At 72.6% G+C, this 179453-nt stretch carries 155 protein-coding genes and 1 tRNA gene (1 of these 156 only partly in view); 72 read left to right on the forward strand and 84 right to left on the reverse strand.

The window, feature by feature from the left end:
- The 4 genes from ACXJKB_RS00260 to ACXJKB_RS00275 all read right to left on the reverse strand — a co-directional run.
- Positions 1-41: the 5' portion of a helix-turn-helix transcriptional regulator gene (locus tag ACXJKB_RS00260; RefSeq protein WP_457184497.1), read on the reverse strand. The gene continues 2908 nt to the left of window position 1, outside the view; only the first 41 of its 2949 coding nucleotides appear in the window; its start codon is at positions 39-41; its stop codon lies beyond the left edge, outside the window.
- A gap of 399 nt (positions 42-440) precedes the next feature.
- Entirely contained in the window at positions 441-1634 is a 1194-nt protein-coding gene (gene hutI / locus ACXJKB_RS00265; protein WP_457184498.1) for an imidazolonepropionase, read from the reverse strand.
- 61 nt (positions 1635-1695) lie between these two features.
- The gene (locus tag ACXJKB_RS00270) at positions 1696-3024 is read right to left on the reverse strand and encodes a formimidoylglutamate deiminase (protein WP_457184499.1); all 1329 of its coding nucleotides are present in this window, start codon (positions 3022-3024) and stop codon (positions 1696-1698) included.
- A gap of 61 nt (positions 3025-3085) precedes the next feature.
- Positions 3086-4303 (reverse strand): allantoate amidohydrolase, encoded by a 1218-nt coding sequence (locus tag ACXJKB_RS00275; protein WP_457184500.1) that lies wholly within the window; start codon positions 4301-4303, stop codon positions 3086-3088.
- A 93-nt stretch (positions 4304-4396) separates the two neighbouring features.
- On the opposite strand from ACXJKB_RS00275, the gene ACXJKB_RS00280 reads away from it, so the two are divergent.
- The 4 genes from ACXJKB_RS00280 to ACXJKB_RS00295 are packed head-to-tail and all read left to right on the forward strand — an operon-like array spanning position 4397 to position 8990.
- Positions 4397-5542: a hypothetical protein gene (locus tag ACXJKB_RS00280; RefSeq protein ID WP_457184501.1), complete on the forward strand. Its 1146-nt coding sequence runs from the start codon at positions 4397-4399 to the stop codon at positions 5540-5542.
- Between the two features lie 30 nt (positions 5543-5572).
- Positions 5573-6187, forward strand: a complete 615-nt coding sequence (locus ACXJKB_RS00285) for a nitroreductase family protein (protein WP_457184502.1) — start codon at positions 5573-5575, stop codon at positions 6185-6187.
- On the forward strand, positions 6184-7518 hold the full coding sequence (locus ACXJKB_RS00290; protein ID WP_457184503.1) for a M20/M25/M40 family metallo-hydrolase: 1335 nt from the start codon (positions 6184-6186) through the stop codon (positions 7516-7518). Before ACXJKB_RS00285 ends, ACXJKB_RS00290 begins: the two co-directional genes overlap by 4 nt.
- Entirely contained in the window at positions 7515-8990 is a 1476-nt protein-coding gene (locus tag ACXJKB_RS00295; RefSeq protein ID WP_457184504.1) for an MFS transporter, read from the forward strand. The genes ACXJKB_RS00290 and ACXJKB_RS00295 overlap by 4 nt, the downstream gene beginning before the upstream one ends.
- Before the next feature lie 95 nt (positions 8991-9085).
- Here ACXJKB_RS00295 and ACXJKB_RS00300 read toward each other — a convergent pair whose 3' ends face one another.
- The 4 genes from ACXJKB_RS00300 to ACXJKB_RS00315 form a co-directional block, all read right to left on the reverse strand.
- A complete protein-coding gene (locus tag ACXJKB_RS00300; RefSeq protein ID WP_457184505.1) occupies positions 9086-9862 on the reverse strand; it encodes a DUF427 domain-containing protein in 777 nt (258 codons plus the stop codon).
- 55 nt (positions 9863-9917) lie between these two features.
- On the reverse strand, positions 9918-10547 hold the full coding sequence (locus ACXJKB_RS00305) for a maleylpyruvate isomerase family mycothiol-dependent enzyme (RefSeq protein ID WP_457184506.1): 630 nt from the start codon (positions 10545-10547) through the stop codon (positions 9918-9920).
- Positions 10548-10605: 58 nt separating this feature from the next.
- Positions 10606-10854 carry a PspC domain-containing protein gene (locus ACXJKB_RS00310; protein WP_300047804.1) on the reverse strand — a complete coding sequence of 83 codons (249 nt, stop codon included), beginning with the start codon at positions 10852-10854 and terminating at the stop codon, positions 10606-10608.
- Between the two features lie 81 nt (positions 10855-10935).
- Positions 10936-12165 carry a 4-alpha-glucanotransferase gene (locus tag ACXJKB_RS00315; RefSeq protein ID WP_457184507.1) on the reverse strand — a complete coding sequence of 410 codons (1230 nt, stop codon included), beginning with the start codon at positions 12163-12165 and terminating at the stop codon, positions 10936-10938.
- 81 nt (positions 12166-12246) lie between these two features.
- Here ACXJKB_RS00315 and ACXJKB_RS00320 point away from each other — a divergent pair, with 81 nt between their 5' ends.
- Positions 12247-12819, forward strand: coding sequence for a DnaJ family domain-containing protein (locus ACXJKB_RS00320; protein WP_457184508.1), 573 nt, complete (start codon positions 12247-12249; stop codon positions 12817-12819).
- Between the two features lie 12 nt (positions 12820-12831).
- Here ACXJKB_RS00320 and ACXJKB_RS00325 read toward each other — a convergent pair whose 3' ends face one another.
- A complete protein-coding gene (locus ACXJKB_RS00325) occupies positions 12832-13194 on the reverse strand; it encodes an NADH-quinone oxidoreductase subunit A (RefSeq protein ID WP_457184509.1) in 363 nt (120 codons plus the stop codon).
- Between the two features lie 134 nt (positions 13195-13328).
- Between ACXJKB_RS00325 and ACXJKB_RS00330 the strand changes: the two genes are divergently transcribed.
- The 4 genes from ACXJKB_RS00330 (at position 13329) to ACXJKB_RS00345 (ending at position 17040) form a co-directional block, all read left to right on the forward strand.
- Positions 13329-14438 carry an HpcH/HpaI aldolase/citrate lyase family protein gene (locus ACXJKB_RS00330; RefSeq protein WP_457184510.1) on the forward strand — a complete coding sequence of 370 codons (1110 nt, stop codon included), beginning with the start codon at positions 13329-13331 and terminating at the stop codon, positions 14436-14438.
- Entirely contained in the window at positions 14435-15304 is an 870-nt protein-coding gene (locus ACXJKB_RS00335) for an HpcH/HpaI aldolase/citrate lyase family protein (protein ID WP_457184511.1), read from the forward strand. Before ACXJKB_RS00330 ends, ACXJKB_RS00335 begins: the two co-directional genes overlap by 4 nt.
- Positions 15305-15456: 152 nt before the next feature.
- Positions 15457-15600, forward strand: a complete 144-nt coding sequence (locus ACXJKB_RS00340) for a hypothetical protein (protein ID WP_186339411.1) — start codon at positions 15457-15459, stop codon at positions 15598-15600.
- Positions 15601-15726: 126 nt separating this feature from the next.
- Positions 15727-17040: an aminoglycoside phosphotransferase family protein gene (locus ACXJKB_RS00345; protein WP_457184512.1), complete on the forward strand. Its 1314-nt coding sequence runs from the start codon at positions 15727-15729 to the stop codon at positions 17038-17040.
- Between the two features lie 29 nt (positions 17041-17069).
- Here the strand turns inward: ACXJKB_RS00345 and ACXJKB_RS00350 are convergent, their stop codons facing one another.
- The 5 genes from ACXJKB_RS00350 to hutH form a co-directional block, all read right to left on the reverse strand.
- Positions 17070-18098 (reverse strand): M48 family metallopeptidase, encoded by a 1029-nt coding sequence (locus ACXJKB_RS00350; protein WP_457184513.1) that lies wholly within the window; start codon positions 18096-18098, stop codon positions 17070-17072.
- Positions 18099-18156: 58 nt separating this feature from the next.
- Positions 18157-18738, reverse strand: a complete 582-nt coding sequence (locus ACXJKB_RS00355; RefSeq protein ID WP_457184514.1) for a DinB family protein — start codon at positions 18736-18738, stop codon at positions 18157-18159.
- Positions 18739-18835: 97 nt separating this feature from the next.
- A complete protein-coding gene (gene hutU / locus ACXJKB_RS00360; RefSeq protein WP_457184515.1) occupies positions 18836-20551 on the reverse strand; it encodes a urocanate hydratase in 1716 nt (571 codons plus the stop codon).
- Between the two features lie 93 nt (positions 20552-20644).
- Positions 20645-20947, reverse strand: a complete 303-nt coding sequence (locus ACXJKB_RS00365) for a hypothetical protein (RefSeq protein WP_457184516.1) — start codon at positions 20945-20947, stop codon at positions 20645-20647.
- Positions 20948-21032: 85 nt separating this feature from the next.
- On the reverse strand, positions 21033-22571 hold the full coding sequence (gene hutH, locus ACXJKB_RS00370) for a histidine ammonia-lyase (protein ID WP_457184517.1): 1539 nt from the start codon (positions 22569-22571) through the stop codon (positions 21033-21035).
- Positions 22572-22753: 182 nt separating this feature from the next.
- Between hutH and ACXJKB_RS00375 the strand changes: the two genes are divergently transcribed.
- From ACXJKB_RS00375 to ACXJKB_RS00385, 3 genes are all read left to right on the forward strand, one after another.
- Positions 22754-23206: a hypothetical protein gene (locus ACXJKB_RS00375; protein ID WP_457184518.1), complete on the forward strand. Its 453-nt coding sequence runs from the start codon at positions 22754-22756 to the stop codon at positions 23204-23206.
- Positions 23207-23290: 84 nt separating this feature from the next.
- The gene (locus ACXJKB_RS00380) at positions 23291-23971 is read left to right on the forward strand and encodes a hypothetical protein (protein ID WP_457184519.1); all 681 of its coding nucleotides are present in this window, start codon (positions 23291-23293) and stop codon (positions 23969-23971) included.
- A gap of 12 nt (positions 23972-23983) precedes the next feature.
- Positions 23984-24748: an IclR family transcriptional regulator gene (locus tag ACXJKB_RS00385; protein WP_457184520.1), complete on the forward strand. Its 765-nt coding sequence runs from the start codon at positions 23984-23986 to the stop codon at positions 24746-24748.
- Here ACXJKB_RS00385 and ACXJKB_RS00390 read toward each other — a convergent pair.
- Positions 24720-25262 (reverse strand): class F sortase, encoded by a 543-nt coding sequence (locus ACXJKB_RS00390; protein WP_457184521.1) that lies wholly within the window; start codon positions 25260-25262, stop codon positions 24720-24722. The genes ACXJKB_RS00385 and ACXJKB_RS00390 overlap by 29 nt on opposite strands.
- A 190-nt stretch (positions 25263-25452) precedes the next feature.
- Between ACXJKB_RS00390 and ACXJKB_RS00395 the strand changes: the two genes are divergently transcribed.
- Positions 25453-28044, forward strand: a complete 2592-nt coding sequence (locus ACXJKB_RS00395) for a hypothetical protein (protein ID WP_457184522.1) — start codon at positions 25453-25455, stop codon at positions 28042-28044.
- 16 nt (positions 28045-28060) lie between these two features.
- Here ACXJKB_RS00395 and ACXJKB_RS00400 read toward each other — a convergent pair whose 3' ends face one another.
- Genes ACXJKB_RS00400 through ACXJKB_RS00420 form a run of 5 tightly spaced genes read right to left on the reverse strand, consistent with a single transcriptional unit; the run spans position 28061 to position 31946 of the window.
- Positions 28061-29068: an ADP-ribosylglycohydrolase family protein gene (locus ACXJKB_RS00400; protein ID WP_457184523.1), complete on the reverse strand. Its 1008-nt coding sequence runs from the start codon at positions 29066-29068 to the stop codon at positions 28061-28063.
- Positions 29065-29544, reverse strand: coding sequence for a hypothetical protein (locus ACXJKB_RS00405; protein WP_457184524.1), 480 nt, complete (start codon positions 29542-29544; stop codon positions 29065-29067). Before ACXJKB_RS00405 ends, ACXJKB_RS00400 begins: the two co-directional genes overlap by 4 nt.
- The gene (locus ACXJKB_RS00410) at positions 29541-29993 is read right to left on the reverse strand and encodes a hypothetical protein (protein ID WP_457184525.1); all 453 of its coding nucleotides are present in this window, start codon (positions 29991-29993) and stop codon (positions 29541-29543) included. The genes ACXJKB_RS00405 and ACXJKB_RS00410 overlap by 4 nt, the downstream gene beginning before the upstream one ends.
- Entirely contained in the window at positions 29990-31621 is a 1632-nt protein-coding gene (locus ACXJKB_RS00415; protein ID WP_457184526.1) for a putative T7SS-secreted protein, read from the reverse strand. The genes ACXJKB_RS00410 and ACXJKB_RS00415 overlap by 4 nt, the downstream gene beginning before the upstream one ends.
- Position 31622: 1 nt before the next feature.
- Positions 31623-31946: a hypothetical protein gene (locus ACXJKB_RS00420; RefSeq protein WP_457184527.1), complete on the reverse strand. Its 324-nt coding sequence runs from the start codon at positions 31944-31946 to the stop codon at positions 31623-31625.
- 122 nt (positions 31947-32068) lie between these two features.
- Here ACXJKB_RS00420 and ACXJKB_RS00425 point away from each other — a divergent pair, with 122 nt between their 5' ends.
- From ACXJKB_RS00425 to ACXJKB_RS00445, 5 genes are all read left to right on the forward strand, one after another.
- A complete protein-coding gene (locus tag ACXJKB_RS00425) occupies positions 32069-32389 on the forward strand; it encodes a WXG100 family type VII secretion target (RefSeq protein ID WP_457184528.1) in 321 nt (106 codons plus the stop codon).
- Positions 32386-32685 (forward strand): hypothetical protein, encoded by a 300-nt coding sequence (locus tag ACXJKB_RS00430; RefSeq protein WP_457184529.1) that lies wholly within the window; start codon positions 32386-32388, stop codon positions 32683-32685. Before ACXJKB_RS00425 ends, ACXJKB_RS00430 begins: the two co-directional genes overlap by 4 nt.
- 127 nt (positions 32686-32812) lie before the next feature.
- Positions 32813-36568 (forward strand): heterodisulfide reductase-related iron-sulfur binding cluster, encoded by a 3756-nt coding sequence (locus tag ACXJKB_RS00435; protein WP_457184530.1) that lies wholly within the window; start codon positions 32813-32815, stop codon positions 36566-36568.
- 194 nt (positions 36569-36762) lie between these two features.
- Positions 36763-37311, forward strand: a complete 549-nt coding sequence (locus ACXJKB_RS00440) for a toxin-antitoxin system HicB family antitoxin (protein WP_457184531.1) — start codon at positions 36763-36765, stop codon at positions 37309-37311.
- Between the two features lie 101 nt (positions 37312-37412).
- Positions 37413-38246, forward strand: coding sequence for a DUF4097 family beta strand repeat-containing protein (locus ACXJKB_RS00445; protein ID WP_457184532.1), 834 nt, complete (start codon positions 37413-37415; stop codon positions 38244-38246).
- A 162-nt stretch (positions 38247-38408) separates the two neighbouring features.
- Here ACXJKB_RS00445 and ACXJKB_RS00450 read toward each other — a convergent pair whose 3' ends face one another.
- From ACXJKB_RS00450 to dcd, 7 genes are all read right to left on the reverse strand, one after another.
- Complete coding sequence (locus ACXJKB_RS00450) at positions 38409-39770, reverse strand: calcium-binding protein (protein ID WP_457184533.1); 1362 nt, start codon at positions 39768-39770, stop codon at positions 38409-38411.
- Positions 39771-39859: 89 nt separating this feature from the next.
- A complete protein-coding gene (locus ACXJKB_RS00455; protein WP_457184534.1) occupies positions 39860-40810 on the reverse strand; it encodes a siderophore-interacting protein in 951 nt (316 codons plus the stop codon).
- Positions 40807-41670, reverse strand: coding sequence for an ABC transporter ATP-binding protein (locus tag ACXJKB_RS00460; RefSeq protein WP_457184535.1), 864 nt, complete (start codon positions 41668-41670; stop codon positions 40807-40809). The genes ACXJKB_RS00455 and ACXJKB_RS00460 overlap by 4 nt, the downstream gene beginning before the upstream one ends.
- A complete protein-coding gene (locus ACXJKB_RS00465; RefSeq protein WP_457184536.1) occupies positions 41667-42752 on the reverse strand; it encodes a FecCD family ABC transporter permease in 1086 nt (361 codons plus the stop codon). Before ACXJKB_RS00465 ends, ACXJKB_RS00460 begins: the two co-directional genes overlap by 4 nt.
- A complete protein-coding gene (locus tag ACXJKB_RS00470) occupies positions 42749-43783 on the reverse strand; it encodes a FecCD family ABC transporter permease (RefSeq protein ID WP_457184537.1) in 1035 nt (344 codons plus the stop codon). The genes ACXJKB_RS00465 and ACXJKB_RS00470 overlap by 4 nt, the downstream gene beginning before the upstream one ends.
- Positions 43783-44832, reverse strand: coding sequence for an iron-siderophore ABC transporter substrate-binding protein (locus ACXJKB_RS00475; RefSeq protein ID WP_457184538.1), 1050 nt, complete (start codon positions 44830-44832; stop codon positions 43783-43785). The genes ACXJKB_RS00470 and ACXJKB_RS00475 overlap by 1 nt, the downstream gene beginning before the upstream one ends.
- Before the next feature lie 205 nt (positions 44833-45037).
- Complete coding sequence (gene dcd / locus ACXJKB_RS00480) at positions 45038-45613, reverse strand: dCTP deaminase (protein WP_191193528.1); 576 nt, start codon at positions 45611-45613, stop codon at positions 45038-45040.
- Positions 45614-45669: 56 nt separating this feature from the next.
- Between dcd and ACXJKB_RS00485 the strand changes: the two genes are divergently transcribed.
- From ACXJKB_RS00485 to ACXJKB_RS00505, 5 genes are all read left to right on the forward strand, one after another.
- The gene (locus ACXJKB_RS00485; RefSeq protein ID WP_457184539.1) at positions 45670-46443 is read left to right on the forward strand and encodes an SGNH/GDSL hydrolase family protein; all 774 of its coding nucleotides are present in this window, start codon (positions 45670-45672) and stop codon (positions 46441-46443) included.
- Positions 46444-46485: 42 nt separating this feature from the next.
- Positions 46486-46561: transfer RNA gene (locus ACXJKB_RS00490), tRNA-Gly, on the forward strand.
- A 282-nt stretch (positions 46562-46843) separates the two neighbouring features.
- Complete coding sequence (locus ACXJKB_RS00495) at positions 46844-48076, forward strand: hypothetical protein (RefSeq protein ID WP_457184540.1); 1233 nt, start codon at positions 46844-46846, stop codon at positions 48074-48076.
- A gap of 1 nt (position 48077) precedes the next feature.
- Positions 48078-49217: a hypothetical protein gene (locus ACXJKB_RS00500; RefSeq protein WP_457184541.1), complete on the forward strand. Its 1140-nt coding sequence runs from the start codon at positions 48078-48080 to the stop codon at positions 49215-49217.
- Position 49218: 1 nt separating this feature from the next.
- Positions 49219-49851, forward strand: coding sequence for a DUF2461 domain-containing protein (locus ACXJKB_RS00505; protein WP_191193532.1), 633 nt, complete (start codon positions 49219-49221; stop codon positions 49849-49851).
- A 3-nt stretch (positions 49852-49854) separates the two neighbouring features.
- On the opposite strand, the gene ACXJKB_RS00510 is transcribed toward ACXJKB_RS00505, so the two are convergent.
- Both ACXJKB_RS00510 and ACXJKB_RS00515 read right to left on the reverse strand, forming a co-directional pair.
- The gene (locus tag ACXJKB_RS00510) at positions 49855-50598 is read right to left on the reverse strand and encodes a hypothetical protein (RefSeq protein ID WP_457184542.1); all 744 of its coding nucleotides are present in this window, start codon (positions 50596-50598) and stop codon (positions 49855-49857) included.
- Between the two features lie 8 nt (positions 50599-50606).
- Entirely contained in the window at positions 50607-51113 is a 507-nt protein-coding gene (locus tag ACXJKB_RS00515; RefSeq protein WP_457184543.1) for a SigE family RNA polymerase sigma factor, read from the reverse strand.
- Positions 51114-51268: 155 nt separating this feature from the next.
- On the opposite strand from ACXJKB_RS00515, the gene ACXJKB_RS00520 reads away from it, so the two are divergent.
- A complete protein-coding gene (locus ACXJKB_RS00520; protein WP_457184544.1) occupies positions 51269-51802 on the forward strand; it encodes a hypothetical protein in 534 nt (177 codons plus the stop codon).
- A gap of 9 nt (positions 51803-51811) precedes the next feature.
- On the opposite strand, the gene ACXJKB_RS00525 is transcribed toward ACXJKB_RS00520, so the two are convergent.
- On the reverse strand, positions 51812-52270 hold the full coding sequence (locus ACXJKB_RS00525) for an RrF2 family transcriptional regulator (protein ID WP_300047892.1): 459 nt from the start codon (positions 52268-52270) through the stop codon (positions 51812-51814).
- Between the two features lie 122 nt (positions 52271-52392).
- A complete protein-coding gene (locus ACXJKB_RS00530; protein WP_457184545.1) occupies positions 52393-53298 on the reverse strand; it encodes a sulfite exporter TauE/SafE family protein in 906 nt (301 codons plus the stop codon).
- Positions 53299-53587: 289 nt separating this feature from the next.
- Here ACXJKB_RS00530 and ACXJKB_RS00535 point away from each other — a divergent pair, with 289 nt between their 5' ends.
- The 5 genes from ACXJKB_RS00535 to ACXJKB_RS00555 all read left to right on the forward strand — a co-directional run bounded on the left by ACXJKB_RS00535 (position 53588) and on the right by ACXJKB_RS00555 (position 58935).
- Complete coding sequence (locus ACXJKB_RS00535) at positions 53588-55462, forward strand: acyl-CoA dehydrogenase (RefSeq protein ID WP_457184546.1); 1875 nt, start codon at positions 53588-53590, stop codon at positions 55460-55462.
- 152 nt (positions 55463-55614) lie between these two features.
- The gene (locus ACXJKB_RS00540) at positions 55615-56493 is read left to right on the forward strand and encodes an ABC transporter ATP-binding protein (RefSeq protein WP_457184547.1); all 879 of its coding nucleotides are present in this window, start codon (positions 55615-55617) and stop codon (positions 56491-56493) included.
- Positions 56490-57290 carry an ABC transporter permease gene (locus ACXJKB_RS00545; RefSeq protein WP_457184548.1) on the forward strand — a complete coding sequence of 267 codons (801 nt, stop codon included), beginning with the start codon at positions 56490-56492 and terminating at the stop codon, positions 57288-57290. Before ACXJKB_RS00540 ends, ACXJKB_RS00545 begins: the two co-directional genes overlap by 4 nt.
- Positions 57227-58333: a sensor histidine kinase gene (locus ACXJKB_RS00550; protein ID WP_457184549.1), complete on the forward strand. Its 1107-nt coding sequence runs from the start codon at positions 57227-57229 to the stop codon at positions 58331-58333. The genes ACXJKB_RS00545 and ACXJKB_RS00550 overlap by 64 nt, the downstream gene beginning before the upstream one ends.
- Entirely contained in the window at positions 58330-58935 is a 606-nt protein-coding gene (locus ACXJKB_RS00555) for a response regulator (protein WP_457184550.1), read from the forward strand. The genes ACXJKB_RS00550 and ACXJKB_RS00555 overlap by 4 nt, the downstream gene beginning before the upstream one ends.
- Before the next feature lie 27 nt (positions 58936-58962).
- Here the strand turns inward: ACXJKB_RS00555 and ACXJKB_RS00560 are convergent, their stop codons facing one another.
- Together ACXJKB_RS00560 and ACXJKB_RS00565 are read right to left on the reverse strand one after the other, a co-directional pair.
- On the reverse strand, positions 58963-59460 hold the full coding sequence (locus ACXJKB_RS00560; protein WP_457184551.1) for a hypothetical protein: 498 nt from the start codon (positions 59458-59460) through the stop codon (positions 58963-58965).
- A 98-nt stretch (positions 59461-59558) separates the two neighbouring features.
- Positions 59559-59771 (reverse strand): DUF6458 family protein, encoded by a 213-nt coding sequence (locus ACXJKB_RS00565; protein ID WP_457184552.1) that lies wholly within the window; start codon positions 59769-59771, stop codon positions 59559-59561.
- 138 nt (positions 59772-59909) lie between these two features.
- On the opposite strand from ACXJKB_RS00565, the gene ACXJKB_RS00570 reads away from it, so the two are divergent.
- Positions 59910-60773, forward strand: coding sequence for a maleylpyruvate isomerase family mycothiol-dependent enzyme (locus tag ACXJKB_RS00570; protein WP_457184553.1), 864 nt, complete (start codon positions 59910-59912; stop codon positions 60771-60773).
- A complete protein-coding gene (locus ACXJKB_RS00575; RefSeq protein ID WP_457184554.1) occupies positions 60770-61708 on the forward strand; it encodes an oxidoreductase in 939 nt (312 codons plus the stop codon). Before ACXJKB_RS00570 ends, ACXJKB_RS00575 begins: the two co-directional genes overlap by 4 nt.
- On the opposite strand, the gene ACXJKB_RS00580 is transcribed toward ACXJKB_RS00575, so the two are convergent.
- The 4 genes from ACXJKB_RS00580 to ACXJKB_RS00595 form a co-directional block, all read right to left on the reverse strand.
- Positions 61705-63207 carry a hypothetical protein gene (locus ACXJKB_RS00580; protein ID WP_457184555.1) on the reverse strand — a complete coding sequence of 501 codons (1503 nt, stop codon included), beginning with the start codon at positions 63205-63207 and terminating at the stop codon, positions 61705-61707. The two genes, ACXJKB_RS00575 and ACXJKB_RS00580, sit on opposite strands and share 4 nt — an antisense overlap.
- A gap of 75 nt (positions 63208-63282) precedes the next feature.
- Positions 63283-63546: a hypothetical protein gene (locus ACXJKB_RS00585; protein WP_457184556.1), complete on the reverse strand. Its 264-nt coding sequence runs from the start codon at positions 63544-63546 to the stop codon at positions 63283-63285.
- Positions 63547-64199: 653 nt separating this feature from the next.
- Positions 64200-65432: a fatty acid desaturase family protein gene (locus tag ACXJKB_RS00590; RefSeq protein WP_457184557.1), complete on the reverse strand. Its 1233-nt coding sequence runs from the start codon at positions 65430-65432 to the stop codon at positions 64200-64202.
- A 33-nt stretch (positions 65433-65465) separates the two neighbouring features.
- Entirely contained in the window at positions 65466-66596 is a 1131-nt protein-coding gene (locus ACXJKB_RS00595; RefSeq protein ID WP_457184558.1) for a ferredoxin reductase, read from the reverse strand.
- Positions 66597-66699: 103 nt separating this feature from the next.
- Here ACXJKB_RS00595 and ACXJKB_RS00600 point away from each other — a divergent pair, with 103 nt between their 5' ends.
- Positions 66700-67881, forward strand: coding sequence for a PucR family transcriptional regulator (locus ACXJKB_RS00600; RefSeq protein ID WP_457184559.1), 1182 nt, complete (start codon positions 66700-66702; stop codon positions 67879-67881).
- A gap of 143 nt (positions 67882-68024) precedes the next feature.
- Here ACXJKB_RS00600 and ACXJKB_RS00605 read toward each other — a convergent pair whose 3' ends face one another.
- Entirely contained in the window at positions 68025-69536 is a 1512-nt protein-coding gene (locus ACXJKB_RS00605) for an amidohydrolase (RefSeq protein ID WP_457184560.1), read from the reverse strand.
- Positions 69533-70762, reverse strand: coding sequence for an amidohydrolase family protein (locus ACXJKB_RS00610; RefSeq protein ID WP_457184561.1), 1230 nt, complete (start codon positions 70760-70762; stop codon positions 69533-69535). Before ACXJKB_RS00610 ends, ACXJKB_RS00605 begins: the two co-directional genes overlap by 4 nt.
- Before the next feature lie 85 nt (positions 70763-70847).
- Here ACXJKB_RS00610 and ACXJKB_RS00615 point away from each other — a divergent pair, with 85 nt between their 5' ends.
- Together ACXJKB_RS00615 and ACXJKB_RS00620 are read left to right on the forward strand one after the other, a co-directional pair.
- Positions 70848-71501, forward strand: coding sequence for a hypothetical protein (locus ACXJKB_RS00615; protein WP_457184562.1), 654 nt, complete (start codon positions 70848-70850; stop codon positions 71499-71501).
- Positions 71502-71530: 29 nt separating this feature from the next.
- Positions 71531-72160, forward strand: coding sequence for a hypothetical protein (locus tag ACXJKB_RS00620; protein ID WP_457184563.1), 630 nt, complete (start codon positions 71531-71533; stop codon positions 72158-72160).
- Between the two features lie 8 nt (positions 72161-72168).
- Here ACXJKB_RS00620 and ACXJKB_RS00625 read toward each other — a convergent pair whose 3' ends face one another.
- Positions 72169-73623 (reverse strand): serine/threonine-protein kinase, encoded by a 1455-nt coding sequence (locus tag ACXJKB_RS00625; RefSeq protein ID WP_457184564.1) that lies wholly within the window; start codon positions 73621-73623, stop codon positions 72169-72171.
- Between the two features lie 20 nt (positions 73624-73643).
- On the opposite strand from ACXJKB_RS00625, the gene ACXJKB_RS00630 reads away from it, so the two are divergent.
- Both ACXJKB_RS00630 and ACXJKB_RS00635 read left to right on the forward strand, forming a co-directional pair.
- Positions 73644-74222, forward strand: coding sequence for an RNA polymerase sigma factor (locus ACXJKB_RS00630; protein ID WP_457184565.1), 579 nt, complete (start codon positions 73644-73646; stop codon positions 74220-74222).
- Positions 74219-75763, forward strand: a complete 1545-nt coding sequence (locus ACXJKB_RS00635; protein ID WP_457184566.1) for a M1 family metallopeptidase — start codon at positions 74219-74221, stop codon at positions 75761-75763. The genes ACXJKB_RS00630 and ACXJKB_RS00635 overlap by 4 nt, the downstream gene beginning before the upstream one ends.
- Positions 75764-75802: 39 nt before the next feature.
- Here the strand turns inward: ACXJKB_RS00635 and ACXJKB_RS00640 are convergent, their stop codons facing one another.
- Entirely contained in the window at positions 75803-81862 is a 6060-nt protein-coding gene (locus ACXJKB_RS00640) for a carboxypeptidase regulatory-like domain-containing protein (protein ID WP_457184567.1), read from the reverse strand.
- Between the two features lie 179 nt (positions 81863-82041).
- Between ACXJKB_RS00640 and ACXJKB_RS00645 the strand changes: the two genes are divergently transcribed.
- Positions 82042-83517 carry a carboxyl transferase domain-containing protein gene (locus ACXJKB_RS00645; RefSeq protein ID WP_457184568.1) on the forward strand — a complete coding sequence of 492 codons (1476 nt, stop codon included), beginning with the start codon at positions 82042-82044 and terminating at the stop codon, positions 83515-83517.
- Positions 83518-83656: 139 nt separating this feature from the next.
- Here the strand turns inward: ACXJKB_RS00645 and ACXJKB_RS00650 are convergent, their stop codons facing one another.
- Positions 83657-84700 (reverse strand): DivIVA domain-containing protein, encoded by a 1044-nt coding sequence (locus ACXJKB_RS00650; RefSeq protein WP_457184569.1) that lies wholly within the window; start codon positions 84698-84700, stop codon positions 83657-83659.
- Positions 84693-86177 carry a hypothetical protein gene (locus tag ACXJKB_RS00655; protein WP_457184570.1) on the reverse strand — a complete coding sequence of 495 codons (1485 nt, stop codon included), beginning with the start codon at positions 86175-86177 and terminating at the stop codon, positions 84693-84695. Before ACXJKB_RS00655 ends, ACXJKB_RS00650 begins: the two co-directional genes overlap by 8 nt.
- A 136-nt stretch (positions 86178-86313) precedes the next feature.
- Between ACXJKB_RS00655 and ACXJKB_RS00660 the strand changes: the two genes are divergently transcribed.
- Complete coding sequence (locus ACXJKB_RS00660; protein ID WP_457184571.1) at positions 86314-87264, forward strand: NAD-dependent epimerase/dehydratase family protein; 951 nt, start codon at positions 86314-86316, stop codon at positions 87262-87264.
- Between the two features lie 106 nt (positions 87265-87370).
- Here the strand turns inward: ACXJKB_RS00660 and ACXJKB_RS00665 are convergent, their stop codons facing one another.
- The 5 genes from ACXJKB_RS00665 to ACXJKB_RS00685 form a co-directional block, all read right to left on the reverse strand.
- Positions 87371-88927: a dihydrolipoamide acetyltransferase family protein gene (locus tag ACXJKB_RS00665; protein ID WP_457184572.1), complete on the reverse strand. Its 1557-nt coding sequence runs from the start codon at positions 88925-88927 to the stop codon at positions 87371-87373.
- A gap of 10 nt (positions 88928-88937) precedes the next feature.
- Positions 88938-89924 carry an alpha-ketoacid dehydrogenase subunit beta gene (locus ACXJKB_RS00670; RefSeq protein WP_457184573.1) on the reverse strand — a complete coding sequence of 329 codons (987 nt, stop codon included), beginning with the start codon at positions 89922-89924 and terminating at the stop codon, positions 88938-88940.
- Between the two features lies 1 nt (position 89925).
- A complete protein-coding gene (gene pdhA / locus ACXJKB_RS00675) occupies positions 89926-91080 on the reverse strand; it encodes a pyruvate dehydrogenase (acetyl-transferring) E1 component subunit alpha (RefSeq protein WP_191193566.1) in 1155 nt (384 codons plus the stop codon).
- 289 nt (positions 91081-91369) lie between these two features.
- Positions 91370-95656 (reverse strand): SpaA isopeptide-forming pilin-related protein, encoded by a 4287-nt coding sequence (locus ACXJKB_RS00680; RefSeq protein WP_457184574.1) that lies wholly within the window; start codon positions 95654-95656, stop codon positions 91370-91372.
- A 393-nt stretch (positions 95657-96049) separates the two neighbouring features.
- A complete protein-coding gene (locus tag ACXJKB_RS00685; RefSeq protein ID WP_457184575.1) occupies positions 96050-97039 on the reverse strand; it encodes a glutathione S-transferase family protein in 990 nt (329 codons plus the stop codon).
- 45 nt (positions 97040-97084) lie between these two features.
- Between ACXJKB_RS00685 and ACXJKB_RS00690 the strand changes: the two genes are divergently transcribed.
- A complete protein-coding gene (locus ACXJKB_RS00690) occupies positions 97085-97870 on the forward strand; it encodes a metallophosphoesterase (RefSeq protein ID WP_457184576.1) in 786 nt (261 codons plus the stop codon).
- Between the two features lie 150 nt (positions 97871-98020).
- Here the strand turns inward: ACXJKB_RS00690 and hisC are convergent, their stop codons facing one another.
- The gene (gene hisC, locus ACXJKB_RS00695; protein WP_457184577.1) at positions 98021-99103 is read right to left on the reverse strand and encodes a histidinol-phosphate transaminase; all 1083 of its coding nucleotides are present in this window, start codon (positions 99101-99103) and stop codon (positions 98021-98023) included.
- Between the two features lie 10 nt (positions 99104-99113).
- Positions 99114-99689 (reverse strand): VanZ family protein, encoded by a 576-nt coding sequence (locus tag ACXJKB_RS00700; protein ID WP_457184578.1) that lies wholly within the window; start codon positions 99687-99689, stop codon positions 99114-99116.
- A gap of 44 nt (positions 99690-99733) precedes the next feature.
- Here ACXJKB_RS00700 and ACXJKB_RS00705 point away from each other — a divergent pair, with 44 nt between their 5' ends.
- The 5 genes from ACXJKB_RS00705 (at position 99734) to ACXJKB_RS00725 (ending at position 103831) form a co-directional block, all read left to right on the forward strand.
- Entirely contained in the window at positions 99734-100123 is a 390-nt protein-coding gene (locus tag ACXJKB_RS00705; RefSeq protein WP_457184579.1) for a phage holin family protein, read from the forward strand.
- On the forward strand, positions 100123-100650 hold the full coding sequence (locus ACXJKB_RS00710; RefSeq protein ID WP_457184580.1) for a low molecular weight protein-tyrosine-phosphatase: 528 nt from the start codon (positions 100123-100125) through the stop codon (positions 100648-100650). Before ACXJKB_RS00705 ends, ACXJKB_RS00710 begins: the two co-directional genes overlap by 1 nt.
- Complete coding sequence (locus tag ACXJKB_RS00715; protein WP_457184581.1) at positions 100650-101513, forward strand: fructosamine kinase family protein; 864 nt, start codon at positions 100650-100652, stop codon at positions 101511-101513. The genes ACXJKB_RS00710 and ACXJKB_RS00715 overlap by 1 nt, the downstream gene beginning before the upstream one ends.
- Before the next feature lie 101 nt (positions 101514-101614).
- On the forward strand, positions 101615-102310 hold the full coding sequence (locus ACXJKB_RS00720) for a response regulator transcription factor (RefSeq protein ID WP_457184582.1): 696 nt from the start codon (positions 101615-101617) through the stop codon (positions 102308-102310).
- 126 nt (positions 102311-102436) lie between these two features.
- Positions 102437-103831: a sensor histidine kinase gene (locus tag ACXJKB_RS00725; RefSeq protein ID WP_457184583.1), complete on the forward strand. Its 1395-nt coding sequence runs from the start codon at positions 102437-102439 to the stop codon at positions 103829-103831.
- Here the strand turns inward: ACXJKB_RS00725 and ACXJKB_RS00730 are convergent.
- Genes ACXJKB_RS00730 through ACXJKB_RS00750 form a run of 5 tightly spaced genes read right to left on the reverse strand, consistent with a single transcriptional unit; the run spans position 103828 to position 110548 of the window.
- A complete protein-coding gene (locus ACXJKB_RS00730) occupies positions 103828-105090 on the reverse strand; it encodes an anthranilate synthase component I family protein (protein ID WP_457184584.1) in 1263 nt (420 codons plus the stop codon). The two genes, ACXJKB_RS00725 and ACXJKB_RS00730, sit on opposite strands and share 4 nt — an antisense overlap.
- The gene (locus tag ACXJKB_RS00735; protein ID WP_457184585.1) at positions 105087-105647 is read right to left on the reverse strand and encodes an anthranilate synthase component II; all 561 of its coding nucleotides are present in this window, start codon (positions 105645-105647) and stop codon (positions 105087-105089) included. Before ACXJKB_RS00735 ends, ACXJKB_RS00730 begins: the two co-directional genes overlap by 4 nt.
- 25 nt (positions 105648-105672) lie before the next feature.
- Positions 105673-107439, reverse strand: a complete 1767-nt coding sequence (locus tag ACXJKB_RS00740; protein WP_457184586.1) for a sulfatase-like hydrolase/transferase — start codon at positions 107437-107439, stop codon at positions 105673-105675.
- Between the two features lie 44 nt (positions 107440-107483).
- On the reverse strand, positions 107484-109424 hold the full coding sequence (locus ACXJKB_RS00745; RefSeq protein ID WP_457184587.1) for an anthranilate synthase family protein: 1941 nt from the start codon (positions 109422-109424) through the stop codon (positions 107484-107486).
- 44 nt (positions 109425-109468) lie between these two features.
- Positions 109469-110548, reverse strand: a complete 1080-nt coding sequence (locus ACXJKB_RS00750; protein WP_457184588.1) for an NAD-dependent epimerase/dehydratase family protein — start codon at positions 110546-110548, stop codon at positions 109469-109471.
- A gap of 396 nt (positions 110549-110944) precedes the next feature.
- On the opposite strand from ACXJKB_RS00750, the gene ACXJKB_RS00755 reads away from it, so the two are divergent.
- The 7 genes from ACXJKB_RS00755 (at position 110945) to ACXJKB_RS00785 (ending at position 119822) form a co-directional block, all read left to right on the forward strand.
- A complete protein-coding gene (locus ACXJKB_RS00755) occupies positions 110945-112024 on the forward strand; it encodes a DegT/DnrJ/EryC1/StrS family aminotransferase (RefSeq protein ID WP_457184589.1) in 1080 nt (359 codons plus the stop codon).
- The gene (locus ACXJKB_RS00760) at positions 112018-113001 is read left to right on the forward strand and encodes a glycosyltransferase family 2 protein (protein WP_457184590.1); all 984 of its coding nucleotides are present in this window, start codon (positions 112018-112020) and stop codon (positions 112999-113001) included. The genes ACXJKB_RS00755 and ACXJKB_RS00760 overlap by 7 nt, the downstream gene beginning before the upstream one ends.
- Positions 112998-113933, forward strand: a complete 936-nt coding sequence (locus ACXJKB_RS00765; protein ID WP_457184591.1) for a WxcM-like domain-containing protein — start codon at positions 112998-113000, stop codon at positions 113931-113933. The genes ACXJKB_RS00760 and ACXJKB_RS00765 overlap by 4 nt, the downstream gene beginning before the upstream one ends.
- The gene (locus tag ACXJKB_RS00770; RefSeq protein WP_457184592.1) at positions 113930-116263 is read left to right on the forward strand and encodes a YfhO family protein; all 2334 of its coding nucleotides are present in this window, start codon (positions 113930-113932) and stop codon (positions 116261-116263) included. The genes ACXJKB_RS00765 and ACXJKB_RS00770 overlap by 4 nt, the downstream gene beginning before the upstream one ends.
- Before the next feature lie 92 nt (positions 116264-116355).
- A complete protein-coding gene (locus tag ACXJKB_RS00775; protein ID WP_457184593.1) occupies positions 116356-117630 on the forward strand; it encodes a hypothetical protein in 1275 nt (424 codons plus the stop codon).
- Between the two features lie 60 nt (positions 117631-117690).
- A complete protein-coding gene (locus ACXJKB_RS00780) occupies positions 117691-118641 on the forward strand; it encodes a hypothetical protein (protein ID WP_457184594.1) in 951 nt (316 codons plus the stop codon).
- Positions 118638-119822, forward strand: a complete 1185-nt coding sequence (locus ACXJKB_RS00785; RefSeq protein WP_457184595.1) for a glycosyltransferase — start codon at positions 118638-118640, stop codon at positions 119820-119822. The genes ACXJKB_RS00780 and ACXJKB_RS00785 overlap by 4 nt, the downstream gene beginning before the upstream one ends.
- On the opposite strand, the gene ACXJKB_RS00790 is transcribed toward ACXJKB_RS00785, so the two are convergent.
- The 5 genes from ACXJKB_RS00790 to ACXJKB_RS00810 all read right to left on the reverse strand — a co-directional run bounded on the left by ACXJKB_RS00790 (position 119823) and on the right by ACXJKB_RS00810 (position 126664).
- Positions 119823-121985: a glycosyltransferase gene (locus tag ACXJKB_RS00790; RefSeq protein WP_457184596.1), complete on the reverse strand. Its 2163-nt coding sequence runs from the start codon at positions 121983-121985 to the stop codon at positions 119823-119825. It abuts the gene before it with no gap.
- Positions 121986-122121: 136 nt separating this feature from the next.
- Positions 122122-122970 (reverse strand): hypothetical protein, encoded by an 849-nt coding sequence (locus ACXJKB_RS00795; protein WP_457184597.1) that lies wholly within the window; start codon positions 122968-122970, stop codon positions 122122-122124.
- Positions 122971-123090: 120 nt separating this feature from the next.
- Positions 123091-125268, reverse strand: a complete 2178-nt coding sequence (locus tag ACXJKB_RS00800) for a HelD family protein (protein WP_457184598.1) — start codon at positions 125266-125268, stop codon at positions 123091-123093.
- A gap of 115 nt (positions 125269-125383) precedes the next feature.
- A complete protein-coding gene (locus tag ACXJKB_RS00805) occupies positions 125384-125824 on the reverse strand; it encodes a hypothetical protein (RefSeq protein ID WP_457184599.1) in 441 nt (146 codons plus the stop codon).
- A gap of 69 nt (positions 125825-125893) precedes the next feature.
- Positions 125894-126664, reverse strand: coding sequence for an enoyl-CoA hydratase-related protein (locus tag ACXJKB_RS00810; protein WP_457184600.1), 771 nt, complete (start codon positions 126662-126664; stop codon positions 125894-125896).
- A 75-nt stretch (positions 126665-126739) separates the two neighbouring features.
- Here ACXJKB_RS00810 and ACXJKB_RS00815 point away from each other — a divergent pair, with 75 nt between their 5' ends.
- The 14 genes from ACXJKB_RS00815 to ACXJKB_RS00880 all read left to right on the forward strand — a co-directional run bounded on the left by ACXJKB_RS00815 (position 126740) and on the right by ACXJKB_RS00880 (position 139949).
- Entirely contained in the window at positions 126740-128281 is a 1542-nt protein-coding gene (locus ACXJKB_RS00815; RefSeq protein WP_457184601.1) for a molybdopterin-dependent oxidoreductase, read from the forward strand.
- A gap of 166 nt (positions 128282-128447) precedes the next feature.
- The gene (locus tag ACXJKB_RS00820) at positions 128448-129107 is read left to right on the forward strand and encodes a fasciclin domain-containing protein (RefSeq protein ID WP_457184602.1); all 660 of its coding nucleotides are present in this window, start codon (positions 128448-128450) and stop codon (positions 129105-129107) included.
- Between the two features lie 28 nt (positions 129108-129135).
- Positions 129136-129750, forward strand: a complete 615-nt coding sequence (sigK, locus tag ACXJKB_RS00825) for an ECF RNA polymerase sigma factor SigK (protein ID WP_457184603.1) — start codon at positions 129136-129138, stop codon at positions 129748-129750.
- Positions 129747-130484: an anti-sigma factor gene (locus tag ACXJKB_RS00830; protein WP_457184604.1), complete on the forward strand. Its 738-nt coding sequence runs from the start codon at positions 129747-129749 to the stop codon at positions 130482-130484. Before sigK ends, ACXJKB_RS00830 begins: the two co-directional genes overlap by 4 nt.
- Complete coding sequence (locus tag ACXJKB_RS00835; RefSeq protein WP_457184605.1) at positions 130481-132535, forward strand: DUF1365 family protein; 2055 nt, start codon at positions 130481-130483, stop codon at positions 132533-132535. The genes ACXJKB_RS00830 and ACXJKB_RS00835 overlap by 4 nt, the downstream gene beginning before the upstream one ends.
- Positions 132532-133881, forward strand: a complete 1350-nt coding sequence (locus ACXJKB_RS00840; RefSeq protein ID WP_457184606.1) for a class I SAM-dependent methyltransferase — start codon at positions 132532-132534, stop codon at positions 133879-133881. Before ACXJKB_RS00835 ends, ACXJKB_RS00840 begins: the two co-directional genes overlap by 4 nt.
- A 5-nt stretch (positions 133882-133886) precedes the next feature.
- On the forward strand, positions 133887-135203 hold the full coding sequence (locus ACXJKB_RS00845; RefSeq protein WP_457184607.1) for a class I SAM-dependent methyltransferase: 1317 nt from the start codon (positions 133887-133889) through the stop codon (positions 135201-135203).
- On the forward strand, positions 135197-135973 hold the full coding sequence (locus ACXJKB_RS00850; RefSeq protein ID WP_457184608.1) for a DUF1295 domain-containing protein: 777 nt from the start codon (positions 135197-135199) through the stop codon (positions 135971-135973). The genes ACXJKB_RS00845 and ACXJKB_RS00850 overlap by 7 nt, the downstream gene beginning before the upstream one ends.
- Before the next feature lie 77 nt (positions 135974-136050).
- Complete coding sequence (locus tag ACXJKB_RS00855) at positions 136051-136602, forward strand: RNA polymerase sigma factor (protein ID WP_457184609.1); 552 nt, start codon at positions 136051-136053, stop codon at positions 136600-136602.
- Positions 136603-136636: 34 nt separating this feature from the next.
- Positions 136637-137773 carry a hypothetical protein gene (locus ACXJKB_RS00860; protein ID WP_457184610.1) on the forward strand — a complete coding sequence of 379 codons (1137 nt, stop codon included), beginning with the start codon at positions 136637-136639 and terminating at the stop codon, positions 137771-137773.
- 202 nt (positions 137774-137975) lie between these two features.
- Positions 137976-138467: a helix-turn-helix domain-containing protein gene (locus ACXJKB_RS00865; RefSeq protein ID WP_457184611.1), complete on the forward strand. Its 492-nt coding sequence runs from the start codon at positions 137976-137978 to the stop codon at positions 138465-138467.
- Between the two features lie 10 nt (positions 138468-138477).
- Positions 138478-138897, forward strand: a complete 420-nt coding sequence (locus ACXJKB_RS00870; protein WP_457184612.1) for a VOC family protein — start codon at positions 138478-138480, stop codon at positions 138895-138897.
- A 10-nt stretch (positions 138898-138907) separates the two neighbouring features.
- Positions 138908-139387, forward strand: coding sequence for a cupin domain-containing protein (locus tag ACXJKB_RS00875; RefSeq protein WP_457184613.1), 480 nt, complete (start codon positions 138908-138910; stop codon positions 139385-139387).
- A 10-nt stretch (positions 139388-139397) separates the two neighbouring features.
- Positions 139398-139949: a protein-L-isoaspartate O-methyltransferase family protein gene (locus ACXJKB_RS00880; RefSeq protein ID WP_457184614.1), complete on the forward strand. Its 552-nt coding sequence runs from the start codon at positions 139398-139400 to the stop codon at positions 139947-139949.
- Here ACXJKB_RS00880 and ACXJKB_RS00885 read toward each other — a convergent pair.
- The 15 genes from ACXJKB_RS00885 to ACXJKB_RS00955 all read right to left on the reverse strand — a co-directional run bounded on the left by ACXJKB_RS00885 (position 139925) and on the right by ACXJKB_RS00955 (position 160345).
- On the reverse strand, positions 139925-141055 hold the full coding sequence (locus ACXJKB_RS00885; protein ID WP_457184615.1) for a heparan-alpha-glucosaminide N-acetyltransferase domain-containing protein: 1131 nt from the start codon (positions 141053-141055) through the stop codon (positions 139925-139927). The two genes, ACXJKB_RS00880 and ACXJKB_RS00885, sit on opposite strands and share 25 nt — an antisense overlap.
- A gap of 42 nt (positions 141056-141097) precedes the next feature.
- The gene (locus ACXJKB_RS00890) at positions 141098-141475 is read right to left on the reverse strand and encodes an MmcQ/YjbR family DNA-binding protein (protein WP_457184616.1); all 378 of its coding nucleotides are present in this window, start codon (positions 141473-141475) and stop codon (positions 141098-141100) included.
- A gap of 115 nt (positions 141476-141590) precedes the next feature.
- The gene (locus ACXJKB_RS00895) at positions 141591-144050 is read right to left on the reverse strand and encodes an Ig-like domain-containing protein (protein ID WP_457184617.1); all 2460 of its coding nucleotides are present in this window, start codon (positions 144048-144050) and stop codon (positions 141591-141593) included.
- A 107-nt stretch (positions 144051-144157) separates the two neighbouring features.
- Positions 144158-145585, reverse strand: a complete 1428-nt coding sequence (locus ACXJKB_RS00900) for a hypothetical protein (RefSeq protein WP_457184618.1) — start codon at positions 145583-145585, stop codon at positions 144158-144160.
- A 31-nt stretch (positions 145586-145616) separates the two neighbouring features.
- Positions 145617-147074, reverse strand: coding sequence for a dicarboxylate/amino acid:cation symporter (locus ACXJKB_RS00905; protein WP_457184619.1), 1458 nt, complete (start codon positions 147072-147074; stop codon positions 145617-145619).
- 213 nt (positions 147075-147287) lie between these two features.
- Positions 147288-148448, reverse strand: a complete 1161-nt coding sequence (locus tag ACXJKB_RS00910; protein WP_457184620.1) for an acyl-CoA dehydrogenase family protein — start codon at positions 148446-148448, stop codon at positions 147288-147290.
- Complete coding sequence (locus tag ACXJKB_RS00915) at positions 148445-150400, reverse strand: acetyl/propionyl/methylcrotonyl-CoA carboxylase subunit alpha (protein WP_457184621.1); 1956 nt, start codon at positions 150398-150400, stop codon at positions 148445-148447. Before ACXJKB_RS00915 ends, ACXJKB_RS00910 begins: the two co-directional genes overlap by 4 nt.
- A 67-nt stretch (positions 150401-150467) precedes the next feature.
- A complete protein-coding gene (locus ACXJKB_RS00920) occupies positions 150468-152111 on the reverse strand; it encodes an acyl-CoA carboxylase subunit beta (protein ID WP_457184622.1) in 1644 nt (547 codons plus the stop codon).
- A 64-nt stretch (positions 152112-152175) separates the two neighbouring features.
- The gene (locus ACXJKB_RS00925) at positions 152176-152646 is read right to left on the reverse strand and encodes an SRPBCC family protein (protein WP_457184623.1); all 471 of its coding nucleotides are present in this window, start codon (positions 152644-152646) and stop codon (positions 152176-152178) included.
- A gap of 10 nt (positions 152647-152656) precedes the next feature.
- Positions 152657-153901: an acyl-CoA dehydrogenase family protein gene (locus ACXJKB_RS00930; RefSeq protein ID WP_457184624.1), complete on the reverse strand. Its 1245-nt coding sequence runs from the start codon at positions 153899-153901 to the stop codon at positions 152657-152659.
- Entirely contained in the window at positions 153898-155619 is a 1722-nt protein-coding gene (locus tag ACXJKB_RS00935; protein WP_457184625.1) for an acyclic terpene utilization AtuA family protein, read from the reverse strand. The genes ACXJKB_RS00930 and ACXJKB_RS00935 overlap by 4 nt, the downstream gene beginning before the upstream one ends.
- A complete protein-coding gene (locus tag ACXJKB_RS00940) occupies positions 155616-156395 on the reverse strand; it encodes a TIGR03084 family metal-binding protein (RefSeq protein WP_457184626.1) in 780 nt (259 codons plus the stop codon). The genes ACXJKB_RS00935 and ACXJKB_RS00940 overlap by 4 nt, the downstream gene beginning before the upstream one ends.
- The gene (locus ACXJKB_RS00945; protein ID WP_457184627.1) at positions 156392-157036 is read right to left on the reverse strand and encodes a TetR/AcrR family transcriptional regulator; all 645 of its coding nucleotides are present in this window, start codon (positions 157034-157036) and stop codon (positions 156392-156394) included. The genes ACXJKB_RS00940 and ACXJKB_RS00945 overlap by 4 nt, the downstream gene beginning before the upstream one ends.
- 136 nt (positions 157037-157172) lie before the next feature.
- Complete coding sequence (locus tag ACXJKB_RS00950) at positions 157173-158726, reverse strand: hypothetical protein (protein ID WP_457184628.1); 1554 nt, start codon at positions 158724-158726, stop codon at positions 157173-157175.
- A gap of 11 nt (positions 158727-158737) precedes the next feature.
- A complete protein-coding gene (locus ACXJKB_RS00955) occupies positions 158738-160345 on the reverse strand; it encodes a BTAD domain-containing putative transcriptional regulator (protein WP_457184629.1) in 1608 nt (535 codons plus the stop codon).
- A 263-nt stretch (positions 160346-160608) separates the two neighbouring features.
- Here ACXJKB_RS00955 and ACXJKB_RS00960 point away from each other — a divergent pair, with 263 nt between their 5' ends.
- The 4 genes from ACXJKB_RS00960 (at position 160609) to ACXJKB_RS00975 (ending at position 164168) form a co-directional block, all read left to right on the forward strand.
- A complete protein-coding gene (locus ACXJKB_RS00960) occupies positions 160609-160803 on the forward strand; it encodes a hypothetical protein (RefSeq protein WP_268113337.1) in 195 nt (64 codons plus the stop codon).
- Positions 160804-160889: 86 nt separating this feature from the next.
- Positions 160890-161105, forward strand: a complete 216-nt coding sequence (locus ACXJKB_RS00965) for a hypothetical protein (protein WP_457184630.1) — start codon at positions 160890-160892, stop codon at positions 161103-161105.
- Positions 161106-161196: 91 nt separating this feature from the next.
- Positions 161197-163476, forward strand: a complete 2280-nt coding sequence (locus ACXJKB_RS00970) for a MinD/ParA family ATP-binding protein (RefSeq protein WP_457184631.1) — start codon at positions 161197-161199, stop codon at positions 163474-163476.
- A complete protein-coding gene (locus tag ACXJKB_RS00975; RefSeq protein WP_457184632.1) occupies positions 163473-164168 on the forward strand; it encodes a hypothetical protein in 696 nt (231 codons plus the stop codon). Before ACXJKB_RS00970 ends, ACXJKB_RS00975 begins: the two co-directional genes overlap by 4 nt.
- Here ACXJKB_RS00975 and ACXJKB_RS00980 read toward each other — a convergent pair whose 3' ends face one another.
- From ACXJKB_RS00980 to ACXJKB_RS01010, 7 genes are all read right to left on the reverse strand, one after another.
- On the reverse strand, positions 164169-166835 hold the full coding sequence (locus ACXJKB_RS00980; protein WP_457184633.1) for an FtsX-like permease family protein: 2667 nt from the start codon (positions 166833-166835) through the stop codon (positions 164169-164171). It lies immediately after the preceding gene.
- Positions 166832-167554 (reverse strand): ABC transporter ATP-binding protein, encoded by a 723-nt coding sequence (locus ACXJKB_RS00985; RefSeq protein ID WP_457184634.1) that lies wholly within the window; start codon positions 167552-167554, stop codon positions 166832-166834. The genes ACXJKB_RS00980 and ACXJKB_RS00985 overlap by 4 nt, the downstream gene beginning before the upstream one ends.
- The gene (locus tag ACXJKB_RS00990) at positions 167551-168192 is read right to left on the reverse strand and encodes a PadR family transcriptional regulator (protein WP_457184635.1); all 642 of its coding nucleotides are present in this window, start codon (positions 168190-168192) and stop codon (positions 167551-167553) included. The genes ACXJKB_RS00985 and ACXJKB_RS00990 overlap by 4 nt, the downstream gene beginning before the upstream one ends.
- Positions 168193-168374: 182 nt before the next feature.
- A complete protein-coding gene (locus ACXJKB_RS00995; RefSeq protein ID WP_457184636.1) occupies positions 168375-169925 on the reverse strand; it encodes a hypothetical protein in 1551 nt (516 codons plus the stop codon).
- The gene (locus ACXJKB_RS01000; RefSeq protein WP_457184637.1) at positions 169909-170607 is read right to left on the reverse strand and encodes an ABC transporter ATP-binding protein; all 699 of its coding nucleotides are present in this window, start codon (positions 170605-170607) and stop codon (positions 169909-169911) included. The genes ACXJKB_RS00995 and ACXJKB_RS01000 overlap by 17 nt, the downstream gene beginning before the upstream one ends.
- 124 nt (positions 170608-170731) lie before the next feature.
- Positions 170732-172960 carry a 3-hydroxyacyl-CoA dehydrogenase NAD-binding domain-containing protein gene (locus ACXJKB_RS01005; protein ID WP_457184638.1) on the reverse strand — a complete coding sequence of 743 codons (2229 nt, stop codon included), beginning with the start codon at positions 172958-172960 and terminating at the stop codon, positions 170732-170734.
- A gap of 180 nt (positions 172961-173140) precedes the next feature.
- Entirely contained in the window at positions 173141-174352 is a 1212-nt protein-coding gene (locus ACXJKB_RS01010) for an acetyl-CoA C-acetyltransferase (RefSeq protein ID WP_457184639.1), read from the reverse strand.
- Between the two features lie 122 nt (positions 174353-174474).
- Between ACXJKB_RS01010 and ACXJKB_RS01015 the strand changes: the two genes are divergently transcribed.
- The 3 genes from ACXJKB_RS01015 to ACXJKB_RS01025 are packed head-to-tail and all read left to right on the forward strand — an operon-like array spanning position 174475 to position 177361.
- On the forward strand, positions 174475-175083 hold the full coding sequence (locus tag ACXJKB_RS01015; RefSeq protein WP_457184640.1) for a helix-turn-helix domain-containing protein: 609 nt from the start codon (positions 174475-174477) through the stop codon (positions 175081-175083).
- Entirely contained in the window at positions 175080-176411 is a 1332-nt protein-coding gene (locus tag ACXJKB_RS01020) for a cation:proton antiporter domain-containing protein (RefSeq protein ID WP_457184641.1), read from the forward strand. Before ACXJKB_RS01015 ends, ACXJKB_RS01020 begins: the two co-directional genes overlap by 4 nt.
- A gap of 35 nt (positions 176412-176446) precedes the next feature.
- A complete protein-coding gene (locus ACXJKB_RS01025; protein WP_457184642.1) occupies positions 176447-177361 on the forward strand; it encodes an NAD(P)H-binding protein in 915 nt (304 codons plus the stop codon).
- On the opposite strand, the gene ACXJKB_RS01030 is transcribed toward ACXJKB_RS01025, so the two are convergent.
- Positions 177344-178030: a CPBP family intramembrane glutamic endopeptidase gene (locus ACXJKB_RS01030; protein WP_457184643.1), complete on the reverse strand. Its 687-nt coding sequence runs from the start codon at positions 178028-178030 to the stop codon at positions 177344-177346. The two genes, ACXJKB_RS01025 and ACXJKB_RS01030, sit on opposite strands and share 18 nt — an antisense overlap.
- Before the next feature lie 24 nt (positions 178031-178054).
- A complete protein-coding gene (locus ACXJKB_RS01035; RefSeq protein WP_457184644.1) occupies positions 178055-179125 on the reverse strand; it encodes an LLM class flavin-dependent oxidoreductase in 1071 nt (356 codons plus the stop codon).
- Positions 179126-179453 lie beyond the last annotated feature (328 nt).

Consider the following 179453-nt stretch of genomic DNA (forward strand, 5'->3'; position numbering starts at 1 on the left):
GCATCGCGTCCGATGAGATCGGTGGTCCGCAGGGCCGGCACGGACGACATTGTGTCGTGTCGGTCCGACATCTGCGGGTCGATCGCGGTGTGGGTCACTTCCGGGTGTCGTTGGCGCGGACACGGGTCCGGCGAAGGGGCCCGTAGTACTTCCGGATCTTGTCCTGTCGGTAGGTCATCTCGGCGCCCAGGAAGCTGTCGGTGGTGAACATGTCCTTCTCCTCTTCTCCTCGGCCCGGTTCCGGACCGTGAGTAGAGGTTGCGTCCATGAGGTAGGCCGGGACATCGGGCGCGTGCCCTATCTACGGGTCGCCGGCTACCTCAGACGCGGTCCCGACGGCGTACGACACGGGTCTGAGGTAGCCGCGTCACCGCCGGGCTGCGGTAGTCCAGTGGGAAGTGGCTGGGTCTACCGCCGATCGACAGCCACTTCTCACTGGACTACCTCGAGGGGCCGACGACGGGCCGGCCGGCCTGCCAGACGCCCGCGACGAGCGGGACGCCGGGACGGTAGGCGAGGTGGACGTACGACGGCGCGTCGAGGAGGACCAGGTCGGCCACCTTGCCGGGGGCGAGGACCCCGACGTCGTCGCGGGCGAGGGCGGCCGCCCCCATGGCGGTCGCGCCGTGCAGGGCCTCGGCCGGGGTCATCCGCATCTCGCGGACGGCCAGCGCGATGCAGAGCGCCATGGAGGACGTGAAGCAGGAACCGGGGTTGCAGTCGCTGGCCAGCGCGACCCGCACGCCGGCGTCGAGCAGGCGGCGCGCGTCGGGGTAGGGCTGGCGGGTGGAGAACTCCACGCCCGGCAGGAGCGTCGCGATGGTCCGTGAGTCCCTCAGCGACTCGACGTCCAGGTCGCTCAGGAAGGTGCAGTGGTCGACCGCGACGAGGCCGAGCTCGCAGGCCAGCTGCACGCCACCGCCGTACGTCAGCTGGTTGGCGTGGAGGCGTCCGCGCAGGCCGCTGTCGGACCCCGCGGCGAGGATGGCTCGCGCCTGGTCGACGTCGAAGGCGCCGTCCTCGCAGAACACGTCGATCCACCGGGCGTACGGTGCGGCGGCCGTGAGCATGGGACCGGTGACGAGGTCGACGTAGTCCTCGGGGGTGGTGCCTCCCTGGAACTCCACGGGGACGACGTGGGCGCCGAGGAAGGTCGTGTCCTCGGTGAACTGGCGGGCCACCGCGAGGCTGCGCGCCTCGTCGTGGACCGACAACCCGTATCCGCTCTTGATCTCGACGGAGGTGGTGCCCTGGGCCCGCATCTCGGCGACGAGCCGGGCGACGTGGGAGGTGAGCTGCTCGTCGGTGGCGGCACGGGTCCTGGCGACCGTGGTGCGGATCCCGCCGGCCGCGTAGGGCTGGCCGGTCATCCGCGCCTCGAACTCGGCGGAGCGGTCGCCGGCGAAGACGAGGTGGCTGTGCGAGTCGACGAAGCCGGGGATCACCGCGCGCCCACCGGCGTCGACCTGCACGTCGGCGGCGGGTGCGTCGGCGGCCGGACCGACCCACGCGACCCGGCTGCCCTCCACGACGACCGCTGCGTCGTGCACGAGCCCGAGGAGTCCGCCCTCGCCGGTCCGCGCCGGGTCGTTGGTGGCGAGCTCGCCGATGCCCGTGATCACGGTCGTGCTCATGCGGGGTCCCCACGGCGTTGTTCGGGGGAGCGCAGCGGAGGAGAAGAACGGCGTGGGGTGTTCATCGGTGGTCCTCTCCCCAGGTGAGGGCGATGGCTGCATCGAGCTCGAGCCCGATGTCGTAGCGCTCACCCTCCTGCACGACCCACCGGCCGTCGACCATGACGCGCTGCACGTCCTCCGCGGACGCGGCGAAGACCACCGCGCCCTCGTCGCGGCCGGCTCCTGCAGTCCGCGGGCTGGCCGGGTCGACGACGACGAGGTCGGCGCGCCGGCCGACGGCGATCGCGCCGGCGTCGTCCCAGCCGAGCGACCCGTGCCCGGTGGTGGTAGCGGCGGTCAGCAGCTCGGCGGCGGTCCAGTGACCGCGCTGCTGGGTGGCCAGCCGCTCGTCGAGCTCGACGGCGCGCATCTCCTCGAAGAGGTCGATCACCGCGTGGCTGTCGGATCCGAGGGTCAGGCGCGCGCCCGCGTCGTGCAGCCGACGGCTCGGCCCGATGCCGTCGCCCAGGTCGCGCTCGGTCGTCGGGCAGAAGCTCGCGTGGGCGCCGGCTCCCCCGATCAGCTCGATGTCGTCGTCGGTCAGGTGGGTGGCGTGCACCAGGCTCGACGTCGGGCCCAGCAGGCCGTGGTCGGCGAGCAGCCGTGCGGGCGTGACGCCGTACGCCTCGAGGCAGGCGGTGTTCTCGGCGACCTGCTCGGAGAGGTGGACGTGGAAGGGCCGGCCGTCGAGGCGTGCGGCCACCGCCGACAGCTCGTCGGCCGGCACCGCGCGGACGGAGTGGACCGCCATGCCGGTGACGGCGTGCGGGGCGGCGGCCAGGGCGGCGGCCAGGGCGTCCACCCGGTCGGCCCACGTCCCGACGCTGCCGTCGCTGTAGCGGAGCTGGGCCCCCTCGGGCGGCACGCCGAAGCCGGAGGAGAGGTAGAGCGTGTCGAGCAGCGTGATCCGGATGCCGGCCTGCCGGGCCGCCTCGACCAGCACGTCACCCATCTCGTTGGGGTCGGCGTAGGTCGAGCCGTCCGGGCGGTGGTGGACGTAGTGGAACTCCCCCACGCACGTGATCCCGGCCGCCGCCATCTCGCGGTAGGTCGCTCGCGCCAGGGCGAGGTAGGTGTCCGGGTCGAGCCGCGCGGCGACGGCGTACATCTGGTCGCGCCAGGTCCAGAAGGTGCCGCGCTCGCGCTGGGTGCGGCCGCGCAGCGCGCGGTGGAACGCGTGGCTGTGGGTGTTGGCGAGGCCGGGGACGACGAGGCCGCGCACCGGGATGGCGCGGGGCGGGTCGGAGTCCGGGGTGACGGAGGTGAAGCGGCCGTCCTCGACTTCGACCAGCACGTCGTCGAGGAAGCGGTCGCCGACCCAGGCACGCTCGAGGAGGTACGCCGTCACGCGGGGTCCCTGCGGCGCTGTTGGGAGGAGCGAAGCGGGGGACAAGAACGCCGTGGGGTGCTCATGCGGGCGCCCCGGAACCCGCCAGCTCGGCCAGCACGTCGGCGAGCGCGTCGACGCCGGCCAGGCAGTCGGCGGTCTCGGCGTGCTCGTCGGGCGAGTGCGAGACCCCGGTCGGGTTGCGCACGAAGACCATCGCGGTCGGGATGCCAGCGTCGGAGAGGATGCCCGCGTCGTGGCCGGCCTGGGTGGGGATGACCGGCCAGCCGGCGAGGCCGGCGAGGCGGGCAGCCAGGTCCGGGTCGAAGGCGACGGAGCCCGACACGGACTCCGCGGTGACGTCGAGCGAGGTGCCGTCGCGGTCGGCGCGGTCGTGGGCCTGTCGCTCGACGGCCTCCACGAGGGTCGCGAGGGCCTCGTCGGACGAGGCCCGCGCGTCGAGCCACGCGGTGACCAGCGACGGGACGGCGTTGGTGCCGTTGGGCTCGACGGTGATGCGGCCGAAGGTGGCGCGCTGGCCGGAGATGCGGGCCTGCTTGTTCGCGGCGAGCGCCGTCATGGCGTAGGTCAGCATCGGGTCGTGCCGGTCCTCCATGCGGGTGCTGCCGGCGTGGTTGGCCTGGCCGGTGAAGTCGAAGCGCCACCGCCCGTGCGGCCAGATCTCGCTGGCCAGCCCGACGGCCACGTCGCGGTCGACGAGGTCGCGGCCCTGCTCGACGTGGAGCTCGACGAAGGTGCCGACGCGGTCGAGGTCCAGCAGTCCTTGTGCAGGGTCCAGCCCGGCGGCGCTGATCGCGTCGGCGAGGAAGACGCCGTCGCGGTCGCGCAGCTCCTTCGCCTGCACCCACGTCGTGGCGCCGGTGACCAGCCGCGAGCCGAGGCAGGCGCGTCCGAACCGCGACCCCTCCTCCTCGACGAAGACGCCGATGCCGATCGGGCGGCCCGGCTCGAAGCCCCGGGCCCGCAACGTGTCGACCGCGGCGAGCGCGGACGCCACGCCCAGTGGACCGTCGTACGCCCCGCCGTCGAGGACCGAGTCGAGGTGCGACCCGGTGAGGACACCCTTGTCGCCCAGGCGCGCGCCGGGGGAGGGCTCCCACCAGGCGACCTGGTTGCCGATGCCGTCGGTCTCGACGGCCAGCCCGCGCGCCGCGCACCCCTCGGCGAACCACGACCTCAGCTCCGACTCGGCCGCCGTCCAGGGCTGGCGGAAGTAGCCGCCCGACGAGCTCGACCGGCCGACCGGTGCCAGGTCGCGCCACATCTCCTCGAAGGCCATGCGCCCAGTCCATCGGGATCGTCGATCGGGGTCAACGAGGGGGGCCGGCCCGTCGTCTCGGATCCCAGACCCACGCGGAGCTACGGTGGGCCGATGGTGGTCCAGATCCGGTCGTCTGCCATCGACAAGGCGTGGCGCGGGGGTGGCGGCGAGTCAGTCTGGCTCGTCCTCACCGGGTCGGCCCTCGACGGGGACAAGTCGGCGTACCAGCGGTTCCAGGCGTCGCTGACGACGGCCAACGACACGGCAACCGCGCGGGGCGACGACAACGACGTGTACGCCGAGGCACCCGCCCCCACGGCAGGTGGCCTCGCCGTCCTGATGAGCCGGGCGTCCGACCGTGGCGCGCTGCGCCGGTTCGTCGACGACCTGGCCGCCGCCCTGGAGGCCAACGGGATCGCCGGCTCGCTGACCGCCGCGACCGACGCGATCGCTCCGCGGTGGTCCACCGGTGGTCCAGTCCTCGCAGCGTTCCTCGCATGGGTCCCGGACCTCGACTCGATGGCACGCGACCCCCAGCGCACCAGCGGCTGGCACGTGCCGGACGACCGGACGGCCCGCATCGCCGAGCTCGCCACCACCTGGGCCGGGCCTCTCACGTCACGGTCGATCGTCCGCGCGGGCCAGCACGGCGTCGAGCTCGCGGAACCCACGCCCACCGAGGTCGCCGGCCTGCTGGCGCGAGGTGTCGCCACCACCGGCATGGCCGGCCTCGAGATCGTCGACGAGGCTGCCCGCAGCGTCCGGCAGGCGGCCCTCGCGCCCGGTGGTGAGACGGTGCTCGAGACCGCGACGGACGCAGGCTGCGAGCCATCGTGGCGGGAGGTCGTGGACGTGCTCCGACACGCGCTGACGGCACTCGCCGCGGACCTCAACCAGGGCTTCGTCCGGCCCACGGTGCGCCGGGCGCTGTCGGCCGACACGCTCGACTCGACCCTCGGGCTGCCTGGCATCCGGGAGCACCACGTGCGCTACAACAAGCACCTTCTCGACCGCTTCGTCCCTGACGTCCACGGCATCCAGGTGCTCCGCGACGAGCACGTGACAGCACTTGGCGACAGCCGCGGCTGGCGGATCACGGACCTCGCCGGCGGACGCCACCTGGTCGAGGCCGAGGACCTCGAGCCCTGGTACGCCGGCGGCCTTCCCGACCCGGCCGTCCTCGACGCCGCCCGCGCCCAGTTCGCGAGCATCCTGCTGACGCCGGAGGCCATCAGCGCGCACCCGGCGCGCTGGTAGCCGCCACCACCGGAGTGGGAGGGTCGCCCGATGGAGTTCCATGAGGTCGTACGCCGTCGACGGATGGTGCGCCGCTACGCCGACCGGCCGGTCGACCCGGCGGCCGTCGACCGGATGCTCGAGAACGCGCAGCGCGCGCCGAACGCCGGTTTCACCCAGGGGTGGGCGTTCCTGGTGCTGGACACCCCCGAGGACGTGGCGCTCTTCTGGGCGACGACGGGGGCCGACCCCGACGCCCACAACGCGTGGCTCGACGGCATGCGCACGGCTCCGGTCGTGATCGTCCCGCTGACCAGCAAGGCCGCGTACCTCGACCGCTACGCCCTGCCCGACAAGGGCTGGACCGACCGCGACGAGGCACGCTGGCCGGTCCCCTACTGGTGGGTCGACGCGGGGATGGCGGCGCTGCTCGTCCTGCAGACCGCCGTCGACGAGGGGTTGGGCGCCTGTTTCTTCGGCATCGAGGAACGCCACCTCGACGGCTTCCGGGAGGCGTTCGGCATCCCCGAGGACCACGCGCCGGTCGGCGCGATCACGGTCGGCCACCGCGAGACCGACACCGGCGCCCCGGGCTCACCGGCCCGCCGCGAGCGACGTACGAATCTCGTCCACCGCGGGCGGTGGGGCACTACGGTCGGCGCATGACCGACCGCGTGGTCGCCGCTCTGCAGGCGCTCGTCCGCATCCCGACCGTCTCCGACCGCGACCCCGCGCGCGTCGACACCGACGCCTTCGACCGGCTGCTGGCCGAGCTCGCGACGCAGTTCCCGTTGCTGCACGAGCGGCTGGAGCTCACGCGAGTCGGCGCCCATGGCCTGCTTCTCCACTGGGCCGGGGCGAGCGCCGAGCGCCCGGTCGTGCTGATGGCGCACCTCGACGTCGTGCCCGTCGACACCGGGGCCCCCTGGCAGCACGACCCGTTCGGCGGCGAGATCCACGACTCCCCCACCGGCCCGGCGATCTGGGGCCGCGGGACGCTCGACGACAAGGGCTGCGCCGCGGCGATCTGCGAGGCCGTCGAGTCCCTGCTCGAGGCCGGGCACACCCCCGCCCAGGACGTCTGGCTGTCCTTCGGCTGCGACGAGGAGGTCAGCGGCACCGCGGCGCCCGAGGCCGTCGAGGTGCTCCGCGACCGGGGGGTCACCCCGTGGCTCGTGCTCGACGAGGGCGGCGCGATCGCGGGAGGAGCGTTCCCGGGCGTGAAGGCCCCGCTGGGCGTCATCGGCGTCACCGAGAAGGGCACCACCTCGCTCGAGCTCGTCGCCGAGGGACGCGGCGGGCACGCCTCGACGCCCGCGAGGAACGGCCCGACGGCCCGCATCGCCCGTGCCATCCTGCGGCTCGAGAAGGCGCCTTTCCCGGCATCCGCCCCGGCGCCGACGCTCGAGCTGATGCGCCGCCTCGCGCCGCACGTGCCGCTGCCGCTGCGCCCGCTGCTCGGCCGGGCCGACCGGCTGGCCCCGGTGGTGACCCGGGCGCTGCTCGCCGCGGGCCCGGAGGCCGCGGCCATGACGCGTACGACGGTCGCGGCCACCACCCTCAGCGGGTCGCCGGCCCTCAACGTGATCGCGTCGACCGCGAAGGCCGGGCTCAACATCCGGGTGATGGTGGGCGACACGGTCGCCGGCGTGGTCGAGCACGTCAGGAAGGCGGTCGACGACGACTCGATCCGCATCGACGTGGTCGAGTCGGGTGAGCCGTCGCCGGTCTCCCCGATGGACGAGCCGTTCGAGCTGCTGGAGGACTGCATCGGCGACGTCTTCCCCGACGCGGTCGCGACGCCCTACGTGATGATGGCCGCCACCGACTCGCGCCACTTCACCGCGATCAGCGAGCACGTCTACCGCTTCGCCCCCTTCCGGATGACCAAGGCCCAGCGCGAGGCCATCCACTCCTACGACGAGCACATCGGCGTCGCCGACCTCGTCGACGGCGCCCGCTGGTACAAGTTGCTGATCGAGAGGCTCCCCGCATGAGCACCCCACGCTTGACGACCAGCAAGCCGGCCGCGCAGACCGCCGTGAAGGGCCTCGCCACGATCGTCGGCTTCCTGGTGCTGGTGGAGTTCGCCAGCGGCATCCTGCAGGGCTACTACACCCCGATCTACCCGCAGATCGCCGATCACCTCTCGATCAGCGAGGGCGACATCAACTGGTTCGAGGCCGCGCAGCTCATCGTGAGCGCCCTCTGCATCCCGTTGCTCGCACGGCTCGGGGACCTCTCCGGCCACAAGCGCGTCCTGCTCGTCTCGACCGCCGTGACCGCGCTCGGCTCGTGGTGGCTGGCGTTCGCGCCGTCCTTCACGACCTTCCTCGTCGGCTGGGCGATCCAGGGCGCGTACGTCGTGTGGCTGCCGCTGGAGATCGCGATCGTCCACCGCCGCACGCGCGAGTCCGGTCGCCAGGAGCTGCTCACCCGGCGCGGGGCCGCGATCCTCGTCGGCTCCCTCGAGCTCGCCGTCATCGTCGGTGCGGTCAGCAGCGGCCTGCTGGTCGACACGCTCGACATGAACGTCCTGCTCGCCCTCCCCGCCGTCGTGGTGACGGCGGTCTTCTTCGTGATCCTCTTCGGCATCGAGCAGGCGCCCGGCGACGACACCGGCAGCATCGACTGGGCCGGCCTGGCCCTGATCACCGTCGCCCTCGGCGTTCTGATGGGCGGCCTCGTGTGGCTGCGCCTCGACGGTGCCGGGTCGCTGCTCGGCTGGTCGACGATCGTCGTGTCCGTCGCGGTGTTCGCCGTGTTCTGGCGCTTCGAGCTGCGGCATCCGGACCCGATCGTCGACGTACGCCTGCTCAGCAGCCCGGCGCAGTGGCCGGTGCAGGTGACAGCGTTCCTCTTCGGCATCCCGGTGCTGGGCGGCCAGATCCCGCTGTCGACCTACGCCCAGGCCGACCCGGCCGAGCGCGGCTACGGGCTCGGTGCGGACCCTGCGTTCATCTCCACGCTGATCGGGCTCTACGTCGTGACCCTGGCGATCGGGGCGTTCACCCTGCCCCTGACGACCCGGCTTTTCGGGGGCGTACGACGCGCGCTGGTCGTCGCGTGCTGCCTCGTCGGGCTGGGCTACCTGCTGTGGCTGCCGTTCAACTCCGAGACCTGGCAGGCGCTGATCAACATGGGCATCGCCGGCCTCGGGTCGGGCGCACTGGTGGCCGCGCTGCCCGCCGCCGCGGCGGCCGCCGCGCCACCCGAGCGCACCGGCATCGCCACCGGCATGACCAACGGCACCAAGACCGTCGGCGGTGCGATCGCCTCCGCGATCTTCGCGATCGCGCTCACCGCGACCGGCTCGCTCGACGCGACGTCCGAGCACGTGGCACCGTTCAGCGGCTACCTCACCGTGTGGGCCGTCTGCGCCGGCGCGTCCTTCCTCGCCGCGCTCGCGCTCCTCGCCGCACCCCGGCACGCCTTCAGCGACGTACGCAACGAGACCGTCCCGCACTGACCTCCGGCGCGATCCCCGGATATCCGGGGAACTTCCCGCTTGTCGGCTGAAACTCCGGCCGACGAGCGGGAAGTTCGGCCGACAAGTCCGCCGGATCAGGCGTCGCCGCCGGGCCGCTGCTCGCGGGAGCTGAACGGTGACTCGGGCCGCTGCTGGCGCACCCCGTCGACGGTGATGTCCACCAGCTCGTTGTAGAACGCCACCCGGCCGGCGACGGTGCCGACCGCCGGTGCCGGCGAGGAGTAGGTCCAGGCGACGTTGGGCAGGACAGGCGGCCCCGGCCAGGTCCAGTAGCCGTCGGTCCGACCCTTGTAGGGGCAGTACGAGACGTTGTCGGTCGGCTCCAGCAGGTCGAGGCGCACGTCCTCGACCGGGAGGTAGAAGCGCGTGGGCAGGTGGGTCTCGAAGAGCAGCACCGGCCGGGCGCTGCTGGCGAGCGTCACGCCGTCGACGGCCACCTCCACGCGCCGCGAGCTCGCGATGGCCTCGACCCGCTTGTGCGGGTCGCGGGGGTGCGCCGTGACCGGCTCGTCCTCCTCGGTCCACTCGAGCAGCCCCGGCTCCCAGGTGACCACCACCCGGTCGGCGAGCGCCTCGTCGGCGAGCGTCCACGCGGCCGCCGGGAGCACCCGGCCCGCGGCAGCGACGTCGTACCACTGCGACACCGGGACCTGCGGGCCGAAGAAGAAGAAGCCTTCGCGCACCGGCGGATCGATGGGCGTGAGCACCCCGTCGGCGATCTCGTCGCGACGGAACGCGTAGACCGGCGGGAACATGCCCTGCCACACGAGCAGGGGCTCGCGGGACTCGACGACCACCTCGCCGTCGAGGCGGCCCCGCACCCACTTGTCGATCGGCTCGGTCCGCACCACCTCGCCAGTGTGCTCCCGCGGTGGACGGCAGCGCCACCGTGCCGGGAGCGGCCCCTCAGCTGGTGAGCGCTCCCGCGAGCCGGTCCACCCCGGGTCCGGTCAGGTCCTCGAGCGCCTCGGCCCGACCGGAGACGACCATCAGCAGCGACACCAGCGGACCGCGGACCTCGGCGCCCTCGCCGTGGAACCAGTCGGCGTCGGTCGCGACGAGCCGGAGACCGGCCGCGCGCTGCTTGCCACCGCCCAGCCCGACCGACGTCCTGAGCTGGTGGGCCAGGGCACGCTCGACGGTCTCCGTCGGGTAGTCGCGGCGCACGTCGAGCGGGAGTCGTACGTCCTCGCCGTGGACGACCTCCTCGACGAGCCGGCTGTCGAGCGGCGCCGGAGGAGTCGTACGCCGTCCCACCACCGCGCGGAGGCGGTCGAGCGTCTCGGCCGGCGTCGCGCCCTTCTCGCGGGCGACGCCGGCGTCGTTCTGCCGGTCGAAGTCGAAGCGTGCGCGCACCATCGCGGCCACGATGCCGAGCCGGGTGGTGCGGGCGTTGTCGACGAGGTGTGCGGCGACGTCGTGGACCGTCCAGCCGCCGCACAGCGACGGCAGCTCCCACTGCTTGTCGGTCAGCCCGGCCAGGTCCTCGACCAGCGCCTCGCGCTCGCGGCGCACCAGCTCCCACGCGTCCGTCATGCCGTCAGCCTGTCAGGGCCCGGTGACAGCGCAGGGCCGACGGGCGAGGAGCCCGCCGTCAGCGCAGGTGCGGGGCGGCCGCGGCGGCCTCGATGCTGTCCTCGGACGGCATCAGGAACCACAGCAGCGGGTAGACGAGGATCTGGCTGCCCGGCAGCACGAAGAGCGTCACGACGAACAGCAGCCGGGTCACCCACGGCGTGAGCCCGAAGCGACGGCCGACGCCGGCGCAGACGCCGGCGATGATCGCCTTGTCGGTCGAGCGGACGAGGCCCTGCCGGGCGAGGGAGGTGCGGATCTTTTCCATGCCTCCAGCATGCGCCGCCGGGGCACGCAGCACCATCGGGGTCAGCCCCTGCCCGACCCGGAGCCGACCCGGACGGCCCGGTCAGACCAGGCGTCCGTGCTCCTCGGTGACCTCGCGCAGCCGCGCCGCCAGGTCGGCGCCCAACATGCCGGGTGCCAGCTGCCACGACCAGGTGGCCGCGGTGCCCGGGGTGTTCATCCGGGCCTCCGAGCCCAGCGACAGCACGTCCTGGGCCTGCACGACCGCCAGCCGGCAAGGCGCCGCGTGCGCGAGCCGGATCAGGGCCCAGGCGGGGTCGGGGTCGGTGATGCCGGCCGTACGACAGGCGCGGCCCACCTCGCGGCGACGTCGCTCCGGCAGGGTGTCCCACCAGCCGACGACGGTGTCGTTGTCGTGGGTGCCGGTGTAGACGACCTGGTCGCGGCGCAGGTTCTCCGGCTCGTGGCGCCGGTCCTCGCCGTCGGGGTCGAAGGCGAACTGCAGGACGCCCATGCCGGGGAAGCCCAGCGCGTCGCGCAGGTCCTCGACCGGCGCGTCGATGACGCCGAGGTCCTCGGCGACGACCGGCAGCGGGCCGAGCCGCGCGGACGCCGCGTCGAAGACCGCGCGGCCGGGCCCCGGCTCCCACCGACCGTGCTCGGCCGTGGCGTCGCCGGCCGGGACCGCCCAGAACGACTCGAAGCCCCGGAAGTGGTCGATGCGGACGAGGTCGTGGAGGGCGAGGTGGCGGCGCAGGCGCTCGATCCACCACCGGTGCTCGTCGGCCGCCATCGCCGCCCAGTCGTAGAGCGGGTTCCCCCACAGCTGGCCGGTGTCGCTGTAGGCATCGGGTGGCACCCCGGCCACGGCGTCGTCGCGGAAGAGGTCGGGCCAGGCCGCGGCGTCGGCGCTCCCGGCGGCGACGTAGATCGGGATGTCGCCCATCACCCGCACGCCGTGGTCGGCGGCGAAGGCCCGCAGTGCGGCCCACTCCCGCTCGAAGCGCACCTGGTCGGCCAGGTCGCCGCCGTGCGCCGCCCACGACCCGGCCCAGTAGACGTGCTCGTCGGCGAAGGCCGCGACCTCGTCGTCGGTGACCGACGCACCCGGGTCCTCGAGCAGGCCCGGCCACGCGGCGAAGGCGGACGGGGAGGCGTACGGCGACCCGTGCGCGTCGGGCACGGTCAGCGGCAGGACCTGCCAGACCGTCTGCCCCGCGGCCGACAGCCACCGCACGAAGTCGCGGGCCGGCTCCCCGAGCCGCCCGCCGGGCAGCGAGGTGACGTGCAGCTGGACGCCGGCGGCCCGGTCGGGGATGCCTCGGATGGCCATGCGTCCACCCTGTCACGGGCTGGCCGCCACCAGCCCGGCCAGGACCGTGCCTTGCCCGGGCCGCGAACGTAGGGTGGCGACATGCCGGAGAGCGACCGGGAGGACGGGTTCGAGGTGGCGGACACCGAGTCCGTACGCCGCGCCGCCGCGCGCGACGACCGCACCGGTCGCTCCGCTGCAGCGGCCCGGATCGCTCAGCAGGCGACCTGGGTGGACCTGCAGGTGCGCCAGGCGATGGAGCGTGGCGAGTTCGACGACCTGCCCGGACAGGGCAAGCCGATCGAGGACCTCGGCGTCGAGCACGACCCGGACTGGTGGGTCAAGAAGCTCGTCGAGCGCGAGAACATCGCCCTCCTGCCGCCGGCCCTGGCCCTGCGCAAGGAGGACGCCGAGCTCGATGCCCGGTTGGACGAGGTCACGGCCGAGAGCGAGGTGCGCCGCGAGGTCGAGGACTTCAACAAGCGGGTGATCGAGACCCGCCGACAGCTCCAGGGCGGCCCGCCCGTGATCACCGCACCCCGGGACGTCGACGACGAGGTGGCCGCGTGGCGCGAGCGTCGTACGGCCCGGGTCGAGGCCCAGCGCGCAGCCGTCGCGGCCAGCCGCGCGGCACCGCGGAAGTCGTCGTGGTGGTCCCGCTGGCGCAGCCGCTGACCGCCGGGCGGGTCAGTCCCAGTCGAGCCCGCCGCGCCGCCACTCGTAGGCATAGGCGAGCGACAGGTTGAGGATGAACAGCACCACGGCGAAGTAGCCGAAGCTGCCGAGCTGGTCGAAGTGCACCGCCCATGGCACGAGGAACATGATCTCGACGTCGAAGATGATGAAGGTCATCGCGATCGTGTAGTAGCGCACCGGGATCGTGCGGGCGTTGCGGCCCGGGTCGGCGACCGGATCGATGCCGCACTCGTAGGAGTCGAGCCGGGCGCGGTTGTAGCGCTTCGGTCCGACGACCGAGCTCATGAGCACCGAGCCCACGGCGAACAGGCCGGCGATCGCGGACAGGACCACCACTGGGAGGTAGAGCTCCACGGGTCGCTCCTCGGTCGGGGACGAGTGCCCCAGTCCTAGCAGGCTGCGGCAAACGCGTGGGGCCTCACCTTTTGGCCGGATCGGCGAGACATGCGTCATATCCGGGGCCCGGCGGGCGACGGTAGTTTGCGGCCATGACACGCCCCGCCAAGGACTTCTTCGCTCCGCTCGCCGTCGGTGCGCCCACGCCGCCGCGCGAGATCCCGGCCCGACCGAGTCGCGCCATCCACTTCTTCGATCCGGGCAACGAGAAGATGGCCGCCAAGGTGCCCGACATGGTCGGCACGGTCGACGTGCTGCTCGGCAACCTCGAGGACGCGGTGAAGGCGGAGAACAAGGAGAAGTCGCGCCAGGGCCTCGTCGACATCGGGAAGGCGACTCCCAATCTTGGGGGCACCGTCGGGCCTACGCAGTTCTGGACCCGGATCAACTCGCTCGACAGCCCGTGGGTGCTCGACGACCTCACCACCCTGGTGCCCGAGATCGGCGACAAGCTCGACGTGATCATGGTGCCGAAGGTGCAGGGCGCGGAGGACATCCACTACGTCGACCGCCTGCTCGCGCAGCTCGAGGCGAAGGCCGGCCTCGACCGGCCGATCCTGGTGCACGCGATCCTGGAGACGGCGCGCGGCGTGGCGAACATCGAGGAGATCTGCGCCGCCAGCCCGCGCATGCAGGGCCTGTCGCTCGGTCCGGCCGACCTGGCCGCGGACCGCCGGATGAAGACGACGCGGGTCGGTGGCGGGCACCCCGGTTACCTCGTCCGGCAGGACCCGGTGCGTGACGACCTCGGCGTGCCGCAGTACGACGCCCAGCGGACGTCGTACCAGCAGGACCTGTGGCACTACACGATCGCCCGCATGGTCGACGCGTGCGCGATGCACGGCATCTACCCCTACTACGGGCCGTTCGGCGACATCAAGGACACCGTCGCGTGCGAGGACCAGTTCCGCAACGCGTTCCTCCTGGGCTGTGTCGGCGCCTGGAGCCTGCACCCGGCGCAGATCACGATCGCCAACAAGGTCTTCTCCCCCAGCGTCGAGGACGTCGCCCACGCCCGGCGGGTGATCGCCGCGATGGGCGACGGCACCGGTGCAGTGATGATCGACGGGAAGATGGAGGACGACGCCTCGGTGAAGCAGTGCCAGGTGATGGTCGCGCTCGCCGCGGAGCTCGCCGCGATCGACCCCGAGCTGAAGAAGCAGTACGACGCCATCTCGGCGGACGGAGAGGTGCAGGCATGAGCGACTTCACCCCCCTCCGCTCGGTCCTCTACATGCCGAGCTCCAACGTGCGCGCGCTCGAGAAGGCGAAGACGATCGCCTGCGACGGCCTGATCCTCGACCTCGAGGACGCCGTGGCGCCCGACGCCAAGCCGGCTGCCCGCGAGGCGGCGGCCGCCGCCGCGGCCAGCGGCGACTACGGGCGTCGTACGGTCGCCGTCCGCGTCAACGGCCTCGGCACCGAGTGGCACGACGACGACATCGTCGCCGCCAGCCAGGCCGGGCCCGCAGCGATCGTGGTCCCCAAGGTCGACAGCGCCGACGACGTCGCGCGGCTGGTCACCGCGATGGAGAAGGCCGGTGCGCCCGACCACACCCGTCTCTGGGCCATGGTCGAGACCCCCGTCGCGATCCTCGACGCCCTCGCCATCGCGCGGGCCTCGGAGCGGATCGGTGCCTTCGTCCTCGGCACCAACGACCTGGTCAAGGAGCTGTTCGCCGAGCACGTGCCGGGGCGCGGGCCGATCCTGCCCAGCCTGCACACCGCCCTGCTCGCCGGCCGGGCCGCGGGCATCGCCGTCATCGACGGCGTCTACAACGACGTCAAGGACACCGAGGGCTTCCTCGCCGAGTGCGAGCAGGGCCGCCAGATGGGCTTCGACGGCAAGACGCTCATCCACCCCGGCCAGGTCGAGGGCGCCAACGCCGCCTTCGCCCCGAGCGAGCAGGCGGTCGAGGACGCCCGCGGCCTGATCGCCGCCTGGGAGGACGGCAAGGGGGCGGGTGTGGTGACCTTCAACGGCAAGATGGTGGAGAACCTCCACGTCGAGTCCGCACGTCGGACGCTGGCCATCGACGAGGCGATCAAGGCGCTCGGCACGGACTGAGCGCGCTCCTGTCAGGGTGGACAGAGCATGGACACACCTTCACCCGTAGGGAGGATCCGGCTTTGCGAACCGGGTCGGGGACCGCCAGAGTGATCCGGCCCGCCCAACGATGGGTCGGCCGCATCCCCCCGCATCACCTAGGAGGCACACCCATGATTGTCCTCGGACTGATCCTTCTCATCCTCGGACTCCTGCTCCCGCAGAGCATCCTGACGACCCTCGGCATCATCCTGATCGTCGTCGGCCTGGTGCTCAACTTCGTGCCGATCGGCGGCTCCTCCCGACGGGTCTGGTAGCGGCTCGCCACCACCTGGCGACACGGCCCCGGACACCACTGGTGTCCGGGGCCTAGCTGCGTCACAGGCCTCGTCAGACCGCATATTCGCGTGCCGGGCTCACGGGGACCGGGACACAATCCTCCGGTGACGACCGACGACCAGCAGGCGCCCGCCCGGACCCGGACCCACCACGTCGCGCTGGTCCACGACGGGACGGTGTGGTCGGAGGACGGCGCGCTGCCCACCTTCGTGCACGCGGACGAGGACGACGACCCGACCCGGACCGCGACCCGGCACGTGGCCGACGGCGTGCACGCCGCCCCGCCGATCCCGCTGCCGCAGCCCGACGAGTCCGTCCGGGCCGACCTCCTCCACGTGCTGGCGCTGAGGGGACATCCCGACGGTGTCGCCGGCGGCGCCTGGCTGCCGGTCGGCGACCTCGCCGAACCGTTCGGCGCGCGGGTCGGCACCGCACTGGCGCAGCACTCCGGCAGTGCGCCACGACAGCGACCCGACTGGTTCCAGGCCGGGTGGTACGACCGGGTCGAGGCCTGGATCGACGACTGCCTGAGCGCTCGCGGCCGACGGCGGACGGAGCCGGTCCGCACGCACCGCGTGTGGTCCATCTCCGCGGTGCTCGAGGTCCCGACGTCGGACGGCACCCTCTGGTTCAAGGCGTGCTGCGACCACTTCCGTGCCGAGGCCGCGATCCTCCATCGTCTCTCGCAGCGGCTGCCCGGCCTGGTGCCGATCGTGGTGGCGGCCGACGACGCGGAGGGCTGGCTGCTGATGGAGCCGCTCGCGGGCGCGTCCGACCGTGCCGAGGGCGCGGCCGAGGCGCTCGCGCCCGTGTGGGCAGCAGCCCAGCTCGCGTCGCTCGCCTGGCTCGACGAGCTCCGGGCGGCCGGCTGCCCGGACCGCGGCCTCGGGCCCACGCTGGCAGCCTGGCGCGACGTGCTGGCCCACGACCCCGAGATGGCGCTGCTGACCGAGGACGACCGTGCCGCGGTCCTCGGGGCGGCCGACGAGGTGGAGGAGCGCGTCCGGGAGTTCTGGAGCACGGGCCTGCCCGACACGTTGGCCCACGGCGACCTGCACCCCGGCAACGTGGCCTACGACGGTCAGACCCTCCGCCTGTTCGACTGGACCGACGCCTGCATCAGCCACCCGTTCCTCGACGGCAGCCACCTGGCGTACTTCGTCGCCTCCGACGACGCGGGCGCGGACGCCGATCAGCAGCTCGCCGCCTTCGCCGAGCCGTGGCGGGAGGCGTACCCCGAGGCCGACGTGGACCGCGCCCTGGCCCTGGCGCCGCTCGCCGACCTCGTCTTCCAGACCGTCACCTTCGCGGCGATCGCGGCCGCCACCGAGGACGGTGCGGGCGACTTCACCGGGACCGTGGCCTACCTGGTGAAGGCGTCGGCGCGACGGGTCGGCGCCCTTGCTGCCGAGACCTGACCCGCCGCCCCGGACGTCCGGGAGCGCGCTCAGGCGCTCTCGGGACCCCGGCGGAAGCGATCGTTGACCCAGGTGCTGGCCGTGCCCATCCAGCCGGCGAGGTCGTGCACCAGCTTGCCGAGGGTGTCCTGGGTGCGCTCGAACGACGCGGTGTAGCTCGTGGCCGCCTCCTGCGCAGCCGCGCTGACCGAGGCGGTGTCGTCGTCGGCCCGGCGCGGGTAGTCACCGCCGAGGATCGTCGTGTACGCGCCCGAGTCGATCCAGCGCCGCAGCTCGGTGGCCCGGACGACGGCGAACGGGTGGCTCTGCTGCTGCAGCAGCGAGAGCTTGATCAGGGACTCGCGGACGTCGCCGCCCTCGTCGTACTGCGCCCCCTGCTGGAGGAACGACGTGACGTCGAGCTCGTCGAGCGTGCCCCCGCTGGCGATCTTCATGTGCGTGCGCAGGGCCGCGGTCGGGTCCTGCGTGGCCAGCAGGCCGGCACGGTCGGCGGAGAGCTCGGCCTTGCGCGACCACTCCAGCAGTCCGACGGTCACCATCCGGATACCGATCGCGCCGCCGGGCAAGGCGTAGAGCAGCCCGCCGAGGCCGAGGAGCCGCATCAGCAGGGTGCGGTAGACCGCGTGCCCACTCACGGCGTGGCCGAGCTCGTGGCCGATCACGAAGCGCATCTCGTCGTCGTCGAGGTGGTGCACCAGACCCGACGAGAGCACGATGATCGGCCGGTCCATGCCGACCGTGGCGGCACTCAGCGCGGGGTCGGCCGCGACGTACATCTCGGGAAGGTCGCTGACGTCGAGGCTCCGACCGACCTCCGCGAGCAGACGGTGGAGCCGCGCGAACTGGCGCTCGTCGACCAGCACCGCGGACCCGAGCAGCGTCAGCCGCCAGGCCCGCTCCCGGAACACCCCCGACATGGTCTTGAGCAGCACGTCGAAGCCCTTGAGCTTGCGCAGTGCGACGAGTGCGCCCTTGTCCGCCGGGTGTTCCCACGCGCGCGAGCTGATGTCCGTGAGCACGGCGCGCGAACGCGCCGGCTTCTTCTCCCCCGATGCCATGGAGGGATCCTGACGTACGCCGCCGCGAAAGTCAGCCGTTCGCGAGGACGCCGTCCCCTCAGGCGGCCGCCGCGCGGGCGGTCGCCTCGATCTGCGCCCGCCGGTCGGCCCAGAACGCCGCGTCGTGCCCGTCCGCCGCCATCGCCTCCGCGTCGGTGCCGACCGCTCCGTCGAGCTCCTCGCGGAGGATGTCGGCGTGGCCCGCGTGCCGGCTGGTCTCGGCGAGCAGGTGCACCAGGACGTTGAACAAGGGCACCTCGGCGTCACCCCACCACTCCACCCGGCCGACCGCGTCGAGGTCGAGCGCCGCCACCGTCGCGTCGCCGTGCGCCCACACGCGCCGGTAGCGGTCGACGACCTCGCTGCGCGACTCGTCCGCGGTCGCCCACATGTCGTCGAGCCGGTCCGCCTCCACGTCCCACCGGGGCAGCGGCTCGGGGAAGGGACGGTCGAAGACCTCGCCGAGGTAGCGCGCCTCCCAGGTCGCGAGGTGCTTGACCAGCCCGAGGAGGTTGGTCCCGGTGACGGTCCGCGGGCGCCGTACGTCGTACTCCGACAGGCCGTCGAGCTTGGCGAGCACCGCCTGGCGCTCGTGCTTCAGGTAGGAGTGCAGGTTGGCCTTCGCGGCGTCGGCGTCCATGGGGCTGCACCCTGTCATCAGCGACGCCTCTGTTGGGGAACCATCGGCACCTCGATCGGCCCATGCCTGATGCCGTTGGTTCCCCACGCGGGTGGCCTCAGTCGCGCATGGGCACGCGGACCCCGCGCTCGTCGGCGACCTCGATCGCGCGGTCGTAGCCCGCGTCGACGTGGCGGATGACGCCCATGCCCGGGTCGTTGGTCAGGACGCGCTCGATCTTCTCCGCCGCGAGGTCCGTGCCGTCGGCGACGGTGACCTGACCGGCGTGGAGCGAGCGGCCGATGCCGACGCCGCCGCCGTGGTGGAAGGAGACCCAGGTGGCGCCGGATGCGGTGTTGACCAGTGCGTTGAGGATCGCCCAGTCGGCGATGGCGTCGGACCCGTCGAGCATCGCCTCGGTCTCGCGGTAGGGCGAGGCGACCGAGCCGCAGTCGAGGTGGTCGCGGCCGATCACGATCGGCGCCGTGAGCTCGCCGCTGGCGACCATCTCGTTGAACTTCGCCCCGGCCTTCGCGCGGTCGCCGTAGCCCAGCCAACAGATCCGTGCCGGCAGCCCCTGGAACTGCACCCGCTCGCTCGCCATGTCGAGCCACGCGTGCAGGCGGGCGTACTCCGGCTTCTCGTCGGCCGGGAAGAGCTCCTTGATGGCCCGGTCGGTGGCGTAGATGTCCTCGGGGTCACCGGACAGCGCGGCCCAGCGGAACGGGCCCTTGCCCTCGCAGAAGAGCGGTCGGATGTAGGCCGGCACGAAGCCGGGGAACTCGAAGGCCCGGTCGTAGCCGCCCTTGCGAGCCTCGTCGCGGATCGAGTTGCCGTAGTCGAAGACCTCGGCGCCCGCGTCCTGCAGCTCGACCATCGCCCGCACATGGCGGGCCATCGACTCCTGGCTGCGCTTGGTGAACCCGCGCGGGTCCTCGGTGCGCTCGCGCTCCCAGTCGTCGTACGACGTCCCTGCCGGCAGGTAGAAGAGCGGGTCGTGCGCGGAGGTCTGGTCGGTGACGATGTCGACGAGCGGGCCGTCACCCTGCTCCTGCCGCTCGAGGTGGCGCTCGAGGATCTCCGGCAGCACCTCGGCAGCGTTGCCGAGGAGGCCGATCGACAACCCGCGCCGCTCGGCGCGTGCCTCGAGCGCGAGCTCGAGCGCGTGGTCGAGGTCGCGCGCCTGGACGTCGAGGTAGCGCGTCTCGAGCCGGCGGTCGATGCGGTGCTGGTCGCACTCGATGCAGATGGCCACGCCGTCGTTCATCGTCACGGCGAGCGGCTGGGCGCCGCCCATGCCGCCGAGGCCCGCGGTGACGGTGATCGTCCCGGCCAGCGTCTCGCCGAACCTCTTGTCGGCGATGGCGGCGAACGTCTCGAACGTGCCCTGGAGGATCCCCTGGGTGCCGATGTAGATCCACGAGCCGGCGGTCATCTGGCCGTACATCGTGAGGCCGAGGTCCTCGAGCCTGCGGAACTCCTCCCAGTTGGCCCAGTCGCCGACCAGGTTGGAGTTGGCGATCAGCACGCGCGGCGCCCACGCGTGGGTGCGCATCACGCCGACGGGCTTGCCCGACTGCACGAGCAGGGTCTCGTCGTCCTCGAGGTCGCGCAGGGTGCGCACGAGGGCGTCGTACGCCTCCCAGCTGCGCGCGGCCTTGCCGGTGCCGCCGTAGACGACGAGGTCCTCGGGGCGCTCGGCGTTGTCGGGGTCGAGGTTGTTCATCAGCATCCGCAGCGGCGCCTCGGTCTGCCACGACTTCGCGGTCAGCCCGGTGCCGGTGGCGGCGTGGATGGGCAGGCGGGGGTTGCCGTGAGGAGCGTCCGTGGTCATGCCCTCATCAAAACGCCGCGGCGTCGGCCACGGAAAGAGGCCGACCCGGTTCGCAGTCTGTGATCCGAGACTGCCCGCTCGGGAGCGACGCGCTCAGCGGCCGCCGTTGCGGGCGCGCGCCCAGGCCCGCGCAGAGCTCATCAGCTCGTCACGGGTGATGTAGGAGTCAGCCGGTCGAAGGTGGGGCCGCACCTTGCGCACGCCGTCGGAGCACAGCGCGTCGTTGTGCCAGTTGTCGTCCATCGTCGGGGCCCACCAGCACTTCCACGGGCCAGCCGCCGACGGTGCCGCGGCGGGACGCGGGCTCGCCGCTACCGGCAGCGCGTGAGCAGCGGGGCCGACTACGGCCGCGCCGAGGATCCCCGTCAGGACGATGCCGCACATGCTCCTTCTCACGAGATGTGACCGTAGTGCCCGTGACGCGCCGCGTCCCCGGAACGGCACACCGGCACAGGTGCGGACCGGACGTCGCGTCGCGGCCTCAGGCCAGCTGGCCGAGCACGCTCTCGGCGGCGGCGAGCACGGCGCCGGACTGGACGAGGTCGACGGCGGCCTCGATCTCGGGCGAGAGGTGGCGGTCGGGGCCGGGGCCGGCGATGCCGTTGCTGCGGAGGAGGTCGACGACCGCACCGGTGGCCGGCGACGGGGTGAGGGGCGCGCGGAGGTCGAGCGCGCGAGCCGCGGTCAGCACCTCGACGGCGACCACCCGCGACAGCCCGTCGACGGACCGGCGCAGCTTGCGGGCGGCGTTCCAGCCCATCGACACGTGGTCCTCCTGCATCGCGCTGGAGGGGATGGAGTCCACCGACGCCGGGACCGCGAGCCGCTTCATCTCCGAGACGATCGAGGCCTGGGTGTACTGCGCGATCATGTGCCCGCTGTCGACCCCCGGGTCGGCGGCGAGGAACGGCGGCAGCCCGTGGCTGCGCGACCGGTCGAGGAAGCGGTCTGTCCGTCGCTCGCTGATCGACGCGACGTCGGCGGCGACGATCGCGAGGAAGTCGAGCACGTAGCCGACCGGCGCCCCGTGGAAGTTGCCGTTGGACTCGACGCGGTCGCCGACCACCACGGGGTTGTCGATCGCGCTTGCGAGCTCGCGGCCGGCGACGGTCGCGGCGTGCTCGACGGTGTCACGGGCAGCCCCGTGCACCTGCGGCGAGCAGCGCAGTGAGTAGGCGTCCTGGACGCGGTTGCAGTCGCCGGTGCGGTGCGAGGCCACGATCGCGGAGCCGGCCATCAGCGAGGTCAGGTTGGCCGCCGACAGGGCCTGGCCGGGGTGGGGGCGGATGTCCTGGAGCTCGGCGGCGAAGACCCGGTCGGTGCCGAGCTGCGCCTCGACGCTCATCGCCGCGGCGACGTCGGCGGTACGCAGCAGCATCCGCAGGTCGGTGATCGCCATGACGAGCATGCCCAGCATCCCGTCGGTGCCGTTGATGAGCGCGAGGCCCTCCTTGGCGACCAGCTCCACGGGCTCGAGGCCGACGGCCGCGAGGGCGTCCGCGGCCGGCACCAGCGTGCCGTCGGCGTCACGGACGTCGCCCTCCCCCATCAGCGCGAGCGCGCAGTGCGAGAGCGGCGCGAGGTCGCCGGAGCAGCCGAGCGAGCCGTACTCCCGCACCACCGGGGTGATGCCGTGCGACAGCAGGTCGGCCATCAGCTGCGCGGTCTCGCGGCGTACGCCGGTGCGACCCGTCGCGAGCGTCGACAGCCGCAGCAGCATCAGTGCCCGCACCACCTCGCGCTCCACCTCGGGACCGGAGCCGGCGGCGTGGGACCGCACGAGCGACCGCTGCAGCTGAGCGCGCATCTCGGTCGGGATGTGGCGGGTGGCGAGGGCGCCGAAGCCGGTGCTGACGCCGTAGGTCGGCGTCTCCGCGGCGGCGAGCGCCTCGACCACCCCGCGGGCACGGTCGATCGCGGACAGCGCGTCGTCGGTGAGGACGACGGGGGCGCCCTCACGGGCGACGTGGACGAGGTCGTCGAACGAGACGGGGCCGACCCCGACGTGAACGGTCTGCATGCACCTCATCCAACGCCTGTCGGCGGGGCGCCGCCAGAGGCCAGCGACGGGTGCAGTCTCGCATCCGAGACCGGATCACTCACCCGTACGGAGGGCACCGAAACGGGCGGCGCGTGGCACGGTGGAAGGCGTGCGGTCCGCCCGGGCCGCGCATGCAAGCCCGAGAACCAAGGAGGTCCCCGATGGACGCGACGACATGGATCATCGTCCTGGTCGTGGTGCTGGTCGTGGCGGCGCTCGTCGCCTGGCTGGTCGCCCAGCAGCGGAAGAAGAAGCAGCACGAGCACGCCGAGCAGCTGCGGACCGAGGCGCAGGAGCACGCCCGGGACATCCCGGAGACCCAGGTGCAGGCCAAGGAGGCCGAGGCCGAGGCCGAGCGCGCGCGGCTCGAGGCTGAGCGCGCCCAGGCCCGTGCCCGCGAGGCCCAGGTAGCGGCCACCCAGCAGCAGGCGGTGCACGAGGACCGGCTCCGCACGGCCGACCAGGTCGACCCGCGCGTGGACACCTCGTCCGACGACTACGCCCCCGGTACGACGGGTGACGGCCGCAGCACCGCGACGCACGACCCCGACACGGTGCTCGACGCGGACGACCCGCGCCGCACGGACGGGACCGACGGCACCCGCCGCACCTGATCCGCGCGCCTCGCGACGCAACGCAGGACAGGGACGGCCGGTGCTGGAAGACTGGCCGCCCCTGTCCCGTGAAAGAGGAAGCCCGTGACCACCCTCATCATCGTCCTCGTCATCATCGCCGTCGTGATCGCTGTGGCAGCGTTCCTCGCCCGGAAGAAGAACCGCGAGGCCAACGTCGCCCGCGCCGACCAGCTCCGCACCCAGGCCGCGACGCAGGCGCAGTCCACGATCGCCCCCGCCCAGGAGCGCGCGGCCGCCGCTGAGGCCGAGGCCGAGCAGGCCCGCGCCGCAGCCGCCAAGGCCGAGGCGGAGGCCCACGAGGCCCGACTGGCCGCGCAGCAGATCGAAGCGACCCACGAGGGACAGGTCCGCGCGGCCGACCGGGTCGACCCGCGCGTCGACCACAAGGCCGACGACTACGCGCCCCAGGTCCCCGGCACCGCCGACCACACCCCCACCCCGCCGTCGGAGGTCAACGCCGAGCCGACCGAGCAGCCCGTGACCGAGCCGACCGCTGCCGAGCCGACTCCGACGGAGCCGACCACCACCGAGCAGCCCGTGTCCGAGCCGGCTCCCGAGCAGCCCGCCGCCGAGCAGCCCGCCGCCGAGCAGCCGGCCACCTCGGAGACCGGGGACGGCACGCAGGACGGCCGGGCCCCGCTGCTCCCGCGCCGCACCCCGGGCGCCAACGAGATGCCCGGCAAGCCGATCGAGCAGACCGACACCGGCGGCGGCTGGTTCACCAAGGGATCCGACAAGTCCTGATCGCGGACCCCCGTGAGCCAGGTCCCCGCAGCGACGCGCACCCTGCGGGTGCTGCGGTTCCTGGCCACGCAGGCCGACCCGGTCCCCCTCGACCGGATCGTGCGCGCGTGCGACCTGCCGCGCAGCACGGCGTACCACCTGCTCAACACGATGATCGACGAGGGCTTCGTCGTGCACCTGCCCGACGAGCACCGCTACGGGCTCGGCGTGGCCGCCTTCGAGGTGGGCAGCGGCTTCACCCGCCAGGAGCCGCTGGCCCGCCTGGCGCGCCGGCCGCTCGCCGAGCTCGTCGACCGGACCGGGCACGGCGCCCACCTGGCGGTGCTCCACGGACGCGACGTCCTCTACGTCATCGAGGAGCGGGCACCCGGGCGGCCGCCGCTGGTCACCGACGTCGGCGTACGCCTGCCCGCCCACCTGACCGCCTCCGGTCGGACCATCCTCGCCGCGCTGCCGGCCAGCCAGGTCCGTGCGCTGTATCCCGACCGGGCCGCGTTCGTCGACCGGCACGGCAAGGGCCCGTCGTCGTTGAGCGCCCTGCGCACCGTGCTGTCCGAGACGCGGCAGCGGGGCCACGCGACCGAGGACGGCGAGGTGACGCCCGGGCTGCAGAGCGTGGCGGCTGCCGTGCTCGACCACAACGCCCACCCGGTGGCCGGGGTGGCGGTGACCTTCCCCAGCGACGCCGGTGACGTCGACGCGATCGCGACTGCCGTGACCATGACGGCCGCCCGGCTGACCCGGCGGGTCAGCGGGAGGGCAGCAGGCGCGCGTTGACGATGATCCGGGTGCGGTAGACGCCGGTCAGGTCGTTGCGGTCGCCGCACGTGATGAGGACCAGGCGCGGGGCGCCGCGATCACTGAAGAGCCCGGCGACGGCCGAGCGCGTCATCCCGGAGACCCGACGCACGCGGGTCACCTCGAAGCGGTTGCGTCCCACGACGACGTGGTTGCCGGGGCGCAGCTGGCCGAGGTCGTCGAACACCCCGTGCCCCTGGGACCACGTGTGCCCTGCCAGGACGGCGCTCCCCTCCTGGCCGGGCAGCACGCCCGAGCGCCAGCGGTAGACGTCGCGGACGCTCCGCCCGATCGCGAGGTGGCCGGCCCGCGTCACGCCGACCGGGATGATCCCGGCGTCCACGCCGAGCGCCGGGATCGAGAGCCGGCCGAGCGCCGCGGACCGATCGGTCCCGTCGGCGGCGGTCGTCACCGGACCGGCACCCGCGGGCGCACCCGCGAGCACGGCCGCCGCGACCAGCACGACGACCAGCAACCTGCGCATGCCCCACATCGCTCGACCCCTCCGTCAGCCCCGCCGGACGAGCCCCCTCCTCCGGCGCTCGGAGGCTACGCCCGCGCGGGTGTCCGTGAGTCGATCTTCGAGCAATGTGGGAGGAGCCTTCGAGCAGGCGGACCGAGCCGGGCAGCGTGACCCGCGGGGCGGCGCCCTCGTTGAGCGGGGACGACGACAAGGAGCACCCGTGGAGCCGACACCCCGTCACGTGCAGCGCATCGCGATCTCCCTGCTGACCGCGGGAGGGTTGGTGGTGGGCGGATTCGTCGCCGCCGCGCCGACGGGGACCGGGCGCGGCGACCTGCCGTCGACCTACGACGCGCAGGCCCGCGAGCGGGCCGAGGTGCGCGCCGAGCGGCGGCCGCACACCCACCGCGACGGCGCGACCGGCACCGCCTACGACACCGTGGAGACCGCGGCGGTCACCGGCGACGGCCACGTGCACGACGACCCGTCGACCAAGAACGCCGTCAGCCGCAGCGGCGAGGCGGCCGCGGCACCGGACCGCACCACCCCACGACAGCGCGCGGCCAGCCTCGCCCGGGTCGCGGAGCAGCGCACGCAGCACGAGCCGCGGCTCACCGGCGTACCCCTGCGGAGCAAGCGCCGAGCGGTCCCCGAGAGCGTGTACGCCATGGCCGGGGGTTGCTACCGCCTCGCGGGCAGCCGGCTGACGTTCCAGGCGACCGGGCTCGGCTCCTACCTCCTCTACGCCCCCGACCGCACCTTCCTCGCCGCGTCGGGGACCGACGGCGCGGGCCCTGCGACCGAGCCGTCACCGCTGGCGGACTGGACCGTGAAGAAGGTCGGCAGGGGCCGGTTCACCTTCACCCTCGCAGACGGCCGCTCGCTGCGGCGGGCGGACAGCGGCCTGGCCACTGGGGCGGCCGAGGCCTTCGCGCTGCGTCGTACGACCGGGTGCGCCGCGTTCCCCGAGGTCGGCACCAACGTGCGGGGCCGCCCGTTCGGTGGCGTCTCGTCCTTCCAGGAGGTCCGCGGCTGGGTCGACCCGCACGTCCACGGGCAGACCCACGAGTTCCTCGGCGGCCGCGTGATCTGCAGCCCGCCCTTCCACCGCTACGGCGCACCCGCCGCCCTCGTCGACTGCCCCGACCACCAGGTCGCCGACGGCCGCGGTGCGGCGCTCGAGGACGTGCTCGCCGACAAGACCCCGGGCACCGGCCACGACCCGGTCGGCTGGCCGACGTTCTCCTACTGGCCCAACCCGCACTCGCTCACGCACCAGCAGGTCTACTACCGGTGGCTCGAGCGCAGCTGGCGCGCCGGCCTGCGCATCCACACCAGCCTGCTGACCGAGAACCACGTCCTCTGCACGGTCTACCCGCTCAAGAAGAACTCGTGCGACGACCGCGACTCCGTGCGCCTCCAGGCCAAGGGGATGCGCGCGATGCAGGACTACATCGACGCGCAGTACGGCGGTCCCGGCCGCGGCTGGTACCGCATCGTCACCAACCCGTTCGAGGCGCGGAARGTCATCAACCAGGGCAAGCTCGCCGTGGTGATGGGCATGGAGACGTCCGTGCCGCTGGGGTGCAACGTCCAGCTCGGGCGACCCACCTGCACCGAGGAGCAGATGCTCGCGGAGCTCGCCGAGATGAAGCGGCTCGGCGTCAGCCAGATGGAGCTCACCAACAAGTTCGACAACGCCTTCACCGGCGTGGCCGGCGACGCCGGGACCACCGGCACGCTGACCAACAGCGCCAACTTCCTCAGCACCGGGTCCTTCCTGCGGATGCAGCAGTGCCCCGCCGCCTACCCCGCCGGCACCGAGGACCGGCTCCAGTCGCCGAACCTGGGCGACCTCGACAGCCTGGGCGGCGGCCGGCAGGCCACCCCCGACCAGGACGCGATCTTCGGCGCCATCTGGAAGCTGTTCGGCGACCTGGGCGTGCAGCCGGCGCCCGTCTACCCGGCCGGCCCGCACTGCAACCAGCTCGGGCTCAGCCCGCTCGGCGAGCGGCTCATCTCGGCGATGATCGACCAGCGGATCCTCTTCGACCCGGACCACATGAGCGTCGCCGGACGCAACGCGGCCCTCGACTACCTCGAGCAGCAGCAGGCCGCCGGTCGCCCCGTGGGCGTCGTGTCGTCCCACTCGTGGTCCACGCCCGACGCCTACCCACGGATCTACCGCCTCGGTGGCTTCGTCGCGCCCTACGCCGGCGACTCGACCGGCTTCGTGGAGAAGTGGCGCCAGCACCTCGGCTGGACCGACCCCCGCTTCTACTTCGGCTTCGGCTTCGGGTCCGACATGAACGGCTTCGGCGCGCAGGGCGACCCACGCGGCGTCGACGCGGCCGACCCGGTGACGTACCCCTTCACCGGTCTCGGTGGCGTCCGGGTCGACCGGCAGCGCAGCGGCGAGCGGGTGTACGACGTCAACTCCGACGGCGTCGCGCACTACGGGCTGTACGCCGACTGGGTCGAGGACGCCGAGCACGTGGCGGGTGCCGACGGGCCGGCGCTCGGGGCCGACCTGGCCCGCGGCGCCGAGGCCTACCTCCAGACCTGGGAGCGCGCGTGGGGCCTGGCCCCCGACTCGTGCCGCAACCCGGGCCTGCGGACGTCCGTGAAGCGGTTCACCCGCGCCGCGGGCACCGGGATCGGCGTCCGCGCCCTCATGCGACGGGTGGGTCAGCCGTGGCAGCGCCTCGGCCGCGAGCTCACCTACTGCGCGAAGGAGCCGGGCAGGAAGCGGGTGCTGATGACCGTCGAGCTGTCCCGCTCCGGCAAGGTGACGGGCGTAGGCCGCGGCTGAGCAGTCAACGGCGCCTTCACGACGGGACCCGATGAGCGGCCGCGTCCGCGGCTCCGCGTTCGACCACCCGCCGAGCGAGGTCGCGCAGGTCGTCGGCCCGCAGGCCGGGCCACCCGTGCACGGCCTCGAGCCAGTCCGCGGGCAGGGCCGACGCCCCGTGGGCCGCGCCGAGAAGTGCCCCGGCGATCGCGGCGACCGTGTCGGTGTCGTCGCCCGCGTGCACCGCCGCCACGAGCGAAGCGACGACCGGCGGTCCGTCGCCGACCGGATGGCGGATCGCCGACCACGCCGCTTGGAGGGCGGTGACGACGTAGCCGTTGGGCGCGAACGCGGACGGCGTACGACGCTCGGCGTCAGCGATCCAAACCGCCCACTGCTCCCGTCGGGCGAGCGGCACGACGTCGACGAGCCCGACCAGGTCGGGCAGCGCGCCGTCGAGGACGGCCAGCCGGATCGCGTGGCACCACAGCACGCACGCGTCTCCTGCGAGCGGGTCGTGGTGGGTCGCCTCCGAGACCCATCGTGCGACGAGCGTGAGCATCGCCGGGTCGTCGAGGAGGGCGAGCGCGACCGGGCCCGTGCGCATCAACGACCCGTTGCCGGCTGTCCGTCCGGTGCGGTGGTGGAGGCCGGTGGACGCCGAGGCCGCAGCCGACCACGCTCGCCGGGCTTCCTCGCCCGCCACGGCCCCGAGCACCTGCCGCGTCTGCGTGCCGACATCGGTGGCTCCCGCAGCGAGCCAGTCGACCCACCCGGTGACGATCGCGTCGAGCGCGTCCACCGTCCGCAGCCCGCGGTCGGCGGCCACCCGGGCGATGACGACGGCCATCTGGGTGTCGTCGCTCCACTCGCCCGGCGCGTAGGGCCCGAGGCCGCCGCCGATCATCCGCGGCACCTCGCCGCGACCCAGTGGCGCCGAGCCGAACTCGTACGGCACCCCGAGGGCGTCGCCGCACGCAGCGCCGAGGAGCACGCCCTCGATCCGGTCGGCCCGGGCGGCGTCGCCGTCGTCCGGCAGCGTCACGCGATGTCGCCGGCGAACTTGCCGGGGATGGGCTGGGGCACCGGCTCGCGCAGCTCGGCCTCCAGGATCGCGCGTCCGATCTCCTCCTGGAGCGCGGCGAAGTCGACGGGCGGAGGCTCGGCCTCGGGGACGAACTCCTCGACGATCGTCACGCCGAGGTCCTTGACCCTCACGCGCGTGACCAGCGTGAAGATCGTGCCCGGCAGGAAGACGACCTCGTGCTCGTGACGGGCTGCCGAGAACTGCTCGATCCCCCGGCCCGCGCGGCTGAGGATCGCGTAGACGGCCTCCGTGCTGAAGTTCTCGGTCGCGACGCGCGGGTCGCGCGAGGTGGACAGCAGCGTCTCGGTGACGTGGGCCCGCCCCGCCCACCGCTCGTGGCTGCGCGCCTCGCAGCCCCGGAAGACGACGCCCTCGTGCGGCGGCAGCTGCTCGAGCGTCGCGAAGAAGGCTTCCAGGTCGGGTGTCTGCGTCACGGCTGACCCTCCATGTTGGTCTGCAGGCTCCACCGGGCGCTGGCGCCCGAGCCGTCACCGTGCCGTGCGACGACGGGCACGGTCAACGTCTCGACCCGCACCCGGCCCCGGTCACCGGGAGCCCACTGCTCGCCGTCGGCCCGGGTGCAGGCCCACGTGGTGCCCTCGACGTCGACCAGCAGCTCGTCCTGCCCCCGTGCGGGTCGGACGCCGCCCAGCGTGCCCTCGACCTGCACGCCGTCGCCGCGGTCGACGAGCACCCGTTCGCCGGCTCGGGTGTGGAACATGTAGGCGACGAGGTTCCAGTGGGGGTGGTCGTCCTGCTTGGCGCGGTTGAACTCCGGCAGCGGGTCGTCCTTGTGCGCCTCCTTGGCAGCGGCCCAGTCGCGGGCGGCCCAGTCGGCGATCTCCTCCGGGGTCATGTCGCCCAGGTCGTCGCGACCGCTCACGGGATCTCCCTCACCACCAGYTGCCGGACCCCGTCGGGCCCGATCGTGTTGCTGAGCACCTCGAACTCGGTGCCTCCCTTGAACAGGATCTCAGCCTCGGACTTGGCCGCGGAGAACGGGCCCACGTTGCTGCCCGAGTGACCGTCGATCGTGATCCGGGTGGGGTTGTCCTTGCCGGGGTTCATGAACCCCTCGGCGACGTTGGGGTTGGTCGAGCTGCTGGTGAAGGCGCGGTCGGAGTAGTTGCCGCCGTTGTTGATGTTGTCGACCACGGAGTCGGGCAGGTTGGTGGCCCGGTAGGTGGTGCCGTCGTACTTCGGCAGCTGGTCGAGGCCCTTGTTGGTGGCGTCGATCCGCTCCTGCACGCTCAGCTCGTTGGGGCCGATCTCGCGCATGTTGCCGTTCATCACGTCGTAGCCGTCGTTGGTCGTGTAGTCCCAGATGCCACGGACGCCCTCGCGGTCGAGCTCCGGGTGCTGCTGGGTCACCTCGTCCAGCCACGGCTCGAGGGCCGGGTCGTCGAGGGTGCGACCGACGCCCTGCGGCGACGGGGTGACGTCGTCGTACCTGCTCAGGTCGGAGAGGTTGTCCAACCGGTTGAGGTCGGACAGGTTGTCGAGCTTGTTGAGGTCCGACAGGTTGTCGAGCTTGTTCAGGTCGGCCAGGTTGTCGAGCTTCGACAGGTCGGACAGCCCGTCCAGCAGGTCCATCCCGCCCTTCGCGCCTCGGGTGGCCAGCGCGCCGGTGCCGGCGGTCGCGACGGCGGCGACGGCGTCGGGGACGAGGTGGCCGATCGCGCGGGCCGGGTCGTCGGCCCACGTGTCCCAGTCGAGCAGCGACTTGCCGAGCTCCTTGCCGAAGCCGACCGGGTCGGTGGTCAGGCCCGTGTAGATGCCCTGGGCCATCGACCACGCGTTCTCGGCCGAGAGCTCGTACTTCTTCATCAGCTCCTCGGGCGTGAGGTCGCCCGTCGCGAGCTTGTAGGAGTCGATGACCATGTTGACGGGGCTGAAGGGCACCATCGTCAGCAGGTCCCACACCGCCTCGCCGGCGCCCTCGAAGATGCCTCCGACGAACTTGAGGCCCGACTCCAGCCAGTTGGGCTCCTCCGGCGCGTCCGCGCACCCGGCGCGCACCTCACCCGCACACACCGCCGCGGCGTTGTCGAGGTCGGCCCTCGCGGCGTTCAACGCGCCCAGCGCCTCCTGCTGGATCGGGTCGCCCCAGTCGACGAACGGCTCGGCCTGGTCGGTGCCGCCACTGCTCCAGTAGGACCGCATCCGGCCCATGTAGGAGTCGTACTGCGTGCGCGCGCTCGCCGACTCCCGCTCCCCGCGCTCGTACTCGGCCTTGGCCTCGGCGGCTCGCCGCTGCGCGTCCTCGAGGGCGCCGGCGTAGGTCGTCAGGCCGCCGGAAGCCTTCTTGAAGCCGTTGCCCGCCTTGACCCAGCGGTCCGGCTCGAGGTCGTGCGCCTCGCGGAACTCGTCGGCGGCGCGACCGGTCCACCCGGACACGTCGATCTTCCCCAGCGCGTCACCGGTGTCGTAGAAGAGCTGGCCCTTCTGCTCCATCGTGAGGGCCTTGGCCCGGACGTTGCCGGGATTGCCCTCGATCACGAAGTCCGGCACGTCACATGACCTTGATCCCGGCGATGGTGCCCTTGAGCGCGGACAGGGCGTCGTAGCCGGCCTTGTCGGTCTCGAAGTAGTTCATCGCGATCTTGCCCAGGCGCCCGGACATCTCCTCGACGTCCTGGCAGAGGTTGTTGACGCCCTCCTCCCAGCGGTTCTTGAACTCGTCGAGGGCGTCCCACACGGCGTCGCTCCCCACGTCGCCCTTGCCGGGGACGAGGTCCTCGACGTCCTTGTCCTTGAACAGCTGGACGGTCTCGCTGAGCCCCTGGGCGGCCTGGCCCATGCTCTCGAGGTCGACCTCGTAGTCGTACGACGGCATGAGGTCCCGATTCCCCTCTGGCCGGTCTCTCAAACCGGGAAGGACGTTCTGGCTCCGGGGTGTGTGAGCGGGCGGCGCACGGGGTAGGAAGGGGTGATCGATCCCAGCGAGAGGGGGCGGCCGTGGCCGTCGGACTTGTCTACTCCGAGATGCAGGCGGCGGCGCAGGCCGTGGCCGACGCGGTGGAGCCGTTGCAGACGACCCTGCAGGAGCTCGGTGCCACCATCGAGACCGAGGCCGGCAAGGGGTTCAAGGGCCAGGCAGCAGCCGGCTTCGGCGAGGCGATCAACGAGTGGTTCGACGTCGCCATCACCCTCGGCCCGATCCTCGACGGTTACGCCCAGAGCCTGATGTACGTCGCCCAGGAGCACGCCACCAACGACGTGACCCAGGCCGAGCGGGCGGGCAACCTCGCGGACCGCCTGGGCGGTGGTCCCCGGTGAGCGACCGCGGACTCGTCGTCCACCAGGGCTCCCTCTCCACGCTGGAGACCGCCCTGGCCGACGCCACCACCCAGATCACCACGCAGATCGCCGAGCTCCTCGAGCGGGTCGAGTCGCTCACGCCCGGCTGGGACGAGTCGAGCGAGTCGCACATGGCTCAGCTGGAGCACCAGCAGAAGCTCCGCGACGGCGTGAAGCGGCTCACCGATGCCCTCGACCAGATCAAGGCGAAGGTCGCGAGCTACCGCGAGGACGCCCGTGAGATCGAGGTCGAGAACGTCGCGATCGTGAACTGATCGCCCGCCCGCACGACGCCAAGTTACCTGCGGGTAGGATTCTTCTCACTCCGCAGGGCCCTGCCGTCGGCATGTTGGGCGGCCCTAGGCTGCGGCTCTGTACGCCCCTACCGAGGAGCAGCACTTCATGCAGATCTTCGCGATCGTCCTGTCGTTCGCACTGACCGTCGCCGCAGTGGCCATGCTGGTCCCGGCCGTACGGCGCATGCTGGGCGTCATCCGGAGCGGCCAGCCGGCCCCCGGGCGCAGCGACAACCCGACCGGTCGCACGCTCACGATGCTCAAGGAGACGTTCCTCCACACCCGGATGCTGCAGTGGCACTGGGTCGGCATCATGCACTGGTTCGTCTACGCGGCGTTCCTGTTCCTCAGCACCGCGGTCCTGGCGGCGTACTTCCAGCTCTTCAAGCCCGACTTCGCCTGGCCGCTCATCGGCCACTGGTACCCCTACGAGTGGTTCAGCGAGCTGATCGGCCTGCTCAGCACGGTCGGCATCGTCTACCTGATCATCTACCGGCAGAAGCACCACCCGCGCTCCGAGGGCCGGCGCAGCCGCTTCTTCGGCTCGACCTTCTGGCAGGCCTACTTCGTCGAGGCGCTGGCACTGCTCGAGGGCTCGGCGATCCTCTTCGTCCGCGCCGCCGAGTGGAAGCTGGACGAGGAGGTCGGGCGCTCCCACTACCCGATCTCGTCCTGGATCGGCGACGCGATCTACCCCGTCGACGAGTCGTCGCTCCACAACCTCATCTACTTCATCGCGGCCTTCAAGATCGCGCTGGCGATGATCTGGCTGATGGTGATCGCCCGCAACATCACCATGGGCATCGCGTGGCACCGCTTCACCGCGTGGTTCAACATCTACTTCAAGCGCGAGCCCGACGGCAGCACCGCGCTCGGCGCGATGAAGCCGCTCACCTCCGAGGGCAAGGCGATCACCCTCGACGACATCGACGACCTCGACGAGGACTCCGTGCTCGGCGTCGGCAAGGTCGAGGACTTCTCCTGGAAGGGCATCCTCGACTTCACCACCTGCACCGAGTGCGGTCGCTGCCAGTCGCAGTGCCCCGCCTGGAACACCGAGAAGCCGCTCTCCCCCAAGCTCCTCATCACCAGCCTGCGCGACCACGCGTACGCCAAGCACGACGGTGTCGAGGCCCACGCCGAGCGCGAGCTGGTCGGCGTCGGTTCCAAGGGCGAGACCGCCGGTGCGGGCACCGACGTGCTCGACTACTTCTACAACCCCGCCGACGGCGACTTCGTCATCGACGAGGACGTGCTGTGGAGCTGCACCTCGTGCGGCGCCTGCGTCCAGCAGTGCCCGGTCGACATCGAGCACGTCGACCACATCATGGACATGCGGCGCTACCAGCTGCTCGTGGAGTCCAACTTCCCGGCCGAGCTCAACCAGCTGTTCAAGGGCCTGGAGAACAAGGGCAACCCGTGGAACATGTCCGCCAGCGCGCGGATGGACTGGGCCAAGGGCCTGGAGTTCGACGTCCCGGTCGTCGGTGAGGACCTGGAGTCCCTCGAGTCGGTCGACTGGCTGTTCTGGGTCGGCTGCGCCGGGGCGTACGAGGACCGTGCCAAGAAGACGACCCGGGCGGTCGCCGAGCTGCTGGACATGGCCGGGATCTCCTTCGGCGTGCTGGGCAACGGCGAGACCTGCACCGGCGACCCGGCACGTCGCGCCGGCAACGAGTTCGTCTTCCAGGGCCTGGCCCAGCAGAACGTCGAGACGTTCAAGGAGTACAAGGTCAAGAAGGTCGTCTCGACCTGCGCCCACTGCTTCAACACGCTCAAGAACGAGTACAAGGACTTCGGCATCGAGCTCGAGGTCGTGCACCACACGCAGCTGCTCAACCGCCTCGTGCGCGAGGGGAAGCTGACGCCCGTCAAGGACGGCGCGGGCGCCGCGAAGCGCTCGATCACCTATCACGACCCGTGCTACCTCGGCCGTCACAACCAGGTCTACTCGCCGCCGCGCGAGCTGCTCGAGATCCTCCCGGGTGCCGAGTTCGTCGAGATGGAGCGCAACTCCGAGCGCTCCTTCTGCTGCGGCGCCGGTGGCGCGCGCATGTGGATGGAGGAGAACCTCGGCGAGCGGATCAACATGAACCGCACCAGGGAGGCCGTCGGCACCGGCGCCGACCAGATCGCCGTCGGGTGCCCGTTCTGCCGGGTGATGCTCGCCGACGGGCTGACGTCGCAGCAGGCGTCGGGCGAGGCCCGCGAGGAGGTCGAGGTCCTCGACGTCGCGCAGATGCTGCTCGCGTCCGTCAAGGGCGAGCAGGCGACCAAGGCCGCGCCGGGCTCGGCGCCCGCCGCTGCTCCGGCCGCTGCGTCCGCTGGTGCTGGTGCTGCTGCCGCTGGTGGGACCGCCACCGATGTGGCGACCAAGGACGAGCCGGAGGCAGGTGACGTCACCGTCACCGAGGACACCGTCACCGAGACCGCCGACGTCGGTCCCGCCGCCAAGGCGTCCGGCGGCTCGTCGCTCTTCGACACCCCGGCTCCCGAGGAGTCGGCCCCCGCCGCCGCGCCGGCGTCCTCCGGATCGCTGTTCGACACCCCTGCGCCCGCTGAGGCGCCCGCAGCCAAGGCGGACGAGAAGGCCCAGGAGAAGCCGGCCGAGGCGTTCTCCGGCGGGTCGCTCTTCGACACCCCGGCCCCGGAGCCGGCGGCACCGAAGGACGAGGCGCCTGCCGAGGAGAAGCCCGCCGCGGAGAAGCCCGTGGCCCAGCCGACGACAGACCTCGGCTCCGGTGGCTCGCTCTTCGACCTCGGCACCCCCGAGCCGGAGCCCGCCCCTGCCGCGACCCCGCCGGCAGCCACGGCCGAGCCCGCCGCCGCCGAGGAGAAGGCCGCCCCCGCGCCGACCGCGGACCTGGGCAGCGGAGGCTCGCTCTTCGACATCGCGGCTCCCGAGCCGGTCGCTTCCGAGCCGGCAGCCGCCGCTCCGGTCGCTTCCGAGCCGGCAGCCGCCGAGCCCGAGGCCACCGACGAGGCCGCCGCCGAGGCGACCCCGGCAGCCCCGGCGGAGCAGGAGCCTGCGGCCGCAGTGGCCGTTGAGTCTCCCAGCGACTCAACGCCCAGCACGCCTGCCGCACCCGCCCCCCAGGTGGACCTCGGCAGCGGGTCGCTCTTCGACCTCCCGGCCCCCGAGCCGGCAGCCGCCGCACCCGCCGCCGCCGAGCCCGAGGCCGCAGTGGACCTTGAGTCTCCTGGAGACTCAAAGGCCAGCGAGCCCACTGAGCCAGTCGCTGAGGCGGCCACCGAGGCGGAGCCGACGGGTGCCGAGCCGGCGCCCGCGAGCGGTACGACGTCGACGCCGGCGACGGACGTGGACCTGTCGAGCCTCGGGTCGCTGTTCGACCTCGAGGTGGCTGCGACCCAGCCGGCAACCCAGCCGGCAGCCAGCCCCGCGCCGGCCGAGGCCGCCGGGGACGTTGAGTCTCCCAGCGACTCAACCGCCAGCGCGCCCGCCGAGGTGGCAGCTGAGCCCGACACGGCAGCTGCGCCGGAGGCGACGTCCGAGCCCGAGCCGGAGCCGCAGGCCGAGTCCCCGTCGGCACCGCCGAGCGGGGCGGACCTGAGCCAGGCGGCCTTGTTCCGCGACCCCGACGACGCAACGGCACCGGCCGAGCCCGAGCCGGCCGAGCTCGAGGCTGAGCCCGAGCAGGCCGAGCCTGCGCCCGCGAAGGACCCGGAGACCGTGCTCGACGCGGACGACGCCGACAGCGAGCCCGCAGCCGAGGCCTCGGCGGACGCGAGCGACGTACCCCCGACCACGGAGGACGAGCCCACGCCCGCCTCCGACGGCCAGGCTCACACGCCGCGGACAGATGTCGACATCAGCGGTTCGGGCTCGCTCTTCGACCTCTGAGGCCAGCTCGACCGACGGGGTTGTCAGGCTCTCGCTGAACTTGTCGGCCCGTGCATGGGCCGACAAGCTCAACGATCCCCGGCTGACCGGGGATCGCTGAGTAGCGGCCGCAGAGCAGGTGTGACGTCACCGCGACGTCAGATGACATCACAAAGGCATTGACATGACATCACTGTGATGTCAGAGTGGTGCACATGGACATCACCCCGTACGTCGACAGCCTCCGACGCGACCTCGTGGCCGCATCCGAGGCCGGCAGCGACGAGCTCAAGCAGGCTGCCGAGCGCCTGGCGTACGCCCTCGACCCGAGTGCCCGCCTCGCGCTGATGGAGGCCATCTCCCACGCCGCAGCCGAGATCACCGCCGAGCTCCCCGACGGCAGCGTCGACGTCCGACTGGTGGGCCGCGAGCTCGACTTCGTCGTCGAGGTCACGCCCCAGGCCGCGATGCCCGAGCCGCCCCCGCCGCCGGCACCCCCGGCGCCGCTGGAGGAGGAGGCCGGTGACCTGGCCCGGATCACCCTCCGCATCCCCGAGGGCGTCAAGGCCCGGGCCGAGGAGAAGGCGGCCGCGGCCGGGCAGAGCCTCAACACCTGGATGGTCAACGTGGTGCGCGCCGCCACCAACGACCACTCCATCAACGTCGACATCGACCTCAGCAGCGTCCCCTTCGTCGGCTACGACCCGTTCGCAGGCAACCGCAGGCAGGGGCAGGGCAACCGCCGGATGAGCGGCTGGCTCTGACCACCACGACCTGACGTCCCGGGGCCTCCGCGCCCCACCACCCATCGCTCCACGGACCGGCACCGCCGGCCCGGTGGGCGAGCACACCCTCAGGAGACCCGATGAGCAACCAGCTGGACCTCACCTTCGACACCCCGGAGCCGATCGGCCTCTACGTCGAGAACGGTCGCGGGACCGTCGACGTGACTGCCACCGACACCACCGAGACCACCGTCCGCATCACCGGGGAGCGCGCCGACGAGTTCGACGTGCGCGACCTCGGCGACCGGATCGCCATCATCGCCCCGCACCGCAGCGGCGGGTTCCTCGGCAAGGACCCGCGCGCCGAGATCGTCGTCGAGGTCCCCGTCGCCAGCGGGCTCCAGGCCAAGGTCGGCAGCAGCGACGTCGCGGCGCACGGCCGGTTCAGCGACACCCGCGTCGACAGCGGGTCCGGCGACGTGTCCCTCGACGTCGTCGACGGCGACACCCTCGTCCAGACCGGCTCGGGCGACCTGGTCGCCGAGCACCTCCTCGGCGACGCGCGCATCAAGTCCGGCTCGGGCGACGTCGTCGTACGCCGTGCCGAGTCCGCGCTGGTCGTGACGACCGGCAGCGGCGACGTCCGCGTCGAGTCCGCCCGCGACGAGCTCGCCGTCAAGACCGGATCGGGCGACGCCCACGTCCTGTCGATGGGCGGCGAGGCGGTGTTCACCACCGGCTCGGGCGACCTGGTCGTCACCGAGGTCGCCTCGGGCCGCGTGACCGCCAAGACCGCGAGCGGCGACGTCCGCATCGGCGTCGTGTCGGGTACGCCGGTGTGGACCGACGTCCGCACCGCGAGCGGCCGCCTCACCTCGACCCTGCCCAGCACCGGCGAGCCCGCGCCCGACCAGCCCTACCTCGAGGTGCGTGCCACCACCGCCTCCGGCGACGTCACCCTCCACGAGAGCTGACCGCAGCCACCCGTTCCGTCCTCACGTCCGAGCCGAAAGGAGCATCGCCATGCATGACTCACTCACCGACATCGAGCTGATCGCACGCCACCGCATCGCCGAGCGCGTGCGCTACTTCCCCCGCGCGCCCCGCACCAAGCGCCGCTGACGCCCGACGGCCGATCAGCGTCGCTCGCAGGAGCGCAGCTGCTCGCCCTTCACGCAGAGGTCCCGGCCCCGGCTGCCGTCCAGCAAGTCGCGGCCGGGGCCTCCGTCGAGCACGTCGCCCCGGTAGCCACCGATGAGCACGTCGTCACCGCCGCCGCCGTACGCGTGGACGGTGGCCTTCTGGATCCAGCGGAGGCGGAAGAGCTCCGGGCGGGCTCCCCCGCGGAACTCCACGAGCCCCGGTCCGTCGTTGCCCTCGACGATGAACTCCTCGGTGCCGGTCATCTTCGCGAAGAGCCCGCCGCCCACCGTGATGCGCCGCTTCGGCACGTGGATCGTGAGGTCGTACCGGTTCTTGCCGCCGACGTACGACGTGAGCTGGATCCTGTCGCGGCCGTTCCCGCCGTTCACGACGCGGGAGCCGTCAGCCTTCTGGCCGCGTCCGATGCCGAGCTCGAACGTGTCGTCCCCGCCACCGCCTCGCGCCCTCGTCTGCTGCGAGGTGGCGAACAAGTCGTCGCCGGGTCCACCGTCCAGCCTCGTGCCGGCAGCGTCACCCGCGGAGACGAGGTAGTCCTCGCCGTCCTCCCCGGCGAGGATGTCGGCGCCGTGGCCGCCCTCGACGATGTCGTCGCCGGCGCCGCCCTCGACCACGTCGTCGCCGGGGACGAAGGTGTCGTAGTTGCGCTTGTCGGGCGCCCAGCTGAGGTCTCCGTGCACCAGGTCGTCGCCGGGCCCGCCCGTGATCGTGTCGTCTCCGCCGCCTCCGTGGATCTGGTCGTCGGCCGGCCCGCCGGTCAGCACGTCGTCGTACGGCGAGCCGACGATGCCGGTGAACTTCCCTGCCGGCGTCGGGGCGAACGTGTCGGTGCCCTCGCCGGTCGCGGTCAGCGTGGTGAGGTCGACGGTGACCGGTCCGGCGGCGTTGGCATAGCTCACCTGGTCGGCGTAGACGCTGTCGACGAAGTCGATGTCCTTCCAGCCGCCCTGGAAGCCCAGGTCCACGAAGTCGTCGCCCGGGCCGGGCTCGATGACGTCGCCCCAGTAGTCGTCGTCGGGGTAGTACTCGTCCAGCCCGCCGAAGAGCCGGTCGTCGCCGGCTCCGCCGACGACGTGGTCGTCGCTGCCGAGGCTGCAGATCGTGTCGCTGCCGGCCCCGCCGTCGATCCGGTCGCGCCCGTCGGTGCCGACGATCACGTCGTCCCCGGGCGTCCCCACCACCCACGGCTTGGGCCACGTCGTGGTGGACTGCACGACGATCGTGGCCGTCTTCCCGTCACAGGTCGGCGCGTCGGCCGACGCGGGTGCGGCCAGGGTCGGGGTGACCGCCAGGGCGGTGGCCAGACCGAGCGCGGCGCTCAGGGACGTCGTACGCATGCGGGCTCCTTCGTCGGTGCTGTCCGCATGGAGACGTGCGCACGGGCCGGGAAGTTGCGAGCTCCCCGCCCGGTCGTGGAGCCGGCCGCTCAGGACTTCATCGCGACACCGCGACGCCAGTAGCCCATGAAGGCGACCTGGCTGCGGTCGAAGCCGAGCTCCTTGACCAGGTGGCGGCGCAGGCCCGTGACGACCTTGGACTCGCCCGCGATCCACGCGTAGGTGCCGCCCACGCCCGTCACGTCGCCCGGGACGTCCTCGCCGGAGGAGGAGTAGAACGGCGTCTCCCACAGGTCGGGGTCGACCTCGTCGGGAGTGACGTCGACGTGGGCGCCCGGGATGCCCAGGTGGGCGACCACGGCGTCGTGCAGGCCGAGGCCGAGCTCGTCGCCCTCGCGGGCCAGCCACACGACCTCGACGCCCGCCGGACCGCGTACGTCCTGGACGTCGGCAGCCAGAGGCACCTCGAGGAACGCCGTCCCCCGGGCGTCGTCGGGCAGCTGCTCGAGCACGGTGCAGACGGCGGGCACAGCAGTCTCGTCGCCCACGAGGAGCAGGTCGGCGCCGGGGCCGGGCGTGAACTCGATGCCGCCGTAGGGGTAGCCCCGCCGCGGCGCGAGCAGCGCGATCCGGTCACCGACCGTGGCGCGCGAGGCCCAGAGCGAGCCGGGGCCGACCATGTCGCCGTCGAGGTGGAGCACCATGTCGACGACGAAGGTCGTCGCTGCCCCGGAGCCGAGGACGTCGCGGATCGTGTAGGTGCGCATGTGACCGCGCTCGGCCGCCGGACGCTCGAGCCAGGTCGAGAACCAGGTCGCGTCGGCGCCCTCGGTGGAGGTGATGCCGCCCGTCTCGGGGTCCGGGAGGATGAGCTTGATGCGCTGGTCCCAGCGTGGACCGTCGACACCGAACTCGGCGAGGTCGGGGCTGCCGAGCTCGACGCGGACGAAGGTCGGCGAGAGCCGCTCGACCGCGACCACCTCGACCTCGGTGAAGAGCATGGGCAGGGCGGCCTGGTTCGAGCTGGCGGTCACGGTCATCGGATCTCCTGGCTGGCGTGGCGGGCAGGGGTGGACGGGCTGGGGCGTCGCGGCTGGTGGCGGCCGACGGGCACGACGAGGGGCGTGTGCGAGACCGGGTCGTCGATCACTCGGTTGTCGAGGCCGAACACGGTCCGCACGACCTCCTCGGTGACGACCTCGCGCGGACTGCCCTCGGCGACGATCTGCCCCGTGTGCAGGGCGACGAGGTGGTCGGCGTAGCGGGCGGAGAGGTTGAGGTCGTGGAGCACCATGACGATCGTGGTGCCGCGCCGGGCGTTGAGCTCGGCGAGCAGGTCGAGCATCTCGACCTGGTGCGCGACGTCGAGGTAGGTCGTCGGCTCGTCGAGCAGCAGCAGGTCCGTGCCCTGGGCGAGCGCCATCGCGATCCACACCCGCTGGCGCTGGCCGCCGGAGAGCTCGTCGACGACGCGGTCGGCGAGCCCGAGGGTGTCGGTGAGGGCGAGGGCCTCGGCGACCGCCTCGTCGTCGGCGCTGRTCCAGCGGCCGAAGGGTCCGTGGTGCGGGTGCCGGCCGCGGCCCACGAGGTCGGCGACGGTCACGCCCTCGGGCGCGACGGGGTTCTGCGGCAGCAGCCCCAGCGTGCGGGCGACCTGCTTGGTCGGCAGCCGGTGGATCGCCTCGCCGTCGAGCAGGACCGAGCCCGATCGCGGCCGGAGCAGGCGGGCGAGCCCGCGCAGCAGCGTGGACTTGCCGCACGCGTTCGCACCGACGATGACGGTGATGCGGCCGTGCGGGACCTGCAGGTCCAGGTCGCGCACGACGGCGGTGTCGGTGTAGCCGAGCGTGAGGCTGCTGGCCTCCAGCCGGGCGGGCTGGGTGGGTGTGGCGGTGGTCATGCCGCCCTCCTTCCACGGTGTCCTCTGAGGGGGCCGCGGGCGAGCAGCCAGAGGAGGAACGGGGCACCGAAGGCGCCGGTGACGACGCCCACGGGCAGGTTGAGGTCGGCGAAGGCGTAGGCGCCGGCGTAGTCGCCCGCCAGCACGATCACCGCCCCGACGAGAGCGGCCGCCGGGAGCGTCGTACGTCCGTGGTTGAGGGCGCGGGCGATCGGCCCGGACAGGAAGGCGACGAACGCGACGGGGCCCGCCGCGGCGACGGCGACCGCGACGAGCAGCACGCCGAGGAGCATGAGCAGGTCGGTACGGCCGCGCCCGACGCCGAGGCCGGYGGCCGTGTCGTCGCCGAGCTCGGTCGCGCGCAGCGAGCGGGCGACCCACGCAGTGGCAGGCAGCAGGACGGCCAGGGCGAGCGCCAGCAGCCCGATCGCCTGCCACGCGACGCCGTTGACGCTGCCGGTCAGCCAGCGCAGCACCAGCTGGACGTCGTACTCGTCGACGCGGGTGAAGACGTACTGGATGACCGACTGCATGGCAGCGGCGAGGCCGATGCCGGCCAGGACGAGCCGGAAGCCGCCGTGGTCACCGGCGACGGCGCGCACCGCGAGCGCGACGGCGAGGGCACCGACGATGGCGGCGGCGGAGACCGGCCAGCCGGTCCAGCCGGCCAGGGCGATCACCGTGATGGCGGCGGCGCTCGCACCGAGGCTCACCCCGACGATGTCGGGGCTCGCGAGCGGGTTGCGCAGCGTGGTCTGGAAGATGGCACCGCCCACGCCGAAGGCCACACCGACCAGCACGGCCAGCACGGCCCGAGGGAGCTTGGACTCCATCACGATGTAGGTGGCGCCGGGGATCTGCTCCCCGCCGAGGATGCGGACGAAGTCGGGGACCGTGACGGTGTAGTCGCCCAGCAGGACGCGCGCGGCGAAGGCGCCGACCAGCGCGACGAGCAGGCCTGCGAGGAGGCGGCGGTGGTGGCGCACCGGCGCGCGGCGCGCACGGCGTACGACGTCCAGGGCGTCCGGGGTGGACGGCGTGGGCGGCTCGGTGGTGAGGGGGCGGCCGAGGGTCACGGTCACAACGCCCTCCCGGTGCGGCGGATCAGGGCGAGGAAGACGGGGACGCCGACGACGGCGGCCATGATGCCGACCTGCACCTCCGACGGCGGCAGCACGACGCGGCCCACCGTGTCGGCGACGACGACGAGGACGGCGCCGCCGAGCATGGAGAACGGGAGCAGCCGGCGGTGGTCGGGGCCGACGAGGGCGCGTACGACGTGGGGCACGACGAGGCCGACGAAGGCGATCGGCCCGGCCAGGGCGGTCGCCGTGCCGGCGAGCAGGACGATCGCGAGCGCGATCACGAGGCGGTCGCGGGTGGTCCGGCGGCCCAGGCCGCGGGCCAGGTCGTCGCCGAGCGCGAGGGTGTTGAGCAGGCGCGCGCCGGCGAGCGCCAGCGCTGCGCCGAGGAGCAGGAACGGGAGCCCGGCGAGGAGCACGTCGGTGCCCCGCCCGGCGACGGTGCCGACCTGCCAGAAGCGGAAGCTCTCCATCGTCTTGCGGTCGGCCAGGAGCAGGCCGGTGGTCCAGCTCGCGAGGCCGGCGCTGAGGGCCGCGCCGGTGATCGCGAGCTTCATCGGCGTCGCGCCGTCACGGCCCAGGGACGCGATGCCGTGGACCGCCGCCGCCGCGACGGCGGCACCGACGAAGGCGAGCGGGAGGAACTGGCCCATCCCGGAGAACCCGAAGGCCGTCATCCCGACGACCATCGCGAAGGTGGCTCCGGCGTTGACCCCGAGGATGCCGGGGTCGGCGAGCGGGTTGCGGGTCAGGCCCTGCATGACCGCCCCCGCCAACCCGAGGGCGGCGCCGACGGCGAGGCCGAGGAGCGTGCGGTCCAGGCGGGCCTCGACCACCGCGTGCATGGGATGTGCGGCGTCCCAGACGGCGGCGAGCGGCACCGCTCGCGCCCCCACCAGCAGCGACAGGGCGCCGGCACCGGCCAGCGCCACGATCGAGATCGCGACGCTGGCCGGCAGGGCGGGACGACGCCTCTGGCCTCCCCCCGGAGCCCTGGAGACGTCGTCCCGCGTCGGGACGAGGGCGGTCATCAGCCCTCGATGGCCTCGACCACGTGAGGCAGGAAGTCGCTCACGATGACCGGGATGGACAGAGGTGTGGGGTTGGTGGACGCCATCGCGTTCTGCTTGTCGGTCTCGGCGTACCAGTGGCCCCCGGCGATCGCGGGGATCTGGCCGAGGAGCTTGTCGTTCTCGATCGTCTCGACGTTGTCGGGCGAGTCGACCCAGGTGAGGAACACGTCGGAGTCGAGGTCGGCCGCTTGCTCGGCGGAGACCGTGCCGTAGAACTCGCCCGGCTTGATGGCGTCGGCGACCGCCGGCGCGTCGACCATGCCGAAGTCGCGCAGGATCGACACGCGCGGGTCCTCGGGGGCGTACATGCCGACGGTGGAGAGGTCGGTGGCGGCGAGGTAGCCGTAGATCAGCTCCGCGCCCTCGAGCTCGGGGTTGGCCGCGGCGGCCTCGTCGATCGTGGCCTGGGTGTCGGCCGCGACGTCCTCGGCGAGCGCCGTACGACCGAGCGCCTCGCCGACCATCTCGAGCGAGGTCTGCCACGGAGTGGTCCAGGGCGCCTCCGGGTAGGCGACGACCGGCGCGATCTTGGAGAGCTTGGCGTACTCCGCCTCGGTGATGCCGGAGTTGGTCGCCAGGATCAGGTCCGGTGCCAGCTCGGCAACCTCGTCGATCGGCGCGCCGTCGGCGTCGTCGTAGCGCACGGGCGCCTCGGCGCCGGCCTCCTCGACGGCCGCGTCGAACCAGTCGGTCGAGCCGCCGTCGTTGCCGCCCCACGTGATCTTGGTGGCGCCGACGGGGACGACGCCCAGCGCGAGGGCGTGGTCGTGGTCGGTCCAGCCGAGGGTGGCGACCCGGGTCGGCTCGGACTCGATGGTGGTCTCGCCGAGCGCGTGCTCGATGGTGACCGGGAAGGCGTCGGGGTCGACGGACGTGGTCGACGTCGGCTCCGCCGCGGCCTCCGTGCCGCCGCTGGTGGACCCGGTGCTGCAGCCGGCGAAGGCTGCTGCCAGGACGGTGGCCGTGGCCACCTTGATCAGGGTGGGCGCGGCGTGGCTTCGCTTCATCAGGGCTCCGTGTGCTCGGTAAGGCAAGGCTAACTTAGGGAAGCCTAACCACACAGCGCCTGATTAAGACAACAGGGGTGTGCCRTAATCCGCGATGTGGACCACGCGGTGGTCCACCGGGTTCCGGTTGCCCGGGGCGCGCGAGGACGACCGTCCCCCGGTGGACTACCCCGGCAGGAGGCGGGACGGTGACGGCGTACGCCGCTCAGATGGACGTGCGGTGGAACCCCTGGAACGACCGGCTCGGGGTCGGGCCGCGCTGGCCCTGGTAGCGCGAGCCGTACTTCTCGGAGCCGTAGGGGTGCTCGCTCGGCGAGGAGAGCCGGAAGAAGCAGAACTGCCCGATCTTCATGCCGGGGTAGAGCTTGATCGGCAGCGTCGCGACGTTGGCCAGCTCGAGCGTGACGTGGCCCGAGAACCCCGGGTCCACGAACCCTGCGGTCGCGTGGGTGAGCAGGCCGAGCCGGCCCAGCGACGACTTCCCCTCCACCCGCGCGGCGACGTCGTCGGGCAGCGAGACGACCTCGTACGTCGACCCGAGCACGAACTCGCCCGGGTGCAGGATGAACGGCTCGTCGCCCTCCGGCTCGACCTCGCGGGTCAGCTCGGACTGGTCGGCCGCCGGGTCGATGTGGGGGTAGCGGTGGTTCTCGAAGACGCGGAAGTAGCGGTCGAGCCGGACGTCGATGCTCGAGGGCTGCATCATCTGCGGGTCCCAGGGCTCGAGGGCGATCCGGCCGGCGTCGATCTCGGCGGCGATGTCGCGATCAGAGAGCAGCACGCGGCCGACCCTAGCCTCAGTTTCGAGACGGCGGCCCTCGTGGCCACAATGGATCGGTGACCTTCCACCGCTACGTCGCACTGGGCGACTCCTTCACCGAGGGCGTCGGCGACCCCGACCCCGCTCGACCCAATGGCCTGCGCGGCTGGGCCGACCGCGTCGCCGAGGTGCTGGCGCAGCAGACCGACGACTTCGGCTACGCCAACCTCGCCATCCGCGGTCGCAAGCTCGGCGCCATCGTCACCGAGCAGGTCGACGCGGCCCTCGCCCTCCAGCCCGACCTGGTCACCATCCACGGCGGCGGCAACGACGTGCTCCGCCCGCGCGTCGACATCGACGCCCTCGCCCGGACGTACGACGACGCGATCGCGCGACTCACCGCGACCGGCGCGCACGTCGTCATGTTCACCATCTTCGACCCCGGTGCCGGCGGGATCTACGGCCCGATGCGCGGCCGGATGGCGATCTTCAACGAGTGGGTCCGCGAGATCGCCGACCGCCACGGCGCGAGCGTCGTCGACATGTGGCGGATGCGCGACATCGAGATCGCCGGCGTGATGGACACGGACCGGATGCACCTCAACAGCTCCGGCCACACCCACCTGGCCCACGCCGTCCTCGAGGCCATCGGCGTCGAGCACGGCCTCGACCCCGTGACCGTCGGTCCGCTCCCCGTCCTCGGGCGCCGCGAGACCTGGGCCGCCAACGCGCAGTGGACCCGCGAGTTCCTCGTGCCGTGGGTGCACCGCCGGCTCACCGGGCGCTCGTCCGGCGACACCGTCGCGCCGAAGCATCCCGCCCTCTCCAGCGTGCGCCCGCCGGTCCGGTAGCCCCGTCTAGTAGCATCTGGCCCGCCGTCACCGGACGGCACTGCGGATGTAGCTCAGTTGGTAGAGCGCGACCTTCCCAAGGTCGATGTCGCGAGTTCGAGTCTCGTCATCCGCTCCACGTTCGTCTCCCGCACGCACCGCCCGCCCCCAGCGGTGGCCCACCCACATTCCCGGCCCGCGGAATGTCGCTCACGCACCGCCCGCCGGCGCACCCCGGCGTGTCGCCGTACGAGCGGTGGCCCACCCACATTCCCGGCCTGCGGAATGTCGCTCACGCACCGCTCGAGCGACCGGAGCGCACCCCCACATCCCCCGGATGGGGCAGGAGTGAGACTTGCGACTTCTGGGGCCAGAGAGGACAGTGAGGCGTCCGTCTGTCTCGGATCGAAGGTCTTCCCCCATGCCTGCACTTCCCCGCCCGACCCTCCGCAAGGTCGCCCACCGCATCGCCGACGAGGACACCTCGCGCCCGCTCTGGCGCCACCCCGTGACCATCGCCGCAGCGGCGCTCGCGCTCACCCTCGGCGCCGTCCCGCTCCTCCCCGACGGCGGGCAGGACGACCGGAGCGAGATCGCCCCGACCGCCGAGACGACCCGTGCTCCCGGCGCCGTCGGCCGCGGCGGGGTCACGCCCGCGATGCGGGCCGAGATCGACCGCGTGCTCGGCGAGGGTGCGGCCCTCGACCGCGCGGAGGGGCGTACGGCGCTCGCGCAGGCGTCGGTGCGGTGCGCGACCTTCGAGGGCCAGCGCTACTGCCTCGGCTTCGGCTGGACCAACCAGTCGGAGGAGGCCCTCGCGGCACGGCTGGAGACCCGCCCCACGGCCGGCACCAACGAGCGCACCGGGGACCTGGACGCCGACGGGCTGCTGGCCCGCGCCCAGTCGCGTACGTCGACCGCACGCACGGAGGCGGAGCGCGCCGAGCTGACGATGGCAGCCCGGTCGGTCGGCAAGGTCTGGATGCTGCGCCACGAGATCCAGGGCGTGCCGCTGCCCGAGGGCTTCGCCGCGCGCCACCCCGAGGTCACGGCCGGCATCGAGGCCCGCGGCGGCTTCGGGGAGTCGTACCCGAAGCGTTCGAAGATCCTCAGCAGCAAGGTGGCCCAGGCCCAGAACACCACCTACTGGTGCGGCCCGGCGACGATGCAGGCCATCGGCTGGGGCTCGCAGGAGAAGCGGAAGAACCAGTCCTACTGGGCCCGCCGCCTCGGCACCACCACGGCCGGCACCGCGATCACCGACATGGTGCGCGTGGTCAACAACAAGACCGACTACGACGAGGACACCCACGCCGGTCCCTACGTCGTGCTCGACATCAGCGACTTCAGCTTCAAGCAGTGGTACCGGCTGATGATGCGCCACATCCACGACTACGAGGCGCCCGTCGTCCTCCACCCGTCGCTGCTCACGCAGTACTACCCCTACCTCGACGACGACGCGAGCGGCCACTTCCAGGTCGGCCGCGGCTTCGACCAGAACCCGGGCGGCAACCCGCAGCTCGGCTACTTCGAGCCGTGGGACCAGTCGAAGTTCGACCCCAGCGAGCCGGCCATCGGCCGCGTGCAGTGGCGCAACGCCTACCGCTCGTTCCGCGCCAACCTCGCCCACTTCCAGCACAACATCGGCGTCTGACGTGCGCGGACGTACGACGGCCACGCTGGCGCTGCTGCTCGCGCTGACCGGCTGCGCCGGGACCGACGAGCCCGACGGGCCGGACCCGGGCCACGATGCGAGCCACGACCCCAGCCACGACCCCAGCCACACGGAGACCCCCAGCTCGACCGACGAGCCCGCCGACCTGCCGAGCGGCGGCCCGGTCGACGACCCGGTCGAGGTCGAGCCCGCATCCGCGCCGCTGGACTGGCAGGACACGGGCGTCGAGGCGGGCACCCGTTACGTCAAGGGTCCGGAGTGGGAGGCACTCGGCGACGCGGGTGACACCACGGTCGAGCTCGCGCGCGACGGCAAGGCCGTGACCGTCGCGGCCGGCCGCGGGCGCACGATCTCCGAGGTCCTGATGAGCGAGGAGTGGGCCGTCGTGGTCCGGCAGGACAAGGCCGAGACCGACCCCAGCGAGGTCGCGGTCGTCGACCTCACCACCGGCGAGACCGGCGAGGTCGCCACACCCCCGGCGGCGAGCGGCGGCTCGTGGGCCCTCACCGCCGGCGACCTCTACTTCCCGACGTACGGCGACGGCGGTGCCTACTGCCTGGCCACCGCGGCCCTGGCCGACGACAACGGCGAGGACGGCTGGTGCGCCCCCGACCGCAGCGGCTTCTCCGGGCTGACGGCGAGCGAGCACGGGGTCGGGATGATGACCTTCGACGACGCCCGCCCCGTGGCCTGCCGCACGGCCAACCTCCTCGACGACAGCGGCGTGCCGCAACCGCTCGAGGGTCCGGACGACTGCACGGCGTGGGACGTCGCGGCCACCGCCGACGGCGCGGTGTGGTCCGAGGTGCCCAACCCCCGCCGACAGGAGGAGGCCCGCTTCCACGCCTCCGCCGACGGCACCTACTTCGACCTCGGACCGGGCACGACCGGCACCGCCGTCCCCTGTGGTGACTCGGTCTTCTTCGTCCGCGACCCGCAGGGTCCCGACGAGCCCGCGCGACTGATGCGCTGGACCCCGCAGCGCACGCTCGAGGTCGCCTACGAGTCCCCGTCGACCGGCAACGCCTTCCTCGGCGAGCCGACCTGCGGCGGTGGCGTGCTCACGCTGGCGTCGTACGGCGAGAAGGGCGACCAGCACGTCTGGGCTACCGTCTCCTGACGTGAGCTTCACCGGATTCCCCGTCGCCGCGCTCGACTTCTACGACGACCTCGAGATGGACAACACCAAGTCCTTCTGGGAGAGCCACAAGCACGTGTGGAAGGAGTCGGTCGAGGCGCCGACGAAGGCGCTGATGGCCGCGCTCGAGCCCGAGTTCGGGACGGCCAAGGTGTTCCGCCCCTACCGCGACGTCCGGTTCGCCAAGGACAAGACGCCCTACAAGACCCACCAGGGCGCGTTCGTCGCGGCCGGCCCCCGCACGGGCTGGTACTTCGAGATCTCGCCGCGGGGCACGCGGGTCGGGGCCGGGTTCTACGACGCCGACGGGCCCACCCTTGCCGCGATCCGCGACGCGATGGCCGACGACAAGACCGGCGCAGCCCTCGACCGGCTCCTCAAGCGCCTCGAGAAGGACGGCTTCGAGGTCGGCGGCGAGCAGCTGAAGACGTCGCCGCGCGGCTACGACACCGACCACCCACGCATCCACCTGCTGCGCCGCAAGCAGCTCTTCGTCGGCCGGTCCTACGGCTTCGAGGCCGACGCCATCGACGCCGGGCTCGTCGACCGGGTGCGCGCCGACTGGAAGTCCCTGCGCCCGCTCGTCAGCTGGCTGCGCGCGGTCCCGGTCGACTGAGGATCACTCGAACCAGTAGTCGTTGGCCACGATCTGCGTCAGCTGTACGACGCTGAGCGGCGGCTCGTCAGCGAGCGGCGGCGAGTCCCTGCGCTCCGCTGCGTTGCACGAAGTGACGTACACCTCGTGCCTCGACCGCTCGACGCTGGCACCCTGGCAGGTGACCCCGTCGTCGTCGGCCGGGCCCCACGTCAGCAGCAGGACACCGTCCTCGATCTCCTGGCACGACCCGCCCATCGACTCCGCGTCGCTCTCGCACGACGAGGACGACGACCCCGGCCCGGGGCCGATCATCCCGAACTGAGTCACCATCCCGTCGAGGCGGACCGTCACGACGCGGTTTCCCGGCTCGCCGAGGTGCACGTCCGGCTTCCCCAGCGCCACCGACACCGGGGGGTCGAGCAGGGACAGCGCGACTGTCGGCACCTTGGCGGCCGGGATGTCGCGCAGCCGGCCGGAGGACGTCGGCGTCTCGGTGGGCGTCTCGGTGGCGGTCACGCTGGGTCCGTCGCTGGCGATGTCGGGGTCGCGGGCGCTGTCGGCTCCGCCGAGCCGGGGTACGACGACCGCCAGCCCACCGACGACGCCGATCACGGCGAGCGAGGCGACCGTCGTACCGATCCGGGCGCGGCGCCGGCGCGAGCGTCCGCGGGCGATGCCGCCGCTGACGAGGCGGTCGACGTCGGGGGTGAGGCCGTCACTGGCACGTTGGAGGAGCTCGGTGACGCCGGTGTCATCGGTGGACATGGGTTCTCCTAGATCTCGAGCAGGTCGCGGAGGGACGGCCCCAGCACGGCACGGAGACGGTCGAGGGCGCGAAGCGTGCGGTTGCGCACGGCACCCGGACTGACCCCGAGGGCGTCCGCGGTGTCGGCCACCGACACGTCCTCGAGGAAGCGCATCACCAGGACCGCGCGGTCCAGTGGTGCGAGCTGGGCGAGGGCGGCCCGGAGGGCGAGCGTTGTGGCGGCGTCGCCACCCTGCTCGACCCGCTCGGGCAGGTCCTCGACCGGCGCCTCGTGGTTGCTGCGACGGCGCTGGGCGCTGATGTAGGTGCGCGTCAACGTCGTGTGTGCGTAGGCGACCGGGTGCTCGATCGGTCCGCCCAGGCGACGGTGCCACCGGACGTAGACCTTGGCCAGTGTCTCCTGGACGAGGTCCTCGGCCCGGTGGGCGTCGCCGCACATCAGCCACGCGGCTCGGTAGAGCTGAGGGGTCCGCGCCACCGCGAACTCCTCGAACTCCTCCTGCGTGCGGGGCATGTCTCTCCCTGGGTTGTTCGGCGTCACCCGTACAGACGCACGGGAGCCCCGTCGCGTCACACCACCGTAGGCATCGGTTCGGGCGACCTGCGGAGTTCGACCGCCCGTGGCGCAGCGTTCACCCAGGGGTCGGGTGCGTGGCCGAGGCTCGCGCCATGGCCAAGAGACTGTTTCTCCTCCACCTCGGTCCCGACGCGGTGGACATGTCGTCGATGGCCGAGGCGCTGGCGGTCGGCGGCGTCCGGCCCCCCGCCGTGGACGACGACGCCCTCGCCCACGCCCAGGTCGAGATCCTGCGCGCGCACCGGTCGGCCGGCCTCCGGCGCAAGGACGTCGAGGGAGCCTGGGCGCGGGTGTGCCGACGTGCCCGCAAGAGCGGCACGGACTGCTTCGTGAGCATGCCGGAGTGGTTCGGGGCGACGCCCGAGCAGGCGGCACTGGCGCTGGACGGCCTCGCGGACTTCCGCGTCGTGCTCGTGACGACGAGCGGGTTCGCCGACCCGCCGCGCGCCTGGCTGTCGCTGGTGAAGGACGGGCGCTCGCACGTGCTGCCCGCCCGGCTCAGCGACGAGCAGCTGGCCGCGCAGGTGGCGCGGATCGCGCTGATGGAGGAGGAGGCGCGCCTCGACCGCCGGCTCGCCAAGGTGACCCGGCGACGCCGGATGCTCGACCGGAGGCCGGCCGCCTGACGCGTGCGGTCAGTGCGGCTGCCAGGCGTCGTCGTCCTCGGTGAGGGCCGAGACCGCCTGCGGCAGCGTGCCGTCGGCCAGCTGCTGGATGGTGACCTGCTCGAAGACCATCCGGAGCGAGTGCCGGGCAGCGATCCACACGTGCTGCAGCACCTGCGCGCTGTCGTCGTACTCGACCGCCTCGGGGCGCAGGCCGTAGACCGACACGAGCGGCCCGTCGACCGCGCGGATCACGTCGGCGACCGTCACCGACTCCGGCTTGCGCGCGAAGCGCCATCCGCCGGACTGGCCGCGCTGCGACACCACGATGTCGGCGCGTCGGAGGTCGGCCAGGATCGCCTGGAGGAAGCCGTGCGGGATGCCCTGCGCCTTGCCGAGCTGCTCGGCGCTGACCGCGGTCCCGTCGGTGCGCACCGCGATCTCGATCAGGGCCCGAAGGGCATAGTCGGCTTTGGCGGAGACGCGCATATGCCCAGTTTGTCAGATATGTCGGCAGAGACAGTGCTCTTGGTCGACACGAGGCCCGCACGCACGCGCGTACGCCGCCCCCCGCGGGTGCGGGAGACGGCGTACGTCGAACGACGTGCGGGTCAGGCGGTGGCGGTCTCGAGCTCCGCCTCGTCGACCCGGGCCGCTGCCTTGGACAGGCGCTCCTGCTTGACCGCCCAGACGATGCCGGAGATCCAGAGCACGAAGATCAGCGCGGCGGCGACGGCAACGCCGACACCCGGGACGCCGACGGCCTCGAGCAGCGTCTTGGAGTTGGTGAGGATGATCAGGCCACCGGCGGCCACACCGAGGACGCGGGCAGCGAGGTGCTTGACGAGCCAGGCCGCGATCGGAGCGGCGATCACGCCACCGGCCAGCAGCGCGCCGGCGTAGCCCCAGTTGATCCCTGCGGAGCCGAGGCCGAAGAGGAAGCCGAGCGAGGCGCCGATGGCGACGACGAACTCGGAGGTGTCGATCGAGCCGACGACCTTGCGCGGCTCGAGCCGACCACTGGAGAGCAGCGACGTGGTGCCGACGGGACCCCAGCCTCCGCCACCGACGGCGTCGAGCGTGCCGGCGACGAGGCCCATCGGGGCGAGGAACATCGCGGAGGGGTGGCCCTTGAAGGTCGGGCGCTCGCCGCCGAGGCGGAGGAAGCGGTAGACGACGTAGAAGCCGAGGCTGAGCAGGATCACGGCGACGACCGGCTTGGCGACCGCGGCGTCCATGTTGGACAGCAGGGTCGCGCCGACGAAGGCGCCGACGAACCCCGGCAGCGCGAGGATCGAGACGGTGCGCCAGTCGACGTTGCCGAACTTGTGGTGGGACGCACCGGAGACCAGCGAGGTGCCGATCTCGGAGAAGTGGACGGCGGCCGAGGCGGCGGCGGGAGCGACCCCGGCTGCCAGCAGCAGCGTCGAGGAGGTCACGCCGTAGGCCATGCCCAGGGAGCCGTCGATGAGCTGGGCGATGAGGCCCACCACACCGAGAACGATGAGCTTGCGCATGTTGCGAGGTCCTTCCGGGACGGAGCAGGGAGCAGTAGTCGTGCGACTGGGGTATGTCAGGTGAAAGAGTAGACATACTTAGGGTGATAGACAAAACCGATCTAGCCCGCGGCGTGTCCTTTCACCGCCGCGGTCGGCGATGTCGTACGCCGATCGCCTGCCCAGAGCGGGTTTTCGGCGTTCGTGTTGCGCGAAGCGCGGTTGCGAGGCATCCTTAGTTACTGGCGAGTAGAACTACTCAGTAGGGCTCGCCCCCGAGACCGAACCGCACACGGAACAGGTGGAAGCTGTGAGCCACTACAAGACCAACCTCCGCGACATCGAGTTCAACCTCTTCGAGGTGCTCGGCCGTGACGCCGTGCTCGGCACCGGCCCCTTCGGCGAGGTCGACGGCGAGAGCGCGCGCGAGATCCTCCGCGAGGTCGAGCGGCTCTCCCGCGAGGACCTGGCCGCCTCCTACGAGGACAGCGACCGCAACCCGCCCGTCTTCGACCCGGCCACCCACACCGCACCGGTGCCCGAGTCGTTCAAGAAGAGCTACCAGGCGTGGATGGACTCCGAGTTCTGGCGCCTCCAGGTGTTCGAGGAGATGGGCGGCACCCCCGCCCCCTCGTCCCTGATCTGGGCGCTCGGCGAGATGGTGCTCGGCGCCAACGCGCCCGTGTGGATGTACGCCGCCGGCCCGGCGTTCGCCAACGTCGTCCACCGCAACGGCAACGAGCGCGACAAGGCCGTCGCCCAGCACATGGTCGACCGGCAGTGGGGCTGCACCATGGTCCTCACCGAGCCCGACGCCGGCTCCGACGTCGGCGCCGGCCGTGCGAAGGCCGTCGCCAACGAGGACGGCTCGTGGAACATCACCGGCGTGAAGCGCTTCATCACCAGCGCGACCCACGACATGAGCGAGAACATCATGCACCTCGTCCTCGCGCGCCCGGAGGGCGTCGAGGGCGCCGGCGGCCCCGGCACCAAGGGCCTCTCGCTCTTCTGGATGCCGGAGCACCACTTCGACCCCGAGACCGGCGAGCTGACCGGTGAGCGCAACGGCGTTTACGTCACCAACGTCGAGCACAAGATGGGCATCAAGGTCTCCAACACCTGCGAGGTCACCTTCGGCGACCCGCAGGTCGGCGGCGGCGAGCCGGCCAAGGGCTGGCTGCTCGGCGAGGTCCACAACGGGATCGCCCAGATGTTCCAGGTCATCGAGAACGCCCGCATGATGGTCGGCACCAAGGCCATCGCCACCCTCTCGGCCGGCTACCTCAACGCCCTCGACTACGCCAAGGAGCGGGTCCAGGGCGCCGACCTCACCCAGGCCGCCGACAAGACCGCGCCCCGCGTGACGATCACCCACCACCCCGACGTACGCCGCTCGCTGATGACCCAGAAGTCGTTCGCCGAGGCGATGCGCGCGCTGGTGCTCTACACGGCCACGTGGCAGGACCAGGTGATGATCGCCGAGCACGAGGGCACCACCGACTCCGACGAGGCCCGCCTCGCCGCCGCGGTCAACGACCTGCTGCTCCCGATCGTCAAGGGCTACGGGTCCGAGCGCTCGTGGGTGCTGCTGGGCACCGAGTCGCTGCAGACCTTCGGCGGCTCCGGCTTCCTGCAGGAGTACCCGATCGAGCAGTACGTCCGCGACGCCAAGATCGACACCCTCTACGAGGGCACCACCGCGATCCAGGGCCAGGACTTCTTCTTCCGCAAGATCGTCAAGGACCAGGGCCGCGCTCTCGGCCACCTCGCCAAGGAGATCGAGGGCTTCATCGCCTCCGAGGCCGGCAACGGTCGCCTCAAGAACGAGCGGGCACTGCTTGCCACCGCCCTCGAGGACGCCAACGCCGTCGTCGGCCACATGATCAACGACCTCATGTCGTCGGCCGAGGAGCTGCGCAACATCTACAAGGTGGGCCTCAACACGTCCCGCCTGCTGATGGTGCTCGGCGACGTCGTGTGCGCCTGGCTGCTCCTGCGCCAGGCCGAGGTCGCACTGGAGAAGCTGGCCGGCGACGTGTCGGACAAGGACAAGGCGTTCTACGAGGGCAAGGTCCTCGCCGCCCAGTTCTTCGCCCAGACCAACCTGCCGAAGATCAGCGCCGAGCGCGCCATCGCCGAGGCCACCACCCTCGACCTGATGGACCTCGACGAGGCGTCCTTCTGACAGCTGACCCATCGAGCGGTGGCTCAGCCACATTCCCAGGTCGAGGAATGTGGGTGGGCCACCGCTCGCGGTCATTTCGGATGACAGGTGTCACGGGGAGGTCGTGACACTTCGGTCAGGGACGCGAGGGCGTACGCCGTCACGCTGGACGCATGACACCAGCTGACGTTCCCGCGATCCGGGCCACCGGCCTCCGCAAGTCCTTCCGCTCCACCGACGGCAACGCCGTGGTCGCGGTCGACGACGTGGACCTGACCGTCCAGCCCGGCGAGATCGTGGCGTTCCTCGGCCCCAACGGTGCCGGCAAGACCACGACCGTCGACATGCTGCTCGGCCTCACGGCGCCCGACGCCGGGACGATCGAGGTCTGCGGCTCGTCGCCGGCCGACGCCGTACGGCAGGGGCTGGTGTCCGCGGTCATGCAGACCGGCGGCCTGCTCAACGACTTCACGGTCGAGGAGACCGTGCGCGCGATCGCCGCCCTGCACGGCCGTTCCGACCGGGTCGAGGTGGTGCTCGACCGCGCACGCCTCACCGACCTGGCGACGCGGCGGGTGGAGGCCTGCTCAGGTGGTGAGCAGCAGCGGTTGAAGTTCGCGCTCGCCCTGCTGCCCGACCCGGACCTGGTCGTCCTCGACGAGCCGACCACCGGCATGGACGTCGGCGCGAGGCGGGAGTTCTGGCGGGCGATGCGCGAGGACGCCGCGCTCGGCCGCACCATCGTCTTCGCCACCCACTACCTCGCCGAGGCCGACGAGTTCGCCGAGCGCACCGTCCTGATGAACCACGGCCGCATCGTCCACGACGCCGCGACGACCGACGTGCGGGCGGCGTACGGCGGTCGCACGCTGACCTTCCGGCCACCGGCCGAGGTGGTCGGCACCGACGGCATCGACGTCGACTGGCTCGCTCGGGTGCGCGCCGCCCTCGAGCCGCTGGGCGTCACCGACGTCGACGTCTCGGCCGCGAGCCTCGAGGCCGCGTTCCTCGCCCTCACCGCAGACAACGAGCCGATCGGAGCCGCACGATGACCGCGACCACCGCCACCACCACCCGCGTCACGGACGCCGTGCGCGCCACCCCCCGACCGGCGATGCTCACCTACGCGCGGCTCGACCTGCGTCGTCAGCTGCGAGACCGGATCGGCATGTTCTTCGTCGTCGGCCTGCCGACGTTCATGTACCTCGTCTTCGGGCTCGGCTCCGACGACCCCGTCGGCAGCGGCAACGTCGGGATGTACGTGATGATCTCGATGGCGGCGTACGGCGCGGTCACCGCGACCACCAGCGTCGCCGGGAGCGCCGCGACCGAGCAGGTGATGGGCTGGGGCCGCCAGCTCGGGCTCACGCCCATGCGGCCGCTGGCCTTCGTGGCCGCCAAGGCGGGGGTCGCGATGTCGGTGGCGGCGGTGCCGGTGCTCGCGATCTTCGCCATCGGGGCCGCGACCGGCGCGCGCGGCGACTGGTCGGACTGGGTGCTGTCGGGAGCGGTCGTGTGGCTCGGGTCGGCACTGTTCGCGGTCTACGGCCTGGCGATCTGTCTGGTCTTCCGCGGCCCCAACGCGGCCGGCATCGCGTCCGGGATGATCGTGGTGCTGGCCTTCCTGGGCAACGTCTTCACGCCGATGAGCGGCTTCATGCTCGACCTCGGCCGGTTCACGCCGCTCTACGGCTACGTCGCGCTGGCCCGGTTCCCGCTCACCGACGGGTGGCTTCCCGTGGGTGGTCGCGACGCGCTGTGGCTGCCGGTCGCTAACGTGCTCGCGTGGACGGTGATCTTCGGGCTGGTGGCGCTGTGGGGCGTACGCCGGAGCCGGGCGCGCACGTGACGGCGACGCCGCTGCCCGTCAACCCCTGGGAGAAGTGGGGGTGGGCCTTCGCCGCCATCTGGCTGGTGTTCCTCGTCTTCCCGATCATGTCGGTGCTCGACTCCGACGCGGGCGTGCCGGGCAAGGTCGGCGCCCTGCTGTGCATCGCCGGGTTCGCGGTGGCCAACGTGCTGGGCTACTCCTCCGGCTTCAGCACCTGGTGGGCCATGGGCCTCATGCTCGCACTGGGTCTCGCGACGCTTCCCGTGATCGGCATCGGCGTCATCTCCTTCACGCCCTACCTCGCCATCCTCTCGGCGCTCGAGCTGCCGTCCCCGTGGTGGAAGTGGTCCATCGCGCTCTGGTCGGCCGTCCCGATGCTGTCGCTGCTGGGCCTGGACGAGTTCCCGACCTACTTCTTCCTGATGCTCTGGCCGATCATGATCGGCGGCGTGATGCTGCGGCTCTTCGGTGAGCGGGAGCACGTCGCGAACACCGCGCTCCGCGAGCACGCCATCGTCGTCGAGCGCGAGCGCGTGGCGCGCGACGTGCACGACGTGCTCGGCCACTCCCTGACCGCGCTCTCGGTGAAGGCCGAGCTCGCCGCGCGGCTCATCGACATCGACCCCGCCCGCGCCAAGGAGGAGCTGGAGTCGATCCAGGCCACCGCACGACAAGCGCTGGCCGAGGTGCGGGCGACGGTCGGCGGACTGCGCGCCGGCAACCTCGAGGCCGAGCTCGCCGCCGCACCCCGGGTGCTCGCCGACGCCGGCATCACCACGACCGTCGAGGGGTCCGTCGCCGACACCGACCCGCGCCACCGGGCGCTGCTGGCCTGGGTGCTGCGCGAGTCGGTCACCAACGTCGTACGCCACGCGCAGGCGCGGTCGGTCGTCATCGAGCTCGGCCCCGCCGGCATCGCCGTGACCGACGACGGCTCCGGCTGCGACGGCGCGGAGGGCAACGGCCTGCGCGGCATGCGCGAGCGCGTCACCGGCGTCGGTGGCACCCTCGCCGTCGGCCCGGCCGCCCCCGGCACCCGGGTGGAGGTGGCCCTGCCGTGATCAGGTTGCTGCTCGCCGACGACCAGGCGCTCGTGCGTGGCGCACTGGCCGCGTTGCTCGACCTCGAGGCCGACCTGGAGGTAGTGGCGCAGGTCGGTCGCGGCGACGAGGTGGTCGACGCCGCCCGCGCCTCCGGGGCCGAGGTGTGCCTGCTCGACATCGAGATGCCCGGCCTCAACGGCATCGATGCCGCCGCGGCCGTACGACGTGAGCTGCCCGGCGTGCGGTCCCTGGTCGTCACGACCTTCGGCCGGCCGGGCTACGTCCGCCGGGCGATCGAGGCGGGGGCGTCGGGCTTCGTCGTCAAGGACACCCCGGCCCGCCAGCTCGCCGACGCCGTACGACGGGTCCACGCAGGCCTGCGAGTCATCGACCCGGACCTCGCCGCGGAGTCGCTGATCGACGGGCCGAGCCCGCTCACCGGACGCGAGCGCGAGCTGCTGACCCACGCCCTCGACGGGTCACCGGTGTCCACGATCGCCGCCCGCGTGCACCTCTCCGAGGGCACCGTCCGCAACCACCTGTCCGCGGCGATCGGCAAGACCGGGGCCACCACCCGCAGCGAGGCGGCCCGGATCGCGCAGGATCGCGGCTGGCTGTGAGCCTCACTGGGTGAGTCCCACCTCGGGTCAGCGCGCGTCTCGCTTGGCCTGCCGGCGGGCACCGGCGGATCGCGACGACGCGTCCTTCTTGACGCCCCCGGTCGTCTTGTGGGTCTGACGCGCGCGGCCGGCGGGAACCGCGCCGTCGCCGGTCGTCGGTGAGAGGTCGGGGCCGCTCGAGCCTTGTCGAGCCGCCTCGAGGCGGTCGGCCTTGAGCTCGGCCGCGGCCTGGTTGGCTCGGACGGCCACCGAGCGGCTCACGCGAGCGAGTGCGAGCTCGAACACCTCGGCCTTGTCGCGGTCTCGGGCGTTCTGCGCGAAGCCCTTGCCCCGGCCCCCTGCCTGGTCGACCCGCGCGCTCGCGGCCTTCCGGTAGTTCTTGACGTACTTGCTCCGTGCCCGACGGACCCGGGTGTGGAGCTCGAGGAGATCGTCCTCGCTGAGGTCGGCGATCGCGTCGCGCTCCGTCTCGGCGACGAGCATGCGCTCGGAGTCGGTCATCGAGCTCAGAACGGCCTTGTTCACGTCGGGCCTCTTTCCGCTGGGCGGGTCAGGGCAATCCAGGCTTGGGTCGATCATGCCCGGGTGGTGGTCTGCTCGGCTAGACCCACGGACCCACCCGGTCAGAGCTCGCGACGCTCCTCGACGTGGGTCGTCTTCGAGCGCTGGTTGTTCATCACGAGGCCGAGCACGAGCGCCAGGACCCCGGCGATCACGAGGATCCAGCCGACCGTGGTCGGGTCGACGACCTCCTGGAGGGAGTCGGGGAACTCCTTGATCGCGAAGAGCAGGATCAGGCCGAGGACGAGCAGGAGGATGCCGAGTCCAATTCCCATGACGACTCCTTCGTGACTGGTGCGCGAGGTGCGGGCGGTCGGGGGCAGGACCGCTCCCGCAGCGTAGGGCCGGCAAGGGCCGAACGCGGGGACCCCGCCGCGCCGGGTGGCGTCGGACCGGTCCCCTACCCTCTCCCCATGACCGATCCCGCGGCCGACGCCGCGACCAGCCCCGAGGCCGAGACCGCGACGGACCGGGAGCGGCTCGCCGCGCTCGTCGCGCTCTGGTGGGGGGCCGTCGACTCCTTCACCAAGGTGCTCGAGCACGTCGCCGACGACCAGTGGTCCGCCCCGACCGACCTCCCCGGCTGGGACGTCCGGGCCGTCGCCGCCCACACCGCCCACCTCGAGGCGCTGCTGGCCGGGCGCCCGCACGAGGAGGTCGAGATCGGCGAGGCGCCGCACGCGCGCGGGACGATGGGCCGGTTCACCGAGCAGGGCGTGCTGGCCCGGCGCGACGAGACGCCCGACGACCTCATCACCGAGATCCGCGAGTCGACGACCGCGCGCCACACCCAGCTGCTGGCCGACCCGCCCACCGACGCCTCGGCGCCCGCACCCGGGGCCTTCGGCGCGATCGGCTGGACGACCGGGCTGCTGCTGCGCAACCGGCCGCTCGACGTGTGGATGCACGAGCAGGACGTGCGCCGCGCGCTGGCGATGCCGGGCAACCTCGACTCCGCGGCGGCCATCCACACCGCCGACTACCTCATGGAGAGCCTGCCCTACGTCGTCGGCAAGCGGGCGCAGGCGCCGGGCGGGTCCGTCGTACGCCTCGAGGTGGCCGGCCACCCGCCGGTGACCGTCGCCGTCGGGGAGAACGGGCGCGGTCGTCGCGCCACGTCCGACGACGGCGAGCCGACCGTCACGCTGGCCATGGACCGCGGGACCTTCGTCGTGCTGGCGGGTGGTCGCCGTCCCGCAGCCGCCGCCGACGTACGCCTCACCGGCGACACCGAGCTCGGCGAGCGTGTGGTCGCCTCGCTCGGCGTGACCCCGTGAGCGATGCCTGGACGACCGCCGACATCGGCGACCTGACCGGTCGCACCGCCGTCGTCACCGGGCCGACGCTGGGCGGGCTCGGCTTCCACACCGCGCTCGAGCTCGCCCGTCACGGTGCCCGGGTGGTGCTCGCGGGGCGTACGCCCGACAAGCTCGCCGCGGCGGCCGAGGCGATCACCGACGAGGTGCCCGCCGCCTCGACCGAGTCGCTGGTCGTCGACCTGTCCGACCTGGGATCGGTGCGGGCGGCCGGGGAGGCGGCTGCCGGGCTCGGCCCGCTGCACCTCCTGGTCAACAACGCCGGCATCATGGCTCCCCCTCTTCGCCGCACGGGCGACGGGCTGGAGTCGCAGATGGCGACCAACCACTTCGGCCCGTTCCTCCTCACCGGGCTGCTGCTCGACCAGCTGGCGGCGTCGGGTGACGGTCGTGTCGTCACGCTGTCGTCGCAGGTGCACCGCGTCGCCCGGTCCGCGCCGCTCGCCGACCCGCGCAGCCAGCGCCACTACAACCGGTGGCACGTCTACGGCCAGACCAAGCTGGCCAACCTGCTCTTCACCTTCGAGCTCGACCGGCGGCTGCGGCAGGCCGGCGCGCCGGTCCGTGCGCTGGCCGCGCACCCGGGTCTCGCCGGCACGCACCTCGCCGTCAACGGCCAGCTCGGCACCACCCGCGGCCGGCGCGCAGCCGTCCTCGACGGCGCGGTCAAGCTGGTCTCCCAGTCCGCCGAGGCGGGCGCCCGACCCACCCTGATGGCGGCCACCGCCGACCTCCCGGGGACGACGTACGTCGGACCGAGCGGCCCCGCCGAGGCCGCCGGTCCGCCGCGGATCGTCGGCACCGCGCGACTGGCGCGTGACGAGGTGGCGCAGCGGCGGCTGTGGGAGTGCAGCGAGGAGACGGTCGGGCTCGCCTGGCCGCCGGCTCGGCCCTAACGGCGGTCGTGCACCCGGACCAGCCCGGCCCTCGTGCCGAGGTAGGCCGAGCCGTCGCGGCCGAGGGTGACCGTCGAGCCGTCGCTGCCGGCGAGCAGCCCGGTGCCGGTGCGCACGCCCCATCGCCGGCGACCGGAGTCGGCGTCGATCGCGGTGAGGTACCACGCGCTGACGCCGGTCAGCGAGGGCCGCTTGGCCCAGGCGTAGAGCAGTCCGTTGGGGCGGCTGGCGACGACGCCCGAGGCGGGCGACACGGCGTCGGTGGTCCAGGTCACCGCGCACCCGTCGTCCACCAGGTCGACCCGCGCCACGCCCGCGCCGGCGGTGAAGCCGAGCAGCGCGCGGCGCGAGGAGGCGTAGCCGGCGTCGTTCGCCACCACGACGCCCGCACCCAGGTCGGCGAGGGTGCTGCGGGTGGCGCCCTCCCCCTTGTCGAAGACGGACTGCCGGCAGACCGTGCGACCGTCGTCGCGCGCGAGGAACCGCACGCCCAGGCGGTCCTCGACCTCGTCGGTGATGGCGACCGTCCCGCGGTCGACCAGCACCGGCGCTGAGCCGCTCACGCCGTCGTACTCGCTGCGCCAGGTGACCTGCGGCGTGCCGTCGCCGCCCACGACCAGGCGGTGCACGGCCTCGTCGGTGACGACGTACGCCGCCCCTGCGTCGACGGCGACGTCGTGGCGGACGTCCTCCCCGAGGTCGACGACGCCGACCTGGCCGGTCGTCGGGTCGAGCGTCCCGACGAGACCCGCGTGGGAGGCCCACCAGATGCGGCCCGACCAGTCGGGTGCGACGGAGACGAGGCAGTCGCCGTAGGCGATGTAGGGCTTGAGGTCCCAGGTGGCGTCGGTCTCGAGTTCCGGCTCGCCCTCGTGGGACGTCCGCACGGCGAGCACCTGGCGGTCACCGGTGCCGACCACGGCCCGTTCGGCGTCGTCGAGGTAGAGGGACTCCCCGTCGCAGGCTGAGCCCTCCGGCAGGTCGGGCAGGTCCTGCGACGCCAGCGGCCGCAGGGTCTGGGGGTCGACGACCCGCAGGGCGCGGCCGTCGCCGGCGGCGCAGAGCGCGACGAGGAGACCAGTCGCGGTCTGCTCGAGCCGTCCGCACCGCTGGAGACCGAACCACGCCGTGTCGACCTCGGGTTGGTGGCCGAGCGGTCCCGGAAGGTCGGCCGGCTCGCCGGCGAAGCGGTGGGGGTTGGGCGGGACCTCCTCGGCCGGCACCTGGTGGGGCGACGCCGGGCGACCGACGTACGACGGACCGGCCCACGCGCCCGGGGCCGGCGGGATCGGCAGCCAGCCGTCGGGGACGACCACGACGAGGAGGCCGAAGGTCGCGGCGGTCGCGGCCGTCCGGGCCACGACGCGACGGCTGACGTAGGCGCGGTCCTGGACCCACCAGCGGACCCGCGGGACCGACAGCAGCGCGGCGGCGAGGACCAGGACCACGGGCCCCAGCGCCACCCACAGCAGCAGGAGCGCGCCGACCAGCCAGACCACCGGGCGACTCTAGGCGAGTCCCACCCGTCACACCGGGAGGCGCATCGGGGAGCACCCGATGCGTGCGTCACACGGTCAGTCGACGGGCGGCCGGGGCAGTGGCGCGGTCAGGGTGAGCTCGGCGAACGAGCCGTGCCCGCCCCCGCTGCGCAGGAAGATGCGCGAGCGCCGCGGCGCCGGCACGCGTGAGCGCGGAGCTTCGTGGATCGGGATGACGTCGGCGTCGGGTCCGTCGGTCGTCTCGGGTCCGGGCCGGGCGACCAGCGCGCCGGTGAACTGCTCGAGCGACTTGATGCGACCGGTGAGATCGATCCCCTGGGCGTTTCGGTCGTGCTTCATGGGCGGACTCCTTCTGTCCCCACCTGACGGCCCCCCACGGACCGTCTGCAGAGGACGCTAGGAGCCCGGCCGCCGGACTTCCTTTACTCATGGAAGTCTGGGAGAAGCCTTCGGGAGACGGTCCAGACCAGGGCTCACGAGACCCGTGGAACCTTGACCGCCGCTCCGGGTCCGGACGCACGCGAGCACCCTGCAGGCAGTTCGAGCACCAGGACCCCGGCCTCACGCTCAGCCGCGCGGCGCGAGCCGCGAACTGCCTTCATGGTGCTTCCGCCGGCCGGACGCACGAGAGCCGGAGACCGTACGACTTCTCGTCGTACGGCCTCCGGCTCTGTCCGACAGTCCCCTGTGCTGTCGGTCCCCGTGCTTCAGGCGACGGGCTGACGGACCGTGGACCCCCCGTCCACGGCCGCGCGCGGCCGCGGTACCGACGGCCGCGCCTCGGCGCTGACGTCGTACCCGGGCTCCCCCACGGAGCCGATGCGGATCATCGGGCCACGCCCGATGTGCCGGTCACCCTGGTGGTGCTCGTGGTCATCTCGTTCTCCCCATGTCGAGTGCTCACGACAAGAAGGATGCTCCTGCGGCCGTTCTGATACATCCGTGTTTCTACCGAGGTCCAGACCAGCTGAATTGCGGTAGCCAAGCAGGGGTCAGGCGGCTGCCCGGGACTCGCTCTCGAGCTTGCGGCCGAGCAGGCGTCGCGTACGACGATCGCCCGTGGCCATCTTGTAGAGGATGGCGAGCTGCTGCGGCGCGTTCTTCTTGTTCGTCGTCGCGAGCCAGCCGTTGGGCAGCGAGAGCCGGATGACCTTGTGCCAGGCCGACGCGACCTGCTGGGGCATCGGCCGCGCGCAGTAGGTGAGGTCGTACTTCTCGAAGAGGGCCTGCACCTTGGGCGCGATCTCGCCGTAGCGGTTGGACGGCAGGTCGGGGAAGAGGTGGTGCTCGATCTGGTGCGAGAGGTTGCCGGTCATCAGGTGGAGGAACTTCGAGCCGGAGATGTTGGCGCTGCCGAGCATCTGCCGGACGTACCACTCGCCCTTGCTCTCGCCCTCGATGGAGCGCTTCTCAAAGGTCTCGACGCCCTCGGGGAAGTGGCCGCAGAGGATGACGGAGTTGGACCAGAGGTTGCGCACGACGTTGGCGGTGAAGTTGGCCGCGAGGGTCGGGACGAAGGAACCGGTGGGGATCGACAGGACCGGGTGGACGACGTAGTCCTTGGTGGCCTGCTTGCGGATCTTGCCGAGGACGGCCTTCACGCGGCGGCGGAACTCGGGGTCCTTGGTCTGCTTCTTCTTGATCACCGCGCCGAGCTCGAGGTCGTAGGCGGCGATGCCGTACTCGAAGAACACGGCGTTGATGAAGCAGAAGAGCGGCTGGGCGAGGGAGGCGGGCGTCCAGGTCTGGTCCTCGTCGACGCGCATGATGCCGTAGCCGAGGTCGTTGTCCTTGCCGATGACGTTGGTGTAGGTGTGGTGGAGCTCGTTGTGGCTGTGCTTCCACTGCTCGGCGGGCGAGGCCATGTCCCACTCCCAGGTCGAGGAGTGGATCTTGGGGTCGCGCATCCAGTCCCACTGGCCGTGGAGGATGTTGTGGCCGATCTCCATGTTGTCGAGGATCTTGGAGATGCTCAGGCCGGCGGTGCCGAGCACCCAGGCCGGCGGGAACGCGCTGAAGAGCAGGACCGCACGCGAGCCGAGCTCGATCTTGCGCTGGGTATCGATGACGCGCCGGATGTACGCCGCGTCGTCGGCGCCGCGGTCGTCGAGGATGTCCTGGCGGATGGCGTCGAGCTCGATGCCGATCTGCTCGATGTCGGCCTCGGTGAGGTGCGCGATCGGGTTGGTCTGGCCGAGGACGGCCTTCTTCTGGATCGTGGTCATGTCGATCTCCTCAGGGGTGTTGGAGGTCAGGCGTCAGTGGTCGATGTGGCACGGGCCGGCGGCGGCGTTGATGCAGGTCTGCACCTTGAGGTCGCCGGTCTCGCCGGGGACGGCGGTGGTGATCGCGCCGTTGCGGAGGTCGCGCACGCTGCCCTCGCGCAGCGGGATGACGCAGCCCATGCAGATGCCCATGCGGCAGCCGCTCGGCATCAGCATCCCGGCGTCCTCGGCGGCGTCGAGGATGGGCGTCGCCCCGTCGAGGTCGAGCGTCGTGCCCGAGCTGAAGGTGACGGTGCCGCCGTCGCCGGGCTCGACGCGGGCGGTGCGGAACTGCTCGGTGGTCAGGGTGATGCCGGCTGCCTCGTGGTGGGCGGCGAGGGCGTCGAGCAGGCCGGCCGGGCCACAGGCGAGGGTCTGGCGCTCGGCGAGGTCGGGGACCAGGTCGGCGAGCTGGTCGACGTCGAGGACGCCGTGCTCGTCGTCGTAGCGCGCCACGAGGCGGATCGCGCCCGCGGCGTCGAGCGCCTCGAGGTCGCGGATGAAGATCGAGTGGGGGTGGCTGGGCGCGACGTGGACGACCACGATGTCGTGGTCGGCGCTGCGGTCCGGACGGAGCACGCCCTCGTCGGTGCTCGGGAAGAGGTTGCGCAGCATGCCGATCACCGGCGTGATGCCGGACCCGGCGGTGACCATGAGGAACTTGCCGCCCTCAGGCGGAAGCACGAACTCACCGGCCGCCTGCTCGAGGTGGACCAGGGTGCCGGGTCGCGCCTCGTGGACGAGGTGGTTGCTGACCAGGCCGTCGGGGACGGCCTTGACGGTGATCGAGATGCGGCCGTCGCGGCGCGGGCCGTGAGTGAGCGAGTAGGCCCGCCACTGGCGTACGCCGTCGACGTCGATGCCGATGCGGAGGTACTGGCCGGGCACGTGGCCGGCCCAGTCGGCACCGGGGCGGATCACGATGGTCGCGGCGTCGGCGGTCTCGGGGTGCACCGACTCGATCCGTCCGCGCAGGTCGGCGCCGGAGCGCAGGGGCGCGAAGAGGTCCATGAAGTCGGCCGGCAGGTAGGGCGTGGTGGCGGCCTCGGCGACGCGGACGAGGTGGTCGCCCAGTCGACGGCTCCGGGCACTGCCGCGGGCAGGCGGCTCGAGAGTCGTGGTCATGGCATCCAATCTCCCCGATGTCGGCCCGTTCTTCCTGCTCTCCCCACGTGAATCGCGGCTAGACTCTTGTTCGTCGCGAACAAAACAGACCTCAGGAGTCCCGATGGTCACTCGCCCTGTGCGCCCGACCACACAAATACAGACCATCGTCGGGCTGGACCCGAAGGTGGCCGCCGCGCTGCGGTCCCACCTCGCGGAGGTCGCCGACAGCGCGGTGCTGACCATCATCGACGAGGTGCCCAGCTATGCGGGCGCCTGGAGTGGGCGGATGGGCGAGGTGATCCGCAACGCGGTGCAGCTGGCGCTCGGCGGCTTCCTCACGCTCGCCACCCGTCAGGACGCCGACGCCCCGAAGGCGCCGGCCATCGAGGGCGCCTACCAGCTCGGCCGCGGCGAGGCGCGCAGCGGTCGTACGGCCGAGGCGCTGCTCGCGGCCTACCGGATCGGCGCCCGCGCCTCGTGGCGCGACATGTCCGGCGTGGCCGTGGAGGCCGGGGTCGACGCGGGCCAGCTCGCGAAGTTCGCCGAGCTGGTGTTCGCCTACATCGACGAGCTGTCGGCGGCCTCGGTCGCCGGGCACACCGACGAGCTGGAGAGCAGCGGGCGCGTCCGGCAGCGCAACCTCGAGCGGCTGGCGCGGGCCCTGCTCACCGGCGCGCCCGCCGACGCGACCAACGCCGCTGCCGAGCGGGCCGACTGGGAGCCGCCTGGTGCGCTGACCGCGCTCGTGCTGCCGGAGTCGCAGGTCTCGCACGCCGTCACCGCCCTCGACCCGGGCACGCTCCAGCCGAGCGACGACGTCCCGGGGCTGCCGGAGGGCCACGCCTCGCTGCTCGTGCCCGGCACCGGCTCCGCCACCGCGCGTCGTACGCTGCTCCGTGCCTTGCGCGGCACCGACGCGGTCGTCGGCCCCGCCGTCCCCTGGCTGGAGGCAGCTGCGTCCTATCGTCGCGCCCTGCGCTGCGCGTCGCTCGGCCTCGACGGGCTCGTCGACTCCGACGAGCACCTCGCCTCGCTGGTGCTGGCCGCCGACGCATCCGCCCGGGACGACCTGCGCGCGCGGGTGCTCGCACCCCTCGCCGACCTGCGCCCCTCGACCGCCGAGAAGCTGACCGACACCCTCCGCAGCTGGCTGCTCAACCACGGCCGCCGTGACGCGGTGGCCGAGGAGCTGTTCGTCCACGCCCAGACCGTCCGCTATCGCGTCGGCCAGCTCCGGGAGATCTACGGCGACCGGCTCGAGGACCCGGCCTTCGTGCTCGACGCCACCCTCGCGCTGGCCTGACCGCCCTCGAGCGGTGGCCCAGCCACATTCCTGAGCATGCAGACGTGGCTCACGCACCGCTCAGCCGGCGCGTCGGCCGCGGCGCGCGCGGTGGCGGTGCGCCAGCCACATTCCTGACCCGTGGCAGGTGGGTGGGGCACCGCTCAGGGGCGGGCGTACGCCGTCTCGCCCGCGACCCAGGTCTCGACGACGTGGTCGGCGAAGGACCGCAGCCGCCGGGCGTGGTCGCGGTCCGACGCCCCGTCGAGGGGGTCGGCGTCGAGGAGCGCCAGGTCGGCGTGGTGCCCGACCGCGACCGTGCCCCAGCCGTCGGTCGAGGYGGCGAGCGCCTCGCGGGCGGTGATCGACTGCTCGGGGTGCCACGGCTCGCGGTCGTCGCCGGAGCGGTGGACCGCGCTGGCGATGGCGAGCCACGGGTCGAGCGGGGAGACCGGGGCGTCGGAGCCGAGGACGACGTCGACGCCGTCGTCGAGCATCCACCGCAGCGGGAAGCAGCGCTCCGCGCGGCCCGGCCAGAGCCGCTCGGTGACGTCACGGTCGTCGAGGAGGTGCGCAGGCTGCACACTGGCGCGCACACGGAGGCGCGCCATGCGGCGTACGTCGTCACGCGTGGTGAGCTGCACGTGCTCGATGCCGCCGCGGGCGCCGGTGTCCTCGAAGGCGGCGAGCGCCTCGGTGACCGCGCGGTCGCCGATGGCGTGCACGGCGACCTCGAGCCCGCCGGCCGCGGCGCGGGTCAGCAGCGCCCGCAGCTCGTCCGGGCTCTGGTTGGGCTGGCCCTCCTCGAACCCGGGGACGGCCTTCTCCGCGTAGGGCTCGCAGCACCACGCGGTCCGGGTGTTGAGCGAGCCGTCGCTGATGATCTTGAGCGGCCCCATCGTCAGGCGCGGGTCGTCGGCGAGCGGGTCGCCGGAGCGCAGGCCGCGGGCGAGCACGTCGTCGAGCCCGTCGGCGTAACAGGCGTGACGGATCCGCAGCAGGTCGGCGCCGCCGGCCCACCGCGCGGCCCAGTCGGCGACGCCGCCGCTGAACTCGAGGTCGACGAGCCCCACGACGCCCTGCGCCGCCGCGGCCTCCATCGAGCGTCGGTAGGCGTCGGGGCCGGTGCCGTCCTGGCCCAGCACGGACGAGAGCCGGCCGTAGGCCATGAACCACTCGGCCTCGCTCACGACGCTGTCGCGGATCGGCAGGGCGAGCGCGTGGAGCGCGATCGTGTTGAGCCAGCCGTGGTGGCCGTCGCCGGCGATGAGCACGATCGGCAGGTCGGTCCCGATGGCGTCGAGGTCGGAGACCGTGGGGTTGTCGGGCCACGCGGTCGGCCGGTGCCCCCACCCGATGACGGGCAGGTCGGGCCACTCCTCCAGCCGCGCGCGCACGAGCGCGACGGCCTCGGCGCTCGACCGGGCGGGGCCGAGGTCGAGCCGCGCGGACGCGAGCGTCCACTGGCCGAGGTGCACGTGCTGGTCCCAGAGCCCGGGCATCAGCCAGCGCCCGGCCGCGTCGTACGACGTCTCGTCGCCGCTCAGCGACGCTCCGACCTCGACCACCCGGCCCCCGTCGAGGCGTACGTCGAGAAGTCCCGGGACGGCCTCGGTGACGGCGACGAGGCGGGCGTTGCGGATCAGCACGAGGCCACCGTAGGAGGTGGGGCTCACCGCTCGACCGCGACCCCGCCCACCCACACCGCGAGCGGTCGGGAGAGCGCGGTCACGTCGGCGGCAAGGTCGCCGTCGACGACGAGCAGGTCGGCGAGCCGGCCGGTCGCCAGACGACCGGCGTCGATGCCGCAGTCGTCGGCTGCCACCGAGGTGGCGGTCGCGAGCGCCTCGTCCACCGGCCACCCGCCCCGCACCAGCTCGGCGACCGCACGCCACAGCTCGCCGTGGCGCTTCGCCGGCATCGCTCCGGCGTCGAGCCCGGAGATGACGCGGATGCCGTGCTCGCGCAGGCGCACGGAGTTGGCGGCGACCCGCGCGAAGTGCTCGTCGCGGTCGGTGATGCCGATCCGCTGGAGCATCTCGAGGACGTGCGGCGGCATGGCCGACTCCGGCGGGAACCGCGCCGGGTCGTTGCCCAGGGTCGGGCAGACGGTGACACCCGCGTCCGAGACGCGGGCGAGCAGGTCGGGAGGTGGGCCGGCCCCGCCCTCGCTCATGCACGTGAAGTGCTCGATCCCGTCGACCCCGGCGTCGGTCGCGACCTCCGCCCCGGTGACCGAGTGGGCGTGCGCGACGACCCGGAGGCCGGCCGCGTGGGCGGCACCCACCAGCCGGCGCAGCGGGGCGACGTCGAACTGGGCGCCGAGCATGTCGCTGCCGGGCGTCAGGAAGCCGCCGCTCGCCATCACCTTGACGATGTCGACGCCGCGCTCCACCCGCTCCGCCACTGCGCGGTCCACCGTGGCGGGGTCGTCCGGGTCGACGTCACCGCCGAGGAACCAGCAGTGCCCGAGCGGGATCGTGATCGGTGGACCGGCAGCCACCACCCGCGGCAGCCCCTCGCCCTCCCGTCCGCGGTGCTCCAGCACGCGGTAGCCGGCGTCGCCGAGGTCGCGGACGCTGGTCACCCCTGCCGTGACCTGCGCTCGCAGGCCGGCCGTCACCACCTCGTCCACCGCCGCCGGGGCGGCCGTGCCGGCCCACTCGAGGCTCCCGGGCGTGCCGGGGAACGCTCCCGACGCGACGAGGTGGACGTGGCAGTCGACCAGCCCGGGCAGGAGGGTGCCGTCGACGTCCGTGACGGGTACGTCGTCCGGCGGGCGGAAGGCGGCGGCCTCGACGCCGACGACCCGGTCACCCTCGATGACCACCGTCGCGCCGTCCGGCAGGAACCGCGCCCCGTCGAACGCGCGGCCCGCCCGCAACGCCCACCGGGAGCCCATCTCCCGATGGTGCGCCCGGGCAGCCCCGGCCGCACCCGGGCGGCTCCCTGGACCAGACCACCCGGCCGGCTGTCATGATGGCGCCGTGAAGTGGCGGGGGCCTGCAGCACTGGTCGCGCTCCTGGCGATCGGTGTCGGGGGCGGCTACGCCGCGTCCGCACAGAGCCGCGACGGCTCCATCGGGTCGGGCGTCCCCGCCCCGGTGCCAGCGCAGGCCCCGGAGATGCCGGTCGAGGCACCGCAGCCACCCGCCCCCGATCCGACCGACCCCCCGCTCGAGCCCGACATCGCGATGGCCCCGCAGAAGGTCGGAACCGGCAAGTTCGAGATCACCTTCCCCGCGCCCGTCGGGTGGAGCACCAACGCCAACGCGAGCAACGAGTGGAAGTGGAAGAAGCCGGGCACGTCCAACAACACCTACGTGATGCGGATCGAGCAGATCAACAGCCAGGACATCACGATCGAGGACGCGATCAACATCCGCATCGAGCGGCTGCGCGCCGAGCAGGACGACGTGGTCATCGTCGACCGCGGTGCCGAGACGCTCGAGTACACCTACCGCAGCAACGAGGGCAACGCCCGCCACAGCTTCATGCGGTGGCTCGACCTCGACGCCAGCGGCCAGGCCGACGTGGAGATCGTCGTGCACGGCCGCGAGAAGGACGTCCCCGGCACGCGCGACCTCATCCGCCGAGTGGCCGAGGGCATGCAGGGGGCCGGCGGCGGGCCTGTCGGCTGAGCACACCCCCACGGACTAGGTTGGCGCCCGTGAACTGGCGGGGGACGGCAGTGCTCGCGCTGCTGCTCGCCATCGGGGTCGCGGCGGGGTTCGGCGCGTCCTGGGTCCTGGGCGAGAACCCGTCGGGGGGCGGCTCGGCCGCACCGGTGCCCGCCTCGCCCAGCCTGCCGGTCGACCCCGTTCCCGAGGTGCTGCCAGATCCCCGCACCCCGCCGCTGGAGGCGGGGGTCCCGCTGGTGTCCCAGTCGGTCGGTGCCGGCGACTTCCGGATGACCTTGCCGGTCCCGAAGGGCTGGACCTTCTCCGAGAACTCCCTGAACGAGTGGCAGTGGCGACCGCCCGGCCAGCCGGACTTCGGTTACGTCCTGCGGGTGGAGCAGGTGCTGAGCAACCGCCGGTCGATCGAGTGGACGCTCGACCGACGGATCGACGAGCTCCGCGAGGACGAGAGCAACGTCGAGGTCCTCGACCAGACCAACGACAGCCTGCACTTCTCCTTCATCACGTCGAACCACCTGCGTCACGGCTACCTGCGGTGGCTCGACCTGACGGGTTCCGACAACGCCCAGGTGGAGATCGCCGTCACCGGACGTGAACGCGACGACCCCGGGATGGCGGACCTGATCGCCAGGGTCGGGTCGGGCATCCGGCTCGGCTGAACTGCGCCTCAGACGCCGGAAGCCCGCACGGAGTCGAGCACCCGCCTGGCGGTCGGGCTGTCGTCGGCGCGGATCTGGATCCAGAGCAGCTGGTTCTGGTTGACCCGGATGATGCGCTCGACCATGAAGTCGACGCCGGGGCACCCGCTGAAGAAGACCGTCATGATGTCGTCGCCCTCCTTCTCGTCGAAGTAGGGGCCGCGCTGGACCGAGCACTCAGGGTGGCCAGGCACGCGGGACGGCAGCCGGTCGCCTGGCAGGACGCCGACGAAGACACCCTCGCCGGGGTCGTCGTCGGAGTTCCACCCCGAGCGGGTGCCGGCTGCGAGGGCGGCCTGCTCGGGCCGGTCCTCGAACGGGACCCACTGCTCGGGGTCCACCTGGCGGGCCCAGGACGGCGGCACGGTGACGAAGACCGTGCCGGTCACGTCCTCGACCGTGCGCTCGGAGGTCCCGGAGCGCTCGAACGCCCAGCCGGCGCCGGTTCCTGTGGTCAGGGCCAGGACGGCGGCCGCGATCCACGGCCATCGACGACGGCGTGAGCGGGGACCTGGCGGCTGGTCGCCCGCCACCCCGGTCGCCTCGGTGCTGGCAGCGGCGCGGGTCAGGTCGGGGTCGGCCGGGATCCGGGCCGCCGGCGTCTCGTCCACCGGCTCGCCCACGGCCTCCACGAGGGCAGCGGTGAACGCCGCGACGTCGGGGAACCGGTCCTCGCGGTCCTTGGCGAGACCGCGGAGGACCACCTCCTCGACGGCGGGCTCGTCGATCCCCATCGGCTCGGGCGGAGCGGGGTTCTCGGCGGCCACGAGGCTCGCGTGGGAGTAGGGCCGGCGACCGGTCAGCAGGTGGTAGCTCAGGGCGGCGAGCGAGAACTGGTCGGCGCGCGGGTCCAGCCCCTCGCCGAGGGCCTGCTCGGGGGCCACGTAGGACGGGGTGCCGCCAGCCATGGTGAGGCGCGATGACATGTCCATCGCCTTGCCGAGGCCGAGGTCGCCGAGCATCGCCACGATGTGTGCGCCGCGTCCGTTCTCCACCGTGCGGAACAGCACGTTGGCGGGCTTCACGTCGCGGTGCAGCACGCCGCGGTCGTGGAGGGCGGTGAGCCCACGACCGACCTGGGTGATCACCGACACCGCCTGCGACCGCGTCAGCGGCGAGAGCTCGATCAGGTCGGCCAGCGTGCCCTGGTCGGCGTACGCCATCACGAGGTAGGGGCGCTCGTCCTCCAGCTCGCCGGCGTCGTAGACGGTCACGACGTGGGGCGACTCCACCTTGCGGAGGAAGCGGCCCTCCTCGAGGAAGCGCTGCCGGATGTGGTGGTCGTCGGTCCAGTTGTCCGCGAGGACCTTGATGGCGACCGGGCTGTCGAGGTGCTCGTCGTAGGCGAGCCAGACCGTCGCGAACGCTCCCGACCCGATGCGACGGCGCACCGGGTAACGACCGAGACGAGAGGGAGCGGACACCCGGGCATTATCGTGCAGGGGTGGACTATTCGGGGGACCCGGGCGACGCGTTGGCGCCGGACGACATCGACGAGCTCGCGCGACGCGCCCAGGACGGCGACCGTGACGCGCTGGAGCTGCTGCTCACCGCGGTGCGCCCGCGGGTGCTCAACATCTGCCGCGGGGTGCTGCCCTACTCGGGCGACGCCGAGGACGCCTGCCAGGAGGCGATGCTCAACGTCGCCACCAAGATCGCGTCGTGGGGCGGGCGCGGCCGCTTCACCACCTGGCTGCACATCGTGTCGGTCAACAGCGCGCGCACGACGTACCGCCGACTGAAGAACCTCGCCACGCCGACCGACTTCGAGGACGGCTCGCACGACCGTCCCGACCCCCGCACCACCAGCGTGATCGCGGGCACCCGGCTCGACCTGCTCGAGGCGATGGAGACGATCGAGAAGGAGCACCCGCAGTTCGTCGAGCCGCTGCTGCTGCGCGACGTCTACGGCCTGCCGTACGACGAGATCGCGACGCTCGTCGACGCACCGCTCGGCACCGTCAAGGCGCAGATCCACCACGGCCGCAAGCTCGCCCGGCCGCTGCTGCGTGGTGAGCGGTGACGCACCACCGCGTCCGCGGGGTGCTGGCGGCGGCCCTGTCCCTCTCCGTCCTGGCTGCGTGCTCCGGTGAGGATGCCGCTCCCGACGAGCGGCAGGACCCGCCCTCCGCCGCGGCGTCGCCGGAGAGCGAGGCGGCCACCGGCGAGGCACCCGACGACCAGGGGTCGGACGGCCCCGCCCCCGGACCGGTGGTGAGCGACCCGGAGGAGCCCGACCTCGACCTCGCGGTGTCGGCGCCGCGCGAGGACAGCGTCTACCCCGCTGTCGGCGACCCGCGCGTCGACGCCCTGCACTACGAGCTCGACCTGACCTGGGAGCCCGACGCCGAGCACCTCACCGGCGCGGCGGTCATCACCTTCCGTGCGGCCCGCACGGCGCGGCGCTTCCAGCTCGACCTCGGGCCGGGCCTCACCGTCGGCGAGGTCGCCCTCGACGGCGAGCCGATCCCCTTCGCCCGGCGCGGCAAGGACCTCGTGCTGCGGGCGCCGATCGAGGAGGACGAGCGCTACGAGCTGAGCCTCGACTACGTCGGCACTCCGGAGCCCGCCCCCGCCCCGACCACGCGCAGCGACTTCAGCACGACCGGCTTCACGGTGACCCGCAAGGGCGAGGTGTGGACGATGCAGGAGCCCTACGGCGCCTACACCTGGTACCCCGTCAACGACCAGCCGTCCGACAAGGCGCTCTACGACATCACCGTCCACGCCCCGGCGGAGTGGACCGGCATCTCCAACGGCGAGCTCACGGAGTTCACGAGCGACGCGCGGGGCACGACCACGTCGTGGCAGCTCGACGAGCCGGCGTCGTCGTACCTCATCACGCTCGCGATCGGCGACTACGTCCACAGCAGCAACACCTCCGACGGCGGGCTGCGGGTGGACTACTGGACGCCTCGCGGCATGAAGCGTCCGCTCGACTCGATCAAGACCGCGGCCGCGACCGTCGACTGGGTCGAGACCCGGCTCGGCGACTACCCGTTCGACTCCCTCGGCCTCGTCGTCACCGACTCGCAGAGCGCGATGGAGACCCAGACGATGGTCACGCTCGGCACCAACGACTACGTCTTCTCGCCGCAGGTCGTCGCGCACGAGATCGTCCACCAGTGGTACGGCGACCAGGTCTCGCCGGCGGACTGGCGCGACGTCTGGCTCAACGAGGGCATGACGATGCTGCTGCAGTGGGTCTACGAGGACGAGCACGGCCTCCGGCCGCTGCGCCAGAACGTGCGGCTCGCCCGCTCCGCCGACCAGCAGCTGCGCGACGACTTCGGGCCGCCGGGCGCCTACGACCCGCGCCAGTTCGGCAGCTCCAACATCTACTACACGCCCGCGCTGATGTGGAACGAGCTGCGCCAGGACCTCGGCGACGACGAGTTCTACGCCATCGCCCGCTCGTGGTTGGCCGACCGCGACAACACCTCGGTGTCGCGTGAGCAGCTCTACGACCACTGGGAGAAGGAGACCGGGCGCGAGCTGTCGGCGTTCTTCGACCGCTGGATCATGGGCAGGCGGACGCCGGCGCCCGGGGTCCCGCAGGGTTGAGCCGGCGCGCCGCCCCGGTGCCCGGGGCGGCGCCAGGCGCTACTTCACCTTCTTGGCCGCCGACGTCTTGACGACCGTGGTGAGGCCGGCCTTGCTGTAGGTCACCTTCACGCTGACCTTCGTGCCCTTGTCCTTGGCGGTCAGCTTGTAGGACGCCTTCGTCGCCTTCTTGATGGCCTTTCCGTTGCGCAGCCACTGGTACTTCACCGTGACGCCGACCGGAGAGACGGCCCCGATGACGGCCTTGACCGTCTTGCCGACCTTGAAGGTGCCGCTCGCCTTGGGAGTCGGGCACGTGATCGCGGTCGGCGCGGGCGGCGGGACCGGCGTCGGGGTGGGGGTCGGCGTGGGGGTCGGCGTCGGCGCGGGGGGCGGCGGGGGCGGCGGCGGAATCACCAGCGCGGCCACGGCAGCGGTCTCCGTCGAGGTCGCGGTGGCACCCGTCCATCCGGTCTTCGACGCGGTCACCCGCACCGACAGCTTCTTCCCGACGTCACCGGCGACCGGCGTGTAGCTGCTGGTCGTCGCGCCCGCGATCACCGATCCGTCGGCGAGCCACTGGTGGGCGTAGCTCCCGTCGGACGGCGTCCACGTGCCGCTCGTCGCCGTCACCGCCTCGCCGACGGTCGGCGTGCTGTCACTGACGACCGGGAGGACCGTGTTGGCGATCGTCGGCCGTGGTCCCACTGCCGAGGTCTGGTCGGACGTGGCGACCCCTGGGGTGAAGCCGGCCTTGGTGGCCGTCACCTGCACCGAGAGCTTGGCGCCCTCCTGCGCCGCCCCCACGACGTACGTCCTCGCGGTGGCGCCCCCGATGGCGGCGTTGTCCGCGAGCCACTGGTAGGTGAACGTCAGGCCACCCGCCTCCGACCAGGTGCCGTCGGACGCGGTCAGGGTCTGGCCCACCACCGGGGTCGTGTCGTCGACGGCCGGCTTCCCGGTGCTGCTGATGAACGGGGTGGTCGCGGCCGCGACCGCCGTCGTCTCGGCCGAGGTGGCGGAACCGGTGAGGTGCTCGGCCTTCGTCGCGGTGACCCGCACCGACAGCTTCTTGCCGAGCTGCCCCAGCGGGACCTGGTACGTCTTCGACGTTGCCCCGGTGATGTCGGCGCCGTCCGATCGCCACTGGTAGGCGAACGAGACGCCGTCGGGGGTCCACGTGCCGTCACCGGCGGTCAGCACCTGGCCGACCTCGGGGGAGGTGCCGCTGACGGTCGGCAGCGCGGTGTTGCTCACCTGGGGCTGCGGGGCGACGGCGGCGGTGGTGGCCGAGGTGGCACTTGCGGTCACGAAGCCCGCCTTCGTGGCGGTGACCCGCACCGACAGGACCTTGCCCAGGTCGCCTGCCGCCACGACGTACGCCGACGTGGTGGCACCCGCGATGGGCGTGCCGCCGGCCAGCCACTGGTAGGCGTAGCTGCCGTCCGAGGGGTTCCACGTCCCGGGCGTCGCGGTGAGTGACTGGGCCACCGCCGGCGTCGTGTCGCTGATGGTCGGCGGCGCCGTGTTGGTCATCGTGGGCGGCGCAGGCACCGCCGAGGTGGCCGCCGACGTGACGCTCGCACTGGTGAAGCCCGCCCTGGACGCGGTCACGCGCACCGCGATCGTCCTGCCGACGTCACCTGCGACCACGGTGTAGCTGCTCGTCGTCGCGCCGGCGATGGGGCTGCCGCCGGCCAGCCACTGGTAGGCGTAGGTGCCGTCGGACGGCGTCCAGGAGCCGGGGGTCGCCGTGAGCGCCTGGCCCACGTCCGGGGTGGTGTCGTTGATGGTCGGCAGGGCGTTGTTGACCATCGGCGGCGCGTCGGGCGGACCGACGACCAGGTCGTTCGGGACGGCCGTGCTGGTCGCCCGGGTCGCCGGCACAGGGACGGCACTACCGGCCGACGGCGAGAGGGTCCCCGCGCCGTCGTAGTACGCCGTGGTGCCCCCGCAGCCGCCCCCGAGCACCCGGAGCAGGTAGTCCCCGGTGGTGAGGCCGGGCACGACGTAGGTGCCGTCGGCACCCGAGGGACGGGACTGGCGCGAGACCCGCGACCCGTCGCCGGAGTAGGCCGTCACGACACAGCCGGCGATGGGGTTCGACGAGGTGTCCCGCACCCGACCGGTGAGCCGGCCGCCTTCTACCAGGACCGCGCTGACGCCCATCTGGGTGGCGGCGGCAGCGAGGGTGAAGGTCTGTGACGAGCCGACGCCCAGGTGCTCGGCCCTGCCGTTGTAGAACTGCGCCTCGGCGACGTCGTAGCCGGGGTCGCGGGCGAACTCGGCGCGGTACGTGCCGGGCACCAGGCCGGTCACGGTGTAGGCGTTGGTGTGGGCGTTCACCGCTGCGCTGCCCGCGAACGCACCGGTGGTGGCGTCCCGGACCACGATCCGGTCGTCCCAGCCGGAGAGTCGCTGCGGGAAGGTGACGGTGCCCGTGACGGTGGCGGCATCGTCGAGGACCGCGTCGACCCCGGTGACGTCGGACGCCGTCCCGAGGACGACCGTGCTGGCGGCCGCCTGCGTGGCTGCGTTGTTCCACCACTCCGAGACCCGGTTGTCGTACGCCGAGATGTTGACCTTGTAGGTCCCGGCCGGCAGGTAGCCGCGGTAGACGCCGTCGGCGTCCGTGTTGTCGGAGTCGACGAAGGTGTAGCTGCCGCCCGGCTGCAGCTGGTAGAACGCCACGCTCGCGGTGTCGACGGGACCGCCGACGCCGGTGACCGTGCCCGTGATCGCGCGGCCCCTCGCCAGGGTCGCGTCCACAGTCACGGGCGCCGCCGTCGACAGGGTGACGGCGTTAGCCGTGGCGAGGTCCGGCTTGTCGAGGTTGAACTCGGGGATCAGCCTCGACGACTCGAAGCGGACCTTGTAGCTGCCGGGAGGCAGGGTGTCGATCACGTAGTCGCCGTTGGAGTCGGTGAAGTCYGTGGCCAGGACCGGCGCAGATGCGAGGTCCGTCGCGCTCGAGGGGTAGACCCTCACCTGGCCGAACACTGGCCCGTCCGGTCCGGAGACGCGCCCCCTGAGGACCGCTGCTGCGGCGAGCTGGGCGTTGATCGATCCGACATCGGCGTTGGAGACCACCACGGACTGGGCGGCGGCGGCGCTGGCCGCGTCGTTCCACCACTCGGTGAGATGGCCGCTCCGCTGGAACTCGACCCGGTACGTCCCCGGCGGCACGTACGTCGTCCAGGTGCCTGTCGCCGATGTGGTCGCGCCCGTGTAGTAGTCCCAGTAGAAGCCGCCCTCACCGTCGTCGTACCTGCCCTCGACGGTGACGTCGGCGTCGGCCAGGGGTGTGCCGGTGGGTCCGGTGACCGTCCCGGAGATCGTGCGCGCGGCCGCCAGCGCGGCGTTGGCGGTGGCCGTGCTGCCGGTGCCGATGAGGATGCGGTCCGCTGCCGCCAACGTGGGCTTGTCGTTCCAGTACTCCGTCACGAACCGGTCGGCGGCGATCTCGACGACGTAGGTGCCCGGGGCGAGCGAGTCCACGGACCATGCGCCGGTCGCGCTCGTCGAGGCGTAGTCCACGTCCTCGAAGTCGCCCGGGGCGACCTCGCGGTAGACGGTGACGTACGCGTCGGTGACCGGTCCTGCCGGCCCGGTGACGGTGCCGCTGATCGTTCCGGCCCGCGCCAGTGCGGCGTTCAGGCCCGTGCGGTTGCTGCCGTTCACGACGACGAGGGTGGCCGCGGACTCGGTCGAGGCGCCGGAGTACCACTGAGCGAGGTAGCCCCTCCGGGAGAAGCGGATCCGGTAGGTGCCGTCGGGTGCCGTGGTGCTCCACGAGCCGTCGGCCGCCGTGGTCAGGTCGGCGACGGTGCGCCAGCGGACGTCGTCCTGGGTCTGCACGCGACGCTCGACGCGCACGGCGGCATCGGCGATGGCCGCTCCGCCTGCAGCTGCGGTGACCGTGCCGGAGAGCGTGCGCTGGTTGGAGGCCAGGGTGGCGTTGACGGTCGCGGTGCCGTTCAGCGCCACCGGGACGTCGTCGGCGAGCTCGACGTCCGCCTTGTCGAGGTTGAACTCCGCCGTCATCCCAGGCGCCGCGAAGCCGACGCGGTAGTTGCCGGCGTTGAGCCCGGTCACGGTGTACGCCCCGCCGGCGGTCGTCTGCACGGAGCCCGCCTGCACGAAGCTCGGGTTCGACCACCGGTAGACCCGCACGGTGGCGCCGGTCAGGGCGCCCGACGGTCCGTTCACGGTGCCGCTGATCCGGCCGTAGCGGTCGAGGGCGATGTCCTTGCCCGCTTGGTCCGCGCCGGCCGCGACGACGATCCGCGCGGGTCGGGTCGAGGTGGCCGGCTCGGTGTAGGAGCGCGTCTGGTGCTCGTTCGCCGAGGCGGACACGCGGTAGGTGCCCGGTGCCACGTCCACGGAGTAGGCCCCGCCCGCACCAGGGGTCGCGGACGCTACGGACTCCCAGTAGCTGCCGTCCGGGCCGGTGAGCTTGCGGGAGACCTGCACCGACGGGCTGCTGAGCGCCCCGCCAGCGCGCGACGTCACCGTGCCGGTGATCTTGCGTGCCGCCACGAGCGCAAAGCTCGCGGTGGTGGTGCTGTTCTTGGCCGCCGTGATCGTGTCCGCCAGGAACACCTCGGGCTTGTCGTTCCAGCACTCGGGCGCCAGGCCGGTGGCCGAGTCGACGCACACGCGGTAGCCGCCGGGGCCCAGGCCGCCGAACGAGTAGGCACCTCCCGCCGCGGTGGTCGCGGAGTCCCTGAAGGTCCAGCCAGCGGACGAGAACCGGCTCGGGGCGTAGAGGACGACGTCCGCACCGGCGACCGGACCGGAGGGACCCGTGACGGTGCCCGAGATCTGGCCGCCGACGTCGAGGACGGCGTTGGCGGTGGCGGTCGCCCCCTGGCTGACCGCCACGTCGGTGGCGGTCTCGAGGGTGTCCTTGTCCTGGTAGTACTCGGGCAGGTAGCCACCGGCACCGAAGGTCGCGAACCCCACCCGGTAGGTGCCGGTGCGCAGGCCGTCGACGGTGTAGGCGCCGGCGTTGTCGGTGAAGCCGCTGCCCACGGACTGCCACTGACCGCCGACGAGGCGGTAGGCCGTGACCGACACGCTCGGGATCCCGACGTTGCCGGCGTTGCGGACGACGCCGCTGATCTTGCCGCCCACGGTGAGCGCTGCGTTGATGTTCGCGATCGGGGCCTGCGCCACCTGGACCAGCTGCGCGTTCGCGGCGTCGAGGGCGTCGTCGTAGTACTCGGAGAGGTAGCCGTTCGCCTCGAACTGGATGCGGGTGGCTCCCGCCGGCACCCGCAGCGTGTAGGTGCCGTCGGCCGCGGTGGTGGCGAAGCCAACCTGGTCCCAGTAGGTGTCACCGAACTCGTCGGTCACCTGCTGCTCGGCGGTCACGCTCACGTTGGCGAGGTTGGCCCCGCCCGTCCCGGTGACCCGGCCGGACACGGCCGTCAGCCCTGCGAGCGTGGCGTCGGCCTGCTGCACGGCACCGGCGGCCACGACCACGTCGTCGGCGGTGGAGAGGGACGTCTTGTTGTTCCAGTACTCGGCGGTGTGGCCGGCCGCGCTGAAGCGCAACCGGTAGGCCTTGGGCGCGAGCCCGGCGAACGCGTAGTGGCCGGCGGCGTCCGTGTCGGCGAAGTCGGCGGCCGACCAGAAGTCGTCGGACGCGTCGTACTCGTAGGCGGTGACGGACGCGCCGTTGATCGCTCCTGCCGGGCCGGTCACCGTGCCGGTGATCACAGGCGGCTGCGGCATCTGGAGGACGACGTCCTCACCGAAGAACTCGTCGGGGAACAGCGGCGACGCGTCGGCCAGTGAGGTCGCGCCGTCGTAGAAGACGGCGCCGACCCCGGTCTTGGCGGCACCGACGTAGTACTCACCGGACAGCCCGGTGAACTCGAAGGCCCCGGTGGGTCCGGTGAGCCGCGTCGTGCCGGTCGGCACCTGCGCGTCGTCGTAGAGCGTGACGGTCGCGCCTGCCAGCGGCTGGCTGTCCGGCCCTCGCACGACACCGGTGATGGTCCCCGGATCACCTGGCGCGGCGGACGCCGGCGCGAGGGGCGCCAGCACCACGGCCAGGACGAGGAGGAACAGGCCGACGGGGCCTGCGACGCGACGGGCTTCTCGAGTGACCACAGCGATCTCCGTACAGGCGTGGCCCGAGCCTGATGGACAGCGTGCTGCACCGTAGAGCCGGGCGGGAACGCGTCAGGAATCACCTGTCAGCGAATACCCACGCTGGTGTACGCACCCCTACCCCTGCAGGTGAGCGGAGCGCGGTCGGACGTCGGCGGGCGATGGCCTAACCTCGCTCAATGAGCGAACGACTGAGTGCGCGCGACCTCATCGACCTGGTCCTCGACGAGGGCTCGTGGTCCTCCTGGGACACCGCTCCGACGCGTGACGGCGTCAGCGAGGCGTACGCCGCCGAGCTGGCCGCCGCGGCCGAGAAGTCGGGCGTCGACGAGTCGGTGCTGACCGGCGAGGCGCGGATGCACGGACGGCGGATCGCCGTGCTGGTGGGCGAGTTCGGCTTCCTGGCCGGGTCGATCGGGCGGGCCGCGGCCGACCGGATCGTCACCGGCATCGAGCGGGCGACCCGCGAGGGCCTGCCGCTCGTGGCCGCACCGGTGAGCGGTGGCACCCGGATGCAGGAGGGCACCCCGGCCTTCGTGCAGATGGTCCGGATCTCGGCTGCCGTGGCCGCGCACCGCACCGCGGGCCTGCCCTACCTCGTCTACCTGCGGCACCCCACGACCGGCGGCGTGATGGCGTCGTGGGGCTCGCTCGGCCACGTCACCGTCGCCGAGCCGGGCGCGCTCGTCGGCTTCCTCGGCCCCCGGGTCTACGAGGCCCTCTACGACCGCCCCTTCCCCGAGGGCGTGCAGACCTCCGAGAACCTCTACGCCCGCGGCATCATCGACGCCGTCCTGCCGCCCGAGGAGATCAAGGAGATCCTCGACCGCGCGCTCAGCATCCTCATGGCCGCCCGGGAGGGCGTCGCACCGGTCGCGGACCCGGGGCAGGAGGACGTCCCGGACGTCGACGCGTGGGACTGCGTGACCCGGTCGCGACGCCCGGACCGGCCGGGCGTACGACGGCTGCTGCGCTACGCCGCCAGCGACGTCGTACCCCTCAACGGGACGGGGCAGGGCGAGCGCGACGCGGGGCTGCTGATCGCGCTCGCGCGCTTCGGCGAGGCGCCGTGCGTCTTCCTCGGCCAGGACCGCCGCGGCCAGACCACCGACCACCCGATGGGACCCGAGGCGTTGCGCGAGGCCCGGCGCGGGATGCGGCTGGCGTCCGAGCTCGGGCTGCCGCTCGTGACGGTCATCGACACCCAGGGCGCGGCCCTCTCCGCGGACGCCGAGAACGGCGGGCTGGCCGGCGAGATCGCACGCTCGCTGGCGGACCTCGTCACCCTCGACGCGCCCACGCTGTGCCTGATGCTGGGCGAGGGCAACGGCGGTGGCGCGCTCGCCCTGCTGCCCGCCGACCGGGTCGTCGCGGCGCAGCACGCGTGGCTGTCACCGCTGCCGCCCGAGGGCGCCTCCGCGATCGTGCACCGCGACCTCGACCACGCCGCCGAGATGGCGCGGGCCCAGCAGGTGCGGGCGATCGACCTGCACCGCCGGGGCGTGGTCGACCGGATCGTGACCGAGAAGCCCGATGCGGCCGACGAGCCCGAGGAGTTCTGCCGCCGCGTCGGCGCGGTGCTCGAGCACGAGCTCAGCGCGCTCCTGGCCTCCGGGCCGGGGTCCGCGGACGAGCGGGCGCGGCGCTACGTCTGACCGTTCCCGCCGGCCCGGGCGGTGCCCCAGCCACATCCCAGTGCACCGGAATGTGGGTGGGCCACCCCTCGCCCCGACGATCCGGCGAGTCGTCAGACCGGCGGTGTCACGGCCACATTCCGGAGGGCCGGAACGTGGCTCAGGGCCCTTCGGGGCTGTCCTCTGAGCTGTCCGGCGTCTCGTCCTGATCGCCGACGCCGTCCGCGGCCTCGGGCGCGTCGGACTCGGCGCGAGCCGCGTCGGCGACGGGGTCGCCGTGCGGGGCGGTGGCTGAGGGGGCAGGCGCATCGGACAGGCCGACGACCCCGGGCACGGTGCCGGTGAGGGTGGCGAGCATCTGGCGCACGTTGGAGAGCTGGGCGTTGATGCTGTCGCGGCGCTGGGCGGCGGCGGCGAGCTCGCGCTCGGACTCGGCGCGTACGCGGTCGGCGGAGGTGCGGGCCTCGGACACCATGGTCGTGGACCGCTCCTCGGCGTCGGCGAGCATCCGGGCGATGCGCTCCTCGGCCTCCGCCCGGTTGCGCTCGAGGGTGGCCTCGGTGTCCTTGTTGCGCGCGGTCATCGCGTCGAGCTCGGCCTGGGTCGCGGCCTGCTGGGCCTGGAACTCGGCTGTGGCCTTCTGGCGACGCTCGGCCAGCGTGGTCTCGAAGTCCGCGGCCGCCTGGGCGGCCTTGGCGCGCTGGTCCTCGTAGAGGGCCTCGGCCTCGGCGCGACGCGCGGAGGCGTCACGCTCGGCGGCGTCCCGCTCCCCGTCGGCGGCCTTGCGCGCGTCGGCGAGGACACGGGCGCCCTCGGCGTCGGCGTCGCGGCGCGTGTCCTCGGCGTAGCGGTCGGCGTCGGCGCGCAGGGCGCCGACCTCCTGGTCGGCCTCCTTGCGCATGGTCTCGACCTCACCGATCACCCGGTCGCGGACCTCGGCGGCCTCGGCCTCGGCGAGCGAGAGGATCTGCCCGATGCGCTCACCGAGGTGGGCGTACGTCGGCTGCTCCGGCTCCTGCGACTCGCGGGACACCAGCGCCTCGCGCGACGTCGACGCCTCGGAGCGGGCCTGCTCGGCCGCGGCCTCGGCGGAAGCAAGTCGCGTGCGCAGGTCCTCGGCCTCGCTCCGGGCCTGGCCGATGGCACGCTCGACCTCGCCCGGGTCGTAGCCGCGGCGCACGGTCGTGAACATCTCTTCAGGCATCGGGGTTCTCCTGGCTTGGCGGGGCTGTGGGGGGTGGCGGGGCGTGGGGGTCGCTGGGGGTCGGGTCGACGGGGTCGGTGGGGTCGGCACCGGCCTGCGCGCGCTCGGGCACGGAGAGCGCCGCGATGACGCCGGAGAGCTGGCCGAGCTCGGCCGCGATGGTGTCGCGCTGCTCCTTGAGCTGCGCGATCTCTGCCCGGGCCCGCTCGAGCGCGCGGCGGGCGCTGTCGCGGAGCTGGTCGGCCTCGGCGCGGCCCTCGGCGACGAGCGCGACGGACTCCTCGCGGGCACGGCGACGGTCCTCGGCCGCGTCGGCCCGGCTGCGGGTGACCTCCTCGGCGACCAGCGCGCGGAGGCTTGCTGCGCCGCTCTCGGCCTCGGTCCGGCGGCGTTCGAGCCGCTCGACCGCCCGCTCGGACTCGTCGGTCGCGTCGGCGACGATCCGGGCGGCATCGGCCTCGGCCTGCTCGAGGACGGCCCTGGCCTCGGCCTTCCGCTCGGCCGCCGTGCTGGAGGCGTCCTGGGTGATCTCCTCCGCGCGCTGCTTGGCCTCGGCGAGCTCGAGCGCCATCCGACCGTTGACCGTGGCGATGACGCCGTGGGCGCGCTGGCGGGCCAGCCGCGCGTGGTCACCGGCGTCGGCGTGGGCGGACCTGCGGATCGACTCGGCCTCGGTGGCCGCGCCGGCGAGCACCGACTCGACGGTCTGCGTGGCCCACGCGGTCTGCTCGGCGGCGTGGCGCAGCTTCTCGTCGCTCTCGGTGCGCGCGGCGGCCAGCATCTCCTCGGCGGCCCGGCGCATCTGGTCGACCTCCGCGCCGGTCGTACGGCGCAGGTCCTCGACGTGGAGTGATGCCTCGTCGCGCATCCGGGCGGACTCGGTGGAGGCGCTGGCGCGCAGCGACTCGGCCTCCGCGGTCGCGGAGTCGAGGTGCTGCTGCCCGGCGGTCCGCGCCTCCTCGACGAGGCGGGCTGCGGTCTCCTGGGCGCCGGCGAGCGTGGCCTCCGCCTCGGTCCGCGCGCCCTCGAGCAGCTCGGTCTTCTCACTGGCCGCGGTGTCGCGCAGCTCCTGCGACTCGGCGCGCAGGGCTGCCGCGTCGTCCTGCGCCTGGGCGCGGAGCTTGTCGCTCTCGGTCCGGGCGGCGTCGACCTGCTGGTCCCGGGCGCCCTCGGCGGACCTCATCAGGAGCGCGGCCTGCTCGTTGGCGTCCACGACGATCGTGGCGGCCTCCTGGGAGGCGCCGGCGAGCACCTCCTCGGCCTGGGCGCGGGCCCGGCCGGCCTCGGCGCGGTCGCGCTCGGTCTCGACCTTCAGCAGGCGGGTCTGCTCACGCAGGGCAGCGAGGTCGGTCGTGAGGCGCTCGGCCTCCTCACGTGCCTCCCTGACCAGCTGGTCGGCCACCTGCTGCGCACGTGCCAGCAGGGCCGCCGTCGTGGGCGGCTCGCCGGAGGCAGCCGTGGCGGAGTCCTGAGCCATCCGCACACTCCTCTTCTCACCCTTACGGAGGTTCCAGTCTCGCAGTTCGTCGCCCGTTGTGACAAAAGCAGCGGCCCGTTGCGCCGACAGCGAACCGCCCTTGCCGGGGGCTGGGCGAGGCGGTGGAGTGGCTCGCATGAAGCTCCTCGTGCTCGGCGGCACCCGGTTCCTGTCCCGCGAGGTCGCGCTGCAGGCGGTGGCGCGCGGCTGGGACGTCACCTGCGCCTGCCGCGGCGCGTCCGGCCCCGTGCCCGAGGGCGCCACGCACCTGCCGTGGGACCGCGCCGACCCGCCGCCGGCTGCGGTGGCCGACGGGGGCTGGGACGCCGTCGTCGACGTGACGCGGCTGCCGTCGCAGGCGAGCAGCGCCGTCGCCGCGACGTCGTACGCCCACTGGGTCTTCGTGTCCACCATCAGCGTCTACGCCGACAACTCCTCCCCCGCGATGGAGCCCCTGCTCGAGCCGATCACCACCGACGTGGACCTCGCGGTGGACCCGGAGGCCTACGGCGGGATGAAGGTGGCGTGCGAGCAGGCCGTGCGGTCGGGCGCGACGTCGTCGGTGGTCGCCCGACCCGGTCTCATCGTCGGGCCCGGCGACCCGACCGGGCGCTTCGCCCACTGGCCGCAGCGGCTGGCCCGTGGCGGCGAGGTCCTGGCGCCGGGGCGGCCCGAGGACGTCGTGCAGGTGATCGACGTGCGCGACCTCGCGGCATGGCTGCTCGTGCTGGCCGAGGAGCGGACGACCGGGACGTACGACGCCGTGGGCGAGCCCGTGCCGCTCAGCGACCTGCTGGCGCAGGTGGCGACCGGCGTCGGCGACCCCGACCCGCGGCTCACGTGGGTCGACAGCGCCTTCCTCGAGGGCCAGGGGGTCGCACCCTGGGCCGGTGAGGACTCGCTCCCGCTGTGGCTCCCACGCCCGGAGTACGACGGCATGCTGGCGCACGACCCGGGCCCCGCCGTCGCCGCCGGGCTGCGGCTCCGCCCGCTGGCCGACACCGCCCCGGGATGCCTCGACTCCCCGGTCACCGCGCTGACGCCCGAGCGGGAGGCCGAGGTGCTGGCGGCCTGGCACGCCCGCTGAGCGGGCACTTCCTCGCGCCAGGAAGCGTCGACCGGGCACTTCCTCGCGCTGGAGCGCGAGGAAGTGCCCGGTCGGCGTGGCTGAGCGCGAGGAAGTGCCCGGTCGGTCAGAAGAGCAGGGCCGTGCCCGGGTCCTGCAGCATCCCGGCGACGTCGGCCAGGAAGCGCGAGCCCTTCTCGCCGTCGACGTGGCGGTGGTCGAAGGACAGCGCCAGCGTGGTGACGTCGCGGACCACGATCTCGCCGGTCTCCTCGTCGACCCACGGCCGCTTGTTGATCGCGCCGAAGCAGAGGATCGCGGACTCGCCCGGGTTGATGATCGGCGTACCGGCGTCCACACCGAAGACGCCCACGTTGGTGATCGTGAAGGTGCCGCCCGACATCTCGGCCGGCTGCGTCTTGCCGTCGCGAGCGGTGGCGGTGAGCGCGCCGAGCGCCTGGGCCAGCTCGGTCATCGAGAGGGCGTCGGCGTCCTTGACGTTGGGCACCACCAGACCGCGCGGCGTGGCGGCCGCGATGCCGAGGTTGACGTAGTGCTTGTAGACGACCTCCTGGGCGGCCTCGTCCCAGTAGGAATTGATCTCCGGGGTGCGCTTCATCGCGAGGATGACGGCGCGGGCGAGGACGAGCAGCGGGCTGACCCGGATGTCGCGGAACTCGGGACGCTTCTTCAGCCGCGCGACGAGCTGCATCGCGGCGGTGACGTCGACGGTGATCCACTCGGTGACGTGCGGGCTGGTGAACGCCGACTGGCTCATCGCCGCCGCCATCATCTTGCGCACGCCCTTGATCGGCTCGCGGGTCTCGCGCTCGCGCGGTGCGTCATACGAAGGCGCACCAGCAGGTGCGGAAACGGATGACGCAGCTGCCGTGCCCGAGCCGTTGGCAGCGGCCTGGACGTCGTCGCGGGTGATCGAGCCCGACGGGCCGGAGCCGGTGAGGACGCTCAGGTCGACACCCAGGTCCTTGGCGAGCTTGCGCACCGGCGGCTTCGCCAGCGCACGTACGTCGCTGGGCTCGACCTGCGCGGCCGACGGCACGAGGGCCTCGGCGGGGGCGGGCGCGGGCCCGGGGCGCTGGTCGACGGCCGGCACCGGCGACTCGTCGGCCGGCAGCACGTCCTGCGACTGGGCGCCGCCGGGCGAGAACGCGCCTTGCACCTGCAGCTGGGTCTGGGCGCCGGCGTCGGTGCTCGGGGACGCCGAGCCGCGACGGGCGCGGCGCATCGGGCCACGCTCGGCCTTGATCCGGCCGACGAGGGACGCGCCCTCCATGGAGCCGGACGCGGCCGGGTTGGACAGGTCGATGTCGGCAGGGTCGACCTGGGCCGCACTTGCCTTCTCACCTGCCTTCTGCGCCATCCCCAGGTAGGGGTCGGACTCGGTCTGCTCGGCCGGGGTCGAGGTGGGGGCCACCGGGGCGGCCTCGCCCTCGGCGCCGATCGAGATGATCGGGGTGCCGACCGGCACGGTCTCGCCCTCGGCGACGAGCAGCGCCAGGACGGTGCCCTCGTAGGGAGAGGGCAGCTCGACGAGCGACTTGGCGGTCTCGATCTCGACGATGACGTCGTTGATCTCGATCGTGTCGCCGACCTTGACCTTCCACGCGACGATCTCGGCCTCGGTCAGGCCCTCGCCGACATCGGGGAGGAGGAACTCAGACATCACAAGCCTCTCAGTACGAGAACGAGCGGTCGACGGCGTCGAGCACGCGGTCGAGGTCGGGGAGGTACTCCTCCTCGATGCGCGACGGCGGGTAGGGCGTGTCGAACGCGCCGACGCGCAGCACCGGGGCCTCGAGGGAGTAGAAGCACTCCTCGGTGACCCGGGCCGCGAGCTCCGCGCCCATGCCGAGGTTGACGTGCGCCTCGTGGGTGACCACGCAGCGACCGGTGCGACGTACGGACTCGTAGACCGGGGCCATGTCGAGCGGCGAGAGGGTGCGCAGGTCGATGACCTCGAGGCTGCGGCCCTCGGACTCGGCGGCCTCGGCGCACTTGAGCGCGGTCTTCACGGTCGGGCCGTAGGCCAGCACCGTCGCGTCGGAGCCCGCGCGGACCACGCGCGAGGTGAAGAGCGGCTCGGGCGTCGCCGTCTCGTCGAGCTCCGCCTTGTCGGCGTGGTACTGCCGCTTGGGCTCGAGGAAGATGACCGGGTCGTCGTGGGCGATCGCCTGCTGGATCATCCAGTAGCCGTCGACCGGGTTGGAGCAGGCCACCACCTTGAGGCCGGGGGTGTGCGCGAACTGCGCCTCCGGGCTCTCCGAGTGGTGCTCGACCGCGCCGATGCCGCCGCCGAAGGGGATGCGGATGACGATCGGCATCTTCACCTTGCCCTGCGAGCGGTAGGTGTACTTCGCGACCTGGCACACGATCTGGTCGTAGGCCGGGTAGACGAAGCCGTCGAACTGGATCTCGACGACCGGCCGGTAGCCGCGCAGCGCCATGCCGACCGCGGTGCCGACGATGCCGGACTCCGCGAGCGGGCTGTCGATGACGCGGTCCTCGCCGAAGTCCTTCTGCAGGCCGTCGGTGATGCGGAAGACGCCGCCGAGCTTGCCGACGTCCTCACCCATGAGCAGGACCTTGTCGTCGTCCTCCATGGCCTTGCGCAGGCCCATGTTGAGGCCCTTGGCGAGGGTGATCTTCTGGGTCGCACTCATGTCAGTGGGCTCCTTCGAACGACTCGAGGTAGGCGGCGAAGCCGTCGCGCTGGGCGGCGATCTCGTCGGTCATCTCGCTGAAGACGTAGCCGAACTGGTCGAGCGGCTTGGGGTCGGGCAGCGCCTTGCAGCCCTCGCGGAGGTGGTGTCCCAGCTCCTTGGCCTCGGCGTCGAGGTCGTCGAAGAACTGCTGGTCGACCAGGCCGTTGCGGCGCAGGTAGACCTTGAGCCGCTCGATCGGGTCCTTGAGCTTCCAGTGCTCGAGCTCGTCGTTGAGGCGGTAGCGCGTCGGGTCGTCGGTCGTGGTGTGCGCGCCCATCCGGTAGGTGTAGGCCTCGACGAACGACGGGCCGTTGCCCTCGCGCGCCCGCTGCAGCGCGGCCTTCGTGACGGCGTACGTCGCCAGGACGTCGTTGCCGTCGACGCGGATGCCCGGGAAGCCGAAGCCCAGCGCGCGCTGGTAGAGCGGGATCCGGGTCTGGCGCTCGATCGGCTCGGAGATGGCCCACTGGTTGTTCTGGCAGAAGAACACGACCGGGGCGTTGTAGGACGCGGCGAATATGAACGCCTCGTTGACGTCGCCCTGGGACGACGCACCGTCGCCGAAGTGGGCGATCACGGCCGAGTCGCGCTCGGGGTCGCCGGTGCCGACGACGCCGTCGCGCTGCATGCCCATCGCGTAGCCGGTGGCGTGCAGCGTCTGCGCGCCGATGACGATCGTGTAGAGGCCGAAGTTGTTCTCGTTGGGGTCCCAGCCGCCCTGGTCGACGCCGCGGAACAGGCCGAGCAGCCGCAGCGGGTCGACGCCCTTGCAGTAGGCGACGCCGTGCTCGCGGTAGGTCGGGAAGACGTAGTCCTGGGGACGCAGCGCGCGGCCGGCGCCGATCTGCGCGGCCTCCTGGCCGAGCAGCTGCGCCCAGATGCCGAGCTCGCCGTGGCGCTGGAGGGCCGTGGCCTCGACGTCGATGCGCCGGGTGAGGACCATGTCGCGGTAGAGCCCGCGGAGCTCCTCGGCCGAGAAGTCGTGGTCGAACTCGGGGTGGTGGACGCGCTCGCCCTCGGGCGTCAGCAGCTGGACGAGGTCGGGTCCACCGTCGGACTGGGACGGTCCGAAGACGTCCGCAAGGTCGGGGCCGAAGCTCACAGGATCGGTCAACGCACTCTCCTCACAATCAGGCAGCGGCAGTCACGGGATCGCCGGACGCCGACGCTTGCACACGTGGTCGCCGGCGTGTGTGACCCCGACCACAGGATGGGCTCAACGTATCGGCCGGAGCCTGCCAGCACCAATCTGGGCGGGGCCGCTCGGCCCGGTCGTACGACGACCCACGCGCACGCAGATGGGCCGGCGTCGACGGGCCCGTGGGTGACCTGTCGACGCCGGCCCGCCTCCATGGGGGCTGGAGGCGCGGGCAGCAGCTGCTACCCGGTGATGAAGGCGGCCATCACCGGCTCGTGGCCCGCAGGCCGGTGTCGGGCAGGACCTCGGGGGCCACGCACAACGCCGGGATGCGGAGCTTGTCGAGCCGGGTGGAGCCGACCTTCAACGTGACCTTCGCCCGGGGGCGTCCGTGGGTGACGAACTTCCTCGCGGTCTGGGACGTCACGCCGATCCGGTGGACCTTCGTGCCCACGCGGAGCGTGTAGACGACCTTCTCGCCGGTGCGGTTGGCGAGCCTGGCCCGCACCGTGCCCTGGCAGCTGGCCCTCACCGAGCCGACGGCCTTCCCGAACGCCTGCCCGGGCAGGACCTCGGGCGGGACCACCGGCGGGACCACGGGCGGCGGGACCACGACGGGCGGCGGCGGGGTGGCCGGGGTGCAGACCAGGACGGCAGCGCTCGCCGTCGGGTCCGTGCCCACGGGCTGGTCGACCGTCGCCGTGTTGGTCCAGCTGCGGCAGGCACCGGGGGCGCCACCGGCCAGGGTGAGCGAGTAGGTGTAGCTCTTCACCAGCCCGGCCGCCCAGGTCAGCGCCGGGTCGAGGACGACCCGCTGCCCGGCGACCGTCTTGTCGTCGACGACCTGGACCGTCTTGTTGGTCTCCGAGCGGACGCCGAAGGTGACGGGCTGCGTCGTGGCGGTCACCGACGTCGAGGTCGCCGCACCGGGCGGGTCCCACGTCGCGGTCACGCTGAGCGTGCCCGAGCCGGCGGGCTGGGAGGCGAAGGTGCAGGCCACCGGAAGGGTCGTCGAGCTGTCGTCGGCGATCGTGACGTCCGCGCCGCCCGTCACGGTGCACACCGCGCCACCACCGAGGTCCGTCGAGGCCGTGACGTCGGCGACGACGTCACCCGCGGCGTACTGGTTGGGGTTGGTGATCGCCACCTCGCCCTGCAGCCGCCACCCGGACTCGGTCCTCGCGCCGGCCCGGGCCGTCACCGTGTAGGTGAAGGTCGCGTTGCCGTTGGCGTCGGCCGTGCGCTGGGTGGCGTCGGCGACCTTGGTGATCGACCAGGCGTGGTCGACAGCGAGGTCGGCCCTGGCCGTGGGCACCAGCCGCAGCGGCTGCTGCACGCAGACCTCGACCGTCGAGTCGTCGGAGTCGGACTCCTTCGAGTCCGTCGCGACGACCTTGGCGGTGTTGTCGTACGTCGTGCACTGGCCCGGGACGCCGTCGAACGCCTTCGTGTAGGTGAAGGTCTTCGGCCCGTCGGAGGCCTTGACGAGCGCCCCACCGGGTACGTCGCCCAGCTGGACCTGCGTGTCGGTCACGGTCGCCGTCGCGTCGGTGACGACCACCGTCGCCTGCGCGAAGTCGACGCCTGCCGTGCCCGAGGCCGAGCCGCTCGTGCCGTGGTAGGCCGCCTTGTCCCACGACGCCGTCGCGGTGTTGGTGCCGGTCGTGGTGGGCGTCGCACCGGGAAGCACGCACGAGTAGTCGAACGTCGACGTCCCGTTCGGGACCGACAGCGGCCCCGCGGGCCTGTCGATCGTGCACTGGCCACCGGGCAGCGAGTCGGTCAGCTGCACCCCGGAGATCGTCGTCCGGTTCGGGTTCTGGACCGAGATCACGCCGGAGACGACGAACGCCGTGTCCTTCGCGGCGGACGGAGTCACGACCACGTCGTAGGCGAACGAGGCAGGAGTGCCCTGCGGCACCGTCTGCGACGAGGCGCCCTTCACCGACTTCTCGACCGACCAGTCGTAGTCCCGCGCGAACGCCGGCTTCGCGGTCTTGGTCACCACCAGGTCGTCGAGGTCCACGCAGACCTCCACCGTCTCGGTGTCGCTGTCCGACTCTTCCGAGTCGACCGCGACCACCTTCGCGGTGTTGTCGTACGTCGTGCAGTCACCCGGGACGCCGTCGAACGCCTTCGTGTAGGTGAAGGTCCTCGGCCCGTCGACCGCCCTCACCACCACGCCGTCCGGTGAGGTGCCGTCGAGGTCGACCTGGGTGTCGGTCACCGTCGCGGTCGCGTCGGTCACCGTCAGCTTCGCGTCGGCGAAGTCGAAACCGGCCTGTCCGGAGGCAGACCCGCTGGTCCCGTAGTAGGCGGCCTTGTCCCACGACGCCGTCGCCGTGTTGGTGCCGGTCGTGCTCGCCGTCGCGCCGGGCAGCACGCACGAGTAGTCGAACGTCGTCGTCCCCTTAGGGATCGAGACCGCGCCCGCGGGCTTGTCGATCGTGCAGGTCGCAGCCGGCAGCGAGTCGGTCAGCTGAACCCCGGAGATCATCGTCTGGTTGGGGTTCTGGACCGAGATCACACCGGTCACCACGAACTGGCCGTCGCCGCTGACCGACGGGGTCACCACGACGTCGTACCCGAACGACGCCGGCGTGCCCTCGTCGACCGTCTGCGACGACGAGCCCTTGACCGACTTCTCGATCGTCCAGTCGTAGTCCCGCGCGAACGCCGGCTTCGCGGTCTTGGTCACCACCAGGTCGTCGAGGTCCACGCAGACCTCGACCGTCGAGCCGGAGGTGTCGAAGTCGTCGGTGTCGCTCTCGTCGACCCGCGCGACGTTGTCGTAGCTGCGGCACGCGCCGGCCGTCCCGCCCACCGCGGGGCTGGCGTAGGTGGCGACGACCACGCGGTGGTCGGGTGCGTTCCAGACGTCGGTCCAGGCGTAGGTCGGCAGACCGATCGGGACCGGGGCCCCGCCGTCGAACGAGTCCGTCACCGTGGCGTGCTCGTCGATCCTGGGCTGCACCGTGATGGCGTACGTCGCCCCTGCCGAGACGCTGCCGGGGTGGACGTCCTTCTGCGGGTACGTCGACTGGTCCCAGCTGGCCGTCGCGGTCGTCGTACCGCCGACGAGCGCACCCGCGCCGGGGTCGCACGCGTAGTCGTACGACGTGGCGCCGGCGCCGACGTCCACCTGGACCCCCGTGGTGCCCGGGTCGACGTCGACGGCGGCGTTGCTCGGCAGGAAGTGGCACGCGAGGTCGCCGGCGATGCCGATCGTGGCGCGCATGCTCGGGTGCGTGGCGGCCGGGTTGGGGTTGGTCACCGTCACCGAGCCGTGCACCTCCTTGCCCGTGGCCGGCCCCTCGGGCAGGGCCTCGAGCTCCACGCGGTACTGGAACGTGGTGGTCGCGCCCTCCTCGATCGTCTTCGTCGCGTCCCCGACGACGGTCTTGTGGACCCGCCAGTCATAGGCGACGCCGTAGGAGCCGGACGCCTGGTTGGCCACCGCGAGGGGCCTGAAGAACAGCTTGTTGGTGAACTCCACCGTGGCCACGCTCGTGCCGCTGCTCCCGACGACCACGCCCGTGTGGACGGTCGTGTCGGGCGCGTAGCCGGCGGGCGTGGCGATCTCCTCGACCGTGTAGGTGCCGGGCTTGGCGGGGTCGATGGTCACGACGCCGTCGGCGACGGTGTCCACGCCGGGCGTGCCGCCGTCCTTGACGACGAGCTCAGCCGCCGCCGCGCCGGTCGCACCCGGGACCGGGTTCCCGGTGACCCGGAACGTGGCGCCCGGGACGAGCCGCTGGAACTGGTCGCGCTTCTCGATGACGAGCTTGCCGCAGGTGGGCGGCACCGAGATGCCGATGCCGCCGACGAAGTCGAGCAGCGACGAGGACGCCGAGTTGCCGGCGAACGAGCGGACGTTCATCACGCCGTAGGCACCGCGGCAGTCGCCGACCGTGTCGAAGGAGCTCAGGTTGACCGCGGCCTCGGCGAAGAGCTTGCCCTCACCGGTCGCGCCGTCGAAGCCCGCGCCGGCGGTCGGCGTGGAGCACCATGCGGACGGCGTCGCGTAGCCGGGAACGGCGAAGCACCCCGAGACGAAGGTCCCGCTCGCGGACTGGGTCCACTTGTAGGCGGTGGTGAGGGCGAAGCTGCCGTTCCCGTCCTGCTCGAAGCGCAGGAGGAGGTCGTTGACGCTGCGGTCCGGCCGGAACTGGACGGAGTCGCCGGCCTCCTTGGGGAGGTTGGCCTTCTGGTTGAGCTCGGCCATGAAGGTCATCGTCCCGCTCTGGGCGATGCGCCTGAACCCCAGGAACGCCCAGCTCGAGGACCCGGTGGTGAAGTGCGAGTAGACGTCGGAGATGTCGCCCTGGTCGGTGGAGGTTCCGGTGCCCTCCGTCCAGTCGCTCGGGTTCTGGAACTCCTTCGAGCCACCGGTGAAGTTGCTGTCGTCGGCGGTCTTCACGGGGTCGGTCGTCGGAGGCGCGATCCCCGGGCTGGTCCAGTCCGTGCCGCCGCCCTCGACGGAGGTGTTGCCGTCGATCTCGAAGCCGGCCGTGACGCCCGCCCCGGCCGACGTCGTGGTCGCGGCCTGCACCGCGACGGTCGGGACGAGCAGGAGGAGCGCGATCGTCCTCCTGAGCCGTCCAGGACCTCCGTGCCGTTCAGCGGCATGGACGCCCCTGGCCCGCCGTCCCCACAGTGTCGTCGTCGTTCGTACGCGATGCATTGCCCGCCCCCTGGCGCGAGTGGTCCCCACTGAAGCTCTTCGGTGACCGACGCCCCCCAGCGCTGCCGACCGTGGTCGCCGTGCGGCCCCAAGTGGCACGGCGTGTGTGTTCAGGGCAGAAGACTGGCGTCAGCGGAACACGACGGGAATCCACCGCGAGGAGGCAGCGGGCTTCCTGCGGAGGGGCTTGACCGAACGTTGGTAAAGCCGTCCGGATAGGGGCGGTCCGGACCAGACCACGTGCCCGAGGTGGGGCAGGCGTCAGCCGCGACCGTGCGGGGTGCGCCAGCCCGACTCGTCGGGGCCGACGGGGACGATCTGCGTCGGGTTGATGTCGGTGTGGACGACGTAGTAGTGCTTCTTGATCTGGTCGAAGTCGACCTCGTCGGCGAAGCCCGGCGTCTGGAAGAGGTCGCGGGCGTAGCCCCAGAGGTTCGGCATCTCGGTGAGCTTGTTGCGGTTGCACTTGAAGTGCCCGTGGTAGACCGCGTCGAAGCGCACCAGCGTGGTGAAGAGCCGGACGTCGGCCTCGGTGATCGCGTCGCCCATCAGGTAGCGCCGGTCGGCAAGCCGGTCCTCGAGCCAGTCGAGCGTCGTGAACAGACGGTCGTACGCGTCCTCGTAGGCCTCCTGCGACCCGGCGAAGCCGCATCGGTAGACGCCGTTGTTGACCTCGGTGAAGACGCGCTTCATCACCGACTCCATCTCCTCGCGGAGTTCGGCGGGCCACAGGTCGGGGGCGTCGGGACGCTGGTGCTCGCGCCACTCGAAGGAGAGGTCGTGGGTGATCTGCGGGAAGTCGTTGGTCACGACCTGGCCCGACGAGACCTCGACGAGCGCCGGCACGGTGATGCCGCGCGGGTAGTCGGCCTGGCGCGCGAAGTAGGCCTCCTGCAGGCGCTCGATGCCGAGCACCGGGTCACGGCCGCCCTCGTCGAGGTCGAAGGTCCAGCTGCGGGCGTCGTGCGTCGGGCCGGGCGCGCCCCAGGAGATGACGTCCTCGAGGCCGAGCAGCGTGCGGACGATGATCGAGCGGTGCGCCCACGGGCAGGCACGGGCCGCGATCAGCCGGTAGCGGCCGGGCTCGACGTCCCAGACCGGCACGTCGCGCGGGCTGTCCTTCGACCCGCTCGGGAACTCGTCGTCGAGCGGGTCAGCCGACCGATCCCCCGCCAGCACGCGGTCGGGGAGGTAGGACATGTCGCGCTCGAAGGGCTTGCCCTTGGTCGTGTACGTCGCCGTGTCGTTCACACTTCAACCATACCCGCGTCCGGCCGAGGACATACCTTCGTGGGTGTGAGTGCGACCTTCGCCACCAGCGACTCCCACGGCCACCTGACCGAGCTGACCGCCGCGCTGCAGCGGGCCGGCCTCCTCGACGAGGAGTTCCGCTGGTGCGGCGGCAGCTCGAGGTTGTGGGTCCTCGGCGACCTCCTCGACCGGGGTCCGGACGGGCTCGGCGTGATCGCACTCGTACGCCGGCTCGTCGACGAGGCCGCGGCGGCCGGCGGATCGGTGCACCCGCTGCTCGGCAACCACGAGGTCATCGCCCTGGGCACCCGGCTGTTCGGCGGCACCGAGGTGGTCCACCGCGGGGTCGTGCGGACCTTCGAGTCGATCTGGGCCCGCAACGGCGGGCTCGCCTCCGACCAGGACGGCATCGACGCCGAGCTCTTCACCTGGCTGGCCGGGCTCCCGGCGGTCGGCCTCGACGCCGACCACCTCCTCATGCACTCCGACACGCTGGCCTACCTCGAGTGGGGCGACACCGTCGACGACGTCAACCGGACCGTGCGCGAGGTCCTCGCCGGGGACGACCCGGTGGCGTGGTTCGACGTGCTGGTCGGCCTCGGCCGGCGCCACGAGTACGCTGGACCGTCCGGTCCCGCGGCCGCGCGGACGCTCCTCGACGCGCTCGGCGGGCAGCGCGTCGTCCACGGCCACAGCATCATCGGCGACCTCTTCGGCGTCCCCGTCGACTCCTACTCCGAGCCGCGGCTCTACGCCGACGGCCTCGCGCTCGACATCGACGGCGGGATCTACGAAGGCGGTCCGTGCCTGGTCGCCCGCCTCTCGGGGTAGCCCACCGGGTGTGAGCGGCCGCGCTGCCGGCGGTCAGCCGGGGTCCGCGGGCCACAGGGTTGTCAGGCTCTCCCTGAGGTTGTCGGCCCGTGCACGGCCTGACAACCTCAGCGATCCCCGGCCAGCCGGGGATCGCTGAAGGAGGAAGGGTCAGTCGGCGAAGCGGGCGGCCACCTCGACGACGCGGTCGAAGGCCTCGGCCTCGCCGATGCTCACGCGGACGCCGTCGCCGGCGAACGGGCGGACCGAGATCCCCACCTCGCCGCAGGCGGCGGCGAAGTCGAGCGCGCGGTCGCCCAGCGGGAACCACACGAAGTTGCCCTGCGCGTCGGGCAGGTCCCAGCCGACCTCGCGCAGCCGGGCGACCAGGTCGGCACGGCGCGCGACGAGGTCCTCGACCCGGACGAACAGCTCGGCCTGGGCCTCGAGGGAGGCGATCGCCGCGGCCTGCGCGACGTGGCTGACGCCGAACGGCAGCGAGACGGCCCGGAGGGCGGCCGCGAGCGGTGCGGGAGCGACGGCGTACCCGACCCGGAAGCCGGCGAGGCCGTAGGCCTTGGAGAAGGTGCGCGTCAGCACGACGTTGCCGTGGCGGCGGTAGGTGGCGATCCCGTCGATGGCGTCGTCCATCCGGACGAACTCGAGGTAGGCCTCGTCGACCACGACCACCACGTGCGAGGGCACCTTCGCGATGAACGCGTCGAGCTCGGACTGCGTGACGGCCGGGCCGGTCGGGTTGTTGGGCGTGCAGACGATGACGACCTTGGTGCGGTCGGTGACCGCAGCAGCCATCGCGTCGAGGTCGTGGCGGCCGTCGGCCGTGACCGGCACCTGCACGCTGCGCGCCCCGCCGGCGGTGACCGCGATCGGGTAGGCCTCGAAGGAGCGCCAGGCGTAGACGACCTCGTCGCCGGGCTCGCAGAAGGCGTTGACGAGCTGGTAGATCAGCGCGACCGAGCCGGTCGCGGCGGCGACGTCGTCGGCCGGCACGCCCATCGTGTCGGCCAGGGCGGCGTAGAGCGCGGCGCTGCCCATGTCGGGGTAGCGGTTCATCTCCGCCGCCGCCTCGCGGGCGGCGTCGAGCACGCCCGGCAGCGGCGGGTAGGGGTTCTCGTTGGAGGAGAGCTTGTACGACGTCAGCCCGGGTCGGGCGACGGGCGGCTTGCCGGCGACGTACGCAGGGATGGCGAGCACGTTGGGCCGGGGCTGCGGGGACGCAGGGGTGGAGGGCATGACCCGCACCCTAGTGAGCGACGGGCTGCTCCGGTCGCTGCCGGCTCCGCCACGGCCGGACGACCGGGAGCAGCAGCAGGCCGATCGCGAAACCGATGCCCGCGCCGAGCACGTTGTCGACCACGTCGGTGACGTCGCACGCACGGTCGAGGCGGGCGAGCTGCAGCTGGGTGAGCTCGATCGCGAGGCTGTACGCCGCCAGGGCGACGAGGCCGACGGGGCCGAGCACGACGCCCGACCACCAGCGACCGACGGCCAGCACGAGGAAGATCCCGGCCGGCACGAAGAGCAGCACGTTGAGCGTCCGCTGGTCGAACCCGAGGACCTCGAACGCCGCGCCCGACGGGCCGCCGTAGTCCCACGAGCACGCCTCGCTGCGGCTCTCGGCCGGCACGATGCCGACGTCGGGGCGCGTCGGCACGAGGGTCACGAGCGCGATCGCGACGAGCGACCACAGCAGGCCGGCGACCGAGACCGCGGACGCGGTGCCGAGCCGGGGGCGCAACGCCGTCGCGAGGAACGCCGCGATGACGGCCGCCGCGAGGGCGCCGAGCACCATGACGCCCGTGCCTCCGATCGTGACCACGCGGCACACCGTAACCGCCGGGCCCCGGCCGCTAGGGTCGTCATATGAGGTTCCTGATGTGGCTGCTCACGTACGCAGCGGGCCTTGCCGTCGCGGCCTGGCTGCTGGACGGCATCTGGTTCGAGGGCGCGACGAGCGGCAGTGCCGAGCTCCAGGACAAGTGGCTCGAGGTGCTGGCCGTGGCACTCATCCTCGGCCTGGTGTCTACCTTCGTCGAGCCCGTCGTCAAGCTGTTGTCGCTGCCGTTCATCATCCTGACCCTGGGCTTCCTGCTGCTGGTGATCAACGCGGCGATGCTGCTGTTCACCGCCTGGCTGGCCGGCATCTTCGACCTCGGCTTCCACGTCGACGGCTTCTGGAACGCGCTCCTCGGCTCGATCATCATCACGATCGTCGGCTGGGGCGTCCGCGTCGCGATCCCGTTCCGCGGCTGATGCCGGCCGTCCCCCCGCAGCGCTCCGAGGGTCCCTACCGGATCGCCCTCGTCTGCCTCGGCAACATCTGCCGCTCGCCCATGGCCCACGTCGTGCTGGAGAGCCGGCTCGCCGACGCCGGCCTCGCCGACCGAGTCGAGGTGGCCTCGTCCGGCACGGGCGGCTGGCACGTCGGCAACCCCATGGACCCGCGCGCCGCGGCCACGCTGACCACCGCCGGCTACGACGCGAGCCGGCACCGCGCCCGGCAGTACGACGCGACCTGGCCCGAGGCGTACGACCTCGTGCTCGTGATGGACGAGGCCAACCTGGCCGACGTCGGCGGACGCACCGAGCGAGTCGGCATGTTCCGCGACTTCGATCCGGTGGATCCGGGTGGCGCCGTCCCGGACCCGTACTACGGTGGGGACGACGGGTTCGAGGAGGTGCTGGCAATGGTCGAGCGCACGAGCGACGGAATCGTCGCGGCCCTGCAGGCGGCGATCGAGAGCCACACGAGCGACCGGGCGGGCGGGGGCCGAGCCTGATGGCTCGCCAGCCGTTGGTCGCCAGGCGTGCCGAGGAGCTCCTCGGCACGGCCGTGGTCGCGACCTCGCCGGTGGCGGGCGGCGACATCGCCACGGCCACGCGGCTGCGGCTGTCCAGCGGGCAGACCGCGCTCATGAAGACGCTGCCCCACGCACCGGAGGGCTTCTTCGAGGCGGAGGCCGCCGGGCTGCGGTGGCTCGCCGAGGTCGAGGGCGGCGTCCCGGTGCCCGAGGTGCTCGCCGCCGCCAGCGACTGCGTGGTGGTCGAGTGGGTCGAGCGGAGCTCGAAGACGCCCGTCGAGGCCGCCGTGTCCTTCGGCCAGCAGCTGGCCGCCACCCACGCCGCGGGCGCGGACGGGTGGGGGCTCGACCACGACGGCTTCATCGGGCGGCTGCCGCTGCCCAACAAGACCGCCGACTCGTGGCCGGAGTTCTACGCCGTGCGCCGCGTGCTGCCCTACCTCAAGCTGGCCCGCGACCGCGGGTCGATCTCGGACACCGACGCGGCCGCCGTCGAGGCGGTGGTCGGCAAGCTGACCGGCCTGCTCCCCGACGAGGCGCCCGCCCGCCTCCACGGCGACCTCTGGAACGGCAACTGCCTCTGGGGCCAGGACCTCGCCATCCACGTCATCGACCCCGCGGCCCACGGCGGCCACCGCGAGCTCGACCTGGCGATGCTGCACCTGTTCGGCCTCACGCACCTGCCGCGGGTGATGGCGGCGTACGACGAGGCGCAGCCGCTCGCCGAGGGCTGGGAGGACCGCCTCGGGATCCACCAGCTCTTCCCGCTGCTCGTCCACGCGTGCATGTTCGGCGGTGGCTACGGCGCCCGCGCCGGGAGTGTCGCAGCCCGCTACGCCTGAGCCCGGCCCGCCGCGGTCGAGTGCGCTCGCGGTAGTGGTCGCCGCAGAGCTGCGCACTCGACGTTCAGGATCGCCTCAGGAGCTGGTGGCATCCTTGGCCTGTGAGTGAGTCCAGGCCCCGGGTGCTGGTCGTCGACGACGACCGCGCTGTGCGCGACTCCCTGCGCCGGTCGCTGGAGTTCAACGGCTACGAGGTCGTGCTGGCCGCCGACGGCGCCGAGGGCCTCGTGGCGGTCGGAGCGCAGCACCCCGACGTCGTGGTGGTCGACGTGATGATGCCGCGCCTCGACGGGATCGAGACGACGCGCGCGCTGCGGGCAGCCGGCAACGACGTACCGATCCTGGTCCTGACCGCGCGCGACGCGGTGGGCGACCGGGTCGAGGGCCTCGACGCCGGGGCCGACGACTACCTCACCAAGCCGTTCGCCCTGGAGGAGCTGCTGGCTCGCCTGCGGGCGCTGCTGCGCCGCGTCGTGCCCGACGGCGACGGGGAGAACGAGGTGCTCACCTTCTCCGACCTCACCATGGACGTCGCGAGCCGTGACGTGGCGCGCGGTGGTCGGCCGATCGAGCTGACCCGCACCGAGTTCACCCTGCTGGAGATGTTCCTGCGTCGTCCGCGCCGGGTGCTCGACCGCTCGTTCATCCTCGAGGAGGTCTGGGGCTACGACTTCCCCACCAGCGCCAACTCGCTGGAGGTCTACGTCGGCTACCTGCGCCGCAAGACCGAGGCCGAGGGCGAGTCGCGGCTGATCCAGACGGTGCGCGGCGTCGGCTACGTGCTGAAGGAATCATGAGCACCCCACGGCGTTCTTCTCCTCCGCTGCGCTCCCCCGAACAACGTCGCGGGGACCCCGCATGAGCACCCCACGGCGTTCTTCTCCTCCGCTGCGCTCCCCCGAACAACGTCGCGGGGACCCCGCATGAACGCCGCCACCGCCTGGCCCGACGGGCGCTGGCACTACCGCAGGTCGCTCGCGTCACGCGTCGCCGTGCTCACCACGGTGGCGGTCGGCCTCTCGATCGCCGTCATGGCGTTCACGGCCTTCGTGGTGATGCGCCAGCAGATGATGAGCTCGCTCGACCAGTCGCTGCTCAACCGCGCGCACAAGGCGACCGCCTTCACCACCCTGTCGAAGATCACCGCGGGCGGGGTTCCCGGCTGGGTGCTGGGCGCTGCTGACGTCCGGATCATCTTCATCACCGCCGAGGGGCAGGCGGTCACCGGCGACGACGTGCCCGACTTCACGCTCGGCCGCCCGGAGTACGAGGTCGCGACCGGCCAGCGCGAGTCCGCGGTGCGCACCCTGGTGACGAGGGAGGGTGAGCGGTTCCGCGTCGCGACCGTGCAGGCCAACAACGGCGCCGCCCTGATCCTCGCCCAGCCGCTGGCCCCCAACGACCGGACGCTGGAGAAGCTCGGCGGGGTGCTGTTCGTCTTCGGCGCGCTCGGCGTGCTGGCGGCGCTGCTCGCCGGCTGGCTGGTGGCCCGCAACGGGCTGCGGCCCCTGCGCCGGCTCACCTCCAGGGTCGAGCACATCGCGATGACCGAGGACCTGAGACCGTTGCGCGTGGAGGGTGACGACGAGGTCGCCCGCCTCGCCACCGCGTTCAACCAGATGCTGCTCGCCCTCGGCGCCTCCCGCGACCGCCAGCGCCGGCTCGTCGCCGACGCCAGCCACGAGCTCCGTACGCCGCTCACGTCGCTGCGCACCAACCTCGACCTGCTCCGCCAGGCCGAGGGCAACACGGCACTCCCGGCCGGCGCCCGGCTCGAGCTGCTCGACGACGTCCGCGGCCAGATCGAGGAGCTCAGCGCGCTCGTCGGCGACCTGGTCGAGCTCGCACGCGACGAACCGACGACCCGGGTGGTCGCCGAGGTGGACCTCGCCGACGTCGTCGAGCGGGCCGTGACGCGCGTACGCCGTCGCGCTCAGGGTGTGTCCTTCGACGTCGACCTCGACCCGTGGCGAGTCGTCGGCGACACCAACAGCCTCGAGCGAGCGGTCACCAACCTGCTCGACAACGCCGCCAAGTGGAGCCCGCCCGAGGGCACCGTCTTCGTGCGGCTGACCGATGGTGTGCTCACCGTCGACGACCAGGGCACGGGTGTCGCCGAGGCCGACCGGCCGCACGTCTTCGAGCGCTTCTACCGGGCCGAGGAGTCGCGGGCGATGCCCGGCTCCGGCCTCGGCCTGGCCATCGTGCGCCAGGTGATCGACCGCCACGGCGGCCAGCTCCAGGTGACCGAGGCCCCCGGCGGCGGAGCGCGCTTCGCGCTGTGGCTGCCCGGCGTCGCCGCTGTGGCGCCGGGTTAGTCGAAGACGCGCAGCAGCCGCTCGGCCTTCCACTCCGACTCGGCCCACTCCTCGGCGACGTCGGACTTCACGGTGATGCCGCCGCCGGTGCCGAGGGTCCAGGTGCCGCTGCCGTCTGTCATCAGCGACCGGATCACGACGCCGAGGTCGGCCGGGCCGTCGCCGCTGATCCAGCCGAACGCGCCGGCGTACGCCCCGCGCGGGCTCGACTCGACCTCCTCGACGATCTCCATGGTGCGCAGCTTGGGCGCGCCCGTCATGGAGCCGGCCGGGAAGAGCGCGCGCAGGGCGGCGACCGTCGAGACGTCGTCGCGCAGCCGCCCGCGGACCGTCGACACGAGCTGGTGGACCGACTCGTAGGACTCGACCTCCATCAGGACCGGCACCTCGACCGACCCGACCTCGCACACCACCGACAGGTCGTTGCGGAGCAGGTCGACGATCATCAGGTTCTCCGCGCGCGTCTTCGGGTCGCGCGCGAGCCGCTCGCGGTGGTGCTCGTCCTCCTCGACGGTCGCGCCGCGCGGGGTGGTGCCCTTGATCGGCTTGGTCTCCAGGTGCCGGTCGGCGGTGACGAGGGCATACCTCTCCGGCGAGCTCGACAGCAGCCAGGCGCGCGCGCCGTCGACGTCGTGCTGGAGGAAGCCGCTGTACGGCGCCGGGTTGAGCTCGCGGAGCCGGAGGTATGCCGTCACCGGGTCGAGGTCGGACCCGCGGGACAGGCGGTGGGTGAGGTTGACCTCGTAGGAGTTGCCGGCGTGCAGGTGCTCCTGGACGCGCGCGAACGCGTCGACGTAGGGGGTTGTCGGCCCTTCCTGCACGTTGTCGGCCCGTGCACGGCCTGACAAGCTCAGCGATCCCCGGTCGACCGGGGATCGCTGGGACGCCGGACCGACCTCGTGCTCGAACACCCGCACCGCGCGCGGCCGCATCCACACGGCGTCGGGGAGGGTCGGGTCAGGGGCGGCGGGGAGGTCGGTGCGCGAGGCGTAGCCGAGGTAGCCGAACCACTGCTCCCCCGCCGCGATCCGGTGCTCGAGCACGGCGAAGACGTCGTCACCGACGACGGTCGCAAACCCGGCGGTGTGCAGGGTGACCTCGCGGCGGGCGGCCGACCACGACAGGGACTCGTCGTCCTCGTCGAGCCAGCCGATGATCGAGCGCCGGCCCGACCACGCGCGCGCGCCGCCGCCGTCGAGCCAGAAGCAGCGAGCGTGCCGCTCCGCGACGGAGCGGAAGAACGAGACAGGATCGGTCATCGGAGGAAGTTCCTGACGAGGTCCTCGCCGTGCTGCGACAGGACGGACTCGGGGTGGAACTGCACGCCCTCGAGCGGCAGCGAGACGTGGCGCACGCCCATCACGACACCGTCCTCGCTCCACGCGGTCGCGACGAGGACGTCGGGCAGCGAGACGGCGCCGAGCGAGTGGTAGCGGACGGCGGCGAAGTCCTGCGGCAGCCCGGAGAAGACACCCGCGCCGTCGTGCCGGACCGTCGCGACGTCGCCGTGCGCCGGGGGCAGCCGCCGCACCGTGCCGCCGTACGCCGTCACCAGTCCCTGCATGCCCAGGCAGACGCCGAGCACGGGGCGGGTGCCGGCCCGCAGCACCTCCGGGCCCACCGCGAAGTCCGTCGGCGACGACGGGTGGCCGGGGCCAGGCGACAGCACGACGTGCGAGTGGGCGAGCACCTCGTCGGCGGTGACCTCGTCGTGCTGCACCACCCGCGGCAGCACGCCGGTCACCCGGGCCACCAGGTGCACCAGGTTCCACGTGTAGGAGTCGTGGTGGTCGACCACGATCACGTCCGGGTGCACGCTGCGACAGTAGTGGCAGCGGGCGCTACTGCCGTAGGACGCGGCACGCCTCCGACACCGGCTGGTCGCCGACCTCCTGGCAGCCGTCGAAGGCGGTGAGCTTCGCCATCAGCGCCGCGACCTCGGGGGCCCGCTTCTTGGTGGCGAAGGTGTTGCGCCGCTCGAACTTGTCGCGCTTGTAGCTGTAGTACTCGTAACCCCACGTGACCTTGCCGGGCCGCGGGTCGAGGTCGAACCTCGCGAGCAGCGCCGTGCGGCTCCGCACCGCGGTGTAGGACGGGATCCGGTCGAGCTCCGAGCCGCTGAACGCCGCGTCGGGGTCGTTGCCCGTCAGCGTCTGCTGGGTGTGCTCGAGGAAGGCGTGGGACTGCCGCACCAGCTTCGGGTCGGCCAGGGTCGGGACGAGCGAGAGGCCGCTGCGGTAGGGCGCGGGTGCGAGCCCGGCGAGCTCCTCGAAGGTCGGGGCGAGGTCGATGTTGCTGGTGACCTCCTTGCGCGTGCCGGGCACGACGCCCGGCCCGGTGACGAGCAGCGGGACGCGGACGTCGGTGTCGTACGGCGTCCCCTTGCCGCGACCCATGCCGTTCTGGCCGAGGTGGAACCCGTTGTCGGAGGTGAGCACGACGTAGGTGTTCGGGCCGACGGAGGAGAGGATCCGCTTCACCAGCCGGTCGGCCGACTGCGCCATCCGCGCGCGGTCGCGGAGGTCGCGGACGGCGGCCGCGGAGGGCAGCGTGCGGGTGGTGTTCCACGCCCGGGCCCGCTTGCCGTTGGCCAGGCGAGGGCGGTTGTCCTTGCGCTGGTCGGCGAAGCCGGGCAGGTCGTCGACGGTCAGCTTGCCGCAGGCGACGCGGCCGCAGCTGCGCTTGCCGGTGCGGTCGCGGAACATCGGCGGGAAGAGCGGGTCGCCCGCGTAGTGGCCCTCGGGGTTGGTGCGGTTGTGCGGCGCGTAGAGCGCCACCTCGAGGAAGTACGGCGCGCCCGCGGCCTCGTTGGCGGTGACGAAGTCCATCGCCATGTCGCCGATCACCGCGCCGGCGTAGGCCTTGTCCTTGACCGAGTTGCTCGCGCTCGCCGGGGGTGCGGGGTGCTGCACCAGGCGCAGGCGCTGGTCGACGAGGGACGTGCTGGCGAAGTCCCAGCCGTCGTAGGCGGAGCCGAAGACGGTGTTGAAGGTCGTCCAGCCCGGCACGACCGGCGGGAGGGCCCGGCCCGGCGACCACTCGTACTCGTTGAGGAACTTGCCGACGAACCCGGTGTTGTAGCCGGCCTCCTGGAGCCGCACGTTGAACGCGCGCTCGGGGTTGCCGTGGGTGTCGTAGGCGGGCCAGCCGCCGAGCTTCGACGTGCCCTTGTTGGACGTGTTGGTGCGGACGCCGGTCTGGTGCGGGTACTGGCCGGTGAAGAAGCTCGACCGCGACACACAGCACAGGGAGTCGGTGACGAACGAGTGCGGATAGCTCGCGCCGGCCTTCCGCATCTGCTGCACCGAGCGCATCGTCTGCACGAGGTCCATCGAGAAGTCGTCGAGCATCACCACGACGATGTTGGGCTGCGCTGCCCGTGACGCCGCCGGCGCGAGCTCGGCCGCCTCCGACGCACTGCTCGTCACGCGCTGCGGCGCGGTGTCGTCAGGCGCGGACCTGCCCGTGCCCCCGGTCGCACCGCATGCCATCAGCGCGAACAGGCACACGCCTGCCCACGCTCCCTTGAAGATCCCCACTGCTCCCCCGTCGTGTCCCGAGCCGGCTACAAGGGTGACGTCGCACGTCACCGATTCGTTGCCTGCCACGCCGAATTAATGTCTACACGTTCGCTCGACTTTAGCCGACGTGCTCAGACGAGGAGGTCGCGCACCGCCGAGTGGAGCAGGTCGTAGCCGTTCTCGGTGAGGATCGACTCGGCGTGGAACTGGATGCCGCGGTAGTGCGGCCCGACGATCGCGTGGATGTCGCCGGTGGCCTCGTCTGCCTCGACACGTACGCCGTCCGGCAGCCCCGCGCCGTCGGGGACCCGGCCGACGAAGGTGTTGTAGAAGCCCACGCGCTCGGTGCGGCCGTCGAGCCGGACCGGCGACTGGGTGCCCTGGAAGACCACGTCCTTGTAGCCGAGGTCGAGGCCGAGGCGCTGGCAGAGCGTCTGGTGGCCCAGGCACACGGCGAGGAACGGCTGCTGCGAGGCGAGCAGGTCGTCGACGGCGCGGCGGAACGACGCGATCTTGGGGTGGTCGCCCTCGCGCGGGTCGCCCGGTCCGGGCCCGACGATGACCAGGTCGGCGCCGTCGAAGGCCCCGGCCGCGTAGTCCTCGTGCCGCACGACGCGGGCGGTCATCCCGAAGACCCCGAGCACGTGGACGAGCATGTTCACGAAGTCGTCCTCACCGTGGAGGATCACCACCGACTTCCCGGCCAGCCCCGGGTCGGCCGGCTCGCCGGCCTGGTCGGTCAGCCAGAAGCGGGACAGCCGCTGGTTGCGGGTGCCGAGGGCGAGCACGACGTCCTCGTCGCGCGCCAGCTCGGCGATGTCGGTGCCGTCGGAGGTCGCCGCCGGTGCCAGGCCGAAGGCGCTGAGGATGCCACCGGCCTTGGCCCGCGTCTCGGCCACCTCGTAGGCGGCGTCGGAGTCGCGCACCAGCGTCGCGCCGGCCGTCACCTTGAGCTCGCCCGCGGGCGAGACGTCGGCGGTGCGGATCAGGATCGGGCTGTCCATCGTGGGGGTGCCGTCGGGCGAGCGGCCGAAGAGGGCGAGCGCGGCGCCGTAGTAGCCGCGGCCCTCGGGCTCGTAGTCGGCGATCAGCCGGCAGGCGTTCTCGACGGGTGCGCCCGTCACCGTCGCGGCGTACATCGTGTCGCGCAGGATCTCGCGGTGGTCGCGGTCGGAGCGGCCGGCGAGGAGGTACTCCGTGTGGATCAGGTGCGTCATCGGCTTGAGGAACGGTCCGAGCACCTGGCCACCCTCGTGGCAGATGTCGCACATCATCTTGAGCTCCTCGTCGACCACCATGAAGAGCTCGAAGACCTCCTTCTCGTCGGCGAGGAAGTCGAGCAGCCGCTCCTTCAGCCTTTCGGTGGTCGAGTAGCCGTCGCGAGGGACGAGCGACGGCGTATCGAGACCCGCCTTGTCCGCCACCCGGAACGTCCCGGAGATCGGGTTCATCCGTACGTCGCCCTTGCGGACCGAGACGTGGCGCTCCGGGCTGGCACCGATGAGGAACCGCTCACCGGTGAAGAAGCAGAAGGTCCAGTAGGCGCCGCGCTCGCGCTCCATCAGACGACGCAGCACCGTCAGCGCCTTCGCGGCGTCCCAGTCGGCGACGACGGCGCGGTAGTGGCGGCCGATGACGAGGTTGGCCCCTTCGCCCTGGCCGATCTCGTCGCGGATGATCGCCTCGACGACCTTGCCGTAGTCCTCGTCGCTGGTGGCGAACCCACCGCGGTCGGCGAACTCGATCGGCGCGTCGGGCAGCGCCGCGAGCAGGTCGTCGACCGACACCTCGTGCTCGGCCTCGATGTCGACGACCGTCAACGGGGCGCCGTCGTCGATGGCGGCGAAGCCACGCTCGTGCACCTGCCGGAACGGCACGGCGACCAGCCGGTCCGCGCTCCGGCCCGGCTCCGGTGCACCGCTCTCGAGCGGGATGTCGAGCAGGCTCGCGACCTCGTGCGGCGTGCCGCCGATCAGGCCCGCCGTCGGGGACGCCTTGCGCCGGATGACCGCCCACGCCCCGTGCCCCTGGATCTGCTCCAGGAGGTCTCGGACGGCTGGGGTCTGGGTCATGCGCAGCACCCTATGACTGCGCCCGGCGTCACCCCCACGGCGTCTCAGTCCAGCTGGGTCGCGATCCACTCCTGCAGCCCTGCGACGCCGTCGCGAAGGCCGACGCGTGGCTGCCAACCCAGCTTGCGGAGGGTGACCTCCACGTCACAGGAGGCGTGGCGGACATCGCCGTCGCGGTACTGGCCGGTGACGTGCGGCTCGGGTGCGGAGTGGTACGCCGCGATCTCGCGGGCGAGGTCTCCGATCGTGGTGCGGACGCCGCTGCCGATGTCGGCCGTGCGCACGTGGTCGGCGGGCTTGTGGGCGATCGCGGCCACGAGGGCGCTCACGACGTCGTCGATGTAGACGAAGTCGCGGGTGATGTCACCGTCCTCGTAGAGCGGGATCGACTGTCCGTCGCGGGCCAACCGCGAGAAGAGCGAGACGATCCCGGTGTACGGGTTCGTCAACGACTGACGCGGCCCATAGACGTTCTGCAACCGCAGGATCGACAGCCGGGTGTCGTGCGAGCCGGTCCACGCCGACAGGATCTGCTCCTGCGCGAGCTTGGTGGCGCCGTAGACGTTGATCGGGTTGGGGTGCGTCCCGTCGACCGTGTTGGGCACGTGGGCAGCTCCGTCGCCGTGGTCCCACTTGCGCGCCTCGAGCTGGGCGTGGGTGCGTAGTCCGGGCTGGAAGGTCGAACCGTCGAGGTTGCGCCACACGCCCTCGCCGTAGACCGCGCGGGAGCTGGTCAGCACGACGTGGCTCGGCACGTGTCCGGCGCGGGTGAGGGCGTCGAGCAGCTGCGTGGTGCCGACCACGTTGACCATGCCGTGGCGAGTGCTCTCCGAGAGCGACTGCGCCGTGCCGGTCTCGGCAGCGAGGTGCACGACCGTGTCGGGCAGCAGGTCAGCGACGACTGCGTCGAGGTGCTCCGCGACGGTGACGTCGCCGACTCGAAGGTCGACGGCGTCCGGGAGGTCGGCCGGGGGCTCGGAGCCCGGGTGCACCTGCGGATGCAGGTTGTCGAGCACGACCCACTGCTCAGCGGAGTCCGCGAGCTCGCGCGCCAACGTCGTACCGATGAAGCCCGCGCCACCCGTGACGAGGACGCGACCGCCTGCCTGCTGCTGAGAGGACATGGTCCGACCCTATGAGACATGCGGCAGACCGAGAATGTCGAGGCCATCACGGGCTGGCGGGCTCGCGAGCCCGGAGTGTTGCAGCATGTCCAGCCAGCACCAGCCACCCCACCTAGGCGGCCTCACCTCCGCGACGTCGCCGGTTGTCCGGAGGCCACGACCGGTCCCGACCAGGCCGCGCTGCCAAGGTCGCCAGTGGGACGACGCACAGCTCGGGACGCCGGCGGGCCGATGCTGAGGCCGGCCGCGGTGGTCGGTAGCCTTCTGGTTCTGTCGCCGTCGCCGGGTCGGATCGGGTCGGCACGGCGGCCGGACCAGTGCTCGAGCCGACCAGCGGCAAATCCTGAGCAGGCCCAGCGCCATGGTTGAATCTGGCGGGTGTCTTCCCCTCACCGCGTGCCCGTCAACGACCTCTCGCGCGCCATCGACGGCCAGCGACCGGAGATAGACGCCGCCGTGGCCGAGGTGCTCGACTCGGGATGGGTCGTCCTGGGGCCGCAGGTCAGCGCCTTCGAGGAGGAGCTCGCGACCTACGTCGGCGCTGCCCACGCGATCTCGGTGGCAAACGGCACCGACGCTCTGACGCTGGCCCTCACCGCCCTCGGCTGCGGCGAGGGGGACCGCGTCGCCACGGTCGCCAACGCCGGCGCCTACTCCACCACGGCCATCAGGAGCATCGGCGCGGTCCCGGTCTACGTCGACGTCGACGCCGACACGGCGCTGATGACCCGCGGGACCGTCGGCGCCGCGCTGGACCTGGACGTAAAGGCAGTCGTGGTGACGCACCTCTACGGCGCGATGGCCGACGTCGCCGGGATCGTGGCTCTGTGCCACCAGCACGGCGTCAAGGTCTTGGAGGACTGCGCGCAGTCGATCGGAGCCGAGCGCGACGGTCGTCGTTCCGGCTCTGTCGCCGACGCCGGCGCCTTCAGCTTCTACCCGACGAAGAATCTTGGCGCCCTCGGCGACGGCGGCGCCGTGTGCACAAGCGACCCCGAGGTCGCGGAGGCCGTCCGGTCGCTGCGCCAGTACGGCTGGGGCGGCAAGTACCGCATCGGTCGCACCGGTGGTCGCAACAGCCGCCTCGACGAGGTGCAGGCAGCCATCCTCCGGCACAGGCTTCCGCTGCTCGGAGCTGGCAACGAGCGACGCCGCGCGGTGTACCGCCGATACGCGGAGGCGATAGGCGCCGGTCGCATCCTCGGCGTGGACGACCCCTCGTTCGTCGCTCACCTCGCCGTGCTTGTCGTGGACGACCGCCAGAGTGCGCGGGCCGCGCTCGAGGGGGCGGGCATCGGCACCGACATCCACTACCCCGTGCCGGACCACCTCCAGGAGGTCGAGGCTGCGTACGTTGTTGCCGGCAGCCTCGCGGTCACCGAGGACCTGAGCTCGCGGATCCTGACCGTGCCGTGCTTCCCCGAGCTCACCGATGACGAGGTGGATCGCGTGTGCGAGGTGCTCGCTGCATGGTGAGCGACGCAGTGACCGGCGACGACACCTCGGACGTCCGCTACTCGGTCATCGTGCCGGTCTACGGCAACGCCGACACGCTCCCCGCCGTGGTGGAGCGGCTCGAGGCGATGGACGAGGAGCTCGGCGGCGGGCTCGAGGCCGTCTTCGTGGTCGACGGCTCTCCCGACAACTCCTTTGATGTCCTTCGCAAGCTCCTGCCCACCTGCGGCATCGCCACTCAGCTCATCGGGCACTCCCGCAACTTCGGCAGCTTCGCCGCCATTCGCACAGGGCTCGCGCACGGACGTGGCGACTACCTTGCCGCGATGGCAGCCGACCTGCAGGAGCCACCGGACCTGGTGCGGGACTTCTTCAAGATCCTCCGTGCGGGCGACGCCGACGTCGCCGTCGGCGCCCGGGTGAAGCGCCAGGACCCGTTCCTCAGCTCCCTCCTCGCGCGCACCTTCTGGGGGCTTTACCGCCGCACCGTGCACCGGGCGATCCCGCCGGGCGGGGTCGACATCTTCGGCTGCACTCGCGCGGTCGCCCAGCGCCTGGTCGCCCTCGACGAGTCCCACTCAAGCCTGGTCGGCCTGCTCTACTGGGTCGGCTTCCGTCGGGTCGAGGTCCCCTACGAGCGCCAGGAGCGCACGAGTGGCAAGAGCGGGTGGTCGCTGCGACGCAAGTACCGCTACTTCCTCGACAGCGTCTATTCGTTCTCCGACCTGCCGATCACGCTTCTCGTGACCGTTGGCGCAGTCGGCTCCGTCCTCACCCTGGCAGTGTCCCTGGTGACGATCGTGGCCCGGATCGCGGGGTTGATCGTCGTGCCCGGCTACACCGCACTCATGCTCGTCACACTGATGTCCGCCACCAGCCTGCTGCTCGGGCTCGGTGTGGTCGGGTCGTACGTGTGGCGCACCTACGAGAACAGCAAGCGCAGGCCCACCGCGATCGCGATGAGMCACGACGTCTTCGGCCCTGGAGGTGACCGGTGACTGATCCCTTCGTCCACCCGAACGCGCTCTGCGAGAGCGACAACGTCGGTGCGGGGACCCGCGTCTGGGCGTTCGCCCACGTGCTCCCCGGCGCCGTCATCGGTGCCGACTGCAACATCTGTGACGGCGTGTTCGTGGAGAACGACGTGGTCGTCGGCGATCGCGTCACGGTGAAGTGCGGCGTCCAGCTGTGGGACGGCGTCCGGCTGGAGGACGACGTGTTCGTCGGTCCCAACGCGACCTTCACCAACGACCTGTTCCCCCGCAGCCGGGAGTATCCCGAGTCCTTCCCGCAGACCGTGGTCGGAACGGGCGCGTCCGTCGGAGCCAACGCCACGATCCTTCCGGGTGTGACCATCGGCCGCCGCGCCATGGTCGGCGCCGGCGCGGTCGTCACGAAGGACGTGCCGCCCAACGCCGTCGTCGTTGGCAACCCCGCACGCATCACCGGCTACTCGGGGGCGACCCGCTCAGTGGACCGGCCGAGCGTCGCGCCCGTGAGCCCGGCGTCCGACCCCGGCGACCTGCCTGGCGGCGCGCGCCTGGTCACCTTGACCCGCGCGACCGACCTGCGCGGCAGCCTGGTCGCGGTCGACCATGCCTCTGACCTCCCGTTCGTCCCGCAGCGCACCTTCGTCGTCTACGACGTGCCCAGCCGCGACGTGCGCGGTGAGCACGCCCACCGCCAGTGCGAGCAGCTGCTGGTCTGCCTGCGCGGATCGGTCACCGCCCTCGTCGACAACGGCCACGATCGACGCGAGCTCGTGCTCGACCGGCCCGACCTCGGCCTGCACGTCCCGGCCATGATCTGGGGCACCCAGTACCGCTACTCCGACGACGCAGTCCTGCTCGTCTACGCTTCGCGCCCCTACGAGGACCACGACTACATCCGCGACTACGAGACCTTCCTGAGGGAGATCAGCGCGACGTGAGACTTCGCACCTGGGCGGGCCGGCTCCGGCCGACCTGGCAGCAGAGCGGGGTGCTCGGGGTGTTCGGCCTCGTCCTGCTGACAATGGCCTGGCCGACGCTCACCGGGCGCACCTCGTCGGTCGTCCCGTCGTTCCAGACCGCGACGTTCCCTTGGGCTGCCCGACCTCGCGGGCTCGCCTACACGTGGCCGCAGTCGGATCAGGCAGAGAGCGCCTTCCCGTGGTCCGTCCTCGCGAGGCGCACGTGGCGCTCCGGTGACCTCCCGCTGTGGGATCCGCTCAGCTTCGGCGGCGGCGTGCCGTGGGCCACCGACGGCGTGGCGGCGACGCTCTACCCCGGCCGGGCAATCCCCGGCGCGCTCTTTATGCCGTGGCTGGCACACGACGTGTTCATCTTCGTCCACCTGGCCCTCGCGGGCGCCGGTGCCTACTGGCTCGCCCGGCGCTGGGGCGCAGGCTACGTGGGCGCCACCGTGGCCGGCGTGGGCTGGATGACCAACGCGTACGTCTGGAGCTGGGCGCCGCTGGAGATGGTGACCCCGTTCTTCGCGGCCCTCCCCCTCGCCCTGGCCGCGGCCGACCGGGCCGTGCGCTCACCCTCACGATCCGCCGTGGCGCTCGCAGCAGGCGTGCTCGCCCTCGGCATGGTCGCGGGCAACATCACCTACTCAGTGATCCTAGCGGCCACCTGCAGCTTCTACGTCGTCGGCGTGCTGCTGGCGCGACTCGTGGCGTCCCGGTCCGACTGGCGAGCCCTCGGCCGGTCGGCGGCCGCCGGCGCCGGCCTCCTCGTCCTCGGCTTGGCCCTGTCGGCCGTCGTGCTCGCGCCGACCCTCGTGAACCTGTTCCGCGTCAGCCGGCAGCCGTTCACGTTCGAGACCCTGACGGCCGCGCTGATGGTCCCCTGGGACGCCTACACCCGCATCCTGGAGCGCCCGGACACCCCGCCCACAGCCGAACAGCTCCTCGTCATGCTGCACATCACCCCCGTGGTGGTCGTCCTCGCGGTGGCCGGCCTGGTCCTCGCACGCGGTCCCGGCGGGTGGAGCGCGCGCGCGATCGTCGCGGTCCCTGTGCTCATCGCGTCGAGCGTGCCGGGCGCCTGGATGGCCTACCACTTGTTCCCGGGGTTCGACGTCATCCGGCCCTACGGCCGGCTCCTGCCCCTCGCGCTCCTCGGCACGTACGTCCTCGCCGGGCTGGGTGCCGACCGGCTGTGGGAGCTTCTCACCGGCCGGCTGCGCCGAGGCGTCCCCGTGTGGGTCGCACCGGCGGCTGCCGTGGTCCTGCTCGCGGGGATCTTCGTCCCCGCGCACGCCGTGTCCCGGAGCCTCGTGCCACCCGAGATCGAGGTCAAGGACCACCCGCAGTTCCCGCGCACGCCGCTGATCCGCGAGATCAAGGAGGAGGACTCGGAGACCGGCTGGCCGCTGCGTGTCCTCCCCACCGTGCCGACGTTCGACACCGATCCCCCGACCGCAGGCGCCCTGATCCTCATCGGAGGCACGGCGCTGGTGCCCGGGCTCGACACGTGGGGTGGGTACGCCAGCGCGGTGCCCGGGCCGACGTCCGACCTGCTCCGCCTGGTCGGCGGCGAGGACGACGCAGCGGTGCTGGGAGACGCGCCTGCTCCCGACATCGCGCACCCCGTGTTCACCTCCGGCACCATCGACTGGGCCTTGGCGTGCCGGCTGGGCACGGACCTGCTGGCCCTGCCGCCGACCCCGCCGGAGATCGAGGTGGACTGGGGTGGGCTCGACCGCGGCGCGCTGGACGAGGTCTACTCGGGCCCTGACGGTCAGGTCCTCCGGATGCCCGACGCCTGCACGGCCGCGCCGCGCCTCACGGCCAACGCCGTCGTCGCCGGCTCCGACGGCGAGGCGGTGGACCTGCTCCGCTCCCAGGGCCAAGGCGCGCTCGAGAGCTCCGAAGCGAACGAGGCGGCCTCCGTGGTCCTCTCCCGTGACGCGGACACCGACACGCCGATGGCGGGGTCTACCGGCGAGGTTCGTTCGGCCTCACGAGACGGCAACACCGCACGCGTGGACGTCAACACCGACGGCCCCATGTGGCTGGTGCTGCCAATAGCCTTCGACGAGGGTTGGTCGGTCTCGGTCGACGGTGAGCCGGTCGAGGTGGAACAGGTCGACTACAACCGGCTGGGCGTCCTCCTCGAGTCGGGCGACCACCGCGTCGTGGCCTCGTTCGCACCCTCCGGGTGGACCGCCGGACGGCTTGTCTCCCTCGGCGCGCTGCTGGTGTTGATCGCCCTGCTGCTCCCTGTGCGGCGTAGGTCTCGGGACCCTGAAGGCAAGAGTGTGGTCACGTGAGGAGAGTCAGGCATTCACGTCCTACGGCAACGCGCGGGCCGTTGCCGTACAGGACAATGGCCGCCTGCCTCGTCACTTCCTGGGTCGCTATGGTGCTTCTGCGAGACCCCGCGCTCGCGTTCGTCTACGACGCCAACCAGTACTGGAGTGGCGCCACCGCCGTCGGGAGCGGTGGCAACGTGTACGACGATGGCGGCCTGGCCACCCGGGGTGTCCTCACACCCCTCGTCTACGTTCCGGCCTTCTTTCTCGCGGAGCTCGCGGGAAGCGGTCCGGTCGACGCCACCTGGGCAGTGCTGATCCAGAACTCCTTCCTCATCGCACTCCTCGGCTCCGTGGTCGTGCCGGCCCTCCTGCGGCGTGTCGTGACGATCGGTCCCGCACATGTCGGTCTGTCGACTGCGATCACCGGTCTTGCGCTCTCCGGATTCGCGCCGTATCCCGTGATGGACCTGCCCGCCGTTGTATGCGTTGCGGTCGGGGTGTTACTCCTGTGCGAGGTGCGATGGTGGTCGTGGATTCTCGGCGGCGGCTTTCTGGCTGCGGCAGTGAACCTGCGCCCCGCCTACGTCCTGCCGGCGGTCCTCATCCTGGCTGTCGTGGCGATCGTCCGATGGCCGCGAGCCCCCCTGGGCGTTGTGGGTGCAGCAGCGGTCACAGGCGTCCAGGCCATGTACGGGCACGTGCGCGCGGACGTCTGGTCCGCGTCGCCACCGCTGGCGGATCTCGTGCGGACGGTCCAATACCAATACGGGGCGTACGGCGTGCGCTACGACACGATCCCCTTCACGAACGGCGATCCTCGACTCTGGCACTGCAGTCCTGGAATGGCCGATGCCATGCGCGGTCAACCGATGCCGACGTCCGCCAGCGGACTGTTGGGCGTCATGGTGGACAACCTCCCGACCTCGGCAGGCTTGGCCATGGACAAATTCACCGCGAGCCTCCACTGGTCGACAGCGACCCCCTACTCGCATCCCGGCGAGCAGGCCCTTCGTCCCCTCGGCATCTTCGTCATCCTGGTCAGCTGCGTCGGTTTCGTCGCGCTGGTGGCGTTGCTTCGAAGTCGTACCGACCTCTCGGCACCCCTCGCGCTCGTGGCGATGACACTCGGGGTAGCGGTGACCCTCGTCGGTTCGTCTCCCGAGCCGCGCTTCGCCCTGCCGCTGGTCGTCGCGGGGGCCGCCGGCGTCGTTGCCGCCTCGTCGCGGTGGGGCCATCGCGACTTGTCGTGGTCGCGGCCACTCGTCATCGGCGTGGGGGCCGCCGTGCTCCTCACCGGCCTGGTCGCCGGGCTCGGGTGGCGGGCGCTCCAACAGGACGTGCCGCGGGGCGACCTGACGGTTGAGATCTGCCAACAGGCGTGAGCACTCCCGGTCCATACCCGTGCTCGCGCGCCGGTCGGGGAGTCTGGACGAGGCGCTAGCATGAGCGGGCTCGCCGCCATGACCACCAGCTCGAGGAGCTCAGTGCGCCACCCCGCCGATCGCTCGGTCTCGATCCAGTCGATCCTCTACGGCACTGATCCGGGGGCGGTGGAGCGCACGCTCGAGGCGTTCGACACGGCCGCGGCGTGGGGAGCGGGCGACGGGCTGGGCCCGGTGTCGATAACGCTGGGTGACGCCTCCCCCGAGCGGGTGCTCACCGACGCCCACCTCGCCGCCCTGCGCGGACGGTTCACGGCACTCGCAGCGATCGACTACCAGTTCTTCGGCGAGAACACTGGCACGGCCAAGGGTCACAACCGGCTCGCGGCCGGTGGCGCATCGCAGTTCATCGTCACCAGCAACCCCGACATCGTCCCCGACCGTCGCGCCCTCGCACGCATGGTCGCGCTGTTCGACGACGCCGTCACCGGGATGGTCGAGGCCAAGCAGTCGCCGATCGAGCACCCCAAGGAGTACGACACGGAGACCGGGGAGACCGGGTGGGCCGCCACGGCGTTCGCCATGACGCCACGCGTCCTGTTCGAGGAGCTGGGTGGGTTCGACGAGCAGACCTTCTTCATGTACTGCGACGACGTCGACTACTCGTGGTTGGTGCGCGAGTCGGGGCACCGCGTGGTGTTCCAGCCCGCAGCCGTCGTCTTCCACGACAAGCGGCTCTCGGCGGACGGGGCATGGCAGCCGACGTCCGCGGAACGGTTCTACTCGGCGCAGGCAGCGCTGCTGCTGGCGCACAAGTGGTCGCGCGACGACGTCGTCGCGCAGGTGGCGGCCACCTTCGAGGGGTCCAGGATCGCCGAGCTGGTCGACGCGGCCAGCGAGTTCCGTCGCCGTACGGAGACGGGCATGCTGGTGACGCAGAGGGACGAGGAGCACGTGGTGGCGGAGTTCCACGAGAACGGCTACTACACGGCACACAGGTACGGCCTGTGAGGGCCGACGGGCTGCCCGGCGCCGGCACGAGCGCGGGGGCCGCGTCACTCGAGGACTTCCTGTCGATGCTGCCCGCCCTCGGCTCGCCCGCCACGCCTGCCTCCCCCGAGGGACCGTTCCTGTCGTTCCTCGTCACGACGACGGGTCGCACGCCCGAGGGCCTCGACGAGACGCTGCTGTCGCTGACCGCCCAGTCGGACACCGACTTCGAGGTGCTCGTGCTGGCCGACGCCGACGCCGTCGACGAGGTGCGCGCCCTGCTGGCGGAGCATCCACCGACCCTGCGCGAACGCACGGTGGTCGTGGCCGCCTCCGGCAGCCTCGCCGACGTCGTCAACGCGGGCCTGGCCGAGGCGCGCGGCGCCTATGTCACCCTCGCCGACGACCTCACCTGGTTCGGCCACTGGGTCGAGACGGCACGCGCCGCCGTCGAGCGCTCGCCCGGGCGTTGCGTGCGCGGGATCGTGCTGGCCCAGCAGGTCACCACGGTGCACGTGGGCGGCAGCCCGGGGACCCGGGCCACCTCCTCGCCCACCGGGGCAGGCGCAGCGCCGTTCTCGCTCGCCCAGCACGTCGTACGACCACTCGCACCCGCCTGCGGCGTGGCGATCCCTCGGACGGTCATCACCGACCTGGGCGTGGTCCTCGACGCCTCCTACGGCACGGCGGCGGTCCGCCGCCACCTGGTCCGGGCGGTGGAGCTCGCCGGTGTCATCGACACCGGCGAGGTCGTGGCCCTGCAGCGTCGTCACGAAGATGTCGCCGACGAGACCGACGACGACCTCGCTCTCCTGGTCGAGGCGATCGACGCGCACCCCTGGCTGTCGCCGCTCGGGGCCGCGTCCGCGGCGATCGCCGCCACGGTCGTGGACTCCGACGCGCTCGCTCGTGCCGAGCAGGCACTGGCCCATCACACCGAGCTGGTGGCCATGAAGGACACCCACATCGCCAACCTCGAGCACATGCTTCGAGAACGGGACGCGGAGCTCCAGCGGACGCACGAGAAGCTCGCCAAGCGGATCGAACAGGTCGAGCGCCTGAGGGCAAAGCGGGCCCAGCCGGCACAGCGCCCCGAGTCCGCCGGCTCCGCTGACGGCGACGTGCGCGCCACGCAGGCGGAGGAGGCGGACGGGGCGGACGAAGCCAGCGGCAGGCGCCGCTGGTTCAAGGGCCAGTCCTAGCTAGCGGCGCAGCCCTCGGGCGACGCGGGACCGGACCGACCGGACGTACCGCCTCCGTCGCGGGCTCGCGTCGGGGCTGCGCACGAGGGCCTCGAGCTGCTCCACCGACATGTCGGCAACCGGCTGGTCCGGGATCGCGAGCGTGCCGGTGCGCAGCCGCTCCTCCACCCGCACCCGCGCCTCCAGCAGGCGGAGCCGCTTCGTGCGCCTCTGCAGCTTCTGGCGGGTCTCCTTGAGCTGCGCGCGCACCTCGCCGAGACGGGTCTCCACGCTCTGGCGGTGGGCGACGGCCGCCTGGTAGGCGTCGAAGACCTTGGTCATCTCCAGGTTGGTCTCGTGCTGCGAGGTGGCGAGCTTGCGCGCCAGCCTGTGGGACTTGCCCGCTGCCCGCACCGTGCTCTGCAGCGACCTCACCAGGCGCTCCGTCTCGCCCGGCTGGAGCAGCAGGATCGACTCCTCGAAACGCCGCTGGACGCGAAGGCGCGCCACGTCCCACTCGGCCTTGCTGTGCACCTCGCGGGACGAGCCGGTGTGCACCCACCAGCGGTAGACGCAGGTGATCTCCCGGACGGACTGGACTCCCAGCGCGGCCGCGCAGCGGACGATGTAGTCCCAGTCCTCGGTGGTGTCGAGGGTCTCGTCGAACCGCATGCCCAGCCCGTGCATCGCCCCACGCGGGAACGCGACGCTCATGAACGGGCTGTGGTTGGCGGTGAGGTGCGCGATCAGGGCGAAGTCCAGCGGCCACTCGCGGAAGGGATCGTCGACCGACACCGCGCAGAGGGTGTCGAGGTTGCCGACCGGGGCGATGTCCTGGCGTACCGCCACGACCCGCAGCAGCCTCCCGTACTGCTTCGCGGCCGCGCTCCTGAACGTGGACACGTAGTGCGCGAGCACGGTGTCGTCGTCGTCGAGCGCGACGATGTAGTGGCCGCGGGCCGCGGCGAACCCGTCGTTCAGCGGTGCAGCGCGGCCAGCGCGCTCCACGTGGACGAGGCGCACCGCGTCGCGCAGCCACGACGGCAGCGACGCGACCACGTCCTCGACCATCGCGAGGTGCTCGGCGTCGACGCGGTGCGCCATCAGCAGCACCTCGAAGTCGCGGTCGGACTGGGCGGCCAGGCAGGTGAACATGTCCTCCAGGCAGTGGATCCGCTTGCCCTGGGTGCGAGTCACGATGCTCAGGAAGGGTGCGTCCGCTCCCCTGACCTGTCGGTCGTCCTCGTCGTCCGGCAGTGGCAGCCCGTACTGCTCGACCAGCCGCCCCAGCGAGCTCGTCGGCACCGCAGCCGGGTGGGTCGAGGCGGGCCAGTCGGTGCTCGTGCGAGGCCTGGAGGGGACGCGGCCGTCCACCTCCGCATGCCAGTCCAGGCGGACCGGGAGGGCGACCGCCGCGGCGGTCGCGACGTCGACGTCGAGGCCGCGCGCCGTCGCCGCGGAGAGCAGGGCCACGCCCGAGGTGTCCGACGGCTCGACGAGCAGGGCATCGGCCAGCGCGAGCAGGTGACGTGCCCGGGTCGCGCAGCACGCGCCAGTCACCCGTGGGTGCACCGCCGCGCCGTCGCGCGCCAGGACCTCGTGCCCCACGACGGTGGAGTCGACGTGTCCGCCGGCATCCCGCTCCTCGGAGCGGGTCACCGCATCCTCGCGCGCCTCGCCCTCCTGCCCGTCCTCGTCGTCCTCGTCGTCCTCGTCGTCCTCGTCGTCCTCGTCGTCCTCGGCGCCGGGCTCGCCTGCACCGGGATAGCGCTCCTCCTCCAGGAGGTCCGCACCAGGGTCGGCGTCGTCGGGCAGGTGGTAGCCCCGCGGGCGGTCGTCGGTGCGGGTCAGCTCGACGGGCAGGACACGGGCATCGACGACGCCGTCGTCGGACGACAGCGCTTCCTCCACGAGGCGCTCGAGCAGGTGCGGACCCGGCACCGCCGACGTCTCGGCGACCACGACGATCGCGTCCTGGTCGAGACCCAGGACGTCGACGGCGGCCGCCGGGGTACCGAGATCCATCCCGGCGGGTACGGCGCCGCTACCTGCCCAGACATGGGCGATCGAGGCGGACCCGGGGTACGCGCTCGCCGCTTCTTGCCACGCGGCCAGCTCCCGCGCGTCCGGCGGACCCAACCGCTGGACGAGGAGCACGGTGACGTCGGAGAACTCGTGGGACACGAGGAAGACACCTCTTCCGGGGTGGGGATGGAGCGACCACCCTATGCTCAGCCGGGCTCACTCGTGACGCCGGTTTCGGTCACCGCTCGGCGTGACCATGGAGCCGATCTGTCCAGGAGCACCTGACGTCCCTGTGCTAGGGGTAGTCGACGTCGACGGTCACCCAGTCGACCAGCATGCTCTGCCGGGTTCCGCCGGTGACGGCGTTCTCGGGCAGGACGTCCTTGTTGGACAGGCGGAGCTGGATGGGCGCTGCGTTGCCAGGCACCCGGCGGACGTCCGGGCTGGACGTGATCTCGTAGGCGAGGTTGCCTGCGGCGTCCCTCGCGGTGAACCGCACCGTGTCGCCACCGACGGTGAACTCGGCGGCATACTGCCAGAACGCGCTCCAGGGCTCCGCCCCGGTGGGGAACATCGAGGTCACCGGGGTCGTCACGGGCGCCCGACCGCTGGCCGCGCACGCGTTGACGGCGGTCTCCGGGGTGTCGTCGTAGCAGATGTGGGAGGCGAACTGGGCTCCCGCCGGCTTGAGCGGGCCGTAGCTCTCGATCACGTCGATCTCGCGCGGATCGATGCCGTTGGGGTGCTGCACCCAGAAGGCGGCGTAGTTGCTGCCGGTGTCGGGCATGAGGAGGCTGGCGGTCACCCGGACCTGGGTGCCGACGGGGACGGTCCAGCCCTGGTTGGTGCGGACCTGGGACAGGTGCCCGACGTCGAGCTGACCCACCCCGTTCTGCGCGGCCCCGTTGGCGAACAGCATGTTGTGCCACTGTTCGGGCCACACCCCCGCGGGCCCGTCGAAGTCGTCGTGGAACACGGTCTCCCAGCCCGAGACGGGCGTCGGCTCGGGGGCGGGGGTCGGCGACGGGGCTGGTTCGGGGGCGGCGGGGGCGGGCTCGGGCGGCGGGTCCAGCGAGGCAATGACCGCCGGGCCCCCACCGAACCCGGCAGGCGCGTCGGCAACGACGAGCAGGAGGAACGCCACGGCGACCGTTCCGAGAGCGCGCGCTAGCCGGGACATCACCCTCCTGGACGTGTGTGCTGTCGGACCGAGACCTGAACGTCAGAGGCTACGTGTCGCCACCGACCTCCGGGTCTCCCCGGCTCAGCCGACGGTGGTCAGCAGCTGCGTCGCGCGGGTGAGCACGACGTAGAGGGTGGCCCGGCCGGTGGCCGACTCGTCCTCGATCTCCTGCGGCGAGACGACCACGATGCCGTCGAACTCCAGCCCCTTCGTGTCGAGGCCCGTCAGCACGACGACGCGGTCCTCACCGCTCGGCGTGACGCTCGAGTCGACGGCCGCGCGGGCCCCGGCCGCGTCGTCGGCCACCTCGGGCCACGACGCCAGCCACGCGTTGACCTCCGAGCGGCGGGCGACGGGTACGACGATGCCGACGGTGCCCTCCACACGGGCGGCGGTCGAGGTGACCGCCTCGCGCACGGCGGCCTCGAGGTCCTGGACGGGGCCGACGACCCGCGGCTCCTCGCCCGTCCGGCGTACGGCCTCGGGGAGGTCTGCGTCGAGCCCCACCCGGCGGGCGTAGTCGGCGGCGAAGGCGTAGATCTCGGCGGAGTTGCGGTAGTTGGTGGACAGGTGGAACTCGTGGAGCTCCTTGCCCTCGAGCGCCTCTGCCCGCGCGGAGGCGGCCTCCGGGGCATCGGGCCACGACGACTGCGCCGGGTCGCCGACGATCGTCCAGCTCGCGGTGCGGCCGCGGCGACCGACCATCCGCCACTGCATCGGGGTGAGGTCCTGCGCCTCGTCGATGAGGACGTGGGCGTAGCCGTCGTCCTCGATGCGGTGGGTCGGCGCGGACCAGGCCAGCCCGCCGGGGGCGTACTCCCGCTCGGAGATGGTGGTGAGCTCCTGGAGGTCCACGCCGCCCTCGAGCAGGCCAGTCTCGTCGAGGTCGCGCTCGTCGTCGGTGCGCTGCGGGACGTCACCGAGGGCGTAGCGGAGCTCGTCGACGAGCGGGACGTCCTCGATCGACAGGCCGCCGTCGGCCCACGACTTGAGGAGCACCAGCTGCTCCTCGCGGCTGATCACGCCCTCGCCCACCCGAGCGAGGAAGTCGGGCTCGCGGAGCCAGCCGAAGACCGTCTGGGCGTCGAGCGGCGGCCACCAGGCCGTCGCGAAGTCCACGAACCCCTCGTGGCCCAGCATGTCGTCCTCGAAGGCCTCACGCCCCCGCTCGCGCCCGCGCTCGCCCTGGACCTGTCGCCACATGGCGTCGAGCAGCGTCTTGGCCACCCGCGGCAGCTGGCGGTTGCGACGGCCCTGCGACATCAGCTGGCGACGCAGCCGGCCGAGCAGGCCGGGGTCGAGCACGAGGGTCTCGTCGCGCCAGTAGATCCGGAAGCTCGTCGGCGCGCCCGGCGCGTGCTGGCGGGCGGTGCGGCGCAGCAGCTCGGCCATCCGGGTCGCGCCCTTGACGTCGGCGACCGCCGGCTCGTCGTGGCGCGTGGCGCGGATGCCGCCGACGACCTCACCGAGCGAGCGCAGCGCGACCGCGGTCTCGCCGAGGCTCGGCAGGACGCGCTCGATGTAGCGCATGAACACGCCGCTGGGACCCACGACCAGCACGCCACCGCCTTCGTAGCGGCGGCGGTCGGAGTAGAGCAGGAACGCGGCGCGGTGCAGAGCGACGACCGTCTTGCCGGTGCCGGGACCGCCGGAGATCGACACGACGCCCTTGCCGGGCGCGCGGATCGCCTGGTCCTGCTCGGCCTGGATGGTGGCGACGATGGAGTGCATCGAGCGGTCGCGGGCGCGGGAGAGCTGCGCCATGAGCGCGCCCTCGCCGACGATCGGGAGGTCGGTCTCGGCCTCCTGGTCGAGGAGCTCGTCCTCGACGCCGATGACGGTGCGGTGCAGCGAGCGCAGCACGCGTCGGCGTACGACACCGGACGGGGTGGCCGCGGTGGCCTGGTAGAACACGCCGGCGGCCGGTGCCCGCCAGTCGATGAGCAGCACGTCACGGTCGGCGTTGCGCACGCCGATGCGGCCGATGTAGCGCGGCAGCCGGTCGATCGACGGGTCGAGGTCGAGCCGGCCGAAGACCAGGCCCTCGTGGGCGGCGTCGAGCTGGGCGATGCGCTTGGCAGCCTGGAAGACCATCGCGTCGCGCTCGACAAGGCCGCCCTCGTGCTCCAGCTTGCCGCGGCTGTGGCCCTCGGCGGCCAACGCCCGCGCGTTGCGGGTGGACGCGTCGAGCTGCACGTAGACCTCGTCGACGTACGTCTGCTCCGCCGCGATCTCCCGCGCCTCGAGATCCTCGCTCAAGCTCTTGCTCCTCATCCCCCATGAACCACTGCCCAACGGTCCCGGGCAGGCGGACAAGCGTACCGGCGAGCACCGACGACCACCGACTTCTCGACGATCCTGGACCGCACGACCCTCACGACAGGAGCAGCACGGCGCCCAGCAGGCACACCACCGCGCCGGCCGTGCGGATCAGGTCCACGCGACCGAGGTCGCCGAGCAGCTCCGTTCGTTCCCCTGCCGGCACGGTGGCCAGCCGCCCGTGCAAGGGCGCGGCGATGACGGCCGTGCTCACCACCGACAGCGCCCCGCCGACCAGGGCCAGCCACGTGCCCGCCGCCTCCGGCTCCGTCGCCGCCGTGCAGGCCAGGACGAGGACGAGCGGGACGTAGAGCGCGCCGACGAGCGGAGCGATCCGACGGGCGTGCCGCTCGTGTGCCGCCGGCCACGCCTCGTCCCCGACCTCACCCAGCGCGGGATAGACGACCAGCGACACGGTCAGCTGGAACCCGAGGTGCCCCGCCGCGACGAGGAGGAGTGTGACGAGGACGAGCGGTCGATCGTCGATGACGCCCACGGGCGGCCTCCTTCGAAGTGGGTCCTCACCCTTCTCCGACCGGATGCCACCCGTGGATGCAGCCCGTGGCTACTTCTTGCGGGAGAGGAAGGCAGTCATCGCCTCGCGGGCCTCGTCGGAGGCGAACAGCCGGGTGCTGGTCTCGGCCATCTCCTCGCCGAGCGCGTCGATGCGCGCGACGAGGTCGCGGTTGAGGATGCGCTTGGACTCCCGGAGGCCCTGAGCAGCACCGGTCGCCAGGCTGGCGCACACGGCGGCGACCTCGGCGGCGAGGTCGTCGGCCGGCACCGCCTTCGTCACCAGCCCGTACCCCGCCGCCTCGGCGCCGGTGAACACCTCGCCGCCCAGCGTGGTCAGGGCCGCGGCGCGCGGGGTCATCCGGTGGTGGACGGTGAGGCTGATGATCGCGGCGGCCAGACCGAGCTTCACCTCGGTGAGCGCGAAGGTGGCGTCCTCGGCGCTGATGGCGATGTCGGCCGCGGCGACGATGCCGATGCCGCCGGCGCGGACGGCACCGAGGTTCTTGGTCACGACCGGCTTGTCGAGGGTGGCGATCAGCCGCTGCAGGTCGACGATGCGGCGGGTGCCGGCCTCCATTCCCTCGCTCGACGCCTCGGTGAGGTCGGCGCCGGAGCAGAAGACCTTGCCCGAGCTCTCGATCAGCACGGCCCGCACGTCGGGGTCCGCGCCGGCGCGCTCGAGGTGGGCGAAGAGCTCGGTGACGAGCTGTCGGCTCAGGGCGTTGCGGTTGGCGGGGCTGTCGAGGGTGATCGTGGCGACGGCGTCGGCCACGGCGTAGTGCACCAGCTCTGCGGGGGCCTGGTCGGTCGGGGCGGTCATGGCGGTCATCCTGCCGCAAACCCGGCGGAGGACCGTCCGACCCATCCGCGAGCCCGACGGCACCGAACACCGCCCATGCACTCCCCCGACCAGCGGTCCCGGCCGCGCACCCTGCGCCACGCCGCGTACGGCGTGCTCGCCACCATCGTCGGTCTCGCCGCCGCCCACCTGGTCGCGGCGCTGACCGTTCCGGCGGCGTCCCCTGTGCTCGCGGTCGGCTCGACCGTCATCGACCTGACGCCCACCCCGCTCAAGGAGTGGGCCATCCGGGAGTTCGGCAGCGCCGACAAGCTGGTCCTGGTCGGCTCGGTCACGCTGGTCGTGCTGCTGCTGGCGGCCGTCGCCGGCATCGTCACCGCACGCCGCGAGACCCCCGGACTCCTCGTCCTGGTGGGCCTGGCCGGCGTCGCGGGAGTGCTGGCCGTCCTGCGCCCGGGCTCCGGGCCGCTGGACCTCGTACCTGCCCTGGTCGCCGCCGCGGTCGGAGCCACCTCGCTGTGGTGGCTGCACCGTGTCGACGACCGGGGTCACACGGAACCGTCGCCGGGGGGCGACGGTCCCACTCGACGCGGGGTCGTGCTGGCCTCCGGCGCACTCGCTGCGGCTGCAGTGGCCATGGGGGGCCTCGGTCGCTGGGTGACGTCGTACCGCCTCGGCGGGACGGACGTCGCCCTGCCGGTGGCCACCGACCCCGCGTCGTCCTTCCCCACCGGTCTCGAGGAGATGTACGACGGCATCACGCCGCTGCGCACCCCGACCGGCGACTTCTACCGCGTCGACACCCGGCTGACGCTCCCCACCGTGGACGTCGAGTCGTGGACCCTCACCATCGACGGCGACGTCGACCAGGAGGTCACGCTGACCTTCGACGACCTCGCCGCGATGGACACCGTCGAGCGCGACATCACGCTCACCTGCGTCTCCAACGAGGTCGGCGGACCCTACGTCGGCGGCGCCCGCTGGCTCGGCGTACCCCTCGCCGCCGTGCTCGCCCGGGCCGGCATCGACTCGACGAAGGCCGACCAGATCCTGTCCACCGACGTCGACGGGATGACGATCTCCACGCCCCTCGACGTGGCGCTCGACGGGCGCGACGCGATCATCGCGATCGGCATGAACGGCGGCCCCCTGCCCCGCACCCACGGCTTCCCCGCGCGGATGGTCGTCCCCGGGCTCTACGGCTTCGTCAGCGCCTGCAAGTGGATCACCCGCATGACCCTGACGACGTACGACGCCGAGCAGGCGTACTGGACCGAGCGTGACTGGGTCGTCGACGCACCGATCAAGATCTCGAGCCGGATCGACACCCCCAAGCCGCTGTCGGAGACCGACGCCGGCTCCGTGGTCATCGGCGGCATCGCCTGGGCCCAGGGCGTCGGCATCGACAAGGTCGAGGTCCGCGTCGACGGTGGACCCTGGCAGCCCGCGAAGCTCGGCCCCCAGGTCAACGACGACTACTGGCGCCAGTGGTACCTCGAGTGGGACGCCGAACCGGGCCGGCACCTCATCGCCTCCCGCGCCACCAACAAGGACGGCGACGTGCAGACCGACGTCCGGATGCGTCCCTTCCCCGAGGGCTCGAGCGGACTGCAGGAGATCTCGGTCCTCATCGCCTGATCCGCCTGACCGCCTGATCCCCGCCCGGCGCCGCCTGCGTACGCTTGTCCAAGGATTGTCCAAAGTTTTTCGAGGAATGACCCATCCGCCCCCGGAGCGGCGCCGAACACCTCTCGACAGCGGGCCCCCCACGGTCCACCTCAAGGCTCAACCGAAAGGCAGTGTCATGAACACCAAGCTCCGCACCCGCTCGATGGGCCTCGCCGCCCTTGCACTGACCGCGTCCATGGGCCTGGCTGCCTGTGGCAGCGACACCGACAGCGGCAACGCGTCCGAGCCCACCACGTCCGAGTCGAGCTCCGAGACCCCCATGGAGTCGGAGTCGCCGATGGAGTCCGAGGAGCCGATGGCCGCCGACGCACCGTTCGGTCCCGGCTGCGCCGGCGTCCCCACCTCCGGTGAGGGCTCCGTCGAGGGCATGGCCGACGACCCGGTCGCGACCGCCGCCTCGAACAACCCGCTCCTCAAGACGCTGGTCGCCGCGGTGACCGAGGCCGACCTCGTGGACACGCTCAACTCCGCCGAGAACCTCACCGTCTTCGCCCCGACCGACGACGCGTTCGCCGCGATCCCGAAGAAGGACCTCAACGCCCTCCTGAAGGACAAGGAGATGCTGACGACCGTCCTGACCCACCACGTGATCGGCGAGCGCCTCAGCCCTGAGGACGTGGCTGGCGAGCACGAGACCCTGGCCGGCGACATGCTCACGGTCGAGGGCGAGGGCGAGGACTTCACCATCGGTGACGCCAGCGTCGTGTGCGGCAACGTGCAGACCGCCAACGCCACCGTCTACGTGGTCGACCAGGTCCTGATGCCGGAGATGTGAGTCGTCGGCCGACGACCACTACGTAAGGATGACTGACGTGGACCACGTGAGGCCCGTACCGGACGGGGCGCCCGAGGGCGCCCCGTCCGGGGGCGACCCGGCTCGGCTGGCCGACCTGCTCCGGCAGGCGGCCCTGGGCGACGAAGCGGCCTTCGCCGCGTTCTACGACGCGACGTCCGCACGGGCCTACGGCCTGGCGCTTCGCGTGGTCCGCAACCCGGCACACGCCGAGGAGGTCACCCAGGAGGCCTACCTCGACGCCTGGCGGTCCAGCACGAGGTACGACGCCGGGCGCGGGAGCGCCGTCGGCTGGCTGCTGACGATCGTCCACCGCAAGGCCGTCGACCGGATCCGCTCGGTCGAGGCCGCCACGTCCCGCGACGAGACGTGGAACCGCGAGGCCGCGCCGACCGACCACGACCAGACCTCCGAGGCCGCACACGCCTCGCTCGACGCAGCCCGCGTCCGCGGCGCGGTCGCCACCCYGACCGACGTGCAGCGCCAGGCCGTCGAGCTCACCTACTTCGGCGGCTACACGCACACCGAGGTCGCCACCTTGCTGGACGTCCCGCTCGGGACGGCGAAGACACGAATACGCGACGGGTTGATCCGCCTGCGGGACCTGATGGGAGTTGCCTCATGAGTGAGATGGACATCCACAAGCTCACGGGCGCCTATGCCATGGACGCCCTCGACGAGCTCGAGCGTGCGCGGTTCGAGCAGCACCTCGCGACGTGCGAGGACTGCAGGGCCGAGGTCGCCGAGCTCCGCGAGACGGCGGCGCTGCTGTCCGAGACCGTTGCGGTCCCGCCACCGGCGGCCCTGCGCGACTCGGTCCTCGCCGGCATCTCCCAGATCCGCCCGCTCGCCCCTGAGGTGACCGCCTCCCCGTCGCGCCACGCCGACCGCCCGGCAGCACGGGGGCGGGGTTGGATGCCCTTTCTGGTCGCGGCGGCACTCGCGCTCATCGTCGGGGTCGGCGCCCTGGTGACGCAGCCCTGGGCCCCGTCCGACGACGTCCAGCGCCTGACCGCGGCCGAGCAGGTCCTGCAGGCGCCCGACGCGCAGGCGGTCTCCGTCGACCTCGGCGAAGCAGGCAACGCGACCCTCACCCGGTCGAAGTCCCAGGACCGCGCGGTGATCACCACCGAGGACATGGCCTCCGCCCCCTCGGGCAAGGACTACGAGCTGTGGTTCATCGACGGCGACACGTTCGTCTCCGCCGGGCTGATGCCCGACGAGCCCGACCAGACGGTCGTCCTCGACGGGTCCGCCGGGGCAGCCGCCGCCGTCGGCATCACGGTCGAGCCGGACGGAGGCTCCAAGCAGCCCACCAGCGACCCGATCGCCGTGTTCGACCTGGCCGAGGCGACATGAGCGCCGCCACCACGCCACAGCGGATCGCCGTCGTCGGCTCCGGCGTGGCGGGGCTCACCGCGGCCTGGATCGCCTCGCGCACCGCCCACGTGACCCTCTACGAGGCCGACGACCGCCTGGGTGGCCACGCCGACACCCACCGCGTCGCGACTCCCGACGGCGAGCTGGCCATCGACACGGGCTTCATCGTCCACAACCGTCGGACCTACCCCACCCTGCTGCGGCTCTTCGCCGAGCTCGGGGTGGCGACCCAGCCCTCGGAGATGTCCCTGTCGGTCAGCGACGCCGGCACCGGTGTCGAGTACGCCGGTGCGCTCGGCGCGCGCGGCCTGTTCGCCCAGCGGTCCTCGCTCCGCTCGCGCGAGCACTGGCGGATGCTGCTGGAGATCCCCCGCTTCCACCGCCGGGCGAAGGCCGTGCTCGCCGACGGCGCTGCGTCATCCGGATCGGCACCTACTGGTGCGGGTTCGCATGACGCAGAGGCCGACCAGACGCTGCGCGACTTCCTGCGCGACGGCGGCTTCTCCCCCGGTTTCGTCCGGCACTTCATGGAGCCGCTGGTGGCTGCCGTCTGGTCGTGCGACCCGGCGACGTCCCTGGACTACCCCGCCCGCTACCTCTTCACCTTCCTCGAGCACCACGGGATGCTCGGCGTCTTCGGCTCGCCGGAGTGGCGCACCGTCACGGGCGGCTCAGCGACGTACGTCGCCGCGGTGGCCGCCGGCCTGCAGGAGGTCCGGCTGGAGACCAAGGTGACGTCGGTGCACGAGCTCGCCGACGGTGTCGAGGTCACCGACGGCAGCGGCGCCACCACCCGCTTCGACGCGGTCGTGGTCGCCACGCACCCCTCGCACGCGCTCGCGATGCTCGAGTCGCCCACCGACCTCCAGCGCGAGGTCCTCTCCGCGCTGCCCTACAGCAGCAACCCCGCGCTCCTCCACACCGACACCTCCCTGCTCCCGACCGCCCCCGACGCACGGGCGTCGTGGAACTTTCACCGCCCCGCGGCTGAGCCTGCGACGTCGCAGGGCGGCGTCACGGTCACCTACGACCTCACCCGCCTCCAGCGGCTGCCCACCGACACCCACTACCTCGTCACCCTGGGCGGCGAGGACCTCGTCGACCCGGCGAGCGTGATCGACCGGATGGAGTACGAGCACCCGCTCTACACGCCCGCGTCGGTGGCCGCGTCGCGCCGGCTGCCCGAGATCAACACGTCGCGGATCTCCTTCGCCGGGGCGTACCACGGCTGGGGCTTCCACGAGGACGGCGCACGCTCGGGTCTAGCGGCCGCCACCCACCTCGGCCTCCCCTGGGTCCGCACCACCCCGAAGCTGCCGCGTCCGGGTCGCTTCGAGACCACCATCCGCCACACCCGGCGCAGCCCGTTCCGGCGCACCTTCGAGCACCACTCGACCTTCTGGCTCGTCGACCTCGACGACCTGCCCGACCACGGCGTGCTGGCGCGGTTCGAGGCGCGCGACCACCTCGGTGCGCCCGACGCCACGCTGCGCGACAACGTCGAGTCGTTCCTCGCCGACAACGGCGTCTCGCTCGGCGACGGCGACCGTCCCGGCACGATCCTGATGGCGGCGCACCCGCGCTCCCTCGGTCACTGCTTCAACCCGATCAGCGTCTTCTGGTGCTTCGACGACAAGGCGCGCCAGGCAGGCGTGGTMGTCGAGGTGCACAACACCTACGGCGACCGGCACGCCTACCTCGTCCACCCCGACGAGCAGGGCCGCGCCCGCACGGACAAGGCGCTCTACGTCTCGCCCTTCCACGGCGTCGACGGCTCGTACGACGTCGCCGTGCCCGTCCCGACCGACCGCCTCGACATCGCGATCACGCTGCGTGGTCACGACGACGGGTCCGCGCCGTTCAGCGCGAGCCTCACCGGCACCCGCAGCGACGTGCCCGTCCGCCGGACCCTCGGCGCGACCCTGCGCGGCAGCGCACTCATCCGCGCGCACGGCATCTGGCTGTGGGCCCGCCGGCTGCCGGTCCGCCCCCGACCACAGACCACCCACCGACAGGAGGGAGTCCGATGACCCTCGAGAAGAACCACCCCCAGCAGGAGGGCACGCAGGGCATGCCCGCCCTCGAGCAGCTGCCCGCCGGCCCCCGCACCGCGGTCTCGGCCGCCGTCGCGCGCCGCCTCTTCCGCGCCGCCGTCGCCCGCCTCGACGTCACGGTCGTGGAGGAGCCGACCGGTCGCCGGTTCGGGCGCGGAGGGCCGCTGATGCGCCTGCACCGGCCCGAGGAGTTCTACGCCCGGGTGGGCCGTGACGGCCTGATCGGCTTCGGCGAGGCCTACCTGACCGGCGCCTGGGACGCCGACGACCTGGCCGGCTTCCTCACCGTGCCGGCGGCCCGCATGTCGACGCTGGTGCCGGAGCCGCTGCAGCGCCTCCGCGCCCTCGTGATGCCCCGGCTGCCCCATCACCAGCGGAGCACCGAGGCCAACAGCCAGGCCAACATCTCGCACCACTACGACCTGTCCAACGAGCTCTTCGCGCTCTTCCTCGACGAGACCCTGAGCTATTCGTCCGCGCTCTTCGACACCTCCGTCCTCCCGGCCGGGGCGGGCCCCGGCTCCGTCGGTGACCACCTGGTCGCCACTCCACCAGAGCCCACCGACGACCGGGACCCGACCGTCCACAGCCCCGACCTCGCGGACGCGCAGGGTCGCAAGGTCGAGCGCCTCCTCGACGAGGCGGGAGTCACCGCCGGCACCCGCGTCCTCGAGATCGGCACCGGGTGGGGCGAGCTCGCCATCCGCGCCGCCCGGCGCGGCGCGAGCGTCCACACGATCACGTTGTCGGTCGAGCAGCTCGAGCTCGCCGAGAGGCGGATCGCCGCGGCCGGGTTCGCCGACCGCGTCCACGTCGAGCTGATGGACTACCGCGCGCTCGCCGCCACCGGTGCGACGTACGACGCCGTGCTGTCCGTGGAGATGATCGAGGCCGTGGGCCACGAGTTCTGGGGCACCTACTTCGGCACCATCGACCGCGTGCTGGCACCCGGCGGCCGGGTCGCCATCCAGGCGATCACGATGCCGCACGACCGGATGCTCGCCACGCGCGACGGCCACACCTGGATCAACAAGTACATCTTCCCCGGCGGCTTCCTGCCCAGCGTCGAGGTCATCGACCAGGTCACCCGCGGCGAGACCACTCTCCGGCTGACCGGGCAGCTCGCGATGGGCGACCACTACGCCGAGACGCTGCGCCGCTGGGACCGCCGGTTCCTCGCCCAGCGCGACGCCGTCCTCGCCCTCGGCTTCGACGACCTCTTCATGCGGGTCTGGCACTTCTACCTCGCCTACTCGCAGGCCGGTTTCGCGAGCGGCTACCTCGACGTCTCGCAGCTCACCTTCACCCGGGAGGACCGGTGACACCCGTGACCCGGACCGCGCCGTCCGACACCACGCTGACCTCCGCGGGCGTCGCCGACCGCCTCGCCGCGGCGGTCCGCCCGTTCATCGGCGGCGACCTGCCGGTGCGCCTGCAGGCATGGGACGGCTCGGTCGCCGGACCCGCCGGCGCCCCGCTCGTGGTCCTTCGGTCGCCCGACGCGCTGCGCCGGCTGCTGTGGCACCCGGGCGAGCTCGGCGCTGCCCAGGCCTACGTGACCGGCGAGCTCGACGTCCCCGAGCAGGACGGCTGGGACCTCGGCTCCGCACTGACGCACGCCTTCGAGGTCGGCGCCGAGCGCGGGCTGTCCGGCGTACGCCTCTCGCCGCGCGCCCTGGTCGACGCGGTCCGCACCGCCGCCGGGCTCGGCGCGCTGGGCCGACCCCCAGCGCCGCCGGCCTCGCAGGCGCAGGTCACGGGACGGCTGCACAGCCTCGCCCGCGACCGGTCGTCGATCAGCCACCACTACGACCTCTCCAACGAGTTCTACTCCCTCGTCCTCGAGCCGCAGATGGCCTACAGCTGCGGCTACCACGCCTCCCCCGACGTCTCGCTCGAGGAGGCGCAGCGCGCCAAGCTCGACCTCGTCTGCACCAAGCTCGGCCTCGAGCCGAGCATGCGGATGCTCGACGTCGGCTGCGGGTGGGGCTCGCTGTCGCTGCACGCGGCCGAGCACTTCGGGGCGCAGGTGACCGGGGTGACGATCTCGGCGGAGCAGAAGGCGTTCATCGACGCCCGGATCGCCGAACGCGGGCTGCAGGACCGGGTCGAGATCCGGCTGCAGGACTACCGCGAGGTGCCCGAGCGCGACCACTTCGACGCCGTCGGCTCGCTCGAGATGGGCGAGCACGTCGGTGCGCGCAACTACCCGACCTACGTCGAGGTGCTGCGCCGCTCGGTCCGGCCGGGCGGGCGGGTGCTGGTCCAGCAGATGTCGCGCCAGGGCGCCGGCGGCGGCAAGCACCCGGGCGGCGGCCCGTTCATCGAGTCGTTCATCGCCCCCGACATGACGATGCGGCCGGTCGGCGAGACCGTCGGCCTGATCGAGGCGGGCGGGCTCGAGGTGCGTGACGTGCACGCGATGCGCGAGCACTACGTGCTCACCGTGGCGGGCTGGATGGCCAACTTCGAGGCCAACCTGCCCCGGCTCCGCGAGCTCGTCGGCGAGGAGGTCGTCCGCGTCTGGCGGCTCTACCTCGTCGGCGGCGCACTCGCCTTCCGCGACGGCCGGATGGGCGTCGACCAGGTCCTGGCCGTCCGCCCCGGCGGTCCTCACACCCTGCCGGCGGTGCGCGCGTGCTGAGTGCCGCACTGGTCGCGCTCCTCGCCGCCGCCGTCGTCATGGGGTCGACGGCGGCGGTGAGCCGTCGTCTGAACCGGGTCGCGGTGGTCGACGTGGCCTGGGGGCTGGCGTTCGTCGCGATCGCCCTCACCCTGGCGCTCGTGCGGCCCGACGCCCACTCCTGGCTCCTCGCCGCCCTCGTCACCGCGTGGGGCGGCCGCCTCGCGTGGCACATCGGGCGCCGCTCGCGCGGGCACGGCGAGGACCCTCGCTACGAGAAGATGCTCGGCGGGCCGGGCTGGTCCGCCGGCGCCGGCCGCGTCGTCACCAAGGTCTTCCTGACGCAGGCCGTCGTCGCGTTCCTCATCTCCGCGCCGCTCCAGGTCGCGGCGGCGTACGACGTCCGCTGGTGGCCCGTGGTGTGGGCGGGTGTCGTGGTCTGGGCGGTGGGGGTGTTCTTCGAGGTCGTCGGCGACGCGCAGCTCGAGGCCTACAAGGCCCGGCCGCGCGAGTCGCGCCCGCGGATCCTCGACACCGGCCTGTGGGGCTGGAGCCGGCACCCCAACTACTTCGGCGACGCCTGCGTGTGGTGGGGCCTCTGGATCGCGGGCGCGCTGGCGGTGGGCTGGCTCCCGGGCCTGCTCACCGTGTGGGCGCCCGCCGCGATGACGTACTTCGTGCGCAACGTGACCGGTGCCAAGCTGCTGGAGCGGACGATGTCGCAGCGTGAGGGATGGGACGAGTACGCCGCCCGGGTGCCGCTGTTCGTCCCGCGTCCCCCGCGGGGGTGAGGTCGGAGCGGGATCTCCGGGCGCCGGCAGGGGGGGTTCTGTGGGCGTGACGACCGTCTTCGGGTGACAATGCGCCGGTGGGTGAGCAGGAGGGGCTCGACTGCGCCGTCGAGGCGATGCAGGCGGGGGACGAGGCGGCGTTCCGCGTCGTCTACCGTCATGTCCAGCCATCGCTCCTGCGCTACCTCACCGTCCTCGTCGGCCCCGTCGAGGCCGAGGACGTCGCCAGCGAGGCCTGGGCGCAGGCCTTCCGCGACCTCGACCGGTTCAGCGGCGACGCTGACGGCTTCCGCGGGTGGATCACCACGATCGGCCGCAACCGCGCCCTCGACCACCTGCGCCACGCCCGGCGCCGGCCCGTCGCCGACGACTCGGTCGAGGACCTCGTGGACCTGCCGGACGACGTCGACGTCGAGGCCGACATCATCGGCAGGGCAGAATCCGAGGCGGTCATCCGACTGATCGGCAGCCTGCCCCGCGACCAGGCGGAGGCCATCATGCTGCGCACGGTGCTCGGCTTCGACGCCCCCACCGCGGCCCGCATCCTCGGCAAGCGCCCGGGCGCCGTGCGCGCTGCGGCCCACCGCGGCCTCAAGCAGCTGGCCAGGCGAATCTCCGAGGAGCCGTAACACCTGTGACTGCCGTGACGCTGAAGGGAGTGAGATGAGCACCCCGGACCCCCGCCTGTCCCGCCGTGATGCCGAGCGCCTGCTCGACGCCCCCGCGGAGCACGACAGCGTCCTCGGGTGGGCCCTCACCGCCGCCAGTGCTCCCGCGCACCCGAGCGAGCTCCACGGCGAGGACGCAGCAGCAGCGGCCTTCCAGGCCGCGCGACTCTCGCCGGCACCGTCGACCAGGATCGGCTACGTCTCGCCCTCGCGCCTCGGGAGCCGCGCCGCCGCCCGAGCCGTGATCGCGACCGGCGCCGTCGTCGCCCTCACCTCCGGCGGCTTCGCCCTCGCCAGCACCACCGGCCTCCCGGGCCTTCCCGACCTGCCGGGGCTGCCCGCCCTTCCCGGCCAGGCGTCCGACCGGGCCAGCGACGCCACGGCCGACGCACCGCGCGGCGCGGCCGGCTCCGTCACACCGGGTGACAGCGGCAGCACGGACGGCAGCCCCTCGGGGTCGGCCAGCGGCTCGCCCAGCACCTCGCCCGGCGCCTCCGGGTCGACCGGTTCCTCCAGCTCGACGGCGTCGCCCGGGTCCCCGTCCGCCACTCCGTCCCAGTCACCGTCCGCAACCCCGCCCGAGACCTCCGACGGTCCGGCCACCCCGTCGCCCAGCTTCGAGGGCCTCTGCCGGGCCTTCCAGGCCACCGACCGCTCCGACGCCGGCTCGTCGCTCGACAGCGCCGCCTTCCTCGCGCTCGCGGCCCAGGCCGGTGGTGCCGACCGGATCGCCACCTACTGCGTCGACCTCATCGGTCCGCCGAAGCAGACCGCCAAGCCGACCCCGTCTCCCGGCAAGCCCACCGACCAGCCCACGAAGGGCAACCAGGGGAACCAGAGCTCCGGCAACAACAACGCCGGCAGCAACAACAACTCGGGGAACAACTCGGGGAACAACAGCTCGGGCAGCCAGAACAACGGCTCGACGAACCAGCCGAACCCGCACAGCCAGACCAACAACGGCAACGGGAACGGCAACGGCAACGGGCCGGGGAAGTCCGGCAGCTCGTCGAACCCGAGCCCGGCGACCACGCCAGCCACCCCCACCAGTCCAGCCAGCCCGACCACCAGTCCGACCGGCCCCAGCTCGGGGAACCCGGACAAGGGGGGCGGCGCACACACGTCCGGGTGACTCCCGGCGGCGGCCGCGTTCCGCAGGACCGGCTCTCGCACCCCGCACGTCGACCTCCCGCCGACGTACGGGATCCCCCCAGAACCGCGAGATCCACGTCCTACCAACGCACAGACAACGGCATGGCCCTCCCCCGGGGTCATGCCGTTGTCGTGTCCCCGTCGGCCCCGCACTGTCCACGTCACGCGTTAGGTTCGGTTGCATGGCCCGCCCGCTCTCCGCGCAGGAGGACACCAACCGACGGATGCTCCGCGCCCGCGACGAGATGGACCGCCGCTACGCCGAGCCCCTCGACGTACCCACCCTCGCCGCCATCGCGCACCTGTCGGTGTCGCAGTTCGGGCGCGTGTTCAAGGACGTCTACGGCGAGACGCCCCACCGCTACCTCCAGCGGCGTCGGGTGGAGCGGGCGATGACGCTGCTGCGCCAGACCGACCGACCGGTGACCGACGTGGCGTGGGACGTCGGGTTCGCCAGCCTCGGTACCTTCAGCCGCACCTTCAGCAACGTCGTCGGGTGCTCACCCACGGAGTTCCGCGCGGGCCACACCCCGGTCGCCGTGCCGTCGTGCTTCATCGCCGCATGGACGCGCCCCCGCGAGCGGGAGGCGCCAGCCGTGCCCGACCGGGCCGTGGGGACGGCCGCCCCGAGGACAGCGGTTTCGGAGAAGCGGGAGGGGGTCGTCGCTGGCTAGCGTCGTCGCCATGAACACCAACCACATCACCAGCCTCCACATCCGCAGCGTGCCGGTCCTCGACCAGGACGAGGCGCTCGACTTCTACACCACCCACCTCGGCTTCGAGGTGCGCGACGACATCGACCTCGGCTTCATGCGCTGGCTGACCGTCGGCGTCCCGGGCCAGGACACCTCGATCCTGCTCGAGCTCGTCGGGGCGCCCATGCACGACGAGTCGACCGCAGCGCAGGTGCGCGAGCTCGTGGCCAAGGGCGCGCTCGGCGGCGTCTTCCTGCTCAGCGACGACGTGCACGCGACCTATGCCGCGCTCCGCGACGCCGGCGTCGAGATCACCCAGGAGCCGGTCGAGCAGCCCTACGGCACCGACTTCGGCATCCGGGACCCGTTCGGCAACCACGTCCGCATCAACCAGCCGGCCACGGCCTGAAGGGACCTCGATGAGCTACCCACCGCCGATCTACCACGGCGACTCCGGCGAGGTGTCCGCCAGCGTCGTGCCGGCGGACGTCGAGCCCGCCGTCGTCTACCCCAACGGCAACAAGGTCTTCTACCTCGCCCAGGGCACTGGGACCCAAGGCACGTTCGGCCTCTACCGGTGGGAGTTCGCCGGCCCCGAGAGCGGCCCCGACGCCCACTTCCACCGCACCGTCACCGAGTCGTTCTACGTCCTCGAGGGCACCGTCACGATCTACGACGGCACCGACTGGGTGAAGTGCCACGCCGGCGACTTCGCGCACGTCCCCGCCGGCGGGATCCACGGCTTCCGCAACCAGGACGGGGCGGCCAAGATGCTCCTCCACTTCGCGCCGGGTGCGCCTCGTGAGGCCTACTTCGAGGGGCTGGCCGCCGGCAAGGGCAACCTCGACGGCGATGCCTACGACCGGTTCATGCGAGAGCACGACAACCACTGGGTCTGAGCGAGGTCGGGTGGATCAGGTCACTGCGGCGTTCGACGCCACCCCGCGCCGGGACTTCCTCCCGCGCGGGGTGCGGCGTCGTGCGTCGTACGACGGTCCGCTGGCGATCGCGGCGGACCAGACCAACTCCCAGCCCCGCACCGTCGACGACATGCTGCGGCTGCTCGACGTCCGCGCCGGCCAGCGGGTCCTCGACGTCGGGTCGGGGAGCGGGTGGACGACCGCGCTGCTGGCGCACCTGGTCGGACCGGCCGGGTCGGTGCTCGGCGTCGAGCTGGAGCCGGAGCTGGTGTCGTTCGGCACCGGCAACCTGGCGCGCACCGACCGCCCGTGGGCGTCGATCCGTCGGGCGGAGCCCGGGGTGCTCGGCGACCCCGACGGAGCGCCGTACGACCGCATCCTCGTCTCCGCGATGGCCGACGAGCTGCCGCTCGCCCTGGTCGACCAGCTCACCGATGACGGCGTCCTGGTGGTGCCGGTGGACGGGACGATGCTGCGGGTGACCAACCCGGGGGCCGTCGCCACCGAGCACGGGCGCTACCGGTTCGTGCCGCTGCGCTGAGGTTCTGGCCGGCCCGACCTCCGGGCCAGCCGGACCGGCAGGCTCGCCGCCGCCTCGAGCGGGCCGCGGACCCGGAGCAGCCGGAGCGCCGCCCCGATCGCCAGGAGCACCACGACGTGGGTGAGGTAGGTCGAGGGCTCCTCCGGCGGCCACACGGCCTCGGTGCGCATCACGACGTGCAGCGAGTAGAGCGTGAGCGTCGCCGCGCCCGCTCCGAAGAGGACGGCGAGAACGGCGGTCGCCGGTCGGGGCAGCAGCCGCTCGACGAGCAGGCAGAGCGCGATCACCAGGACCGCGCTGCCGATCGTCTGGGCGAGGTCGAACGGCGTCGCCGAGTGGGGCGCGACGAGCAGCAGCCAGTCCCAGTCGCCGTCGGCGGGCGTCGTGCCGTACATCCCGGTGGCGTTCTCCGACGCGACCACCGGGTCGACCAGCGACCGCGAGACCTGCGTGGCGAGCACTGCCACCGAGAGTCCGCCGAGGGCCAGGCCGCCGAGCAGCGAGGTGTCGCGCAGGTCGAGGCGGCCGAGCACGAGACCGGCGAGGACGTAGGCCAGCCACGGCACGACCGGGTAGTAGCCGGTGAAGAGCAGCTCGCTCGCCAGCTGCCCGGGGTCGGCGAGCTGCTGGAAGGTCGGGCTGTCGAACCCCCGCTCCGGCAGGTGCGGTCGCACCAGGTGCGAGACCACCGGCGCGAGGGCGACCCACGCGACGGTGAGCGGCAGGAGCCAGCGGACGCCCAGGAGCGTGAACGGCAGGCCCAGGACGAACAGCACCCCGTAGTAGGTGAGGATGATCGCGATGCCGGTGTCCAGGCCACCGAGCAGCAGGCCGAGCCCGCCGATCAGCAGGGCCCGGACGGCGATGCCGAGGGTGCGCAGCGCGAGCGGCCGACCCCGGAGCGGCTCGCGGGTCATCAGTGCGAGGCTCACGCCTGCGAGCACCGCGAAGAGCGCCGACGCCCGGCCGCCGGCCAGCCACTGGGCGGTGGCGAGGTCCCCGGCAGGCGTGCGCTCGTCGAGCACGTGGGTGGCGACCATGCCGAGCAGCGCGAGGCACCGGGCGACGTCCAGCCCGACGAGGCGGCCGCTCCGGGTCCCGGTCATGGGCCCCATCCTGCCGGGCGGCTCGCGAACGGGCGGGTGCGCTCAGGCGTCGGGCCGGGCGACCTGGTCGGCGAGGCGTGCGGGCGCCTGGATGCAGTAGGAGTCGGTCAGCAGCTCGGCGAGCTCGTCCCAGTCGGTCTCGTCGTCGAGGAGCATCCCGATGTAGTTGCCGCCCCAGCCGGCCCGGAAGTAGGGCTCACCCATGTGCTCGAAGGCGGCCACCTCGTCGGGCTCGCCGCGGAAGGTGATCCGGAAGAGCTGGTCCTCCCCGCCGAAGACGTGGGCCACCGTCGCACTGCCCACGCGCCAGCGCGTGCCGGTCCACGCCGACTCCTGCCGGCAGCGCGGCAATGCCCCGAGCACCGCGTCGATGCGCAGCACCCACTCCTCGGGCACGAGGGGACGGTCGGCGAGGGCCACGGCGCGATCCTGCCACCGCGCACCGACACCGACGTCCCGCCGCTGGGGTCGGTTGGTCGGACGGGCAGCAGGGTGGTGCCCGGCTCGGCCGGACACCACCCCGTGCGTCGCTGCGTCAGCCCAGGCGACCGAGCTTGACCACCCGCGCCGAGCGGGCGTCGTAGTTGGCGTCACCGCGGTAGGTGGCAGCCAGCTTCCACGAGCCGCGGGTCACCTTGGGCAGCGCCACGACGGCCTTGCCGCGGACCAGGGTGGCCCGGACCTTCTTGGTGACCTTGCCCGAGGTGAGCTTGACCAGCACCTTGCCGGTGGGAGCGACGCCGGTGGCGACACCGACGACCTTGACGACAGCCTTGCCGGCCTTCTTGGTCGTCGGCTTGCTCTTCACCGTGACCTTGACGGACGTGGCCCTGGCCTTGCCGACCACGAGGGTGCCCGTGCCGGCCGAGGTCCGCACGGAGGCGTCGCCGGCGTAGCTCGCTGTCAGCGTCCACGTGCCGGCGCCCAACGCCGACGGCAGGGTGAAGACCGCCTTGCCGCCGCTCAGCGGCGCAGTGAGGTCAGACCCCGTCCCGGTGAGGGTGACCGCCCCGGTGGGCTGGGCACCGGTCGCGGCGACGGAGACGGTGACAGTGGCGGCCTTGCCGTACGTCGTCGTGGCGGCGCTGACCGTGGTGGTCGACGCAGCCTTGTCGGCGGGCGCGGGCGCGGGCGCGGTCACGGTCACCTGCCGGGTGGCAGTGGACTCGCGGACGATGCCGTCGGCGGAGCCGCTGTAGTGGAACGTCAGCGAGTGGCTGCCGGCCGCCAGGCCGGGCAGGTCGATCGCGGCCGCCCCGTCCACGAGGTCTGCGGAGGTGAGCACGGTCGCGCCCTCGCGGACCTCGATCCGACCCGTCGGCTTGTCGACCGTGCTCGCCGGGGCGGTGCCGGCGTTCGCCGTGTTGAGCGAGCGGAAGCCGCTGTAGTCGGGAGCGGTGACGCTCACCTGCACCGGCGTGACGACGCCGGGCGTGACCGACTCCGACAGCGTCGCCGACACGGTGCTGGCGTGTCCGCCGCCGAGGATGGCGAGCACGTCCCTGACGCGACCGATCCCCTCCTTGGCGAACGCGCGCTGGTTCTCCATCGCGTTGAGGTTGGCCTCGGAGGCACTGGGCGCGTTGCCGATGAGGGTCGTGTCGGAGCGCGGAAGGTCCTGTCCCTGGACGTACCACCACTCGGTCATGTACTCGGTGAAGGTCCCGTCGGCGTTCTTGCGGATCGCCTGGTCGAGGACCGGCGCGGGGTTGCCCTGGGCGTCCTTGTGGTCCTTGTTGTACGTCAGGAGGTGGCCGACCTGGATCTTGCGGGCCTCGGCGAGAGTGCCCGAGGGGTCGCCGCCGGGGTAGTAGCGCACCGGGTTGACGCCGGCCGTGCCCGGGTCACCAGTCTTGCGGTACTGGGTGAAGGCGTTGGAGAGGTAGGTGTTGACCAGGTCGCCGTAGAGGTAGGACGGGCGACTGTTGACGGCCTCCGCGCCGACGAGCGCGTTGTCGCGGATGTGCAGCAGGTTGCCGCTGCCGTTGGACGCCGTCGGGTCGTTGGTGTTCAGGACGAAGTCGAAGGCGTACACGGTCTTGATGCCGTTCTGCTGCGCAGCCTTGTTGGTGGCCTTGATGATCGCGGCCGTGTTGTGGCACCAGGTGCCGCCGAAGAGCAGCGCGAAGTCGCCGGGGCTCTGCAGGATGTGCAGCAGCTCGGGGTAGGTCACCGACTGCACGCGGAACCCGTCCGTCGCGTCGGAGGAGTCGAAGATGTCGCCGCCGAACTTGGCGTCGTCGGGGTAGCGCACGTCGTGGCGTCGATTGTGCTCACCGCCGAGGAAGTCGAACTGCGTGTCGACGCCCAGCGTGCCTGCCGAGGTGAGCACGTCGGCGACGTCCTCGCGGTAGGCGGTGACCTCGGCGGGGGTGTCCAGGTCGGCCGCGGCGACCGGGGCGGTGAGGGCGGCCGTGATCCGGTTGGTGTCGCCGCCGGACCCGTCGTAGACGAAGAGGTAGGGATCCTGCGTGTGGGCCTGGGTGAACGGCGTCTCGGCGTCCTTGCCGAGGTAGTTGTCGACCAGCGCGGTGCCGTACTTGCCGACGAAGGCCTTGCCCGCGTCCGAGAGCTTGAGGCGGCTGGGGTCGAAGACGTCGAGGTCCTTGCCGTCGAGACGGGGGTCGAAGTTGTAGACCTTCGTGATCCCGTTGGCCTTGGCCACCGCGTCGATGTGGCCGAGCGCGTTCTGCAGCGTGGCGTCCTCGGGACCACCGATGACGAAGGCGAACTTGCCGGGCTTCTTCAGCAGGTACTCGAAGCGCTCGAGGGTGGCGGTCTCGAACACCGACCCGGGGGCGACGGCCGCGTACTTGGCGTCGAACCAGTCGATCGTCGCGCCCTTGGTCGCGGGAGGTACGGCGGAGGTGGCCGCCGCTGCGGTCTGACCGGCGGCCGTCGACGGCAGCGCGCCGGCGAAGGTGGCGCCGACGGCCAGGGACAGCACTGGCACGAGCGCGCCGAGCACCCGGCGTACGTTGCGTGGTCTGGACATGGATGTTTTCCTGTTCTCGAATGAGTCGTGTCGATGCGGATCGGCAGATGTGTTCGCTCGGGAGGCCCGGTGTTACCGCACCGGGCCACCCGTCTTTCGTACGGAGGTCAGGCCCGGGCGGGCTCGACCTCGGTGTCGGCCAGGGCCGAGCTGCCACGACGGCGCTTGGTGACCGCGTGGCCCCCGAGGGCCACTGCCGTCGCGCCGACGAGCCCGAGCAGGAGGAGCAGGCCGCCTCGGCTGGGCGAGGCAGGAGCCGCAGCGGCGGCCGTGTCGGTCGGCGCTTCGGACGCCGCGGCGGCCACGGCGGCCGCGACCGTGACGGGGTTGCTGCTCAGCTCGACCCCGTCGTAGAGCACGACCACGTGGTGGTCACCGGCCTCGACCGTCTCCGGCAGCAGGGCCTCCACCTCGAAGCGACCCTTGCCGTCGGTCTGGACCTGGGCGAGCAGGACCGGGTCGGAGTGGAGCTCGACGCTGAGGTCCGGGACGTTGCGGGCGAAGCCGCGTCCGGCGACGACGACCCGCTCGCCTGCGATGAGGTCACCGGTGACCGTGACGGTGCCGCGCACCTGGGTGGGGTCCTGACCGATCGTGACCTTGTCGGAGGAGCCCGACGTCTCGGGACTGCCCGACGCGTACACCGCGCTGACCGTGGCGCGGTAGACGCCGTCGCGGACGTCGGTGAAGGTGTGGGTCGTGGTGGTGACGGGCACGGTGGCCCGGGGTCCGCGCAGCAGGGCGACCCGGTACTCGACGAGCCCGGTGCGATCGCCCGTGGGCGGCTGCCACGTCACGGTCACGTCCGTTCCGTCGACGGTGACCGTGGGCGGAGCCAGCAGGGCGGAGACCTGCTCGGCCTGCTCCTCCGCGGTCCCCTCGACCGTCGGGGTCGCTGACGGGGTCGCGGTCGACGTGGACGTGTTGCTGTCCGTGCTGTCGTCACTGGCGTCCGTCGTGCCGCTGCTGCCGTTCTTGCCGCCACCACTACCGGTGTTGCCGGTGTTGCCGGTGCCACCACCACTGCCGTTGTTGACGGTGCTGCCGTTGTTGCCGGTGTTGCCGGTGCCCGGGGATGGCGTCGCGCTCGGGCTGTTCGTGGTCGGCTGGGCGGTGGGGCTCGACGTCGTCGGCTGGGCGGTGGGCGACTGTGTCGCGGTCGGCGTCGGGGTGGGGGTCGGCGTCGGCGTCGGGGTCGGGGTGGGTGTCTGCTGGTCGGCATAGCTGTGCGGACCACCGCCGACGTGGGTGCCGTTGCGGTTGGGGTAGACCGGGTTGTTGTTGCCGTCGAGGATGCAGCCCGAGATCCACAGGCAGGTCTCGTCGTCGACGCAGGGCAGGTCGTCGCCGCCGTCGATCCAGCGGTCGCTGACCACCTTGTCCGAGACGGACGGCTCGGCGGACGAGGCGGCAGCCGTGGCGGCGGACGGGGCGGAGTGCGCAGGACTCAGCAGCGCCGGCAGGAGCGCGACCGAGCCGGCGATGGTGAGGCCTGCGAGCAGGCGGGAGGAGCGTCGTCGAGGGATGGGTGGCATGGGTCGGGACCTTTCGGTGGTGGGATCGGGTTCAGGGGGCCAGCGCCGGTCGGCGCGGCTCGGTGTCGGACTCGGTCTCGTGTTCGGTCTCGTGCTCGGTCTCGTGCTCGGCCAGGACATCGCGGTGCCCGTCCTGGTCGGTCGGTGCCTCGGTCGGTGCCTCGGTCGGCGTGTCCACACCCCGGCTGAGGAAGACGGCGTCGTCGAGGCGGCCCTCGCGTCGGGCCACGATCGTGGTCGCCACGCCGGCGGCGGTGACGTTGGTCAGGGTGCGGGCCATGTCGGCGACGGTGCTGATGGGCAGGGTCAGGGCGAGGAACTCGAGCGGCAGACCGGCTGCCGCGAGCACCGTCGTGGTGGTGATGGTGGCGGTGCCGGGAACCCCCGCGGTGCCGAGCGAGACCAGGAGGCACAGCACCGCCAAGACGGCGTAGTCGGCGGCGCCGTACGCCATGCCCGTGGCGTTGATGCCCCAGATCGCCACCAGGAGCGGCCAGATCGCGGCGCAGCCGGGCATGCCGAGGTTGGCGCCGAGCGGGGCCGTGAAGCCGGCGATCTCCCGCGGGACGCCGATGCGGCGCGTGAGCACCTCGGTCGTGACCGGGAGGGTGCCGATGCTGCTCTGGGTGGTGAAGGCGGTGGTCTGCGCAGGCAGGAACGACCGGAACCAGGTCAGGGGGTTGACGTCGGCCGCAACCCGGAGCAGGACGCCGTTGACGAGGTAGGCGTCGACGAAGCAGAGCAGGTAGCTGATGCCGAGCAGGCCGATCAACGACCACAGGGCCGCGCGGTTGCCCGAGGCGTCGGAGACCGCGACCGTGGTGAGGCTGAGCACGGCGTACGGCGTGAGGGCGATGACGTAGCCCACGACGCGGTAGATGATCACCCTGGCCGCCTCGAGCAGCCGGGTCACCGGCTCGACGACCTGCGGCTCACGAGCGGCGACGGCCGCGTAGGCGACCGCGATCAGCAGCGTGAAGACGATGACCGGGATCACCTTGCCGTCGGCGAGGTCGCCGACGATGTTCTTCGGGAAGAAGTCGACCACCACGTCCGGCACCGGCCGCACGATGCGGCTGAGCGACTCGGTGTCGACATCGCTACCGCCGCCGAGCTCGGCGCCCCGTCCGACGCCGAGGCTGAGGGCGACGCCGAGGGTGAGGACGATCGCGATCCCGGTGGTGAGGACCAGCCAGCCGACCGACCGCAGGCCCACCCGGCGCAGGGTCCCTGCCGTGCCGAAGCCCGTCACGCTGGAGAGGATCGAGACGATGATGAGCGGCCCGACGAGGGCCATGAGCCCGTTGACGTAGATGCTGCCGATCGGCTCGACGTACTCGACGTGCCCCTGGAAGCCCACGCCGACCGCGACGCCGAGCGGGATCGCGAGGAGCGTGCGGGCGGTGAAGCCGATGCGGCGACGGACGAGATGCAGGCCGAGGATGAGCAGGGCGACGACCGCAAGGGCCGCCAGGTCGATCCAGTTCACGGGCGTGTGCTTTCTTCGGGCGGCCTGGGCACGCTGCCCGGCACTATTGTCTAGTTAATTACTGGAGAATAGTGCGAAGTTGTGCGGCCAGGAGCCGAAAGTCGCCCGCGGGTGGCAGGAACTGCCGAGGGTTGCGACACGAAGTGCCGACCACTGCGCACAACAGCACCCCGAGCGCGCGGGGCTCGAGGTGCTGCTGCGTGGTCGGGCGCGTCAGTAGGACTTCGGCAGCCCCAGGCTGTGCATCGCGACGAAGTTGAGGATCATCTCCCGGCTGACCGGGGCGATCCGGCCGGCGCGGGCGGCGACCAGCAGGCCGGCCATGCCGTACTCCTGCGTGATGCCGTTGCCGCCGTGGGTCTGCACGGCCGCGTCGACCGCGTGCACGGCCGCCTCGGCAGCGGCGTACTTCGCCATGTTGGCGGCCTCGCCGGCCGCCATGTCGTCGCCGGCGTCGACCAGCGCGGACGCCTTCTGCGTCATCAGCCGGGCCAGCTCGTTCTCGATGTGGGCCGTCGCGAGCGGGTGGGCGATGGCCTGGTGGGAGCCGATCGGGGCCTTGAAGACGGTGCGCTCCTTGGCGTACGACGACGCCTTGGCGAGGGCGTGACGGGCCAGGCCGGTCGAGAAGGAGGCCGCCATGATCCGCTCGGGGTTGAGACCGGCAAACAGCTGGACCAGCCCGCCGTCCTCGTCGCCGACCAGCGCCTCGCGCGGGAGCCGGACGTCGTCGATGAAGACCTGGAACTGCTTCTCGGGGCTGACGATCTCCATCGGGATCGCGGTGTACTCGAGGCCGGCCGCGTCGGTCGGCACGACGAAGAGGCACGGCTTGAGCTTCCCCGTCCTGGCGTCCTCCGCGCGGGCCACGACGAGCACGTTGGCGGCCTCGTCGACGCCGGAGATGTAGATCTTCTGGCCCTTGAGCACCCACTCGTCGCCGTCGCGGCGGGCGGTGGTCGTGATGTTGTGCGAGTTGGTGCCGGCGTCGGGCTCGGTGATCGCGAAGGCCATCGTGGCCGTGCCGTCGCAGATCCCGGGGAGCCACTGCTGCTTCTGCTCCTCGGTGCCGTAGCGGGCGATGACCGTGCCGCAGATCGCCGGGCTGACGACCATCATCAGCAGCGGGCAGCCCTGCGCGGCGAGCTCCTCGCAGACCGCGGCCACGTCACCGATGCCGCCGCCCCCGCCGCCGTACTCCTCCGGGATGTTGATGCCGAGGTAGCCCGCCTTGGCGATCTCGAGCCACAGCTCGGTCGTCTTCTCGCCGGAGCGGGCGCGCTCGACGAACCAGTCGCGTCCGTAGCCGCTCGCCAGCTTCGCGACCTGCCGCCGCAGCTCCTGACGCTCCTCGGTCTCGGTGAAGTTGCTCATGCGGTCTCCTCGACTTCCTTCGTGGCCACTACTGCCAGGACCTCCCCGGACGCGACCTGCGACCCGGGCTCGACGTTGATCTCGGCGACGGTGCCGTTGTGGGGTGCCGTCACGGTGTGCTGCATCTTCATGGCCTCCAGCACGAGGACGACGTCGCCCGCGGCCACCTCGGCCCCGGCCTCGACCTTGACCGCCACGACCGTGCCGGGCATCGGCGCGAGCAGCGAACCGCTCGCCACCGCGTCGGCGGGATCGGTGAAGCGCGGGACCTCGCGTAGACGCGCGGACCAAACCGGGCTGTCGACCCACACGTCACGCGGGGCGCCGGGACGCTCGGACGAGATGTGTCCGCGCGTCTCCGTGACGACCCCGTCGACCTCGAGCCGGGCGTGGGTCGGTGACACCTCGAGGACGGTCACGCCGTCGGCGGCGAACCCGTCGCGCGTGCCCCACCACTCGACCGGGTCGTGCCCCTCGAACGTGGTGCGCTGCGGCTGGCTGACGACGTTGCGCCAGGCGGCGGGGACGCCCTGCTGGACCATGCGCCGCGCCGCGTCGTCGGCGGCCAGCATCAACGCGCCGGCGACCACCGCAGTGCGGTCGACGGACGGTGAGTCTCCAGGAGACTCAGCGGAGATCGGACGCGACTCCAGCCACGTCGTCGTCATCTCGCCGGCCACGAAGACCGGGTCGGTGAGGATCTCGACGAGCTGGTCGCGGTTGGTGGTGACGCCGTGGATGCGAGCACTGCGGAGGGCCGCGACGAGCATCCGGATCGCCTGGTCGCGGGTCGGCGCCCACGCGATCACCTTGGCGAGCATCGCGTCGTAGAAGGTGGAGACCTCGTCGCCGCTCGCGAAGCCGGAGTCGACCCGGACCCCGAAGTCGGCCATCGGCAGGAACTCGGCGTCCGACGGCAGGTCGAAGGTGACCAGTCGCCCGCTCTGCGGGACGTACGCCGCGTCCTCGGCGTAGAGGCGGACCTCGATCGCGTGCCCGGTCCTCGGCCTCCGCGTGAGGTCGAAGTTCGGATGCTCGGCCACGGCGATCTGGTTCTCGACGAGCTCGCCGTCATGGGTCAGCTCGGTCACCGGGTGCTCGACCTGGAGACGGGTGTTCATCTCGAGGAAGAAGTAGCGGTCGGTGGCCGGGTCGTAGAGGAACTCGACCGTGCCCGCGCCGCGGTAGCCGATGTCGCTCGCGAGCCGCTCGGCCGCTTCGCACATGGCCGCTTCCGTGGTCGCCGGCAGCCCCGGGGCAGGTGCCTCCTCGACGACCTTCTGGTGGCGACGCTGGACCGAGCAGTCCCGGGTGCCGATCGCAATGGTGCGCGCCCCGCTCGAGACGACCTGCACCTCGACGTGGCGCCCGGCCTCGACGTAGGGCTCGACGAAGACCGTGCCGTCGCCGAAGGCCGACGCGGCCTCGGCGCGCGCCGCCGCGATCTCGGCCTCGAGCCGGTCCAGGGTGCGTACGACGCGCATGCCGCGCCCGCCGCCACCGGCCGATGCCTTCACCAGCAGCGGGAGGTCGGCCTCGGTCGGCTCGTCCGGGGCCGTGAGGACCGGGACGCCGGCCTTCTCGGCGATCGCCTTGGCGCGGACCTTGTCACCCATGGCCTCGATGGCCTCGGGCGGGGGTCCGACCCAGATCAGCCCGGCGTCGATGACGGCCCGGGCGAAGGCGGCGTTCTCGGACAGGAAGCCGTAGCCGGGATGGATCGCGTCGGCACCGGACCTCAGCGCCGCCTCGATGACCAGGTCGGCGCGGAGGTAGGTGTCGGCGGGCGCGTTGCCGGGGAGCCGGACGGCCCGGTCGGCCTCGGCCACGAACGGCAGCCCGGCATCGGCGTCGGAGTGGACCGCCACGGTCTCGATGCCGAGCCGTCGGCAGGTGGCGAACACGCGACGGGCGATCTCGCCGCGGTTGGCGACCAACAGTCTCTGGATCATCTCGGGGTCCCCTCGATTCTGTTCCGGAGGAGCGGAGCGGGGGAGCGAAGACCATCGTGGGGTGAGATCACGGCCGGAACACCCCGAATCCCTCGGCACCCTTGAACGGTGCGTTCTCGATGACGCTGAGGCAGATGGCCAGCACGGTGCGGGTGTCGCGGGGGTCGATGACGCCGTCGTCGTAGAGCATCCCGGACAGCACGTAGGGCAGCGACTGCTCCTCGACCATCTGCTCGACCATCGCGCGCATGCCGGCGTCGCCCTCCTCGTCGTACGCCTGTCCCTTGCCCTCGGCGGCCGCACGGGCGACGATCGACAGCACGCCGGCGAGCTGGGCCGGGCCCATCACGGCCGACTTTGCACTGGGCCAGGTGAAGAGGAAGCGCGGGTCGTAGGCACGGCCGTTCATGCCGTAGTTGCCGGCCCCGTAGGACGCACCCATGATCACGCTGAGGTGGGGCACGGTGCTGTTGGAGACGGCGTTGATCATCATCGCGCCGTGCTTGATGATGCCGCCCTGCTCGTACTCCTTGCCGACCATGTAGCCGGTGGTGTTGTGCAGGAAGAGCAGCGGGGTGTCGGCCTGGTTGGCGAGCTGGATGAACTGGGTCGCCTTCTGCGCCTCCTCGGAGAACAGCACGCCCTGCGCGTTCGCGAGGATGCCGATCGGGCGGCCGTGCAGCTGCGCCCACCCGGTGACGAGCGAGGTGCCGTAGAGCGGCTTGAACTCGTCGAACGGCCGACCGTTGCGCTCGCTCGTCCCGTCGACGACCCGCACGATCACCTCGCGCGGGTCGAACGGCTCCTTGAGGTCCGTCGGGACGAGGTCGAGCAGGCCCTCGGGGTCGGCGTCGGGCTCGGCGAAGAGGGCCGCGTGATCCCCGGATATCCGGGGAACTTCCCGCTTGTCGGCCGAAGTAACACCCCCGAAGCGGGAAGTCCGGCCGACAAGTGCCGGCTTCCGGCGGTTCAGCCGGGCCACGATCCGCCGCCCGATCCGGATGGCGTCGTGCTCGTCCTCGGCGAGGTAGTCGGCGAGCCCGGAGACCCGGGCGTGCATCTCGGCGCCGCCGAGCGACTCGTCGTCGGACTCCTCGCCGGTCGCCATCTTCACCAGCGGCGGGCCGCCGAGGAAGACCTTCGCGCCGCCGCGGACGAAGACGGTGTAGTCGCTCATGCCGGGGACGTACGCCCCGCCGGCGGTCGAGTTGCCGAAGACCAGCGCGATCGTCGGCTGGCGCCGCGCCGACGCACGGGTCAGGTCGCGGAAGAGGCGACCACCGGGGATGAAGATCTCCTTCTGCGTCGGCAGGTCGGCGCCGCCCGACTCGACGAGGGAGATGGTCGGGAGGTTGTTCTCCTCGGCGATCTGCGAGGCGCGGAAGATCTTCTTCACCGTCCACGGGTTGGAGGCGCCGCCCTTGACGGTGGGGTCGTTGGYGCTGATCAGGCACTCCACGCCCTCGACGACACCGATGCCCGTGACGACGGACGCGCCGACGGTGAAGTCCGAGCCCCACCCGGCCAGCGGCGAGAGCTCCAGGAACGCCGACCCGGGGTCGAGGAGCAGCTCGATCCGCTCGCGCGCGGTCAGCTTGCCGCGGGCGTGGTGGCGGTCGACGTACTTCTCCCCGCCGCCCGCCACCGCGACCGCGTGCTGGGCGTCGAGGTCGGCGAGCTTCTCGAGCATCGCCTCACGGTTCGACGTCATCTCGGGGTCCCCGCGGCGTTGTTCGGGGGAGCGCAGCGGAGGAGAAGAACGTCGTGGGGTGAATTCATGCCTCCACCACCGCCTTCATCCGCTCGAGCGTCGTCCGCATGCCGCGACGGTTCGTCCGGCGGCGGAGCGGACCGAGCACCAGCCAGTAGAGGCGGGTCGGCAGGTTGGGGTCGAGGCGGAAGTACTCCGTGACCAGCGTCCCGCCGTCCTTCTCCTCGAGGCGGTAACCCCAGTTGTTGACGGTGATCGCATCGGTGCCGACGGAGAACTCGAAGACGCGCTCCGGCTCGCACGCAGTGACGCGGCACGGCGACCAGTACGTCGGACCGACGCCGTTGCGCTTCACGTGACCGGCGAAGAAGGCCCCCACCTCGGGCCCGGTGGACCCGCGGGTCCACTTCGCCTCGAACGTCTCGGGGCTGAACTCCCCGATCCGCGTCACGTCGCTGACGAGGTCCCAGACCTGGGCGGGCGGGGCGTCCATCCAGAGCGACACCTCGTCGCCCAGGGACGGGAGCTTGATCATCGCTGTCCTCTCATCCTGCGTAACCCATCAGCTTGGCCGTCAGGTCGCGCAGCACCTCGTCGGCGCCACCCCCGATCGGCAGGAGCCGGGCGTCGCGGTAGTGCCGCTCCACCTCGGTGCCGTGCATGTAGCCGGTGCCGCCGAAGAGCTGCACCGCCCGGTCGCAGACGTACGCCGCGCAGTCCACCGCGGTCTGCTTGGCCAGGCAGGCCTCCGCGACGACGAACTCGCCGGCGGCGTGCCGCGCGGCCACGTCGCGGGTGTAGGTGCGCGCGACCTCGACCTGGCGTCGCATCTCGACCAGCGTGTGCTGGACGGACTGGTTGGCCGACAGCGGCCGGCCGAACGTCTCGCGCTCGCGGGCGTACGCCGCCGCGAGGTCGAGCGAGCGGGCGGCGATGCCGTAGCCGTGGACCGCCAGCGCGATCCGCTCGACGACGAACTGGTCCGCGATCTGGCCGAACCCCGAGTCCTCCGCGCCGACCAGGTTGGCGGCCGGCACCCGCGCGTCGACGAACGACAGCTCGGCGGTGTCGGAGCAGTGCCACCCCATCTTCTGCAGCGACCGGGAGACGGTGAAGCCGGGAGTCCCCTTCTCGACGACCAGCAGCGAGATGCCACCGTGACCGGGGCCTCCCGTGCGGACCGCGGTGGTCACGAAGTCGGCGCGGACGCCGGAGGTGATGAAGGTCTTGGCGCCGTTGACGACGTAGTGGTCGCCGTCGCTCCCCCGGACCAGCTCCGCCCGGGTGGTGATGCGTGCGACGTCCGAGCCGCCGCCGGGCTCGGTGATGGCGAGCGACCCGATCGTGTCGCCGGCGAGCGTCGGGCGGACGAACCGGTCGACGAGGTCGGCGTTGCCGCTGGCAGCGATGTGGGGCAGCGCGATGCCGGCCGTGAAGAGCCCCGCCATCAGGCCGCTCGACGCGCCGGCGTCGAACATCGCCTCCTGCAGCACGACGCTGTCGACCAGGTCGCCGCCACCGCCGCCGACCTCCTCGGGGAAGGCCGCGCCGATCAGGCCGAGGTCACCGGCCGTGCGGTGCAGCGCGCGCGGGATCTCCCMGGCGTCCTCCCACTCCTGCAGGTGCGGCACGACCTCGCGGCGGACGAACTCCGCCGCGGTCGCCCGCAGCGCCGTGTGCTCTGATTTCGACGCGCCCGTCGCGACCTCGTCCCTCGGTCGCGGGGCTTGCTCAATCTCCCCTTGCGACGCGTCCGGCTCGTCCCTCGCCGGCCACTGCTCGGTGATCATGCGAGGCTCTCCTCGATCGAGACCAACCGCGAGCGCAGCCACTCACCGAGCGCCTTGGCCTGCGGATCGAACCGGGTGGACGCCGCGACGCCCTGACCGAGCAGGCCGTGGACGACGAGGTTGACCGCACCCAGGTGGGGCAGCAGCCAGACGTCGACGTCGAGGTCGGCCGCCTCGGGCAGCAGCGTGGGGATGCCGCGTGGCGACATCAGCTTGAACAGCCACTGCACGCGGGCGTCGTACGTCGCCGGGTCGGTGCCGTCGTGGGCGACCCAGAGACCGATGTTGGCGTCACCGCCCTTGTCGCCCGAGCGCGCGTGGACGAAGGTCCCCAGCGGCAGGCGTCGGGTCAGGGTGTCGGCGTGCGCCGGGTAGGGCGACGGGCGCCGGCCTGGAGCCTCGACCACGGCGGTGTACGCCGTCGGGTCGGCGACGACCTCCCGGCGGCCGTCGGCGTGGACGACCGTGTGCGTGACGTCGGAGCGGTCGACGTACTCGGCGCGGTAGACGCCGAACGGCGCGGCGGGCGCTGGCGGTGCGGTCATGGTGAAGCCGGGGTAGGAGCCGAGGGCGAGCTCGACGGCTGCGGCGGTGAAGGCGCGGCCGACCGGGTCGGGCGAGGGGTCCTTCACGGTGCAGCGCAACAGAGTGGAGGCAGCCTCCTGCGAGTCGGCGTCGGCGGTCGGCTCGCTGGCCTCCGACCAGGTCACCTCGGCCGCCGTGAGCCGCGGCCCGAGCTGCTCGCGCACCCAGGCCGCCTTGGCGCCGACGTCGAGGCCCGTGAGCACGAGCTCGACCTGGTTGCGCCAGCCACCGAGCTCGTTGACGCACACCTTGAGCCGCTCGGGTGGGGCCTCGCCGGTGACACCGGCGATCGCGACGCGGTCCTCGGCCTCGTGCTCGAGCCGGACCGTGTCGAGGTGGACCGTCACGTCGGGTCCGAGGTAGCGGGTCGACTGGATCTCGTAGACGAGCTGGGCGGTGACGGTGTCGACGGTGACGGCACCCCCGGTGCCGGCGTGCTTGGTGATCACGCTCGACCCGTCGGCCGCGACCTCCGCGACCGGGAAGCCGAGCGGCCGGTCGCGGTGGGGCAGGTCGAGGAAGCCGCTGAAGTTGCCGCCCGTCGCCTGGGTGCCGCACTCGATGACGTGGCCGGCGACGACCGCGCCCGCCAGCTCGTCGTACGACGTCGGGGTCCAGCCGTGGTGCGCGACGGCCGGACCGACGACGAGCGAGGCGTCGGTGACCCGGCCGGTGACGACGACGTCCGCGCCCGCGGTCAGCGCCGCGGCGATGCCGAAGCCGCCGAGGTAGGCGTTGGCGGTGAGCGCGTCGGTGAAGGAGAGGTGGCGCACGTCGTCACCCTCGACGTGGGCGACCTGCGGGTGGAGGCCGAGTCCCGAGGCGACCTCGCGCACCTTGTCGGCCAGGCCGGCCGGGTTGAGGCCGCCGGAGTTGGCGACGATCCGCACGCCCTTCTCCAGCGCGAGCCCGAGGCAGTCCTCGAGCTGGCGGACGAAGGTGCGGGCGTAGCCGAGCGAGGGGTCCTTGAGCTGGTCCTTGCCGAGGATGAGCATCGTCAGCTCGGCGAGGTAGTCGCCGGTCAGCACGTCGAGCTCGCCACCCTCCAGCATCTCGCGCATCGCGCTGAGCCGGTCGCCGTAGAAGCCCGAGCAGTTGCCGATCCTCACGACACCGCCGGTCGAGGAGGTCACTTCGGGCTCCGTCCCTCGCCCGGCTGGCCCGCGAAGGCCTGGGCGATGTCGAGCCACCGGTCGACGTCGGCGCCGGTCGCGACGAGGTCGGTGTCGGCGCGGTGGAGCCGCTGCGTGACGAGCCGGCAGAAGTCGCCCGCACTGCCGGTGAGCGTCTGCGCGGCGTCCTCAGGACCCCACGACCACACGTCGCCGGAGGGCGCGGCGAGGTCGACGCGGAACTCCTCGGCGGGTGCGTCGAGGCCGTGCACGGCGAAGGCGAAGCCCCGGGTGCGGACGCCGAGGTGGGCGACGTGGCGGATGCGGTCGGTGTCGTCGACCGGGGCGCCGAGGCCCTCGTGCACGTCGAGGCTGTGGGCCCAGGTCTCCATCAGCCGGGCCGTCGCCATCGACGTCGCCGACATCGGCGGACCGAACCACGGCATCTTCTCGCCCCGCGGCATCGCGACGAGCGTCGCGCGGACGTCGGCCCGCGCTCGCTCCCAGCGCTCGAGGAGGCCGGGTTCCCGGGCGATGGCGAACGCCTGCGCGTCGACGTAGCCCGTCGGGTCGGCGATGGCGCCGAGGACGACCTCGTCCCACGCCTCCTTGTCGGTCGCCGCCTTGACCGCGACCTCGTCGGTCCACGCGAGGTGGGCGACCTGCGTCGCGACGTCCCAGCCGGGGGCGGGCGTCGGCGTACGCCATCCGTCCTCGTCGAGGCCGGCCACCAGCTGCTCGAGCCGGTCGCCCTCGGCCTCGAGGTCGGCGAGCACCTGCGTCAGTACGTCGGTCATGCCGGGGTCCCCTCGTCGTCGCGGTCCAGCTCGCGGTCGAGCACGTCGGCCCACTCCCGCAGGATCCGACGACGCCGCGCGGAGTCGTCGGTGATCGTGGAGGCCAGGCCCAGCCCGCGCACCAGGTCGAGCGTCGCCTGCACCAGCTCGCGCACACCGGGCCGCGACTCGTCGACGCCGAGCGCGGCGACCGTCATCCGGTGCGCCTCGCGGCCGACCCGCTGCTCCAGCGGGCCGACGGCGGCGAGCAGGGCCTCGTCGGTGCGGGCCGCCACCCACAGCTCCAGCGCGGCGGCGAAGACCGGTGAGTCGAAGTGGTCGCCGAGCATCTCGACGACCGCACGCGTACGCCGTCCGCCCGTCGGCAGGTGCGCCACCGCCTCGGCCAGCTCGGCACCGCGGCGCTCGGTGAGGTGCTCGACGGCAGCGACGACGAGGTCGTTCTTGGTCGGGAAGTGGTGCAGCTGCGCGCCGCGGCTCACGCCCGCCCGGTCCGAGACGAGGGTCGTCGAGGTGCCCGCGAAGCCGCGCTCGACCAGCAGCTCGACGGTCGCCTCCAGCAGTCGTGCCCGCATCGCCCGGGTCCGGTCGGCCTGCGGCACGCGCGTGCCGGCCGTCGAGGACGCGGAGGGGGAGGTCACGGGCGCAAGACTGCCGTCCGACAAACAAACAGTCAAGCCTGACTTTTTCTTCTCCGGGGTAATCCAGTGAGGAATGGCTGTCAGATCGGCCTTCCGGCGACCGATCACCACTGGACTACCCCTGGACCGGGACGCGTCAGGGAGACACCTGGGTCCTCGAGCCGGGCGCGCCGCACAGGGACTCGGTGCCCTGCCACAGGTCGCCGGGGTCGGCCTCCACCTTCCACGAGTACGTGCCAGCGGTCTCGAGCAGCACGGACCCGGAGACGACCTGGCCGTTGCCCAGGCGGCTCATCGTGGACGTGCTGATCGCGTTGCTGCACGACGTGTCGCCCGGCCCGTAGAGCTTGAGCCGTACGTCCACCCTCATCGGGAAGGGCATGCCGCTGATCGTGACGGGGACCTGGACGCTGCTGCCGACGGCAGCGGTGGGAGGCGCGGCGGCGGACACCGTCGGTTTCCCTCGCACCTTCACCACGGCCCCGCACGAGGCGGCCGGGATGACCGTGCCGGTCCCGTCGACGTCGACCTGCCAGGCGTAGTAGCCACCCGCGGCCGGTTGCACCGCAGGGAGGGTGTGTGCGGTGTCCCCCGGCAGCGTGCCGGACGTCGTCGCGACCGCCGATCCCGTGCACGTGGCCGCGGAGGCGGACGCAAACGGTCCGTACAACGCAGCCCTCGCGCCGCGCGGAGTCGCGTCGCCTTGCGCCGTGACCGAGACGGCGGCCTGCCCGCCGACCAGGAGGGAGGCCGGCACGGGGGCCAGCGTCAGCGACTGCGGGCCACGGACCGCGACCCGCGTGCTGGCCACGATCGTGCGCCGGACGCCGCCCTCGGCCGCGGAGGCCTGCCGCTTGCGGTCCGCGCGGCGCACCCGCAGCCAGTGCAGGGGCACCTGGCCCACCTCGGCGACGACCGTCCGCCACCCGGCGAGCGGCGCGGCCAGCCGCACCACCGCCCGGCCGTCGTCACCGGTGACGGTGTCGATCGGACCGGCCGCCGGCTGGGACGGCCCGCCGTCGGGCGAGGTCACGCGCACCGGCAGGCCCGCGACCGGCCCTCCGTGACCGTCGGTCACGCTGACCGTCACGCCGGTCACCCCGCCGACGTCCGCGGTGGTGGCGACCACGGCGACCTGGTGCTGCCCGGCGCTGGCCCGCGAGCCGCGCAGCATCAGGCGTACGTAGCGGCGCACCGTGGCCGGGTCGCCGGAGGACCGGATCCGGGCGGCCCCTCGCGGCGCACCGAACCGCCACGCGCGGCCCCCGAGCAGGTGGAGCACCGCCGCGTCGACGGCAGCGGCCTGCACGGCGTCCTTGTGGCCGCCGTACTTCGACAGGATCCAGGCGGCGCGCTCGGTGGCGGCGCCCGAGGGGCCCTTCGACCCGCGGAGGTCGGAGGTCGCGTCGGCCGGGCGGAAGCCGGCCCGGTTGGGGCGTCGTCCCGGCGTGATCACGAAGACGGGGGTGCCGTCGACGCGGTAGCCACCGATCCAGCCACCCGCCGCGTGACCGGTCCTCGGGATGTGGAAGCCGGCCCAGTGCCGGCCCCGGTCGTCGGCGCCGGCCGCCCGGGACGCCGGCAGCGCCACGAGGGCCGTGGCTGCCGCCAGCAGGACCGCGAGCAGCGCGGCGGTCGCGCGTCGGCGTACGTCGCGGGCGGTGGCGGTCGGTGTCGTGGTGGTGGACATGCGCTGGCTCCTCACCCCAGGGGCCCCGGGTCCTGCGTCCCCGGGTCGGTGGGTGTGCCGGACGGGCTCGGGTGCCGTGTCGGGCTGGGCTGGGTGGTCTGGCTGGGCGTCTGGCTGGGGCTGGGGTGGTGGGTCGGCGTCGCGGTGGGCGTCGGCGTGGGAGTCGGGGTGGGAGTCGGGGTGGGAGTGGGCGTCGAGGTCGGCGCGGAGGCCGGGGTGTACGTCGGCGTGGGTGTCGGGGTGCTCGTCGGGGTGCTCGTGGGGGCCGGACGGCCGCTCGGCTCCGGTGCCGCGGCGAGGGCGGGGGCCTCGACCTCGGCGACGCGGACCTGGCCGGCGACGGGCGCGGCGGTCGGGGAGGTCGCGGACCACTCGTAGGTGCCACCGTCGAGCCCGTCGAGGACGAGCCGGTTGCCGTCGCGGCTGCGGACGACGACGCTGCGTACGACGCTGCTGCCGGACGGGCCGGCGACCTCGAACCGCACCCGGGCCGGGCGCTGGGTGGCGCGGACGACGAAGGCCGCGGCTCCTTCCATCGCGGCGACCGGACGCACCAGCACCTCCCGGGCGGCCGGCACCGCACCGCTCCCGCCCGGCGCGGTGGGCGCCCCCGTCGACTGGTCCGCGGTGCCGCGCGCGGGGGCCGGCCGTGCGCCGTCGGGGCCGAGGTTGGCGATCGACAGCGAGGCTGCCAGGACGAGAGCCGCCCCCACCGCCAGCCGGGCGGCGGTCGCCCGCCAGGACGATCCGGCGGGCCCCGTGGGGGACAGGGCGATCGGTGGGGGCGGCGGTCCGTGGGGTACTGCGGCGGGGGTGGCGCGGCGTGGGCGAGGCACCACCACACGAGCGGGTGGAGATGCGGCGTCCCGCGCGGCGACGGGGACGGCCACGGGGGACGCCGGGACCCGCACAGCGACCGGCGCCGCCTCGACGAGCGTCACGAGCGCGGGCGACGGCACGACCCCGAGCTCGGTGCGGACGACCTCGCGGTAGCGCTCGAGCTCGCGCACCGCACCGGCGCGGTCGTCGCGTCCGAGGAGGGCACGGATGAGCAGCGCGCTCGCCGACTCCCGCAGCGGTTCGAGGCGGGCCACGGCGCGGGCGGCGTCCTCCGCGAGCACGGTGTCACCACGCTCGAGCGCCCGGCCGGCGAGGCGCTCGAGTGCACCGACCCGCTCGCGCTCGAGGTCGTCGCGCTGCTCCTCGACCCACGCGTCGTACCAGCCCGGGAGCAGCTCCTCCCCCGCCAGCGTGACGAGCAGCGCCCGGTCGGCCACCGGGTCGGTCACGGCCGCCCGGAGCGCGTCGACATCGACCACCACGTCGGCCGCGAGCCCGATGCTGGTCCGGTCGGCGGCGAGCAGCCCGGCGCACCGCTGGTGGGTCTGCGCCACCGCCCGTCGGAGGCTCGCCAGCGCACGCGCATCGGTGCTGTCGGGCCACAGGGTGCCGGCGACCTGCGCGCGAGCGCGCGTACCGCTGAGCGCGAGCAGGGCGCACAGCCGCTGCTCGCGGCCGCCGAGCGCGACGACCTCGCCGTCCACGACGAGCTTCCACCCGCCGAGGAGGCTCAGGCCCCGGCTAGTGGCTGATCTGGTGGCGCGACTGGTCTCCCGCATGGTCGATCACCGAGACATCCCTCTCCCCAACACCGCTCCTCGCCGCCGAGTCGCGGTCATCCCATGCGAGCAGCCTGCTCTCACCCACCCCTAGGGGCGAGGAACCGAAGGGATTTCCCCACGATTGGGGTCGACGTCTGGACCGGTCACGGTGCAGGACCCCGGGTGTTCCCCGGTGGTACGGCGCGGTCACGCAGGAGTCACGCGAGGTCGTGTCGGATGTGCCGGCCAGACCAACCGCACAGAGGGGGGAGGTGAACATCATGCGGGAACTGTCATTCGCCGAGCTCGACACCGAGCGCACGGAGCTTCTTCCGACCCGGGAGACGCTGACCTTCGGCAACACCAACTGGGCCAACATCTTCGCGAACAACTCGTCCATGGCCCTCAACGCTGCGTCCGTGTACGCCGTGGCGAACAGCGCTGCCGGGCAGACGATCAACGTCTACCAGGGCTGACGACCTCGCGTGGCCTCCCTGCGGAGGGGGAGGCCACGCAGGTCACCGCCCTCCGCCCCGACCAGCACGAGAGGAGGTGAACCGGCATGGTCCGACCCCAGCTCGCCATGGCCGAGCTCGATGCAGAGACGGCCACGCCGCTGCCCCGACGGGAGACGCTGAGCTGCTACGTGGGCTGCGTCAACGTCACCAACGTCGTGGGCGTCAACCTCGCCCTCGCCGTCAACGCGGCCACGATCGGTTCCCAGGCCAATGCACTGGCGTTGCAGTACCTCGCCTCGGTGCAGATGCACATGCCGTGAGACCCGGCGGCGGGTGCGTTAGCTCTGGCGCACCCGCCGCTGTCACCTGGTCCACCTTCCGGAGCACAGAGCAGACAGAGCACCCAGAGCGATGAACCTGACGACCGCAGACCACCACACGACCACCCCACCACCCGCCCTCGGGCAGCGGTGGCGACAGGCGCGCGGCCTGGAGTTCCTGGGTCCGGTCCAGGGCTCGGGCCTCAAGGACCCGGCGTTCCTGGTGAAGCGCGTGGACGACCAGGTGGTGCAGCTCTCGGAGCTGCTCCACCTGGTGGTGCGCGCTGTCGAGCCGCCGAGGCCCGCGGAGCAGGTGGCCGACGACGTCAGCGCGGCGTACGGCCGGACGTTGAGCGTGGAGGGCCTGACCCACCTGGTGACCACGCGGCTCGAGCCGCTCGGGCTGGTGGTCCCGGACGAGTCTCCCGAGCCGACGCGGTCAGCGCGGGCGCGCCCGCTCCTGGTGCTGACAGCGAAGGGCACGCTGGTGCCGGCCCGGGTCGTCGACAAGCTGGCCCGTGTCCTGGCGCCGGTCTTCTGGCCGCCGCTGGTGGTGCTCGCGCTCGTCGCGCTCGTCGTCGCGGACGTCGCCCTGCTGAGGCGAGGGGACCTGTGGGCCGCGGTCAACGAGCTCTTCGCGACCCCGACCATCGCCCTGCTCATCTACGGCCTCCTCACGGCCGCGGCCCTCGTCCACGAGTGCGGGCACGCGGCCGCCTGCCGCTACGGCGGCGCGACGCCGGGTGAGATCGGCTTCGGGCTCTACCTCGTCTTCCCCGCCTTCTACACCGACGTCACCGACTCCTACCGCCTCGGCCGGGCCGGTCGGGTGCGCACCGACCTCGGCGGGCTGCACTTCAACGCGCTCACCGTGGTCGTGCTGGCGGCGGCGTACGTCTCCACCGGCAGCGGCGTGCTGCTCCTGACCGCGCTGATCCTGCAGATCCAGATGCTGCAGCAGCTCATCCCGGTGGTGCGCTTCGACGGCTACTACGTGCTCTCCGACCTGGCCGGCGTGCCGGACCTGTTCGCCCGCGTCGGCCCCGTGCTGCGGAGCCTGCGGCCCGGGCACCCGGTCGACCCGCGCGTCACCGAGCTGCGTCCACGCTCGCGGCGGTTCGTGACCGGCTGGGTGGTGGTCGTGGTGCCGCTGCTGGTCGGTGCGCTGGCCTGGGCGGTCTGGCACATGCCGGAGTTCCTCGAGCGGGGCCGCGCCGGCGTCCAGCTGCAGCAGCTGGTCTTCGACCTCGCCTGGGAGCGCCGCGACTGGGCGGCCATGGCGCTGGCCGTGGTCTCGATCGCCCTGCTGCTGCTGCCGATCCTGGGTGCGTTCCTCGCCCTGTGGCGGGTCGCGACGAGCCTGTTCCTCCTGGTCCGGAGCAGGCTCGCCGCGCGCCCGCCCGAGGCGTACGAGCCGAGCGTCGTGCCCGACCCGCCACGGGTCGTCTCCGCGGCCGACTTCACCGACGAGGTGATGTACGCCGCCCCGGCGCCGGTCCCGACGCAGGGCTGGCGCGGCGCGGTCTACCGCGGCAGCGGCCACGTGCTCAACCCCGGGCCGAGCCTTCCCGAGCAGCGACGCCGCGAGCTCGAGCATCGGCTGCGCACGCCGATCGACGGCTCACGTCGCGTGGTGGTGATGAGCCGCAAGGGCGGCGTCGGCAAGACCACGATCACGCTCGCTCTCGGCAGCACCTTCGCGCTGCTGCGCGGCGACCGCGTGATCGCCGTGGACGCCAACCCCGACGCGGGCAACCTCGCCCACCGGGTGGCCCCGCCGCACGACCGCACCGTGACCGACGTGCTGCGCGACCTCGACCTGATCACGACCTACGCCGCGCTGCGGCGCTACACCTCGCAGGGCGTCGAGTCGCGCCTCGAGGTGCTCGCCTCGGACGACGACCCCGGCATCGGGATGGCCCTGGCGCGCGACGACTACCACCGGCTGATCGGGCTGCTCGACCGCTTCTACAACCTGATCCTGCTCGACACCGGCACCGGCATCCTCGACAGCGCCAACCAGGGCCTGCTCACCGAGGCCGACCAGGTCGTGCTGGTGGTGCGGGCCGGGCTGGACGGCGGGCGGGCCGGGGCGCTGACCCTGGACTGGATGGACCAGCACGGGTTCGACGACCTCGTCGCCCGGACGGTCGTCGTGGTCAACGCGGAGCGGCGCGGGAGCGAGCCGCCGGAGCCGATGCGGCGGCACTTCGAGAAGCGGTGCGCCCGCGTCGTGACCGTCCCCTGGGACGACGCCCTCGAGCCCGGCGCGCTGACCGACATGTCCTCGCTGCACCGTCGTACGCGTGACGCGCTGGTCGACATCGCGGCGGCGGTCGCCGACAACTTCGTCGTCGAGGACCAGTCGTGAGGGCGCGCGCAGTGGTCGCGCACGCTGTCGTGGCGACCCTGCTGCTGGCCGGTGCCGCCGATGCGACCTCGCGGGGACCGGCCGACGAGCGGCGCCAGCTCGACCTCGTCGCCAGTGCCCAGCCCAGCGACCAGCGCCGCGACGACCGCGACGTCGTCGTCGACGAGGTCGTGGTCCGCGAGGGCGACCTCAAGGCCGATGCGGTCGCGACCAGCGTGACCGCCTGCCACGGCTGCCGCGGGGAGAGCGCGGTGCTGCAGGTGATCTACGTGCCCGGCCCGGCCGCGGCGCGCTTCGACAACGTGGCCACCGCCTGGACCCAGGACTGCTGGGACTGCCGGGCGACGGCGCTCTCGGTGCAGGTCATCGTGATCGGGCCGGGCACCCGGGCGCGACCGACCAACCGGGCGCTGTCCGTCGGCGGCTCGTGCGCCACCTGCGTCACCGCGACGGCGGCGTTCCAGGTCGTCGCGCAGGTGGACGCGGTGGGTCCGCTCCCCGACCCGGTCCTCGCCGACATCACGGCGTGGTTCGACGCGCAGGCGGCCGCCCTCCAGTCCGCTGTCGTGGCCCCGCCCGCACCACGCCGCGCGGAGCGGGCGGCGACCCGCTCGCTCGGCGACCTCCGCCGGGTCGTCGTACGCGCCCTCGACGGACGCACCCGGTCCGCCCGGGTGTCCGTCACCCGCTGATCAGTCGAGGCGGGCGACCAGGGGCAGCCGCGACCGGGCGGTGAGCCCGACGACGGCCGCGGTCAGCAGCGGCAGCGCGAGCACGATCGTGACGACCAGCAGCCAGGGGATGTCGAGGTAGGACGCGGGGTCGCCGACCAGCGCACCGGTCGTGTCGGTCGAGTAGCCGCCGCGGCGAGCGGTCAGCGGTTGCGCGATGGCGGCGCCGGGGATGAAGCCGACCGCAGCTCCGAGGACCGCGCCGACGAAGCCGACGACGAGGGCGTACGACGCCGCGACCCGCCGCCGGGTGCGCGGAGCCGCTCCGACCGCGGACAGCGTGGCCAGGTCGGGCCGGGCGTCCGAGAGGGCGAGGAAGGTGGCGGTCAGGGTGCCGCCGAGCATCAGGACGCCGCCGAGCGCGCCGAGGACCAGCAGGACCACGACGACCTCCGGGGGGCGCTCGTAGCCACGCTCGACGTAGAGGTAGGCGTCGTCCGCGATGCCTCGGACCGACTCGGAGATGCGCGTCTCGGCGGCGGGGTCCAGGTCGCCGGAGAGGCGCAGCTGGAGGGTCGACACCTCGATGCCGAGGGCATCGGCGACGGCGGTCGGCAGCACGGCCGACGTCGGGGCCGGCAGCCGGTCCGACGGCCCCCAGGCCACCAGGTCGGCCGGCACCGTCTCGTCGAGGGTGACCTCGGCCTGGTCGTCGCCCTCGCGCCACGTCTCGGTGCGCACGGTCACGTCGTCGCGACCCTCCACGTCCTCGGTGAGGACCACCGCCCGACCGGCCGCGAGCGCGCGGTCGACGGTGGCGGCCATGGCCTCGTCGAGCCCGAGCCCGGCCGAGGTGTCGGCGACCACCACCTGCGGACCCCAGGAGGACAGGCAGCAGGCCGCTGCGGGGTCGGTCGACTGGACGGAGGTGGAGGTCCACCCGCCACCGGACGCGAGGCTCTCGGACGGACCGCGGAGCTCGCTCGTGTCCACCCCGGGCGCGGCCTCGGCCACGGCTGCCTCGATCCGGTCCCAGACCGGCGCCGGGTCCGGCGCCTCCTCCCCCGGCAGCACGGCGGCCGTCCAGGCGAGGACGCCGGTGCCCATCGGCGCCTGCGCGGTGTAGGTCTTCTCATCGGCGAGCTCCTGGCTCTCGGTGGCGATGCCGAGCGCCACGACGCCGGCCACGGTCGCGGCCACGGCGGCCACGGCCGGCACCGTGCGGGTGCGGTGGCGCGCGGCGTCGCGTGCGGCGTACCTCGGCGTCAGCGGCAGGCGTCGGGCGAGCCGAGCCACGGTCGACACCACGACCGGCACCACCAGGATCATGCCGAGCACCGACACGATGGCGGACGCGCCGATCCAGTAGGCGCCGGCGCTGCTGTCGTCGGAGGTCGCCGCGCCGTAGACGGACGTCGCGATCCCGGCGCCCAGCAGCGCCAGGCCGACGACCGGGGTCGACGCGCGAGGCTTGCGGTCGCCGCGCCGCCCGGCCAGCACGGCGACGACGTCCTGACGGCTGGCCAGCCACGCGGGCACGACCGAGGCGAGGATCGCGGACACGATGCCGAAGGCGGCGATGGCGGCGAGGTAGCTCCACGGCAGCTCGAGCGGACCGAACCACTCGTTGTCGAAGCGTTGGACGAGCGGCAGGACCGCCCACCCGACCGCGAGGCCCAGCACGAGACCGACGGCGGACGCGACCAGTCCGAGCACGACGCCGCTGCCCAGGATGACGCGGCGCGCCTGGGCCGGCGTGCCGCCGGATGCGGCGATCAGGGCGAGCGTGCGGGCGTGGCGGCGGGCGCCGACGGCGAAGGCCGGTCCGGCCAGCAGGACGACCTCGATCAGGGCCATCACGATGATCAGGGTGGCCACCGCGAGCAGCTCGTCGCGGCCGGTGTCGTACCCCATCTGCTCGGCCGTCGAGGCGACGTCGGGCGGGTCGGCCAGGACCGAACGCGACGTGACGATCGCCCCGAGCGCGTTGAGGTCGAGCACGGTCGACCACGGCACCGGGCCGGCCTCGACGAGCCACTCGCCCACGTTGTCACCGGGTGACGGGAGGTCGTCGGGGGCCCCGAGCAGGACCGGGGTGTCGCGGATCGTGGCGTCCACGCCGAGCCCGACGAGCGTGAGCGTCGTCCCGTCGACATCGAGCGTGTCACCGAGCGCGAGGCCCTTGGCGAGCATCGCCGCGTTGGTCACCACCTCGCCGGGCGCACTCGGCAGGCGGCCGCTCTCGAGCTCGAACAGCCCGTCGGCCATCGGGTCGGTCAGGTCGACCCCGGTGGTCGAGAAGTCGATGAGGCGGTCGTCCAGGCGGGCGCGGGACCAGCCGCTGGTGATCGGCAGCAACCGGGCGTCGGCGGGCAGGAGGGCGCGTACCTCGTCCTCGGTCGGGGGCGCATCGGTGTCGAGCTCCTCGACCTGCCCCCACATGCCCCCCATGGGGTCCGGGCTCTGGAAGACGCGCCCGCGGCCCTCGGTGCGGATCCGGGCGTCGGCCGCGCCCAGCTGTCGGTCGGCTCCCTCGATGCCGCTCACGTCGGCGGTCTGGATGACCACCGCGGCGGCGCTGACGGCCAGCACCGGCAGGCTGATCATCACCAGCACGAGCGCGCTGCGCCCGCGGTGGCGCAGGGCGTCGCGCCAGGCGATGAGCAGGGCCGGGCGCCAGCCCTTCATCTGCCAGCCTCTTCGGCGAGGAGCGTCTCGGGCTCGTCGGCGCCGGTCTCGTCGACCACGACGCCGTCGCGCAGGAAGACCACCCGGTCGGCCCACGCGGCGTGACGGGCCTCGTGGGTCACCATCACGCCCGCCGCGCCGGCGTCGCACCGGGCACGGAGCAGCCGGAGGATCTCCTCGCCGGTGTCGGTGTCGAGGGCACCGGTGGGCTCGTCGGCGAGGATGAGGCGGCGGTCGCCGACGATCGCGCGGGCGATCGCGACGCGCTGCTGCTGGCCGCCCGACATCTCGTCGGGGAAGCGGTCGGCGAGGTCGACRATGCCGACCTCCTCCAGCGCGGCGAGGGCGAGCCGGCGCGCGACGCGGCCCTTCTCGCCGTCGAGCTCGCGCGGGAGGGCGACGTTCTCGGCGGCGGTGAGCGCGGGGATGAGGTTGAAGTCCTGGAAGACGTAGCCCACCGACGTACGTCGCATCCGGGCGCGCCCGGCGTTGTCGAGCGAGGCCAGGTCGGTGCCCTCGATCCAGACCGATCCGGACGTGGGGCCGTCGAGCCCGCCGGCCAGGGTCAGCAGCGTCGACTTGCCGGAGCCGGACGGTCCCATCACGGCGACGAGCTCGCCGGGGTGGGCGCGGAAGGTCACCCCGCGCAGCGCGTGGACCTCGGTGGCGCCCTCGCCGTGGACGCGGGTGACGGCGGCGAGGTGGAGGACGGCGTTCATCGGGCGGCCCCCTCGGTGCTCGTCGCGGCGGGCGCGTCACGGCGTACGACCTCGCGCTCGGTCGCGGCGCGGCGCAGCCTCGCCTCGCAGTGGTCGAGCCAGCGCACCTCGGCCTCGGCGTCGAAGACGAGCGAGTCGAGGACCAGGCTCCAGGCGAGGTCGGCGGGCTCGACGGGCTGGGCGGCGCGGCCCGAGCGCTTGAGCCGGGTGTAGTCCTGCAGCGAGGCCATGGTGGCGCTGCGCTGGCGCTGGATGATCGTGCCGACGTCGGTGCCGGGCAGGGTCACCGCGATCGCGAGCTTGATCGCCAGCTCGTCGCGCGCGGGCTGGGTGCGAGGCACCGGGGTGGCGAACCACTCCGACACCTCGCCCCGTCCCGCCTCGGTGGCGCGGTAGCTGACGTGCTGGCGGTCGCTGGCTGCCTGGTCGGGCCGGCCGTCCTGGTCGCTCTCGTCGGCACCCCCGTGTCCGACGATCTCGACCAGTCCGTCGCGCTCGAGCCGGGTCAGGGTCGTGTAGACCTGCCCGATGTTGAGCGGCCAGGTCTCCCCCGTCCGCTGCTCGAACTCCGCCCGCAGCTGGTAGCCGTACATCGGCCCCTGCTCCAGGATCGCCAGCATCGCCTGCCGGATCGACATCCGCGCCTCCGTGATCCGTCCACCGTCCCCCGTCGGTCGATGGATACCGGGTATGTATACCACGTATGCATGGGTCGACCCGCCTTCTGGATCCCCGGTCGACCGGGGATCGCCGAGGTTGTCGGCCCGTGCACGGGCTGACAACGTCAGGGAGTGCCGGTCAGCCGGGGATCGCTGACACGTCAGACGGCGGCGACGGTCAGCACCACCCGCGCGCGCTCGTCCCCGGCCAGCCAGCGACGGCGGGCGCGGAGGAGGCGGCGGGTCGACCAGGCGAGGAAGGGCAGGGCCACCACGGCAGGCACCCAGGCCCACGGCAGCGCGGCGAGGCCGGTGAAGAGCATCGCGGTCAGCGTCGTCACCAGCGAGAGCCGCCCGGCGTAGCCGGCCATCGCCGCGTGCGGCGCGGGGGTCGCGCGGGGCGAGGAGAGGTCGACGGAGTACGGCGATCGGACCGACCAGGTCATCACGATCGCGAGCACCTGCACGAGGACGACCAGCCAGCACGACGCGACGGCGACCCCGGTCACGAGCGGCGGCAGGCCGTTGCGCAGCAGCGCGAGCACGACGGTCACCCCCGACACGGCCGCCATGCACTCGGCGACCACCAGGGCGCGTACGTCGAACACGTGGGCGGAGGAGATCGGCAGCGTCTCGCGCCAGACCATGCCCTTGCCGTCGAGGCACCAGGCGTTGACGCCGAAGAGCAGCGCGGCGCCGCTCGCGGTCAGGCCGGGGAGCAGCAGGACGGTCCCCCACTCGAGGCCGGCGACGAGCGCGACGAGGCCGGGGCCGATGCCGAGGACCATCAGGCCGCGGCGCATGCCGACCGAGCGCCACACCGACCCGCGGTCGAGGCGACGCAGGAGGGCGCGGTCGGCGGAACCCCAGCGCGGCTCGGGCACGGGGCGTGCCTCGTGCACACCAGACTGCACCCGCAGCTCCTCGCGCGGCGGCAGCCCGAGCGCCCAGGCGGCCGGGCGCGCGCCCAGCACGAGCCCGGTCACCGTCAGCAGGAGGAGCGCCCCGAGGGCCAGCGGCCAGCGCCCGGTCTGCGAGGTGTCCGCGAGCCACGTGGTGGGAAGCGACCTGGCGAGCGGCGCGAGGAGTCCGGCGAGGTGGAGCGCGGCGAGGACGACGACGACCGCACCGGCGCCGATGCGTACGACGAGCACGCCGCGAGCGGTGCGTCGTACACCCTCCACGGCCCAGCCGGCTGCCTGCCCGAGCGCGGTGGCGGTGAGGACCCAGGCCAGCACGACCAGCTGGGCGCCGACGAGGTTCCCGGGCGGCGTCACCAGAGCCGTGACGGCGAGGAGGGTCCACGCCTGCACCATCCAGGCGAGGTTGACCGGGGCGAGCAGCAGCGCACCGAGGTGCTCGGTGACGGGACTGATCGGGTGGACGGCCGCCTCGCTCCGCGACAGCAGCTCGCGGCCGCCGCCGCTGCCCATGGCGGCGCCGACCGCCAGCAGCAGGAAGCCGGCGAAGGCGGCGCCGAGGTTGCTCTCGAGGGCGGCGAGCGCCCGCTCGAACGGGGCCGAGCCGCCCGACCGCAGGTCGACCCGCGAGGGCACCACGGCGAAGACCGCGGTCAGCACGACCACCACGCCCAGGCCGAGGAAGGCGGCACCGCGCCGGCGTACGGTCCGCGCACGGAACGCCATCAGGTGACGGGTGTCGCGCGCCGCCTCCAGCCAGGCCTGCGGCCCGGTGTCAGTCGAGGAAGGCACGGTAGGCCTCGCCGGTGAGGTCGCCGGCCTGCATCGCGGCGACCCGGTTGCCGCCGCGCAGCACGACGGCCTCGCCGCAGGCCTCGAGCGCGAGGTCGCGCAGGTGGGTGGAGAGCAGCACGCAGGCGCCGCGGGCGCGGGCGTCGGCGACGACCTCCAGGGTCGCCTCGACGCCGAGCGGGTCGACGCCGTCGAAGGGCTCGTCGAGCAGCAGCACGTCGGGCTCGTGGAGCGCCGCCAGCACGACGCTGAGGCGGCGGCTCATGCCGTGACTGAAGCCGCCGACCACCCGGTGCGCGACGTCTCCGAGCTCGAAGCGCTCGAGCAGGTCGCGTCCGCGCTCCTCCCAGTCGTCCATCCGCCGCAGGCGCGCGCTGAGCTGCAGGTGCTCCCACGGCGTGGCCCGCGGGACCAGGCCGCCGACGTCGGGGCAGTAGCCGACGGCTCGCTTGACGCCGAGGGCGTCGGTTGCGGCGTCGTGGCCGGCGACGGTGACCGCACCGGAGGTCGGTGGCACGACCCCGGCCAGCACCTTCATGGTCGTCGACTTGCCGGCGCCGTTGCGCCCGAGGAGCGCCGTGGCGCGGCCGCTGTCGGCGGTCAGGTCGACCCCCGAGACGGCCTCGACGTCCCCGAAGCGGACGTGCAGGTCGAGGACGACGACGGCGGGGGTCTGGCTCACCGCACGATTCTCGCCGCTCGTGCCCGGCTGCGGGCGGGAATACGCCGACCGGGCACTTCGTGCCCGTGTTGCGGCAGGAAGTGCCCGGTCGGTGGGGCTGACGGGCACGAAGTGCCCGCTCGGGTCAGGCGGGGAAGGTCTCGCCCTTCGCCGCGAGGTCGCGGAGGTACGCCGTCGGGCGGAAGCGCTCGCCGTAGGCCTCGGCCAGCTCGTGGGCACGGTCGAGGAAGGCCTGAAGGCCGACCGGGCCGACGCCGTGGCCGGTCTCGTCGAGCGCCTGCCAGCCGGTCATGAACTGCGCCGCACCGCCGGTGAGCGCCGGGAAGCCGATGCCCATGATCGAGCCGATGTTGGCCGCCGCGGCCGAGGTGATCACGCCCTCCTCGAAGCACTTCGCGGTCTCGATCGCCTCGATGAACAGCATCCGGTCGCGCACGTCGCGGATCGGGACCTGCTGCTCCGCGACCGGGAAGTGCTCGGCGAGGCCGGGCCACAGCGTCGTACGACGCCCGTTGTCGTCGTAGTCGTAGAAGCCCGCGCCCTTGAGCCGCGACGGCCGGCCGAGGCCGATCATCGTGGAGATGACCTCGCCGGCCGGGTAGTCGCCGAGGTCGATGCCCTCGCGGGACGCGGCGTCCTCGGTGGCCTTGCGGATCTTGGCCATCAGCTCCATGTTGAGCTCGTCGCTGATCTGCAGCGGCCCGACCGGGAAGCCGGCCGACGTCGCGGCCCGTTCGAGCGACACCGGGTGGACGCCCTCGGCGAGCATCGCCAGGCCCTCGTTGATCTGGGTGCCGATGACGCGCGAGGTGTAGAAGCCACGCGAGTCGTTGACGACGATCGGCGTCTTGCGGATCTGCTGCACGACGTCGTACGCCTTGGCCAGCGCGGCGTCGGACGTCTCCTTGCCGCGGATGATCTCGACCAGCGGCATCTTGTCGACGGGGCTGAAGAAGTGCAGCCCGATGAAGTCGGCCGGGCGGTCGACGCCCGTCGCGAGCTCGGTGATCGGCAGCGTCGAGGTGTTGGAGCACAGCAGCGCGTCGTCGTCGACGTACGGCGCCACCTCGGCGAAGACCTTCGCCTTGAGGGACGGGTCCTCGAAGACGGCCTCGATGACGAGGTCGCAGCCGGCCAGGTCGGCCGCGTCGCCGGTGGGCGTGATGCGGCCGAGGAGCTCGTCGGCCTTGTCCTGCGTGATCTTGCCGCGCTCGACGCCCTTGGCGTTGAGCTTGGCGGTGTAGGCCTTGCCCTTCTCGGCCGCCTCGAGCGAGACGTCCTTGAGGACGACCTGCATGCCGGCGCGGGCGCAGGAGTAGGCGATGCCGGCGCCCATCATCCCGGCGCCGAGGACGGCGACCTTCGTCGCCTGCCAGCGCTCGATGCCCTGGGGGCGCAGCGAGCCGGAGTTGATCGCCTGGAGGTCGAAGAAGAAGGCCTGGATCATGTTCTTGGCCTGCTGGTTGACGACCAGGTTGGTGAAGTAGCGGCTCTCGATCCGCGAGGCGGTGTCGAAGTCCACCTGCGCACCCTCGACCGCGGCGCTCATGATCGCGCGCGGTGCGGGGTAGATCGCACCCTTGGTCTGCTTGCGGAGCAGGGCCGGGAACGCGGGCAGGAACTGCGCCAGCGCGGGCGTCCTCGGGGTGCCGCCGGGCATCTTGTAGCCCGCGCGGTCCCAGGGGTTCTTCGCCGCGTCCTCGTCGTCGCGGTGCTCGAGGATCCACGCCTTCGCGGCAGGGACGAGCTCCTCGCGGGTCGGCACGACGGCGTCGATCAGACCCTTGCCCAGTGCGCCCTGCGGGTCGAACTGGGTGCCCGGCATGAGGACGTCCATCAGCGCGGACTGGAGCCCGAGCATGCGTACGACGCGGGTGACCCCGCCGCCGCCGGGGAGCAGGCCGAGCGTGGCCTCGGGCAGCCCGATCTTCACCGAGCGGTCGTCGACGGCGATCCGGCGGTTGGCCGCCAGCGCGATCTCGAGGCCGCCGCCCAGCGCGGCGCCGTTGATGGCGGCCACGACGGGTCGGGGGAAGGTCTCGAGGCGACGGAGGCTGGCCTTGACGGCCTCCCCCATCGCGAAGATCTCCTCGGCGTCGTCGGGCGTCGCCTTCATCATGCTCTTGAGGTTGCCGCCGGCGAAGAAGGTCTTCTTGGCGCTGGTGAGCACGACGCCGGTGACGTCGGCCTGCTCGTCGTACAACCGCTGGACGGCGGCCTCCATCGACGACTGGTAGAGCTCGTTCATCGTGTTGGCGCTGGCCGTCGGGTCGTCGAGGGTCAGGGTGACGATGCCGTCGCTGTCGCGGTCGTAGCGGACGGCGGTCTGGGTCTGGGTCTGGGTGTCAGTCATGTGGGGTTCTCTCACTCGTTGGTCGAGTAGGGCCGAGGAACGAGGTCCGTATCGAGACCTGGCTCCGGGGTGGGGGCTGCTTGTCGTCTGACCGGGTCTCGATACAGCGCGGTCACGGCCTCGTTCCTCAGCCGTGCGCGCCACTCGACCACCATCAGCTGGCCTGAGCTCGTGTCTCGCTCAGACCAGCTCGACGATCGTCGCGATGCCCATGCCACCGCCGACGCAGAGCGTGGCGAGGCCGCGCTTCTGGTCGCGGCGGGCGAGCTCGTCGACGAGGGTGCCGAGGATCATCGCGCCGGTGGCGCCGAGCGGGTGGCCCATGGCGATGGCGCCGCCGTTGACGTTGGTGACGTCGTGGCTGATGCCCATGTCGCGCATGAAACGCATCGCGACGGCGGCGAACGCCTCGTTGATCTCCCACAGGTCGATGTCGTCGACCTCGAGGCCGGCGCGGGCCAGCGCCTTGCGCGCGGCGGGCGCGGGTCCGGTGAGCATGATCGTCGGGTCGGCGCCCGAGACGGCGGTCGAGATGATCCGCGCCCGCGGCGTCAGGCCCAGCGACGTACCGACCTCCTCGGTGCCGATCGCCATGACGGCCGCGCCGTCGACGATGCCCGAGGAGTTGCCGGCGTGGTGGACGTGGTCGATCGCGGGGATCCAGTGGTACTTCTCGAGCGCCACGTCGTCGAAGCCCGCGTCGCGGCCGATCTGCGCGAACGACGGCTTGAGCCCGGCGAGGCCCTCGACGGAGGTGTCGGGGCGGACGGTCTCGTCGCGGTCGAGCACGGTCACGCCGCTGAGGTCCTTGACCGGGATGACGGCGCCGTCGAAGTAGCCGTTGGCCCACGCCTTGGCGGCGCGGTGGTGCGACTCGGCGGCGTAGGCGTCGACGTCCTCGCGGTTCCAGCCCTCGATCGTCGCGATCAGGTCCGCGCCGATGCCCTGCGGCACGAAGCCGGTCTGCAGCGCGGTGGCCGGGTCCATCGCCCAGGCGCCGCCGTCGCTGCCCATCGGCACACGGCTCATCGACTCGACGCCGCCGGCGATGACGAGGTCCTCGAAGCCCGAGCGGACCCGCTGGGCGGCCTGGTTGACGGCCTCGAGGCCCGAGGCGCAGAAGCGGTTGAGCTGCACGCCGGCGACGGTCTCGGGGTAGCCGGCCTTGAGCGCTGCGGTCTTGGCGATGTCGCCGCCCTGGTCACCGATGGGGGTCACGACGCCGAGCACGACGTCGTCGACGCGGCCCGGGTCGAGCGTGGGGTTGCGGGTCTTGAGCTCGTCGAGGAGTCCGACGACCAGGTCCACCGGCTTCACCTCGTGCAGCGAACCGGCGGCCTTGCCGCGGCCGCGAGGTGTGCGGATGTGGTCGTAGACGAATGCTTCTGCCATGCGGCTGATTGTGACACCATTACTGTCACAGTCCAACAGGTGTGGCGCGCGTCACCTCTCGCCCCGGTCCGCCCACCCGGCGGGGTCTTCGGCGGGCGGGACGCAGACGAGAGGATGGTCCGGTGGAGACCGACCTGCAGGCCGACCTGCCGGAGGAGCACGACGCCGACCTGCTGACCCTGGACGAGCTGACCGAGCGCACGGGCGTCAGCGCGCGCAACGTGCGGTTCTACGCCTCGCGCGGCCTGGTGCCCTCGCCCGTACGACGCGGCCGCTCGGGCTACTACGGACCCGACCACGTCGCCCGCCTCGAGCTGGTCCGCGAGCTGCAGGGCCACGGCTTCACGCTGTCGGCGATCGAGAAGTACGTCGAGCAGATCCCCGCCACCGCCACGCCGTCCGACATCGCCCGCCACCTCTCCCTGCTCGCACCCGTCACCGGCGACCGTGACGTCGACGTGCCGGGCGGCCTGTCCGGGATGGGCATCTCCCCCGATGCCGCGCAGGCGGTCGCGGAGGTCTACGCCGAGCACGGCCGCCAGGTCGCCGAGGAGCTCTCCGAGATCGTGCGCACCAAGGTGTGGCCGCAGTTCCGCGAGGCCGGCTACACCGCCGAGCAGCTGCGCGAGTTCATCCACCGCCTCAAGCCGCTCACCATCGCCGGCCTGGTGACGGCCTACGAGCAGGCGATCGACGACAGCCAGGCGTCGTACGACGGCAGGCGGCGATGACCGCAGGCGCGGTCTACCTCCTGCTCGGCCTCTCGCTGCTCCTCGCGATCGTCCTGCCCCAGCTCGTCCACCGCTTCCCGGTGTCGCCGCCGATGGTGCTCGTCGCGCTCGGCATGGCCATCGGCCTGCTCCCCCTCGACGACTCGATCAGCCTCGACCCGCGCGACCACCACACCCTGATCACCCACGTCACCGAGTTCACCGTGCTGGTCTCGCTGATGGGCGTCGGGCTGGCGATCGACCGCACCTTCGACCCGCGCTCGTGGCGCTCGTGGCGCACGTGGTCGCCGGTGTGGCGGCTGCTGCTGGTCACCATGCCGCTGACCATCCTCGGCATGGCGGTGCTGGGCTGGTGGGTGGCCGGGCTGGCGCCGGCGGTCGCGCTGCTGCTGGGTGCCGCACTCGCCCCGACCGACCCGGTGCTCGCCTCCGACGTGCAGGTCGGCGAGCCGCTGACCGAGGACGTCGACGACGGCGAGGGCACCGGTGACGTGGATGCTCGCGACGAGGACGACGACATCCGGTTCTCGCTGACCGCCGAGGCCGGGCTCAACGACGGGCTCGCCTTCCCCTTCGTGCACCTGGCGCTGCTCCTCCTCGCCGGCGGTTTCGGCCTCGCGGACGCGGGCGCCTGGCTCGGCTGGTACGTCGTCGGCAAGATCGCCCTCGGCGTCCTCGTCGGCCTGGCCATCGGCTGGCTGCTCGGCCGACAGGCCTTCCGCTCCCGCAGTGACAAGCTCCGGCTGGCCGACCACGGCGAGCCGATGCTGGCGCTCGCCGCGCTGCTGGCGGCGTACGGCGCCGCGGAGGTCGTCGGCGGCTACGGCTTCCTCTCGGTCTTCGTGTGCGCGATGAGCCTGCGCGCCTCGCACCGCGGCCACGCCTACCAGCGCGCGATGCACGCCGTCGTCGAGCGGCTCGAGCGGCTGATGACGCTGCTCGTGCTGCTGGTCCTCGGCATGGCCATGACCGAGGGGCTGCTCGAGCACCTCGACCTGCGCGGCGTGGTCGTGGCCCTCGCGCTCGTCCTCGTCGTACGCCCGCTCGCCGGCTGGGTCGCCGTGGGCGTGCTGCCCCGCGATGAACGCCTCGACGGCGGGCTCGACCGCGGCGAGATGGCGGCCGTCGCGTTCTTCGGCGTCCGCGGTGTCGGGTCGCTGTTCTACCTGGCCTACGCCGTGAGCCACGAGCACGTCCCCGGCGAGGCGTGGCTGTGGTCGACGGTCGCCTTCACGATCATCGTGTCGGTGCTGCTCCACGGCATCACCGCGACACCCGTCATGGCGCGCCTCGATGCCCGCAGGAAGGCCACGGCTGCGACTGGATGAGGTTCGCGTGCGGGTCTGCCTGACAGAGTGGAGGCATGGTCACCGTCCTCGTCACCGGCGCCACCGGCTTCATCGGCCGCCGCCTCGTCCCCGCCCTGCTCGACGCCGGGCACGACGTCCGGGCGATGACCCGGCGACCGGAGTCGTACGACGGCCAGGGCGAGCCGGTCGGTGCCGACGTGTCGGACCGCGCCTCGCTCGACGAGGCGCTGCGCGACGTCGACGTGGCGATCTACCTCGTCCACTCGCTCGACGACCCGGACTTCGAGGCCAAGGACGCCGAGGCCGCACGCACGTTCAGCGCCGCGGCCGCCGCGGCCGGGGTGAAGCAGATCGTCTACATGGGCGGGCTCGGTGACGACGACCAGGACCTGTCGGCCCACCTGCGGTCGCGCCGCGAGGTCGAGCAGCTGCTCGGCGGCGACGGCGTGCCGGTCACGGTGCTGCGGGCGGCGATCGTCGTCGGCCACGGCGGCATCTCGTGGGAGCTCACCCGGCAGCTGGTCAAGAACCTGCCGGCGATGGTCGTGCCCAAGTGGGTCGGCACGCGCACCCAGCCCATCTCGATCGACGACGTGGTGCGCTACCTCGCCGGGGTCGTCGACCATCCCGACGCCCTTGGCCGGGTCTTCGAGATCGGCGGACCCGACCAGCTCACCTACCGGGAGATGCTGCTGGTCGCCAACGAGGAGAGCAACGGCCGCCAGATCCCGATCGTGGTCCTGCCGCTGCTCACGCCCCGCCTGTCGTCGTACTGGCTGGCGCTGGTCACCGACGTCGACGTGACGACCGGGCGCAACCTCATCGACTCGATGTCCACCGAGGTGGTCGTGCGCGACACCTCGATCCGCGACGTGGTGCCCGGCGAGCCGCTGTCCTACCGCGAGTCCGTGCGTCGTGYGCTGGCCGAGCGGGCCGCCGAGCAGCGCGGGTCAGAAGAGCAGGGGTAGCAGGAACAGCATCGACAGCGACCACGTGATGTGGGTCAGGATCGGTGCGAGGATCCCGCCGCTGGCCCGTCGCTCGAGACCGCAGACCGTGCCGAGCAGGACGGCGGCGAAGGCGAGCATGACGTTGCCGGTCGCGAGCGTGGCGACGACGTAGGCGATCGTCGTCCAGAGCACCGGGTGCCGCGGGATGGCGGCGTACATCGCGCCGCGGAAGAACAGCTCCTCGGCGATGCCGTTGACGAAGGTGATGGCCGCGAGCAGCACCAGCGAGCCCTGGTCGGCGTACTCCAGCACGCTGCTGACGTAGTCGGCCAGCGGGTCGATCTCGCGCACGACGAGCGCGCCGAGGACGAAGACCCCGACCATGAGCAGGCCGAGCATGATCGGCGCCAGGATCGGCCGGATGAACACCTCGCCCTCGCCGGCGATGCGGCCGAGGTGGAGCCGGCCGGACAGGAAGGCACCGGCCGCCCACACCCCGGCCAGCACGACGGCCGCGACGTAGAAGAGGTTGCCGCCCGGCTCCAGCCGCAGCGACCAGCCGAGCACACCCGCGCCGACGAGGACGACGATCGCCGCCACCACCTGGCGGCGACGGAAGGCCTCAGGGGTGTCACGTTGGTCGCGCGGGACGACGTCCCACAGCGATCGCTGGATCCAGGAGCGCATGCGAGTCAGCCTAGGAGGACGCCTCTAGGAGTCCGCCCCCGCCAGGAGCTCGCGGACCCGCGGGATGACTTCCTCGCCGTAGAGGCGCACGGACTCCATCCGCTGGTCGTGCGGCAGCGAGCCGACGGAGTACTTCAGCTGGAAGCGGCTCAGGCCGAGCATCCTGGCCGCCCACGCGATCTTCTGGGCGACCGTCTCCGGGGAGCCGACGAACAGCGCACCCTCCTTGGAGGCCGCCTGCTCGAACTGGATGCGGGAGTACGGCGGCCAGCCGCGCTCGCGACCGATGCGGGTGTAGAGCTCGGCCTGGTTCGGGTAGAGCTGCTCGCGGGCCTGCTCGTCGGTGGCTGCCACGTGACCCGGGGAGTGCATGCCGATCGGCAGGTCGGGCAGCTCCATCCGGCCGAGCGCCTCGCGGTAGAGGTCGGCGAGCTGGACGAAGCCCGCCGGGGAGCCGCCGATGACGGCGAGCATCAGCGGCATGCCGTACTGCGCGGCACGCACGACCGACTGCGGCGTACCGCCGACGCCGATCCAGGCGGGCAGGCGGCCGGCCGCGGTGGTCGGGTAGACCCGCTGGTCGACCAGCGGCGGGCGGACGGTGCCCTCCCACGACACGGGACCCTCGTCCTGGAGCGCGGCGAACAGGTCGAGCTTCTCGGCGAAGAGCCGGTCGTAGTCGGACAGCTCGAGCCCGAAGAGCCCGAACGACTCGATGAACGACCCGCGGCCCAGCTGCACCTCCGCGCGACCGTTGCTCACCGCGTCGAGGGTGGCGAAGCGCTGGTAGACCCGGATCGGGTCGTCGGAGGACAGCACCGTGACACCGGTGCCCAGCCGGATCCGCTCGGTCTGCCCGGCGATCGCGGCGAGCACGACGTCGGGCGCCGAGATGGCGTAGTCGGGGCGGTGGTGCTCGCCCAGGCCGATGTAGTCGACGCCGACACTGTCCGCGAGCACCGCCTCCGCGACGGTCTGCCGCAGCGTCTCGGCGTGGTTCGCCGGCGCGCCGTCGAGCGGGGCGTCGCCGAACGTGTCGAGGCCCAGCGTGGGGTGCTCGCGCGTGCCGAGCACGGAGAAGTCGAAGTCAGGCATCGGTCCCGCCCTCCTGGTTGGTTGAAGGGTGAACGACCGCCGGGGGTCCGGAATTCCGCGGGCCGCCGGAGGGCCTCGGACGTCGCACTGGCCCTCGAGTCTCCCAGAGACTCAAGGGCCAGTGCGGGTGGATCTGGGCGCCCGATGGGCGGTGAGTCTCTCGGAGACTCAGTGGCGAGTACGCCGGTCAGCGACCGCGGCTGAACGACGCGGCGCTGTGGCCGCCGGCGCGGGACTGGCCACCCTGGCCACCGCCCTGGCCGCCGCCCTGACCGCCGCGACGACGACGGTTGCCGCCGCCACCCTGGCCGCCGGAGCCGCCCTGGCC

This window comes from Nocardioides sp. P5_E3 (assembly GCF_054049275.1).

Excerpts from the sequence above, each read along its gene's own strand:
- ACXJKB_RS00865 (WP_457184611.1), top strand. The coding sequence starts at position 137,976 with ATGGCCCGCCCGCTCTCCGCGCAGGAGGACACCAACCGACGGATGCTC.
- ACXJKB_RS00520 (WP_457184544.1), top strand. The coding sequence starts at position 51,269 with ATGGCCAAGAGACTGTTTCTCCTCCACCTCGGTCCCGACGCGGTGGAC.
- ACXJKB_RS00955 (WP_457184629.1), bottom strand. The coding sequence starts at position 160,345 with ATGCGGGAGACCAGTCGCGCCACCAGATCAGCCACTAGCCGGGGCCTG.
- ACXJKB_RS00940 (WP_457184626.1), bottom strand. The coding sequence starts at position 156,395 with ATGACCGACGTACTGACGCAGGTGCTCGCCGACCTCGAGGCCGAGGGC.
- ACXJKB_RS00780 (WP_457184594.1), top strand. The coding sequence starts at position 117,691 with ATGAGCGGGCTCGCCGCCATGACCACCAGCTCGAGGAGCTCAGTGCGC.
- hisC (WP_457184577.1), bottom strand. The coding sequence starts at position 99,103 with ATGCCCTCCACCCCTGCGTCCCCGCAGCCCCGGCCCAACGTGCTCGCC.
- ACXJKB_RS00980 (WP_457184633.1), bottom strand. The coding sequence starts at position 166,835 with ATGAAGGGCTGGCGCCCGGCCCTGCTCATCGCCTGGCGCGACGCCCTG.
- ACXJKB_RS00310 (WP_300047804.1), bottom strand. The coding sequence starts at position 10,854 with ATGGAAAAGATCCGCACCTCCCTCGCCCGGCAGGGCCTCGTCCGCTCG.
- ACXJKB_RS00710 (WP_457184580.1), top strand. The coding sequence starts at position 100,123 with ATGCCGGCCGTCCCCCCGCAGCGCTCCGAGGGTCCCTACCGGATCGCC.
- ACXJKB_RS00950 (WP_457184628.1), bottom strand. The coding sequence starts at position 158,726 with ATGTCCACCACCACGACACCGACCGCCACCGCCCGCGACGTACGCCGA.
- ACXJKB_RS01035 (WP_457184644.1), bottom strand. The coding sequence starts at position 179,125 with ATGCCTGACTTCGACTTCTCCGTGCTCGGCACGCGCGAGCACCCCACG.
- ACXJKB_RS00885 (WP_457184615.1), bottom strand. The coding sequence starts at position 141,055 with ATGACCGGGACCCGGAGCGGCCGCCTCGTCGGGCTGGACGTCGCCCGG.
- ACXJKB_RS00610 (WP_457184561.1), bottom strand. The coding sequence starts at position 70,762 with ATGGGCTCCCGGTGGGCGTTGCGGGCGGGCCGCGCGTTCGACGGGGCG.
- ACXJKB_RS00830 (WP_457184604.1), top strand. The coding sequence starts at position 129,747 with ATGAGTGAGATGGACATCCACAAGCTCACGGGCGCCTATGCCATGGAC.
- ACXJKB_RS00810 (WP_457184600.1), bottom strand. The coding sequence starts at position 126,664 with ATGACCGCCCCGACCGACCAGGCCCCCGCAGAGCTGGTGCACTACGCC.
- ACXJKB_RS00355 (WP_457184514.1), bottom strand. The coding sequence starts at position 18,738 with ATGGACGCCGACGCCGCGAAGGCCAACCTGCACTCCTACCTGAAGCAC.
- ACXJKB_RS00290 (WP_457184503.1), top strand. The coding sequence starts at position 6,184 with ATGACCGACCGCGTGGTCGCCGCTCTGCAGGCGCTCGTCCGCATCCCG.
- ACXJKB_RS00895 (WP_457184617.1), bottom strand. The coding sequence starts at position 144,050 with ATGTCCAGACCACGCAACGTACGCCGGGTGCTCGGCGCGCTCGTGCCA.
- ACXJKB_RS00470 (WP_457184537.1), bottom strand. The coding sequence starts at position 43,783 with ATGACCGCCCTCGTCCCGACGCGGGACGACGTCTCCAGGGCTCCGGGG.
- ACXJKB_RS00970 (WP_457184631.1), top strand. The coding sequence starts at position 161,197 with ATGAACCTGACGACCGCAGACCACCACACGACCACCCCACCACCCGCC.
- ACXJKB_RS00730 (WP_457184584.1), bottom strand. The coding sequence starts at position 105,090 with ATGACCGATCCTGTCTCGTTCTTCCGCTCCGTCGCGGAGCGGCACGCT.
- hutI (WP_457184498.1), bottom strand. The coding sequence starts at position 1,634 with ATGAGCACGACCGTGATCACGGGCATCGGCGAGCTCGCCACCAACGAC.
- ACXJKB_RS00990 (WP_457184635.1), bottom strand. The coding sequence starts at position 168,192 with ATGTCGATCCGGCAGGCGATGCTGGCGATCCTGGAGCAGGGGCCGATG.
- ACXJKB_RS00315 (WP_457184507.1), bottom strand. The coding sequence starts at position 12,165 with ATGGCCATCCGAGGCATCCCCGACCGGGCCGCCGGCGTCCAGCTGCAC.
- ACXJKB_RS00600 (WP_457184559.1), top strand. The coding sequence starts at position 66,700 with ATGGTCACTCGCCCTGTGCGCCCGACCACACAAATACAGACCATCGTC.
- ACXJKB_RS00965 (WP_457184630.1), top strand. The coding sequence starts at position 160,890 with ATGGTCCGACCCCAGCTCGCCATGGCCGAGCTCGATGCAGAGACGGCC.
- ACXJKB_RS00650 (WP_457184569.1), bottom strand. The coding sequence starts at position 84,700 with ATGCCTGAAGAGATGTTCACGACCGTGCGCCGCGGCTACGACCCGGGC.
- ACXJKB_RS00670 (WP_457184573.1), bottom strand. The coding sequence starts at position 89,924 with ATGAGTGCGACCCAGAAGATCACCCTCGCCAAGGGCCTCAACATGGGC.
- ACXJKB_RS00840 (WP_457184606.1), top strand. The coding sequence starts at position 132,532 with ATGACCCTCGAGAAGAACCACCCCCAGCAGGAGGGCACGCAGGGCATG.
- ACXJKB_RS00645 (WP_457184568.1), top strand. The coding sequence starts at position 82,042 with ATGAGCGAACGACTGAGTGCGCGCGACCTCATCGACCTGGTCCTCGAC.
- ACXJKB_RS00870 (WP_457184612.1), top strand. The coding sequence starts at position 138,478 with ATGAACACCAACCACATCACCAGCCTCCACATCCGCAGCGTGCCGGTC.
- ACXJKB_RS00660 (WP_457184571.1), top strand. The coding sequence starts at position 86,314 with ATGAAGCTCCTCGTGCTCGGCGGCACCCGGTTCCTGTCCCGCGAGGTC.
- ACXJKB_RS00925 (WP_457184623.1), bottom strand. The coding sequence starts at position 152,646 with ATGATCAAGCTCCCGTCCCTGGGCGACGAGGTGTCGCTCTGGATGGAC.
- ACXJKB_RS00390 (WP_457184521.1), bottom strand. The coding sequence starts at position 25,262 with ATGTGGGGCATGCGCAGGTTGCTGGTCGTCGTGCTGGTCGCGGCGGCC.
- ACXJKB_RS01005 (WP_457184638.1), bottom strand. The coding sequence starts at position 172,960 with ATGACTGACACCCAGACCCAGACCCAGACCGCCGTCCGCTACGACCGC.
- ACXJKB_RS00875 (WP_457184613.1), top strand. The coding sequence starts at position 138,908 with ATGAGCTACCCACCGCCGATCTACCACGGCGACTCCGGCGAGGTGTCC.
- ACXJKB_RS00595 (WP_457184558.1), bottom strand. The coding sequence starts at position 66,596 with ATGACCACGACTCTCGAGCCGCCTGCCCGCGGCAGTGCCCGGAGCCGT.
- ACXJKB_RS00915 (WP_457184621.1), bottom strand. The coding sequence starts at position 150,400 with ATGATCCAGAGACTGTTGGTCGCCAACCGCGGCGAGATCGCCCGTCGC.
- ACXJKB_RS01010 (WP_457184639.1), bottom strand. The coding sequence starts at position 174,352 with ATGGCAGAAGCATTCGTCTACGACCACATCCGCACACCTCGCGGCCGC.
- ACXJKB_RS00820 (WP_457184602.1), top strand. The coding sequence starts at position 128,448 with ATGAACACCAAGCTCCGCACCCGCTCGATGGGCCTCGCCGCCCTTGCA.
- ACXJKB_RS00540 (WP_457184547.1), top strand. The coding sequence starts at position 55,615 with ATGACACCAGCTGACGTTCCCGCGATCCGGGCCACCGGCCTCCGCAAG.
- ACXJKB_RS00455 (WP_457184534.1), bottom strand. The coding sequence starts at position 40,810 with ATGACCGTGACCGCCAGCTCGAACCAGGCCGCCCTGCCCATGCTCTTC.
- ACXJKB_RS00565 (WP_457184552.1), bottom strand. The coding sequence starts at position 59,771 with ATGGGAATTGGACTCGGCATCCTCCTGCTCGTCCTCGGCCTGATCCTG.
- ACXJKB_RS00350 (WP_457184513.1), bottom strand. The coding sequence starts at position 18,098 with ATGGCATCGGGGGAGAAGAAGCCGGCGCGTTCGCGCGCCGTGCTCACG.
- ACXJKB_RS00450 (WP_457184533.1), bottom strand. The coding sequence starts at position 39,770 with ATGCGTACGACGTCCCTGAGCGCCGCGCTCGGTCTGGCCACCGCCCTG.
- ACXJKB_RS01020 (WP_457184641.1), top strand. The coding sequence starts at position 175,080 with ATGACCGCAGGCGCGGTCTACCTCCTGCTCGGCCTCTCGCTGCTCCTC.
- ACXJKB_RS00515 (WP_457184543.1), bottom strand. The coding sequence starts at position 51,113 with ATGCCCCGCACGCAGGAGGAGTTCGAGGAGTTCGCGGTGGCGCGGACC.
- hutU (WP_457184515.1), bottom strand. The coding sequence starts at position 20,551 with ATGACCACGGACGCTCCTCACGGCAACCCCCGCCTGCCCATCCACGCC.
- ACXJKB_RS00320 (WP_457184508.1), top strand. The coding sequence starts at position 12,247 with ATGCCGGAGAGCGACCGGGAGGACGGGTTCGAGGTGGCGGACACCGAG.
- ACXJKB_RS00475 (WP_457184538.1), bottom strand. The coding sequence starts at position 44,832 with ATGAAGCGAAGCCACGCCGCGCCCACCCTGATCAAGGTGGCCACGGCC.
- ACXJKB_RS00275 (WP_457184500.1), bottom strand. The coding sequence starts at position 4,303 with ATGGCCTTCGAGGAGATGTGGCGCGACCTGGCACCGGTCGGCCGGTCG.
- ACXJKB_RS00815 (WP_457184601.1), top strand. The coding sequence starts at position 126,740 with ATGCACTCCCCCGACCAGCGGTCCCGGCCGCGCACCCTGCGCCACGCC.
- ACXJKB_RS00960 (WP_268113337.1), top strand. The coding sequence starts at position 160,609 with ATGCGGGAACTGTCATTCGCCGAGCTCGACACCGAGCGCACGGAGCTT.
- ACXJKB_RS00305 (WP_457184506.1), bottom strand. The coding sequence starts at position 10,547 with ATGACGGACGCGTGGGAGCTGGTGCGCCGCGAGCGCGAGGCGCTGGTC.
- ACXJKB_RS00750 (WP_457184588.1), bottom strand. The coding sequence starts at position 110,548 with ATGTCCTCTCAGCAGCAGGCAGGCGGTCGCGTCCTCGTCACGGGTGGC.
- ACXJKB_RS00335 (WP_457184511.1), top strand. The coding sequence starts at position 14,435 with ATGAGCGACTTCACCCCCCTCCGCTCGGTCCTCTACATGCCGAGCTCC.
- ACXJKB_RS00860 (WP_457184610.1), top strand. The coding sequence starts at position 136,637 with ATGAGCACCCCGGACCCCCGCCTGTCCCGCCGTGATGCCGAGCGCCTG.
- ACXJKB_RS00570 (WP_457184553.1), top strand. The coding sequence starts at position 59,910 with ATGACCGATCCCGCGGCCGACGCCGCGACCAGCCCCGAGGCCGAGACC.
- ACXJKB_RS00435 (WP_457184530.1), top strand. The coding sequence starts at position 32,813 with ATGCAGATCTTCGCGATCGTCCTGTCGTTCGCACTGACCGTCGCCGCA.
- hutH (WP_457184517.1), bottom strand. The coding sequence starts at position 22,571 with ATGCAGACCGTTCACGTCGGGGTCGGCCCCGTCTCGTTCGACGACCTC.
- ACXJKB_RS00495 (WP_457184540.1), top strand. The coding sequence starts at position 46,844 with ATGCCTGCACTTCCCCGCCCGACCCTCCGCAAGGTCGCCCACCGCATC.
- ACXJKB_RS00420 (WP_457184527.1), bottom strand. The coding sequence starts at position 31,946 with ATGCCGTCGTACGACTACGAGGTCGACCTCGAGAGCATGGGCCAGGCC.
- ACXJKB_RS00330 (WP_457184510.1), top strand. The coding sequence starts at position 13,329 with ATGACACGCCCCGCCAAGGACTTCTTCGCTCCGCTCGCCGTCGGTGCG.
- ACXJKB_RS00530 (WP_457184545.1), bottom strand. The coding sequence starts at position 53,298 with ATGCGCAAGCTCATCGTTCTCGGTGTGGTGGGCCTCATCGCCCAGCTC.
- ACXJKB_RS00440 (WP_457184531.1), top strand. The coding sequence starts at position 36,763 with ATGGACATCACCCCGTACGTCGACAGCCTCCGACGCGACCTCGTGGCC.
- ACXJKB_RS00715 (WP_457184581.1), top strand. The coding sequence starts at position 100,650 with ATGGCTCGCCAGCCGTTGGTCGCCAGGCGTGCCGAGGAGCTCCTCGGC.
- ACXJKB_RS00725 (WP_457184583.1), top strand. The coding sequence starts at position 102,437 with ATGAACGCCGCCACCGCCTGGCCCGACGGGCGCTGGCACTACCGCAGG.
- ACXJKB_RS00445 (WP_457184532.1), top strand. The coding sequence starts at position 37,413 with ATGAGCAACCAGCTGGACCTCACCTTCGACACCCCGGAGCCGATCGGC.
- ACXJKB_RS00525 (WP_300047892.1), bottom strand. The coding sequence starts at position 52,270 with ATGCGCGTCTCCGCCAAAGCCGACTATGCCCTTCGGGCCCTGATCGAG.
- ACXJKB_RS01030 (WP_457184643.1), bottom strand. The coding sequence starts at position 178,030 with ATGCGCTCCTGGATCCAGCGATCGCTGTGGGACGTCGTCCCGCGCGAC.
- ACXJKB_RS00665 (WP_457184572.1), bottom strand. The coding sequence starts at position 88,927 with ATGTCTGAGTTCCTCCTCCCCGATGTCGGCGAGGGCCTGACCGAGGCC.
- ACXJKB_RS00340 (WP_186339411.1), top strand. The coding sequence starts at position 15,457 with ATGATTGTCCTCGGACTGATCCTTCTCATCCTCGGACTCCTGCTCCCG.
- ACXJKB_RS00510 (WP_457184542.1), bottom strand. The coding sequence starts at position 50,598 with ATGTCCACCGATGACACCGGCGTCACCGAGCTCCTCCAACGTGCCAGT.
- ACXJKB_RS00280 (WP_457184501.1), top strand. The coding sequence starts at position 4,397 with ATGGTGGTCCAGATCCGGTCGTCTGCCATCGACAAGGCGTGGCGCGGG.
- ACXJKB_RS00545 (WP_457184548.1), top strand. The coding sequence starts at position 56,490 with ATGACCGCGACCACCGCCACCACCACCCGCGTCACGGACGCCGTGCGC.
- ACXJKB_RS00745 (WP_457184587.1), bottom strand. The coding sequence starts at position 109,424 with ATGACCCAGACCCCAGCCGTCCGAGACCTCCTGGAGCAGATCCAGGGG.
- ACXJKB_RS00655 (WP_457184570.1), bottom strand. The coding sequence starts at position 86,177 with ATGGCTCAGGACTCCGCCACGGCTGCCTCCGGCGAGCCGCCCACGACG.
- ACXJKB_RS00585 (WP_457184556.1), bottom strand. The coding sequence starts at position 63,546 with ATGAAGCACGACCGAAACGCCCAGGGGATCGATCTCACCGGTCGCATC.
- ACXJKB_RS00295 (WP_457184504.1), top strand. The coding sequence starts at position 7,515 with ATGAGCACCCCACGCTTGACGACCAGCAAGCCGGCCGCGCAGACCGCC.
- ACXJKB_RS00705 (WP_457184579.1), top strand. The coding sequence starts at position 99,734 with ATGAGGTTCCTGATGTGGCTGCTCACGTACGCAGCGGGCCTTGCCGTC.
- ACXJKB_RS00375 (WP_457184518.1), top strand. The coding sequence starts at position 22,754 with ATGGACGCGACGACATGGATCATCGTCCTGGTCGTGGTGCTGGTCGTG.
- ACXJKB_RS00910 (WP_457184620.1), bottom strand. The coding sequence starts at position 148,448 with ATGAGCAACTTCACCGAGACCGAGGAGCGTCAGGAGCTGCGGCGGCAG.
- ACXJKB_RS00590 (WP_457184557.1), bottom strand. The coding sequence starts at position 65,432 with ATGACCACGATCCAGAAGAAGGCCGTCCTCGGCCAGACCAACCCGATC.
- ACXJKB_RS00900 (WP_457184618.1), bottom strand. The coding sequence starts at position 145,585 with ATGCCACCCATCCCTCGACGACGCTCCTCCCGCCTGCTCGCAGGCCTC.
- ACXJKB_RS00285 (WP_457184502.1), top strand. The coding sequence starts at position 5,573 with ATGGAGTTCCATGAGGTCGTACGCCGTCGACGGATGGTGCGCCGCTAC.